Source organism: Planctomyces sp. SH-PL62 (assembly GCF_001610895.1).
Classification (GTDB): domain Bacteria; phylum Planctomycetota; class Planctomycetia; order Isosphaerales; family Isosphaeraceae; genus Paludisphaera.
Genome location: NZ_CP011273.1, coordinates 1,268,085 through 1,498,770, shown reverse-complemented (window position 1 = coordinate 1,498,770; position 230,686 = coordinate 1,268,085). Strand labels below are relative to the sequence as shown.

The following is a 230,686-nucleotide window of genomic DNA, read 5'->3' as shown; positions in this document are numbered from 1 at the left end:
GCGGTCGGCGGGGGGGCTTGCGCCGGGGGGGCGGCGGGGGCGGGGTCGGCGGCAGCGACGGCTGGGTCTTCGAGAGCGACATGACGGGGCGCTGCGAGTCGAGCAGGTGGCCGCCGTCGAACCGCTCGCCGATGTAGTAGCGGCGGACGTCGGCGTTGTTGAGGATCTGCTCGCGGTCGCCGTAGGCGAAGACCCGGCCTTCGCGGATGACGTAGCAGCGGTCGGTGACTTCCAGGGTCTCGCGGAACTGGTGGTCGGTCAGCAGGATGCCGATGTTGAAGGTGTCGACCAGGTCACGGATCTGCTCCTGGATCTCGCCGACCGTCTTGGGGTCGATGCCCGCGAACGGCTCGTCGAGCATGATCAGCTTGGGGTCGGTGATCAGCGCCCGGGCGATCTCGGTGCGTCGGCGTTCGCCGCCGGAGACCATGTGGGCCTTGGTCTTGCGGATCTTGCCGAGCCCGAAGCGGTCGACCAGGTCGTCGAGTCGATCCTTGCGCTGCTTGCGCGTCATGTCGTGGCGGGTTTCGAGGATCGCCATCAGGTTCTGTTCGACGGTGAGCTGGCGGAAGACGCTGGAGTCCTGGGCCAGATAGCCCATGCCGGCGCGGGCGCGGAGGTACATCGGCAGCTTGGTGACGTCGCGGCCGTCGAAGACGACGGAGCCGCCGTCGGCGTCGATCAGGCCGATGGTCATGCGGAAGCTGGTGGTCTTGCCGGCGCCGTTGGGGCCCAGGAGGCCGACGACCTCGCCCTGTTCGACGTCGAACTCGACCCCGTTCACGACCTGGCGACGGCCGTACCACTTCTCCAGGGCGCGGACTTCCAGCAGGGCCATCGCTCGATCCTCCGTGATCGTGAAACGCGCAACGGGTCAGTTCGGGGGTGCGGGGCGTCGGATCGGATCAGCGGATCCACCGCATCCGCTCGAAGTAGGGGCGGAACGGGACGCGGAAGTCCCGGCTGAGCCGGAAGTCGGGACCGAACGGGACGCCGTGGGGCCAGTAGACGAAGAAGGCCTTGCCGGTCACCAGGCTCCGGGGGACTTCCCAGGACTGGCGGTCGACGGTGTCCCAGGCTCGATCGAACGAATCCCAGCCTCGGCTGTCCTTGCTCCGAGGGCTGTTGTCGCCCATCATCATGAACCGATCGTCGCCCAGCTCGTACTCCTCGCTGCGGACCCGCGCGAGGTTGGGGAACCGGGCGGGGTTGGAGAGGAAATCGAACAGCTCGGACGGCCGTCTCGGTTCCCGATCCTCCCAGACCGGGCCGTAATCGGTGTAGCCCGGCGTCTGGGTATAGTAGATATCCCGTTTCAGGACAAGGTCGCTCGCGGAAACGATCGCCCCTCGGGCGGAGACGGCGGCGGGCGAGAGGTCGGCCGCGGTGGGCTCCGGGACCGCGTCGCCGAGGTCGAACTCCACCCCTTCGCCGCCGATCGGTTCGCCGTCGACCAGCAGGGTGAGGCGGTCGTCGACGTTCCCGAACTCCAGCCGACGCTTGCCCGGGCCGACGACCGGGCCGTCGAACTCGGCCAGGATCTCCTCGCCCCGGAGGAACCTCGTCTTGCCGGTGGCGACGTCGATCTCGGCGAAGTGGCGGACGCCACCCTTCACCAGCTCCATGCGGATCTCGCCCCGATCGGACTGGACGTCCAGGTCGGCCGCGAGGGTCAGGTCGCCGACCCAGTGGGGCTGGAGCCAGGCGTTGCGGGTGTCCCCCCTCGACCCGTTGAGGTCGGAGTTCTCGGCCGGGAGGTTCGTGTTGTACGAGTAGAAGTCGGTGATCAGGGTGGGCCGGGGGCCTCGCGAGGGCGTCCGGTCGTTCAGGAGGGCCTCCCACTGCTCGGGCTCGGGGACGAGGTGCCGATAGCGGAGGTCGGCCCACTCCTCGGTCGCGGCGTCGCAGCGGTAGAAGCTCAGGCCCGGTTCGCCGACCTTCCAGCCGGCCGTCGGGGGCTCAGGGCCCCATCGTCGCCATTCGGACCGTTCTCGGAAGATCCGGGGCTGGCAGGTGTCGTCGTAGACCGGGATCTGCATCCCCTTCAGGTGCTCCAGGGGCTTGCGCTGGAGCCGGAAGTCGGAGGCCCCCGGGGGCCTGATGTAGAGATCCCCGTGGTGGATCCGGATGGTCTCGCCGGGGAGGCCGACGAGTCGCTTGATGTAGCTGACTTCGGGCTCCTCGGGATACCGGAACACGACCACGTCGTAGCGCTCCGGGGGGGAGGCCCCGGGGAGCGAGGGGAGGTCGTAGGGGAACATGGAGACCAGGATGCGGTCTCCCTTGTAGCTGGGGGCGTCGTCGAGCCGGGTGGCCTGATGGCGGCAGTTCACGCAGACGCCGGAATAGACCGGGCGGAGGGGCCCGCTCCCCTCGACCTCCTCGGAGGCGTTGACGGAGTAGAGGAACCCGCACTGGGGGCAGACGACCTCCTTGTGCCGCCCCATCAGGGTCGGCGCCATCGACCCGGTCGGGATGACGAACGCCTGGGCCTCGAACCCGCGGACGACCAGGGCGGCGACCGCCGCGACGACGAGGGCCTCCAGCGTCTCGCGGAGACCGTCGCCCGAACGGGCCGTGGCGGCCCCCCGGCTCCGGGGATCGGTCGCGGTCCCCGACGACTTCGAGGAAGGGGCCGGGGGGGGCGAGGCGGCGGTCCGTCCCATGATGATTGGGTCTCTAAACCGAGGAGGGCGGGTATCCGGGGCCGGAGCGGGTTCCGGGCGGGCCATTTAGTGAATGTAACGAATTCGCCTGGGATCGGGAATCCAGTAAAACGACCGCCCCATGACCTCCAGGGCCACGAGCTTGCCGGGGAGGTGGACCAGGAACGGCTTCCCCAGGAACAGGGAGCGAGGGACGACGGGCCCCTCGGCCCAGAACCGCGAGTCGTTGGAAATCGGGCTGTTGTCTCCCAGCACGAAGTATTCCCCCTCGCCGAGCCGGTAGGCGTCGAGCACCGCGTGCGGCCGGCGGTGCGCCGCCCCCAGGGAGCTGGTGTAGTGGACGTCGCGGAAGATCCGAACCTCGGGGACGTGGAGCGTCCCCCCTCGGACTCCCAGCGCGATGGGGGATTCGTCGTTTCCGGGGCCGTCGTCGGGGTCGTCGTAGTCGAGCGGCTCGAACAGGAGCGATCCGTCGACGGCGACCATCAGCCGGTCGTCGAAAAGCGAAGCTTCGAGGGTGTGGGTCGTCTCGGCGCCGCCGTCGGAGGCCAGCGGATTGCCCAGGATGAAGACCTTCCGTCGCGCGCCGTTGCGGACGACCTCGACGGGCTCCTCGGGGCGGGTCGGGATCCTGACCACGAAGCGGTCGCCGCCGGACCGAAGGCTGACCGCCAGCGATTCGACGCCCGGTCCGAGGGCCACGCGGGCCTCCAGGCCCACGTCCCTCACGGCGTTGTCCGATCGGGAGTCGCCGCCGTTGTAGCCGTAGAAGTCGCGGATCGGGGCGTAGCGGTCGAGCGCGGGATCCCAGTTGCGGTAGGTCAGCCAGTCCTCGGCATCCCCTTCCGGTTCGGTCGCCGCGCGGCGGAAGCCGTCGGGTCCCTGGGTCCAGCCGGTGGGCTCGGGCCGGGCCGTCGTCCCCCGGCGGAACGACCAGCGGGGATAGCGATCGGAATCGGCCGGGACGTAGCGGCTGTCGTGGACGAGGATCCGCATCGCGCGGACGTCCTGGAGGCTCTTGCGCGCGACCACCCCGTCGACCCAGACGTCCCCGCCGGCGATCCGGATCGACTCGCCGGGGAGGCCCACCACTCGCTTGACGTACGCCTGCGAGGGATCGCCGGGGAAGTGGAAGACCGCCACCTCCCAGCGTCCCGGGGCGCGGAAGTCGTAGAGGAACTTCTGGACGAGGACGCGGTCGCCGTTGCAGGCGACGACCGGCTGGGCGTCGGACCCGGCGCGGCCGCAGTTGGGGCAGACGGGGCGGGCCGGCGGGGCCTCCTCGTCCAGCCCGACGTCGAACGGGAACTGGCAGTTGGCGCAGGTCAGCTCGCGATGGTGGCCCAGGAGCGTCGGCGCCATCGACCCGGTCGGGACGACGTAGGCCTCGGCGGAGAAGGTGCGGAAGAGGAGCACGCCCAGGCAGAGCGCGACCAGGAGGTCCACGGTCTGCCGCGCCACCCCGGCCGTCGCGGCCTCTCCGACGTCGGCCGGCTCCTGGATCGAGGGCGTCGCGTCCATGGGTGATCGTCCCCTTTCGAGGTCGGGCGGCGGGCTCGCCCGATGCGAACCGCCGGGCGGGATGGGGCACGGCGCGGGGGCCGCGCCCCGTCGTCCTCAGTCGTCGCTGTCGTCGAGGACCGACAGGAACGCGTCCTGAGAGATTTCCACGTTCCCCACCTGCTTCATACGCTTCTTGCCTTCTTTTTGCTTTTCCAGGAGCTTCCGCTTCCGGGAAATGTCGCCGCCGTAGCACTTGGCGGTGACGTTCTTCCGCAGCGCCGAGATCGTCTCACGGGCGATGACCCGGCTGCCGATCGCGGCCTGGATCGCCACCTCGAACTGGTGGCGGTCGATCTCCGCCCGGAGCTTCTTCACGAGCTTCCGGCCGCGACGGTCGGCGTGGTCCCGGTGGACGACGATCGACAGGGCGTCGACCTTCACCCCGGCCACCAGGATGTCGAGCCGGCAGAGGTCGTCGGCGCGATACCCGAGAAGCTCGTAGTCCATCGTCCCGTAGCCGCGGGTGGCGCTCTTGAGCTTGTCGTAGAGGTCGTAGATCATCTCGGCCAGCGGCAGCTCATAGGTCAGGATGGCGCGCGTGGAGGAGAGGTACTCGGTCTTGATGTACGTCCCCCGGCGATCCTCGCAGAGCTGCATGATCGCGCCGATGTTCTCGGTCGGCAGGATGAAGTTGATCTTGGCGATGGGCTCGCGGAACTCCTCGATGTCGCCGGGGTCCGGGATCCGGGTCGGGTTGGAGATGTGGAGCGTCTCCCCCTTCTTCGTCAGGATCTCATAGGTCACGTTGGGGGCGGTCTGCACCAGCGCGAGGTTGCTCTCCCGCTCCAGCCGCTGCTGGACGATCTCCATGTGGAGCATGCCCAGGAACCCGCAGCGGAAGCCGAACCCCAGCGCGTCGGAGGTCTCGGGCTCGAACGTGAAGCTGCAATCGTTCAGGGCGAGCTTCTGGAGGGCCGTGCGGAGGTCGTCGAACTGGTTGTGCGAGGCCGGGAAGAGGCCGCAGAAGACGACCTGGACCGGCTCCTCGTAGCCCGGCAGGATCTCGGTCGCCGGGTTCGGGACCTGGGTGATCGTGTCGCCGATCCGGACGTCCGAGAGCTTCTTGATGTTGGCGACCACGTAGCCGACCTGGCCGACGCCCAGCTCGTCGCAGGCGACCTCGCGAGGGCGGAACCGGCCCAGGTTGGTCACCTCGAAGTCGGTCCCGCCGGCCATCAGGCGGATCTTCTGCCCCACCTTGAGCACGCCGTCGACCACCCGGACGTAGACCACGACGCCCTGGTAATCGTCGAACTTCGAGTCGAAGATCAGCGCTCGGAGCGGCTTGGCGGGGTCGCCGGCCGGGGGCGGGACGCGCTCGATGATGGCGCGGAACAGGTCGGGGACGCCCATCCCGGTCTTGCCGCTGACCGCGAGGACCTCGCTGGGGTCGATCCCCAGCGTGGTCATGATCTCCTCCTTGATCTCGTCCGGCCGGGCCGCCTGCATGTCGATCTTGTTGAGCGCCGGAACGATCGTCAAATCGCCCCCCACCGCGAGGTAGGCGTTGGCGACGGTCTGCGCCTGGACCCCCTGGGTGGCGTCGACGAGGAGGATCGCCCCCTCGCACGCGGCCAGGCTCCGAGAGACCTCGTAGTGGAAGTCGACGTGCCCCGGCGTGTCGATCAGGTTCAGCTCGTACGGCTGCCCGTCCAGGACGTAGTTGATCGCCACGGCCCGGGCCTTGATGGTGATCCCCCGCTCCCGCTCAAGGTCCATGTCGTCGAGCAATTGTTCGCGGAACTCGCGAATGGTGATCGCACCCGACTGGAGCAGGATCTGGTCGGCCAGGGTGCTCTTGCCGTGGTCGATGTGGGCGACGATCGAGAAATTGCGGATGTACTTGGGGTCGAAGGCCATGAATCAGGTCCGATGACGTGGATCGGTCGTCCCGAGCGCGACGTGCGTCGGTCCTCATCGTCCAGGCGGAGCGGGCGGGAAGGGCTTCACGGTGGCGGCATGCCTGCGCGAGATCGAGATCGTCGTCGACGGGGGGCGGCGACGGGCGACCGCTCGTCCGGCCGCGATTCGGGATCTCCGGGATCGGTCGCCTCGTCCGTCCCGTCCCGGCCCGGCCGATCCCGACGTCCCGGGTCCACGCCGGGATTGTTCCGGTAGAGGGTCCGCCCTCGAATGATTATATTGGGTTCACGGCGTCGCGAGAAGTCGGCTTATGCGGACTCCCAGGATCGTCGACCCGGCCTTCCCCCTCGCCGCCTCCTCCCCTCGCGGGTACGGACGGCGTCGGCGGGGCCATCCCCAATGCAGGTGCGGCCATGAAATGCGTCTCGGCCCTCTCCACGGCCCGGAGCGCCAGCACGGCGTTCCACCAGATCCTCGAGCGCCTGGAAGACGCCCCGGACGGGTCGCCGGCCGACCTGACCGTGATCTTCAGTTCGCGCCACCACGCGAGCGTGCTGGGCAAGCTCTCCCAGGCGTTCCTGGAGCAGGGCCGGACGCGTCACGTCCTGGGATGCACCGGGGAGGGGGTCGTCGGCGACGACCTGGAGGTGGAGAACAAGCCGGCGCTGGCCGTCTGGTCGCTGACCAGCCCCGGCGTCGAGATCCAGCCCGTGAGGTTCGACCCCGGCGGCGGCTCGCTCCGGCAATCGCTGGACTCGCTGGAGAAGCCCTCGGAATCGACCCTGATCCTGCTGGCGGACCCGTTCAGCTTCGGCGTCAACGACCTGCTCAAGCTGGCCAATGAGCATCACCCCGGCCTCCGGATCGTGGGGGGGATGGCCAGCGGCGGCAGCGAGCCGGGTGCGAATCGGCTGCTCCTCGACGGCGACGCCTTCACCGACGGCGCGGTCGCCATGCGGCTCTCCGGGCCGATCGCGATCCGGACCGTGGTCAGCCAGGGCTGCCGGCCGATCGGCCGGACGATGCTCGTGACCAAGGCCGAGCAGAACGTCATCCGCGAGCTGGGCCGACGCCCGGCGCTCGAATCGCTCCGCGAGGTCTTCCTCACGCTCCCCCCGGAGGACGTGGAGAAGGTCCAGGAAGGGCTGCACATCGGCCGGGTCATCAACGAGTACCAGGAGTCGTTCCACCGGGGCGACTTCCTGGTCCACAACGTCGTCGGTGCCGACGAATCGGGGTCGATCCAGATCAGCGACCTGATCCGGGTCGGCCAGACCGTCCAGTTCCACATCCGCGACGCCGAGACGGCCGACGAGGACCTTCGCGAAAGCCTGGCGCGCGTCCCTCACGGGGCGGACGGCTCGGCCGTCCCGGCGGGGGCCCTGCTCTTCACCTGCAACGGCCGGGGCTCCCGCCTGTTCGGGACCCCGAACCACGACGTCTCGGTAATCCGGGACGTCCTCGGGCCGATCCCGGTCGCCGGGTTCTTCGCGATGGGGGAACTGGGGCCGATCGGCGGCCAGAACTTCATCCACGGCTACACCGCCAGCGTCGCCGTCTTCGAGCGCACCGACGCCTGAGCCCCGCCGCCTCCCTTGCCGACCCCCGGCGATTCTGCCATGATCGACCGTCCGGGCGGGACGGGACGGGCCGCGTCGGCCCCGTCCCCGATCGCCTCGCACGAGCCCCGGGCCCCGGCCCGAGCGGGCGGGCGGCGAGGCTCCCCGGGGACGACGCTCCGCCCTCCGAGGCCCGCGGCGCCCCGGCCCGTACCAGGGAGACGCGCGCAATCGTCGCCGCGTCCGTCGGTCTACAACGAGAACGAGTCAGGAGAGAGTTTATGGCGAGCCCGAAAGCCGAGGCTCCGGCGGGTGGCGAGAAGATCACGATCAAGGACGGCAAGCTGACCGTCCCGGACTTCCCGATCATCCCCTTCATCGAAGGCGACGGCACCGGCCCCGACATCTGGCGCGCCAGCGTCCGCGTCTTCGACGCGGCGGTCCAGAAGGCGTACGGCGGCAAGAAGCAGATCAAGTGGATGGAGGTCTACGCCGGCGGCAAGGCCCACTCCCTCTTCAACAACTGGCTCCCCGACGAGACCGTCGACGCCTTCCGGGACTACCTCGTCGGCATCAAGGGGCCCCTCACCACCCCCATCGGCGGCGGCATCCGCTCGCTGAACGTGGCCCTCCGCCAGATGCTCGACCTCTACGTCTGCCTCCGCCCGGTGCGCTGGTTCAAGGGCGTCCCCTCGCCCGTGAAGCACCCCGAGAAGGTGGACATGGTCATCTTCCGGGAGAACACCGAGGACGTCTACGCCGGCATCGAGTTCGAAGCCGGGACCGAGGACGCGAAGAAGCTCATCAGCTTCATCAAGGACAACTTCCCCGCCGCCTACAAGAAGATCCGCTTCCCCGAGACCTCCGGCGTCGGCGTCAAGCCGATCTCCAGCGAGGGGAGCGAGCGGCTGATCCGCTCGGCCATCGAGTACGCCCTGGCCAACGGCCGCAAGAGCGTGACGCTCGTCCACAAGGGGAACATCATGAAGTTCACCGAGGGCGCGTTCCGCAACTACGGATACGCCCTCGCCGAGCGCGAGTTCGCCGACCAGACCTACACCTGGGACCGCTGGGAGCACACCAAGGCCGCCAAGGGCGAGGCCGCGGCCAACGCCGAGCAGAAGGCCGCCTTCGACTCCGGCAAGGTCCTGATCAAGGACGCCATCGCCGACATCACCCTCCAGCAGATCCTGACCCGCCCGACCGACTTCGAGGTCATCGCCACGATGAACCTCAACGGCGACTACCTGTCGGACGCCCTGGCCGCGCAGGTCGGCGGCATCGGCATCGCGCCGGGCGGCAACATCAACTACCTCACCGGCCACGCCGTCTTCGAGGCCACCCACGGCACGGCCCCCAAGTACGCCGACCTCGACCAGGTCAACCCCGGCTCGGTCATCCTCTCCGGCGAGATGATGTTCCGCTACATGGGCTGGACCGAGGCCGCCGACCTGATCATCAAGGGGATGGACGGCGCGATCGATCAGAAGACCGTCACCTATGACTTCGCCCGCCTGATGGACGGCGCCAAGCAGGTGAAGTGCAGCGAGTTCGCCACGGCGGTCATCTCCAAGATGTGAGCCGAACGGGCCGCGCCGGGGGGCGTCGAATCCGCCCCCCGGCCGTCCCTTCCCGGCGGCGAGACGAGAGCGACCATGCGCGTGACCCTCGTCACCGAGACCTTCCCTCCCCAGGTCAACGGCGTCTCGCGCACCCTCGGCGAACTGGTCCGCCGCCTCGGCGAGCGCGGCGACGCCGTGCAACTCGTCTATCCCGACTACGGCGACCGCCCCGACCGGCCCGACGCCTGCCGGGTCCGATCCATCAGCCTCCCCTTCTACAGGGAACTGCGACTCCCCCTCCCCCCGTTCGGACGGGTCCATCGCGCAATCGACGCCTTCGGACCGGACGTGATCCACGTCGCGACCGAGGCGTTCCTGGGCCACAGCGTCCTCCGCCACGCCGAACGTCGGACGATCCCGATCGTGTCCAGCTTCCACACCAACTTCGACCAGTACAGCGCCCACTACGGCGTCGGCTGGTCCCGCTCGCTGATCTGGCGCTACCTCCGCTGGTTCCACAACCGGACCCGCGCGACCTACGTCCCCTCGCGGACGACCATCGCCCAGCTCGAGCGCCGGGGCTTCGAGCGGCTCGCCCTGTGGCCCCGAGGCGTCGACGCCTCGTTCTTCCGCCCCGACCGCCCCGGCCGACTCGCCGTGCGCGAGGGCCTCGGATGGAAGCCCGACGACGTCGTCCTGACCTACGTCAGTCGGATCGCCCCGGAGAAGAACGTCGACTATCTGGCCGACGCCCTGGCGATCGTCGCGGCCCGACGCCCCGGAGTCCGCATCCTGTTCGTCGGCGACGGCCCCTCGCGCGAGGACCTGGAGGCGCGGATGGGCGACGCGGCGAGGTTCGTGGGCTATCGCGTGGGGGACGACCTGGCCGACCACTACGCCGCCGGCGACGTGTTCGCGTTCACGAGCACGACCGAGACCTTCGGCAACGTGGTCCTCGAAGCGATGGCGTCCGGCCTCCCCGTCGTCGCGCTCCGCGCGGGGGGCGTGGGCGAGATCGTCCGCGACGGCGAGACCGGACGGCTCGTCGCCCCCGACGCTCCCCCCGACGACTTCGCCGTCGCCCTGCTCCAGCTCGTTGATCAGGCCGAGACGCGCCGCCGCCTCGCGAAAGCGGCGCGGGCGTACGCGGAGTCGCAGACCTGGAACGCGATCATGGACGACCTCCGCGAGCGTTACGTCGGCGTCATCGCGCAGGCCCGGGGCCCTGGAAGTTCTCGAACGCCGCGTAGCGGTCCTTAGCCACCCAGAGGCCCAGGCCGTTGCCGCTGGGGACCAGTCGCGACGGCAGGTAGTTTTCGAGCAGGAACGCCCGGAGCCTGGGGAACGGCGGATACCCGGCGAAGATCAGGGCCGGGGGCTTCGCCTTGAGGTCGGCCAGGATCTCTTCCACGCGAGGCGTGATCAGCGGGTGCGGCCGATCCGCGTAGTCGCGCAGGAGGTTGTCCGTGAACATGTGCCGACTGGCGTGGTCGAGCCGGCCGTAGAAGAACAAGGGGCTCTGCCATCCCCAGACGAAGAGCGTCGGGTCCTGGAAGACCGACTTGCGAAGCCGCAACTCCTCGCCCAGCTCGCGGAGCACCACCCACTGCCCGCCCCCCTTGTAGCGGGTCGTCAGCTCTTGCGGCGGGCAGAGCAGGTAGTCGCGGACCTGGAGGGTCAGGGTCCCGAACGTGGCGAGGACGACGACGGTCGCGCCCGCGAGGTCCGAGGGCCGGATTTTCCGCCGCACCCCCGCCAGGCAATCCGCGCCGGTGATCGCCAGGGCGAGGGCCAGGCCGGGGGTCGCGAGCAGGTAGTAATGCGGCCAGTACATGCCGGGGAGGACGACCTCGGCCATCGTCGCGGCCGTCCAGGCCGCCAGCAGCCGACGGGTCGCGCTCGTGGTCGGGGCGAACGCGACGTGCGCCAGGCAAGGCGCCAGCGCAAGCCAGGCGGGCCAGCTCCCGCGAGCCCACCACACGAGGTAGTCGGTTTTCCCGAACGGCCAGGGAAGCTCCCCCTTGGGGTCGGCGTTCCCGGTCAGCCAGCGGACCCATCCCGACGGCGCGCCCGGCTCCGGCGGCAGGTCGGTCGCCATCGCCCGGCCGAACCGGACGATGTCGTCATAGGCCGAGACCCCCGCCCCTTGCGCGAACAATATCGCCGCCGCCGCCGCGAGCGCCAGGCCCAGCCCAAGCCCCATCGCGGCGATCGACCTGAACCGCGACGCCCCCGGCGAGGGCCGAAACGCCAGCGCCGCGAGGTAGACGCCGAACGGCAGCACCGCCACCTGCTTGACCAGCGTCGCCCCTCCCAGCGCCGCGCCCGCCGCCGCGATCGGCCAGAGCTTCCCGCGCTCCCAGCCCAGGATCATCAGCCCGAGCGAGGCGACCGCGAAGAAATTCATCAGATGTTCGAGGTTCGACCCGTTCCCGAACAGGTAGGGGTCGGTGCTCAGGATCGCGAACAGGAACGCGGCAAGGCCCCCGGCGAGCGGCCCGGAGAGCCGGACGCCGATCCACCAGACGATCGCGATCGTCGCCAGGATGTAGGGGATCGGGAACAGGCGGATCGCCGTCTCGTTGTAGCCGAACAGCGCGATGGGCGTGGCGTAGAGCCAGTAGCCCAGCGGCGGCTTGTTCTCGGTCAGGTCGCGATAGAGCACGTCCCCCGCCAGGATGCGCCGGCCCATGTGCGCGTAGATCGCCTCGTCGCAGTCCAGCGGCTCCGAGGGCCCGACCGCCGCGGGCCAGAGCCGCAGCCCGGTCGCCTCGGCGATCGTCGGGCCGAACGTGTGCGCGCGATACCAGGCGTCGAAGGCGAGGATCGCGAGCAGGATGAGGATCGACTTGCGCATCGCGCGGAGGTTCCTAACGGACGCGGAACAGGCGGACGGGGTACAGCGAGCCTCGCGACGACCGGAACAGCTCCTTCGCCTGGGTCAGCCCCAGCGTCGTCCGCACCTGGTCGAGGTACGGTCCCCAGGTCTCCGGGTCGACGTGTTCGGGAGGCTCGAACGATCCCCAGAGGATGTGCGTGACGCCGTACTGGCGCGCGACCTCCTCGATCCTCGCCGCGCTGTAATTCCGGGGCATGAGGACCGTGGGACGGTCGGACGCGATCCGCATCTCCCAGGGGAACCACGTCATGACGCGGGCGTCGCGCGGGACGGACTCGGGATGCTCCCGGATCCAGTCGCCGGCTTCCCGGAGCGCGGGCCAGTGGAGCTGGTAGGGCCTGGTAAACCACGAGGCGTCGTAGGCCCAGGTCGGATCGGCCCAGAGGAGGGCGACGTACGTCGCGCCCATCCAGGTGACCGCGCGGCGGTTGATGCTCCATCGGTCGACTGAGCGGACGAGGCCGGCGGCGGCCGTCGGGATCATCACGAGGTAGACCGGCAGGTAGTAGCGGCCGAGCTGCGCGACCTGGGTCACGTCGGCGATGCTCTTGACGGTCGCCGCGACGAACACCGCGAAGATCGTCAGCGAGAGTACGTCCACGTCCCGTCCCGGCTCGCCCGCCCTCGAACGTCGGATTCGGTAGACGTACGCGGCGGCGAACGGCAGGCCCACGATCATCGTCGAGTAGACGCCGATGATGAGGAGCGCCTTGATCTTCACCCGCACGATCTCGGGGGCGTTGGCCCAGGTGTAGAACTGCGAGGGCCGCGTGTTCCCCTGCTCGTAGTGGTGCACCGTCCACGAGAAGTTGTACTCGAACAGGTTCGTGTACGAGTAGAACGGCCGGCCGTACTCGTTCAGCGTGGCGAGGGCCCAGGGGGCGATCACCAGCGCGACGAGCCCCACCCAGAGGAGGATCAGCAGCGGCCGGCGACGGAGCCTCAACAGGGCGTTGAGCCCTGAGGCCGCCGCGAGCGCCAGTCCGGTGTTCCGGGCGAGGATCGCCAGCCCGCCGCAGAGGCCCGCGGCGAAGGTCCACGCCAGGGCCGTACGCCCTTGCGCCGCGTTCCAGGCCTCGACGATCGTCCAGACCGCCAGGATCGCCGTGAGCGCGACGAGGCTCTCCCGGAGCACGAACCCCGCGTAGATCGCGTGCACCGGCAGGACGGCGAGGACCGCGATCGAGGTGAGGGCGACTCTCGCCCCGTATCGGCGCCGGGACAGCCCGTAGAGCGCCGGGAACGCCAGCAGGTTGATGACGAAGCTCGTCGCCTTGCCGACCGCGATGGTCGCGTCGAGCGACTCCCCCGGCGTCACCCCCACCAGGCGATAGACGGCCGCGCGGACGTAGGCGTCGAGCGGCGTCGACCAGTCGTCGAGCACCCCTTGATTGGCCCGGATGCGGGGGTAATCGTTGAAGAAGCTTTCGACGTAGTGCTTGACCGGCCCTTCGCCGCGGTGGACCGAGGTCGCCACTTCCAGGTAGTGGCTGCTGTCGCCCGGTACCAGCGGCACGTTCCCGCCGCAGATCCAGGCCCCGGCGCGGATCGTATAGCCGACGAGGAAGATCGCCAGCGCCAGTCTCGCCTCGCGGCTCAACCGGGGCGAGGCGATCAGCCAGAAGGCCGCCAGCGTCGCCCCGATCCCCAGGTGATAGCGCACCAGCACGAGCTGCGAGGGGCGCCGCACGCGCGCCAGCATGGGGACTTCATAGAACTGGTGCGCGACGAAGTCGAACGCCGGAGTGATCCAGCCGAACGACCAGTCGGCCCAGGCCGCGATCAGGATCGAGGCCAGGAGGCCGCATCCCGCGGCGACTCGTCGCGTGTTGGAACCGTCCATCAGGGCTTGATCGCCTTGAGCATGGCCTCGCGACGGGCCTTGAACTCGCTGTCGGCCTTCCATTCAGGCCAGCGGTCGCCGTCGCCGACGCGGACGCCGACTTCCAGAATCAGCCGCGCGTCCTCGACCGCCCCGGAGAGGTCCCAGTCCGGTTTGATCTGGTCGCTGGGCTTGTGGTAGTCGTTCTGGGTGTATTCGTCCTGCTTCTGCTTGCCGTACCCGGGAGGCTTGCCGATGAAGTCGCGGCCCCCGCCGGGGGAGAGCGCGGGAACCCCCTGCTTGGCGAACTCGAAGTGGTCGGAGCGGTAGTACGACCCCTTCTCCGGCTCGGCGTCGGGCATCACCGTACGATCCTTCGCCTTGGCGGTCTCGGTCATCAGGTCATCCAGGTCGGACTGACCCATGCCGATGCTGACGAGATCCTTCGTGGGGCCCCAGGCGTTGACCACGTCGATGTTGATGTTCGCCAGCGTCTTCTCGAGCGGGTAGAGCGGGTGGCTCGCGTAATACTTGGAGCCGAGCAGGCCCTTCTCCTCGGCCGTGACGAACAGGAAGAGGGCCGACCGCCGGGTCGGCGGGGCGAGCTTCGTGTACCCTCGGGCGATCTCCAGCACGGTCGCCACGCCCGAGGCGTTGTCGATCGCGCCGTTGTAGATCTGGTCCCCCTCGGCCTTGGCGTCACGCCCCAGGTGATCCCAGTGGGCGGTGTAGACGACGTACTCGTCGTTGACGGTCGGGTCGGCCCCTTCCACCTTGGCGACGAGGTTCCGCGACTGCACCTTGCGAAGCTCGGTCTTGATGGAGAACTCGGCCTTGGCGTCGAGCGGGACCGGCTGGAACGACCGGTCGAGGGCGGCCTTCTTGAGCGCGGCGAGGTCCTGCCCGCAGGCCTTCATCAGCTTGCCGGCGGTGTCGACGTCGATCCAGCCTTCCACGGCCGGGCGGGGCGACGCGCCCTCCCTGGCGGGCTCGTCGATCCCGAAGTTCTCGCGACTCCAGCTCCCCTGGACGACGGCGAAAGGATAGCCCGCGGGGCCTTCCTCGTGGATCAGGATGGCGGCGGCGGCGCCCTTCTCGGCGGCGATCTCGTACTTGTACGTCCAGCGCCCGTAGTACGTCATCGCCTTCCCCTTGAACATCGCCGGGTCGAGTTCGGCGGGGTTCGCGGGGTCGGGGACGGCCGGGTCGTTCACCAGCATGATCAGGGTCTTGCCCCGGACGTCGACCCCCTTGAAGTCGTCCCAGCCGTACTCCGGCGCGACGACGCCGTAGCCGACGAAGACGGCGTCCGAGTTCTCCACCTTGACCTCGGGGGCGAGCCGTCGCGAGACCGCGACGAACGTCCTGGGGAACTCCAGCGTCAGGTCTCCGCTCGGCGCGTGGAACGCGCCCAGGACCTCGGTCGCCTGGAAGCCGACGAGCGGCACCGCCTGTTCATACGAGCCGTCGGGATTCCCCGGCTCCAGGCCCATCGCCTTGAACTGGTCGATCAGATAGGCGGCGGTCTTCTCTTCCCCAGCGGTCCCCGGCCCCCGGCCCTCGAATTCGTCCGAGGCCAGCACTCGGATCCGCTCCAGGATCGCGTCCGGCTGGATCGCCTCCAGCGCGGGCTTGAGCCGATCGTCGGCCGCGCCGGCGACCGAGATCGAAAACGCGAACGCCGCAGCCGCGAGCGATCCCCCGAAGTGATATCTCATCGACTCCCCTCCCCCACCCGAAGCCTTTCCCATCCCGGCCGCCGCCGTCGCCGCGCCGCAAGAGGCCCATGATACGCGGCGGGTCCGTCTCGTGCGACCGTCTCTCGACAGGTCGTGCGGCGGCCTCGGCGCCGGGACGAGGCGGGACCCGCTCAACCGGCGACGAGGTGGGGCGGGGCTTCGGGATCATTGATCTCCAGCTCGGGCAGCGCGACCTTCACGCCTTCGCGGCTGAAGACGACCGGGATGATCTCCTTCGACACGCCCGCGTCGTAGCCCAGGCCCAGGAACTTGTGCGCCGGGGTGGAGAGGCGGAGGATGAACCGGAAGAGGAGGATCCGCACCCAGGTCAGGCGCGGCAGGTCGTCGCTGGTGATGATCTCTTCCTCGCCGGATTCGATGATCCAGCGATCCGAGGGGATGTTGATCTCGCCCCGGAGCTGGAGCTCGCGGAGCGCGCCGCGGATGTCGGGCTGCTCCATGTAGCCGTAGGTCGCGGTGATGGAGACGATGTTGCGGCCCAGGTCGAACACCTCGAACCGCGCGCTCCCCTTCTCCGCCTCGGCCACCGTGAGCTGCCTCACGTGGAAGAGCGTGATGTGGGCCGGGAGCACCCCGTACTTCTTGAGGAAGACCCGCAACGAGACCGGGACGTATTCGTCGAGGTCGCGGATCGGGCGGGAGCAGAGGAAGACGAACGCGCGGTCGGTCTCCACCAGCCGCCGCCTCCCCTGCACGAGGGTCCTGGCGAGCGGGAGGTTCTCCTGGATCGAGAGCTGGATCTCGTCGACCTTCTCGCGGAGGGCCACCAGCCAGCCCATCTTCTTGCCCCCCTGCACGCCGAAGGCGTAGAACGCCCCGGCGAGCTGTCCCCGCCCCCATTGCCAGGTCATCATGATCGTCACCAGGACGGCGGCGATGGCTACGGGGTAGTAGCCGCCGTGCGTGAACTTCAGCAGGTTGCTGGCGAAGAACAGGAGGTCCACCGCCAGGATCGGCGCGCACACGAGGACCGCCTTGCCCACCCCCCATCCCCATCGGTAGTGCGCGACGTAGCCGAACGTGAGCGTCGTGATCCCCATCGTCCCGGTGACCGCGATCCCATAAGCCGCCGCCAGGTTGCCCGCCGTGCGGAAGACGAGCGTGATCGTCACGCAGCCGATGAACATCGCCCAGTTGATCGCGGGGATGTAGACCTGCCCTTCCGCCTCCCGGCTCGTGAACTTCACCGCGAACCGGGGGCAGAACCCCAGCGCGATCGCCTGCTTGACGATCGAGAACATGCCGGTGATCAACGCCTGCGAGGCGATGAACGCCGCGATGCCCGAGATCACCATGTCCACGATCAGGATCGCGAAGTCCACGTCCCCGTCGCCGGTCTTCGGCGTGAGGGCGTAGAACGTGTTCGCCCGCGGCGGGACCCCCCGCGCCAGCAGATAGGACGCCTGCCCGGCGTAGTTCAGCAGCAGGCAGGGAAGCACCAGCGCCAGCCACGATCCCATCACCGGGCGTCGGCCCGAGTCCTTGGGGTCGAGGCTCTGCCCCTCCCCGACGTAGGTCTCGCCCCGCCGCGCGAAGTGGCCGATGTCGGCGTACTTGGCCTCGCCCCCCGTGATCGCCAGGACCACGACGCCCAGGATCACGAAGAGGCCGACGCCGGGGAAGTCGGCCAGGAACCGGACGGCGTACGACGGGTCCAACGCCAGGAAGACGTCCGGGTGCTTGAGGATCCAGGGGACGCCCTTGATCGCGATCCAGGGGAACCAGACGAGCATCATGAACCAGCCGAAAAGCCCCCCCACCTGGCTGGTCCCGCGCCACTGGGGCTTGAACAGGATGAACAGGCTGAGGATGGTCGCCGCGACCGCCAGCGATTCGCCGAGCGGCTCATAGGCGCCGAGCATGCTGATCGGCGGCGTGATCACGCCGTCGGCCGCGAGGAGTCCGGCCGCGGCGACGACCAGATAGCCGATCAGCGTGAGCCCGAAGATCTTCGACGTGCTCCCCTTCAGCAGCGCCCAGAGGGCGAACGTCCCCCCCTCGCCGTGGTTGTCGGCCTTCATGATGATCAGGTCGTACTTGACCGTCACGAAGATGAGCGCCCAGAAGACGAGGCTGAGCCCGCCCAGGATGTCCTGCCGCGAGAGCAGGTCGCCCCCGGACGCGAGCAGTTTCGTCAGCTCCTCGCCGTGGACGTGGTGCTTCAGGGCCACCGTCTCTCGGGTGATCTCCATGAGCGTGTAGAGGACCGACGTGCCGATGTCCCCGTACACCGTCCCCGTCGCCTCGCGCATCCGCGTGAACAGACCGCTCGCGCCCCCATGAGAATGATCGGCACCTTGTTTCGCAACCGACGCCACGCCCCGTCCTCCGCCCAGATGAACGATCGCTCACTCGCCGACGCCCCCATGAAGATAGACAAGGGACCGAGTCTGGCGATAGATCGTCGGGGGCCGGACTGGATGACTTCTCGCAACGCAAATCCGCCGGCTGTGCTCCCGTGGGCCGCCGAACCCGATACGAGGTTCTGCAGAAAATCCGGACGCCACGGATTCCAAGGAGCTTCGACGAGAACGACGTTCCCCCGCGAGGGCGGATGGACGTCGGGACGGCCTTCCCCAGTCCGTGACGGCCGGAAAAAAGGACACTCCTCACTTAACACCACCACCTCAAGGGGGTCGGGCGACGGCGATCGGGGTGCCACGGGTTCTCCCAACCCGTGGATCGGCGTCGGGCCGGTCCCGAGCCGTCGCCCGCATCCCCGGCCGGTCCACGGGTTCGCGGAACCCGTGGCACCCCAATGTCTTCCGCCAGAACTCTGTGGAGTGAAGTGAGGAGTCTCGAAAAAACGCGGCACCGGTCGCATCGGCGCGGTCACCTGGCTTCCGCGGCGGGCCGGATGGGGATCTGGACTTCGAAACGCTGGCGGGCGTCGGGGGTCATCGGGCGTGATAGCCGAGCATCCTCGGCGGGCCGGCCTCGGTCCACTCCGCCTTGTGCTCATCGAGCCAGGCGCGAAGCCTGGGGATCGACTCGCGGAAGCGGGCCTCGCCCGTCCTCCCCTGAAGGCCGAGGCTGACGACGGTCGTCGCCGGCCGGTCCTCGACCTCGACCGGGCCGAATCCCTGGCCGCTCTCGCCCTGGTCCGGCCGTCGATAGAGGAACTCCATCGAGACGTCGCCCACGGCCTCGGCGTCGGCGGCCATCCTGGGCTCATAGTTCATGACCACCGGCGCGGTCATGGCGATCTTCTTCTGGGTGATGTGGAGGAAGAGCGGCCAGAACAGCCCGCCCATGCCGCCCATGCGGGCCTCCTTGGCCCGGTTCACGGCGCAGCGGTAGGCCGGGTAGTGCTTGACCTCGATCTCGCCGGGCCGGGTGACGCCGGGCCAGCCCTCGGGGAGCGGGGCGTCGAGGGCCGCCTCGTCCGTCTCGGCCTTTCGCTTCAGGACCGTCAGGAACTGCTCGAAGCCCACCTGTTCGAACTTGGTGGGGCGTTCACCCCGAGGACGGAAGCAGAGGACCAGGGAGCCGTCCGGATCGAGCTTGTAAATCCCCCGCGACGTCTTCCCCCTGGCGTCGTCGGGCCCCTTGATGATCCGGAAATCCACCGTCTTCTCGGGCTTGGCGGTGGGATCGAGGGTGATCTCCATCGTATATGAGCGCGAGGAAGCCTGGATCTTCAGGGTGTTCCCCTCGAAGACGTAGGTTCGGTCCTCGCCGCCGTCCGATGCCGGGTTCCAGGTCCCCTGGAAGGCCTTCAGGTCCCCTTCGACCGGCTCGTCGTCCGCGTAGACCGCGGCCGAGGGGGCCAGCGCGGCGGCCATCGCCAGGACCAGACATCGCATGCGGAGTCGCATCGCCGGCACCTCCCGAAGGACGGTCGAACTCCGGGGGGGGAAGCGAGGCGATCCGGCCGACCGTCGGCGCGGTCCCGTTCCGACCCCTCGGCCCCCACGGCTTCGAGCCGGGACGCGGCCCGTCGCGGGCCATCCAGGCCGTCCGACCTTGCAGACATGGTAGGGAGGCCGAGACGGTCGTCAAGGGGCCGAGACGGCACCGGGATGTCAGGCCTTATCCTTGTGCAGCAAGAGCAACATGACGGTCGGCGTCTTCGCGTGGATGGCGTGCTTGAGGCCGGCGCCCATCTGCACGAACGTCCCGGGCCCAGCCGGCTTCTCGTCCTCGCCCAGGAGCAAGGTCGCCTCGCCCGAGAGGAACTGGAGCGTCGCGGGCGTCGAAGCCGTGTGCTCGGAAAGCTCCTGGCCGGCGGCGAAGCCGAACAGGACCGCCTTGATCCGATCATCCTGATAGATGGTCCGGCTCAGGATGCCGTTCTCGGGCGGCTGGGCCTCGCGGCACAGGTCGGCGATATGAAGATACGCGGCGCTCATCGTGATGCCCCTCCGATCCCCCCGCGCCGGCCCTGGAACACGCCGCGACCTTTCGCGACGAGAGCTTGTTCGTCGACGCTCTCCTGGCGGACCATCCATATTCTGCCGGTCCCCACCCCCCCTGTCAAAGCCGGCGAGCCCGGGTGGCGCGGCCCCCTCAGCCGGGGACGCCGCCCCACGGCCGGTCGAGCCGGGCCGGATCGGATGTCGTCCGCGACGTGCTTTCCTGATCCATGATCAAAGTGTGGAGAAAGTCTCGATCGAACGATTTTCCGATGCGAGTCGCCGGCGCATCCCTCTCTCGATTCCTCATCAGAACCGCCGAACAAAGCCAATCTTCGAGCGATGAATCATGTTCGCAAGCTTATTTAGATTAATATTTTGCGTCAAATCTACGTGGCGTCTCGCTGGCCGGAACGAACCCAATCGAAGCCATCGGCGGGAGGCAGGCGGGGCGACGGGATCGGCGACAGACCGCAGGATTTCCCGATCCTGCCGGGGTAGAATCGGCGGGCCATTCGGGCCGGGACTTCCTGTCGAGTAGTCGTTTCAGGCGAGGTGAGCGACCGTGATGAGACGGACGGAGATCGTGGCGGTCTGGACGTCGATCCTGATTCTTTCGGGGACGGCCTCGGCCTGGCAGACTCCGAAACAAGGGGGTCCGTATCGGCCGACCGCGGCGGAGCGCGCGGCGATCGCGGACAAGACCGCGGAGCTGGGTCGGGCCGTGGAAGGTCTCGCGGGTCGAAATGGCGAGCGAGGGGACGACGCCCTGGCCGACGTCGTGATCGCCCACAAGGCGGCGGACTGGGCGCTGCGGTTCGACGACTTTTTCGACGCTCGCGACGTGGCCCGCGCCCTGAAGGTCCTCGGCCGGGGCCTCGAGCGGGCCGAGGCGCTCGGCGCGGGGCGGGTCCCCTGGTCCGACGGAGAGGGGGGCGTGGTCCGGGGCTATCGGTCGCGGGTCGACGGCTCGGTGCAGCCCTATGCGGTCATCGTCCCGCCGAAGACGGCCGGCGAGGGGCCGTTCCGGCTGGACGTGGTGCTCCACGGGCGCGACGCCCGGCTCAGCGAGGTTCGGTTCTTCGACGCCCACGACGGCAAGCCCGCCCCGGCCGACCAGGCCGGGCTCGTCCTCCACGTCTACGGTCGCGGCAACAACGCGTATCGCTGGGCCGGCGAGGCCGACGTCTTCGAGGCCGTCGACGCGGTCCGCCGGAACTACCGGGTCGACGACCGCCGGGTCGTCCTCCGGGGGTTCTCCATGGGAGGCGCGGGCGCCTGGCACCTGGGGCTCCACCATCCCGGCCGCTGGTCCTCCGTGGAAGCGGGCGCGGGCTTCACCGAGACGATCCGCTACGCCAGGCTCGGCGATCCCTCCGAGGCGACGCGCAAGCTCCTGACGATCTACGACGCGGTCGATTACGCCCGCAACGCCTTCAACGTCCCGATCGCCGGCTATGGCGGTGAGATCGATCCCCAGGCGCAGGCGTCGCTGAACATCCTCGAAGCCCTCCAGGCCCAGGGGATCGACATGAAGACGGAAGGTTTGGTGACGACCGCCGAGGGGGTCGACTTCCGGCGGATCGTCGGAAAGGGGATGGGCCACGCCGTCGACAAGGAGAGCGCGAAGCTCCTCAAGGCGTTCCATGACGATCGGGCCGCGAAGGGCGTCGACCCGCTCCCCTCCCGGATTCGGTTCGTCACCTACACCCTCAAGTATCCCCAGGTCGGATGGCTCAAGATCCGTCGGCTGGGCGAGCATTACGCCCGCGCGACGCTCGACGCGGACCTGATCGACGATCGGGCGACCGTGCGGACGGCGAACGTCGTCGTCCTCGCCGCGGCTCGTCGCGCCGCCGCGACGATAAGCCTGGACGGTCGGGATTTCCCGCTCCGGGATGCGGCCGGCGAGTCCCCCGACGTCCTGTTCCGCAAGGGGGCCGACGGCTGGGAGCCGCTCGACGCCGCGCAGGCGGGCGCAATCGAGGCGAACGCAGGCCGCGAGAAGCACCCCGGCGTCCAGGGGCCGATCGACGACGCCTTCACCGGGCCGTTTCTCTGCGTTCGGGGGACCGGCGAGCCCGCAAACGCCCTGGTCCACGCCTGGGCCGAGGCCCGGCTCTCGCGGTTCGCCGAGGAGTGGGGGCGCTGGATGCGCGGGGCCTTGCCCATCAAGGATGACGTGGACGTCACCGAGGGGGACTTCAAGACCCACAACGTGATCCTGTTCGGCGATGTCGGGTCCAACGCCTGGATCAAGGCCCTCGCGCCCGAGATCGGCCTCTCCTGGAACGCGACGGAGTTGAAGCTCCGGGGCGAGTCCCACCCCGCCGCCGACCACGCCCCCGTCCTGATCCAGGCCAATCCCCGCAACCCGCTCCGTTACGTGGTCGTCAACGGCGGCCACACCTTCGGAGACCGCGAGTTCCGGGGGACGAACGCCCTGCTCTTCCCGCATCTCGCCGATTTCGCCGTCTTCCGCATCGGCCCCCAGGAGGAGGTGGTAGCGGAAGGGTTCTTCGACGAGCGCTGGGAGTGAGCCGAGCCGGTCCCTCGTGGGTCGCGGCTCGACCGGAAGCCCCGAGGCTCAGCCCCGGAACTTCGTCTTGGGAGTCGCTTCGAGCAGCTTGTGGAAGGTGTGCATGATGTTATAGGCGGAAAGCTCGCAGAGCAGGCGCGTGACCTGCTCGTGCAGCGCGGGGTCGAGCTCGGGCTCGATCGCCTTCATGAGGGCGACGACGCGGGCCTCCTGGGCTTCGAGCTCGTGCTTGTCGACCTTGCCGTCGGCCATGGCGTCCATGAAGCCGCCGAGCTGGGCGGCGTACTCGTGGACCATCGGCGAATCGCCCTCGTCGTCGAGCCAGGGGGTGCGATGCTTCTTCGCGTGCGACATGACGTCTCTCTCCGTTCGGTTATTCTTCGATGACGCGCCGGATGGCCGCCATCCGTTCCTGGAGTTTGGCTCGGGCGTCGGGCTGCTTGAGTCGCTCCCGCCACTCGTCCGGGAGGAACGACCTGGAGGTGCATTCGAGGACCGCGGCCAGCTCCTGCTTCTCCTTCTCCAGCCCCTGGGCCGAGGGGACGAAGTCGTCGAGCGCGTGCGTCAGGTCCTCGGCGGTCGCCTGCTCGCGATTCTGGGTCAGCGCGAGCCGCTTGGCCGACAGGACGATGCTCTCGATGTCGGCCCCGCTGTACCCGCGTTTCGCCAGCCCCTCGGGGAGCAGCGAGGGCTCGAGGCGGAACTTGTTCTTGCGGGCCATCGCGAGGAACATCGCGCGGACCTCGTCGTCGTCGGGGGGGTTGAACAGCGGCAGGTGGACCTCCGCCCTCCCCTGGCGTTTCAGGTCGATCGGCAGGAGGTCGGGCCGGCTGGTCAGCAGCATCCAGATGAGCTTGCCGCGATAGCGGGTGTCGCCCATCTGGGCGGCGATCATCGAGAAGACCCGGCTCGACGTGCCGGAGTCCCCCCCTCCCTCCCGGGTTCCGAGCGCCGCGTCGGCCTCGTCGATCACCACGACGACCGGCCCCATGGCGCGGAGCACCGAAAGGAGCTGTTCGAGGTTCCCCTCGGTCTCGCCGACGTACTTCGACCGGAAGTTGCGGAGCTTGACGCAGGGGACGCCGACCGAGCCCGCGAAGCACTCCGCGAGATACGTCTTCCCCGTCCCCACCGGGCCGCAGATCAGGTACCCCATCGGTGCGGCGTCGAGCCGGCCCTTGGCCAGCAGCTTCGCATCCTCGATGAGCCGCTCCTTGACCCCCTCGTTGCCGACGAAGTCGTCCATCGTCTGGGCGGGCTCGACGAACTCGACGAGCCCGCGGGCCTGGCGTTCGATGAGCCCCTTCTTGAGCTTCTTGAGGCTCTGGGCGTCGAGCTTGGCGTGGGCCTGCTCGGCCAGGACGAGCAGCCGCTCCAGGCTGACGAGGTTCAGCCCGCTGGTCAGGTCGGCGAGCTGCGCGGGGGTGAAGTCGGTGAGGTTGCCGAGCTTGCCGTCCCGGCCGTCGAACCACTCGGCGAAGGCCCGCCGCTGGGCGACGTCGGGCATCGGCACGTTCAGCGCCGAGACGTGCGGGCTCCCCACCAACCGCTCGTTCACCTCGGCGAGCTGGTCGGACATCAGGCAGAACGCCATGTTGTTCCGCTTGATGTACGGGTTCTGCGCCCACGAGAGGAGCCGCACCAGCCGTGAGCCCAACGGCCCCGCGAGCTGGGCCAGCTCGCTCGAAGGCGCGAGATACTGCGCGTGGTCGAAGACGATCGCCAGGCTGAGCCGCTTGGCGGGGTCGGTCTCCATGAGGTTGGACTGGATCAGCCGATCGACGAGGTCCAGGATCGCGTCCGGGTCGCGGGGCCAGGATTTGGGCTCGCCGATCCGCTCGGAAAGCCGCCCGACCATCTTCCGCAGCCGGTCGCCGTCGCTGCCGGCGAAGACCTGGAGGCCGTGGCTGAGGTCGTGCCGCAGGACGACGTCCCAGTTCCCGAAGAGCTGGGACGTCAGGAAGTCGGCCACGGTCCCGTAGGAGATCGGCGCCTCGCCCGACTGCGGGACGAGGTCGTGGACGTTGCCGTGGAGGACGAACAGGCAGCTCGCCCCGGCGTAGAACTGCTCGGCGAACTCGCGGGCCCAGCCGGGGAACCAGGCCGGGACGATCGTCGCGGCCTTCCCGTCGAGCAGGGCCGGGGCGACGGTCTCCACGGTGGAGGGGTCGATGCTCACGAAATCACGCCTCAATGAAGGAGCCTGGATCTCTCCTCGCGACGGCCGCCGGGATCGGGATCAGGGGAGGTCGGGGAGCGGCTCGAGCTGCTTGGTCCGGGTCGCGGGGCCGAGCTGCTTGTCGGCCGGGCCGGCGCCCACGGTCTCGGGGGTCGCCAGGCCCTTCTCCTTCTCGAACTCCCGGAGCGCGTCCTCGGCCAGGGTCTTCTCGATCGTCATCTCGCGCTTGATGTCCTCCACCCCCTCGCCCGAGAGGTCGGCGGCCACGCGGACCCGGCCTCGGTTCTTGTCGATCTGGTCCTGGATGATCTGCTCGGCCTGGCCGAAATCGGTGGTGACGTTGAAGTTGAACTGGGTGGCGATCTGCGACAGCTCGGCCTCGGCACGGCTCATCTTGAGGTCGGCGTCATACTTGGTGATCTTGTGCTTCACCGACTCCAGCTTCTCGACCGCGTGTTTGATCTTCAGGAGATTGTTCTGGTACGCCTGCTCGTGGAGGTTGAGCTGCTTCTCGTTCTCGGCCATATCCTCCTTGGCGCGTCGGAGGTCGAGCGCGAACTTCGCCGCCCCGTCGCGGTCGCCGGCGTTGAGGAACGCCTTGACCTTGGCCTCCAGCGTGGCGACCACCTTCGACTGATTGTCGACCTGCCGCTGCACCCGCTCCACCAGCGCCCGGTACTGGGCCAGGCCCTCGCGACCTTCCTTGAGCTGCTCCACCGAGCGGTCGTATTCGAGCTGCATCTCGGCGATGGGGTCGTAGCCCCGGACGGCGTTGGCGAGCTTGTTGAACTGGGCGGCGATGGCGTTCCAGAGCTTTCCGAGGATCATGGCGTCACCCGTGCTTCGTCAGGGAGTGGTGGGGAACCTGTCCGTCTCGCATCCTCTTCGGTCGAGCGTCTCGATTCTTCGGCGGATCGCCGCCGGATTCGACCGCGGGCGCGGTCACCAGGAGGATTCGCTGGCTTCGGTCGACCAGGAGCTTGAGGAAGCCTCCGACTGCGGGGCGTCGCCTCCCGCCTCGCGCCCCGCCGCCAGCGGGCGCGGCGGCTCGCCGGCGGAGGCGGCGTTCGCGACGAACGCCCCCGCCGCTCCTCCTGCAGCTCCCATGCCGAAACTTTGCAACGCCACCGCCCGGCGTCGCTGCTCGGCCTCGACCTGCATCTGCCTCGCGTAGGCCTGCTGCACGGCCGTCTGGTGGGCCTGGCGGACCTGCTGGAGCGACGCCCCGGCCGCCTCGATCGCCTGCTCGTAATTCTGGGAGTGGTAGAGCCCCTGGGCCCGGGTCAGCAGCGCCTCGGCCGGCGAGGTGTCCAGCGCCACCCCCATCGAGAGGTAGGTGCGGCCTTCGCGGAGCGTCCGTGCGGCCTCGGCGATCTCGGACTCGGCCCGGCGCGCCAGGCGGAGGTCCTCCTGCGCAAGCCGCTCGGAGTAGTCCAGGTCGCGGCGTGCGCCCCGGACCTGGTCCAGCAGCCTGGGCCATTCGTTGCCCACGCGGGTGCTGTCGCTGCCGACGAGGTTCAAAATCTCCTCGGCGCGACGGAAGTGCTGGTTGGCGGCGGGCCGGTCCTCGCCATGCCCGGCGAGGAACGCCTCCACCCGCGAGGCGTGGTTTCGCGCCTCGTCGTACTCGTTGGTCAGGACCTGGTAGACGTCCAGGTCGGACTGCGCCTGGGAACGGGCGATCCCATATTCCTCGCGGGCCTCGGCCAGGGCCTGTCGGGCCGAGGGCCAATCCGGCTGGTGCGTCGAGGTCGCCCGGATCGCCTCCTCCCTGGCGCGGGAGGCATGCGCCAGGCTCTCCCTCGCCTGCGAGCCGACGACGTGGTCGTACTGCGCGAAGAACCGGCCGACCTCCCGGTCCCGCGCCTCGATCTCCTGGGCGAGGTTCTTCGCCTCCTCGCGGACCGCCTTGAGTCCCGCGAGCTGTTCGCCGACGCCGTTCATCAGTTGGAACACGGCCTTCTGCTCCTGGTTCAACCGGGCCAGGAGGCGGGCGCCGAGGAGATAGTTCTGGACCTTGGGATCGGCGGCCTGCTCCACCTCGTCGGCCTTGCGATCGAACGTCTCCAGGAGCGTGCGGGCCTGGGGGAGATGACCCGCCACGCCCTGCCAGGAACCCGGGGCGAAGTCGCGGCGAAGCTCCTGCTCGAAAGCCGCGTACTGGCTCACCGCCTCGCGCAGCCGCTGGGTCTCGCGGCGAGTTTCGGGGAGCCCGCGCTCGCAGGCCGCCCTGGCCTTGAGCACGGCGTCGAGCACGCCCCGCGCCTGGTCGAACAGCCCCCGCGCCGCCGTCAGTTCGGTGGCCGCCAGGGTCGGGTCGCCGGCCTCGAGCGCCGCCTGCATCCGGGCCAGCGCCTGCTCGGCCTGGGCCGTGGACGGGTCGGGATCGCCCCCTTCCTCGGCCAGCCCCAGGCCCTTGCGGCGATGTTCGGCCACCTCGTCGCGGAGCCCGGCGATCCCCGCCTGGACCTGCTTCCCGTCCTCCAGACGAGCCTTCACGTCGGCGGCTCGCCCGACGAGCGCCTCGGCCGCTTCCCGGGCCTGGTCGAGGATGGATCGGGCCCCCAGGGGGTCGGGGACGAGGATGACGCCGGCCCGCGCGGACTGCTCGGCGATCCGCTGGATCTCGGGCTGATATGGGGCTGTCGGCAGGCCGGCGGCGCGGACGGTCGCCACTCCCTCCTCGGTGCGGACCTGGGCCTCGGCGACCGCCTGGACCGCCGCGCGAGCTTCCTCGTGGGCGGCGTTGAGACGGTCCATCACCCCGGCGCATTCCTGGGCGCCCCGCTCGACTTCCTCGAAAACCTTCCCATCGGAGACCAGCCCGTCGGCCTTGGCCAGCGCCGACGACCCCCGCGCGGCGTGTTTTTCCGCCTGATCGACGACGTCCATCACCTCCAGCCAGCGGTCCCAGAGGCGGCGGAGGTCTTCCTGCACCTTCTCATAGAGGGCCAGCGTGTCGCCGGTCATCGGCTCGGTGAAGTCCGGGTCCTCGACGGGGAGCGACTTGATCCGGGCCTTGAGGCCGTCGAGCCGATCCATCATCGCGACGGCCTTCTCCTTGTAATTCTTGAACTTGGCGCGGAACGCCCCCCTGGCCCGACGCCTCCCCAGCCAGACCAAACCCGCGACGATGAGGCCGATCGCGACGATCGAGCCGACGACCGCCCAGGCCGCGTCGCGCCCCGCCGGCGCGCTCGCCGGGACGGGCGCGGCGGGGGCCGTCGTCGTCGCGACCTCCTTTCGGAGCGGGACGACGGCGGGGGGGATCGCCGTCGGCGAAGCCGCGGTCGCTCGCGCGGCGACGAACTCGTCCACGCCGGTCAGGAGGGCGGCGAGCGCCCCCGGATAGTCTCCCTGGCGAGCGAGCGGGACGAACTTCGGTTGGACGATCCGCGCGTCGATCGTCTCACCCCTCAGCCCGAATCGATCGACGAGCGTCGGCCCCGGCAGGGTCACGACCTGGCGGTTGTCCAGCGCCGCCACCACGATCAGCGAGCGTTCGAAGTCCAGAGGAAGCCCCTGGGCCGCCGCCTGCTCGCGCCATTCGTCGCGAAGCCGCTCGGCGTAAGTCCGAGTGGCGCGGTCGCCCTCCCCGGCCGACTTGACCACGGCGACGTAGTACTTCTGCGGCGCCCGGGCCTCCAGATCCCGGATCGTCCGCTGCACCGGGTCGTAGCGGTCGGGGACCCCCGAGACGTAGAGGTGATCGCCGTTGAAGTGCGGGAACGGCGTCGCGTCCTCGGCGAGGCCGACCCCCGTCATCGACGGCCCGAGCAGGGCCCAGGAGAGGTAGAGCAGCCGGCGAGTCGTCGGAGCGATCGAGCCCATGGGAATCGGCCCACATGACCTGTCGTTGGGGCCCGGAACGGGCGAGCGGTTTGCTCCTAGGGCCCGGTTCCGAGATGGGGACCCAGTCAGAGTATCCCTCCGGCACGTGATCTTCAACCGGGCAGGCGCCTCCGATTGGGAAGCTCTCGAATCAGGCTCTCGGGCCGACGAAACGCCGGGGGCCTCGAATCCAGGACCGTCCGCGCGTCGGGCTCCCGCACCGGGTCATTTTTCCGTGGACATGGGGCGGCGATCCGCTTCCAATGCGTTTTTCGGGGCGTTGAGAGCCTGACGGCATCTCGTGCCGCCCCGATTTCGGAACGACCACGAATCCCGATCGAGCCTGCCGCCGCGCGGGTCGCTCGGGGCCCCGCCCCTTCCCGCATCGATGCGGCCGTGGGGATAGCCGGAAGGAAGCCTCCGCCATGCCCGTTCGCCTGACGACCGTCGCCGACCTGCACGCCGCGGAAACGGTCATCCGACGGCATCTGTCGCCGGTCCCGCTGATCCGCTCTTACGCCCTGGAACGGAAGCTCGGGCTGCCGGAATCGCGCCGGGTGTGGTTGAAGGATTACGGCTGGACCCCCTGCGGCTCGTTCAAGCTCCTGGGCGCGTTGAACTGGATGGACGCCCACGCGGAGGAACTCGGAGATCGCCCCGTCGCCGCCCACTCCTCCGGCAACTTCGCGTCGGGGATCGCCTTCGCGGGGATGCGCTACGGCCGAAAGGTCATCGTGGTGATGCCGGAGACCGCCCCCCGGGTGAAATTCGAGCTCACGCGCTCGTTCGGGGCCGAGATCCGGACCTACGACATCGCGCGCGACCACCTGACGGGCGATCGGGATCGCCTGACCCGCGAGATCTCCGAGGTCGAGGGGGCCGTCCAGGCGTCTCCGTACGACGACCCCCACGTGATCGCAGGGAACGGCGTGGGAGCCCTGGAGATCGTCCATTCCTTGAAGCGTGAGGGGCGTGAACTCTCCCACTTCTTCTGCCCCGTCAGCGGGGGCGGGCTGATGGCCGGGCACGCCCTGGGGATCGCCGACGCCTACCCCGACGCCCAAATCGTCGGCGTCGAGCCCGATCAGGCCGACGACTTCCGCCGTTCGCTCGCGGAGGGGAAGCGGGTCCGGCTCGAGCGCCCGGCCAGCATCTGCGACGGACTGCTTTCGTACGACGTCGGCGAGCATAACTGGCCGATCCTTCAGCGCCTCGTCCCGCAATCGCTGGCGTTCCCGGACGAGGCGGTCCGCCAGGCGATGCGCTGGCTGTACGATCACCACGGCCTGCGCACCGAGCCTTCCGGGGCCATCGCCCTGCTCCCCTTGTTGACCGGGGGGATCGACCTGGGGGGGCGAGGCGATCTGGTCGTCGTGGTGAGCGGTCGAAACGTCGACCAGTCCTCCTTCGCGGCCTGGATCGACGTGGATCCGCTGTAAGTCGCGGCGGAACGCGGCCGTTGGAGGGCCTGGGCCCGCCCTCCAACGGCTTCGAGGGCGGAGAAATCAGGCCTTGAGCAGTTCCTCGGCCTGGGCGACGCCCGGCGCGGGGCGGCCGCACTCGCTGGCGGTCACGCGTGCCAGGGCGACGAGCTGCCGCCAGCGGAAGGCCGGGCGCGTCGAGGCGAATTCCTCGCGGACGGTGTTGTAGTACTTCTCGGCGTGCAGCGCACCGTCCTCGCTCACGGCGTACTTGAGCATCAGCGCGAAGACCGGCGCGGGGTCGTGGCCGAGCGTGCCGTAGCGGTGCACCATCGCCGAGGCGATCTCCTGCTGATTCGCCCGGATCGCCGATTCCGTCTCGGCCAGCAGGCGCTTCGAATCCTCCGTCGTGACGCCGTCGACGTATTCGGCGAGCGGCCGGGGGGACCACTTGTGGAAGTCGGCGTCGCGTCCCTGGCGATCGCGGGCGACCTCGTATGCGGCGAGGATCAGGCAGGCGGCCGAGTTGCGAGGGTTCGCGACCCGAGCCATGTTCCGCCAGGCGTTCACCGCGTCGCTCGCATGGACGCCGATCGAATCGCCGTGGACGCTCCCCGGAGGCTTGCCCGGCGAGGCGTAACGCTCGGGACGACCGGCGTCGCGGAGGACGAGCTGATTCGCGGCCAGGGCGATCGCCTCGCCGACGTCGCCCGGATCGATCCCCTCGGCCAGCGCCGCGGCCACCGCATCGGCGGCCGACGCCGGGCTCGCATCGAAAAGCGTCCGGCACATCGACGCGACCCACTCGTCGCCGGGCCGCTTCGTCCCCGGCGACGTCCGGGGCAGGTGGTGCTGGTCGAACAGCCGCGGCAGGAGGGTGCGGACCTCGTCATTGACCGCCCCGTGATTCTGCGTCCGCTCGCTCTTGACGCAGTAGCGGACCGACTGCCGCAGCATTGTGTGGGCCTGGTCCTTGCCCACGACGTCCAGCAGCTCCCAGGCGCGATACGGCAGGACGACGCGGTGGACCTCGGTGTTGTCCTCGACGGCGACGAGCAGGCTGTTGAACGCCTCGTCCGGCGAGCCCGCGGCGATCGCGGCGAAGGTGCGCTCGGCCCCGTCGAGGTCCCTGCGGCGCACGGCGTCTCGGAGGGTCTCGCCCGGCTCCTGGCCGGCCGAGAGGACGCTCGGCTGGACGGTCTGAAGCACTTCGGACGAGGGGCCGCCGTGCTCCTGAATGCGGTTCGTATTGCGATGCAGGACCTTGAGGACGGGCAGCGCGCGGCGGCCTTCCGGCAGCTCGCCCGCCATGTGCAAGGCGGGCGCGAGCGCCATCAGGGTGTGGAAGCCGATGTAGTCCTCGCCGCCGAAGGTCCGCGCGTTGGCCAGCGCGGCGGCGGCTACAAGCTGCTTCAGATCGGTCCCGCCGCGAAGCTTCTCGACGAGCGTCGGCACGATGCGGTCGGCGGACGTCTCCTGCATCAAGGCCACGAGCGGTTCCAGCCCTCCGAAGGAGATCCGCCTCTCCCCGCCGTCGTCGGCCCATGCGGGCGTCAACCCCATGTCGAACGCCGTGCCGAGCCCGACGCTCGCCACCAACATGCCGCGACCGACGTTACCGAAGAACTCCCGACGCGTTCGCACCGTGCTCATCGTTTTCGTCCTTTCCCGTGGAGAGGGCGGGATATCGGCGACCTTGAGACTCCGCCATCCTACGCCACTTTCGGCGGACAAGCCAATCAGAAATTCTTGATGCGATCGACGGGTGAGGGGGGACGAGCCTCGCGCCGAAAACTTCCCGGGGAATCGACACTCCTCACTTATCACCACCACCTCAAGGGGCCGGGAGTCGGCGATCGGGGGGCCACGGGTTCTCTGAGAGCCTGTTCCATAGGGGGGAAAGGCGAGCTGGAACGGTCTTCCCCCCCGGCGGGGGAGGACAGACGCCGAAGGCGTCAGATGAGGGGGGGGACGAGCAAGTCGAGCGTCGGGATTCGCAGGACGGGCTTTCGAGAACGCCCACGGCTTCCGTGCTCGCCCCCCCCTCATCCGGCCCTGCGGGCCACCTTCTCCCGCCGGGGGGGAAGGACGTCGATCGGACCGCGGCACACTTCCGGGACAGACTCTGAACCCGTGGATCGGCGTCGGGCCGGTCCCGAGCCGTCGTCCGCATCCCCGGCCTGTCCACGGGTTCGTGGCTCCCGAAGGTCCTCCGCCGGAACTCCGTGGAGTTGAGCGAGGAGTCTCGGGGAATCCCCCTGATTCTTGAACTCGATGCTGGCGGTCGGGGGATCGCGTCCGCTCGAATAGGAGGGCACCGCCGCGACGCTCGGGCTTCGAGCCGGCCGGCTGCCCTCGATCCACCTCGCGGAGACCGCCATGCGTCCTGCTTCGAGTCGATCGCGACGCGTCCGCCCCTGGACGTTCGCTCCTCAGCTCCTGGAATCCCGACTCCTGATGGCTCCTCTCCCGGCCGGGCCGATCCGCGAGGTGTCGGGCGTGATGCGGAGCGCCCCGGCCGGTTCGCTCGCGAGGGTCGACTGGGCGGAGTCGGCCTCGCAGGGTGCCGTTTCCGCGCGGATCGGCCTGGGAAACGACGAGTCGGCGCACTCGTTCGCGCGGTCGGATCCGCGCGACCTGACGTTCTTCGACTACGACGCCGACGGCACCTGGACCTACGACGACGTCTCAGGCTGGCGGCGGATCAACGCCGCGAACCCCGAGGTGATCGTCGCGACTCCCGACCGCGGCGCGTACGTCGGTTACGGTCCCCACGGCGTTTGGGGCTGGGACGAGGTCCGGGGCTGGTGGAAGCTCAACGACGTCGGTCCCGAATCGATGGCCTTCGCCGGCGGCGTCCTCTTCCTGGACTACGGGGCTCGCGGCCTCTGGAGTTGGGAGCAGACCGCCGGGTGGGCGAAGCTCGACGCCGAGGATCCGGCGCGGCTCTTCGCCTCCGACGCCGCGCTCCTCGTCGACTTCCCCGATTCCGGCCTGAAAAGCTGGGACCCGTCCGCGGGCTATCGGGCCGTATCGCCGCTGAGGCCGCAGTCGGTTTCGGGCGTCGGCGGCTCGTTCTACCTGGATTTCGGCGCCGCCGGCCTCTGGCTGCGCCGGCTGTTCGAGCCCGCGCGTCCCTGGGAGAAGCTGAGCGCGTACGACGCCGAGGCGATCGCCGCCCGGTCGGGCGACGTGACCATCGACTTCGGCTGGGGCGGGGTCTGGCGCTGGTCCGAAGGGGCGGGCTTCGCGAAGCTCGACGACCGCAACGCCGTGATGCTCGCGATCGGCCAGCAAGGCGCCTTCCTCGGATTCCTCGAGGACGGGCTCTACCTCCTGACCGACTCCGGCGTCAGGAAGAAGCTCAACGACGCGATCCCCGCCGAGGTCGTCGCGTCCCTCGCCGCCACCGACGCCTGGCTGGATTACGTCCAGTACGGCCTCTGGAGGTGGACCCTCGACGGCCTCCGAGAACTGAAGGAGATCCCGCCCAGGGCCATCGCCCGGACGCCCAAGGCCCCGGCCCCGCACGCGCCGGGACTCGTGTAAGGACGGCTCGCAGAGGGCGCCGGCCACGTCGGGAAACGAGAACGGGGCCGGGGGTCGTCCTGACCCCCAGGCCCCGCCGTTCCGACGCCGACTCCGTTCACGCGTGGGATCGTTCGAGGCAGACGAGCAGGTTCGCGGCGGCTACGGTGATCACGCAGAGGGACCCGTAGAAGGCCCGGAAGAGCCAGGCCCCGGAGGCGTCGGCGGGGTGGATGTAGCCGAGCGCGAAGAAGACCGCGCCCAGGGCCAGGGCCACCGCCGCCGGGGCGCGATAGGTCGAGGTCGAGCGGCCCTCTTCGGACGTCGCGAGGAGCACGCTCAAGGGGAGGATCAGGGCGATGACCAGGGCGTAAGCAAGGACGGTTCCCATTATCCAGTCTCCTGAGCTTTCCGACGTTTCCCCATCCTCCCCGTAGATGGGCATCGGACGACGCGACGTGCCACACACTTCGTAAGAACGCGCGGTTGGATCGCGGGGGCTCCGTCGGTAAGCTCACAAGCCTTGGGATCGACGGGGGTTCCGGTTCGTCGAAGGAGGATGGGGTGGCGATCGCGAAGACCAACGCCGTGCGGCTGCTCGATCGGCTGGGGGCGCCTTATGAACTCCGGGATTACGAGGTGGACCCCGAGGACCTGGTGGCGGAATCGGTCGCGAGGAAGATCGGCCTCCCCCCCGAGCAGGTCTTCAAGACGCTGGTCGCGCGGGGCGACAAGCACGGCGTCTGCCTCGCCGTCGTCCCGGCCGATTGCGAGCTGGACCTCAAGGCGCTTGCGAAGGCGACGGGCGACAAGAAGATCGACACCGTCCCCTTGAAGGAGGTCGAGCCGCTGACCGGCTACATCCGGGGCGGCGTCACCGCGATGGGATGCAAGAAGGCGTACCCCGTCTATCTGGAGGAGACGGCCGAGTTGTTCGACCTGATTTCGGTCTCGGCCGGGGTGCGGGGCGTGCAGGTCCTGCTGGCCCCCGGCGACTATATCCGGGCCGTCGCCGCCCGGGTCGCGGCGATCGCCAAGCCCAGGACGGGCTGAGCGGGGCGGGATGTTCGTCCGAACCTCGACGGTCGCCCCTCCCTCCGAAGGACGAAGGTCAGCCGCCCCAGGGCCTCCCGTTCGCGGGGGCGGCCCGTCCCGATCGAGCCAGGAGATAACGTTGAGCGATTCCGAACGGCAGAAGCAATTGATCGTGGAGCAGTTCACCGCCCAGGCCGAGCCCTTCGCTCGGTACGCGCCTCATTCCGACGCGGAGGCGATGCGGCTGGTCCGCGAGGCCGCCGAGCTGGCGCCGACGGACGAAGTCCTGGACGTCGCCTGCGGGCCCGGCCTGGTGGCGTGCGACTTCGCGGAGCACGCGAGCCGCGTGACCGGCCTCGACCTGACTCCCGGCATGATCGAGCAGGCGCGCGGGCTCCAGGCGGCCAGGGGGCTGACGAACCTGGACTGGCGCGTCGGCGACATCGCGAGCCTTCCGTTCGAGCCCGCGAGCTTCTCGCTGGTCTTCTCGCGCTACGCCTTCCATCACCTGCTGGAACCCGCGAGGGCGCTCGTCGAGATGGCGAGGGTCTGTCGCCCCGGCGGTCGGGTCGTCGTGGTCGACGTCTACTCCCGCGACGCCGAGCAAGGGGAGGCCTACGATCGAGTCGAGAAGATCCGCGACCCCTCGCACGTCCGGGCGGTCGGCCTCGGGGAGTTTGAAACGCTGTTCGCGAAGGCCGGGCTGGAGCCGTCCGAACCCCGCTTCTACGGCCTCGACGTGAAGCTGGATGAGCTGCTCGCGGCCACGGAATCGCCGGCCGAGGCTCGCGAATCGATCCGCGAGGTCTTTCGCGACGACGTGGGCGTCGACCAGCTTGGCGTCAACGCTCGCCTCGTCGACGGCGCGATCCGATTCACCTTCCCCATCGCCGTGTTCGTCGGCCGGAAGCCATCGGTCTGAGCGGGGAGGCGGGCGGCCCCGGGTTCAGAACCGGGTCGCCCGATAGGGTTGCGGGTCAAGGTGAGGAGGGCGGCCGTCGAGCAGCTCGGCGACGAGCTTCCCGGTGCCGGTGGCCATGGAGAGGCCGAGCATGTTGTGGCCCGCGGCGATCATCACGTTCCCGATCGCCGGGGCGCGGTCGATGATGGGGAGGCCGTCGTAGGTCATCGGCCGCCAGCCGAACCAGGTCTGGAGGATCGGCTCGGCCTCCGGCTCGCAGAGGAACGGCGCGGTGCCGTCGCGAAGGATCTGGAGCCGTTCGGGGGCGATGGATTCGTCATAACCGGCGAACTCCATCGTCGAGCCCAGGCGGTAGGCGTCCTCGAACGGGGTGACGGCCACGTGGGTTTCCGGGAAGATCATCGGCACCTCCGGGCAGATCGAGGGCCGGGGCATGGTCAGGCTGTAGCCCTTTCCGGGCTGGATCGGGATGTTGCAGCCCAGGCCGTCGCCGAGCGCCGGACTCCACGCCCCGGCGGCCAGGACGAAGGCGTCGGCCGCGATCTCGCCCTGATTCGTCCGCACCGCCGAGGCTTCGCCGCTGCGGCGGACGAAGCCCTCGAACGCGCAGTACTCGCGAAAGACCCCGCCCGAGGCCTCGACGTTCGCCCGCCACGCCTTCATCAGCGCGTCCGGTCGTAGGTGGGCGTCGTCGGGGTAATGCCAGCCGCCGGCGAGGCCCGGCCGGAGCGCGGGCTCCAGGTCGAGAACGGCCTCGCCGTCGTAGCGCACGGCCGGGCGGTGGAACTCCCCGGCGAGCCGCGCGTCCGTCGCGGCGTAGGCTTCGAACTTCCGGCGATCCTTGTAGACGAAGAGCAGGCCGCGTTCGCGCCAACCGCAATCGAGCCGCTCGTCGCGTATCAGGGCGTCGTACAGGGTCCTCGACGAATCCAGGAGGGGCTGGATGCCGTGAGCCGCCGCCAGCATGTCGCGCTCGTTGCAGCGGCGGGCGAAGTGGTAGAGCCACGACCAGAGGGCTGGGTCGAGTCGGGGTTTGATCCTGAACGCCGCGTTCTTGTGGAAGAGGGAGGCCAGGCCCTCGGCGACCGCGCCCGGCTCGGTGAGCGGGAGGACGTGGCTCGGGCAGACGTAGCCGCAGTTCGCCGCCGAACTGCCGCCGCCGATCGTCCCGCGGTCGATGACCGTGACGTCCCAGCCGGACTGTTTCAAGTAATACGCGCACGAGGTCCCCACGACCCCGCCGCCGATGATCGCCACGTGCCGGCTCATCGTCGGATCCCCGAAGCGAAAGGATCGCGGGAATCGACCAGCAAGGTCGACTCGGCCGTGACGTAGGCCGTGCCGCGAATCCGGGGTCGCACGCCCCCCTCGACGATCCGCGCGGAGCCTTCGAAGACGCTCCCTACGACGCTCTCCTGCCGCCACACGCGACCCTCGGCGAGCTTGCCGTCGGCCACGAGACAGGCCAGCTTGGCGCTCGTGCCGGTCCCGCAGGGCGATCGGTCGTACGCCTTACCGGGGCACAGCACGAAGTTGCGGGCGTCGGCGGCCGATGGACTCGAAGGGGGCCCGAACAACTCGACGTGGTCGATCTCGCCGCCGTCGTCCCCCCGCACTCCCTGCGCCTCCAGCGCCTGCCGGATGCGCCAGGAGATGTCCGTCAGGCGCTCGACGTTCCCCACGTCGATCCGCTCGCCGTGATCCTCGACGAGGAAGAACCAGTTGCCCCCCCACGCGACGTCGCCCGTGACGCGGCCCAGGCCCGGCACGTCGACCTCGACCCCCTTCCGCGCGCGTCGGCTGACGACGTTCTCGACGGCGACCGAGCCGTCAGCTTCCAGCTCCATCGTCACGTCGCCGACCGGGGTCTCGACGCGATGCACGCCCGGCCCGATCCGGCCCAGGTGGGCGAGGGTCGTCCCCAGGCCGATGGTGCCGTGGCCGCACATGCCGATGAAGCCGACGTTGTTGAAGTAGATCACCCCGGCGGCCGATTCGGGCTTCGTCGGCTCGCAAAGCAGGGCGCCGACGACGACGTCCGACCCGCGCGGCTCGTTCACCACGCAGGAACGGAAGTCGTCGTATCGCTCGCGAAAGAGGGCCAGCCGATCGGCCATCCTACCCCGGCCGAGGTCGGGCCCGCCGGCGACGACCACGCGGGTCGGCTCGCCGCCGGTGTGGGAATCGATCACCTGGATTCGACGCATCGCGACCTCGGGCATGGACCACCGTCCCCTGTTTTCCTGACCGTCACGGAGTCTGGAGTCTTTCGTCACGACGGCCTTCCCCCCTCGCGGGGGGAGACCAGCATGGGTGCCGTCGGAGTTCGCAGTCCGGTCCGAGTTTACGCCGACGGTTCTCGTGCTCCATCACGGTCTTCCCCCCTCGCGGGGGAAGACAGACCCCGCAGGGGTCAGATGAGGGGGTGACGAGCCGGGGAGCCGTCGGGGTTCGCAGTCCGGCCGCTTGAAGCGCCTTCGGTTTTCGTGCTCGTCAGCCCCTCATCCGGCCCTACGGGCCACCTTCCCCCGCGAGGGGGGAAGGACGTGATGACGGCCGGCTTTATCTTCTCGCGTCAGGCCGTGGCGGACTTCCTGGGGCGATCGGCGATCCCTTTGCGGATGATCGCCAGGACCCGTTCCCGCTCCTCACCCGTGAGCGGCAGCCGAGGCTCGCGGACGGTTTCCAGCCCGTAGCCGCATTCCTGCACGGCGAGCTTGATGTACTGGATGAGCTTGGGGTCGGTGTCCAGGTGCAGCAGGGGCATGTACCAGCGGTAGACCGCGACCGCCTCGTCCCATCGGCCCGCTTCGGCCAGGTCCCAGAGCAGCCGATTCTCGGCCGGGAACGCGTTGACCAGGCCCGAGACCCAGCCGGTCGCCCCCAGCATCAGGCTCTCCAGCACCAGGTCGTCGATGCCGGCGAATAGCGTGTAGCGGTCGCCGCAGGCGTTCTTCAGATCCGTGATCCGGCGCACGTCTCCGGAGGATTCCTTGATGGCGACGATCGTCGGCGTCTCGGCCAGCTCCTGGAACATCGACGGCGTGATATCGACCCCGTAGGTCGGCGGATTGTTATACGCCATGATCGGCAGGTCGGTGGCGGCCGCGACCCTTTGAAAATGGGCGATCGTCTCCTCCGGAGCGGTCTTGTAAACCATCGGCGGCAGGAGCATCAGGCCGTCGACGCCGATCTCCTTGGCGTCGGTCGCGTACCGGCTCGCGAGCTTCGTCGTATACTCGGAGACCCCCGTGAGGACGGGCAGGCGCCCATCGACGTGATCGACGGTCGCCCGGAGCACTTCCAGCTTCTCCGGGTACTCCAGCGAGCAATTCTCGCCGACCGTCCCCAGCATGATCAGGCCGTGGAGCCCGTCGTCGATCATCCGGTCGACGTGGGCCAGGGTCCCCTTCAAATTCAGCGACTGATCGGAATGAAACTGCGTCGTCGCCGCGGCGAAGACGCCCCGCCATGCGATCGTCATCCTCTCTCCCCTCCGCTCAGCCGGACTGCGGACCTGTTCCTCGGACGCTCGATCCACGTCATAATATCCACGAATCGGGGTTCGTTCGATCGCCTACCGGTCGAGGATCGTGAATCGCAAGGCGCTGGAGTCGGGATCGAAACATGCATCCAGATCGAACCCCTCGTGGTTGGCTGCTCGCCGCCGTTTTCCTCACCGGCTCGTCCGCGTCGCTCGGCTACGCCAGGGCGGGCGACGAGGGCTCCCAGGCCGCGTACGACCGCGCCGACGCCCTCCAGGAGACGACCCGAAACACGGTCTTCAAGGCGAAGGTCCACCCCGTCTGGCTGCCGGAAGGACGGCGGTTCTGGTATCGGAACGACCTGCCGGACGACGCCCGCGAGTACATGTTCGTCGACGCCGAGAAGGGCGAGCGCAAGCCCGCCTTCGACCACGCCAGGCTCGCGACGGCCCTGACGGACAAGGCGGGCAAGACGATCGAGGCGTCCCGTTTGGCCCTCGACGATTTCACGGTGGACGACGACGGAGCGGCCCGCTTCGGCTTCGAAGGCAAGTCGTACCGCTTCGACGCGGCCGGCGAGCTGACCGAGGCCCCGAAGCCGGGCGCGCCCGCCGAATCGAAGCCCCCCGACCACGAGCGCCGCCGCCGTCCGGACGAGGGGACGCCGGAATCGCCGAGGGGCGAGGATTCGCCGGACGGCCGGTTCTCGATCGACGTCCGCGACCACGACCTGATCCTTCGCACGAAGTCCGGCGGCGAGGAGACTCCACTCAGCTTCGAGGGCTCCGACGTCGACGCCTACGAGCGCGGCGTCTTCTGGTCGCCCGATTCGAAGCGGTTCGTCGCGATCCGGACCGCCAGGGGGTCGGACCACAAGGTCCACATGGTCGAGTCGGCCCCCAAAGACCAGCTCCAGCCCCGGCTGGTCACGCACGATTATCTCAAGCCCGGCGACCAGATCCCCGTCCCCCGGCTCCACCTGTTCGACGTCGAGGCCCGCAAGGAAATCCCGATCGACCCCGACCTGACGCCGATCCCCTGGAGCGTGGACGCCTTCCGTTGGGAGCCGGATTCCTCCCGGTTCACGTTCCTGTACAACCAGCGCGGTCATCAGGTCATGCGGCTGATCGCGGTCGAGGCCGCGACGGGCAAGGCCCGCGCGATCGTCGACGAACGGCCCGACACGTTCTTCTGCTACTCCTCCAAGCTGTTCGAACGTCGCCTGGAAGGCCCGGCCGAGCTGATCTGGATGTCCGAGCGCGACGGCTGGAACCACCTGTACCTGATCGACCTGAAGGACGGCCGCGTCAAGAATCCGATCACCAGCGGGCCGTGGGTCGTGAGGGGGGTCGACCGCGTCGACGAGGAGAAACGCCAGGTCTGGCTCCGCGCCGGGGGGATCCATCCCGATCAGGACCCGTACCACGTCCACTTCGCCCGCGTGAATTTCGACGGCTCCGGCCTCGTCCACCTGACTTCGGGGGACGGCACGCACGAGATCGAATTCTCGCCCGATCGCGAGTTCTACCTCGACACCTACTCGCGGGTCGACCTGCCGCCGGTGGTCGAGCTTCGGAGAACGAGGGATGGGAGCCTCGCCTGCGAGTTGGAGCGCGCCGATACCTCGCGCCTGGAAGCGACCGGCTGGAAGCCGCCGCAGCGGTTCGTCGCCAAGGGCCGCGACGGGAAGACCGACATCCACGGCGTCGTGTTCCGGCCCCGCGATTACAAGCCGGACGGCAAGTATCCGGTGATCGAGAACATCTACGCCGGCCCCCACGGCTCGTTCGTCCCCAGGCGGTTCGCCCCGTTCCATCCCCACCAGGCGCTCGCCGAGCTGGGGTTCATCGTGGTGCAGATCGACGGCATGGGGACCAATGATCGGTCCAAGGCGTTCCACGACGTCTGCTGGAAGAACCTGCTGGACTCGGGCTTCCCCGACCGCATCCTCTGGATGAAGGCAGCCGCCGAGAAGGACCCGGCGATGGACCTGACCCGGGTGGGGATCTACGGCGGATCGGCCGGCGGCCAGAGCGCGCTGGCGGGCCTCCTGACCCACGGCGACTTCTACAAGGTGGGCGTGGCCGACTGCGGCTGCCACGACAACCGCATGGACAAGATCTGGTGGAACGAACAGTGGATGGGATGGCCCATCGGCCCTCACTACGCCGAGCAATCCAATGTCACTCTGGCGTCCAAGCTGACCGGCAAGCTGCTTTTAACCGTCGGCGAGCTCGACCGCAACGTCGACCCCGCCTCCACCCTGCAGGTCGTCGACGCCCTCATCAAGGCCGACAAGGACTTCGACCTCGTCGTCTTCCCCGGGGCGGACCACGGCGTGGGGGAGAGCCCTTACGGCCAGCGCCGGCGTCGCGACTTCTTCGTCCGACACCTGCTCGGCGTCGAGCCTCGCGGACGATGACCGGCCCGGGGCGTCTCCTCTTATTAGAGAGAGCTCGCCAAGATGACGATGGCTCTCACCGAACCTGACAGTCCGAAGACTTGATTTCATGCCGCTTTGACGTCGTCCGTCGGATCTCCGAAGCCGGGATCACGAACCGGACCAGCATCCGGCGACGCCTCCACTTGTAGCGATCCTTCTCCAGAAACCCCAGCCGCCGGTTGGTCCAACCCACGTGGTGGCTCGTCCAGCGAGGCGCGGGCGGCCTCGACGCTCATCTGGTCGTCGAGGTCGCGGGCGAGCACGTCCCGGCGCATCTTGTGGTCGTATCGATCGCGGAGGTCGACGCCCGGAGGGTCGATCCGGAAGGATCTCAAGGCGGTTCTGTCGTACGGAGAGGGGGACGGGGCCGGTGATCGTTCTGAATGAACCCGAGCACGCGCTGGTGCGATTCTACGACGATTCGTTTCGCTGGATCGACGTCAAACGCTTCGCCTGGGACGGCGTGGGGGAAGGAGAGTCGGTCCTCGACTCGCTCCTCAATAGCCCCCATTACCGGGACACGTACATCTCAGACGACCCGCACCTGAGCCGCTCCGAGACGATCCATGGGCCGTATCGGGTCGCCGAGATCACGCCCGGCGACTTCGAGAGCATAAGCCCCACGGCGGCTCGAGCCGTTGTAGACGAGTTCAGCAACCTGTATCAGTCGCCGCCCGCCCCCGAGCTGCTCCAAGAGATCGAATCGTTGGTCCTGCCCCGACTTCATGGTGCGGCATGCTACCAGCTACGCCCCGTCGAGAACGCCGAGCACGAACTAGCGGGCATTCTGGAGGAATTCCGCGAGCTGGTGGCGATTTCACGCGTCGCGGGCGAGGTGGCTTTGATCGTCATGGCGATCGATTGAAGGAAGTCTCAGCATCGGCTCATGACCGGATCCAAGTCACAGTTCCCAGGAGGATGCCTGCGAAGAACTGTCGGAGTCGGCGGTAAACCTCCAGAGAAGAGGTACTTTCGTCGAGACTCCTCAGCTCGCTCTGAGGAGGACGCCCCAGATCATTTCGATCACGACCATGTAGGCGTTGCTCAGGCCTTCCTCGCGAAAGAACTGGGTCGGCTGCCTGGGATCGCCGATGAACGGACGGAGGATCCAGCCCATCTGGACGCCGACGAAGACGTAGAGGACCAGCCAGGCCCGGAGCATCAGCCCGTGCAGGGGGTTCCGAGCGATCAGCTCGCGGTAGGCCCGCCGCAGGATCACCTGCGCCCCGAAGCTCGCGGTGGCGAACATCAGGCCGTTCAGCAGGATCGCGGGATGGTAGCCGATCCCCGAGGCGTACACGAACGCCGTGACGGGCGCGAGCGAGGCCAGGATCACCGTCAGGCCCGCCTGCGTCGACGACAGCGCGGCGACCACGCGCGGGAAGTCGTCCCGCAGCCCGAACAGGGTGTTCAGGACGAAGAACGTCGGCAGGCCGATCGCGAACGTGGCCGTGAGCAAGAGCGGGACCTTGAGCGCCGAGTACAGCATCTGCAAGGGCCGACCCGCCAGCGGCTCGCCGTACGACCCCATGACCGCGCCGTAGACCACGCCGAAGGCGACCAGGATCGCCAGCCGCGACCGCCACGAGACGGCCGAGACGGGGGGATTCCCCGGCACGCGAGGCGTCCCTTCGCGCAGCACGACGTCCGCCCGAGACAGCAGGGTGGAACTCATCGGTCGGGCCCTCGATTCCATCGGGTCGTCATCGACTCAGGAGAAGAGGGAACCCAGCGTGTGGAGGACGGCCTCGAAGAAGTTCGACTGACGCGGACGGAACCAGGTGAACGGGATGTTCGGGTTGCCGATGAACGGCCGCAGCACCCAGCCCATCTGGGCCCCGACCAGCCCGAACAGCACCAGCCAGAGCCGGAAGATCGTCTTCACGTGCCGACCCAGGAACTCGTCCGACAGCGGCCGGATCGCCGCCGGGGCCTCGTCCACCGGCTCGACGCGGGTCGCATCCTCCAGGACCTGCGCGATGCTCAGCCGCTGGAGGGTCTGGAGCAGGTACATCTGGGCGAGGAACCCCGCGACGGCGAAGACCACCACGTTGAACAGGACCATGAACGGATAGCTCGTCGTGCAGGCCGAGAAGAACGCCACGATCGGCCCCAGCGAGGCCAGCACCGCCACGTTCACCCCCAGGGTCGCCGTCAACACCCGGACCACCGACGAGAACGTGAGTCGCGAGCCCACCAGCGCATTGAACACGTAAAGCGACGGCAGCGTCACGAACAGCGTCAGGTAGAAGAGCAACGGCACCTTCACCATGGTCGCGAGGACCTGATCCAGCGCGGGGCCGTTCTTCGAGAACATCGCGAACGTCCCCATGCAGAGCCCGTGCGCCAGGCAGAGGAGGACGATCACCCGCGACAGCCGCACCGGGGAGATCGGCACCGCCCCCTCCCGGAGCGCCGACGGACGGGTCCGATCCCCGCGCAAAATCAGATCCAGCTCGCGGAATCCCTGGAGCCATCCCGAACGATTCTCACCCCCGACCTCGACGATCGCCATCATGCACGCCCCCCTTGATTCGGTCGACCCACCCCGACTTTGCAGGACAAAGCGTTGGCACTTTAAGATGCAGAGCTACTGTCGTCAACCGAAACTTCCCGAAGTCTTGCGAATAAAATCGGACGGATTCGTCGAGGAGTCAAGGGGCGGGAGGCGCGACGGAGAGGTCCTCGATCTCGGCGGGGGTGAACGGCGGCACGTCCTGGGTCTGCGCCTCGGCCGCGCGGATCCACTTGAGGATCGCGCGATAGGCGGGGTGGTCGTCGCTCTCCCATCGGGTCCCGCCGACGTGGGTCGGGCCTTCGGGGACGGCCGCGTCATCGTCCTTCCGGCCTTGCGGGCTCCTCGGCTTGCGGAGGAGCGGGCTGGACTCGGGGCGGGCGAGGTTCACCACCTTCAGCGCGGAGGCGAAGTTCGTGGCGACGTCCTCGTCGGTCGGCGGCCCTCCGTCGCGAGGCTCGGCGAGCCTCAGGATCGCGTGGCTCGCGTGGCAGTCGACGCAGGAGTGGCCGTCGCCGCCGGGCTTGCCGAACCACGGGTTCACGTCCCGGCGGAAGGCTTCCAGGCTCAGGATCGTCGGCCGGTCGGCGGCGACGTCGGGCGCGACGGCCGCCGGGTCGAAGCCCGAGGCCCGGAGCAAGGCGTCGACCCGACCGGCCAGCGCCTCCTCTCCTGCGAGGGCCCTGACGCGAGGGGCCAGGGCGGGGTGACGGATCAGGAGGCGATGATATTTCACGGCGTCGAGCGCGTCCGACCGCACGCCGGCGTCGGGGTCGACGAGGAGCGAGGCCAGGCGTTCCATCGCGTCCCCGCGGTCCCAGAACGACGCCCTGCTCGCCGTCGCCGCCAGGCCGAGTCGGCGGATCTTCGGAGAGGCGTCGGCCAGGGCCAGCAGGAGGGGCGGGAAGGCGCCGGCCCCGTTCTCGGACGCCTGCTCGATCAGCGCGGAGAACGCTTGCTCACGGATCGCCTCGGAAGAGTCGGCCGACGCCTTGCGGAGCAGGTCGAGGAGCGGCCGGGGCGGCGCGGCGTCGCCGCGCGCCTCACGGCGACGGAGCAGCACGCGGATCGCCTCGGACTTCCGGGAGACGTCGTATCCGTCCCATCCCCGGCCGATCGCGGCGAAAACGTTATCGTCGGCCAGACCGAGCCGATCCAGGATCGGCAGCAGGTCGGCCGCGGAGTCGGGGAGGCTCGCAAGGGCGGCGGTCGCCGCGACGATCTCGGCGCGTCGCGAGAGGGCCGGGTTGCGGCCGATCGCGGCGATCAGGGCGGGGCGTGTTTCGGGGCGGTCGGCGATCAGCCGAGCGATTTCGAGGACGCGGGCCGGGTCGTCCTCCGCGCCGTTGAAGCTGATCTCGTCGCCGACGATCCGCAGGGCCTCGGCGCGCGTCTCGGCGTCCGGGGCTTGGAGGGCCCGGAGGACGGCGGCCTGGATCGTCGCATCGCGGGTGCGGCCGGGGACCTTGAAGAAGCTCGCGAGCTGGAGCGCCTGGCGGCGGCCGGCACCGCTCCGCGTGGCGTCGATCAGGGCCGCGAACGTGGGGTCCAGAGTCTCCAGCGGGACTTCGTAGAGGAACCCGAACTCGCGGTCGTTGCCGACGTCCACGGCGTTCTCGGGCTGCCGCGCATACGTCCTCCCCTTGAAGAACGAGCCGTCGAACCCCTGAAGCACGCCGGAACGCTGAAGGTCGCTTCCCTCCCGCAGGGCGGCCAGGATCGGATTGAGGAGGACGTCTCGCTCAATCGCCATGCGGCCTTCCATCGCCCGCGCGCGCAGGTCCTCCGGAAGCGCCGCGAGGTTGCGGCGAAGACTGATGTTTCCGCCCAGATTCTCGTCAAGGATGATGTAGAGATTCTCACTCAAATTCTTCCGCATGATCGGAACGCCCTCGGCGGCCAGTCGTGCGAGGAACGTCTCGATGATCCGCGCGCGGAGCGAGGCGTCGGACGTGTCGTAGAACAGGCGGCGGAGGGCCCGGACCGCCTCGAAACGGGTCAGGAGGTCGGCGTCACCGGCCCGAGCGAGGAGGCGGCCCGCCAGTTCGTCACGCGCGGCCAGCCCTCGGGATTGATAGGCGAAGACGCGCACCACGCCGCGTCGGACTCGGGGATCGGGGGAATCCAGCGCCCCGGCGATCGCGTCGATCGCAGGCCCCCGATCGTCGAGTCCGAGGCGGCGCAGGGCCGTCGCCGAGGCGAGACGGACCATTTTCGACGGATCGCCGAGCGCCTTCGCCAGCGGCGTGACGCCCTCGTCGCGGCCGAGTCGACCGAGACAGGCTGCGGCCGACGCCCGCGCCAGGGGAGAAGGATGGTCGAGCAGCAAAACGATGGCCGCGACGAACTGCGGCGCGTCGGCCTCGGGGACCTCCCAGACGTTTTCAAGGTCGTCGAGCGTGTGGGCCAGCGAATCCGGGCGTGAGAGCCTCGCCGGGCCGTCGTCGCGGTTTCCCCACGAGGTCCTCGGAGCGTCGGGACGCGGGAAGGCGCGGGCGAGGGCCGTCACGGCGTACCGGGTCTCGCGCATCGGGGTTCGGAAGTTCTCATGCGTGTCGGCCTGGAACCAGCCGCCGAACCCCTGCTGGGTCGCGAGTAGGTATTTCAGGGCGCGGGCGATCGCCGGGTGCTCGGGGGTGATTCCCGTTTCGAGGAGCGCGTCGACGAGTTGCCCGGTCGCGTAGACGGAGCTCGGGCCGGGCTCGGCGTCGGACTCGTGCCAGCCGCCGTCCTCGTTCTGAAGAGCGAGGAGCGCGCCGGTCTCGCGACGGATCTTGTTCGCGTTCGCTTCTCTGTCCAAGCGGCTCCAGGCGACGAGCCGGTGGATGCGGTCCTGGAGCGTCTCGACCTGCCGATCGGCCTGCCGACTGTTCGTCAGCTCGGCGATGTGCGCGGCGGCCTGGGCGTAGTCTTCGCGGCCGGTTCGACGCGCGAGTTCGGTCAAAACCTTGTGGTCCCGCCAGGCGAGGCTGAACTTGCTCTCGGCGGGGATCACGTTTCGCTCGTCCTCGGGGAGAGTCGTGCCCGAGGCCCACGCGGCCAGGAGGAACGGGCCGAAGCGTTCGAGCGCAGCGGTCTGTTCGCCGGTCACCTCTCGTTCGTAATCCGCGAGGAGGCCCCCCTGCTCTCCCTGGGCCTGGAGCGGCGTCGCGATGTAGCGCTGCCAGAAGAGATCGCCGCCGTCGAGGGGCGTCGGCGAATCGGCGATGCGATCCATCAGGTATTGGAGGCCGTCACGGGCCTGGATCGAGTAGCCCGCGCGATGGGTCGCGAGGGCCGCGTCGGCGGGAAAGCTGGTGGCGTGGCAACCGGTGCAGCGGAGGCTCGTCTCGTGGAGGTTCGCCGCGCGGACGAATCGGTTCCCCTCGCGGGGCACCTGCGCCAACCAGGCGTCGCCGGCGTTCAGCAGATAATGCAGGCCCGCCTCGACGGCCTTCGCAGGCTCGTCAAAAGGCGGGACGGCGGAGACGCGGGTCCGCAGGATGTACGCCGGGTGGTTCGCGTTCACCCGGAGGTAGTAGACGCCCCTCTCCAACGTCCTGACGAGATTCTTCGAATAACGTTCGCGCTCGCGGTCGTGGATGATCTCCATCGGGTCCTCGCCGCTCGCATGGGCCGTCGGTTCGCCGGCCTCGACGGTGAAGACGCGAAGGTCCGCCGAGACGTCGCGGTCGATCAGGTCGAGCGTGAACGTCACGAGCGCGGGCCGGTCGGAATCGACCTCGAAGCGGAACCAGTCGAGTCCCGACGTCCCTTCCTGGAGGTTCTCCAGATAGTCCACGTCGTCGGCCGAGCCGTAGAGATCGCGGCCGAGGACGAGGCGGTTTGCGGATCGCCGATCGTCGTTGGGCTCGGCTTCCAGGGCCGCGCGGTCGTCGTCGGACGAGTCATCGCCGCGCCAGGAGACGTGGACCCGGAGCGGCTCGCGGGACGACGCCTGCGGCCGGGTCAGGCGGAGCGTGGCGGGGCCGTCGTGCGGCGGGCGGTAGGGCAGGTAGACGTCGGGATCGCCGGCGTGCAGGTCCTTGCGGAGCGAGGGGCCGTCGCCGACGGCCAGCTCGACGGCCAGGCGATCGTCGTCCGACGGGGCGGCGAGGGAGACGACCAGCTCGTAGCGTCGATCCGCTCGGATCTCGCCGAGCGCCTGCGTCCAGGTCGCGCCCGAGGCGATCGCGGGGTCGGCCCGGACCGCCTCCTCGGCGCGGAGCGGCGGCGCCGAGCCGAGGGCCAACGCCAGGGCGAGTACCACGCGCGGGATCGCGGCGGGGATGGATCGAGGCGAAGCAAGCGGAAGCATGGCGCCGGGCCCTCGCGCTCCGTGGTGGAAGGTCTCCCTCCCATTGTAGGAGCGATCAGGCGGGAGGAGGAGACGGGGATGACGCGACGGCCTCGGGCGTCCGGTTCAGCAGCGAGTGGCGCCGGCTGTATGTCAGGTAGACGACCAGTCCGATGGCCAGCCAGGCCAGGAGCCGGATCCAGTTGTCCTTGCCCAGCCAAAACATCAGGCCGCCGTTGACGAGCACGCCCATCGTCGAGACGAAGGGGACGAACGGGGTGCGGAACGCGCGCGGAAGGTCCGGGTCGGTGATCCTGAGGATCCAAACGGAGGCCGAGACGACCACGAAGGCGAAGAGGGTGCCAATGCTGACCAGTTCGGCCAGGAGGTTCAGCGGGGCGAAGGCCCCGCCCAGGGCCACCGCAAAGCCGACGAGCAGGGTCGATTTCCAGGGAGTCCCGAAGCGTCGATGCACGGCCCCGAAGAACTTGATCGGCAGCAGGCCGTCGCGAGCCATCGCCAGCAGCACGCGAGACTGGCTCAGGTTGCCGACGAGGAGCGAGCTGGTCATGCCCGCCAGGATCCCCAGGGTGATCAACGTCCCCGCGAACGTCAGGCCCTTCGCCTGAAGTGCGGCGGCCAGCGGCGCGGTCACGTCGAGCTGGAGATAGGGGATCATCCCCGTCAGCACGGCGGCCGTGGCCACGTAGAGGGTCGTGCAGACGACCAGGGCGCCGAGGATGCCGATGGGCATGTCCCGACGCGGGTTGCGCGCCTCCTCGGCGTGCGTCGATATCGAGTCGAAGCCGATGTAGGCGATGAAGATCTTCGCCGCCCCCATCGCGACCCCCCGCCAGCCGTGGTCTTCGTGCAGGAACGGGGTCCAGTTCTTGGGGTCGACGTAAGCCGCCCCCGCGCCGATGAGGGTCATGATCACGCCGATGTTCAGGAGGACCATCGCCGCATTCAGCCCGGCGCTCTCGCGGATGCCGACGACCAGGACGATCGTGAGGATCGCGGTGATCAGGACGGCGGGCAGGTTGAACCAGGCGATCGCCTCGACGCCCCCCGGCAGGGTCACCCGATTCAGGAAGAAGCCGTCGTCGGCGAAGTCCCACGGGGAGCGCAGGAGCCTCGGATCAAGCTGGACGCCGAAGAGGTTCCGGAGCATGGAGTCGAAGTAGCCCGACCAGCCGTTGGCCACGAAACAGGAGCCGACCGCGTATTCCAGGATCAGGTCCCAGCCGATGATCCAGGCCAGCAGCTCGCCCATCGTCGCATAAGCGTAGGTGTAGGCGCTGCCGGCCACCGGGACCATGCTCGCCAGCTCCGAATAGCAGAGCGCCGCGAACCCGCACCCGATCGCGGCGATCAGGAACGAGAGCATGATCGACGGCCCCGCCACGTCTCGGGCGACGATGCCCGTCGAGACGTAGAGCCCGGACCCGATCGTGGCGCCGACGCCCAGCGCGATCAGCGAGAGCGGGCCCAGCTTGCGGTGCAAGCGGCCGCCGTCGTCGCCGTCGAGTTCGAGGATCAGGAGGGAGGCCGGCTTCCGGCGGAACCAGGGGCTGGAGAACCATTGCATGCGTCGAGCCTGCCTTCCGAATCGATCGCGTCGTCGCTCCCGGCGGGCAGCCGGTCGAAGGAGACGAGACTACGCCAACGAGCCGTGTCGGTAAAGCCTGGGACCTGGGCGCGGTCGGAGTTCGGTCCCCACGCCGGTTCGATTCGCAGGGGGCTCAGGCCGCCGCCTCGTCCTCCAGGTCCCCTTCGATCAGCTCGTGCTCGATCTCCTGCGCCGCGGTCGTCAGCCCGCGGACTTCCTTCAGGTTGGCCAGATAGACGATCGCGCCGGTCAGGCCGCAGGCGTACATCAAGACGCGGAAGGCCATCATCGCCAGCGCGCCGCTGGGATGTCCCACCAGCTTCAAAAGCTGATCGGCGACCCCCTCGCTCAGCCCAAGCGCGCCGAAGGGGAGCGGGACGGCCATCGTGAAGAGCGTAAGCGGCCCCATCAAGAAGTGCTGACCCAGGGTCGTGACCATATCCGGGAAGAGCATCCGGCCCATCAGGTAGAACGCGAAGACGTTGAGCGAGTGCCCGACCGTCGACAGCCCCAGGGCCAGCGCCACGACGCCGAGCCGGGAGCGGTAGGTCGTCGACATGGCGTCGAGCTCGGAGACCACGGTCCCCAGCTTGCCGTGGCGGGGGCCAATCGAGCCGGGGAAGAGCCGCGAGAAGACCTTCCCGAAGATGGCCCCCAGCAGGAGGAATCCGACGCCCGTCGCGATCCAGGCCGCCAGGATCAGCCGCCGGACCTCGGGCGTCGCCAGGCCCCAGGCCGCCGCGCCGGCGATCGACGCCAGCACGAACAGCCCCATGAGCCCCAGGATCCGGTCGATGACCATCGAGGCGACCGCCTGCGTCTTGCGGATGTGCATCCGAACCAGATACGCCGCCTTGATCAGGTCGCCCCCCACCGCCCCCGGGATGACCAGATTGAAGACGTAGCCGATGAAGCCGAGCAGGAACGTCGAGCGGAGGGTGAATCGAGGCTCGATCACCCGCACCAGGGCGTACCACCGGATGAACGTCAGCATCACGCTGAACTGGAAGACGACGATCCCGACCAGGAGGAGCCGGAGGTCGAGCTTGCGCGAGAAGACCTCCAGGATCTTGGCCCGGTTCTGGTGGACCACCAGGGCCAGGAGCGCGAACGCCAGGGCGATCAGGCCCAGGTTCACGAACGTCCCGACGTACGATTTCTTCGGTTGTTCCGCCGCCGATTCCAGCGTGTCGACCGTGCTCAAGGGGGGGCCTCCGGTGCGTCGTTCCGATTCCGTTCGTCCGTCGTCAGATCGTGCCCTTGGTCGAGGGGACCTCGTTGGTGCGCGGGTCGCGCTCGGCGGCGTCGCGGATCGCTCGGGCGGCGGCCTTGAAGATCGCCTCCGAGATGTGGTGCGAATTGCGGCCGTAATGGAGCAGGACGTGCAGGTTCATCCGGCCGTGGGTCGCCACCGCGTGCCAGAAATCGGCCACCAGTTCGGTGTCGAACGTCCCGATTTTGGGGGTGGGCATCGGCGCGTTCCAGACCCAGTAGGGACGGCCCCCCAGGTCGACCGCGCAGGTGACGAGCGTCTCGTCCATCGGCAGGATGCAGTGGCCGTAACGGCTGACGCCGGCCTTGTCGCCCAGCGCCTGATCGAGGGCCTGGCCCAGGCAGATGCCGATGTCCTCGGTCGAGTGGTGGTCGTCGATGTGAGTGTCGCCCTGACACGTCACGGAGAGGTCCACCAGCGCGTGACGTGCGAACGACTCCAGCATGTGATCGAGGAAGCCGACGCCCGTGGAAAGCTCGGCGCGGCCCTGACCGTCGAGGTTCAGGGACAGGCGGATGTCGGTCTCGCGGGTCTTGCGTGCGATCTCGGCGACGCGCGGGGATTCGCTCACGGGTGTCGGTCTCGGCCTGGAGGGATCGGGATCAAGCAGACCTGGGCGATTGTAGCCGATCGCCGGGCCGCCGGTCAGGTGAGATCGCGGAGGACTTCCAGCAGGCGGTCGATCTCGGCGTCGGTCCCCACGCTGATCCGAAGCCCGGCGGGGTAGCCGGGATAGCGCATCAGGCGGACGAAGATGTTCCGCCCCTTCAACTCCTGGAACGTCGACTCGGCCGACGGCCCGCCAGTCGTCCAGACGAAGTTCGTCTGGCTGTCGGTCACGTCCCGTCCCATCCCCCGCAGCGCCGAGGTCAGGCGGTCGCGGGTGGCGAGGATCTTCGAGCGGGTCTCGCGCAGATACGCCTGGTCCTCGAGCGCGGCCTTGCCGGCGGCGAGGCTCAGCGCGTCGCAGTTGTACGAGTCCTTGACCTTGTTCAGCTCGGCGATGATCGAAGGGTCGGCGATGAGGTAGCCCAGGCGGAGCCCCGCCAGGCTGTACCCCTTGCTGAACGATCGGGTCACGATGACGTTGGGGTGGTCTTTCAACAGGCCGATGCAGTTCTCGCGGGCGAAGTCGCCGTAGGCCTCGTCGACGACCAGCGGGCAGTCCAGCCGGCTCGCCAGCGCGGCGACCTCGGAGGGAGGGATCGCGGTCCCGGACGGGCTGTTGGGGTTCGCCAGGTAGACGAGCTTCACCCCCGGTTTCAGGAAGCCGTCGAAGTCCAGCCGCCAATCCTCGGTGAACGGGACGACGTGCGCCCGGCCGTCTTGCAGGCTGATGAGGGTGGAGTAGAGCAGGTAGCTAGGCGTCGGATAGGCCGCCAGGTCCCCCGGCCCGACGAACGCCCGGGTGAGGATCGTCAGGGCGTCGTCCGATCCGTTGCCGGCGAGGATCATGTCGGGCTCGACCCCGTGGAGCGTGGCGGCCGTCTTGCGGAAGGCCAGGCCGGTCGGGTCGGGATAAAGGCGGAGGCGGTCGGTGACGGCGTCGATCAGGGCCTGCTTGGCGAGGGGCGACGGCGGATAGGGGTTCTCATTGGTGTTGAGCTTGATGAACGCGCCCCCCTGGGGCTGCTCGCCGGGGACGTAGCCCTCCATCCGGGCGATGTGGGGCAGGACGTAACGACGAGGCTCCGCGGGACTTTCCACCTTCAGGGGCTCCTTGGTCGCGTTCAGGCTTCGGGGGCGGCTTCGGCCAGTCGGTCGAGCGCTTCGTCGGCGATCCGGTAGGTGGTCCACTCGTCCAGCGGCACCGCGCCGAGGGAGCGATAGAAGCCGATCGCCGGGTCGTTCCAGTTGAGGACGGCCCATTCCAGCCGGCCGCAGCCACGCTCGCGCGCGATCTTCGCCAGCGACCTCAGCAGGGACTTGCCGATCCCCCGGCCTCGGTGCTCGGGCTGCACGAAGATGTCTTCCAGGTAGAGGCCGGGCTGGCCTCGGAAGGTCGAGAACGTGTGGAAGAACAGGGCCAGCCCGACCGCCCCGCCTTCCACCTCGGCCATCAGGACCTCGGCGAAGGGGCGAGGGCCGAACAGGTTCCTGTGGAAATCCTCGGCCGTCGCCCTGGCGGACTGGCCGAGTTTCTCGTAGATCGCCAGTTCGCGGATCAGGTCCGCGATCGTCTGGGAGTCGCCCGGGACGGCGGGACGGATCGTGAACGAGGGCGTCGGCCGGGGTGTGGGTGCAAGCTGGCTCACGGTCGTCGGCTCCTTCGGGCCGGGGGCGGCGGTGCGGCGGCGGCGGGATTCCGGGTGGGGCGTCCTGGCCGGAGGACGTCAGGCCGGGTCGGCGCGGTCCAGGCGGACGTCGACGCTGAAGCGGTGCGCGGTCAGTCCTTCGACGTCGGCCAGCCTTCGGACGTCGGGCGCCAGGGCGGCGAGGCCCGCCCGATCGACCCCGATCAGGCTGGTACGCCGCAGGAAATCATTGGCCGAGAGCCCCGACGCCCATCGCGCGGTGCCGCTCGTGGGGAGGACGTGGGAAGGCCCGGCCGCGTAGTCGCCCAACGCGACCGGCGTCTCGTGGCCCAGGAAGATCGCGCCCGCGATCGTCAAGGCTGGCAGCAGGCGCTCGGGGTCGGCCGTCGAGACGTGCAGGTGTTCCGGCGCGAACTGGTTCGAGAGCGCGACGGCGTCTCCTTCGTCGCGGCATTCGATCAGGGCCCCGAATCGCTCCAGGCTCACGCGGGCCAGGTCGCCGCGACTGAGGACGGCGAGTTGGCGGTCGAGCGAGGCCTGGACGCGATCCGCGAGGCCCGGCGTCCAGGTCAAGAGGATGCTCGCGCCCGGGGAGTGCTCGGCCTGGCTGATCAGGTCGGCGGCGATGTAATCCGGGTGAGCCGACTCGTCGGCGATGAGGACGAGTTCGCTGGGGCCGGCGATGCTGTCGATGTCGACCTCGCCGTAGACCTGCTTCTTCGCCAACGCGACGAACAGGTTGCCGGGGCCGACGATCTTGTCGACGGCCGCGATCCCCTCGACGCCGTAGGCCAGCGCGGCGACGGCCTGCGCGCCGCCGATCCGGTGGACCTCGGTCACGCCCAGTTCGCGGCAGGCGGCCAGCAACTCGGGGTTGTAGCCGCCGAACCGGGTGGGGGGGACGACGACGGCAATCTCGGCCACCCCTGCGGCCTGCGCCGGGACGACGGTCATGAGGAGCGTCGAGGGATACGCCGCCGCCCCGCCGGGGATGCAGACGCCCACGCGACGCAGCGGCGTGTACCGCAGGCCGAGCTTCACGCCGGGCTTCGGTTCGAGATGCACGTCGTGGCTGAGAATCGCCCGCTGGTAGGTCAGGACGTTCTCGCGGATCCGGGCGATCGTCGCGAGATAATCCGGATCGGCGTCGCGGTGCGCCTCGTCCAGCTCGGCCTGGGAGACGCGCACGCCGCCGGGCTGGAGTTCGACCCCGTCCAGCTTGCGCGTGTAGTCGAGGACGGCCTCCAGGCCCCGGGTCGCGACGTGGTCGCAGATCCGCTCGACGACCTGGGGTGGGGAGAGGGGCTCGCCGAAGACGGCGAGGGTCCGCGCCCGCCCTTCCGGGCTGACGACGTTCCCCTTCGGGCTCAGCTCGCGGCGAAGGGAGGCGATCGCCTCCCGGGCGTCGTCGCGGGCGCAGTCGATTCGGCGGATTCTGACGCTCAAGGTGCTCGCTCACGATCTCGAGGCCGGCGGGATTCTCGGGACCTCCATTATCGCGCTTCGCCGCGATCCTGCAACGGCGGCGGGCGCGAAACGGAGGGCGGAGGCGCTCAATCCGCCGGTGCCTCGGGATTCGCCGCCAGGCCCCAGAGGCCCAAAAGACCGAGGATCGCCAGGTCCGCGAACAACAGCGGGGCGAACGCCGGGGCGCCGTACAGGAACGACTCCCAGAGAGACGCCGACGGCCGCGCGAGGTTCGCCTCGACGTGGAGATAGAAGCCGATCAGCCCCACGAGCATCTGCAACCCCATCACCCCGGCCGTCATCCAGCGCAGGGGGCCGTTGCGGGGGACCACCAGCACGGCGACCAGGAATCCGAACGCGATCGCCGCCGAGACGACGCCGGCCCACTCACTCGGCCGGAAGAAGCCGTTCTGCGCGTGGTCGGCCAGGCTGAGGACGAAATTCCCCATCCAGCCGCCGGCCGCCAGGACGACGACCCAACCGGCCCATTCCGGCGATCGAGCGTCGACCATCCGATTGAGCAGGACCAGAAATCCCAGGCCCGCATAGGCCAACGGCGCGGCGAACGGGGCGGTGTAGACGAGGTTCTTGAGCGTCATCTCGCTGAAGAAGTCGCCCCTGAGGTGGAGGATCAGGCCCGCGATCCCCACCACCAGCGATCCCCAGCCGACGAGCAGGCCGATCCCCCGGGCGAGGGCCGACCGTCCTCGGGAGACGCCCGGCGCGGGCCGCGCCCGCGTCGCCGGCTCCGGCCCGCCGATCAACATGGCGAGCAGGAGCAGCGGCGCGGAGGCCAGCGAGAAGGCCACCGGGATGTACTCGGCCGGATGCTCGAACGCGTTCATCGCATGGGCGACGGCCACGTCGACGGCCAGGAACCCGATGTTGCCGATCGCGAACAGCTCCGTCCAGAACAACGGGCGGCTGGGCCACCCTTTACTTCGAAGCTGCCGGAGCATCGGCCTCGCCTCCCGGCTTGTCAGGGGTGGAGGCCGGCTTGTCTTCCGGCTTGAACACGTCCTCCGGCAGGTCGTCCCCCTTGGGGGACTCGACCGGCTTCGCCTCGGGGCCCGGGGCCGGGCTCCGCGATTCGGGCTTCGTCTCGGGGGCGGCCTTCGCCGGTTCCACCGGGGTCGACTCGGGCTTGGGGGTAGCCTCGCCCTTGCCCGCCGCGACGCGGATGTCCTCGGCGGACTTCTTCAGCTCGGTCAGCTTGCTGACGATCTCGTAATAGCCGTGCCACTGGACGAAGTCGGCCCCTCCCATGTACGCCCCGTGCTTGGCGGTCCGTCCGCCGTAATGCCACAGGTCGAAGTGGAGGTACTCGATCGGCTCGTCGAACGGCTCGGCGGTGAGCAGGCCTTCCTTGCGGAGGCCGGCCATGATGTCGTCGGACTCCTTGACCAGCTTGTTGGTTGAGCGCACGACCCCCTCGGCCTCGCCGTAGAACTGGAGGATCTTGGGATTCGTGTGGCACTTGAGGCAGATGGCCTTCATGTTCCGACGCCCTTCCTCGTATTTGGGACGGCGATCGGAGACGGGGGCGAACAGGAAGTAGGACAGCCGCTCGGTCACGTCGTGCGTGAACTTCTCCCCCTCAAGTCCGCTCATGTGGCAGGTGGCGCAGGTGGGGACGGGCATGTCGGCGGTGTCGAGCTTCTCCGGCCGGGCGGCCAGGTTCATCTTCCCCCGCTGAGCGTTGAAGAGGACGCCGTGCTTGGACTCGTGGTAGATCTCCAGTTGGGAGTGGTCCGGCCCCATGTGGCACTGGCCGCAGGTCTCGGGGAGGCGGGCCAGCTCCACCGACGCGACGTGGCGGGCGTGGCAGGCGGTGCACGAGCCGATCGAGCCGTCGGGGTTGGGCCGGCCGATGTCGTGGCACTGCTGGCAGCCTTTGTTGACGGCGGCCTTCCCCTCGATGGCGGTCAGCGGGTGCGCCGGACGCTCGACGGCTCCCTTGTGGATGGCCTCGCTGAAGGCGATCTGCTCGGGCGTGAAGTCGGCCGTCCCGGAGACGGCGGCCCAGGCGGGGGCGGCGTGCCGACTTCGCAGATATTCGTCGAACTGCTTGGGATGGCACCCCTGGCAGTTGGCCGAGGTCAACTTCTTGGTGATCGTGAAGCCTTTATGATCGTAGGGCTCCTGGCCCTTGGTCGGCTGGTGGCAGTCCAGGCAGTTGATCCCCGCCTTGCTGTGGAGGCTCATCTCGTACTCGTGCACGACGGCCGACGTCTCCTTGCGGTGGCAGTCGGCGCACTTTCCGGTGGCCTTGACGAGGTCGGCCGTCGGTCGGGCGACCTCGTGTCGCGGACGACGGGACTGAAGCATAAACGCCGATACGATCATGGCCGTGCTGAGGAGGACGGCGATGAACAATCCGCGGAACGACATGGTCGTCTCCCGGTGAAACCGTAGCTCGGGACGTCGGTGAAGGACGATCCGCCGACGCGCCCCCAGGCCGCTCCCGGCCGCCTGCGGCGGGGCCGACGCTCTGGAGGACAGTGATCAGCCCTTGTGCGAGAAAGGCGCCAGCGGCGGGGATGCGGACGACTCCGCCCCCGCTCGATCCAGAAAGGGGTTTCGGGCCCTGACGCGGCTCCCGTCCAGTCTTTTCAGAATACATCGACGAACGCGTTCAGCCAAGGGGCTGCCACGATTCCTCCTCGGAAGCTCGGGAGCGCGGAAAAACCCTCGCGGCGCGGGGCGGCGAGGGCGGGGCGGGTCGCCCGCGTCCGTTCAGCTCGACATCCGGCGACGAGACCGCCAGACGGCCCCGCAGAGGATGGCGAGCCCTGCCATCGCCAGGCTCGACGGCTCGGGCGTCGTCGCGATCGGGACGGTCGAGGGATCGTATCCCGCGTACATCGGGACCCGGACGCCGGCGAGCATTCCGTCGCCGTGGCGGGTGCCGAACGAATTGACGAAGACCGACCCGTCGATGGAATTGGCGTTGGTCAGCAGGGCGTTCGGGGCGAGCAGGCTGCCGGCGAAGTTGTTCCTGTTGAGGTCGACCTCCCTGGCTTCGTAGAAATTCCAGATGATGTTCGCGACCGCGCCGCGGAACGCGCCGTCGAAGTTCAGGCCGTTGCGGAAGTCCAGATCCACGCCGCCGACGTTGAAGACGATGGACTGGCCTTCGCCGAACTTGTGGCCGTTGAGGTCGAGCGAGAAGCCGCGGACCTTGTTGTTCTCGAACAGTCGCTCGCCGTCGACGTCGAAGACCGCGTTCCCGAGGGAATCCACCGACAGAACCTGGAATCGGGCGGTGTCGACCTGCTTCGTCGAGATGAAGATGGACTGCTCGCCCCCCTTCATGGCCTGAAAAGCCTGGGAATCGGCGAGCAGTTCCTTGGCGTCGGCGGCCTTGATCTGGGATGCGGAGGAGTCGAACTTGACGCTCGCGCCGTCGCGGGCCGACACGATCCGGGCCTTGCCGTCGGTCGCCCCGTTGATCGCGCCCCCGATGAGGCCGTCCCCCTTGAGGATCTTGATGGTTTCAGGGTTCTTGCCGCTGGTCTTGACGTCGCCGCCGACCATCAGCGAGGGATTCGACGATTCGGGCGAGCCTTGCTTCGCGGCGACCTCGAAGGAGTTCTGGACGTAGAGGTTCCCCCCCACGCGCACGGCCCCCTGGACGTTGGAGCTTGCATAGAGATCGCCGGTCGTCACCAGATTCCAGTTGGTCAGCAGGTCCGCCCGCGCCGGCATGGCCGTCGAGGCCAGGCACGTCAGGAAGAAAACCAGCCCGCACTTCGTCTGCTTCGTCATGGCGTTGCTCGTGGTGCGCGACGGCCGTCGATCAGGATGGTCCCTTCCGAACTGGAGGGGAGCGGTCGATCCACTCCCTGCGACGGCGTCGTCTCTATCAACCAGTAGGTCGCGATTGCGGACGAGGAGAAACGAATCATCCGGGCGTTCCAGGAAGTCGGCGGCGGTCGCCGGGATGATGAGCGTGAGGCGCATAAAAACCCCCGCGAGATCGCGGGGGCTGTGGGGCGTCGGAGTCCTGGATCGCGGCGGTCAAACCGACCGTCGACGGAGTCGCCAGGCGGCGGCGCCGAGAGCGGCCAGGCCCGCCATCGCCAGGCTCGACGGCTCGGGGACCGCGGACGGCGGGGGGACGTAGCCCAGGTAGAGCGGGGTGTGGATTTCCGCCCGCATGCCGTTTCCGTACCGGGTGCCGAGCTCCTTGACGAAGACCGATCCGTCGATCGTGTTGATGTTCGTCAGGATGGCGTCGGGCGCGAGCATGGCGCCGCGAAAGTTGCTGTTGTTCAGGTTGATGCTCGTCGCTTCGTAGAAGTTCCAGATGATGTTCGCGACCGAGCCGACGAACCCGTCCGTGAAATTGTAGGACCTGGCGAAATCGAAGTTCACGCCGCTGACGTTGAAGACGACCGATTCGCCCTTGGCCAGGCTGTGCCCGTTCAGATAGAGGGAGATTTGCTGCACCTTCGTGTTCTCGAAGAGCGACTCGCCGTCGATGTCGAACACGGCGTTCCCGTTCGCGTCGAAGTTCGCCCCGGTCAGGGTGAACGCGGCCAGGCCGTCCTGGCCGACGGGCGACGGGATCACGACCGCCCCGCCGGTCGACGCCATCGCCCGGAAGGCCGCCGAGTCGGCCTTGAGCTCGGCGTAGTCCGCCGCGCCGACGCCGCTCACGCCGGAGTCGAACGTGACCGTGCCGCCGGGCGCCTGGGACACGACGATCGACTGGTTGTTCTGGTTGGGGTTCGTGGCGCCGCCGTTGACCGTCCCGCCGATCACGGCGCTCCCCTTGTTCACCTTCACGGTCGAGGCGTTCTGCTGCGCGGTGATGACGCCGCCGCCGACCACCAGGGCGGGGCCGGTCGCGACGCCCACATTGGCCGCAGCTTCGAACGTGTTCTGCACATACAGATTTCCACCGACGCGGACGCCCCCTGGGCGTCGTTCGCCGCGTAGAGATCGCCGGTGGCGATCAGGTTCCAGGTCGTCAGAAGGTCGGCCCTCGCCGTCGTCGGCGTCGCAATGGTTCCCAGGAGGAGAAGGATCGATACGGACTTCACAAGCTTCGACATGGAGACTCCGAATCCGACGGGTTCACTCGTGAGGCGGCTCTCTGCACGCCGTCCGCTTCGGTCGCCGGACGGCGAGCCGCCTCACCTGGCACTGCATGATTGCAGTCCCATCGAACACCCGCCGCCCCCGGGCTTCAAGCGATGAGGCTCAGAAGCCACCCAAGCCGGGATTCCGGCGGCCGCATGAGGCCTTCATGCATCGTCTCGCCCGCTCGGCGCAACATTTACGGCCCATCGGCGATAAGTCGAGGAGACGGGCGAAGCGGCGGGAAGGCCCAGGGCGGATTTGTCTTGAATCGTGCTTTCGATTCGTTTCCAATGCGGCGGATTTCGAGTCGACCGGCTCATGAACTCCCCAGCGACAGGGGCGGCGGAACTGAGTCGCCAGGATGACGAAACGGAGAGACGGCACGTGACGCCCCCGAATCCTTCGCCCAAATATATCCTTCTGTTTATTAACAGCCTCTTGCTTCGGCTCGCTTGCTTCACGGGGCTGATCGGCTCGGACGACCTGGGATATTCTCGCTTCGCCCAGCACATCGCCGATTCCAGTTACGCGATCGAGGCGCACCATTACGCGATCCGTTTTGGTCTGCTCCTTCCGGTCGGCCTGGTCTATCGCCTGTTCGGCCTCGCCGAGTGGACCACGATCTTGCTGCCGTTGCTCGCTTCGGCCGGGTCGGTGGTCGTGCTCGCGTTGATCGCGTCGGACCTGTTCGGAAACCGAGCGGGAGTCGTCGCGGGGCTTCTCTACGCCACACTTCCCATCCAGCTTCGTTACGCGACGATCCTCGTGCCGGAGACGTTGGCGGAGTTCTACGTCCTGCTCGGCGTGCTGGCCTATGTACGCGCGAGGCATGGGAGCCGGTTGCTGCCCGGGTTCGTCGCCGGCCTCTGCTGCGGCGTCGGCTATTTGACGAAGGAACCCGCGCTGTTCATCGGCCTCGTCCTCGTGGTCGACGCGGCGAGCGGACGTCGATGGCGGACCGCGCTGGGCGTGTGCCTCGGCTGCGCGTCGGTCCTGGCTCTGGAGCACGCGTACTACCTGGCGGCCTCCGGGGATCTCCTGTTTCGGCCCCATGCCATGGCCTTGCATGAGCAATCGGAGATGGTCCTGAGCGTCAACCGCGATCTCCGCTACCGGCTGCTCAAGTCCTATCCGCGCATGCTCGTCCTGCCGAATCAGGACTTCGGAATCCATTCGATCGGCTGCCTCGCCCTCGCCGCCTGCGCGCCGTGGTTCCTCGGGGCGAGACGTTCGATGCTGCTCATCCTTTGGGCCTTGATTCCCGGGGCGTACATCAATTTCGGCAGTTCCAATCTGAGCCGGTTCGTCGCCCTGCCCGTTGCGCCGCGTTACCTCGAGTTCATCTTCCCGCCGGTCATGATCCTGGCCGGGGCCGTGATCGACCGCGCCCTTTCCGCGGGGAGGGCGAGAACGACATTCGCCTATGCGGCGACAGGCTTGATCTGCACAGTCGGCTTCCTGTGCGGACTCTCGACCGCCGGGCGGGGGTATAACACGGATGACGTCGCCGTCCTCCGAGAGATCGCCAGGAAAGCGGCGGAGAATCGGTGGGAAACGGCCAGCATCGCGGAAAGTGAGGAGGCGGACAGGTGGGCTAGGACGCTCGCGATCCTGGCCCCTGCCCTCCAGCCCGCCCCAGAGGGTCGGGCCGACGTCGTCATCGGGCCGGACGCCACGAACTCTCCATTCGTGTCGACCCTCAGACGCGACCTTCGGAACGCCGAAGAGGCGACGACGCCCGCGGCGCCACCGACTCTTCCCGACGATCGGTCCCGCGAGGCCGGGCGCTGAGGGGAACCGGAGCCCGACGTCCCGATGTCACGGGGTCCTGCCGATCCAGTCCTCGAACCGCGTCGACCCGACGATCGGGCTCGACTCGGGGTTCAGGCCGCGGCCGTCCAGGGCGGCTCCGAAATAGCGGGCTTGCGGGTCCGCGACCACCTTCCGTCCATCCCCCTTCGCGGCGAGGAAGCGTCCCACGAAGTCGGCGATGGAGAGCGATTCCGGCCCCGCCACCTCCACCGTGCCGTTGTGCGGCGGCTCGGCGGCGACGCCGGCGAGCGCGGCCGCCACGTCGTCGGCCGCCAGCGGCTGCATGGGCGCGGTCGGGAGCCGAATCTCGCCGTCGTCCGACCCGGCGATCGCGCCGAGGAATTCGAAAAACTGGGTCGCCCGGACGATCGTGTACGGGATTGCGGAGGCCTTGATGAGGGCCTCCTGAGCGACCTTCGCCCGCATGTAACCGCTGTCCGGCAGCCGATCGGCCCCGACGACCGACAACGCGACGTGGTGCCCCACGCCGGCGGCCCGTGCCGCGGCCATGATGTTGCGCCCCGAGGTCTCGAAGAACGCCAGGACCGCCCCGTCCTCGAACGAGGGAGAATTGGAAACGTCGACGACGACCTGGGCGCCCGCGAACGCCTCGCCCAGGCCCTCACCCGTCAGGGCGTTGACGCCCGAGGAAGGAGACGCCGACACGGCGTCGTGTCCGCGCTCCCGCAGAAGAGGAATCAGCTTCTTTCCGATGAGCCCGCTGCCGCCGATCACGACGATCTTCATGCCGATCTCCTGTTGAAAAACCTAGTCGACCTGGGCCGAAGACCAGCGGGCCAGCTTGTCCGGGTTGCTGGTCATGTACACCGCTCTGACCCCGCCCTCGATGCGCAGGGACGCCACCTGGACGACGGCGCCGTCGAACACGAACACCACGCCGGGCTGGCCGTTGACCGTGGTCGGAAGCATCTCGCAGTTAAGCCGCTTCTTTCCGAACACGCCCGAGAGGAACCGGGCGGCGCGTTCCCGACCGAGGATCACGACCCGGGCGGCCGAGACTCGGCCACCACCGTCGGAATGGACCTCGGCGTCTTCCGCGAGCATCCCCTCGACGGCCCTCACGTCCCCCGCGCGGCAGGCTTGCAGGAACCGCTCAGCCAGCCCCTCCGCGCGCACCGGCGACGCGGGGAACCTGCGTGTCGAGTCCAGGCCGAGCCGACGCCGGGCGCGACTGACGATCTGGCGGGCGGTCGCCTCGGGCTTGCCCAGCACCTCGCTGATCTGGGCGTACTCGTAGTCGAACACCGTCCGCAGCAGGAACGCCGCCCTCTCCTGGGGCGACAGCCGCTCCAGCAGCAGCAGGAATGCCTGGGTGAGTGATTCGGACAGGGCGGAAGCCTCGTCGGCCTCTCCCGTCGCCACCGGCTCGGGGACCCAGGGTCCGATGTACTCCCGCCTTCGCCGCGCCCGCAGCCGGTCGATGCAAAGGCGGGTGGTGGTGCGGATGAGAAATCCTTCCGGCGAGGAGACGCCGCCGGCGGTCTGATACCGCACGAAGGCGTCCTGGACGGCGTCCTCGGCGTCCGCCACGCTGCCGAGCATCCGGTAGGCGACGGACATCATTCGAGGCCGCATGGCGATCACGTCGTCGGTCATTCCGCCCTCGCGCGGTTGGCGCCTGGGTTTACTCCGCGTGCTCCGGGATGACGAGACTCGCCGCGTCGCGCGGGTGCAAGACCCACGCCAGCATGCGCATCTTGACCTTGCCCGGATTCCTGGACACGCGATGCAGGCATCCGCCCGGCTCGTAGAACGTCTCGCCCGCCTTGAGGATCCTGGCGGGATGGTCGTCGACGGCCCACTCGTACTCCCCTTCCAGGACGTACCCGAACGCCGGTCCCGGATGTCGGTGCGAGACGCCCGCATGACCGGGCTCCAGCGTCACCTCGACCGCCGTCGCGTTCATCTCCTTGTCGTCGAGCTTCTCGGCGATCTCTACGACCGTCAGCGGCTTGACCGCTTCCTGGCTCTCGTCATGCCGGGCCGCAGCCAGACCGACCGTCCCCAGCATCATGGCCGATGCCAGTATCAGCTTTTTACGAGTCATCGCATTCCCTCCGCCGAAGTGAAGTGAAGGTGTCGTGTCGTCTGGAATCAAGGACGAATGGACCGCGTCGTTTTGTGACAGACGGCGAAAATCCAGGCCGGACCAGGCTCGGCGAGGCGATCTCGACCGCCTTGATTGATGAGGATGATCGGGCCAGGGTCGCCCCGGTCGATCCTCGACCGCATGCGCCGGGGGAGGCGAGCCCAACAGACCCGGAGCTTCGCCGCCGGTCGCACCCGTTGGGAACTAGGCCTTGAAGCGGCTCAGGACGAGCGCCTTCGGTCGAGATTGGGCGTGTGAACGGCCGCCGAGGAGACGGAGGCGTGGAAGGCGATCCCCCCGGGTCCTGCGGGAGCGTTCGGAGGGAGCTAGGGACACGACCGGCCGACCCCGACGCAAAGGTATTTGAGTGTTGAACCTTGCGGGTTGAGTCTTGACCCGATGAGCGATGAGTGTTAAAGCGGCATCGGCATCGTGATCAAAGGTGTATGGCCCGCGGGCCACACGACGGCGGGTTCCCCCGCCGCTCCCCTTGGCCGCGGCCGACCGATCGTGTGTCTCGCTAGCCGGCCAGGTCGAGGACCGCCTGCGGCAGTTCGACCCGGGTCGAGGCGTTGTACTGGTTCAGCCGATCCTGGAGCTTGTCGATCTCCGCTTCCAGGCTCCGCACCATCTCCAGGACTTCGGGCTTGGTGATCGTGGCGGAGTATCGGTATTCGGCCCCGTTGTAGCCCGGCTCGGCGCCGTGCTTGGTGTTCAGGCCGTTGAGCATCTGGATGAGGGATTTCTTCTCGCCGAGGCGGAGGACGTCTTCATAGATCGCGACGTTCGCCCGCTGGATGGCCGCCTTGACCGCGACCAGGGCCTCCTGGAGGTTCAGGAGCCGCTCATATTCGGCCCGGACGTCCACGGAGGTCCGGCCCTCCTCGTCGCGCTGGCCCGCCAGGATGCTGTTGTAGGTCTCCACGTTCGCACGGGCCTGGACGAGCCGCCCGGCCAGGCGGTTCTTGATCGAGAGGGCCTTGGCCAGGCTGACGGGCTCGCTTCGTGGTGGTTCCATCGCGTCGCTCCCCTCGGATCGTCGTAGGCCTTCTCCCGGATCACCTCAGGATAAGGCGATCCCTGCTCCGATACCAGCCTCCGAGACGACGCGCGACGTCGACCGGCGATCGCCGAGCCGGCGGTTGCCGCGAGGCGTCGGCGCCAGGTACCATCGGGGCGTACGGATTCGGCGGTGGACGCCGCGCGGCGGGCCCGTCGACATCTCACCTCGGACGACGGAGGATCGCCATGAAGCCCGCTCGCACTCGCCGGGAATTCCTGAACCTCGCCGGGGCCTCGCTGCTGATCCCGATGCTCGACTCTCCGCTCCGGGCGGCGGCTCCCGCGCCCTGCTCCCCGGTCGGAATCGGCCGCTGCAAGAGCTACGAGCCGGCGGCCGTGCTCCGGGAGCTGGAAGCGCTGATGGATCGGATCGGCGGGCTCCGACAGGTGGTGGCCGGCAAGACGGTCGCCGTGAAGGTGAACCTCGTCGGAAACGTCCGCGAGGATACGCTCGGGAAGGCCGCCAATCGGACGTATCAGGTCCACCCCTCGGTCGTCCTGGCGACGGCCGCGCTGCTGGATCGGGCCGGGGCGAGGCGCATCCGGTTCCTGGAGAGCACCCACCAGAAGCAGGACTTCGAGCCGTATCTCCACGCCGCCGGCTGGGACCTGAACGCCATCACCGCGACAAAGACCCCCGTCGAGTTCGAGGACACCCGGAACCTCGGCAAGGGTAAGAAGTACCACGAGGTGAAGGTGCCGTGGGGGGGTTCGCTATTCCCGGCCTACCACGTCAACCACTCGTACGTGGACTGCGACGTCTATATCTCGCTGGCCAAGCTGAAAAACCACGCGACGGCCGGGGTCACGCTGGGGATGAAGAACAACTTCGGCGTCACGCCGATCGCCCTCTACGGCCAGAACGAGGCGGACGAGAACAGCACCAGCAGCCGCGCCATGTTCCACGACGGCAAGGGACGGCCGGCCGACGGGCTTCCCCAGGAAATCGCCCCCGACTCGCCCCGACGGCCGACCTTCCGCGTCCCTCGCCACACCGTCGACGCCGTCGGCATCCGGCCGATCGACCTGGTGATCCTCGACGGGATCGAGAGCTGCTCGGGCGGCGAAGGCCCGTGGGTCCCCGGCGGCCTCAAGGTTCAGGAACCCGGCCTGCTGATCGCCGGCCGCAACCCCGTCTGCACCGACTCCGTCGCTACGGCCGTGATGGGCTACGACCCGATGGCCGCGTCGGGCACGGGCCCCTTCCCCGGCGACAACCACCTGGCCCTCGCCGCCGCGCTGGGCCTGGGCTCGAACGATCCGAGACAGATCGAGGTCGTCGGCCTCTCTCTCCAGGAAGCCCGCCATCCCTATGGCTGGGAGCCGCGCGAGCGGAACGCCTGAAGCCGATCGGATCGAATCGGGTCGAGGGGGCGCTCGACGGCCCCCTCGACCGAGGCGGCTCAGGGCGCCGCCTTCTTCGTGATCGGCTTCGCCTTGGCGGGGGCCTGCGTCTTGACCCCGGCCATGGGGTCCGGAATGTTGTTCATATCGGTCTGGCTGGGCATGCCAGGCTCGATCCCGCTCGATCCGCAGCCGGAAAGCAGCACGGACACAGCCAACACCACGATCCAGGACGCCGTTCGTCGCATCGATTCAAACTCCGGTCGCATGACTTTCCATCCACTCGAATTCAACTCGCGGCCGTAGCCCGACTCCCTCGGGAGCCGGGACGGCCGCATCCGTCGGCCGATCGTCCCGACGCGATCAGTAGGCGTCGGCGCTGAGGACCTCGCCCATGTTCCGGGTGCCGAGCGCCCACCACGCAGGGAGGCTCACGGAGTCCTTGATGAACCGGACGGAGCCGTCGGCCATGGCCATGTTCACGCCGCCGGAGTGGTTGCTGGCGGGGGGCAGGGAGTCCTGCGCGGAGCCGTCGGGCCCGGCGAACGAATTGCTGGCGTAGCAGGTCAGGCTGTTCGGCGGCCCCACATGGTTGTAGCGGTTGACCACGTAGTTCCAGGGATAGCCCACGGTCCAGAGCCGGCCGTTGTAGTTCGAGACGCCGACGGCCGTCGCGGGGAGGCTGTTGCAGGCCGCGAGGAGGGCCAGGGTGGTCGGCGTCCCGGGGGTCGGGTTGTTGATCGTGACCGGCACCCCCGCGGCGAACGCCCCTCGCTTGGAATTGGCCGACTTCCCGGGGTAGACCGGCGGGGCGCCGTTGAGGCCCAGCAGCCGCTCGCTGAACAGCGCGGTGTTCGAGGTGCCGTCGGTCACGGCCTGGATGCCGATCGCGTTCGTCGTCGGCGCGTTCGCTGCGTCGCCCCAGTAGGGGGAGAGGATCGTGCCGCTGAAGGTCTGGATCTCGCCCGGCCCTCCCCAGTTGCCCATGTAATTCAGCGCCCCCCACGGCGGGGACGGCCTCGATGCGGCCCCGTCGGAGGGGCAGAGATAGGCCGCGACCTGGGTGAAGCAGACCGTCGTGTTGATCGTGGTGCCGCCGGGATCGGCGTACGAGAAGCTGAAGTTGTACGCGTCGAACAGCGGCTGCTGCTCGATCTGCGGGAGGATCGACACCGTCCAGCAGTAGCTCCACTCGTTGACCCCGTTCCCCCGGACGCCGTTCGCGCTGTAGGCGGTGGCCGCCGGGAACAGGTCGCCGAGCGGGAACACGTTGTTCTGCGAGACGTAATTGTGGGCCGCGAGACCCAACTGCTTGAGGTTGTTGGTGCACTGGGCCCGACGGGCCGCTTCCCGCGCCGCCTGCACGGCCGGCAAAAGCAGGGCGATCAACACGGCGATGATCGCAATGACGACGAGCAACTCGATCAGCGTGAATCCGCGACGTGAATGCATCTACGCTTTTCCCCTGACTGGAATCCAGGAATAATCGAAATCAACGGCGCAGCCGTAAGGCTACCCCTCACAAAGGCTTGAGAAAGCCCTCTCGCGGGAGGCCCCTGTGAAAACGTCTCGCCGCGAGGCCCCAAGCCGACCTCCGCTGGGACTGCGGCGTGCTCCAAGATGCATAACCTTAAATCTTAAGACAATGCTTTCCAGTCGACAAGACGGGGTCGTCGACAAAATTCATCATTGATTTCAAGATATTTGAATTCATAATATTATAGGCCGGATTTACATCATATTGCGCCGCTTGCGCTTCCGTGGTGCACGCCCGACGGGTTCGACCCACACGCCATGTCGGATCGGCGAGGGTCGGGAACCATCGCGACCTTCTCCGGAAGCGGCGAGTTCGGGCCGAATCGCAGCCCGACCCCCGAGTCGCTTCCGCCAGATTCCGGTGGGCGTCCCCACGAAGAATCAGACGAATCGATCGGGAGCGGAGCGATGTTCCCGAAAAACCTCATCCTCGCTCGACGATTCGCGGCCCCTATCGCTCGCCCGCCACGACGGATCGCGGCCGTTGGATCCGTCAGCCTTCCCGGGACAGGCTCTCTAGAGGGATTTCAGGTACTCGACGAGGTCGGCGACCTCCCCGGGGGCGAGGCCCAGCCGGAAGTGGCCGTCGTAATGGCGGACGACTGCTTCCAGGGTCGAAAAACGACCGTCGTGGTAATAGCCCCCCCTGGCGTGGGTCCAGAGGCCCCGCAGCGGCGCCGTCCGGTAGCGGAAGGTGGGCGACCGATTGGACTGGAAATCGTCGATGCCGATTTCGGCGGGCGTGTGCAGCCGTCGGTCGGCGTCGGTGAACGAGGGGGGGGCGTGGCAGGTGGCGCACCTGGCCCTGCCGCCGAACAGCACCGATCCCCGCGCCGCCGCGGGCCCGTCGAAGCTTCCACGTGGAGGCGAGGGCGCGGGCAGGGAGAACTGGTAGGCGCGAAGCTCGGCGAGCTTCGGGGTGACGCGGTCGACCCGGCTGCGGACGTCGAAGAATCCGTTGGCGGCGGCGACCGGGAACTGGACCGGATCGCGCATCCGGTCGTCCTGGAACCTCCCCTGACCGTGCATCTCCAGCACGGCGACGAAGGCGTTCCAGTAGGTGACCGTCCCCCACGCCGTCGAAGTGGCGACGTCGACCCCGGCCATGCCGAACGCCGGCGGGATGAGGGACGCGCCCGGTTTACCGTCGGGGCGGAACGCCTTGCCGTCCAGGATCAGTTGGGCGTCGAACTTGCCCGGCCCCCAGCTGTTCAGGACGGTTCGCACCGTCTCCTCGTCGGTCCCCAGGACGGCGGCGAATGGCTCGACCGAGGGCGCGGCCGCCACGATGGCGCCGACGTTGAGGTCGCGGTTGGCCCAACCATCCAGCCGACGACCGATCCCGGGCGCCAGCGAGTCGTCCACCACGGAATGACAGAGTGCGCACTGGACGCCGAACGACCTGAGCCGCTTCCCGTCGTTCGAGAAGAAGCCGGTCACGCCGACGACGGCGTTCATCCGCAGCAGGTCCAGCGTCACCGCCGGATCGGCGAGGTCGACCCGGCCGTGGCGGAGTTTCTGCTTGAAATGCGGAGTGAGGGCCTCGGAATCGACCTTGAGGCCCAACCCAAGGACCTGCTCCGGGCCGAGGGTCGCGACCGTCTCGTGCAAGCGCAACGCGCCGCCCCAGAAGGCCTCGTCGCCGAACGTGTCATAGCGGAACGTCCGTCGCCCCTCGGCGATCTGGCCGTCCCCCGGGCCGTGTCGGTCCCCGGGATGGTGGCCCGGCGGCCGTCGCGGATCATCCGCCCTTCTTGATCTCCCGAACGAGGCCCGCGACTCGGCCTCCGGGCCCTGGTCCTGGGGCTCCGATGCGGCCGTCATCGCGGCGGTCGCCGCGACCGCCAGACCGACCCACCAGAGGATCCAACGTCGCCGATTCCGGTTCGATGCCATCTCAGCCTCCTGGCGCCGACGATTCTCGATGCGCGCACCCCGTGCGGCCCCGACCGCGATGCGCGCGGGTCACGTTCCAGCGATCTGATTCATGGTCAGCCGCGCCTGCAAAACGCGGATGACGATCCGATACGCCCCCCCCTGCGCGAAGATCGAAACAAACGCCTGCGCCGAGTGGTCGCGCAGGACGCTTCAACGTCTCCGGCCGGAGATGGGCGATGCCTGAAGAGAGTCGACGGCCGCTCGCAGCGGGTTCGGGATTACGCTCGCCCGAGACCTGCGAGGACGTTGCGGACGATTCGATCGCAACGCTCCCCGTCGAAAGCGTAGAGCCGTCGCGACTCCTCGCCGATGCGATGGTCGATCCATCGCTGCAAGGCCGACCGGGCGCGATAGAGCCGTACTTTGACGTTGCCCGGCCTCAGGTTCAGGCACTCGGCGGTCTGCTCGGTGCTCAGCCGTTCCACCATCCGCAGCGTGAAGACGACGCGCAATTCCTGCGGAAGGGCATCCACCGCGGCGACGAGCAAATGGTGCAGCTCCTTGAGGCTCGCCTCCTCAAATCCGTCCCGGTCGTCGGCGTAGGAAATCACGGCTTCCTCCCCCACATCGGCCGGGGCGACGAGTCGCAGACGACGCTGTTTCCGCAGCCGGCCCATCGCTTCATGGACGGCGATCTTCGTGAGCCACGTCGAGAACCGCGAACGCCCTTCAAATTGAGGGAGGTGCTCGAAGGCGTGAAGATACGCCTCCTGCACAACGTCCTCCGCCTCGGAATCATTTCCCAGGATGCTCCGGGCCACTCGAAAGAGGAGTTGATTGTATCGCCTCATGAGCAGCTCGAAGGCTGCGGTGTCGCCCGCGACGACCCTGCGGACGATCTCCTCGTCCGCGAGCGGCTCGGCCGTCAGGCCCGATCGGTCATCCGGCGGGTCGGCCTGTTCAGCGAGCATGGGCGTAGGATTCCGTCGGCCTCGCGGCCCACCCGAAGGGCAGCCACGCCTCATGCCGATAAGCCGCCGCCCGCCCGAGCGCGAAGGCCCCAACCGCCATGACCAGATCGCGGACGGCGACGTCCAGGTGCCCGCCGACGACGAGCGTGGCGGCGATCAGGATCAGCCAGGCCATCACGACGTAGGCTCCCAGCCGGGTGAACTTCGTCAGAACCGCCAGGCCCGCCACGATCTCGATGCAGCCGACCACGTGCATGAAGGTCGACGTGGAGACCGGCAGGACGCTCGAAGCATCGCCGGGCAGATACCCGGACCAATCGGTCAGGAGGTTGAAGAACTTGTCCACTCCCGCGATCAGCGGCGTCAGCCCGTAGGCCAGGCGGAGCGGGAAGTAAATCGACGACAGACTCTCGGGTTTGTCCGCAGCCACGTTGGCCTCTCCTCGGGTCAGGTAAGCGTATTCCGAGCCACCTCCTTAACAGAGTCGACGAAACGCAATCGGTTACATTTCCTCGGCCGAGAATCTCGAATCGCTCCCGGCGGCTTTCCAGCCAGCCGATCGAGGCCTATCGCCAGGGAAGGTCGAGGGCCTGATGCACGACGGCCGTCTTCCGGTCCTGGACGAAGACGGCGATGCGAGTTCGATCGGGGTCGGCGTCGGCGGCGAGTTCCAGGGGGAGGTCGACGACGGCCTTCGCGCCCGGCTTGAGCGTGACGAAGTCGTGGCGGGTCTGGCGGGCGGGGTGGCTCGCGATCAGCGTCTTGCCGGCGTTCTCCCCCTTCTCGACCTTCGTCACGACGCCGTTCTCGCGGACGACGGCGCAGACGAGAAGATCGCGGCCCAGGACGCGCGGGGATTCCGTACCGACGGCGATCTCGACATGCCCCGAGCGACGGTCCGGCTTCAGACTCAGCGTGGCCTCGATCGTTGCGAGCGGCTTCTTGTTACGGGCTCGGCGGATGGCGGCCTCGGCGGCGGGGCGGTCGCGACCGTTGACCGATTGCTCGCCGTCGATCATAAGCATCGGCGTGTAATACAGGCCGTAGCTCGCGGGCTTGGCCTTGTCGTACACCTCGTTGTAGACCGCCTGCCGACGGCTGTGGAGCGGGTCGGAGAACCGATCCTTCCAGGGCTCGTCGAAGTAATCGACGTGGAACGCGATCGGGACGATCGCCGCGTCGGCCTCGGCGAGTCGGCCCAGGATCGCCTCGGCCTCGGGGCACATATCGCACCCCTGCGACGTGTAAAGCTCCACCAGCACCCCGCGGCGCACTCGCCCCTCGCTCGACGATTGGGCCGAAGCCGCGCCGACGCACAGGACTAGCAGCGCGATCGCCACGGTCCCGATTCCGATCCTGATCCCTCGCATGGCGCCTCCTCTTCTCACATCCCTCGATCGCGGCCCGCCGAGAGAGGGAGACGAGCGGGCTCCCTGAATATTCGATCCAGTCCCGACGAGCGTCGCCCCGTGATGAGCGAGGGAATGCTCTGGCTGACGCTGGATTCCGCTTCGCAATCCCGCCTTGCGCGACATGGTCCTTGATGGGGGATTCCCGCGCCAGGAATCATCCGTCGACGCGAAACCGGCCGCCACGCCCCAGGAAAACGCAAGAGAAAATGGACGAACGAACCCAATCGCCGACGCGATCATCGATGTCTAAATTTCATGACGAAAAGAACATGCGTCAAATGGCTTCGTCCGGCCGATCGTGGAACGAACCCAATTTCCCGGGTGACGTCTTCGCGTCTCGGTCACGACTCCGGGCGATGGGACCAGACGTCGGGCGAGGCGAGCCAGGGGGATCGGGGGATGGCCGCCAGATCGAAGCGGTCGACCCAGTCCCGGGGGTGCGAAGGGACCGGCGAGTCGGTCCAGCCGAAGGAATGGGCGAGTTCGCCGATCAGGCGACGGGGGTCGACTCCCTGCTCGCGGAGGGTGGCGAGCTTGATGGAGCCGTCGCGTTTGGCGAGACGTCGGCCGTCGGGGCCGAGGACCAGGGGGACGTGTCCGAACTGGGGAAGCGTCCAGTCCAGGGCGTGGTACAGGAGGATCTGCCGGGGCGTGCTGGGGACCAGGTCGTCGCCGCGGATCACCTGGTCGACCCCCATCAGGGCGTCGTCGACGACGACCGCGAGCTGGTACGACGGCCCCAGCCCGTTGCGGCCCACCAGGAAGTCGCCGCCGAGCCGGGCGGGGTCGACCTCGCGACGGCCCAGGAGAAGGTCGTCCCAGGCGATCGTCCCGGCCGGCGTGCGGAACCGCCAGGCGAACGGGCGGTCGCCCAGCTCGGCGGCATCGGCCGCGCCACGGCCCGAGCAGAGGCCCGGGTAGGTCGGGCCTTCATCCTCGGCGTGAGGCGCGGCGGCGGCCCGCTCGACGTCCGCCCGCGTGCAGGTGCAAGGATAAACCCGCTCGGCGGCCTTGAGCCGTTCGAGCGCCTCCTCGTAGACCGCCCGGCGCTGCGACTGGACGTAAGGCCCGCGCGGGCCGCCCAGGTCCGGGCCTTCGTCCCAGTCGAGACCCAGCCAGCGGAGGTCGACCAGGGCGGCGGCGGCGGCCTCGGGACGGGCGCGGGAGGCGTCGAGGTCCTCGACCCGGAGGACCACCGGGCCCCCGGCGCGTCGGGCGGCGACCCACGCGAGGAGGAACGTCCGGGCGTGGCCGACGTGCAGCCCTCCCGTCGGCGACGGCGCCAGTCGGCCCGCGCCCGCCCTTCGGTCCTGTCGGAACGTCATGATCGCGGTCCCGCGGCCGAGGCGCCCGGGAACGTCGACTGGACTGGTCGCGGGCGGGCCGTTCGGTTCTAATCGTGGCTTGAGTCTAGCGGGTCGGCCCGCGAGCCGACCAGTCCGTCGGTCGCCCGTCACGCGCCTTAGCCAGGAGTGCCTCGCCGTGGACGCCGAGTTGAAGCGATCCGCCAAAGCTGTGATCGATCGGATCATCCATTTACGAGACTCTCTTTGACTTGGGCGAAAAGCAGACTCGCCGCGACTCCCTCCAGGCTGAGATGGAAGGGCCGTCGTTCTGGAACGACCAAGACAAGGCCAAGGCCGTCATCGCCGAGCTGAAGACGCTCAACGGCGTCCTCAAGCCGTTCGAAGAGCTGATCAAGCAGGCCGACGACCTCGCCGCAGCGATCGAGATGGCCGAGGAGCTGGAGACCAGCGAGTTCGACGCCGACGTCCAGTCCGCCGCCGAGAAGGCGGAGAAGGACTTCGCCGCGTTCGAGCTCCAGTCGATGCTCAGCGGGCCGAACGACCACTGCAACGCCATCGTCACCATCCACGCCGGCGCCGGCGGCACCGAGGCCTGCGACTGGGCCGAGATGCTCATGCGCATGTACCTGATGTGGGCCGAGAACCGGGGCTTCTCCTCGCAGATCACCGACCGTGAAGACGGCGGGGCCGCGGGGGTCGCCGAGGTCACGCTCTACCTCAAGGGGCCGTACGCCTACGGCAATCTCCGAGGCGAGACCGGCGTGCATCGCCTGGTCCGCATCAGCCCGTACGACTCGGCCGCGCGACGGCAGACCTCCTTCGCCTCGGTCGACGTCATCCCCGAGGTCGACGACACCATCGACATCGTCCTCAAGGACGACGAGCTGAAGCGCGACGTGTTCAGGGCCGGCGGCCCCGGCGGCCAGCACCAGAACAAGACCGAGTCGGCCGTGAGGTACACCCACCTCCCGACCGGCGTCGCCGCCGAGTCCCGGGGCGAGCGGTCTCAGCACAAGAACGACGCCATCGCCCTCGCCAACCTCAAGGCCAAGCTCATCCGCATGGAGGAAGAGAAGCGCGAGGCCGAGTATGCCAAGAAGTACGACGAGAAGGGCGAAGTCAGCTTCGGCAGCCAGATCCGCTCCTACGTCCTCCAGCCTTACCAGCTGGTCAAGGACGCGCGGACGGGCCACGAAGTCGGCAACCCCCGATCCGTACTCGACGGCGGCCTCGACGGCTTCATCGAATCGTACCTCCGCATGAAGCTGGCCAAGGGCGCCGACGCCGGCAGGAAGTAAACCCGCCGTCCGTCCGACCCAACGTGTCGGGGAAAGGGGCGCGACCGGTCATGTCCGGCGCATCTTGGAAGCTCGAACAGGACGACGAACTCGTGACGATCCGGACGCCCGCCGTCCGGATCGTCTTTCGTCGCGCCGAGGACCGATGGACGCATGAGTTCGGCCGCGATCAGGGCCCTCCCCTGGTCGCGGCGATCGAATCCGGCGCCGGGACGGCCGACCCCTCGCGGGTCCTCAGCCCGGTCTACCAGGAAGTCCAGCACCACGCCTTCGACGACGACGAGCGCCGGGTCCGCCTGCTGCTGACCGGGCTGCTCCACCGCCACCATTTCTCCGCCGTCCTGACGGTCTCGACCGGGGACGCCGGAGAGACCACGACCATCGATTTCGACGTCGCCGATCGCTGCCGTGACGCCGTCGTCAGCCTGGCCGCGACCTATGACGTCCGCCTCGGCGCGGGCGAGTTGCAAGAAGCGGACGGCTTCAAGATCCGATGGAGCGGCGGGGCGCTCGGCGAGGACGCCCTGAGCTTCTCCGCGGCCGACGGGTCCCTCCTGGCGATCGCCGAGAGGGGGCCGCGAGCCGTCCAGGCGCAGGCCCTCGCGAGCCTGTCCCCCGGCGCGTTCACCCATCGACTCCGTTACCGCTGGATCTGGGCCAGCCGCTCGGATCGCACGCGGTAGACCGCGTACGCACCCTGCGCGTGCAGCCGTTCGAGCACCCCGCGCGGAGGCGACTCGGCGCGGTCGGACGCCGCGACGACATAGTCGGCCCCTTGCCGGACGGCCAGCGCGGCGAGTCGGTCGTCCGACATCGCGTCGTACCGGGCTTCCAGCCGGTGACGGCCGTCCAGATAAGCCCGGACGAACGCCTCGGGCGTCCCGTCGAAATCGACGTGATCGCGGAACCGCTCGTACCAGTCGCGAAGGCCCTCGGCGTGGTACGGGCTCCCCGCCCGATTGAAGGCCCAATCGCGCTGGGACCAGAGCCGGAACCCCTTCGGCCCGGGCGGCCCGACGAACCGCGCCGAGGACGGCGTGTTCTCGCGGCACCAGACCGCCAGCCGCTCGATGTCGTTGATCGGCCTGGGGGCGAACCGACAGCGCGCCACCAGCCCGCGAACCACCTTCAGGTCCGACCAGCGATGATCGGTCGGGACCAGGCCCGCGACCAGAGCCGCCGCCGGCAAGGCCCACGCGGCGGCCGTCGCCAGGCGGAACCGACGGGGCGTCCACCCTCCCGAGAATCCCATCGACCGATCCCCGATGAGGCCGACGACGATCCCCACGGCGGCCGCCCCCGCCAGTGTCCGCTCCCCGCGCTCGGTGTCGTGGTTCGCCAGGAACGTCCCCGCCCAGGCCAGGAGTCCGAGCAAGACGACCGTGCGGACACGGCCCCCGAGCCGCTCCCCGGCGGATTCCAGCAGGGTCATGACGACCTCGATGCCGGCCACCGTCACGAACAGCCAGTCGCCCGTGCAGCCCACCGGAATCAGGATCGCGCGGAGCCTTCCCGACCAGTCGCCCCGACGCCACAGCGCGACGACCCTGCCGCTAACGAAGATCAGGCAGAGGCCGCGGCCGAACGTCGCGACCCGGAAGGGCTGGAAGACCGTCGCCCCGACGTGCCGGATCATTTCCACCGCCACCCAGGAGGCCGCCAGCCAGACGAGCACCACGCCCAGCATCAGCACGAGACGGAGCCGCGCCGGATCGGGCCGGGTCGGTTCGGCGTCCTGGTCGCGGCGTCCCGAGGACGCCAGCAGGGCCAGGACCGCGAGCGCGAGGTACGCCCCCGCCGCCAGCCACTGAGGCTCTCGCCAGAGATGTGGGAGCATGTGCTGAGGGCTCTGAAGCTCGACGGTCAGGAGCCGGAAGGTCTCGGGCGGCAGGCCTTCGTGCAGGTTGCCGAACGGGGCGAGGTTGGCGACCAGCCCCGGGACGATCGCCAGTCCGGTCGCCAGCGACGCCCCGATCGCCAGCCGCCAGGAGGTTCCCGTCCGGCCGCGGAACAGGGCCCAGGCGCCCCAGGAACCCGCGAAGATCAAGGCGAGCTGCAACCCCATCGACGGGTGGACCCAGGCCGCGGCGCCGATCGCCAGGGCCGAGGCGGCCCACCCCTTGCGCGGATCCTCGACCGCGGCGGCCGTCGCCAGCCAGCCCAGGGCCAGGGCCGTCAGGCGGTCCAGCAACATGGCCTCGAACAGGTGGTTCGTGCCGATGTTCCCCGCCTTCGCGGCCAGGAACAGGGCGACGGCGACCCAACCGACGGCCGAACCGCCGCCGGGGCAGGCGGCGACCGCCAGCCGGTGGAACCCTCGCACGCTGACGACGAACGTCGCCGCGAAGAGCAGGGCGAGCGCCGCCGAGAGGCCGACGACCTGCGACAACCCGCCGATCAGCCCGAGGGCGCCCCGGTGGGGGTTGAAGGCGTCGAACGACCGGACGAACGGGTCGTCGGCGAAGACTCGGGGGTCGAGGCTGTGGAGCAGCAGCGGGAGCCGGTGCGCCTGGTCGCCGTCCAGGCTGTGATAGCCCTTGAGGGTGAGATAGAGCCCGAGGACCAGGAGGACGAACCCCCACGGCGCGGCCTCGCTTCCCCTTCGCTCCTCGATGCCGAGTCCCAGCGCCATCCTGACGACCCTCGCTCCGCCCCGCGATCGCCCCGCGCGGGGCGTCCTCCGGAGGGCGAGTGTAGTCCGACGGCGGGGTCGGTCAACGCCAGTCCGGCTCGACCGGCCGCAACCGTCGGGCGTCGCGCTCGGCCTTGAAACGCTGGAGGTCGGCGAGGACTTCGGGGTCGAACTCCGAGGGGGTCGGCTCAACGGCCCGGGTCGGCTCCGGCAATTCCAGACGCGGAGTCGGACGGACGGCTTCCGGGAGGCGGGCGGCGGCGACCTGGCCGTCGGACTCCTCGACCGCCGGGACCGCCTCGGCCGGCGCACTCAGGCCGTTGCGCTGAATGTGCTCGACGAACCGGCGGACCGGCGGCGACTCCCAGATTTTGGGGACCGGCTCATACTGGCGATTCCATTCGATGGCCTTCGAGCGGTCCATCATCCGGCCCGCCCACTCGAACTGGCCGGAAAGCGACTCGGCGTACTTCTGGACGCCGGCCACGAGGAAGGCGGCAGCCAGCGTCCCCTTGGCGGCGCCGAGCAGGAGGCCCGCCATCTGGTTGTCGCGACGGGTCTCGACCTTCCCGGAGGCGTCCGGGCGTCGGGCCAGCTTGATGAGCAGCGTGACGACGCCCACCACCACGATGTAGGAGGCCGCGGCCGACGTCCACCAGAGCATGCGATCCATCAAGGCCGGATCGACCTTGGGGAGCCGGGCCAGGACGTGGGGCCTGGCCTGGTCCCGCACCGGATCGGCCAGGTAGAAGCAGGCCACGAACCCCGCGATCCGCACGGCCTGGCTGACGAAGCCTCGCAGCCAGCCGCGGATCGCAGCGATCAGGACAACCGCGCCCAAGGCCAGGTCCAACCCCATTTTCCGCAGCCTCCCGACCATAGGTCGACGAATCCGTTGTCCGGTTATTCGTCGACCGCGGCGAATTCTTGAATCCCCGATGCCCATCGCAAGCCGTGTCGGACCTCATCGGTCCCTCGCGGCCTGGACTTGAGGAAATCCAGGTCGACTACAGAAACTGCGGAATCCGGCCGGGACCGACCGTGGGCTCGGTTCAGTAGCCCTGGGCTCTCAGGTGGGCCACGCTGCGGGCGATCCGCCGCTGGCGTTCCTCGAGCCCCGGCTCAGGCTCACCGCCGATCCCCTCGATCTCGATCGTGTAGGCGCCCTGATAGCCGACGCCGTCGAGGATCTCGCGGACCCGGGCGAAGTTCACGGCCCCGCCGTCGCCGACGGCCGGGAAGTACCAGTCCTCCAGGCCGCCTCGGTTGTCCTTGACGTGGACGTTGCGGACGAGGTCCTTGACCTTCTCCAGCTCGTCGCAGGGGTCGACCCCTTCGTTGTAGTAGGCGATGTTGCCCGTGTCGAAGTTGAGCAGGACGTGAGGGTGCCGGACGTCGTCCATCAGGGCGAGCATGGCGTCGGCGTTCTGGGTCGGCCCCTTGTGGGTCTCAAGCGCCAGGACGACGCCCACCTCGGAGGCGGCGTCGCCCAGCCGTCGGAGGTTGGCGACGGTCGTCCGGCGCTGGTCGTCGTCTGCCGGCTGGCCGGCGCCGGTCACGCAGATGGAGACCTGGAACCACTTCGCGGCGAACCGGATCCGCCGCTCGGTGAGGGCCACGCCCTCCTCGGTACGGATGTCGGCCCCGCCCACGTTGCAGCCGCTGACCTTCACCTCGTGCTTCGCCAGGTGGTCGACGAACGCCTGGGCCGTCGCGTCGTCGGCCTTCTCGGTGACGACGGCGGATTCCGGGATCACCAGGCCGCCGAAGTCGTGGCCGCGGAGGGCGAGTTCCAGGTGGTCGATCCCCGCCTTGCGGATCATCTCGACGGCCGTCCAGACGCCGTCGGCGCCGTAGCAATTGCTGAAGCAGCTCAGAATCCGCGTCATGCTCAGGGTTTCTCCTCGGTTCGGATCACTTCCAGGGACACCGGGAACTCGCTGGAAGGGTCGATCACCCGCAGCGCCCGGCGTCCGTCCAGGACGTCGAGCAGCAGCGAGCCGCAGAGCTCGCCGCGCCAGCCTTCGGCCAGACTCGGGCGGCGGCCGTCCGGGCAGCCGTCGAGCCGCCACCGGATCAGCCGCTTCAGGTCGGACGTGTTGGCGACGAGCGAGCCGGCCACGCGGTTCTCCAGGCAGCACTGCGCCAGCGCGGCGGCCAGCAAGTTCGCCACGGTCGACGCGCCGGGCGCGTCGTCGTGACGGGGGGCGAGTTCGGGAAGCTGATCGTCGGGGACGGCCCGAGCCGCCTCGATCGCCGCCAGGATCTCGTTGCTCCGCTGGATCAGGTTGGGCCGGTTGAAGTCGCGGAGGGCCTCCAGGTCGCGACGGGAGGCCGGCATCCGCTTGGCGACGGCCACGAGCAGGTCGTCGCGCATCACCTGCCGCATCGGGCGGTTCTGCCGTCGCGCCTCGTCCTCCCGCCAGTCGGAGAGCCGACGCGCCGCCTCCAGCGCGCGGCGGTTGAGCTGGTGGAGCCCGGGCAGCCGCCGCCAGCGGTCCTGATCGGCGCGCTCCTCGACCGAGACCATGAAGTCCTGGAATTCGGAGTCCGCCCACTCCCGACGGCCCAGCCGGTCGAGTTCCCCGCCCAGCCGAGCCTGGAGGTCCAGGAGGAAGCGGACGTCGTCCAGCGCGTACCGGACCTGCGCGGCCGTCAGCGGCCGCCGCCGCCAGTCGGTGCGGGTCTCGCTGCCGGAGATCGTCGCGCGGAGGACCTGCCCCACCAGATTGGTGTGCGACAGCGGGTAGCTGTAGCCCACCAGTCCCGCCGCGATCTGGACGTCGAACACCCGCGCGGGGAGCGCCCCGGTGCGCATCAGGCAGATCCGCATGTCCTCGCCCGCGGCGTGCATCACCACGTCGATCTCGGGGTCGAGGACCACCTTCCAGAAGGGCTCCAGGTCGCCGACCGCCAAAGGGTCGACGACGGCCAGCCGCCGCGAGGTCGCGACCTGGATCAGGCAGAGCACCGGCTCGAACGTGTCCTCGGACACGAACTCGGTGTCGAAGCCGAACCGGCGTTCCTCGCGGATGTGTTCGACCAGCTCTTGCAGCCCGGCCGCCGTGGCGATCAGGCTCTCTTCGCGCGAATCAGGCATAAACCGTTCACCCCGCCGTCGCCCAGGACCCGTGTGGCGGGCCGCTCGCGAAACCCGCCGGCGACGTGCGGTTCCGGACCCGTTCTCGTTGGATGGAAGCTCGCCTCAGGTCGGATTCCGCAGGAAATCGAGGATGGCGGCGTTGAACGCCTCGGGATTCTCGACGGGCGAGAGGTGGCCCGCCTCGGGGATCTCGGCGAGCCGCGCGTCGGGGAGCGCCTCGACGATGGCTCGGGCCTCGTCCGGCGGCGAGATCGCGTCCTTCTCGCCGACCACCACGAGGGTCGGAACCGTGATCGTTCTCAGGTCTTCACGACGGTCGGGCCGGGCGGCCATGCCCCGGAGGGCCCCCGCGACGCCCGACGCCGAGGTGGCCTCCATCATCGCCCGGATCGGCGAGACGAGGGCCGGGCGATCCCGGATCGTCGATTCCGCGAACAGGCGCGGCAGCATCGCCTCGACGATCGCCCCGGGGTGGCCCGCCTGGAGCACTCCCCTCGCCGACTCCTCGCGCAGCCGGGCCGCATCGAGCGTATCGGCCGCAGCTCGGGTGTCGGCCAGGATCAGGGCTCGCACCCGCTCGGGATGCTTCAGGACCAGCGCCAGCGCGACGTAGCCCCCCATCGAGAGGCCTCCCATCGCCACCGGCTCCGTGACGCCCAGGCCGTCGAGCATTTCCACGACGTCCTCGGCCATCTGGTCCATCGTGTAGACGGCGTCGGGGGCGGGCGATTCGCCGTGGCCGCGGAGGTCCGGCGTGATCGCGCGGAACGAGGGGCTCAGGGCGCGGACCTGCTCGGCCCACATCGCGCGGCTCAAGGGGAAGCCGTGGAGCAGCACGACGACCGGACCGGTCCCTTCATCGTTGTATGCCAGCAGCATGGCCGTCCCTCGCGAAGTCGCGCTCCCGGCCCCGCCGCGGGGACGCATAGACTATTTTAGTCGCTGATCGACCGAAACGCGAGGAACCTCGGCGCGACGACAGGTCGGGTCGTACCCGTCGCGCTGGCGGACGTGGGACGATCCGCCTAGAATGGGGCCTTGGCGGCCCGTTTCGTCGCGGCCCCGCCGATCCCCCTTCCCCCAGGACCTCCCATGTCGACCCCCGACCAGTTGTACGACCAGGCCGTCGATCTCCGCGACCAGGGCGACAAGCCCGGCGCCGTCGCCAAGCTCGAAGAGGCCGTGGCCGCCGACCCGGCCTTCGCCATCGGCCACGGCATGCTCGCCAAGCTCTACGCCGACCTCGCCGAGGCCGACAAGGCCATCGCCCACGCCCAGAAGGTCGTCGAGCTGGAGCCCGAGGACGCCTTCAGCTACACCGCGCTCTCCGTGATCTTCCAGCGTTGCGGCAAGATCCCCGAGGCCGAGCACGCCAAGGCCGTCGCCTGGCAAAAGCAGCACGGGCTCGAATGACCACCCCCGGGGGAGCACGTTCCATGCGATCCAGCCTGCTCGTCGTCCTCTCGACCCTCGCGATCGTCGGCCCGGTCCTCGGCGACGAGCCCCCCGCCCCGGAGCGGATCGCCCCGTGGCTCGAAGCTCGCCGCCAGGTCGTCACGAAGCTCTACACCGACCTGCACCAGAATCCCGAGCTGTCGTCGCAGGAGGTCCACACCTCCGCGAGGATGGCGGAGGAGCTGACGAAGCTCGGCGCGAAGGTGACGACCGACGTCGGCGGGCACGGCGTCGTCGGCGTCCTGGAGAACGGCCCCGGCCCCGTGGTCCTGCTTCGCACCGACATGGACGGCCTCCCCGTCACCGAGGAGACGGGTCTCCCCTTCGCCAGCAAGGCCCGCGGGCTCGACCCGCAGGGCCGCGACGTCGGCGTGATGCACGCCTGCGGGCACGACCTCCACATGACCTGCTTCATCACCACGGCGGCCTGGCTGGCCGAGCACAAAGACCGCTGGTCGGGGACCGTGCTCCTTGTCGCCCAGCCCGCCGAGGAGACCCTCAACGGGGCCCGCGGCATGTTCGACGCCGGGCTCTACACGCGGTTCCCCAAACCCGATTTCGCACTCGCCCTGCACTGCAAGGCCGACGGGGCCGTCGGCGACGTCTACTTCCGGCCGGGCCCGATGCTCGCCAACTCGACCTCGCTGGACGTCGTCGTCCGGGGCCGGGGGGGGCACGGCGCGATGCCGGACAAGGCCGTCGATCCGATCGTGCTGGCCGCGCTGGCGATCCTCGACTTCCAGACGATCGTCAGCCGGGACATCCCGCCGACCGACCCGGCCGTGATCACGGTGGGTTCGATCCACGGCGGATCCAAGCACAACATCATCCCGGACGAGGTCAGGCTCCAGCTCACCCTCCGCTCCTACAAGGAGTCGATCCGGCTCCGTCTCATCGAGGGGATCGAGCGGCGGGTCAAGGCCCTGGCCGCCGCCCACCAGGCCCCGGAGCCGACCGTCGAGATCGTCGGGAGCACGCCCGAGACGTCGAACGACCCGGGGCTGTACGAGCGGCTCGCGCCGGTCTTGAAGCGGGCGCTCGGCGAGGATCACGTCTCCGTGGTCGACCCGGTCATGGGGTCGGAGGACTTCGCGCTCTACGCCCAGGACGGCGTGCCGATCATGATGTTCTGGCTCGGGACCGTCCCTCGCGAGCGCATCCAGGAGGCCGAGGCCAGGGGCCTCCCCCTGCCCGGCCTCCATTCGAAGTTGTACCACCCCGAGGCTGAGGCCAGCGTCGCCGTCGGCGTCCGCGCGATGACCGCCGCCGTGACCGACCTCCTCCCGCCGAAAGCCCAGCCATGATCGACGCCCCGCCTTATCAACTGCTCGATCCCGACCCCCTGGAGAGCCCCTCGCTCCTGATTTTTCGCGACCTCGTGGAGCGAAACCTGGACGCGATGATCCAGATCGCGGGGGGCGTCGACCGCCTCCGCCCGCATGCGAAGACCCACAAGTCGGCCGACGTGATCCGGATGTTCCTGAAGCGCGGCGTCCGCAAGCATAAGTGCGCCACCATCGCCGAGGCCGAAATGCTCGCCGAGGCGGGTGCGGACGACGTGCTGCTCGCCTATCCGCTGGTCGGCCCCAATCCCGATCGGTACGTCCGCCTGATCGCCGCCTTCCCCGAAACGACGTTCCGCGCCCTGGTCGATTCGCCCGACGCGGCCCAGCAGCTCTCCCAGGCCGCGAGCGGACGCGTCGGGCCGATCCCGACGCTCATCGACCTGGACGTCGGTATGGGGAGGACGGGGATCGCCCCCGACGACGCCGCCTTCACCCTCTACGAGAGCCTCGCTCGGCTGCCGGGCCTCACTCCCGACGGCCTCCACGCGTACGACGGACACCTGAACGACCCCGACCTGGAGACGCGGACCCGCGCAGCCAGGGCCGCCGAGGAAGTCGTGCTGTCGTTCCGCGACCGCCTGATCTCGCAGGGGCTGCCGGTTTCCCGCCTGGTGATGGGGGGGACGCCGACCTTCGCCATCCACGCCTCGTTCCACGCCCCCGGCGCCGAGTGCTCGCCCGGCACGGTGACCTACCACGATCACAGCTACGCGACGAAGTTCCCCGATCTCCCCTTCACCCCCGCCGCGCTTCTGCTCACCCGCCTGGTGAGCCGGCCCCGTCCCGGCCGCGCCTGCCTGGACCTCGGCCACAAGGCCGTCGCCGCCGACCCGTCCGGCCCACGCGCCTTCCTCCCCGCCCTGCCCGATGCGAAGTTCATCGTCCACAGCGAGGAGCATCTGGTCATCGAATCCCCTTCGGTCGACCACCTGCGCATCGGCGAACCGCTGCTCGCCATCCCCACCCATGTCTGCCCGACCTCCGCCCTGCACCGTCGGCTCCTGGTCGTCGTCGACGGCCGCGTCGTCGACGAGTGGGAAGTCACCGCGCGCGATCGTCATCTGCGGTTCTAGCCGCCCCTCCCGTCCGGGATTGCCCGAACGGGCAGAGGTCGAGGACGACGCACCGCGCGCATTGGGGATGCGCGTGGTGGCACACCCTCTGGCCGTGGAGCATCAACGCCTCGTGGTTGTCGTACACCTGCTGCGCCGACCAATCGGCCGGCAACTGGGCTTCGAGTAGGGCGTGCGACGGGCCGACGGCCACGGATGCGGGGATCAATCCCAGTCGCACGGCGACCCGGTGGTGATGACTGTCCACCGGAAGGGCCGGCATCCGCAAGCGGCTGAAAAGCAAGGTCGCGGCGCTGGTCTTCGGCCCCACGCCGGGGAGTTCCTCAAGCCAGGCGCGAGCCTCGACCACCGGCAGGCCCGCGAGGAAGTCGAGCGACAACTCCCCGCCGCGACGCTCGGTGATCGCGCGGAGGACCTGCTGGACTCGCGGGGCCTTCTGTTCGGGCCAGGTGCAGGGTGCTACAGCTTCCTGCACCTCGGCCGTCGGCGCGTCTCGCACCGACTCCCACGTCCCGAACCGCGACCGCAACTGCTTGAACGCCCGGCCCGATTCGGCGTTGCGCGTCCGGTGCGACAGCAGCGACGAGACCAGTTCGCTCAGCGGGTCGAACTCGTGGAAATAAGGGATCGGACAACCATACGCGGTGCAAAGTCGGTCGTGGACCGCCATCGCCAGGACGCGGACGTCGTCCGCCACGGCTGCGGGGCGCTTGTTCAAGACGGGTGCCTCCTCGACAGCCCTTCCCCGATCGAAGGCGGGGCGGACGGATGAGGGAAGGTGGAAGCAAAACCAGTGCCGTCGACGATTCGAGCCGACGCCCCCCGGTTGGTCGGCGCCGCGACGGTGAGTCGAGGTGGCGAAACCGCCGGCAGCCCTGTAGAATCTTTGTTCATCAACTGGTCTGGCGACGGGCGCGACCACTTCGGGGCTGACCTATGACGCGTGCACGATCCCGCCGGACCGCCTTCGGGCTCGCCGCCCTGCTCGCCCTCGCGACCTTCGCCGCGGCCGAGGAACCCGTTGCGTCGGGCGACCCCGCGGCGGTCGAGTTCTTCGAAAAGCAAGTCCGGCCGATCTTCGTGGAGCGTTGCGTCGGCTGCCATGGGCCCGAAAAGCAGAAGGGGGACCTTCGGCTCGACTCCCGCGCGGCGGTCCTGGACGGCGGGACCTTGGGCCCCGCCGTCGAACCTGGAGACCCCGACTCGAGCCTGCTCGTCGACGCGATCCGTTACGGCGACCTCAAGATGCCGCCGAAATCCAAGCTGCCCCCCGAGGAGATCGAGATCCTCGCGCAGTGGGTCGCTCGCGGCGCGCCCTGGGGCGTGGAGGCCGAACCGACGGCCTCGGCCGGCCCGCGAACGGGCCTCGACGGTTCGCCGGAGTTCTCTCGTCGCGCCGAGTTCTGGAGCTTCCAGCCGATCCGAGCGGTCGAGCCGCCGGCGATCGAAGGCCCTCGCGCCGACTGGGTGCGAAGCCCGATCGACCGATTCCTGCTCGCGGCGATGGCCGGTCGCGGCCTGGAACCGGCCGGAGAAGCCGATCGGCAAACCCTGATTCGTCGCCTGACCTTCGACCTGATCGGCCTCCCTCCTACTCCCCAGGAGGTCTCGGCGTTCGTTGCGGATGAGCATCCTGGGGCCTATGAGCGGCTCGTCGACCGGCTGCTCGCGAGCCCCCAGTACGGCGAGCGTTGGGGACGGCACTGGCTCGACCTAGTACGGTTCGCCGAGACGGCCGGGCACGAGTTCGACTATGACCTGCTGAACGCCTGGCAGTACCGCGATTACGTCGTGCGGGCCTTCAACCGGGATCTCCCATACGACGAATTCGTCGTCGAGCAGATCGCCGGCGACCTGCTGGCGACCCCCCGGCGCGATCCGGTCGACGGCTCGAACGAGTCGGTCCGGGGCACCGGGTTCTACTGGCTGGGCGAAGGCGTCCACTCCCCGCTTGACGTCCGCGATGAGGGCGTGCGGAGAGTCGACAATCAGATCGACGTGCTGTCCAAGACGTTCATGGGCCTCACGGTGAGCTGCGCCCGCTGCCACGACCACAAGTTCGATCCGATCAGCGCCCGCGACTATTACGCCCTGGCCGGCTTCCTGCGAGGCACGCGGCATCAGCAGGCGTTCCTGGATTCCCACATCCGCATCGACCCGATCGTCGCCGACCTGAAGGCCCGGAAGGAGAGCCTAGCCGACCTGCTCGACGAGGCCGCCGCGCGGCTCCCCGTAGATCGGAAGGACGCAATCGAGGCGCTCCTCGGCCCCGGCCCTGCGATCCCGACGCCCGACGGCGACTTCCCGCCGGGAAGGCTCGCAGCCTGGCGAGCGAGCGGAGACGCTTTCGAGATCGCGAACGAGGCGCGAGGCTTCCGGGTCGATCTGCGCGAGGAGGCTCCACGGCTGGTCGCCGCGCACGCGGGATCGCTCCACAGCGGGCTGGTCTCGGACCGTCTCCAGGGGGTCGTCCGCTCACCCACGTTCACGATCCGCAAGCCATTCCTGCAAGTCCTGGCATCGGGGAGCGGCGGGCGGTTCAACATCGTGATCGACGGTTTCGAGAAGGTCCGCGACCCGATCTACGGGGGCCTGACCAGGGGAGTCGACGCGAAAGGCGGGCCGTCATGGATGGGCTTCGACGTGCGGACCTGGCTCGGCCATCGAGCGTACATCGAAGCCTGCGACGGAGCCACCGCCGAGTTCACCGGCGCGACCGCCCGCCCGGTCGACGGGCGCGGTTGGCTGGCGATCCTCGCCGTCCGCGAGGCCGACGAGCCGGGCGCGCCCGCTCCCCCTCCACCCGCTCCCGCGACGATCGCCGTCGACGACCTGATCCGTGAACTTCAGACCGGCGACTCCCCCCTGGCCTCCCGCCTCGCAGCGGCGTTGTCGGAGTACCGCGAGATCGAGTCGCGCGTCCCCGACCCGATCCTGGCCCCGGCGGCCGTCGACGGCGACGGCGAGGATGAGTTCGTCATGCTGCGCGGCAATTCCAGGACCCTCGGCGAGGCCGTCCCACGGCGGGTCCTCGCAGTTCTGGGAGGCGCCGCCCCTTCTCCCTCGACCTCCGGCAGCGGACGGCTCGACCTGGCCTACGCCCTGGTGGACGTCCGCACGAATCCGCTCACGCCGCGGGTCCTGGTCAACCGGATCTGGAAGCAGCATTTCGGCGAGGGTCTCGTCCGGTCGCCCGACGACTTCGGCGTGATGGGCCAGGCTCCGACCCATCCCGAACTGCTCGACTGGCTGGCCTCGGAATTCGTCCGCCGCGGCTGGTCGATCAAGGCCATGCACCGGCTGATCCTGGGATCGGCCGCCTACCGGATGGCCAGCCGGGCGACCCCGGACGCCGATCGCATCGACCCGACCAACGCCCTGCTCCACCGGATGAACGTCCGACGCCTGGAAGCCGAGGCCGTCCGCGACGCCCTGCTGGCCGTCTCGGGGCGGCTGGATCGACGGGTGGGAGGGCCGAGCGTGGCCCCGCACCTCTCGCCGTTCATGGAAGGCCGGGGACGCCCCGCCACGAGCGGCCCGCTCGACGGCCAGGGCCGACGGAGCCTCTACTTGCAGGTCCGGCGCAACTTCCTGAACCCGATGTTCCAGGTCTTCGACGCCCCCGTGCCGTTCTCGACGATCGGCCGGCGGCATGCGTCGAACGTCCCGGCTCAGGCCCTCACCCTGCTCAACGACCCGCTGGTCCTGGAACTGGCCGACGCCTGGGCGGGCCGCCTGCTCGCCGAAGTCGGGGCGGATCAGGACGACGTAGGGCGCATCGAGAGGCTGTACCGAGAGGCCTTCGGCCGGGCGCCGACGGTCGAGGAGATCACGCGATGCTCGGCCTACCTGGAGGCGAGGAAGGGGGTCGAGCCGTCGTCTCCCCGAGCCGTCTGGGCGGACCTCGGCCACGCGCTGTTCAACGTCAAGGAATTCGTCTACGTCGATTGAACGTCGACGCCGGGCCTCGTGGAGCCATCGCCATGCATTGCGGCCGATTCGCAGCCCCGGCCACCCGCCGCCAGATGCTCGTTCGATGCGCCAACGGCTTCGGGGCGATGGCGCTCTCCGCCTTGCTCCCCCGGCCGAGCCTCGGTGCGGACGCCGTGCCGGGGGGGCTCCACCATCAGGCGAAGGCGCGAAGCGTCATTTTCCTGTACATGGACGGCGGGCCGTCGCAGATGGATACGTTCGATCCCAAGCCGCGGCTCGACCGCGAGCATGGGAAGCCGATCGCGGTGAAGACCGCCCCGACCCAGTTCAACAACGTCGGCGCGGTCCTCAAATCCCCCTGGAAGTTCCGCCGGTACGGCGAAAGCGGCGCCCCGGTCAGCGACCTCTTCCCCCACGTCGCGCGCCACGTCGACGACCTGGCGATCGTCCGGTCGATGACCTCGGAATTCTCGGAGCATACGGCGGCCAACTACTTCCTCCACACCGGGAGCGGCCTTCAGGGGCGTCCGAGCCACGGGGCCTGGACCACCTACGGGCTGGGGGCCGAGAGCGAGAACCTTCCGGGCTTCGTCGTGCTCGACGGCGGCCTGATCCCGCCAGGCGGCCTGGACTGCTTCAGCAACGGATTCCTGCCGGCGACATTCCAGGGATCGGTCTTCCGCCCCGCCGCCGAGGCCGTTGCCAACATCCGACCGGTCGAATCCGCGCCCGGCGGCCAGCTCCGCAAACTCGACCTGATCCGCGACCTCGATCGGGGCGTCGCCGAACGGATGGGCCGGCCCGACGCGCTCGAGGCCGCGATCGCCAATTACGAGCTGGCCTACAAGATGCAGTCGGCCGTCCCGGACCTCATGCAGCTCGACGGGGAATCCGCCGCGACCCGCAGCCTGTACGGCCTGGACGACGCCTTCGAGCCGACCCGGATTTTCGCCCGCGAATGCCTGATCGCCCGCCGTCTCGTCGAGCGCGGGGTCCGGTTCGTCGAGGTCCTGTGCCCGTCCGTGGGCCACGACCGCTGGGACCAGCATTCGAGCCTCAAGGACGGGCACGAGCGCAACGCCCTCGCCGTGGATCGGCCCATCGCCGGCCTCCTCGCCGACCTGAAAGGCCGAGGGCTCCTCGACTCCACCCTGGTCTTCTGGGGGGGCGAGTTCGGCCGCACGCCGATGGCCCAGGGGAGCGACGGCCGCGACCACAACCCGTTCGGCTTCACCGTCTGGCTAGCTGGCGGCGGGATCAAGGGGGGGGTGATCCACGGCGAGACCGACGACTATGGCTATCACGCCGTGGTCGATCAGGTCACGATCCACGACCTCCACGCCACCATGCTGCACCTGCTCGGCCTGGACCACAAGCGCCTGACCTTCCGGTTCGGCGGCCGAGACATGCGGCTCACCGACGTCCACGGCGAACTCGTCACGCCGATCCTGGCGTGAGCGGACGGCCGCTCACTCGACGACCCGAGCATGCCGCACCTTGTTGAAATCCAGCCAGGTCAGCAAGGCGTCCTGCTCCTCGGTCAGCTCGACCTCGGTCGCGTTCTCGGTGTCGAGCGGCGAGACGAGATAGAAGACCCCTTCCATCACCCACTTGGCGACCTCGTCGCGATCGAACCAGTATTCCTTCTCGCCCAGTTCGGCGGGATGTTCGGGCGCACTGGGCGCGGCCTGGAAGTAGACCAGTTGCGATCGGAGCCGGGGCGAGAGCGAGAACGGGGGCAGGTCGGGATGATCCAGGGCGACCAGTCGGGAATGGGCCATCGTCGATTCGTCCGATCCGAGCATGGGGATGTTCGATCGCGCCGATCCGGGGCGCGAAGCGGCCTCGCCGGGCGTCGTCCCGGCGGCTTCGCGATTGTCCGCCAGGCCGCTCGCAGGGTCAAGCGTTCACGCGCCGAGTCGGCGGACGTCCCACTCGGGTTGGCGGAATGCAACGATCTCCACGCACTCCAGCGCCGCCGAGGCTATCGGGAACACGGGGTCGACCAATCCGGCCTCCGCCGCCTCATGTCGCGATGAGACAGCGGCGGCGCGGCTCTTGAGCAGGATCAGCCGAGCCGCCCCCAGCCTCTCGGCGATCCGGGCCGCGATCGAATCGGAGGTGGTCCCCCAGCTACGCGGCAAGGCATCGGGGGCGGTCTCGTCGACCTCCTCCAGATAGCGGCGGGTGGCGAGGATCGGTCGGAGTCCGGCGCGCCAGGCGGCGGGAAGCTCGGAAAGCTCGCGGACCAGGCGGCATCCGGCCAACTCCCCCGCGAGCATCTCGGCCGTCAGATCCATCGCTCCCAGCGCCAGGCGATGGGCCGGAACGGCGCCGAGTCCCCGCGCCTCGTCCAGCTTCCGCACGGCGTCGGCGATCGGCCCCCCCCCACGATCAGGACGACGCGAGCGTCCCGTACGCTTTGCGTCAGGTACTTCTCCAACCGCGCGATCAACGGGGTCCAGTCCAGCAGACTCCCCCCGACCTTCACGACGACGATCGGACGGTCGTCAGGCTTCGGCGGCATGGATCGCCCCCCCCTCTCTCGCCAGTTCGATCAGGGCGTGCGCGCATGCGGCTCCCGAGGCGCCCGATCCCCAGAGCGAGCCGAGCGGTCGAATGACGCCCGACGGTCCGACGACCGCCTCGGCGACGCGACGCGCGAGGAACTCTCCCGAGCCCGACACGACGGCGACCTCGGGCGTCCCGATCGTCGCCGCGCAAGCCTGCCTCGCCGCCCGGACCAGCCGATCCAGCAAGACCGCGTCCGCGGCCCTCGCCAGCTCTTCGACGTCCCGCGCGGAACACGACTCGCGATCGGCACAGACCATCCGCGCCAGGCGTTCTCCGGCTCGCTCGCGGGTCGCGGGGCGGCCGTCGGCGGTCCCTTGATCGTCGGGGACGGGGGACAGGTCGCCGAGGGTCAGGTACACGTCGCGCGTGGTCGCGAAGAACTCCGCCGCCAGTCCCGTCGACGCCCCCTGGAACGGCAGTTCGACGGCCAGGGCGCAAACGGGAGTACGCGCCACGCCGGCGTAGACCAACTCGGCGTTCCTGAGCCGCTCGAGGTCCGTCCGGCCCCGAGCCGCCACCCGCCCGGCGTCGAGCGGGATCAGGTCGGTCGTGGTGGTTCCGACGTCGATGAGGATCGCCCGCTTATCTCCCACCGTCCTCGCCGCGACGGTCGCAAGGGCCAGCCAGTTCGACGCCGCGGCGACGAGGGGCAGATTTCGAATCGAGGCCTCGTCACGGAATCGCCCGTCGATCCCCCAGAAGGCGAGCGGTCGGCCCGGCAACGCCTCGCGAAGCGCGTCGACGATCCGCAAGACTCCCTCTCGTTTGGTTTCGAAGCAGTCGCAAAGCTCGGCGGTCATCGTCGTCGCGACCCGGTCGAACGGGGGGAACGTCGCGGCCAGTTCGGCGATCGCCGAGGCCAGGCGATCGGGCTCCTTCCAGACCGGGAACGGCGAGGAACGGGTCGCGCCGCCCGAATGGGCCGCCTTGAGGTTCGCGCCCCCCACGTCGAGGGCGAGCCAGTTCACGTCGATCACGATCGCGATCCTCTCAGCTTGTGGTCGAGCGCCCAGACCCGGCCCGACGCCTCGAACTCGACGGGTCTCGATCCCGCGACGGCCCCGTCGATCCGATCCATCACTTCGTCCCAGGCCGCCGGATTCTCGATCCCGGTCAGCCAGGCGTCGGCGAGCAGCCCCGGCGGCAGCAGCCGACAGAGACCCACGCAGGAAGTCGTCGGCCTCGGGTTGATCTCCAGAACGACGACTCCGTCCCGTTCCTCATCATGGATGAAATCGACGCCGATGAGCCCGCGAAGCCCCGAGACCGACTCGACGGCGCGCGTGAGGATCTGGACGGCCCCGGGAAGCTCGATCGGAAGCCTCCCGCCGCGATAGCCGAATCGCCCGCCGCATCGCTCGATCTTCTGCTCTCCGATCGCGATCAGTCGGGCCCGCCCCGCGAACACCAGGAACGTGGCGCTCATCACGACGCCGGCGACGAACTCCTGCAACAGCCGGGGCGTCGTCGATCTGGCCAGCCTCTCGAACGAGTCCGGCCCATCGATCCGGAACGTGTCCATCGAGCCGGCCCCGTCGACGGGCTTGACGACGGCGGGATAGGCCCAGCTCGGCGGCGGCGTCTCTCCAGGTTCGAGCACGCGGGAACGGGGCGTCTGCACGCCGTGACGATCGAGCCATTCGCCGAGCGCCGGCTTGTCCGCCGTGAGCGCGACCGCATCCGGCTCGGAGCCCAGCAACCGGCAGCCCGCCGAGATCAGGCGACGGGTCATGTCCTCCAGGACGCCGCTCGTTTCCGGCGCGATCAGGAGCGTATAATCGTCCCGCCGGGCCAGCGATTCCAACCGGTCGAGCGAGTCGACCACGGCCGTTTCCCAGGGACCGACGTCGGGCGGGGTGCGGGGGTCGAGCGTGACGAGCACGCGGATCGAACCGCGCGTGGCGGCGGCGAACTCGGCCGCGAGGGCCCTTCGCATGGCGGCGCCTTCGAGCGCCCAGGACTCGGGCAAGGGCTCGCCGGCCAGGCCGCCGCCGGTCACGTACTCGTGGAGCAGGATCGTCGCGGATTCGGGCGAGTTCATCGTGAAATCGAAGTTCCAGGTTATTCCGGTGCTCGACGTTCTGGGCGGGCAGGCCGTCCACGCGGTCGGCGGCGATCGGGCGCGGTATCGGCCGTTGCGAAGCATCCTACACCCCTCGCCCGGCCTTCGGGAACTTGCGAGGGCCTTCCGCGATTCACTCGGCCTGGCGACGGTCTACTTGGCCGACCTCGACGCGATCACGAGCGGCGAGGGGGATCCGACACGCAATGCGGAAATCGTCGATCTCGGCCTGGGCCTCTGGCTCGACGCGGGAGTCCGCGATGAGCGCGACGTCGCCCCCCTCCTCGCCCTCGACCGGGTTCGCGTCGTCGCCGGCCTGGAAACCCTGCGAGGGCCGGACGCCCTCGCAAATCTCCTCGACGCGTGCGGCCCCGACCGCCTGATCGTCAGCCTGGACCTCCGGGACGGCCGACCGATCACGCCGAGGCGCGAGGCCTGGCCTGAAGACGACGCCACGGCCCTGGGGCTTCGGATCCTCGACATGGGCGTCGGCCGGCTCATCCTGCTCGACCTGAGCCGGGTGGGAAGGGGCTCGGGAATGGGCACGGAACGGCTCCTGGATTCCTTGCTCCGCTCCCATCCCCACGCCGAGATCACGGTCGGCGGGGGCGTCTCTCGGATCGAGGACCTGGACGAATGCCGAGATCGAGGTGCGTCGGCCGTGCTGGTCGGCTCGGCCTTGCATGACGGCCGGATCGATCGCCGGGCTCTGGAGCGTTTTCTCGAAAGCTCAGGGGGTTAGCTCGATCTCGGCCGACTGACCGAAGCACTCCTCGACCTCGACGCGGAGGGTGCGCGGGGAGGGCCAACCTCGGGCTTTCATGGCTTCGAGGAGCCGACCCGCGATGTACTCGGCGATCAATTCGGCCGTCGTGTTCGCGATCGGCAGGACGACGCACTCGTCGCTGGGGAAGCTCCAGTATCGGTCGCGGTAGCGGGCGACGGTGTTCGGGCCGACGACTTCCAGGGCGATGAGCGGGCTCTTGGCGGGGAGGAGCATCCTGTGGTCGAGTTCGTCGGTGATCACCCGCGTCATGTCGCGGAGGGCGATGAAGTCGACGACGTACGCGTTGGCGTCGAGGTCGCCGTCCACTTCCACGGCCGCCCGGTAGTTGTGGCCGTGGATGCGCTCGCAGTGGTCGCCGTCGAAGGTGATGAAATGCCCCGACGAAAAGACCAGGTAATCCTTCGTGACGCGGACCTTGAAGCGCGAGACGGGCACGGCTGGCATCCTTGAAAACATGCGACGATCAGTAGGCCGGTCCGCCGGACCAGGAGGCCGGGCCGGGCGGTCGAGGCAGGCTGATTGTCCCATCGCGGAGTGCGGCGAACAAGACCGCCGCGACGAGGTCGGCCGTCGCGCCCGGGTTGCGGAGGTTCTGATCCTCGCGCATCCAGCGGTCCAGGTCGCGAGCGTGCGCGAGGCCGTCGCCGCTCTCGGGCCAGCCGGCGTCGAGCACCAGCCGGGCGCGGCGCGACGCCTCGCGGGCGGTCGCCTCGTCCGTCTTCCGCGCGATCAGGGAATCGGGATGGTCGGCGAGCAGTTCCAGGAACGCGCCGAGGATCGCCGCTTCGAGCGGTCGACCAGGGGCCTGGCGACGCTTAAGCGCGGGGAGGCCTTCGTCAAGGACCTGCTGGAAGCCGTTCGCATACTGGCGGGCGATGAGGTCGCGGTCGGCGGCCAGGATCATGGCGTCGCGGAGCGTGATGGTCGGCTCGTCGGCCACGTCCTGCTCCTCGGCGCGTCCCAGGCCCCCGGGGTTCGCCAGGCGGATCGCCTGGTAGACGAGTCGGGCGTCGTCGACCGTCGTCGCCGCGAGCACGCGAGGAAGGCCCTCGGCGAGGGGTTCCGATCTGGGAACGGCGGCCAGGGGCGCGAGGAGGAGGATGATCCCCAGGTTCGCGTTCGTGGCGACGACCTTTCGCGTCGCCTCGACGGCGGCGAGTACGGCGACTCCCACCCCCTCTTCGAGCGCACGGTCGAGCGGGCCCGCCACGGCCGCCGCGGCGAGCAGGAAGTCCAGATAGTCCAGGTCGCGGAAGTCGGCGAACCGATGCACGTTTCCGGGCTTCCGCGCGGTGGCTTCCAGGAGGCAGGCGACCTGCGCCAGCATGCCGGTCGAGAGTTCGTTCACCGCACGGCCTCGCGCAAGGATCCGAGGAGGGCGGCGGCCACGTCGAGGCCCGTCGCATGCGACAGCGCCCGCCAGCCCGGCACGGCGTTGACCTCGATCAGCACGCGACGGCCGTCGTCCAGGTCCTCGATCAGATCCACCCCGGCGAACACGGCGCCGACGGCCTCGGTCGCGGCGACGGCCAGCCGTTCGGCCTCGGCGTCGGGCGTCCACGCTTCGGCCTTGCCGCCGATCGCGACGTTGGTCCGCCACTCGTCCCCCTGGGCCGTGCGACGCATCGCCCCGAGGACTTGGCCGCCGAGCACGAACAGCCGCAGGTCGTGGCCGGGATGCCGGATCCACTTCTGGAGATAGATCACCGAGCCCAGGCGTTCGAGCGCGTGGAAGCTGCGCCAGGCCAGTTCGCGGTGGCTCACGCGCATCAGCCCCCGCCCCTCCGAGCCGAACAGGGGCTTGACCACGACGTCCCCCCCAAATTCGTCAAAGGCCACCAGCGCCGCAGCCGCCGTCTGACCGGCCCACGTCGCCGGAACGGGGAGGCCGCGACGTTCGAGCAGGCTCAGCGTCAGGTACTTGTCCACGGCCGCTTCCACGGCTCGAGGAGGGTTCCAGACCGGCACGCCGACCACTTCAAGTCGGTGCAGCGCGTCCATGCGGAAGACGACCTGCTCCAGCCCCCCGGGCGGCATCATCCGCACCAGCACGCCGTCGACCGCCTCCAGCGCGACGCCTCCCGCCGAGACCCGCCCCGCCCCGCTTCCGACGGCGGCCTCGACCTCGTCGAACGGCAGGACGTGCAGCGAGACGTCCAGCGCCGAGGCCGCGCGCAGCAGGTCCTCGACGTGCCATCCCGTTCCCGATACCAAGGCGGCGAAAGTCGGCATGGCGCGTCGATCATCCCCAGAACGACCGCGCGACGATCTCGGGGCGGGGTGCGCCGAAGACGTGGGTTCGGCCGGTGTCGAGGTTCTGGAAGGCGACCTCGGCCGGGCTGAACAGGTGGGGGTCGACGGCGTAGAAGTCGTTATTGTAGCGGGCGAAGATGGCGGCGAAGGGCTCGCCGAAGTCGCGCGAGGCCGACGACGGGACGCGCGGGCCGATCTCCTGGAGGGATTCGTCGTCGCCGGTGACGTGGAGGACCACGCGGGCGCCGTAAAGGATGGCGTCGTTCGTGCGGCCGATGGCGGCGAGGTCGTCGCGGGCGATGGGAGGGAGCGGGGCCGTCCCGTGGGCGGACACGATCCGACCGAGGTCGAACTTCAACTCCGCCAGCTTGTGCAGCGCGGTCTCGACCGATCGGGCCGTGATCTGGAACCCGCCGGCCAGGCTCGCGGTGGGGGCGGCGACCAGCGTGACGTTCCAGGGCTCGACGCCGCACTCGTGGGCGATCTTCGCGACGACCTCGGGCGGGGGGGCCTTGCGGGTTTCCAGCACGCCGACGACGGTCTCAGACTCCTCGCGGAAGCCGATCGCGTCGAAAACGGGCTCCTTGCCGCGCACGGCACGCATCGGCCCGGAGCCCATCGCGAAGTACTTACCCTCGGAGATCGCCCACCCGGCGTACTGGCTGGCCAGGCAGGCCCGGACCGGGTGGTCCGTCCAGACCTGGACGAGAGGGACGGCGCGGCCGTCGATCTCGCCCATCGGGATCGTCACCTCCGCCAGCCCTCCCAGGCAGACCCGCGCCAGGTCGAGCCCCGCGCGGAGGCCGCCGCGAGCCTTGATCCCGCAATCGAGGAACAGGCCGCCGCCGTCGACCTCGTGAGAGGCGATCCGGCGATCTTCCGCCCCGGCGATCATCGTCTCGACGATCTGCGCGGCGCGGGCGTTGAGGGTCGACGTCATGGCGGGTCGGGCCTCAGGTGGGAGAGACGACTGTCAGGACCGGACGCGGCGGCGGAACCAGGATCTCGCCCCGGCCGCCGCTCGCCAGATCGCCATTGTAGCGGTCGAGAAGCGCCGAGGATACCGCGGTGGGGAGTTCGATCCCGCACCCGGCCAGGTGCGATTGATAGAGGTTCAGATAGGGGAAGACGAACCCGCCGGCGAATGCGAAAGTCGGCGGGACGACCGGCGACGGATCGTCCAGGCCCAAAAGGACGAGCGTCCCGCGCTTCATTCCCACCCCCGGCGACCCGCCGACCGGGCCGCAGGCGAAGATGGTCCCGGCGATCAGGCCGCGCCCGAGCCCCGCGCCGACGCCGCCTCGGACCGCGATCAGCCCCCGGCGCAGGAGCATCCCGACGTCGTTCCCGGCGTTGCCGCCGACGACGATCACCCCCTCGCGCATCCCCCGGCGGCTTCCGGGGTAGGCGGCCCCCAGGCCGTCACCGGCGTCGCCACGGATGCGGAGGAGCCCCCCGCCCATCTCGGCGCCCGCCCAGTCGAGGCAAGAGCCGTCGAGTTCCGCCAGCCCTCCCGTCATCTCGGCGGCGAACCGGAAGCCGACGTCGCCACGCACCGTGAGCGTCCCGAGCGTCATGCCCAGGCCGATCCGCGAGACGCGGCCCAGGTCCCCTTCCAGGACCAGACGCTCGTCTTGGGCGTCTCCATCGACGTCGAACAATTCGCCGAGTTCGGCTCTCGCGGTGCCGACGCGCAGGGGGACGCGGGCGGCGTCGGCCGACGCCAGCCCGCGGAAGGTTTCCGGCTTGAGGGGCGAGCCGTCGACCGGGAGATCGGTCGACGACCGCCATCGGAGCATCATCGCCATGGGTCAGTGCTTCCCACCGTCGCGGCCGGCCGATTCCTTGTGGGCGACGTCGTTGCCGCCCGTGGGCCGAGGCCGGACGCGGGCCTCGTGAGTGACCAGGTCGGCGCTGATCATGGCGTCGCGCATCTGGGTCGTGAGGTCGTTGAGGTTGCCGGGGGTGTGCGGGATCAGGATCGTGTTGCTCCGCGAGGTCGCCCCGATCTCCTTGAGCGTGTCGAAGTACTGCGTCATGAGCACCAGGTTCATGACGTCCTGGGCGCTCGTGCCGGGGACGCTCTTCTGGAACTCGTCGACCGACTCGCGGAGGCCCTCGACGATCGCCCGCCGCTGGTCGGCGATGCCCTTGCCCTGCAGCGCCTTGCTCTGAGCCTCGGCCTCGGCCGCCTTGACCTTGAGGATCCGATCGGCCTCGCCCTTCTCGGTGGCCGCGATCCGCAGCCGCTGAGCGGCGTTGATCTCGTTCATGGCCTCCTTCACCTTGCGGTCGGGCTCGATGTCGGTCACCAGCGCCTTGACGATGCCGTAGCCGAAGTCGTACATGACGTGCGCCAGCTCGTTCTTCACGGCGTCGGCGATCTCGTCCTTCTTCTCGAACACGTCGTCGAGCTTCTGCAAGGGGACCCGGGCGCGGACGACGTCGAAGATGAACGCCGACATCTGCATGTGCGGGTCCATCAGCCGATAGTAGGCGTCGTACACCTTGTCCGGCAGGACGGCGTACTGGACCGACACGACGACCAGCACGAATACGTTGTCCTCGGTCTTGGTCTCCACCCGGACGTCGAGCTGCTGCACCCGGAGGTTGATCCGGCCGGCGATCGTCTCGATGATCGGGACCTTGAAGTTCAGGCCCGGATGCCCCACCCTCGCGAACTTCCCGAACCGCTGCACGATCGCCGCGGACTGCTGCTGGACCGTGAAGAAGGGGCCGAAGATCAGGAACAGGACGCCCCCGAAGAACAGGAGGACGAAAAAGCCGATCAGGTATTCCATGATGGGGACCCCTTTTCTCCACGACACGCGGACGCGATCGAGCCCTACTTCCGGGGACGACGCGCCGGTCGTGACCGCTTCGTCCCCGACGCCATGAACACGATAAACCATGGCACGCGTCTATTCGCCGGGATTCCCCCCTTCTTGCGGGAAACCGCCCCCGGCCGCGGCCGGATTTCGTCCGGGTCGCTCAGCGCTTCAAAACGTCGTGCAGCCGGATGTGGAACGGCCCGAGCTTCCCGCCGTAGTTCCCCGCCGTCGCCGCGACCACGCCCCGGGACGCGCGGGCCCCGGCCCGGAGTCCCTCGGCCGTGGCCCGCTCGACGGCCTCCAGGGTCAGGCCGTCGATGACGATCTCATAGGCGCACCGCACGTCGGCCGGCAGGTCGGTCGGGACCAACCCCCGAAGGCCGGGCGCGTAGGCGGTGTTGGTGCTGGCGCGGAGGGCCTTGTACTTGCTCCCGACCTTCGATCCGGACCGCGCGATCCCCCCCGGAAAGGGCAGGATCACCCCCTCGACCGTCCGCATGACCGTCACGGCTTCCTCGGCGGCGGCCAGCACGCCAGCAGGGTCGGTCCCCAGGAGGATGAGGTTGCCGCCGGCGACCCCCTTCACGGTGCCGAAGGCCTCCTCGCAGACGAACTCGCCGTCCATCACCGGAAGCCGCCAGTAACGCCGCCCGGCCAGACGTTTGGAGATCTGCCAGCCGTCGCCGAAGTAGCGGAGCCGGCCGCCGACGACGATCGACTTCTCGCCCACGGGCAGCCCGTTGTAGCAGGCGGTCGTCGGACAGGTCATCACGCACTGGCCGACTCGGTTTACCAGGGCCTTTTCCAGAGCCTCGCGGCTGAAGGCGAAGGCCAGGACGCTGACGCCGGGACGGCCGTCGGGGGTCTCCCTGGGGGAGAGCCGCCGCTCAACGGCCACCTCGGCGTCGCAGCCGATGACGCTCGTCGCGTATCCCGAGATCGTCCGGCCCGCGATCTCGGCCCAGCGGGTCGAGTCGGCCGTCACGATGGCCCGCGCGGCGGTCATCGGGAACGCCTCCGCGAACGTATCCACGATCAAGACGCCGTCCAGCAACATCGTCGCGTTCTCGCAAGACCCAGGTCGGGGCGTGGATCAGCCCGGCTTCGGCCGGGAGACGGCGTGAGGTCCGGCCAGGTCGTCGACGCTCAGGCGAAAGTTCGCCGGATGGAACGACGCCTCCTCCGCCAGCCTTCGCTCCAGGTCGGCCCGGGTCTCGGGGTCGACGTCCAGCGCGGAGAAGAGCGTCCGCCCGCCGGGGGCGGACCGAAGCTCGCCGTCGTCGACGACGACCTCGCCCCCCTTGACCACCCATCGAGGCAGGGCGAACATCCGGCGGCGGTCGTCGTCGGGAGCGTAGATCGTCACGTCGGCATCGGCCCCGATCCCGAGGTGGCCCTTGTGCGACAGGCCGAGGATGCGGGCCGGCCCGGCGCGGGTGACGACGGCGATCTCGGCCAGCGTGTATTCGCGCGAGAGGTCGCCCAGCCCGCTCCTCGCCCTGACCCGCTCCGGGAGCCGGGCCAGGGTCTCGTCCCGCAAGTTCTTGTCCATCAGGAGGGCGATGACTTCCGGGTAAGAGCGGAACGAAGCCCCGTTGGGATGGTCGGTCGACATCGCCACCCGCCAGGGGTCCTCGACCCGGAGGAACCACTCCAGGCCGATCGCCCACTGGAGCGCGTGGATGAAATTCTTGTCCTGGTACTCGATGGGCGAAACGCCGCAGCCGTCCTCCTGTTCGACGTCGTGGTTGTACCACTTCCGGCCCAGGAGGTTCGCCAGATAGTGTCCGGTGGGGCCGTCGGCCGTCATGCTGGTCGTCTCGCCGAACATCACCTGGCCGACGTCGACCGTGACACCCTCGTGGGTGTTCACATAATCCGCCAGCGGCTCGACCTTGGCGTCGATGTCCTCGGGGTGGTCGGGCGAGCCGCCGTAGCTGTGGAACTGGACGTGCGCCAGGTGGAATCGCAGTCCGTCGAGGGCCTGCATCCCTTCCAGAGCGTGCGCCCAGTTGCCGGGGAGGCCCAGGTTCAGCCCGTGGAAATGCAAGGGGTGCGGCAGCCCCAGGGAGTCGACGGCCTTCGCCAGCGCGACGACGATCTGGCGGGGGCTCACGTCGAAGTGGTCGACCCGGTCGTCCCAGCCGGCGATCCGGCCCCCCCCCTGCTTCCACTGCTCCACCCCGCCTGGGTTCACCGCCTTGACGCCGAAACCTTTCGAGGAGTCCAGCAGCCAGGCCACGGTCCGTTCGACCCGCGCGAAGTCGCCCTCGCGGACGGCGTCGAGGATCGCGTGGTTGTTCCCCATCAGGATGAGCATAGCCTTGTCGACCAGCGGTACGTCGCCGAACTCGGCGTGGGCGTGACGCGCGCCCAGCGGCGGGATCGCCGCGTCGACGGCCGTCGTGTAGCCCAGCCCTGCATACTGGTAGCCCGTCGTGAACGAACTGGGGACGCTGCCGATCGTTCCCGATCGGAAGTCCCGCCATCGCCGCATGACGCGGTCCTCGTCGCGGCGCTCTTCCGGCCGCATGATCCGCGCGGCGTTGACCTTCGAGCCGGCGATGTGGGAGTGGACGTCCACCCCCCCCGGCATGACGACGTATCCCCTCGCGTCGATCGTCCGATCCGCCCGAGCGTCCGGATCGGCCGGCGCCGCGACGATACGGCCGTCACGAACCCAGAGGTCCCCGACGCGGTCTTCGACGCCGTTCGCCGGGTCGACGACGCGTCCGCCTGCGATGCACAGGCTGCTCATGATCCCGCCTCCCCCTCCGGAGCGGCCGATTCCGACGTGAGTCGTTCGACGGCCTCTTTCAACGCGACCAGCCAATCCCCCTCGCTCGGCGAGGAAGCGGGCCGCAAGCTCCGGATCGGCAGCGTCACGCCGTCGACTCGCGTGAAAGTCCCGGACTCGTCGATCCCCGGCGTCGTCGCGGGGAGCGCGATCGTGGCTAGGTCGAACGCCTCGTGCTCGCGGTCGCCGAGGAAGATCCAGGGCCTGTCCGCGAGGCGGGCTCGCGCGTCTCCCGGCATGGAATCGATCGCCGAACCGCCGACGACGATCGCGCAGTCGAAATCGCCGCGTCTCAGTCGCACGGCCGCCGACGACTCCCCCGGCAGCGACTCCGGGAAGCCCGCGCCGAAGTCCACGCCGGGAGCGAACCCAGATTGCCAGGCGAGCGCCGATTCTGCGCCGTGCGCGTTTCCCGCCTCGCCCAACCCCAGGGCCGCGAACCGCGTCGTCCGGTTCAGGTCGCGCACCAGCCCGGTCACGGCCTGGTGCCGCGCCTCGACCTCCGCGATCGGCCCTCGGCCGGCGAAGGCCCCGGTGAACCACGCCCCGTAGCGGGCTCCCTGGAGCATTTCCGCGAAGGCTTGCAGCGCGGCGAGCGAGCATCCGGTCGCGTGCTCGACCCGCTTCGCGTCGAGCGCCGTCTCCCGCACCAGCGCCCGCAGGACGAGCAAGACGTTCAACTCGACCTCCGGTCTGACCTGGAGGAAGACGTCGGCGAGCCGGGCCGTCGGCGTCGTCGTGGCGTCGACCACCGCGACCCGGCGCCCTCCCCTCCCCTCCGGGACGAATCGGCCCGTCGGCTCGACGGAATAGCGTTCGAGGTGTCGCGGGTGGGTCGTCACGGGATCCGAGGCCCAGAAGACGACCACGTCCGCGCGATTCTTGACCTCGCCGAGCGTCGCCCCGATGCTCCCGACGCGCTGCATGGCCGCGATCCGTGGCCAGGCCGACGTCGCGTCGCCGACCTCGATCGTCGCGCCGATCCGGTCCGCCAGGGCGACCGCCTTGCGGGCGGTCTCGTTCGTCGACCGCCCGAGGCCGATGATCGCTGGCGCCTTCGCGCCGACGAGGATCCGGGCCGCCTCGACCACCGCCTCCGCATCCGCGTCGCGCCCCTGGATTCGCGCCGAAGGGGTCGCGAGCGGGGTCGTCCGCAGCCCGATGAGACGGGGGCGGGCCAGGTCGCAGGCTGAAACGGCCTCGATCACCCGGTCCTCGGCGACGACGAGGCTCAGGTCGTCGCACAGGCACCCGCAAAGCGTACAGGTATAAGCCGAGGGCGTCTCGGGCTTCGCCCGCGCATCGCCGTCTTCGAAACTCCTCGGCTTTTCGTCGTTGGGCATCGCCCACCTCCCACGTCCCGTCGATCGGCCCCATGATCGGGGACGGGGCCCGCGGACGCAACTGGACGGTGCCCCATTCCCTCCCCCGAGCCCAGCACGATCCGACTCACCGGCGCGAGCCTCTGGACGGATTCCTAACGTCCCGTCTCCAGGTCCGACTCTCGCACAGGAGCAGCGGCGGCGTGCGCCCGACGAGATCGATCCCGCGATGCGAACGTCCTCCCACCGGTCGAGACGCCTAGGGGCACTCTGCGTAATCGCCAGGCGGCCCGGTTCCCCCGACGGGGCGGAGCGTCAGCAGGGAGGTCTGGGCTCCGCAAGCCTCGAAAGAGGCTTAAGACCTCCGGGCAATCGTCGTCGGCCTCCGCCGCAAGCTAGGCGACGCTCCGAAGTCTTTCCGTTAATCCGGACCGAGGGGGGGGGCGGCTACCGCTTCGCGGCAGAATGGGCCGCCCCGGGGAATCGGGAACGGAGCCCATGAGGATCGTCTGTTCCTTGAGCCATCGCCCGTGATACGAGGCCACTTACCAGGCCAACCGACAGCGGGGTGGCGTTGAGGAGTTTGCCGTCCGACGAAGGGACCGGATGAGCCCGAATCCCGAGATCGCCGCCGACTTTTGAAAGTACACCCGATAGGATTCGAACCTATAACCTTCGGTTCCGTAGACCGATGCTCTATCCAATTGAGCTACGGGTGCGTGGGGTGTGTTTCGTACGGGCCTATACTATCTGAGGACCGGGGCCTTGGCAAGAGGCCGCCGGCCCGAGTTTTCGGCTAGGGCCCAGGCCCCGGCCCTACAATCGGCTCAGGCGCTCTCGCGGTGATAGTGGATGTCGTGGAGCCGTCGATAGAGGGGGCTCGATCGCTTGAGTTCCTGGTCGGTGCCGACGGCGGCGATCCGGCCGTCGTCGATCAGGACGATGCGGTCGGCGAACTGGATCGTCCCCATGCTGTGGGAGATCAGGAACGTCGTCCGGCCCCTGGAAAACTCCTCGATGGCCTTGCGGATCAGGGCCTCGTCCTGGATGTCCACGGCGCTCGTGGCCTCGTCGAGGATCAGGATGGAGGGGTCGCGGAGCATGGCCCGAGCCAGGGCGATCCGCTGACGCTGGCCTCCGGAGAGTCCGTGCCCGCGTTCGCCAATGACGGTGTCGTAGCCGTCCGGCAGCGTCATGATGAACTGGTGGGCGTAGGAACGCTCGGCCGCCTTGACGATGGCGTCTCGGTTCGCCCCCGGATCGCCGTATGCGATGTTCCGGGCGATCGAGTCCTGGAACAGGATCGTCTCTTGCGGGACGATGCCGATCATCCGCCGCAGGCTCCGACCGCGGATCTCGCGGACGTCCACGCCGTCGATCCGGATCGCGCCCGAGTCGACGTCCCAGAACCTCGGGAGCAGGTTCATCAGGGTCGACTTCCCGCAGCCGTTGGGACCGACGAGCGCGACGGTCTCGCCGTGATGGACGGTCAGGGTGATGCCTTGCAGCAGGGAGTCGCGTCCCGGGTAGGAGAAATGGACTCCGTCGAACTCGATGGTCCGCCGGTGCGCCGGCGACAGGACCGCCTGGGGCGACTCGGCGACCTGGGGCTCGCGATCCATCAGGGCGCAGATGCGGTCGGACGCCGCGGCGGCCCGCTGGAGCTTGGAGTGGACGTTGGACAGCTTCCGGATCGGATCAGAGACCCCCGCCATGATCGCGTAGAGCGTCAGCAGGTCCTCGATCGCCATCACTTCCGACGCTAACTGGAGCTTGAACGGGCCGATCTCCAGGAACATCGATTGCTTCAGCACCAGGTAAGACCCGGAGAGCAGCGCGATCGCCACCGTGATCAGCGTCAGCAGCTCCAGCACAGGGTCGGACATCGAGTCGATCATCGCGACCCGGATGCTCTTCTTGTAGAAGTTCTTCGTCTCCAGGAAGAACCGCCGGCGCTCCACCCGCTCCATGCCGAACGCCTTGACGACCTTGATCCCCTGGAACGTCTCCTGGAGGATCTTGTAGATCGACGACATGCTCTCCAGCGACCGCCGCACGGCCCGCTTCATCACTCGGCCGACCCGGTAGGTCGTATAGGCCGAAATCGGCACGACGACGAGCGTCAGGCAGGTGAGCCTCCAGTTGAACCAGAACGCCCCCGACATGCAGATCACCGCCCGCAGCGGCTCGCGGATCAGCTTGCTCAGGATGGTGTTGAGCCCCTGGCCGAACCAGTCCATGTCGTTGGTGAACCGGGCCATCAGGTCCGACGAACCCTGCTCCGAGAAGCTCGCGAGGTCCAGATTCGTCGTCCTTCGGAAGAACAGGTTGCGGACGTCGAACAGCGTGCGCTGCATCACGTCGGCCACCAAAACTTCCTGACAGAAGGTGAAACACCCCTTGATCATCACCCCGATCAGCACCAGGCCCATCAACATGCCCAGGGTGCGGAACTGGTCCGAAGGCAGGTATTCATAGACCGTGGGCTTCACGCCCTGGTACAACTTCTGCCACCATTCCTCGTTCTTTCGCTCTCGGTCGATCGCCGCCACACGGCGGTCGAGCGCCCTACGGTCGGACTCGTGCAGCCAACGACTCCCCTGGCTGAGCTCGCTCCAGCGAGCCTCGATGATCCGCTGCTCTCGCTTGAGCAGTTGGATCTTGCCCGTCTCCTCGACCAGGACCTGCGAGGAAGCCCCAGGCTGGTCTGGAAGGGCGACGCGGCGCTCGCGAGACTCCAACTCCGTCTGGATGTCCTTCTTGACCTTCTCCAGCTCCTGGAATCGGACGCTCAAGGGCGCGGAGAGGTTGCCCCCCGCCGCGAAAGCCCGCTCGACTCGCTCCAACTCTTCCCGCTGGGCCGCGAGCCGCTCGATGTCCTCGGCGATCGAATCGATCTTGGTCGAGATCCATCGCTGCGGATTGTCGTTGTTGATGAGGATCTTGAGGAGCGGGAGGACGGCCCCCAACTCCATGAACGCCAACAACGCGACCATCAACGCGCAGGCGACGGAGATCCCGAATCGATAGCGATAAGGCCAGGCGAACCTCACCAGGCGAACGAAGTTCTTCATGTCGACCCGCGCCCATGAGACAGGAATCCCGACGAGCATCCATGCTTTAGCGACGTCGTGTCGTGGCCGCCAGAGCGTCGAGGGGCTGTACTCATACCATGATCGGCAAGAGGCGGCAATTGGAGTTGGAAGCCCCCAGACATTCGCCAGGTCCGCCCCCGACGTCGCCCCCGCCCCACCGCGTAGTAAGTAGTAAGCCTCCGATTCGGTCGAGACGCCGGAAATCTCTCACTTCCCACCAAGCAACCCATTGCCCTACACCAGGGAGGCTGATATGATCCCAGCGTCTCGTACGAGAGGCGATACGGAGACGATGTCTACTCGTAGATCGCGGGCGTAATTCAGTGGTAGAATGCCAGCTTCCCAAGCTGGACGTCAGGGGTTCGAATCCCCTCGCCCGCTCTGCAACGCAAGTCCTGCCGAACGTGTGATTTACGTACCGTCGGGCGTCCCGGCGAGCGGTCTCAAGACCGAAGCGGTAACCCCGTCAATTGACGGGGATAAGCTCGGAGGCCGCCATGCCGCGCGTCGTGAACCGCATTCTATCCCTCCGCCGCCACAAGGCCTCGGGCCGCGCCTACGTCCAGGTCGACGGCCGCGCCCACTACCTCGGCAAGCACGGAACGCGAGAGGCCGCCCAGGCCTACGAACGCTTCGTCGCCGAATGGCTCGCCCGCGACAAGCGGCCCGCCCCTGTCGCGTCGGGTGCCAGCGTCGCCGAGGTCATCGCTGCCTACATGGTGCATGCGATCCAGTACTACCGGGCGCTGACGGGGGAACCTACGGGGGAGGCCCGCAACATGGCCGACGCCCTGGGGCCGGTACGACGGCTCTATGAGGCGACTCCGGCGGTCGAGTTCGGAGTTCGAAAACTCGAGGCCGTCCGTGCGGTGATGGTCGACTCCGGGCTCTCCCGGGAGGTCGTCAACTCCCGGGTAAACCGGATCCGCCGAGCCTGGCGGTGGGCGGCCTCGCAGGAGTTGGTCCCGGCCGCGACGGTCGGCGAGCTGGGGATGCTCGCGCCGTTGGCGAAGAATCGGACCACGGCCCCCGAGTCGCGTGGCGTCGGCCCCGTCTCAGAGGATCGCATGCGGGCCGCCCTGCCCTTCATGCCGGCCGCCGTCGCGGCGATGGTCGAGTTCCAGTTCTTGACCGGCTGCCGAGTCGGCGAGGTCCTCTCCATGCGGGCCGCTGAGATCGACCGGAGCGTCGAGCCCTGGGTGTACCGGCCGGGGCGATGCAAGACCGACCACCACGAGGACCTGCGGGCCCGGATGATCCCGATCGGTCCCAAGGCGGCCCAGGTCCTGGAGCCCTTCCTCGCGGCGGCCGGGGAGGGCTTCGTGTTCGATCCCCGCGAGTCAGCCGGACGACGCAACGTGAGCCAGACCTACGACCGCCGGAGCTACCGCCAGGCGATCGTCCGGGCCTGCGACCGGGCGCCCCCCCACCCGGAGCTCGACGCGGTCCCGACCTCGAAGCGAACGGAAGCCCAGCGTCGCGACCTGAAGGCATGGCGGTCGAGACATCGCTGGTCGCCTCTCCAACTCCGCCACGCGGCCGCGACGAGGATCCGGCGGCTCTACGGCCTCGAAGCCTCCCAGGCGGTCCTGGGCCACGCCAAAATGGATGTGACCCAGGTCTACGCCGAGCGGTTGGACGACTTGGCGAAGGAGATCGCCAGGGCGACCGGCTGAGGTCCCATCGCAGGCCGATCGAGTCCAAGAACGCCGTCGCCTTGGCCTGGGAAGCAGTCCGGGCCATGGGCGGCGGCGAGCCCCCACGGGAGGCCGTACAGGCCGCCCTGAACCGCTCGATGGCCTCGAGGGTGGTCGTCCACCTCCCCCCCATCCTGGAGGCCTCGAGCTTGACGACGCCCTGCGGCGTCCGGACGCCCCGGGTGATGTGCCGGATGATCGTGCCGGTGTGGGTGCCGCCGGGATAGAACTTGGCGGCTTGGGCGACGGTGAGGGGCTGTTGCGAGTCGGTCACGTCGGCGTCTCCTCGGTGCGGCCCCCTGCGAACCGCGGTGGCCATGCACGAGTTGTAAGCGGACGCCTCGATTTGCACGTAGCCCAACCTGGCGCGACCACGCCCGGCGGCGGGCCGGGCGGTGGAATTAGATTGTCATGATTCACAATTATGTACACTAGTTGCACAGATGGCGGACTCAGGCCCACGCGCGGCCGGTCTGGAGCCGCCTGATCGAGATGGGGGTCGACTCCGTAACCGAGGGCGATCTCCCGATAGGTCTCGCGATGCGGCGACAGTCTGCGGCGGATCGCGCGGACGTCGTCCTCGGAGAGCTTGGCGTCGCGGTGGCGGGCCCCCCGCGTGAGCAGCCCGACGACCGAGGCCCGGCGGATGTTCTCGCGGTGCGAGACCCACTCCGAATTCGACGGGGCGTTGGCGGTCTTGACCCCGTCGAGGTGTTCGACCTCGGGGCGACCCGTCGGGGCGGGACCGTGGACGGCTTCCGCGACCAGACGATGCGCCAGGATGCTGCGGTCGCCGCAGGTGACCTGGCGATAGCCGGAAGTATCGTGCCGCCCCCTGAGGATCCGGTCGTCTCGGGCCGGCGGATCCGGCCCAGGTCGGAAGCCTGCAGCGCGGGCGCGGCGGGGACGCCCCGCCAGGTCTCGGAGTCGCCGGGCATGCCGGCGGGGGCGCCCAGGGGGGAGATGCCGACGACGGCGTGGCGGGCGGGGGCGATGGCGGCGGTGGTGTTCATGGCGAGCTTCCTTGCTCGTTCGGGGGGTCTATCGTGGGGGTGCGAAGCGGGAAGTCAGGCGGAGGGGTCCGACCGGTCGAACCGGGCGGCCAGCGACGAGTTGTCCTCGCACCCTTCGGCGTACTCCTCGATGTCATAGTCGTGGTCGAGCAGCCGCAGGTGGACGTCGCACTCGGCGCCAGCCAGCTCCTCGGGCGTCCTCGCGCCGACCCCCTCGGCGTACTGCGCGACGTGGAGCAACTCGTGGGCGACGATCTGCTCGAAGATCCGGTCGGGCATCTCGGCCGCGTCCCTCGCGAACCGCAGAACGTGGCCCTCGCAGCTGCACACGCCCCAGCAATGGACCCCCGTGATGTTGTGCCTGAGGTCGACGGGGTCAACCAGGGAGATGTACGGAAGCGGCCCCTCGAGGTCGTACGGCGACCCGTCGGGATTGCGCCAGTCGACGTGGAAATCGTCGTCCCAGTACTCCAGGATGCCGCGACGCGAGTCGGGGGCGAATCGGCTCCAGGCGGCCTGGACGGCTTCGCGAAGACGGCGAGCGGGCGGTCGGACGGACGGCCTTGCACGCCCAGGATGCCGTGTCGCGGCAGGGCGTAAAGGAGGTGGCGGGGGGCGAGTTCCGGGGTGGCGTCGTTCATAACGGGCGTCCCTACGGTTCGGGGAGAAGGACCCCGCCCGGAGGTCGGGCGGGGCGCGGGAGTGACGACGTCAGGACTTGCGATGGAGGGTGGCGAACAGATCGGCCAGCGCGGCCGGGTCCCGCTCGTGGATGTAGCGGACGGCGAGCCTGGCCGCGCGGGCCGAGCGGACGGCGAGGTCCAGGTCGTCGGGGGTGTGGTCGGGCCCATAGGAGGCGAGGTCCTCGACCGCGGCCGTGAAGTCGGTGAGCCGCACGTAGGTCTCGTTCCAGGCGGCGACGGGGTCGACGTGCGGCTTTGTACGAGACGGCCAGCGGGCGCCAGCACTGCCCTCGCATCTCGGTCGGAGGATGGGTGCAGGATCTCGCGTTCAGCCCGGACGGGAAGTTACTTGCGACGGCTGCGATGGACTGGACGGCGCGGCTCTGGGACACGGCTTCGGGTCAGCCCCGAGGGGAACCGATGCGCCATAGGGCGCGAGTGACCCAGGTGGCATTCACCCCTGACGGGCGGATGCTGGCCAGCAACTCTGTGGACGGCCTGATCCGGATCTGGGACGTCGAAACCCAGCAGCTCCACGCGTTCCCGCTACGGAACCCGGAGGTCGATCCGGGCAGCGGCTCGGGCAATAATCTCGACCGGCTGAGCTTCAGCCCGGACGGTTCGATGCTGGCCGGGGCGTTCGGGATCTCGGGCTCCAGGGACGCGACGCGTGTCTGGAGAGCCGGCCCGGCGACACAGATCCAGACCTTCGAGCACAGCTCCGGCGTCCTGGCCGTCGATCTGAGCCCCGACGGGAACCGACTGGCGACCGCGACGAGGTTCGAGGTCAAGATCCGGGCGACCGGGACGGGCAGGGTCCTCATTTATCCGGTGCGGAATCCACGGCGGCCCTGGGTCGCGTTCAGCCCCGATGGGACGTTGTTGGCGATCATCGAGTCGGACCACGGAGTTCGCCTGCTGCACTCCGCTACAGGGCAACCGATCGGGCCGCCCTTGCCCCGTGGGAAGGGACTTTGGCTCTCGGGCCTGGCCTTCAGCCCGGATGGGAAGCGGCTGGCCATCACCGGTCCCAGTGGGACGAGTCCGGGGGCGATGATTCGAGTCTGGGACACGGCGACCCAGGAGCTTCTGGCCGAGATCCCTGGCAACTCGTCATGCCTCGCATTCAGCCCCGACGGCCGGCAACTCGCTGCCGGCTACGAAGACTGGCGGGTGTCTTTATGGGACCTGACCGGCGAACCGAAGATCGCGCGGAGCATGGCGACAGGCGAGCGGTGCAGTGCCGTCGCCTACAGTCCCGATAGCAAGCGGCTGGCCACCGGGTCATTGGGGGGGCTGGTGCAGTTGTGGGACCCGGCGACGGGGATGCCCCCGGGACCCGCCTACCATGTCGGGGGGAAGGTCCGTTCGATTGACTTCAGCCCGGACGGGACGCTGCTCGCCATCGGTGCCGAGGGCCAACCGGCTCGAGTTTGGGACCTGACGCTCGGCCCGCCCTACGCGGCGGTCGCCTTGCCGGCGACCCATGCCGCGGTCGCCGTGGCCTTCGGTGGCAACGGCCGGATGTTGGCGATCGGCTCGCCTCATGGGGCGGCCCACCTGCTGCACCTGGCGGAGCCGCCGAACACCACGCGGGAGTTGCAACTTCGCACCCTGATCGGCACCGGGGTGCGCGTCTCGCAGGGAGGGCTCGCGTCCATCCCGGCAGAGGAATGGCAGTCCCTACGAGCCGAGCTCCGGGCTCTGAGGGCCGGGGAGGAGGAGCCCCTCTCTGTCATCGCGCATCGAGGCGGCCCCCGCTATGGCCAGGCGCTTCTCCATCTGAGGCTCGCCCACCGGCAGAGAGAGGGTGGCAAGTGGGAGGAGGCCGCAGCCGCCTTCCGCGACGCCATCGCCCTGCTCGAAGTGCTGGTGGCCGGCGAGCCCACCAGCTCGGAGTACCGACATGACCTCGCCGTCGCCTCCGGCGAGCTGGGCTCGATCCACGCCGAGCGGTCCGAATGGGATCGGGCCGTTAGCCACCTCGCGAGGGCCATGGCCCTGAGGACGGAGGCCGATCCACGGCCCTCCTTCGACATCCTCCGGTCGTATGCCGTGGCCTGTCTGGGGGCAGGCCAGCTCGACGAATACCAAGCCACCTGCGGCCAGATGCTGGAGCAGCTCGGTCGGCCGGATGATGACGTGACGACCAACAACCTGGCCTGGACCTGCGTCCTGGCCCCGGACGCCGTCGCCGACCCGGCGCGGGTCGTGTCGCTGGCCGAGGCCGCGGTCGCGGCCAGGCCCGGGGAGCGGGCCTGTCTCGGCACGCTCGGGGCCGTCCTCTACCGCGCCGGCCGGTACTCCGATGCGGTCCGTCGCCTGGAGGAGTCCATGGCCGCCGAGGGGCGGGGCGGCACCCCCTTCGACTGGCTCTTCCTGGCGATGGCCCACCACCGTCTGGGCCACGCCGAGGAGGCCAGGTCCTGGCTCGATCGATCCGTGCGCGGGATCGAGCAGTCGGCCGACAGCAGGGACGTGATGGACACATTGGCCTGGGGAGACCGGCTGGCGCTCGGGCTCCTGCGCGGCGAGGCGGAGGCGCTGTTGATGGACGCGGACTTCCCGGCCGACCCCTTCGAACCCTCTCGCTGACGGATCCGCCCACGGCTCCGCCGAAGGGGCATCACCACCGGTACCTCCCGCGGAAGTTCGACGGGCCGAGCGTCGGCCGCCTCCGGCGGCCACCTCACGGCCCCATCTCCAGTCCTCTGCCGCCCGCCTCCGTTCTCCTCCCACGATCGACCCGGCCTCGCGACTTTTTTCGCGAGCCGTAAGACGAACCCGCTCGGTTTTCCGCACTGCATGCCGGAGGGGGCTGACGGAGGTCTCGGAGAGCACCGAGGCGGGAGCCTCCGACAGGACGCCCGAACTTGTCGCATCTCGGACGACCCGCGCCCGTTCGGCGATCCGCGGGACCTTCGCCGACTCCAACGCAGGCTGTGCCCCCCTGTACCGTCGAGAGGAGACCGCACGGTGATGACCCGCTTTAAGCCGACCAAGCGCGTCCGACCCGCCGTCGAGCCGCTCGAAGGGCGCGCCCTGCTGTCGTTCACCCCTCTGAGCATCGGGGCCACCAGTGAAGTGGGCGTCTCGACCGTGGCGACCGACACGGCCGGGGCCGTCTATCCGTCGGGCACGTTCACCGGCACCGTGGATTTCGAGCCGCAGGACGGTCCCGACGCCGCCGACACGCTCAGATCCCATGTGCATCCCTCGGGCGTCGACCTGCGAGACGGCTTCGTGGCCAAGTACACCCCGAACGGGGACCTCCTCTGGCCCCACCGTTTCGGGGGCGCGAACGCCGTCATCAACAGCGGCGACCAGAACATGGGCGACCTGGTCATCGACATCAAGGGCAATGCCTACGTGACTGGCTCGTTGCGGGGGTCGGATGCCGAGTTCGGGGATCGGCCCGACGGGACCCCCGCGGTGCTCTCGGCCCACGGGCCCGCCGACGAGCATGGCCTGACCGCCGAGGACGCCTTCCTCGCCAAGCTCGACCCCGACGGCGCGACCCTGTGGGCCATCGCAATGGGCGGCAGCGGCACCGACGTCGGCGGCAGGCTGGACCTCGACCCGGCGGGCAACGTCTACACCGCCGGCTCCTTCGAGGGCGCGGCCACGTTCGGGACCGCCACCCTCACCTCCCCGTCGGTCTCTAACCTTTTCCTGATGAAGCACACGCCCGACGGTGAGCCGATGTTCGTCAAGCAGGCCAACAATGTGCAGACGATCGGCGGACTGGACGTGACATCGGGGGGCATCCACCTGACAGGGGCCATCGGGGGCACCATCGACGCCGATCCCGGCCCGAGCCAGCGGATCCTGACGGCCGAAAACAAGTACCAGAGCATGTACCTGATCAAGCTCGGCCTCGGCGGCGATCACGTCTGGTCCTTCAACCCGACCGGGTCACGCCTCAGCAGCACGTTCGGGACCGGCGTCACGGTGGACGACGCCGGCAACGTCTACGTCACGGGCCTGTTCCACGACCAGGTCGACTTCGACCCCTCCGGCGGCAAGGCGAATCTGAGCGGCGGGGACACCTACGTGGCCAAGTACTCCTCGGCGGGCGCGTACCAGTGGGCCAAGGCGCTCACCCTCAACGGCGGACGGCCGGAGTCGATCAAGCTGGACGGGAGCGGCAACATCTATCTCTCGAGCTGGTTCAATGACACGGCCGACTTCGACCCCGGCAAGGCTAAAGTCAACCGGGTCAGCGCGGGCATGGCCGAGGGCTTCCTTCTGAAACTCAACGCGAGCGGCGCCTTCTCCACCGTGCGGACCTTCCGCGGCGCCGGCTGGGACTCCGGGAAGAGCCTCGCGATCGACGCCTCCGGCCGCGTCTACGTCGTCGTCTACACGTTGCACGATGAAATCCTCCTGCGGAGCCTGAGCTGATCCGCGGAGATGCCGTTCCGTCGCCGTCGGCGATCCGACGCCGATGCGTAGTTCTGCGAAGAAGGTACGTCCCTGGACCGGCCGAGACGGCGGAGCGACGGGCGAACTCCGCAGACGTCCCAGGGTCACGCCGAGCGTCACCTGGAGTCAGCCCGCCCCCCCAACCAAGGAGCCGTCCGATGCAAAACCTCTTCCCTGCCCAGGCCCGCACCCTCTCCCGGCGGTGTCAGCCCATACCAGCCTGGGCCCCCAACCTCGAGGAGCGACCGATGCGACACTCATTTCCCCCCCTGAACCGGACGATCGCCCGTCGGGCGAGGGCCGCCCGGGGCCGACGATTGAGCGTGGAGCGCCTGGAAGGCCGCGAGCTGCTGACGGCCGTCTCGGTCAGCGACGCTTCGGCCATGGAGGGGAACAGAGCGATGAAGCTCATCGACACCTTCGTGGCGCCGTTCAGCGGGGGCTTGCAGAACGCCCGCGGCATGGATTACGGGCCCGATGGCAACCTCTACGTCAGCGTGGAAGGCGATGGGACGGACCCGACTGTTCTGGGGCGGGTTAACCGGTATGACGGGGTCACCGGAGCGTTCCTCGGCGTGTTCGCCTCGGACCCGACCATGAGCGGCGCCAAGGACGTCGAGTTCGGGCCGGACGGGAACCTCTATGTGCCGAACAACCTCGGCAACAACGTGTACCGCTTCGATGGCACGACCGGGGCGTCCATGGGAGTGTTCATCCCGTCCGGGTCCGGCGGGCTGAACGTGCCCCGCAGTTTGATCTTCGGGCCCGACGGCAACGGCGACGGTTACAAGGACGTCTACATCACGAGCGGAGCGACCGATTCGGTCCTGCGCTACGATGGTTTGACGGGTGCGTTCCTCGGCGCCTTCGTCCCCCCGGGCGGCGGCGGGCTCAACGACCCGACCGCCTTGGTCTTCGGGCCGGACGGCGACTTGTACGTCGGCAGCGGGGCCCACTCCGACTATTACAACAGTATCCTCCGCTACGACGGCAAGACTGGCGCGTTCAAGCAGGTGTTCGTCCCAGCGGGCAGCGGCGGGCTCACCCTCGCCCCGACGGCGGGCGTGATCTTCGGGCCGGACGTCAGCGGCGACGGTGCCCTCGACCTCTACGTGAGCAATGGCGCCGTGAACGAGGTGCTGATCTACAACGGGGTCAACGGATCGTACGTGGAGAAGTTCATCCCGCCCGGGATGGGCGGCTTGCACGACCCCAAGGCCCTGCTGTTCGACCGCGACAGTAATTTCTTGGTCGTCAGTAACCACGAGGAGACCAATCCGCGTTATTCCAGCATCCTCCGCTTCGGGCCGAGCTCACAAGGCGCCTTCACCGTCAGACTCGACGCGGCCTCATCCTCACCGGTCACCGTCGAGTACGCCACCGCCAGCGGCACGGCCCTTGCCGACAGCGACTTCACCGCGGCTTCAAGCACGCTGACGTTCGCACCCGGGGTGACGACGCGCACGGTCTTCGTCCGGACGGTGAACGATTCCCAGGCCGAGGCGAACGAGACGTTCACGCTCAACCTATCGAACCCGTTCGGCGCCTCGATCGCCGACGGACAAGGAGTCGGCACGGTCCGCGACGACGACGCGACCACGTTCTACGTCGTCAACGACGCCAGCGGCGGCGACCGGACCTACGAGTACGGCACGCTCGGCAGCGACGTCGAGCATTACACCCTGAACACTGGCAACACCGCCCCCCGCGGCGCCGCCAGCACGGCCGCCGGTACCACCGTCTGGGTCGTCGACGCGAACAAGAAGGTCTACGTCTACAACACCAGCGGCGGGCTCCTCGGCTCCTGGACCGCCGGCACCCTGGCCTCGAATGCCACGATCGAGGGCATCGCCACCAACGGCACCGACGTCTGGATCGTCGATGGCAAGCAGGACAAGGTGTTCAGGTACGCCGGCGCTGCCACCCGGACATCGGGCAGCCAGAACGCCGCCGGCAGCTTCCGCCTCAACAGCGGCAACGCCGACCCCAAGGACCTCGTGACCGACGGCGCGTCGATCTGGGTCGTCAACGACTCGACCACCGACAAGGTGTTCAAGTACTCGCTGACGGGTTCGCTGCTCGGGAGCTGGACCATGACCGGGGCCGGCTCCAGCCCGACCGGGATCACGCTCGACCCGACCGGGGGCGGGGCGTTGTGGACCGTCGATGCGGGCACCGATCACGTCTACCAGTTCGACAACGCGCGGGGCCTGACTTCCGGTTCGCTCTCGCCCTCCATGAGCTTCGCGCTGGCCGCTGGCAACACCAACCCTCAAGGCATCGCCGACCCGCCGGCCCCCGGCCCCCCGCGAATGGCGGCCTCCGCCGGGATCTCCCACCCCCCGGGCCATCCGGCCGCGCATCACCGGTGGGCCATCCCGGGCCCCCCGGCCTCGACGTCGCCCCCCTCATCCCGCCCGTGGATCGCCGCGTCGATCTCGACGCCCGGCCCACAAATTCCGCCCCTGATCGCCTTGATGCCCTCGACGGGTCCGGACTTCACCCCGCCGGCCCCCGAACGATTCCACGCCGGCACCAAGCGAGCCCGGATCGCGATTCGAATTTGACCCGATCGGCTCTCCCCTCGCAGCGGCTCCGACCGCGTTCCAGGCGGCTCACGCCTCGTTCCAGGCGGCTCGCGCCTCGATGATGAGGCCGGGTCGCCGGTTCGTCTCCCCGACGTCGATGCGACCGCTCAGCCCGCCTACTGAACAAAAGCCCCGGTGAAGATTGTTGTGTTTTGCTCCGTTGCCATCGGCATGCCTACATCCCGAAGCCGCGGGGGCGGCCTTCCGCGGTCTCTTGGCTCACGCCTGGCTTTCGACGCGTCTCCTCGATGCCCGGGCCGGCCTCCGCCCACCTCAACGCGAAGAGGATCTGCCCCTCGGTGAACTTCGATTTCCTCATGGCTCAAGGCTCCTTTCAGGGGAGCCTCATCGCATCCGATTCCTCGGATGCGATGGGCCATTTCCCGGGGGCAGGTCATACAAGTGAAGGACCGGTTTTCGAGACCGGGCCATATTACCTCCGAGACGTAGTGAATCGAGGCCTTTCCACTTTTTCTCGCGAATCCGGGAGTTCACGCATAGGCCATCCCCTATGCCTTCAGTGAGACGCGCCAGCCAGCAGTGGCGATGTCACACAGCCCGATCGGTGATCATCGTGGCTTGTCCCCGTTTCCTGATCCGGGGAATGCCATCCGGTTGAGCCGATCAGCCTACCCGAGCAGACCTTTTCGAAGGACCGATTACGGTAAGATCAGGTGGGGATAATTCCTGCCGCGCCGTTTCTGGCAGCGGGGCACGACGCAATCCGGACGGACCGGGCGAATGATCCGTGCGGGCGGCGGAGTTCCGGGAGGCGATGACGCAAGCCACCGCAGCGCGTCCACGAAGCTCATCCGGTCCGGGGGCATGCCCTGGCGTCGTCCCGCCTCTGAGATCACCAACCGCACCAGATTGTAAGACAGCGGCCCGGACCCGACCCCGTCCAGGTGCCTCTGCAGGTCGGCCGGGTCCTGGTACACCCGGTGTCGGGACGCTGGCGTACAGCTGACCGGCGAGGCTATGATCGAATGCGGGATTGCCCGTGAAACAGGCCGGAACCCGAGGGCTGCGAGACAATGCTCACTGCGAATCGATCGGCTCTCGGCTCCTCGGCTCGCCCCGCGGTCCTGGCGATCGCAATCTGCCTCGATCTGATCGTTTCGGCCCGCACGCTGCCGGCCGAGGTGGCGGACCGGCAGGCCGCCGAATGGGTAATCTTGATGGGCGGGGCGGTCCGCGTCGAGGGAGAGGGGTGCATCCGCGAGTTGACGGGGCTGCCGGAGGGCGACTTCCGCCTCGAGGCGGTGGACCTGGTGGGGACGAATGTCAACCCACCCGACCTCGAGAGACTGGCCGGCCTCGCGCGACTGAGGGCCCTGCATCTGCCCGGACCGATGTGGAATCCGGGCGCGGGGTCGAGCATCGATTACAGCCGCGAGCTGCGCCACGTCGCGGGCATTCCCACCCTGGAGGAGCTGACCTTCAGCCCCACCTATCTTGAATCGATCAAGTTCGAAGATTCGGGGCTCGAAGCCATCGCCGCGCTCGGCACAAGCCTCCGGGTGCTGAGCCTGGGGGATACCCAGGTGCGGGGTCGTCATCTGGCCCGATTCACAAAGCTCGAGGCGCTGGACCTGGTCTATTGCCCGGTGGACGACGAGGGCCTGGGCCAGTTGCAGGGCCTGACCGGGCTGCGGCGGCTCCTCTTGCGGGACGCCACCATCAGCGACGAGGGCCTGCGGAACCTCCGCGGCCAGGTGAACCTCGAGTGGCTCGATCTCGGCGGGACGAAGATCACGGATGCTGGGGTCGCGCACCTGCGCGGGATGACGAAGCTGAAGAAGCTGAACCTTCAGGGCGCCGCGCTCACGGACCAAGGCGTCCGCCACCTGGCGGATATGGCGGCGCTCGAAGAATTGAACCTGTACGGGACGAAGGTCACGAACGCGGGCGTGGAGGTGCTCAGGGGCCTCGGACACCTCACGGCCGTCGACCTGCGCTACTCGCGCGTGACCCGCGCCGGCGTGGATCGCCTCCGGGATGCGCTGCCCCGGTGTCGTCTGGCCTTCCTCGACTCCTCGGTCCGGCCCGCCCTCCCCGCGACGGCGGATCAGGTCGTGGCCGGCGAGGGAGACCGGGCGGTAGGGCGATGGGTGGGCTCGATCGGCGGCCGGGCGGACTTCGAGGACGGGCAGTTGCGGGAGATCTCCCTGGCATCGACGAGCGTGACCGACGAGCTGCTCCGAAACCCGGCCGCCTCGGGGTCGCTGCGCAAACTGGACCTCTCCTGTACCGAGATCGGCGATCGCGGCATCGAGCACCTGGCGCGGCTGACCAACCTCGAGGTGCTCAACCTGGAAGGTACGGCGATTTCCGATGACGGCCTGGCACCCCTGGCCGGCCTGTCCCGCCTACGCGAGCTGGGTCTGTCGCACACCCGGATCACCGGCACCGGGCTGAAGCACCTGCGAGGGCTGGGGCTTGAGCGGCTCCGCCTCTCTGGCTCGCCCGTCAATGACCGAGGATTGGCCCACCTGGCCGAGATCCCGACGCTCCGAGAGTTGACTCTGGCCTATAGCGACGTGACCGACGCCGGGCTGGCTCCCCTGGAGTCGCTCGGGGCCCTCCGACGCCTCGACCTGGCGGGGACGGACATCGGGGACGGGGGCCTCCCGAGGCTGGGGCGCATGACGGGCCTCACGTCCCTCCTGCTCAACTACACGCGCATCACCGACGCCGCGATGCCCCAACTGGCGAGCCTGGATCAGCTCCAGGAGCTGGGGCTGATCCGGACCCGGGTCACCGACAAGAGCATGCCGGTCGTGGGTCGCTTCTCCCGGCTCGCGGCCCTGAACCTCGACTACACCGACGTGGGCGACAAGGGATTGGAGGCGCTCGGTGGCCTGACGAATCTCCGGGACCTCAGCCTCGACAGCACCGGGGTCACGGACGCGTCCGCGGGCCGGCTGGGGCGATTTGAGCAACTCCGCAGGCTCAACCTCTACCACACGTTCGTCACGGAGCAAGGGTATCGGCAGCTCCGCGCGGCGCTGCCGAACAGCGAGATCATCTTCGACGCCAGGTCGAGCGATCCGAAGCGACGACGGAGCTGATCGGCCTCGCGCGAGGCCCGAACCGAGACCCCCGATGCGAGCGGCAGCGATCATGAACCAGATTCTTTTAGGCCCGTGGCTCATCGCGGTCGGCCTGACCATGGCGGCGACGGCCGCCGTGGCCGGAGACGACCCCGGCGCCCAGCTCGCCGAACTGGGCGCCCGCCTGGTCCGCAACGCCGACGGGGAGACGATCGGCGTCGACCTGGGCGACGCCTGGGTGACGGACGAGGATCTCGCGAAGCTGGCGCGCCTGCCGCGGCTGGAAGTGATCAGCCTGGCTTCGACGAAGATCACGGACCTGGGCCTAGAGCACCTGGCCCCACTCGAGGGGGTCCTGAGCCTCGACCTGGAGCACGCGGAGGCCGTCACGGACCAGGGGATCGCCTATCTGAAGCACTGGAAGCGACTGGAACAGCTCAACTTGCGCGGCACGAAGGTGACCAGCTCGGTCTTCGAGCACATCGCGCGCATGACGAGGCTCCGCGCACTCGACGTCGGCCACAGCCGCGTCAACGACGACTCCTTCGAGCTGCTCGAGGGCCTCGATCGACTCGAACGACTCTCGTTCGGCGGGAACAAGATGAGCGGCGACGGCCTGACGTCCCTGAAGGCCTTGCCCGCGCTCAGGGAGCTGAGCGTCTCCGGCCAGCAGAGGACCGACTCCGGCCTCTGGAGCGTCGCGGTGACGGACTTCAACATCGGCCACCTGGCGCAACTGCAACGGCTCGAGGTCCTCGACCTGGGCGAGACGGGTGTCTCGGATCGGGGGGTCGCGCAGCTCGCGCCGCTGAAGGAGCTGCGCACGCTCGACCTCCGGGCGACCCGGGTGACCGGGAAGGGGATTGCATCTCTGGCCGGCCTGCCGGCGTTGCGGCATCTGAAGCTCGGGAGGGCCGCGGGCATCGACGACGCCGCGGTCCCCGCGTTCCTGAAGCTGGAGTCCCTGGAAGTCCTCGAGGTGCCGGAGACGGGCCTCACCGCGCGGGGGCTGGCGCAGCTCTCCGCGAAGAAGGGTTTGAAGCGGCTCTTCATCGGCGGCCTCGACGTCGCGCCCGAGGACGTGGAGTCGCTCCGCGAGGCCCTGCCGGATTGCCGGGTGAGTTGGTGGAAGAAGCCCGCGACCCGGGAACCCGAGCCGGGGCGGCGTGGCGGCCAGTGAGCGGTTGTCGAACCGAAGGGGATCGGCCTCCCGGCCGCCCCCCTTCAGGATGACCCTCAAACGATCTCCACCAGCTTCTTCTCGCCCGTCGGGAAGTTGGCGATCGGCGCGCCGACGACTTCCTCGGCCAGGGTGAGATACAGGTCGCCCACCGTCCCGGTCATGCGGGTGTGGAGGCCTGTCTTCATCTGGCCGGCGTGGCCCGCGGCGATCATGGCCAGGCCGGCGTTCTTGTGGGAATTGGCCTCGGCGTGCTCGTGGACGAACAGGGCGCAGGTGTGGTCGAGCAGGGTGCCGTCGCCCTCTGGGATGGATTTCAGCCTGCCGAGGAAGTAGGCGAATTCCTCGACGTGCCACCGGCAGATGTCGCGCATGATGCGCTGGCCTTCGGGCGATTCCACCCGGCCGTGGGTGTATTCGTGGTGCCGCTCGTAGGTGTAGCCCAGCCAGGGGAACCGCGAGAGCCCCTGACACTTGGTCAGCATGAACGAGGCGACCCGGGTCTGGCGCGAGGCCAGCGCGTGCACCAGGAGGTCGGCCTGGAGCTTCGCGATCCGCGGCCAGTCCTTCAGGTCGCCCCCCTCCGACGGCCGCTCGACGACCTGCGAATATTCGGGCGGCAGGCTCGCGATCGACCGCTCCAGGCTGCGCACCGAGGTCAGATACTCTTCGAGTCGCTGACGATCGCCATGCCCCAGCGCCGACTGGAGCGACTTCGCCTCGTCGCCCACGGCGTCGAGGATGCTCTTCTTGCGCTCGATCCAGTACGGCTCCTTGGAGCCGAACAGGCGATCGAACAGCCGATGCGGGATCATCTCGGGCGGCAGCGGGCGATCGCGGCCGGCCCAGCTCAGATTCCGCTGAATGCTCTCGCCGAAGGATTCCTGGCAGACGCCGACTTGCAGGGAGCGGAATCGGCTGTCGTCGCCGATCTTCTGGGCGATCACCTGGTCGATGGACGGGCCGCCCGCGCCGCGGCCCGAGAACATCGCGCCCGAGACGAGGCCGCTCATCGAATTGTGGTGGCCGTTGCCCGGCCCGGGGAGGCGAGCGGCCGGATTATCGACGCCGCTGAGGACGTGGATGTCCCGGCGAAATCGGGCCAGCGGCTGGAGGCAGGGGGTCATCTCGTAGTCCGGGCCGTCCTCGCGCGGGATCCAGTATTTCTCGATGATCCCATTGCCATTGAACCAGAGCACGAAGCGGGTCTCGATCGGCCGGGCCGCGGCTCCCGCCTCGGCGGCGTAGGCCGTGCCGCTGGAGTTGAAGAACGCCTCGAACGCAGGTAAGCCGACCTGGATGGTGGCCCCCGAAAGGCCCACGCCCCGCAGGAACCGCCGCCGGGACAAGTCGTTTCGTGGTGTCATGAGTCAACCCGAGCCCTTCTGGAGGAAGAGGTCCGACATGACCAGCGCGAGGAGCAATTCCCGGAACCGGAAGCCCGAGCCGCGGAACTTCGCCACCAGCGCCTCGATGACCGGCTGGTCGTTCGGGGTCTCCTGCCGGCCGAACGCGTACCGGAACAACTGCTTGACGATGGCCCGCTGGCATGTCTTGCTCTCGGCGAGCAGGCGGCCCAGTTCCCGGGGCGTCGAGAAGGCCGAATCGGCCATCCCCTCGATCGAACCGGACGTGTCGACCTCGATTTCCCGAGTGATCGGCCTGCGCTCGCGCGCCTGATCACCCCGGGGGCCCGCGAACTGGAGCACCATCTTCTCCCGGAACACGCCGACCGCGTCGTATTGCTCGAATCCCAGCCCGATGGGGTCGATCAGTCGATGGCAGCCCGCGCACGACTCGCTGTTCAGGTGAACGGCGAGCCGCTGGCGGTTCGTCAACGGCGCGTCCTCCGTGACCGTCGGCAAGTCGGTGTTGACGCCCGCCGGGGGCGGCGGGACCTCCTGGCCGAGGAACTGGTTGCGGATGAACAGCCCCCGCGCGGTCGGCGAGGTTTCCGCGGGCTTGCTCGTCAGCACCAGGAAGCTGCCATGCCCCAGCACCCCGGAGCGACCGGAATCGGCCGGATAGTCGACCTTCGCGAAATCCTCGGCGGGGGCCGGCAGGCCGTAAAGCCGTGCGAGGTCGGCGTTCACGAAGGTGTAACCGGCGGTGAAGAACCCCCGGAAATCCCGGTCGCCCCAGACGAGATCTTCGAAGAGGCGCCGCGTCTCCTCGACCATCGCCGCGGCGACCTCGGCGTTGAATTCGCGGAACCGTCGGCGATCGCGCGTGGCCTCCAGCGCCCGGTCGAAGCGCATCCACTGCGCCAGGAATTCGGCCATCGCCCCCCGGGCGCGGGTGTCATCGAGCATCCGGCGCGCGATGGCCTCGACCTGCACGGTCGTCGCCAGCTCGCCCCTTCCAGCGGCAGCCAGTAAGTCGTCGTCTGGCATCGTGTCCCAGAGGAAGTACGAGAGCCGGCTGGCGACTTCATACGGTGCGTCGGGGCTGCCGGCCCCGCGCTCGACCCGGAAGAGGAAATGCGGAGACTGGAGCATGACCTCGACGACCAGGGAGGCCCCGGCGTGGAAGTCCTTCCTGCGACCGGCCTCCCCCAGGAACAGCCCGGTGTAGCGGCTGACTTCATCATCCTTCAGGGGGCGTCGGAACGCCTTGAGGCCGAACTGCCGGACGAACTCGCCCGCACCCTCGGCGTCGGTCGGCGACGCGGGCTGGCGGGGGATCAGGTGGTGGTGGTCTCCTCCCCGAAACGCAGCTAGGGCGAGCCGCTCGGCCGCCCGGCTGTAGGCTTCCGCCTGGAGCGGCGAGACCCCCTGACCCTCCGCCTGATTCTTGAAGCCGTTGACGAAATCTTCCTTCGGGAAGCCACTGGCGAGCTGGCTCTGGTCGCCGAGCAGGTCGCGCACGGTGTGGTTGTATTGGCTATGCGTCAGTCGACGCACACTCAGCGACTCCAGCCCACGCCGCTCGAATCGGGCGACCCGCTCCCGCGCCTGTCGCACCTGGTCATCCGAGAGGCCGGCCAGGTAGTCGATCCAGGCCCGCAACGCTTCCTCCTCGTCGCCGCCCGGCTTGATCCGCTGGCCGCCGGCGTGCTTGACGCGCTTCGTCGGCTTCCGCAGCAGCAACGACCGCTCGGGGTCCGTGCGGTCGACCAGGTCGATCAGGCCGAGACCGAACGCCGTGATCCGATCTCGGCCGGCATCCGGCTCGGGGAAGGCGAGCCGCGTCTCGGAGGCCACGCCGTTGTCGCCGTGGCAACGCTCGCACTGGACGGCGTGCAACGCCGGGTACACCGCGTTGGCGAAGTACGATTCATCGACAACGCGGCGCGACCGCGAGGAATCGTCCGGCGTGGCTATGGCGGGCGTCGCGGCGATGAGCGCGACCGAGATCAGCAACCGCACCGGCCATCGCCCGCCCATGGCGTTCCTCCCGCCCTCGCCCAGCATCTACGCATCATGAATCGCGCAGATCGGACGCCCAATCGTTCAGGGCCCGTGACCCGCGACATCCATCGCGAATTAAGGATCGTATCACGAGAGCTCTTGTTTGACAACTTTTAAACCGGCGAAATCCCCCGGATCGGGGCTGCCGTTGGCGTGCTGGCTTGCCGGACGCCGGGGCGGCCTGGACCTGCTCCGATGGCCGCCGCTCGCCCTCGGATCTCGGCGCTCGGATCGTCTGCCAACCGCTTCGGCGCCGGGATCACCGAGCTGGCGCCCGGCCCGGCGAGCCCAAGGAACTTGACCGCTAGCAGGCGGACGGCCTCCGTTGGTAGGCGGTGCGGCGGCACTGGGTCAGGATGGCGGCGGCCTGCAGGGTGGCGAAGCGGAGGTAGGTCGGTTGGGTTAAGGCCGTGACGAGTTGGCTGAGGAGCGGTAGCGCCTCCGGGGGCAGGATGGGTATGGTGCCGTCCCCGGTCGGTGGTCGTGGGAAGCCCATGCAACTCCCCCGGCTGTCGAACGTCGCGGCATCAGGAATCGGCATCGGTCGAGGTGAGGGGGCCTGACGGATGCGCCGCACCATATCCGGTCGGCGCCGGGCGGATCGAAATGGCCCACTCCAGAGCCCTGGGCCGGTCTTCGGGACCGGCCCCCGTCGTCCCTTGAGATTCGTCTGGAGAATGAGCCAGTTTCGCGGACTGGCCCACGCTGCCCATACGATTCGACCGGAGGATGGTCCAGTCTTCGTGACCGGTTCTCGCCGTTCATGGGAACTCAGCGGCGGGATGGTTCGGTTTCGACGACCAGCCCATCATCCCATAATGATCCCGTCCCGCTAACGTACGGACGGCGCAGACGGGAAGACATCAGGCGACACTCGCGATCGAAAGGTGCGTTGAGTGCTTCGGTCCGCCAAACCGGCGCATTCCCTGGCTCAGCCTGGCCCGATGCGAAATCCTGCCTGGGCTGCTGCGTGGCAGGCCCTCGGTCACGCGGGGTTTTCGGCCTAGTGTCGTCTCACAACTGATCCCGTGAGAGGCGGCCGTCGTAGTAGGGGTATGAAGCCGCCCCTGTTCGTCCGTCCGTTCTCCCCCGAGGAGTCCCAGGCCCTCCGGGCCGGCCTCCGATCGCCCTCGGCCTTCACCCTGCGGCGCTGCCAGATCCTCCTGGCCAGCGCCGAGGGCCTCAAGCCCTCCGCGATCCGCGCCCGGCTCGGCTGCGCCACCCAGACCGTCCGCGACGCCATCCGCGCCTTCGCCGCCGAGGGGCTCGCCTGCCTCCGTGCCAAGTCGCACCGCCCCCGATCGGCCCGGCCGGCCCTCGAGGCCGAGGCCGCCAAGCGGCTCCGCGCCCTGCTGCACCGCAGCCCGCGCGACTTCGGCAGGCCGACCTCGCTCTGGACCCTCGCGCTGGCCGCCGAGGCGGCGTTCGCCGAGGGCGTCACCGCGCGGGTGATGAGCGGCGAGTCGGTCCGTCGGACGCTGAAGCGCCTGGGCGTGGGGTGGAGGCGGGCCAAGACCTGGATCACCAGCCCCGACCCGGCCTACTCGCGCAAAAAGGGGCGCGCGACCGGCTGATCCGCCTGGCCGAGGCCAACCCCGACTGGGTGCTCGGCTACCAGGACGAGGTGTGGTGGAGCCGGCTGGCGCGGCCCGAGCTGCGCGCCTGGGCCGGCGGTGAGCCGTTGCGGCTGCACGAACCGCCGGCCGACCCCGCCGACCGCGAGCCCAAGGCGCTGGCCTGCTACGGCCTGCTGCGGGCCGACACCGGCGGGATGCTGCGGCGGTTCGTGCGAGGGCGGCCGGTCAGCCAGGTGACCGAGGACTTCCTGGCCTGGGCGTGCCGGCGGCTGGCGGCCGAGGGGAAGCGCGCCCTGCTACTCATCTGGGACAACGCCGCCTGGCACGTCAGCGCCCGGGCGAGGGGCTGGATCAAGGCGCACAACCGTCGGGTGAAGCGCGAGGGCGGGGTGCGGATCGTGGCCTGCTTCCTGCCGATCAAGGCGCCGTGGCTCAACGCGATCGAGCCGAAGTGGGTCCACGGCAAGCGCGCCATCGTCGAGCCGAAGCGGAAGCTGACCGCCGCGGAGGTCGAGGAGCGGGTCTGCGGCTACTACGGCTGCGAACGACTCGATCGCCTCACACAGCAAGTCCCGTGATCCTGTACTAGTGGGTCACTTGGATTGCCTGTGGCCATAAGTCGGCACGCCGCGGGACCGGGACACGCGAGCAGGCCCCCGAGCCGCCGAGGTGGTGACGGCGCTCACGCTGCCGCCGCCGCCGGGCCGCCCGCTTGCCGCCCCACTGGAACGGCGTCGGCGCCGCGTCCCAGTGCCGCGCCGCGGCTTCATACCACGCGATGATCTGGGCCGCGTCGGTCGGGTACTGCCCGTCCAGCGCCCGGCGCTTGAGGATCCGCTGCAGGCTCTCGGCCATGTTCAGCCAGGAGCCGCCCACCGGCGTGTACAGCGGCATGATCCCGTGGTCGAACAGCCAGCACACCAGCTCGGGCGTCTTGTGGCCGGCCAGGTTGTCGAGCACCAAGAGCATCCGCAACGGCGGCGGTGCCTCCGGGAGCGTCGGCACGACCGTGAGGCCCTCCTGCCAGCGTTCCCAGGCCCCACGCCAGCCGTCGTCCGGCGTCGCCGGAGGGTCGGGCATCGCGGCAAGGATGGCCGCCAGTTCGCGCTTCAGCCAGGGGTGCAGGACGGCGTTGGGGCAGGCCGTCACGCCGCTGACGCGGGCGTGGCCGTCGGCCGGGCGGAACAGCGTCAGGGCCTTCGCCGTGCCGTCGCGGAGGTACTCGTGCGGCTGGCGCGCCGGGTCCCCTTCGGGGCGCCACGACCGTCCCGGGTAGGGGACCGTCTGGTAGGGGCCGGCCTGGTCGGTGCACCAGACCTCCAGCCCCGACGACGTACCCGTGAGGTAGGCCGCCTCGATCAAATTTTTTTCGCATCAGAATCCGGGTCGGCGACCTGGACCGGCCCGACCTTGCGGCGGCGCAGCGCCTTGCCGGTGGGGCACCAGGTCCGAGTGCGCTGGTAGCTGGCCCCGGACTCGCGCAGGACGCGGCGGATGGTATAGGTCGAGACCTTCGGCAGGCCGTCGGCGGCCGCGCGGAGCGTCCGCTGCAACGTCGAGAGCGACCAGGTGGCGGTGCCGTCGCCCTCCGGGGTCGGCGCCCGGGCCGCCTCGGCGGCGATCCGCGCCCGCTCCTGCGGGCCGTAGGTCGGGCTCCGCCCGCCGCCGTGGCGGGGCTTCAACGCCTCAAGGCCCTCGGCGTTGAAGCGGGCGACCAGGTGCGAGACGGCGTCGCCGGAGCGGCGGCCGACGGCGCGGGCCGCGTCCTGGTAGTCGTCGCCGGCGGCGACGGCCAGCAGGATCTTGGCGCGGACGACCTCGGCGGCCGGGGCGGCCGAGGACCGACTGAACTGGACCAACTCCCGTCGCTCCGCGTCGGTCAGCTCGCGGAGCGGGTCCTTCTTCTGGCGCGACATGGCGGCCTCCCTGGTGCGAGAAGCCACCGATTGTACTCGCACTCAGGTCTTATGGCTACGGGCATGGCACTTGACCCACTAGTGGTCGAACGCAGTGAATCTTGGCAGCCTTTTCGCTATCCTGGCTTGCTAGTGGTCGAACGCAGTGAATCTTGGCAGCCTTTTCGCTATCCTGGCTTGCTAGGAGGAGTGACATGGCGAAGCGACACGTCGTAGAGCTGACGGATGACGAACGAGCCGCCCTGGAGCAGTGGGAGGCGGGCTCGCTGACCCGTCGCCAGCGATACCGAGCTCGGATCCTGCTCCGAGCCGACGCCGGCGACACCGACGAGGAGATCGCCGACGAGGTCGGCGTCTCGATCGGCACGGTGGCCAACGTCCGCCGCCGGTACGCCGCCGGCGGCTTCGAGGCCGCCCTCCGCGACAAGCCCCGCCCCGGCGCCAGGCCGGTCCTCGACGGCAAGGCCGAGGCGATCGTCGTCGCCACGGCGTGCAGCCCGGTCCCCGAGGGCCGGGCCGTCTGGACCGCCCGGATGATCGCCGACCGCCTGGTCGAACTCCAGGTGGTCGAGAGCGTCTCGGAGGACACCGTCCTCCGGGTCCTCAAAAAAGCGACCTCAAGCCGTGGCAGAAGAAGTCGTGGTGCCTCCCCAAGGGCGTAGACGGCGAGTTCATCCACCGCATGGAGGACGTGCTGGAATTGTACGCCGAGCCGTACGACGAGGCCCGCCCGGTGGTCTGCTTCGACGAGGCGAGCAAGGAGCTGCGGGGCGACGTCGCCGAGCCGATCCCGCCGGCGCCCGGGTCGCCGGCGAAGCAGGACTACGAGTACACGCGGCACGGCACGGCCAACCTGTTCGTGATCGTCGAGCCCCTGGCCGGCCGTCGGCGCGTCACGGTGACGGATCGGCGGACGATCCCGGACTTCGCCGCCCAGATGAAACATCTCTGCGACGAGATGTATCCGGAGGCGGAGGTGATCAGGGTGGTGCTGGACAACCTGAACACGCACGCGTTCGGGTCGCTGTTCGCCACCTACCCGCCGGACGAGGCGTGGCGGCTGGCCCGTCGTCTGGATTTCCACTTCACGCCGAAGCACGCCAGCTGGCTGAACATGGCGGAGTGCGAGTTGAGCGTCTTGAGCCGGCAATGCCTCGCCCGCCGGCTGTCGGACAAGGAGTCCGCGGCAAGAGAGGTCGGTGCATGGGAGGCGGAACGGAATCGGCTCGGAGTCAAGCTGGTGTGGGGCCTTCGCGTCGCCGACGCGCGACGAAAACTCTCCCGACTCTACCCACAGAATCTACTGCGGTAGACCACTAGGTGACGGGGTTTACGCTCTTGCTCTCTACGTGACGCGGAAATCCAGGGAATTACAGCCCGGAAATGCACCGTCATGCTTGGACTTGCACGCCCCCCGTTTCGTCGTATCTCTAGTGGATCGCCGGTCTTGAGGTCGGAGGTCCGACAGGAACCGTTGCGCTTCCCAAGCTGGACGTCAGGGGTTCAAATCCCCTCGCCCGCTCTAAACCTAACTCGCGACTCGAAACCTCGATTTAGGTGACCCCTCCCAGGCGGAGGAGACGGCCGCCAGGCTTCGCAAGAGCATGACTCGGCAATGCTCGCAGCCGAAGGCGGGCCACCATCTCATGGGCCGATGCCCCGATTCCAATCCTGGACCGGTGTTTCCTCACTCCCGACTTTCAGACGCGATAGACGGCATCAAGCCCTGATCGCGTGACGCGACGCCTCGACGGCGACTCCCGAGTTCGTCTCGGTGGACCTACGGGAGCGGGTGCTCAGAACGCAACAGCGTTCGTTGGTTTGACGTTTTGACGTAAAGCTGTCGTTCGTCGAGCGGCCGCCGCAGCGACGAACTGGGAGCGGAAGCCCGAGGACGCCGAGGCGGAACGGCACGACTGCGCCGCCGGCATCCTGGATTCCTTCCTGTTCCGCACGGCTCCCAGAGACGCGATGATGCGCGTTCTTCGCAAGATCCGTTCGCAATAAGCCCTCTCCCGGAGCGTCGGGGCGAAAATCACCACCATGACGAGCGCCTTGAACCTTCAATCCAATTCCTGTACCTTCCGTTCAGGATTAGCAGGAATAAAGCTCGGGGTTGCATGAGACTTTCACTCCAGACCGATTACGCGCTGCGGACGTTGCTGTACCTCGCGACGCGGACGGTGCGGACTCCTGTGGCCGACGTGGCGGGATTCTTCGGGATCTCGACGCACCACGTCGGCAAGGTCGTGCACCAGCTCGGTCGGCTAGGGTACGTCAGGAATCATCGCGGCCCCGGCGGCGGCATCGAGCTGGCCAGGGAGCCGCGCGACATCACGGTGGGCCAGGTGGTCCTCGATTTCGAAGGAAACATGCATCTGCTCGAATGCGTCGCCGCGCCGGATCGGTGCGCGATCCAGCCCGGCTGCACGCTCCGCGGGGTCCTGGCCGAGGCCGAACGCCTGCAGCTGGACTACCTTCACGGGATCACGCTGGAATCCCTCCTCCCAGTCCCCCTCGATCTGACGATCTTCAAAGCTTGACGGAGCGTCTCGTCTCATTCACCAGTGTCGTTGTATCGATCGGTTCGACCTTCATGCAAAATGGAAACGGAGTGTGGCGATGATTCTGCATAAGCGAACGTGGCTAGGATTGGCTTGCTTCGGCGCGGCGGCGGCGGCGCTCCTGGCCACGGTCTCGACCGGGGTCGCCCGGGGGGTCGACGCGGGGACGGAATCCAACGCGAAAGCCGAGGTCGAAGCCGAAACGGACCCTGCGCTGGAGCGGACGCGCGAACAGGTCCAGATGCTCGACGGCCTGTACAAGAACGCGGTGGTCTCGATCACCACGAGGTACGTGGCGGGGCAGGACGAGCAACCCGCCATCATGGTCGCCCAGGACATCTTCGGGGCGATGCGGAAGGAGGGGTGGCACTCGGCCAAGCTGGTGGACGCCACGGGCGAGCCGCTGGACGACGCCAACGCGCCGCGCACGGATTTCGAGAAGGATGCGGCCCGGGAGATCAACTCGGGCAAGCCCTACTTCGACCGCGTCGTCGGCGAAGGGAACGACCGCCGGCTCCTGGCCGCGACCGTCGTCCCGGTCGTCATGCAGAAGTGCGCCGACTGCCACACGCACAAGAAAGTCGGTGAGATCCTGGGCTTCATCCGTTACGATATCCCGATCAAGTGATCGGAGCCGCGGATCAGGATTTTGGGAAGGGTCGGGATCTCGGTTCCGACCCGCCTCCTCCTCGAAGGAAGAAATCTCATGGCGATCCCGCATGCCCATCCGGGGGAGGTCGTCGACGTACGGCCGCTCGGCCCCGCTCTGGTGAACGCGATCACGACCGCCCTGATCAAAACCGAGGCCCTGGAGGTGATCCGCCTCGTCGTTCCGAAGGGGAAGGAGATATCCGCCCACTCGACTCCGGGGGCGATTACGCTCCAGTGTATCGAGGGCCGAATCGCCTTCACGTCGGGCGGGACGCAGCGTGAGCTGGACGCCGGTCAACTCCTCTATCTCGAGGGCGGACGACCCCACTCGGTCCTGGGGATCGAAGACGCCTCCCTCCTCCTGACGATCACCTTCCCCCGACACCCCGCGCGGGGATAAGGGATAAGGACCTTGTCATGAGTCCAACGGATGAGACGGGCAAGCACCATGACGCCGCCCCGGCTTCCGTCCCGGAAGATGCGGACGCTGTGGCTCCCGGCCACGCCCTGGAAGAGCCCGGAGGTCGCGGAGGTCGGATCGATTTCGGTTCGGCGATGGATCTCGTCGACCAGGCGTCGCAGGAGTCGTTCCCGGCTAGCGATTCGCCCGGCTGGACGATCACGATCGACCCTCCGAACCCCGATCGGGAGCAGGCCGAGGAATAGTCCAACTCGGTCGTCAAGCTCGTAAGCCGGATCGGACTCCCGAACACCCGGTCGGTGCTCCGAAGCTCTTGCCCGTCACCCTTCCCGGAGCGGCTGCGATGCGAGGACTCCTTCTCCCGGTTCATCTCGGACTGGCGATCATGATCGGCGTCGGCCTGGCCGAAGCAGCAGCAGGTGAGGCCCCCCAAGAAGCGTCCCGTGCCGAAGCGCCGCCGATCGCGAAGGGCGATCGACCGTCCCGTAAGGTCGTCGTCGGCACGGCCATTTTCGGCCCGCATGGCGATTATCCCGGGCTGCAGGAGCGGCTGGAGATCCTGAGCGGCCTGATCGACGAGATGGCCCGAAAGGCTTCGGCGCAGAGCCCCGGCCGGGGGCTCGACCTGGCGATCCTCCCCGAGACGGTCGTGACAGCGAGCGGCGGGGAGGCTCGCGATCGGGCCATCCCTCTCGACGGCCCGGTCAAGGAAACCTTCGGCGGCCTGGCCCGCAAGCACAGGTCTTACATCCTCGCCACGATGGACCTGGCCGAACCGGGACCGGAAGCGACCGTTTATTCCAACGCCGCGATCCTCTTCGACCGCCGCGGCGAGGTCGTCGGGATCTATCGCAAGCGACACCCCGTCGCGTACGTCGGCAGCGACGTGCTGGAGGGGGGCGTCACGCCGGGTCGAGAGTGCCCGGTGTTCGATTGCGATTTCGGCAAACTCGGGATCCAGATCTGCTGGGACGTCCAGTACGACGAAGGCTGGGACGCGCTGGCGAAGGCCGGGGCCGAGATCGTCGCCTGGCCCACGGCTTCCCCGGCCACGCTCACCCCCTCGGCGCAGGCCGCCCGGCACCGCTACTACGTCGCGTCGAGCGTCTGGCGGAACAACGCCACGATCTACGAACCGACGGGGATGGTGGCGGCCCGGATCGAGGAGCCCTCGCGCGTCCTCGTCCACGAACTCGACCTGAGCTACGCCATCCTCGGCTGGTCGGGCTTTCTCCGCAACGGCGAGGCCCTTCGGGAACGGTACGGCGAGCGGATCGGGTTCCACTACGACCCGAGAGAGGACATGGGGCTGTTCTGGTCCAACGATCCAACGACGACCATCGGCGCGATGGTCCGCTCGATCGGCGGCGAGGAGCTTGACGTCCAGGTCGAGCGTAATCGCCGCTTGCAGGAACCGGCCCGCCTCCCCTCCCCTTGAGGTTCGTGGCCCGATCGCGGCCTCACGCTCCCGTCGCGGTCGAATTCGCGGAGTCCAGCCGGCGCCTCGTCCCGGCCCGGGGGCCCTCGCGTCGCGAGACGGCCCTGGCGACTCGTTTCGAAGTCGGTCATGGACGAGGCCCGCGAACCGGCCTGGCGTCATCGGTGTCTCAGCTCGTGCAGACGTCTCGATCCTTCAGGGGAATCCGATCATGAAGTCCACTTCGCTTCTCGGCCAGACCTCCACGCACCTCGCCCTGGTCGGCACCTGAAGGCTCGCTCCCGGCCTCGGGAAGCCTGACCGACCGTGACGGAGGCGCGTCGTCGTCCCTCGTCCATTGGTTTGAATTCCCGTAAAATCCGTGAGCCTCGCCATGCCCGCGACGACTGCATCGAGGGACCGCTCCCGGTCTCTCGTGGATCGCTCCGTGCGCAAAATCCTCGACCGAACCTCCGGCAAGCCGAGGACGAAGTTCCTCCGGTTTCTTAATGACGTCCGCGCTCGCTCCGACTTGCTGAAGATCGGCCGCCATCGGAATCACGCTGAGGCCGACTGGCTCGACGTCCTTCTGCGGGGGATGCTCGCCCTCTCCCGGTGTCGCCGAGATTGGATCAGGCCGGTCGAATCGTGGAGGCCGGAGGGGACGAATCCGATCCCCTTGTTCTCCTCGCTCGCGCATCACCTGACGGCCGAGTACCCGGCGCCGCCGGTCCTGCTCTCGGCCTGGTTCATGAGGGACGATTGGGAGGGCCTGCGATCGCGCCGCTGGTTCCTTCAGGCCGCTCGGGGCGTCAGTTTGCGGGAGATCGGATTTCCGATCTCGCTGACCCGTCGCATGGCCCACCGGCTCGCCCACGCCCCGGCCCACTATCCGATCGATTTCGCGCTGCGATGGGCGCAGGTCCGAGGTCTGGGCGGTTCGGACAGCCTGGCCCGGGCCGTGGCCTCCACGCGCCTGGGCGGGGCGTTCGAGCACGAGGAGTTCTGGTCGTCCGCGATCCAGTTCCTCGTCGACCACCCGGGAGTCGATCCGACGGCCGTCGGATCGGTGGTGGAGTACCTGCAAGATCAGAAATATGAATGGCGATCGGTCCTGATCGGCGAGGGGCCCGAGGAGGTGGAGGTCGACGTGGAGGCCCCGCAGCCGAACCTTTCGCTGAAGGGTTGGACGGCCGACTCGCTGCTGAGGCGGGTCGCGGCCTGGAAGGCGGAGCGAAAAGCAAGGCTTGAGCGCGTGCTGATCCGATGGGACCGATCGTCCATCGGCGAATTCGAGTGCGAGGACGAATCGGGGCGCAACTGGTCCGTCCGGGAATTGCTCGACAGCCACACGCTGGCCTCCGAGGGGAAGGCGATGGAACATTGCGTCGCCACCTATACCGACCCGTGCGCCAGGCGGCTGACGACGATCTGGTCGATCCGGGTCGAGGCGTCCGGCAGCTGGATGCGGTCTGCGACGGTGGAGGTCGAGCCGACGAGCCGCGAGATCGTCCAGGCGAAGGCCAGGGAGAATGAGGACCCCGCCCCAGACTGCCGGGCGATCCTCATGCGATGGGCCGAGCGGGAGGGGCTCAAGCTCGAAACCTGATGCGGTGGGCTCTGGACGGGAGCGGCGGGGTATGATCCGCTCTTTCGTCATGGGGGCCTGGGTCGGCCCCCGTTACCCGAGCCTGGGGGATGATGATGCTGAGAGTTCTCTCCACGGTCGCCTTGATCGCTGGGCTCGCCGCGGCCGTCCACGCCGAGGAGCCCCGGGCGTTCCCCGGGACCGCCAGTCAGTGGAACGGCTTCGTCCGTCATGACTTTCGGGTGGACGGGGTCGATGTGATCGTGGTCGAGCCGCGGACGCCGCTGGCGGGGAGGCCCTGGGCCTGGCGGGGCGAGTTCTTCGGAGCCTATCCCAACGCCGACGTCGAACTGCTGGGGAAGGGCTGGCACCTCGCCTACATCTCCGTCCCGAACCTGTTCGGGTCGCCCAAGGCGATGGCCCGCTGGAAGACGTTCCACGACGTGATGGTGAAGCGACACGGGCTGGCCCCCCGGCCGGCCCTGATCGGCCTGAGCCGGGGTGCGCTTTACTGCATGGCCTGGGCGGCGGCCCATCCCGACGAGACGCTGGCGGTCTATCTCGACAACGGCGTCTGCGACTTCAAGAGCTGGCCCGGCGGTCGCCCTAAGGGATTGGGGACCGGCTCCGGCTCTCCGGAGGAGTGGGCGAAGCTGCTGCGGGCCTTCGGCTTTCGAAACGATCAGGAGGCCGTCGCCTACGGCGGCAATCCGGTGGACCACCTCAAGCCGCTGGCCGAGGCCCGAATCCCGATCCTCCTCGTTTATGGAGACGCCGACGTCACCGTCCCCCATCGCGAGAATTCGGAGATCGTCTACGAACGCTACCGGGCGCTGGGGGGGCCGGTCGAGCGGATCATCAAGCCCGGAGCGGACCACCACCCCCACGGATTGACCGATCCCGGGGCGATCGTCGAGTTCCTCGACAGGGCGTGGCGGGAGCGAGGTCGACGCCCGGAAACTCCGTGAATTCCGGCCGTCTTTCCACCTTTCACGCGCCCGATGTACGCTTGCGAAAGGATTTTGAGCATGAGCCAGACCATGGGGAATTCGGCGGCGTCCTTCGATCGGCGGACGTTCCTCGGCGCCGCGATGGGATTCTGCGGGGCCTCGATCCTCCCGTCCCACGCCGTCGCGGCTCGGAGGGACGCCCCCCGCCCCTGCCCGCCCGAGGCGTGGAAGAAAGGGCCGGTGGTCCTTGGTCGGGAAGGCGGGCCCGGCGACGGTTGGGTGCAGAACTTCACCTGCCCGGCCGAGCCCCTGGATGGGGGACGCTGGCGGCTCTGGTACTCGCTGACCGATCCCAAATCCCGATACAACGTGGCCGTCGCCACGGGAGTCCCGGGCGAGCCGATGGAGCGCCGGGTCGCGACGCTATCGGCCGGCGAGCCCCAGGACGCCGCATTCGCCATCGGGAATCTGCCGGAAGGCTGGAACCCCGTCCAGCCGGTCCACCTCGAACTGCCTGGGGGCCGTCATCGACTCTACTTCTGGGCGCACGGGCCGGGGGTCGGCCGCTACCTGGCCGCCGAGAGCGACGACGGCCGGCGCTATCGCGTGCTCGACCCGCACCGGCCCTGCCTCTACCATGCGTTCGACCGCGCGGTCTCCGGCGAGGCGGCCATCGAGGCCGGCCTGGCCCGCCACGCCCGCAGGTCGTCCTCGAAGCCGCCAGGTGAACCTTCCGCCCCGGGCCGCCTGATCTCCAACGACGTCGCCGACGTGTACCGCCTCCCCGACGGCGGGTATGAGATGTACTCGGTGGGCCTGCTGGACGTGCCCAGGGACGACCCCCGCTACATCGCCCACGACAACGCCCCCGGGCTGATCCGGGTCATCGACCGCCGGACGAGCGACGACGGCCTGAACTGGTCCGCCCCCCGGCGAGTGCTGACGCCCGACGAACACGACCCGATCGATCAGCAGTTCTACTACCTGTCGGTCACGCACACCGACAAGGGGAGGATCGGGATGCTGGGGCATTACCGCGTCGAGGCCCAGACGATGGACCTGGAGTGGTGCTTCTCCGAGGACGGCATCGTCTGGGAACGGCCGCTCCGATCGCCGTGGATCCCTCGTGGAGCGCCCGGCGAGCCGGACAGCTACGGGATTTACGCCCCGAAATCGCTGGTCCGGCACGAAGGCCGGTGGTGGCTCTTCTACACCGGGGTGAACTCCTCGCACAACGGCAAGCAGGCGCACGGCGAACCGGGGAGCGTCGTCCTGTCGACCTCGTGCGACTCGATCTGGGCGTAGGGGCGTCCGATCGCGTCAGTCTTTCGAGCCGGTCTCGATGGGAGTGTCTTCGGCGTTGCCCCAGTCGGCCCAGCTTTCATAATAATTCCTGGATGGGTGGCCCAGGCGCTCGAAGACGTAGGCGTCGACCGCCGCGCGGCCGCCTCCCTGGCAGTGGGTGATGACGGGCTCTCCCGGCTTCACCCCGGCCTTCACGACCTTCTCGCGAATCTCCTCAAGGGGGAGGAAGCGGCCGTCGGGCTTGACGAAGTTCTTCCACTCCAGATGGCAGGCGGCGGGGACGTGGCCGCCTCGCTTAGATTTCTTGTCCTCGCCCGTATACTCGGCCTCGCTCCGGGCGTCGATGATCCGCGCGGAGCGGGCTTCCACGGCGGCGAGCACCTCGGCGCGGGAGGCCCGACGACCGGCGTGGAACGACACGGGGAAGGGCCGGGGCGCCACTTCGGGCGCTTCCTGAGAGACGGGCCGCCCCTCGGACGACCAGAGTGCGAAACCGCCGTCGAGGAGGCCGACCCGCTCGACTCCCAGGTAGCCGAGCAGCCACCAGACGCGAGCGGCGTCGAGCTGGCGGTTGTCGTCGTAGACCAGGACCGTCGTCTCCGGCCCGATCCCCAGGGGCCGGATCCAGGTCTCCCACGACTCGCGGTCGGTCAACGCTCCGGGCTGGGCGGCCCTCGCCGCGACGGCCTTCGGGTCCACCCAGACGGCCCCCGGCAGGTGGCCCTTCTCATACTCCCCCTTCGCCCGGGCGTCGAGGATGCGAAGGTCCGGCGCGCCCAGGCGGCCCTGGAGTTCTTCGAAGCTCGCCAGCGAGGCTCTCGCCCCCGGTTTCGCGGGCTGGTCGGTCGGCGGTACGAACGCGGCGGAGGAGATGGCCAGGACGAGAGGGGTGAGGATCGTCGGCATCATGATTGAGTCGCTCTCCGGGTCCGGGGATGCGGCGGCGGGCCGTCACACGGTCGGCCCGGCGAAGGGGAGATGTCCGCGCCATCGTCCTCTCGACGCCTCTCGGCCGTCAAGGTCGCCCCGGAATGTCATTCGTCCTGGGGACGCCGACGACCCGAATCGGATTGGGGGCCACCTGGAGGTCGGCCTCTGATCCTACGGCCGCTCTTTCTGTGAAGTCGCGTTAGGTTTATGATGGGGCCGGCAGGGTTTCGGGGACCGTCCGCGCCCGGCCGATGAGTACGGAAACGCGTCGAAGGGACGAGGGATCGCGCGATGCAGCCTACCTGGGAACAGATTCAGCGTGCCGCCTATGAGCGTTGGGAGCGGCGAGGCTGGGCTCACGGGGCGGACCAGGACGACTGGGCCGCCGCCGAGATGGACGTCGCCTTCCAGATGAACTACCGGCCCGCGGCCGAGTATCCCCTGGCGTCGGCCGAACCCATCGTGGTCGGCTCGCGGTCCCAGACGCATTGCCGCTATTGTGAGCGAGCTGCGCCGAGGGCCAAATTCTCGAAGGCCCGGCTGATCGTGCCGGCCGCCGTGGGCGAGACCTCGCTCTACACCGGCGAGATCTGCGACGAGTGCCACGCGCAGTTCGCCGGGGCCATCGACGAGGACTTCGCGAAGTTCTGGCGGTCCCTCGACGACGGAGCCTCGCCGCCCGCGACGGTCTCGATCGGCGCGTACAAGTCGCTCGTCCGCATGGCGATCGCGATCATGCCGGCGCGCGAACTCGGGCATTTCGCCGACACCCTGGAATGGGTCGGCAATCCCGACCACGACTTCGACAGCTCGCTGTTTTCCGGCACCGGCTGCCTGGTCTACCGGACCCACTCGGCGCACGCGATCCCCTGGGTCTCGCTCTCGCGGCGGACGGACCCGGACGCCCCCCTGCCCTACGCGGTCTTCGTGCTGGTCTCCGGCTTTCACGTCGTCGAGATCGCCCCCCCGCTCTGCGCTCGGGACCAGGACCAGGAGGAAGCCGACCTCAGCCTCCCCCCCCGCTCGTTCACCACGGGCTTCGGGGCCGACTCCCGCACCGCCATGCGCAGGCTGCTCCCGCTGGAGCGGAACGACCGCCCTCGACGTCGCGGGATGCGGCTGTTCGCCTGACCGCCCATCGCATGAATGCGCAAACACTTAGACCCAGATCGATTCCAAAATATTCGATAATTGAGGCAACGAGCCGATCGCGCCGGCGAGGGGGCCGGGTCCGTCGGCTCAATCCCCGTCGCGACGGCTGAAGTGGTAGAGCAGGATCGCGGCGGCGGTCGAGACGTTGAGCGAGCTGGCGCGGCCGTTCATCGGGATCGTAACGGCGTGGCGGCATCGCGCCAGCCAGTCCGGGTCGACCCCGCGATCCTCGTCTCCGAGGACCAGGCCCACCCGGCTGGGTATCTCGACCCGGCCGAAGGGGGTCGCGTGGTCGTCGGCGACGGCGGCGAGGAAGCCGACGCCCAGCGCCGACTCCAGTTCCGAGGCCAGGCCGAGCAGGTCGTCCGCGACGACGATCGGGACCCGGAGGGTCGAGCCCATCGAGACCCGGAGCACGCGGCGGGAGAGCGGGTCGGGGCAGGACGAGCCGGCGAAGATCCCGTCGACTCCGAATGCGTCGCAGAGCCTCGCGATCGAGCCGACATTCTCCGGGTTGCTGATCTGGGGGCAGATTGCGAAGGTCAGAGGACCTTTCGAAGTCCCCCAGAGGGCCCGCCAGTCGGGTCGGGGAAGACGACGACCGCAGGCGAGAGCCCCGCGGTGGAACGGGAAGCCCACCAGGTCATGCACCTTCTCGAACGGCACGACGTAGACCGGAACCCCGTCCGGGATGGTCGCGGCGAGCCGGTCCAGGTGGCGATCGGTGACGAGCACCGAGGCGACCGGGAAGCGGCTGGCGATCAACCGTTCGACGAGCTTCTCCCCTTCAACGACGAAACAGTCCAGGTCGCGCGTGGCGTTCGTCGCCTTCAGCGAGCGATAGACCGCGAGTCGGGGATCGTCCAGATCGTGAATGAGTTCGGAAATCATGTGGGCCTGTTCTCTTGAGGTCCGGCTCGCCGTCGCTGGGTTACGGGGAGGCGTCATGTCGGGCGGATCCGCCCCGAACGGTCGCCCAGGCGTTCGATCCGTCGGGTCCGGTCGTCTCGCCGGGATGCGGCGGTCCGAGCGCCGGGAGGACTCCGCGATTGGCTTGGTTCGCAAGCCTCGGCGAACGGAGCCATCGGCCGCAACATCTTTACCATAAAGTCCTTCCGCTGAAAACTCCGGGCCGCGTATTGGCTTCGTTCGGCGGTTTTGATCTCGTTTCGCTTGCGTCCTTCGTACTCCATCCGTCGATTCGGGGGGAACGTTCGCTGCCGGGGTTCGACCAAGGCGGACCATCCCCATATGGAGAGTCTGTACGATACCGATGAGAAGTGAGGAACGGCGGGAAGATTCCCATGGGCCGGAAGTGCGGTGGAGAGAAAGGAAAAGCCCCGAGCGAAGCGATCATCGCACGGGGCTGGGGGCGTCTGAGGGATTTACTCGGAGTCGGTGCTGTACGAGACGATCGTCTTGACGTAGTTGGCACGTTCGAAGGCTTCGGGGTCGGGAATGTTGCGCTGGCTCATCGAGCCCTTCATCTGTTCGACCGACTCGTACTCGTTGTCGTCCAGCCAGCTCCGCATGCCGAACAGGATGGTGCCGAGGAGGGAGGGGCCGGACTGGAGCAAGGCCGAGGTCATCATGGCGACGTCGGCCCCGGCCAGCACCAGTTTGATGACGTCCTCGGCGGTGTGGACGCCGGTGGTGGCCGCGAGCGACTTGTCGAAGTACGAGCGGAGGATGGCGATCCAGCGCAGGGGGAGCCGCAGTTCGTCGCTGCTGCTGAGGACGAGCCGGGGCTGGACCGACAGGCTGGGAAGGTCGATGTCCGGCTGGATGAATCGGTTGAACAGCACGAGGCCGTCCGCCCCCTCGTCGTACAGCCGCTTCGCCATGTTGGGGAGCGAGCTGAAGAAGGGGCCGATCTTGACCGCCAGGGGGATCTTGACCGACTTGCGGACGGCGGCGACCAGGCTCAGATAGCGCCTTTCGACGTCGTCCGAGGTCAGCTCGGGGTGGGTCGGGAGGTAGTAGATGTTCAATTCGAGGGCGTCGGCCCCGGCGTCTTGCATCAACTCGGCGTAGTGGGTCCAGCCGCCGGTGCTGGTGCCGTTGAGGCTGGCGATCACAGGGACCGTCAGTGCGGCCTTGGCCTGGCGGAGGTGGTGCAGGTAGTTGTCCGGGCCGGTGTGATACTCCTCCATCTCGGGGAGGTAGGTCTGGGCCTCGGCGAACGACTCGGTGCCGTATTCGTAGAGCTTGTTGATCTCGTCTTCCTCGCGGACGATCTGCTCTTCGAAGAGCGATGGCAGGACGACGGCCGCCACGCCGTTTTCCTCAAGCTTGATGAGGGTCTCGAGCTTGCCGGTGAGCGGGCCCGCCGAGGCGACGAGGGGGTTCTTCAGCTCCAGGCCGAGGTACTTGGTCTTCAGGCGGGCGCTCATCTCGGGTTTTCCTCCATCGGGTTGAAGGTCCGCTCGACGCCGGCCATCTGCTCGTAGAAGCGCCAGCGCTCGTTGATGTCTTCCTGGGCCATCGCCAGGAGCTTCTCGGACTGGGTGGGGTTGGCGCGGGCCAGCATGGCGTAGCGGCCTTCCTTGAGGGCGAACTCGCGGAACGGGGTGGTCGGCTTGCGGCTGTCCAGGTGGAACGGCTTGGCGCCGGCGACGGCGGTCCGGGGGTCGTAGCGGTAGAGGGGCCAGTAGCCGGTGGAGACGGCGTCCTTCTGGTGGGCCATCGACGTCGTCATGTCGATGCCGTGGGCGATGCAGGTGCTGTAGGCGATGATGAGCGAGGTGCCGGGATAGGACTCGGCCTCGCGGAACGCCTTGAGCGTCTGCAAGGGGTTGGCGCCCATGGAGACGGTGGCGACGTAGACGTTGCCGTAGTCGACGGCCATCATCCCCAGGTCCTTCTTGCCGACCGTCTTGCCGCCGGACGCGAATTTGGCGACCGCGGCGCGGGGGGTGGACTTGGAGGCCTGGCCGCCGGTGTTGGAATAGACCTCGGTGTCGAGGACGAGGATGTTGACGTCTCGGCCCGTGGCCAGGACGTGGTCGAGGCCGCCGAAGCCGATGTCGTAGGCCCAGCCGTCGCCGCCGACGATCCAGACGCTCCGCCGGATGAGCGCGTCGGCCACGCCGCGCAGGGCGATCGCGCGGGACGAGTCCTCGCCGGCGAGGGCCTGCTTGAGCGCCCCCACCCGCTCGCGCTGGGCGGCGATCCCGGCGTCGTCGAGCTGCGGAGAGCCGAGGATCTCGCGGACGAAGTCGTCGCCCAGATCCGGGGCCATCCGCCGGACCAGCTCGCGGGCGTAGGTCTCCTGCTGGTCGACGGCCAGCCGCAGGCCGAGGCCGAACTCGGCGTTGTCCTCGAAGAGCGAGTTGCACCAGGCCGGGCCGCGGCCGTCGGCGTTGGTGGCGTAGGGGGTGGTCGGGAGGTTGCCGCCGTAGATCGACGAACAGCCGGTGGCGTTGGCGATGATCGCTCGGTCGCCGAAGAGCTGGCTCATCAGCTTGATGTACGGGGTCTCGCCGCATCCCGGGCAGGCGCCCGAGAACTCGAACAACGGCTGGAGGAGCTGGGAGCCCTTGACGACCTCGATCTTGACCTGGGTCCGATCGGCCTCGGGGAGCGCGAGGAAGAAGTCGAAGTTCGCCCGCTCACGCTCCAGGTGGTCGAGCTTGGGCTCCATGTTGATGGCCTTGTGCTTGATCACCTGCTTGCTCCGCGCCGGGCAGACGTCGACGCAGACGCCGCAGCCGGTGCAGTCGTCGGGGGCGACCTGGACGGTCAGCCGCGAGCCGGGCATCTCCTTGGCGGAGAACGGCAGGGAGAGGTAGCTATCGGGAGCCCCGGCCAGGGCGGCTTCCGGGAACGCCTTGGTGCGGATCGCCGCGTGGGGGCAGACCAGGGCGCAGAGGCCGCACTGGATGCAGATCTCGGGGTCCCAGATCGGGATCGTGATGGCGATGCTGCGCTTCTCGTACTGGGCCGTGGCGGTCGGGAAGGTGCCGTCGACCGGCAGGGCGCTGACGGGGAGCAGGTCGCCCCGGCCCTCGATCATCATGGCGGTGACCCGCTTGACGAAGTCGGGCGCGTGGGCCGGGACGGCGGGGACGCGGCGGACGTCGCCGGCGATCGCGTCCGGGACCGTGACCTCGTGCAGGTGGGCCAGGGCGTGGTCGACGCCCGCGTAGTTCTGCTGGAGGACGGCGTCCCCGCGCTTGCCGTAGGTCTTCTCGATCGCGTGCTTGATCTCGGCGATCGCCTCGTCGCGGGGGAGGACCCCGGAGAGGGCGAAGAAACAGGTCTGCATGATCGTGTTGATGCGACGCCCGAGCCCGGCCTTCTGGGCCACCGCCTCGGCGTCGATCACGTAGAACCGGAGCTTCTTCTCGATGATCTGGCGCTGGGTCTCGATGGGGATCTTGTCCCAGACCTCGTCGGCGCCGTAGGGGCTGTTGAGCAGGAAGGTGGCGCCCGGATCGGCGGACTCCAGCACGTCCATCCGCTCCAGGAAATTGAACTGGTGGCAGGCGACGAAGTTGGCGTTGTAGACCAGGTACGACGACTTGATGGGCCGGGGGCTGAACCGGAGGTGGGAGACCGTGACCGAGCCCGATTTCTTGGAGTCGTAGACGAAGTAGCCCTGGGCGTGGAACGGGGTGTTCTCGCCGATGATCTTGACGGTGTTCTTGTTGGCGCCGACGGTCCCGTCGCTGCCGAGGCCGAAGAAGATGGAGCGGTGGACGTCGTCGGCCTCGGTGCTGAAGCTCGGGTCCCACTTGAGGCTCAGGTGGGTGACGTCGTCGATGATGCCGACGGTGAAGTGCTTCTTGGGCGCCTCGGTCGCCAGCTCGTCGAAGATCCCCTTGATCATCGCGGGGGTGAAGTCCTTGGACGAGAGCCCGTACCGGCCGCCGAAGACGCGGGGGGTCGGGGCGTCGCCGGCGCGGTCGGCCCAGCCTTCGGCGAGCGCGGTGACCACGTCCTGATAGATCGGCTCGCCGATCGCGCCCGGCTCCTTGGTCCGGTCGAGCGCGGCGATCCGCCGGGTCGTGGTCGGGAGGGCCGCGAGGAAGGCCTCGACGTCGAACGGCCGGAAGAGGCGGATCTTGACGACGCCGAGCTTGCGACCCTCGGCGTTGAGCCTGGCGACGGTCTCCTCGAGGGCGCCGCAGCCGGAGCCCATGGCGACGGCGACGTGCTCGGCGTCGGGCACCCCGAAATACTCGAACAGCTTGTAGGAGCGGCCGGTGAGGGCGGCGAAGTCGTCCATGGCCTGTTGGACGATCCCGGGGACGGCCTGATAGTAGAGGTTGCAGGCCTCGCGGGCCTGGAAAAAGACGTCCGGGTTCTGGGCCGAGCCGCGGAGGATCGGCCGCTCGGGGGAGAGGCCGCGATCGCGATGGGCCTGGACGAGGTCGTCGGGGACCATGGCGCGGAGGTCGTCCTCGGAGAGCTGCTCGAGCTTGTTGACCTCGTGGGAGGTGCGAAAGCCGTCGAAGAAGTGGAGGATCGGGATCCGGGCCTTCAGGGTCGCGGCCTGGGCGATCAGGGCGAAGTCCTGGACCTCCTGGACGGTGTTCGAGCAGAGCATGGCCCAGCCGGTGGAGCGGGCGGACATGACGTCGCTGTGGTCGCCGAAGATCGAGAGGGCGTGGGTGGCCAGCGATCGGGCGGCGACGTGGAAGACGGCCGACGTCAATTCGCCGGCGATCTTGTACATATTGGGGATCATCAGCAGGAGGCCCTGCGAGGCGGTGAACGTCGTGGTCAACGCTCCCCCTTGCAGGCCGCCGTGGCAGGCGCCGGCGGCGCCCCCTTCGGATTGCATCTCGATCACGGTGGGGACGACGCCGTAGATGTTCTTCCGTCCCACCGCCGACCAGGCGTCGGCCAGCTCGCCCATCGTCGAGGAGGGCGTGATCGGATAGATCGCGATGACCTCGTTGGTCGCGTGGGCGACGTGGGCCGCCGCCTCGTTGCCGTCGACCGTCACATACTGCCGTTGCAAGACGGGCCTCCTTCGACACGTTTTCGGGCGTCGAGATCGTCCCGCCGCCGTCGCCCGTTGCGGGCCGACGCGACGCCAGGTCTCGACGAATCGCTGAAGCGCCGGGCTCTTGGAGCGGGGGCTTCCTCGTGGCTGATCTGGATTCCGCGCATAAAAAAAGCCCCCGGCGCGCGTCGGACGACGTGCGTTGGGGGCGCTCATAGCCTTCAGACACTCCGACCCGCCATGAGTCGGAGGTGACATATCCAGGTGTACCGCGCGCCGGGGCCGGCGTCAATCGAGCCCGCGCCGGCCGGCCTTCGGATCGGTCGCGCGGCGACGGTCGCGAGGTTCGACGGGCGTCGGGTACTCGGTTGTGGAAGCCGGCCGCCGGGGATATCGTGGAGGCTCGTCGCGTGACGAAGACACACCAGTTCCAGGGACGGAACTCCTCACGCCGAAACAGGATCGGCGACCTCCCGGAGAGCCTCCCGCATGGCCGGCCTGGCAGCTCGCACCTCCCCCTACGCCCTGGCGTTCTTCAGCAGCCTCTGCATCATGATCCTGGAGCTGGTCTCCAGCCGATTGGTGGCCCGCCACGTCGGGTCGTCGCTGACCGTGTGGAACAGCGTCATCGGGATCATCCTCGGCGGCATCTGCCTGGGGAACGTCCTGGGCGGCCGCCTGGCCGACCGGGTGGAGCCCCGCCGTGCGGTGGGGCCCCTGTTCGCGCTCGGGTCGTTCCTGACATTCGGCGCGCTGGCGGTGAACGCGACGATCCCGTCGATCGTGCCGTCTCCTCAGGCGATCAACTGGGAACTTCGGACGATCCTGGTCGTCACGCTCGACTTCCTGCTGCCGGCGACGGTGCTGGGCATGGTGGGGCCGGTGGTCGCCAAGATGGCCGTCGAACTCTCGCGGAAGGCCGGCAGCGCCATCGGCGACGTCTACTTCTGGGGCGCGGTCGGCTCGATCGTCGGGACCTTCCTGGCGGGCTTCGTGCTGATCTATCTGGCCCCCACCTCGGTCATCGTCCTGGTGGTCGCCGCGGCCCTGGCCCTGCTGGCCGCGATCCTCGATCCGACCCCCGCGGTGCGTTCCCTGGCGACCGCGACGGCCGCGCTGTTCGGGGCGGCGTCGGTCGGCCCGCTGGTGCGGACGCTCGGGATCGGCGGGATCGACCTGGGGGGCTATCAGCTCAATTATCTGGCGGTGCTGGGAGGCGCGGCCTCGCTCGCGATGGCGGTCTTCGCCGCGAGGGCGCTCTGGGGCGCGCCTCGGGCGGTCTCGGAGGGGGTCCTCCAAGGAGACGAGGCCCACGAGGACGGCCCGCACGCGAGCCTGAGAGACCTGGCGATCCTGGCCTTCATCGCCAGCCTGGCGTTCATGGCGATGGAGATGGTCGCCGGCCGACTGGTGACGCGTCACCTGGGGTCGAGCGTCTACGGCTGGACCAGCGTCATCGGCGTGCTGCTCGCGGGCCTGAGCGTCGGCAACTATCTGGGGGGGCGGGTCGCCAACGGGATCCAGAATGAGAAGCAGGCGAGCTGGCTGTTCCTGATCTCTTCGGTCGCCATGCTGCTCATCCTCTTCCTGGACAACCAGCCGCAGTGGTTCCGCGAGTCGCTGGAGAACGGCCCGAACCCGAGCGTCCTCAGCCACGCGATCGTGTGGAATGAATTGGACCTGCCGGGGATGGGACCGATCCCCCTCTCCTGGCCCTTCCGCGTCTTGCTCGTGGTGTTCCTGGTCTTCTTCCTGCCGGCGGTCACGATGGGGACGGTCAGCCCGGTGGTCGCCAAGCTCGCGGTGGACCGGCTGCGACGTCACAAGCGGACGGGGACGGCCATCGGCCAGGTCTACGCCTGGGGCATGGTCGGCAGCATCCTCGGCACCTTCCTCACGGGCTTCGTCCTGATCGACGTCCTGGGGACCAAGGGGGTGCTCCTGCTGCTCGCGGCCGTCCTGGCCCTCACGGCCACGATCCTGGGATCGGTCCTGCACGCGGTCTGGGCGGGCATCCCCCTGGGCCTCTGCGTCATCGGCTTCCTCCCGATGCAGTGGACCGAGAAGATCGGCGAGGAGTGGAGCATCCGCGAGCCGGTCGGCGACCCGAACACCACACAGGATGCGCTCGCCTACGCCGATGAGAGCAACTACTACTACATCAAGGTCAACAACGAGCCCGAATCGGGGGGCGTGCAACTCCGCACGCTGGTCCTCGACAACCTGATCCACGGCTATTTCATCCTCGGCCATCCCGAACGGCTCGACTACGACTACGAGCACATCTACGCGATGGTCGCCTACCGCTCCGCCAAGGCGTCGGGCAAGATCACCCGGGCGACGCCCGCGTCGTCCGCGACCGCCGCCGAGGGCGGGCCCCTGCCCGATCAGGTCTTCGCGGACGCCCAGCCCGGCGGCACCAAGCCCCCCGAGTTGAAAGCGGCCGTCGGCGAGTCCGACGTCGCGCCGGCCGACGAGGTGATCCTCGAATCGCCGTCGAAGTCGTGGATGCCCAGGATCGAGAAATCGACGCTCAAGACGCTCTTCCTGGGGGGAGGCGCCTACACCTTCCAGCGGCACGTCCAGCACGTCTATCCGGGGACCGAGGTGGACGTCGCCGAGATCGATCCGGCCGTCACCCGCGCCAACCACGCGGCGACCGGCCTCCCCGTCGACACTCCGATCCACACCAGTTGGGGCGACGCCCGCCAATTCGTCGAGCGAAACCAGGACGATAAGCAGTATGACATCGTCTTCGGCGACGCCTTCAACGACTTCTCCGTCCCCTGGCACCTGACGACCCGCGAGTTCAACGAGAAGATCGCCAAGATGCTTGCCCCGACCGGCGTCTACATGATCAACATCATCGACGCCTACGAGTCCGACGCCATCGCCCTCAAGAAGGCCGAGAAGCGGATCGAGACCCAGAAGATCGTCGACCCCGACCAGCAGGAACGGGTCCGCCGGGAGCACCTGGCTGCGGCGCACCGCTTCGGCGGCTTCCTCGGGTCGTGGACCGCCACCGCCAAGCTGACCTTCCCGCACGTCTACATCTTCGGCACGAGCAACGAGACCGGCGAAGGCCAGCGCGAGACGTTCGTCGTCGTGGCCGCGAAGCAGCCCCTCGACCTCGCCGACCTGGGCCGTCGCGACGACGACCCCCGCTTCTTCCAGAAGCGCCAGAAGACCGTTGCAGCACCCTACGGACCCGACGACGAGAAGGCCGTGCTCGAAAGCCGATCGCGGGGTATCATCCTCACCGACGACTACGCGCCCGTCGAGAACCTGCTGGCCCCCGTCGCCGAGACCCGCGGCCAGGATTGAACCGAGAGAAGGCCATGACCGACGAATCCGCCCCCCAGCCCCCGCCCCGCCGCCGTCCCCGGCGGGCCGGGACCGCCCCTGGCTCACCATGGCCTTCGTCCTCGCGGCGTTCTGGGTCGTGTACCTGATCGTGGCGAGGCCGGGGCGGATCGACGACCTCGACGCGCCGGGCCCCGGAACGGCCGTCCCCTACGATTGGAAGCTCGAGGGCCTCGACGGAGCGCCGGTGGAGTTCGCCTCGTTTCGGGGCAAGACCCTCTTCGTGAACGTCTGGGCGACCTGGTGCGGCCCCTGCGTGCGCGAGATGCCCTCGATCGCCCGCCTGGCGGCCGAACCGGACCTCCAGAAAGGCGACGTCGCGTTCCTCTGCATCGCCACGGACGATTCGATCGAGGACGTGCGGCGGTTCGTCGCCGGCAAGGACTGGCCGATGACGATCCTCCACGCGCGGGCGCTCCCGCCGGTCTTCCTGACCGATGGAATCCCCGCGACGTTCTTCGTCTCGCCGGACGGACGCCTCGCCTACTCGCGCGTCGGGGGCGCGGAGTGGGACGCTCCCGAGGTCGTCAAGAAGCTGCGCGACCTGGCGGCGTCGCCGCCGAAGGCCCCCACGGCCCCGCCGGCGGGTTGAGGCGAACAAGCCCCGCGCGGCGGATCGACCTCAAGAGGTCCGCAGCGGCGGCGGCTCGTGCAGGAACAGCCGGCATTCCTCGTCGGCCGCCTCAGGGGTCGTCGCGCCCGGCAGCCAGACGCCGCGCAGGCGGCCCCGGAGGACCACCCCTTTCTCCAGGTCGTAGCCGAAGAGCGCGTACTCCACGTCGGTCGCCGTCCCCTCGACGGTCTCGACGACCACCCTTGAGAAGTCCTCGGGGTGGACGAATTCGAGATAGGCGGACGGGGAGTCCGTCGGCTGGAACAGGAGAGGACGGCCCGGCCCCGCGACGGGGAGCGTCTCCAGGACGGCGAGCGTCTCGGCCGTCTCGCGACCGTCGTAGCTCATGCCTGCCGAGGCCCGGTCCCGGGCCGTGACGAACCGGCGGCGTTCGCGCGCGCCGTCCGGCCCCGAACGGGTCCCGACCAGGACCTCCATCCGGCGCAGCTCGCCGACGGTCGACGTCGACGCCTGCACCTCCAGATCCAGCCCGCGACCGTCCCGACACGGCCCCCAGGCGGCGCGCACGGTCAGGCCGTTCCAGCCGGCCGGCTCGAAGGTCGCCAGGACCCGGGAATGGAAGCTCTCGACGCCCACGAGGGATTCGGGCGTGAAGACATGGCCGTCCCGCCGACCGGTCGCGGCCAGTCCGCGGAGCACCAGGCGTTCGCCGCCCCCCCGCCCCCCTCGCAGCCCGTATCGGCCGTCGACGAAGCCGAGGGTCCAGTCGTCCCCTCCCCAGCCGATCACCCAGGCGTCGCCGGATCGCCGCCAGGTCGTCTCATCCCGTTGCTCGGCCACGTGCCACCCGCTATCAAGACAAAAACCCCGGCGACCCGGGTGATCTCGGGTCGACGGGGCCGGAACAGAGAAGAGGCCGGATGATCGAGGCAGACGCCTCGGCCGATCGAAGACGCGCCTGGCAGACGGCGGCACGACCGACAAACTCTAAAATACTCTCCCCACCCGCATTGTCAAGGGTCGATCTCGCATTCTCGCAGCGATCCATCCCGGCGCCCTCGGCCGCCCCCCGCCCCCACGTCATGCGCCTTCGGTCTAAAAGGGCCACCGCGATGGCGAAAATTCTTCGCGGCGCCCGCCGTCCCGTCTCCTAAGCTTCTCGGATGACGATCGCCAGAAATAGCATGGACTTGCGACGGACCTCCCGATCGACTTCGAAATCATTCGGAGCGTCAGACATGAATAGCCCTTCATAACCTTGGGCGTGGGATGCTTGACAACACCGAAAACCGGCGATAAACAGGAGGAGACTCGGGCCGCATCGCGGGCCGATCGCGTGGCGACGGGGCGGCGACGCGGCCCACATCTCCATGCACGCACATCATCTAATCGCCTTTCATGATTATTCTCTAATACGACATCGGGCCGGACGCTTCCTCTCCCGCTCGGCGGCCACAACGCACCGTGGTTGCATGAAGGACTCCAGGCTTCCGCTTACTCAAGCAATTGAACGGCTCCCCGCCGGGCGCGGCGACTTCGTGCGCCCGGATCGATCCTTGGTCCTCCCCCGAGGGGCGCTCGCGGCGTCCCATCGGCTTCGGCCGTTCTCACGTCCCCGGCCTGCAACGGCCCGGTGCGGCGGGCGGCCTCTCTCGTCACCGTTTCCAGGAGCGATTCTCATGAAGCGACGCGGTTTCACCCTGATCGAGCTGCTCGTCGTCATCGCCATCATCGCGGTGTTGATCGCCCTCCTCCTCCCGGCCGTCCAGTCGGCGCGAGAGGCGGCGCGGCGGGCCCAGTGCACGAACAACCTGAAGCAGATCGGCCTGGCGTTGCACAACTACGAGAGCGCCCAGGGGGCTTTCCCGCCGGGCGCCATCGCCGACGAGAGCAAGGGGAGCGTCTGGGGGGGCTCGGCCGGCGGGAACAACCTGGCCTCGTGGCGAGCGCTGGTGATCCCCCAGATGGAAGGGGGCAACATCTACAACGCGATCAACTTCAACCTGCCCCTGAACAACATCGTCGACAGCTCGGCCCAGTGGACCGCGCTGATGACGGTGTCGACCGCGTGGCTCTGCCCTTCGGACGACAACTACCAGGGACAGTCGCCGGGCATCCGGTCGGCGAGCGGCCCCTGGGGCAACTATCCGAACGGGAGCAGCCCGGTCAATCCGATCACCGGCCAGCCTGAGACCCGGACGATGGTCTCCAGCTACGCCGGCAGCTTCGGCGACAACTACGCGATCGGCGCGCTCAGCGCGGGCCAGAATCCCTGGGAGACCTTCCCCTATCCGCCCACGCTGTCCGCCGGCCAGGTCCGCATCGGCTATCCCGGCTTCTGGGGCACCCGGTACAACGACCAGATCAACGCGGAATCCGGGGGCCAGCTTCGCGGCATGTTCGCCTACCGCATCCAGAGCATCGGCGCCGTGACGATCGCCTCGATCACCGACGGCACCTCCAACACCATCATGGTGGGCGAGGTCCTGCCCGCCCAGACGGCCGACAGCAACTTCTGGAACAACAACGGCTCCACCTTCGGCACCACGATCCCGATCAACTGGCAGACCCTGCGAGCGCCGCTGGACGGCACCACGCCGTTCGGCAGCACCGACTGGCAGAACCGCTTCAGCTATGCCAGCAAGGGGGCCAAGAGCAAGCACCCCGGCGGCGCCAACTTCGCGTTCGGCGACGGCTCCGTCCGGTTCCTCAAGAACTCGATCGCGCTTCCCATCTACTGCGCCCTCGGCAGCCGAAGCGGCGGCGAGGTGGTCAGCTCGGACGCCTATTGATCGCCGGCCGCCCCCGGCCCGCTGCGGGCTGAATCCGCCGCGCGGGCCGGGGGAGCCGCCGATCATCTTCCCCGTCTTCGGTCCCACGTCTCGATTGCAGGACAACTCCGATGTCAATTCCTTCCGCGACTCGTCTCCGCCCCGCGCGACGGGCGACGAGGTTTCTGTTCGCCCCCCTGGCCCTCGCCCTGATCGTCCCCGGCTGCAGCGACGACGGCCTGGGCGATCGGTACAAGGTCTCCGGCACCGTCACCTACAAGGACAAGCCCGTCTCCAGCGGCTCGATCCAGTTCTACCCCGCCGGGGGCGGCGGGCCCGACCAGCGCGGGGCCACCGGCGTCATCACCGACGGCTCCTACACGCTCTCCACGCAGGGGAACGACGACGGGGCGTTCCCCGGCGATTACGTCGTCGCCATCACCGCCCGCAAGCCGGACATGGGGGAGGCGAAGGCCAACGCCGAGAAGATCGGCGGCCTGTATCGGCAAGAGGACGTCGCGAAGGCCTACAAGAAGGCTTCCAGCGACATCCCGACGAAGTACGAATCGCCGGAATCCGGCGGCCTGAAGGCGAAGGTTGAAGCCAAGAGCAACACGATCGACTTCACCCTCACCGACTGAGGGAGGCCGGGCCGAAGCGGCCCTCCTCCTCCCGCATCCCCCATCGGGCCGCCCGCGCCGCGTGATCGACGGCGGGCGGCCCGATTCCGTCCGGCTGGCGGCCTCAGCATCCCCCGGGTTAGAATGCTCGTCGGCGTCAGGGACTCTCGCCGAGGATTCGGCGACTCGCACCCGTTCGGGGCTCGTCCGGTGACCAGGCACGCGGTCCAGTGTTCGTTCCCGAGATGTTCCGAGCCGGCGTCGTACAAGATCGCCGCGCGCTGGAGCGACGGCCGCTTCGCGGAATTGAAGACCTACGGCTTCGCCTGCTCCGACCACCTCGGTCCCGTCTTCCAGGAAGCCGAACAGCGCCAGCAGGATTACCAGGCGGCCCCCAACGAGGTCGTCGAGGAGCTGGCCATCTACCGCTACGAGTCCGGCAAACGCGACCGGCAACTCCAGCGGCTCTGGGGCCTTGAGGACAACTACCGGACCTGACGAGGGCATCCGGTGGCAAAGCTCCCCAGACTCGTTCGCCGAGCGGACTTCTCCCCCACGAAGAGCCGAAAGCGTCGAACCGAAGCCGTCGCGCTCTTTCCTGCCCCGCACGTGGGGGTCGGCGGGGACGAGGCCTCCGCGTTCACGGGCGGACCGAACAGGCGCCGACGTTCGCGTTCGTCCCCCCTTCGTCCGACTCTGAGCGCCAGGCTCCCGCATGACGGGAAGTGAGGCTTGTGCCGGAGGAAGGGGTTGAATGAGGGCCCAAAGCTGCACCCAAGCAAGCGCCCGGTCCAGGGGAGGCGATTCGGGAGCGGAAATGTCCCCGCGCGGTCACTTTGGAGGTGGCCGAGATCGGGTCGGGGCGGATCGTCCGATCGCGCGGCGGGCATGGCTCCGCCGTCATGAGCGGAGCGACCGGCGCAGTCCTTGCGCGGTGCGCGCGGCCTCTGATTTCGGTCGACGCCCGGTAACAAATGCGCCCGGGGTGGGACGATATTACGGTCGGTCAAGCCCGTCTCCCTCGGCGAAGAGATTCGACGGAGGGGCCGATGGGCGGAGTCTGCGGGATGCGTCGTGGCCGCGTGGGGCGGGACGGACGGGTCGCCGGGCGGCCGGAACTTCGGGGTGGAGCGAGTGGGCGCCCGTCGCGGGCGGCCCGACTCGACGCCGCGACGGCCGCCGCACGAACCGACCGGCACGTCGCCTCGGAGCGAGGAAAGCCCGGCCATGCCGAACGACGCTCGAAGGATCGATCAGGCATGCGCCCCGCTCGGCGTTCAAGGAGGTAACCAGGAAGTGAACATCATCACGACCCGTTTCGGTCTGATCCAGGCCCCGGAATCGGAGATCTACAGGATTCCCGAAGGCCTGCTGGGGTTCCGTTCGTACACGCAGTTCCTCCACCTCCCCGATCCGGTCGTCTCGGGTCTGTCGTGGCTGCAAAGCGCGACGGCCCCCGACCTGGCCTTCGGCCTGGTCGCGCCCCCGCTGGCGGTCGGCGACTATCGGATCGAGCTTCGTCCCGGCGACCGGGCGGCGTTGGAGCTCAGCGACGAACGGGCCGCCATGATCTACGTCGTCCTGAACCGCGGCGGCGCGGGGGGGTTGACCGTCAACCTCCAGGGCCCCCTCGTGTTCAATCCGGCCCGTCGATTGGGTAGGCAGCTCGTCCTCACCTCCAGCCGCTACCCGGTGCGGTATCCGCTGGAGACGGGCGCGTCGCAGCCCGCGACCCCGACCCTGCTGCCCGGTCTCACGCCGTTGCGAGCGACTGCGTGACTCCCGCTGCATGTGATTCAGGTATTTACGGGCTTCTCACCATCCCCAGGTTCGTCGTGGTCGCCAAAAGCCCAGGCTACGTGATCGGGGATGGTCACGGGCCTCGTTGGCAGGAGGAAGGAGCCGAGAACGATGCTGGTCCTGTCCCGACACCGCGACGAGAGTATCATCATCGGGGATGACATCGTCATCACCGTGGTCGATATTCGGGGCGATAAGGTCCGCTTGGGGATCGCGGCCCCCATCGAGATCTCCGTACACCGCCAAGAGGTGTACGAAGCCATCCAACGCGAGAACCGCCAGGCGAGCCGACTGGAACCCCAGGAAGCCCGTCAGATCGAACGCCTCACCCCGCCAGTCCGGCGCGACCCCTTGCGTCGCGCCCGTACCGACGAGGTCTGAGCAAGCGGACGATCGAACGACTCGCCGACCAGGATGGGCGGCCCCGACGCGACGGGAACCGCCACGCCCCCCACAACCGTCCCGCATCCGACCGGACGGCGACCCCCCACTCGGGAGTCGTCGGTCCGGTTTTTTCGTTCGCCCTGCTCCGTCAACGCGCGGCCGGCTCGTAAAACCGCCCGATCGGGATCGAGCGGAACCGCGAAGAAAGCCGCTCCCACGAGTCCGGGCCGATGTAATAGGTCAGCAGCGCCCGACCCCGGTGGAACTCAAGGCTCGTGTAAGCGTAGGTCTCCTTGTCGGAAGGCTCGATCGCGATCGGCCGCGACCACGTCTTCCCCTCGTCGGCCGAGACGGCGGCGCTCAAGGGGGTGCGACGCCCCCCGTGATCCTGCCCCTCGCGGACGGAGTCGTTCCAGACCAGCAGGAGATCCCCGGTCGAGGGGATCCGCCGCAGCGTGGACGGGGCCTCGGGAGCCGCGACGCCCCACGATTTCGCCTCGCTCCAGGTCTCGCCGCCGTCGGCCGACTCGCTGAACGCGATGTGGCCGAGCTGCGTGCGGATGTGCATCAGGAGCCGCCCGTCCCGGAGTTCCAGGACCTCGGGCTCCATGGCGCCCCGCTTCGCGTAGTCGACGGTCGAACCGCTCCGACGCCAGGTCTTCCCGCCGTCGTCGGAGAGGAAGCAGGTGGAGACGAAGTGGCCCCCCTTGTCGACGTCGGCCGTCGAGGCGGCGGGGACGACCAGCCGTCCCGTCGACAGGACCGTCACCCGGTCGTTGTTGACGACGTGATAGCCGGGGACCGTCGTCGTCTGGATCGGCTCGCCGAACGTCGCCCCCTCGTCGTCCGACACGCGCAAGAACGCGTGGAGGTCGGTGAACGAATTCTTCTGGAGGTAGAGGAAACCGATCGGCCCGTCGTGGACGGCCCCCGGAAGGAGCCGTCGGAGGGTCGCCGACATCACGTTGGTCCGCCCCACGTTCTCCTGGACGATCCGCTTCGCTCCCCACGTCCGCCCCTCGTCGGCCGACTCGACCGCGACGATCCGGGCCTTGGCGAAATCGGAGGTGCTGCCGTCGAACTCGGTCGTCGCATAGAGCAGCCGGCCGTCCCGCAGCACCACGACGGAGCCTTCGCTGTAACGCGGATGGGTCGCGTCGGCCGGGAAGACGTCCACGGCGAACTCCCCGTCGGCGTCGGCCGGGATCGGCCTGGCGAGCGACGAAAGCGCCTGGGCCGCGCGGATGCGGACGTCGAGAGTCGGGTCGGCCAGCAGCTTGACGAGAGCTTCCTTCGCCTCGAAGACCCGCGCGTCGGGCGCGAACTCGGCGGCGTAGACCTGGACTTTCGGGTCCGCATGCGTCAGATTCCCGACCAGGGCCATGCGGCCTTCGGGGTCTCCCAGCGCGGCCAGGGCGTGATCGAAATAGGCGCGGGTCAGGGGCTCCTGGAAACGTCCGCGAACGGCCTGAATCGCTGGGACGTCACGCGAGTCGCCGACCCGGGCCAGGATCCAGGCGGCGGTCCGGGCCAGGTTCTCGTCGTCATGCTTCAGGGCGGCGCGGAGGTGGGCGAAGGCTTTGGGATTCCCCCAACGGGCGAGCGCCCCGGCGGCCATGAGCGAGACGGACGAGGGATCGGCGGTCTCCAGCGCCCGCCGCAGCGCGACGCCGTCGCCGATCTCGCCGACCTTGAAGAGGCTCTCGCAGGCGTGTGCGTGGCCGTAAGGATCCGGAGAGGTCAGGATTTCCAGCAGGACCCGGGCCTGGGACAGATCGCCCGCGCGAACCAATTCGCGGGCGAGCCCGCAGCGGCGGCGGGCGTCTGTCTCGGCGGGGAGCCTGGGGGCGAGCGCGGCCCGGACCTCGGAGCCTCGGCCGTCGAGCGAGAGCGCCTCGGCGGCGTGCATGGCCGGCCAGAAATCGTCGGAGGCCAGGCCCTCGCGGAGGATCGCCAGGCACCGGTCGCGAGTCGCGTCGTCCAGTTTGAGGACTTCCGCCGGATCGGCGGTGAGGGGCCGTTGCAGGGTCAGCAGGAGGGCCGTTGCGAGCCAGAAGGTTTTTCGAGCCATGATGTTTCGCTTCCCCGGGCGTGCGTGCGGATCGGGCAGGTCCCGCGATGATAGCAGGATTTCCGACCCGTCGCGCCGGGGGGCGGTCAGTCGAGCTCGATGAGGGAATCGTCGTCGTCGAGTTCGGGTGCGTCGGGCCTGGCGACCTCGTCGTACGAGCTGCTGGGCAGCTGTTCGATCGAGGGGGCCGCGAACGAGCCGAAACGCCGGGCCTGGATCGGGTCGACCTTGTGGAGGGCCTCTCCGGCCCCTCGCAGGTCGGCGGCCTTGCCGGCCCGCTTGCGATAGAGTTCGGAGGGGGACATGGCGTCGTCGGGTCCCAGATAGACCCTCATCTTATAGCCGCCCAGGGCGATTCGGTCGCCGGGGAGGAGGGCGGCCCAGCGGATCCTCTGCCCCTTGACCCTGGTGCCGTTGGTGGTGATCAGGTCGCGGATCACCAGCAGGCCGTCGGTCTTGACCAGAACGGCGTGCCGTTTGGAGAGACTGGGATGGTCGACGACCACATCGGCGAAGTCGCGCCGGCCCACGATGGTCACGTCGCGGGTGATCGGGATCGGTGGGTCGCCGTTGTCGGGGATGAGTTCGGCTTTCATGCGCCCCGGCCCTCGGCTTCATCCTGAGTCGATCACGTATCGTTCCCGAGGAATGGTAGGACCATTCTCCCCTCTTCACAAGGAAAATGCCCACCCCGAAACGTATAATCCTTCAGGAGCGACGAAGATTCGCGGCGTCGACCGGCGAGATCGACCGCGTCGCCGCGTGGGTCGAACGTCGCGGAGGTTTCGTCATGATCCGCATCCAGGAACTCATCCGACATTGTGCGATCCTCGCCGCGCTTCCCGCGGCCCTGAGCCTCGCGTCGGGCCGGGCCCAGGAGCCGACGGCGGCCGCGACCGCGACGCCTCGTGCGGCGGCCGCGGCCGATCTGACGCCCCTGGCCGATGGGCCGTTGCATGAGGCCTTCCTCTCGCCCCGGCGGGATCAGGCGCCTCCCCTGGTGACGAGGTCGCCCCTCCCACCGGTCGTGGAGCGGCCGGCCGTCGAGGCCCCGAACGGCGAGGCTCGTTGGATCGGGGGCTACTGGGATTGGGATTCCAGCCGCGACGATTTCGTCTGGGTGACGGGGACCTGGCGGGTTCCTCCTCCGGGCCGGTTCTGGGTCAACGGCTTCTGGAAGCGGGAGGAGGACGGGTGGCGACGGACTCCCGGCTTCTGGAGCGATCGCGCGACCGACCGATTCGCCTACCGCAAGGAGGGTCCGCCCGCCGACCGTCCGCTCGACGACCCCGGCCCGCCCCCCAAGCCGAACTGCTTCTACATCCCCGGCGATTACGTCCCCGATGGGGATCGACTCGCCTGGCGCAAGGGCTTCTGGGCCGACGCGAAGCTCGGATGGTCGTGGGTCCCGTCGAGCTGGACGAGGCAACCTGAGGGCTGGATTTTCCAGGAGGGCTACTGGGACCGCCCGCTCGAGGACCGCGGCATCCTGTTCGCACCGGCGAGCCTCGCCGGGGAAGCTCGCGAGGGGGACGTCCTGGCCTACCGCCCCTACACGATCGTCTCACCGGCGTTGTACGGGCAGCTTTATGGGGCGTTCGGCCGCTCGACCTCCTGCTACGACGGCTACCCCGGCGTCAGCTACGACGGCTCCGGTCGTTATTTCGCGTACGCCGACTACGGCGCACTGCCCCCGTATTACGGCTATCTCGACTACCCCGCATACGGCTGGCGCGGCAATCCCTACTACGCCTCGCCCTTGTATTACCCCTCTCCCTACTCGGCCGGGCTCCCCGTCGCGCTGGCGAACGGGCTCGGAGTCCCGTATTACGGCTTCGGCGGCTCGTTGCTGCCGATCATGATGGGCTATCCGATCTTCGGGAACCTGGGACTGATCGGGGGGGGATGGGGCTGGGGATACCCCGGCTGGGGGATGGGCGGGTACGGCTGGGGCAATTCCGGATGGAGCGGGATGGCGCTGGGGACCTGGCCCGGCTTCAACTGGGGGACGTTCGGCTGGAGCGGACCGGCGATCGGCGCCTTTCCCGCGTTCGGGATCAATCTCGGGTTCCCGAACTGGACCTCGGGCTGGGGCGGGTTCGGCTGGGGCGGATTCGGCTGGGGCGGGTTCGGCCTGGGCCCGAACTGGGGGGCCTCGGCTGGGGTTTCCCTGGCGGCGCCTGGGGGGGATTCCTCCGCTCTGGGCGGCCCGATGCCCGTTCCCGACCAGCGGTCGACGAGCCCCCCCGCCGCAAAACCTCAACGGCCAGCGCCCCGGGGGGGGGATCGACCGGACTCCCGTCGCCGGGGGGGATCGGCTCGGTTCACGGGGGGGGATGCGTCAGGGACCCGTGGACCTGTCGGCGCGAGGGCTGGGCGGTATGCGTGGCATCGGCGGGGTTCAGCCGCCTCCGTCCACGCGACCGTTCGCTTCGCTCATCGCCCGCGGTGAAGATCGATCGGCGGCCCTCGCGGGCGCGATGAGGACCGGCCCCGGGATCGAGCGGGCCGCGACGTGGAACCACGCCTTTAACGGAGTTGCGCCGAGCGCCACGCCCCGCCGTGAAGCGGCGCGCCCCGCCTTCACCGGCGAGGCCTCGAGAATGGGACGAATGCGCCAGGGAGGCCCGAACGTCCCCGGCGGTGGTCTCGGGGCGAACGCAGGCGCGAATCCGGGCGGTTTCACGCCCCGGATGCGCGGCGGGGGGGCGTCCCCGAGCTTCGCGCCGCAGCTTCACGCGTCGCCCGCCCCCAATCCTGGTGTGGCCGGGCTCGGGTCGAATCCCGAGGGACTCGGCGGGATGCGCGGGATGAGGTCGTCGGGCGTCGCGAACGCTCCCGGCCTCGCGCCGGGCTTCGGCGCGGGCGCCGTCAACGCCGGGGGACCCGCCGGTTTCAATGGAGGAGCGATGCGAGGAGCCGGGACTCCCAACTTCGGCGCCCCCCCAGCGGCCGGCGCGATCAATCCGGGTTTCGGCGGGATGCGCGGCGTGAACGTCGGCGGCGGCGGCAACTCCGCCGGCGGGCTCGGCTCCGGATTCTCCGGCGGGATGCGCGGCCCGGGCGGGGGATTCGGCGGTGGGATGCGTGGCGCGGGCGGATTCGGAGGCGGGGTGGGGACCGGAGGATTCGGAGGGACGCCCTCAGGCGGCGGGTTCGGAGGCATGCGCGGCGGCGGCGGCATGGGAGGCGTGGGCGGATCCGGATTCGGCGGGGGAATGGGCGGTGGGGGGTTCGGCGGCGGCGGGGGCGGCGGCATGGGGGCCGCCGGGGGAGTCAACGTCGGCGGTGGCGGCGGGATGGGCGGCGCCGGGGGGGGCGGTTTCGGCGGACACATGCGCTGAGCCCCCTCGGATTCCGCCGAGGGGCTCAGGGACGAGGCCTCACCAGACGGGCTGGCCCGTCGATCGCATGACGGCGGTCCACAGGTCGCTTGCGACGTCCACATGCTTCCTCTGCGCCACGGCCGTCGCGATCGGGACGTGCACGATCTCGTTATGGATGTAGCCCATCAAGAGGTCGGTCTTGCCGGCCATCGCCGCGTGGACGGCCATGCGGGCCATCTGGTCGCTGAGGATCCTGTCCGACGGGTTTGCGGGGACGGATCGGATGAAATAGCTGGGGTCCAGATACTTCAGGTTCACGTCGATCGAGCGCGACCGGAAGTGGGCGAGGATCTTGTCGCGGAGGAAGAGCCCGACGTCCTGGAGCCGGACGTTCCCCGACGCGTCGCGAGCCTCCAGATCGGCCTGGAGCAGATCCTGGCCGGCGCCTTCCGCCACGACGATGAGGGCGTGGTTCTTGCTGAGGATCCGTCGCTCCAGGGCCGCCAGGAAGCCGTTCTCGCCGTCCAGCTTGAACGGGACCTCGGGGATGAGGACGAAGTTCGCGTCCTGGCTGGCGAGCGCCGCGCCGGCGGCGATGTAGCCGGCGTGCCGGCCCATCAGCTTGACCAGCCCGATCCCGTTCGGGGCGCATCGGGCCTCGACGTGGGCGCCCCGGAGGACTTCCTGGGCCTTCTCGAGCGCGGTGTAATAGCCGAACGAGGTGTAGACGAACTGGATGTCGTTGTCGATCGTCTTGGGGATGCCGACGACGGCCTTCCCGAGGCCCCGCCGGCGAACCTCGTCGGCGATGGCCAGGGCGCCCCGCTGGGTGCCGTCGCCGCCGACGCAAAAGAGGATGTCGATCGATTCCCGGGCCAGCGTGTCGACGATCACGGACGGATCCTGCGGGCCGCGCGACGACCCGAGGACGGTCCCGCCCAGTTCGTGGATGTGATCCACGAAGGCGGGGGTCATCTCCACCAGCGGGCGGCCCATCCTGGGATTCAGGCCCATGAGGCCGTCGCGAACCCCGACGATCCGGGGGACTTCGTAGTTGTAAGCCAACTCCGAGTACACCGAACGGATGACGTTGTTCAACCCCGGCGAGAGGCCGCCGCAGGTCACGACGGCGGCGCAGGTGCGGGCGGGATCGAAGTAGATCTCGCGGCGCGGCCCGGCCTCCTCCAGCGAGAGCGAGGAGGACGGGTCGCCCTGGGGAACGACGTGATGCTCCAGCAGGATGCGGCTGTCGTCGTTGAGGAAGCCGACGTCGCGAAGCCGGATCAAGGGCGAAGGGATGGTGCGGGGCCCGAGCGACGCGATCTCCAGGTCCTGGGGCGTCAGCGTCAGCATGATGATCCTTCCTCGCCAGGTGCGAGAGGGAAGCGAGGCCGAAGGGAACGTCCCGCGGCCTCCTCCCCTCGATGGTCGGGAACGGCCCGCCTCCGGGCGGGCCCGTCCGATCAATGTCGGAAGTGACGACGCCCGGTGAAGATCATGGCCATGCCGTGCTCGTCGCAGGCGTCGACGGTTTCGGCGTCGCGCTTCGAGCCGCCGGGCTGGATGATCGCGGCGATCCCCGCCGCCGCGGCGACGTCCGGGCCGTCGCGGAACGGGAAGAAGGCGTCGGAGGCCAGGACGCCGCCGCGGACGGCCTCGCCCCCCTTCTCCACCGCGATCCGCACCGAGTCCAGGCGGCTCATCTGGCCGGCGCCCACGCCCAGCAGCCGGCCCCCCTTCGCCACCACGATCGCGTTCGACTTGACCATCGCGCAGATCTTCCACGCGAAGTCGAGGTCGCGCAGCTCCTCGGGCGTCGGCGGTCGTTTGGTCTTCACCTCGCCGGCCGTCGGGTCCGCCTGCTGCTCGTCCCAGCCTTGCGCCAGCAGGCCCCCCTCGATCCGTCGCAGGTCCCACCCCGAAGGCGGGGCCGTCGTCGGGCCGATCGGCGCCCCCAGGTCGACGAGCCGGACGCTGTTCTTCCAGGTCGGCTTCGTGGTCAAAAGCGCGATCGCTTCGGGCTCGAAGCCGGGGGCGAGGATCGCCTCCAGGAACCGGCCGGGCTTGCACATCAACTCGGCCGTGGCGAGGTCGACCGGCCGGTTCAGGCCGACGATCCCGCCGAACGCGCTGACGGGGTCTCCTTCATAGGCCGCTTCGAAGGCGGTCGCCGGGTCGTCGGCGATGGCCGCGCCGCAAGGGTTGTTGTGCTTGAGGATGCACGCCGCCGGGCCGTCGAACAACCTGACCAGCCGCAACGCGCTGTCGAGGTCGAGCAGGTTGTTGTACGACGGCTCCTTGCCGTGGAGGATCCGAGCCGTCGCCAGGTTCGGCCCGACAGCGTCGGGGTCGATGTAGAGGGCGGCCTTCTGGTGCGGGTTCTCGCCGTAGCGGAGGGCCTGCCTGAGCGGGAAGTGGAGGTCGAGCGACGGCGGCGGCTCGTCGGCGCCGGCCGTGGCCGTGGCCGTGGCGGCGGTCTCTTGTTTCTCCAGATACGCGGCGATCGCGCGATCGTAGGCCCCGGTCTGGGCGAACGCCTCGCGGGCCAGGCGTTTCCGGGTTTCGATGCGGGTGCCGCCGGACTCGCGGAACTCGGCGAGGAACCTCTCGTACTGGCCGGGGTCGGTCAGGACGGCGACGCCGTCGTGGTTCTTGGCGGCGCCTCGGATCAGGGACGGCCCGCCGATGTCGATGTTCTCGACGGCATGCTCGAACGAGCAGTCCGGGCGGGCGATCGTCGCTTCGAACGGGTAGAGATTGACGACGACGAGGTCGATCGGCTCCATCCCCGCCTCGGCGAGCGTCTCCAGGTGCTCGGGCACGTCGCGGCGGGCGAGGATGCCGCCGTGGATCCGGGGGTGCAGGGTCTTGACCCGGCCGTCGAGGATCTCGGGCTGGCCGGTGTAATCGGCGACCTCGATCACCGGCAAGCCGGCCTGGGCCAGCGCGAACCGGGTCCCTCCGCTCGCGATCAATTCCACGCCCGCGTCGGCGAGGGCCGTCGCCAGCTCGACGAGGCCCTGCTTGTCGGAAACGCTGAGGACCGCGCGACGGATCGTCGCCCACCCCTCCTGAGTCTCAGGTTTGGCCATCTTGTTCTCGGCGCCGGACGGATGATTGAGTATCGACGAAACGACGGGGGGGAGTCCGGCCGACCTCCCGTCCCGTCGTCATTCGTTTCGTTCGCGGACCGGGCCCGCGTCAGGGCAGAGGTTCTTCCGCGGGGGCCTCGGCGTTCGGATCGTCCGGGGCCTCCTGGAACGGGTTGGGGAGTTCCTTGATCCCTTCGGGCGGGACGTGGCCGAACGGCTCCGCCTTCGGGTCCCGCAGGAGCGCCGGGCTGGTCTGACCGATCTCTCGAAGGCAGACGATCACGCCCGACGGCGTCGCCATGTAGAGGCGGTCGTCGAAGCGGGAGGGGAAGCTCAGCTCGAAATCGCGGAGATTCAGCCCGGCCCGCTGGTAGGTCGCGGCGGGATCCTGAAGGAGCTTGCCCGAGGCGCGATCGACGATCATCAGGTCGTTGTCCTGGGAGAACAGGTAGACCTTGGTCGGGCTGGCGCCCAGCAATCGTCCCGAGTCGGTCGAGGTGGTCCAGCGGGGCACGCCGGTCTTGGGGTCGAGGACGCTCAGGCCGCCTGCCTCGTTGATGACGAAGATCTCTTCCCGGGCGACGACGGGCCCCTGCTCGATCGGGGCGCCCGACGGGAAGACCCAGGAGATCTTCGAGGTCAGGACGTCGACGGCGTAGAGGCTCTGGTCGGCCGAGGGGATCAGCAGGGTGCGGGTGCCGTAGCTCGCCATGTCGCGGCCGATCGGACCGCCGGTGACGACCCGGAACAGGGGCGTGGCGTCGCTGGCCATGTCGACGCTGACCTTGCCGTCCGAGCTCCCGATGCACACGAACTGTTCCGCCAACAAGGGGCGGGTCTTGACCTCGCCGCCGGTGGCGAGCTTCCAGGCCAGTTCCGGCTTCTCGCGGAGCTTGTCCGGCCCTTTCTCCTGCTTCTCCCTGAGGTTGTAGCAGTGGATCATACCGGTGGACATGCCGACCAAGACCTGGTCGTCGTTGGCGACCGAGGCGCTGCTGGGGAGCGTATCCAGGTTCTCCCGCCAGATGACCCGACCGGTCTTCCGGTCGAGGGCGGTCATTATGTTTGCGCTGGTCACGAAGACCGCATAGGAATTCTCCGAGGCACCGAGCGCGGCACGCGACGACTCCCCGATCTGGGCGGACCAGAGCGGCCGGCCGGTCTCGGCGTCGTAGACGTGGAGCATCGCCAGGTTCGTCAGGACGACGAGCAGGTCCTTGCCGCGGCCGATCCTGAGGATTCGTTCCGTGCCGGCGATCGGCGCCACATTGATCCACTGACGTTCCAGCCCGAGGCGCGAGAGCGCCGTCCGCGTGGGGACCACGCTGCTGGACAGGGGGGATTGGGCGTGCGCCATCGGCCCTGCCCAGCACAACAGCAAGAGCGCCCAGACCAGAGCGAGTCGGCGGGACATGGTCGGTTCCTTTCAGGGCCCGGTTCAAAGCGCGCGATGGAATTCGATACTCATGCCTAGCCGACGTTTCCGGCGCCGTCAACCGCCGCGAGGCGGGCTTCCCCGCGGCGGATCTCGAATAATCGGTTGATTCTAACTGTTCCGCCGCGCCGGGGTCCAATCGGGTCCTGGTCCCGCCTTCGATTCCTCGATTCCGGCCGCGCCGGGGCGATCAGGGGCGGAGTCGGCCGTTGGCCTCACCATCCGGATTTCCGTCATTCTGTTCCTCGTCGTCGTCGAGGAACCAACTCGGCTCCTCATCCTCGGCGGAAATCGGCTCCAGGTCGTCGACGGGGTCCAGCTCGGGGATGACCGGCGGGGGGGGAGCCGCTCCTCCGAGACACTCGGGACAGGCGTCGGCCAGCCCCGTGTAAGGCTTGCCGCAGCGGGCGCAGAGGCCCGCCCCGCGTCGGAGGGTCGGCAAGGCCGCCCGCAGGCTCGCCCCTTCCTTCGTGTGGCCGAACGTCGCCGACACTCGTTCCACCAGGGTCACGACCTCGATCTGCAGGAGTCCGGAACGGAGGCGACGGTGGACGACGGCCAGGAACCAGCTCGCGAGTTCGGAGTCGAGGTCGCGGCGGGCCGGATCGTCGAGGACCGGCGGCACCCCTTCGTAAAGCTCCAGCACCCGCGCCGGGTCGTTGACCTCGCGAGCGGCCTGAAGCTGCTCGCGCCACCGATCCGCCGCATCCCGGCGGGCTCGCTCCAGCTCCTCGAACAGGGCCGGGCCGCGAGGATCCCCCTCGTGGTCGGCGACGAACGCCCGAGCCCGCTCGTCGGCCGCCTCCCACTCCCCCTCGCGGATCAAATCGCGAACCTCGGCCGCCCGCTCACCCGCGTCCCGGCCCGGCGCGACGGGGACCGGCGCGGCCGAAGGGGCGTCGGGCGGCGTGGGCGGGGGGGCGAACGACGCGACGGCGGGCCCGTGCCGCGATCCTTCACGGCCGTACCCATCGAGCCAGGCGCCCAGCGCGCGAACGGGTGCGGCCAGCAGGAGCCCGGCGAGGGCGTGCGCGACCCCCACATAAGCGGCGCCGACGACGGCCTCGGCGACGGCGGCGGCTTCCGTCCGGCCGATCCCCAGCGAGAGGGCCAGCGCCTGGACCGCGCGGAGGGCGCCCAGCAACACCCCGCCCCGGACGATCCAGGCCGAGGCGTCCTCGAACCACGCGTTCGGGCTCGCGAGCCTCGCGGACTCGGGGTCGGATTGGGTCGGGTCGTTCGTCATGATCCGGCGTCCGAGGGGTCGACGTGGTCGTTGGGGGTCAAGATATTATTGCCCCCCAGGCGGCGTGCGAGCCAGGCGTCTCGGGAAATCGGCCTTTGGGAGCCCCACGAATGAAAGCCGGCGGCGTCGGCCCATGTCGGGCCGACGCCGCCGGCTTCGCTCGTTCGAATTCGCGAGGGTCGAGACGACCTCGATCAGCTCCCGTACTGGCGGGCGATCCGGTTCACCGTCGCGGGGGGGTGGAGGATCGACTCGTCGAGGTGGTAGAGCATGCCGTAGGCGTCCTCGCCCGTGTCGGCGAAGTGCTCGCGGATGACCTCGACGGCCCGGAAGCCCATCGCCTTGTAGAAGTGCTGGGCCGCGACGCACGTCTCGCGGACGAGCAGGGCGATCCGATTCCGGCGCTGGGCCGAGAGCTTGCTCGCCAGCTTGGCGATCATCTGCCGGCCGACGCCCTGGCGGCGGAAGTCGGGATGGGTCGCGAAGTCGAGGACGTGGATGCGATTGCGGTGCAGCTCATAGATCATGAAGCCGACGATCCGCTCGCCCTGCTCGGCCACCATACCAATGCAGTTGCGCTGGCGGAGCACTCGGAGGAATTCCTCCTCGGCCCAGGGATACTCGAAGCTCGCATGCTCGATGGCGAGGACCTCGGGCATGTCGCGACGGATCATCCAACGCACGTGCACCCGGGTCTGCGACGGGGTGGTTGGTATCGTGCTCATCGAGCCTCCTTCCATGGATCGATCGAAGACCTTCGACCGTCCCGGCCCTGGAACGGCCTGCGGTTTGCGCAACATTAGACCAACGGCGGCGATTCGGAGAAGTGCAAGAAGGGGGACGCCTGAACGATGTCGTGAAGAGATGAATCCAGCGATCGACCCGCTCGCCATCCTTGAAGCGGGCGGATTCTAGCGGACGGTCCCACTCCTGCCAAGGTCGCTTGACCGGGCCTGGAGGGCCCCGTCGAAAGGCCGAGGGGCCGCGATTCCGCCGGCCGCCGTGATGGTGTATCGGCTCCGGCGACAGGGATCATGAGGATCGAGCTGGAGGCTCCCGGGGATTCCCCCCGGGAGCCCGCCAAGATTAACAAAGCTTGACGCGGCCGACGGTCCGGGCTCAGAAGCGCCCGAAGGAGTAGAGTTGATTCGTCGCGTCGAAGTCGTCGTCGTGGAGGCCGACGTTGAGCTTCACGCCGTCGTAGACGTACTCTTCGAGCATCTCCGGGGCGTCGCCGGGCCCGGCGGGCCAATCGTAGGCCTCGTAGCGGACCGGGAGGCCGAGCTCCGCGTGGATGAAGAGCCGGACCTTGTGATACATGAACTCCGGCTTCTTCTCGGGATGGATGGCCTCGATCAGGAGGCAGGGCGCGGAGCCGAGACGGATCTTGGAGTCGAACATCACCACCGACTCCTCATCGTCCAGCTCGGCCTGCCAGCGGTCGAGGACGGTCTCGATGAGCTTGCCGATCCCGGCCTTGGTGATGGGGTGTCGACAATTCTCCATGGCGCGGGCGCCGAGCGGATCGAGCTTCATCGTGCCGGCGAGGAGCTTGGTGAAGCCGACGTCGTGGGCCAGGACTCGGTTGTTGTTGCGGCCCTGGACGTAGATCGCCTCGCGGCCCTTGTTCGGCTGGTGGAAGCGGAAGTAGATGCTGTAGGGGTCGTTCCGCATCTTCATGGTCATGACGTGCATGGGGGTGAGCACGTCGTCCACCCGTTCACGCTTGTAGAACGTGCAGGTGTAATCCTTCACGCTCGCGAACCGCTCGCGGCACTCCAGCATGACGCGGACCGCGCGGGCGCTCGGGCTGGCCGTCACCAGGGTGAGCGCGTCGGCCTTGGCGGGGCCCTTCGAGGAGAGGTCGGGGCTGGCCGCCGCCGGCCCGATCGGGGCGGCCGAGGCGTCCTTGAGGGCGATGCGGCGTTCCGAGCCGGCCGTCGGCGCGTCGGCCGTCCTGGAGTTCGCGTCGCCCTCTTTCGGGGCGTCCGCCGCCATCGCCATCGCCAGGATCAGGGATGAGGCGGCCGTGCGTTTGACGAGCGACCCGGCCAAGACGCGCCGCGCACCTGCTCCCGTCAGCGCTCCGGATCGAGCTTGACGCATGTTTCCGCATCCCCCGTCTTCATGGATTCCGAATCGACCGCTCGAAGTCGGGGAAGAGTTGCGGGGCCTGCGAAAGGTGCTGCGCGAGGCGCACGACCGATCGGCGACCCGGGCCTCCGCCCCGCCATCTCCTCCGACCCGCCTCCGTCGGCCGCCGCGCAACGCAACGACAACGGATTATAGCACGCAAATATCAGGCCTCGGCCGCGACTCGCCTTTTCTTCGGATTCGCGATATGGTGGTCTCTCGGTCGCCGAGCCGGCCCGCGAGACCATCATCGGCGAACCGGACGCGCCGCATCAAGGGCAACGCGCGAACAAAGTTGGAAATGATTGTCCGAGACACAGGGGAGAGCGGCCGCCATGGCGGAATTCACCATCGACGTCGTGGAATCGGCGCCCTACGCCCAGATGGCCTACGTGCTCTGGCGGCCCGACCGCTCTGACGCCATCGTCGTCGATCCGGGGTTCGACGCCGAGACGATCCTCGAACTCCTGGAGCATGACGGCAAGACCCTGGCCGCGATCCTCAACACGCACGGCCACGTGGATCATATCGCCGGCAACGCGGCCCTGAAGGCGGCCCATCCCCAGGCCCCCCTGATCATCGGCCGGGGCGATTCCCCCCTGCTCGCCGACGGGGCGAGGAACCTCAGCCTCTCCTACGGCCAGCCGGTCCTCAGCCCCCCCGCCGACCGCCTGGTCGACGACGGCGATCGGCTCGAATTCGCCGGCTTCTCGCTCCTGGTCCGGGAGATCCCCGGCCACAGCCCCGGCTCCGTGGTCTACATCCTTGACGCCGAGGAGCCCCCCGCCGTCCTGGGCGGGGACGTCCTCTTCGCCGGCTCGATCGGGCGCACCGATTTCGGCGGCGATCCCAGCCGCGATTTCGAGGTGCTCATGTCCGGCATCGTCGCCAAGCTGATGACGCTGGCCGAGGAGACCCTGATCTACCCCGGCCACGGCGGCGTCACCACGATCGGGGCGGAGCGGCAGTCGAATCCGTTCGTTCGCGACTACCTCGCCCGGACGAGCCGGCGCGACGCATGAACGCCTGGGCCATCTCGGACCTCCACCTGTCGCTCGCCCGGCCCGACCGCCGCGATCGCTTCGCCGATCGATGGCGCGACCACGTCGCCAAGCTCGAGGCCGGCTGGCGCGACGCCGTCCGGCCCGGCGACCTCGTGCTCCTCCCCGGCGACCTCTCGATGGCGAGGAACCACCGCGAACTCCAGCCCGACCTGCACTGGCTGGAATCGATGCCGGGCCGCAAGGTCCTCGCCCCCGGCAATCACGACGCCTGGTGGAACAAGCTCGCCAAGGTCCGCCCCATGATGCGGGCCTCGCTCCGGGCCGTGGAAGCGACCGCCGAGGACCTCGGGGACGCGATCGTCGCCGGGGCGCGATCGATGGCCGTCCCTCGCGTCGACGACCCCGACGCCCCCGTCGACGACAAGGCCGTCGCCCGCGCCCTCCAGGGGCTCGAGACCGCCCTCCAGGCCGCCTCGGCGCTCCGCAAAAGCCCCGAACAGCCCCTGATCCTGCTCTGGCATTTTCCGCCCTTCGACGCCTACGGCCGCCCCGGCCCGTGGGTCGAACGCTTCGAGCATTTCCAGGTCACCACCTGCCTTTACGGACATCTCCACCAGGAGAGCCAGTGGGCCGGCGCCGTCCAGGGCCGGCACGGGAACGTCCGGTATCAATGCGTCGCCGCCGACGCCGTCGGATTCCGCCCCATCCGCGTCGTCGGCGTCTAAGTGACTACCCGGGTTCCCGTTTTTACAAAGGTCCCACGGAAGGAGTGCCGAGGTTGACAGTCCCAACCCTCTCGACACCCTGACGAAATGCGTCTTGAATTTTTTTCTAACTCCTTTCCCGACGATGACTTAACCAACCATCAGACACCCAGCCCCGAGGCTTCGGCACGCCACGTGCTCTAAGTGATGGGCGAAACCGACCCAATCGGGTCCGCCACTCACACGAGCACGATGACATCAGGGAGAGTGCCATGCTGGTTCTGAGCAGGAAGCTGGGCGAGAAGATCGTGATCGGCGACAACATCGTGGTGACGGTCGTCAAGATCGACCGCAATCAGATCCGCATCGGGATCGAAGCGCCCCACGACATCCCCGTCTACCGCGAAGAGATCGCCCCGCAGCGGACGAATCACCAGATGGAAGAAGCCGGCGTCTAAAGCCCGACCCGCAGTCGACGGTCATTCTTCAAGCAATCGATCCGACGTCCTCGAGATTGCAAACCCCACGTTGCCGGGGTTCCCCCGGCTTCACCTTGCGGCCGAGGTTCGCGATCAGCTTGAGGCTCCCGATGCCGGCCAGACACGACGCAGCGCCTCGCGCGTCAATCGCGCTCGCTCCTGCGCGTCATCTGATCGGAAAGAGCGACTCTGCGCCAACGGTTCCGCCGTGACCGGGCCGTCGTAGCCCCCCTCCGCCAGCCGCGTCAGCAGTTTACGACACAATTCCCCGCCCGATTCGCCGGGTAGTAGACGTTCCACGTCGCGCATCGTCGTGCGATCCGGATTCGCCGGATCGGCCAGATGCACCCAGCCGACAGCCTCGACGCCCCAGGCCAGCGCGGCCTCCGCCTCCTCGCCGGCCGCGTAGAGATGGTAGGCGTCCGCGAGCACGCCCACGTTCGAGTAGGCACGCCCGAGGTCTGCATATCGGCGCAAGAGATCGCGGTACGTCGAGACGAGCGGGACCCCCTCCCCCGTCCGCTCCGAGCGCGAGCCGATCACTTCAAGGCCGAGCCGGCCGCCGTGCTCGCCGAGGATCCGCGCGATCCGGCCGAGGCGCTCCACCTGCCACGCCGTCGTCTCTGCGACGACTCGATCGCGAGCCTCGCGGGAGCCCAGGGTCTCGGGGGCGACCGGCTCGGATTCGAAGCGCACCCAGGTTCCCGTTCGGAACAGCCCTAACTGCGCCGCAACCTCTGCGCATCGGGGCAGTCGCGCCAGATCGGACTCGAACGACGCCTCGTCGTTCTTCCAGTTCATCGGCAGCGTCCACCCGCCCCCTCGCAGCCCGAGGTCGTCCATCCGTCGCTTCAGCTCGCCCGGATCCCTCCCGGCGTCGATCACGTCGCGGACCAGAAGGTCGACCCCCTGGAAACCGGTTGCAGCGGCCGTCGCGATGGACGCCTCGGCCGTCATCACCAGGCCCACCGCCCTCGCATTCCAGCAAGCATACAAGGCGACCCCTCCCATCACTTGCGGCCGATCCTTCGGAAAAAGCGATCGCGTCGGGCCTGTCGGGCCGGATGCGATCCCGCCGCTCCGGCATCCCCTTGGCGCGAGCTTCGGAAAGTCGGAGAATCTTAGGGCCTGCGGGACGCCGCACGGCTGAGCCGGTGGACCAATTCCCTTCCGCTGCGCTCTTATCCTAATCACGCCTGCAAGATGCGCCCACTGGCGAGATGAGGCAACCCGGTCATGGTCGCGACGTGGATCGAATCGGCGGCGAAGGGACGCAACGCGGGTCCGATCCGTGCGGGCATGTGGTCGGCGGCAGTGATCGGAACGCATCCGATCGAGGATGATCAGCGCGTCTGGCTGGAGATCTACGCCGACGACCTCTACCTGGGCCTGGCCCCGACGTTCTGGATCGAGAACAAGGGCGGGAACAGCTACTGGCATGCGCCGATCCCGCCGCAGGCCGTCGGGGTCCGCCTCCACTATCGTTCCGTCGCCGAGCGTCCCGGGGCGGAGACGGCCTACAGCGTTTATCAAGATTCCATCGTCCGGCCCAATCTTCCCGATCGGACGGAAGTCGCCGACCTGCTCTCGCCCGCGCCGGAGGGCCTGGTAGGGAACCGGCGCATGGCGGTACGGGTGGATGCCCGTGGTTCGACCTACGACATCTATTTCCCGACCGTCGGGCTGCACTCGAACGTCAGGCCGAAGGAGGGGGACCTTCCCCAGAGCCGGTCGCACTTCCGGGCGATCGTGGGCGGGCTGGCGGTCGGCCGTCGCCTCGACTGGTTCACGGAACGGTCGGCCTGGGACGCCTTCCAGAATTACTCGGGCGCCACCAACCTGCTGACGACCGACCTCTCCTGGCGAAACGGGCCGATCCGGGTCCTGATCACCGATTTCGTGGCGATGGGAGAGAGCCTGCCGCGAAACGCGGGGATGGAGCCGTCGGCCGGGCAGTACATCAAGCGATTCCGGCTCAAGAACGAGGGGGACGTGCCGAGGCAGGCGATCTTCGGCGTCTACGTCCAGGCGGAGATCAACGGCGGCGTGGGAGACACCGGGCTCAGCTGGCACGACCAGGACCGCACCCTGCTCGCCATCAACCGGGGCCACGGCCACTCGAATCGCAAGCTGGCCCGCGACTCGACGATCGAGTTCGCGCTGGCGCTCGACCCGAGGGGGGACGTGGACTGCGAGCCCACCGGCCCCAACGAGGCCATTCTCTATCGCTGGATCGACCTCGCGCCAGGTGAATCGGTGACGATCGACCTGCTGGTCAGCGGCGCGTTCACCGGCTGGCGGGGCGACCAGGGGACCTTCCTGCACTGGCTGCGCCCGGCCCTGAACTGGTTCCGTTCGACCGACCTCGATGCGGTCGAGCAGAGCACGGCCCAGGAGTGGGACGAGTTCGTCGAGCCGATCCCGACCCTGCACCTTCCCCGCGCCGCGTACGCCGTAAGCCTGCGGCGATCGGCGCTCGCGGCGGCGCTGCACGCGGACCTGGACACCGGCGCGGTGGCCGCCGGGCTGGACCGGGGCCTTTCCGCCTATTGCTGGCCGCGCGACGCCCTCTGGGTCGGCGGCGCGCTGGCCCGACTGGGCCAACCGGAGATCCTCCGTGGCGCCCTGGCCTGGCTTGATCGCACGCGGGCCAAGAACAGCCCGTTCCTGTACTGGTTCCAGAAGTACTCGATCGACGGCGTCCCCGAATGGGAGACCCCGGCGGTCGACCAGACGGCGATGATCCCCTGGAGCCTGGAGCGGTACTACCTGGCCACCGGCGACCTGGATTTCGTCGCCGGCGTCTGGCCGATGGTCGAACAGGCGGCCAGGGTCTGCGGCGGCGACTCCGGGGGCCATCCCGGACTTTCCTTCGACGAGGATCTGCATCTCGTCAGTTCCGCGGGCATGGGAGACCAGCTTTACGGGCGGTTCCTGTACTCGAACGCGACGGTCGTCGCCGGCCTCCACGCGGCGGCCCGGCTGGCCCGTCGCGTGAACCAGGACGATTCGGCCGTGCGCTGGAACGCGCTGGCCCACCGGATCTGGCACGAAGGGATCATGAAGGAGGTCGCCACCGAGCGCGAGGGGCTCCCCGGCCTGATCGACACCGAGACCGGACGGTTCCTGAGCGGGCGCCGGATCTCGATGCTCCGGGGTCTCTGGACCCGGGACCCCGCCTTCGTGGCCGACCGCTCGGCCACGATCGACGTCAACGCCCTGGCCCTGGCCTGCCCCTTCGGATTGCTCCCCGCCACCAACCCGCACCTACTCAAGACGGCCGAGACGATCCTCAGAGCCAACACGCCCCTGAGCGGCGACCCCAACGTCCTCGCCCGGATGGCCTATCCGCCGGTCCCCCGGTCCCGGACGGGGCACGTCGGCGAGCATCCGGAGGTCTCCAGCCTGGCGACCTTCTGGATGATCCGCTACCTGCTGGAACTGGGAAGGGCCTCGGGGCAGGGTCGCCACTGGACGCGGGCGGTCTCCATGATCGACGCCCTCGTAGGTCGCCTCGGCCCCCTGGGCCTGCTCCTCCGCCCCGGCGCCCGAGGGCAGGAATCGGCCCGGATCGCCACGACTCCGGGGGGGATCGCCTGGGGGCTCCACGCCATGATGATCGAGACGATGCTCGACCTGGCGGGGCTCGAATACGACGCCGTCGAGCGGCGGCTCCAGGTCCGACCGATCCTGGCCGGATCGTGGCCCCAGACGGGAGTCTCGCGCCAGTTCGCCTGCGGCGACGTCACCTATCGCCTGGAACGCCCGCTCGGGGGCGCCGTGCATCGGCTCACCTTCGAGGGCCAGCTCGACGTGCCGATCACGCTCGATCTGGCCGTGACGTGCCCCGGACTGACGGATCTCGGTCCGTGGCAAGCCACGCCGCCGTCGGCCCCCCCGGAGTTCGACATCAAATCCGGCCGTCTCAGGTGGACGCTCCCCCTGGAGGCCGGCGAGCATCGCTGCTCATGGACCTGGGGCTGAGCCTTCAGCCCCGAGCCGCCTCGACCGTCCCCCTTGTCGCGAACCTCGACCCGCCTCCGACTGTCCATGCGGAGCCGTGCAGACCATCCCGCGCCTCGGCGGCGAGGCGGTTCCCTTCTGAGACGAACGCTTGATCGCAAAAGGCTCGTTGAATCGCCCGCTTCTGGTCATCCTCGTCACGGTGATGCTCGACGCGGTGGGGATGGGCCTGGTCCTCCCGGTCCTCCCCAAACTGCTGCGCGAGGTTTCGCACCAGCCGAACGTCGCCGGACACTTCGGCTATTTCCTATCCGTCTACGCGCTGATGCAGTTCGTCTTCTCGCCGATCCTGGGGGCGCTCAGCGATCGGTTCGGGAGGCGGCCGGTGCTCCTGGTCTCGCTCGCCGGGGCGGCGGTCGACTACACGCTCATGGCCGTCGCCCCGACGCTCGGGCTGCTCTACGTCGGCCGCGTGATCGCCGGGATCACCGGGGCGAACATGGCCGTCGCCACCGCGTATCTGGCCGACATCTCGACCGAGGAGGATCGGGCCGGACGCTACGGCTTGCTGAACGCCAGCTTCGGCGTGGGTTTCGTCGTCGGCCCAATGCTCGGCGGCCTGGTCGGGGCGTACTCCTCCCGGTATCCCTTCCTGGCGGCGGCCCTGTTCAACGGCCTGAATTTCCTGCTGGGCTACTTCGTCCTGCCCGAATCGCACCTGGCCGAGCGGAAGTCGTTCACGCTGCCGCACCTGAACCCGTTCCGCTCGCTGCGCTGGGTCTTCGGCCTGCGCGGCGTCCTCCCGTTCGTGCTGGTGTACACGATCATCTGCTGCGTCGCCCAGGTGCCGTCGACGATCTGGGTGATCTACGGCGAGGATCGATTCGGCTGGGACACGCGCACGGTCGGGCTCAGTTTCGCCTTCTTCGGGATCCTGTTCGCGGCCGCGCAGGCGTTCCTCACCGGGAGACTCTCCGCGCTCTGGGGCGAGCGCGGGGCGCTGCTGGTGGCGCTCCTCGCCGACAACGCCGGATTCCTGATGATGGGCTTCGCGACTCGGGGCTGGATGCCGTTCGCGATCTGCATCCTCCTGGCCGTCGGCGGCATCGCCATGCCCGCCCTCCAGGCGTTGCTCTCCAAGGAAGTCGGGGAGGATCAGCAAGGCGAACTCCAGGGGACCCTGGTCGCGCTCATGAGCCTGGCCACGATCGCCGGGCCGGTCCTCGTCACGACCCTCTACGATTCTTCTCGCGACACGTTCCCGGGCCTCGTCTGGATCTGCGGCTCGGTCGTCTACCTGGCCTGCTTCCCGATCTTCTGGTACGGGCGGTCACGCCGGACCGGCGACCACCTTGGGGCCCCGACGAGGGCCCTCGAAGATCCGGCCGGGTCCGGGGAGCGTCCGTCGCTCCTGGCCGCGAATCGGCCAGGAGACTCGCCGGAGGTTGATGCCTGAATTCGTCGCCCCATGGGGTCGAGGCGCGCAAGGCGCACGAAATTCAACGCTTTCGATTTTTCTGGTGGCGTCGCCCCCGCCTATCGGTTCTAAAGGCGTCCGTGGTTTCGTTATGAAATCCTTTTATCGAACATATCGAGACCTACATCACCCGAAAGGACGCCCATGAGGATCGTGTTGAAACTGTGCGTGCTCGCAATGGCGACCGCCTCTCTGGCCGCACCGACGGCGGAAGCCGGCACCATCTACCTCACGAGCCTGGACGGGGCGAGGGAGGAACCGCCCAACGCCTCTCCCGGCACCGGTTTCGCCTGGCTCGATCTCGACACGACGGCTCATACGCTCCACATTCGGTTTCAATTCAGCGGCCTCCTGGGGACGACCACGGCCGCGCACATCCACGCTCCGACGGCCGCCCCCTTCTCCGGCACGGCCGGCGTCGCGACCCAGACGCCGACTTTCGTCGGCTTCCCCCTCGGCGTCACGAGCGGGTCGTACGACCGAACGTTCAACACCGCGCTCGACTCCACCTGGAATGCGCCCTACCTCGCGGCCAACGGCGGCACGGCGCTCGGGGCCGAAGCCGCGCTGGCCCAGGCCCTGGCCGAGGGCAAGGCTTATCTCAACATCCACTCGACCTTCAGGCCCGGCGGCGAGATCCGCGGGTTCTTCCAGCCCGTGCCCGAGCCGTCGTCCGTGATCATGGCCGCCAGCGCCGGGAGCGTCGGTCTCGGGGCCGTCCTCCGCGGCCGAAGGCGAGAGCGGGCGGCCTGCTGAAAGTGGGATGACCGACGTCGACCGCACTGGGAGCCGCAGGGGCCGGTTGTCGCGAGAACCTCGACGGCGTGTCCGAAGATTCGGCCGCCCGGACCGAATAACCGATAGCCCTCGCATCGGACGGGGGCACGTCGATCGAACCGGGAGCGACCCATGACCACGTCCACGACGACCCCCCGCCCCTGCGCCTACGCCGCGTCGGCGTCTTCGGCCTGCGCGATCGCGTCCGGAGCCCTCGCCACATTCAGCCTCGCGGCCCTCGTTTTCGGCTCGCCGGCCTGGGCTCCCCTGCTCTTCAGCGCGGGCGTTTGCGCGGCGCTCGCCTGGGGCTTCTCGACCGGGGCGATCCGCCTCGAGGACCTCCGCAAGCTCCCGGACCGATTGGTGCACGCCGCCGCGGCCGCGACCGCGGCGTTTCGGTCGCCATCGACCGATGCTTCGCAGGACGTCCCGCCCGCCGCGAACCGCGCCCGCGAGGAGCAGGAGATCCTCCTCGGCCGTCTCCGGCAGGCGCGGGATACGGGCCGGGTCCGACTGGCCCACGCCCTGAGACGAGCCGCGACCGCCGTCGAACCGTCGCGAGATTGAGCCGCGTTTCGGGATCCCGAGCCGGCGGCTCAGAGCTGGGTTTCGGCAATCTCGATGGCCTTCAGCAGGCCCCGGGCCTTGTTGACGGTCTCGTCGTACTCGTCCGAGGGGACGCTGTCGTAGACGACGCCGCCGCCGGCCTGGACGTAGGCCTTGTCCCCCTGGAGGACCAGGGTCCGCAGGGCGATGCAGGTATCCATGTTGCCGGTGAAGTCGATGTAGCCCACGGCGCCGGCGTAGGGCCCGCGTTTGGTGGGCTCCATCTCGTCGATGATCTCCATCGCCCGGACCTTGGGGGCGCCGGAGACGGTCCCGGCGGGGAGCCCGGCGCGGAGGGCGTCGAACGCGGTCTTGCCCTCCTTGAGCTTGCCCGTCACGTTCGAGGTGATGTGCATGACGTGGGAGTAGCGCTCGACCTTCATGACGTCGGAGAGGGTGACGCTGTCGTACTCGGCCACGCGGCCGACGTCGTTGCGGCCCAGGTCGACGAGCATGATGTGCTCGGCGCGTTCCTTGGGGTCGGCCAGCAGCTCCTCGGCCAGCGCCTGGTCCTCGGCGTCGTCCTTGCCGCGGCGGCGGGTGCCGGCGAGGGGCCGGATGGTCACGATCCCCTCCTCGACGCGGACCAGGATTTCGGGCGAGCTGCCGATGAGCTGGAAATCGTCGAAGGTCAGGTAGAACAGGAAGGGGCTCGGGTTCACGACCCGGAGCACCCGGTAGATGTTGAACGGCTCGGCGGTGGTCGTCAGCTCGAACCGCTGGCTCGGGACGACCTGGAAGATGTCGCCGGCCTTGATGTACTCCTGGCAGCGTCGGACGACGTCCTCGTAGGCCTCGCGGGCGAAGTTGGATCGGGGCTGGAGACGACAGGGGCCGCCGGCGTCGATGTCGCGGAGCGGAAGGTCGGCCCCGGGGGTCTCCAGGCGTTCGACCAGCTCGTCGACCCGCGAGGCGGCCTTGTCGTAGGCCGCCTTCAGGTCGCAACCGGGCTCGACGTGGGCGTGGGCGACCACGAGCACCGTCTTGCGGATGTGGTCGAAGAGGACCATGCGGTCGAAGAAGGCGAACGAGAGGTCGGGGAGGCCGCGATCGTCTTCGGGGACGTTCGGCAGCCGCTCGGTGTAGCGGACGGCGTCGTACGCGGCGTAGCCAACGGCGCCGCCGGTGAACCGGGGGAGCCCCGGCAGATGCGCCGCGCGGTAGGTGTCGGTCAGCCGCTCCAGCTCGGCGAACGGATCGTCGCACTCGACTCGGCGCGCGGCCTCGGGCCGGCCGGGCTCGGTGACGACGACGCTCTTGCCTCGGGCCTCGAAGCGGAGAAAGGGTTCGGTGCCCAGGAAGCTGTAGCGTCCGACCTTCTCGCCGCCGACGACGCTCTCGAACAGGAAGGAGGGGGCGGAGCGCTCGATCCGGCTGAAGGCGGAGACGGGCGTCAGGTTGTCGCCGACGAGTTGGCGATAAACCGGGATGCAGGCCGCCGAACCGGCATGGGCCGCGAAATCCTCAAACGAAGGGCGATGGATGCTCATGTCGGGTCGTCGCGAATCCGGTGTCCGGGGCCGTAAGGCGTGTCCGTGAATACGTTAGCAGCCCGGGCCGGGCGCGACAAGTCGAGGGCCTCGGGAAGCGGGCCGCGCCGGGGGCCTTCCCACGCCGGACGGCCGTCGCGACCGGGAGGTTCGCGGGCCGCGCCGGCGGTCGGACGGCCTTCGGGTTTCTTGACACCCTCTGGGGGTCAATTAGAATGAAATTTACGGCACCGCAGCAGACGAGATCGCCAGGGCGTTGCACGCTCGAAGCTGGAGCCCCGCCCGTCGGGGGTCCCTCGGACCACGGCCCGTCGCCGGCGTTTGCAGGCGCCGGCGGAGAAACCACCCATGAAATGCCAGAAATGTGCGAAGCCGGCGACCTTCCACATCACGGACGTCATCGAGAAGGGTAAGCATCAGGAATTCCACTTCTGCGACGAGCACGCCCGTCAACACCTGGCCCCCCCGGAGGAGGCTCCGACCATGGGCAAGCTCGCCGAGACGCTGGCGACCCAGGCCGGGCTGGGGGCCGCCTCGCCGACGATGCGCGAACCCTCGGCCGCCGACAAGCAGGTCTGCCCCGTCTGCCAGATCACCTTCCTGGAATTTCGCAACTCGGGACGCCTAGGCTGCCCGTACGACTATGAAGTGTTCCGCGACGAGCTGATGCCGCTCCTGGAGAGCATCCACGGAGAGACTCGACATTCCGGGAAGGTCCCCAAGCGGGCCCCCCGCAACACCCAGCAGCAGACCACCCTGATCCAGCTCCGCAACGAGCTGAAGCGGGCGGTCGCCGCCGAGGACTATGAGGCCGCCGCCAAGCTCCGCGACAAGATCCAGGAGATCGAGCGGGACCAGGTTTGACCGGCCCGGCGGGCGCGGGTCGGATCGACATCGAATTCCTGGGGGCGGACCCGGTCATGATTTGTCAAACGTGCCAGAACGAAGCCGTCGTCCACCTCACCGACGTGGTGGACGGCCGGCGTCGGGAGCGTCATCTGTGCGTCGACTGCGCCCGAGAGGCCGGCCTGACGCTCCCCGACGCCCCGCCGGACCTCGGCCTCGACGCGGTCCTCCACGGCCTCATCAAGAAGAACGTCGGCGAACTCGTCGGCGGGCTGGCCGAGTCCCGGTGCCCGGACTGCCGGCTCCGCTACATGGACTTCCGCATCGGCGGGCGGCTGGGATGCCCCCACGACTACCGGGTCTTCCGGGAAGGCCTGCTGCCGATGCTCCAGCGCTTCCACGGCGCCACCCGGCACGTCGGCAAGCGGGCCCGGCTCCGCCCCGGGGCCTCGCTCCGCCTTCGACTCCGTTCCCAACTCCGCCAGGCCGTCGCCCGCGAAGACTACGAAGAAGCCGCGAGGCTGAGAGACCAGCTTCGCCTCAAGGATCAACACGCATGACACTGGACGACCTGACGAGGACCTCCGGCGAATGGCTCCGGGGCGCCGGCCCCGAGAGCGACATCGTGATGTGCTCGCGCATCCGCCTCGCCCGCAACCTGGCCGACTTCCCCTTCACCAACCGCGCCAGCCGCAACGAGAAGGCGGGGATCGAGGCGCAGGTGAGGGCGGCCGTCGACGCCGCCGGGCACGACGCCGCCTACTTCGACGTCAACGCCATGCCCAACCTCGACCGCCAGTTCCTGGTCGAGCGCCAGATCATCTCCCGGGAGCTCGCCGGCGGCGAGGGCCCGCGCGGGGTCGCCGTCACCCCCAAGGAGAACATCTCGATCATGGTGAACGAGGAGGACCACCTCCGCATCCAGTACATGCTCTCGGGATTCCGGCTCCCCGAGGTCTGGGACGAGATCAATTCGCTGGACGACCAGCTCGAAGACGACATCGCCTACGCCTACAGCTCCTCGCTGGGATACCTCACCGCCTGCCCGACCAACGTGGGGACGGGGATCCGCGTGGGCGTGATGCTCCACCTGCCGGGGCTGGTCGCCAACAAGCAGATCGACAAGGTCTTCCGGGCCCTCCAGAAGATCAACCTGGCCGTCCGCGGCCTCTACGGCGAAGGCTCGCAGGCGTTCGGCGACTTCTACCAGATCTCCAACCAGCAGACCCTGGGCAAGAGCGAGGAGGAGATCATCAAGATCCTCACCGACGTCGTCCCCCAGGTCCTCCAGTACGAGCGCTCGGCCCGCCAGGAACTCGTGACCGGCCGCCGGCAGCACCTCCACGACCAGGTCAGCCGGGCCTACGGCGTCCTCAAGACGGCCCAGACGATCTCCAGCGAGGAGACGATGCTGCTCCTCTCCAGCGTCCGCATGGGCGTGAACCTGGGCCTGATCGACGACCTCTCGATCGCCACGGTCAACGAGCTGTTCATCCAGACCCAGCCGGCCTTCCTGCAGAAGCTCCGCGGCAGCGAGCTGGACAGCGACCAGCGCAACGTGGCGCGTGCGTCGCTCCTGCGCAGCCGCCTCGCCAACGGCCGGAGCGTCGAGGACGTGTAAGGCCCGACGACGTCGTCCGGCCCGGCCCTCGACCAAACGTCTTCCTCTCGGACAGGATCGACGACTTGGCCTCCTTCAGCTTCGACATCGACCCCTACGCCGTGCTCGGCGTGACTCGCGACGCCTCGCTTCAGGAGATCCGCGACGCTTATCGGTCGAAGACCAAGAAATACCACCCCGACGTCGGCGGGGAGGATTGGGCCTTCCGCATCCTCGCCCAGGCCTACGAGCTCCTCAGCACCGACCGCGTCATGCGGGCCACCCGGACGGAGACCGCCCCACGTCCGACCCCCGCCGCAGCCGCCGGCGCGGGCCAGGCGCGACAGGGCCGCGAGGCTCCCCACCGGGCCGAGCCCAAGACCGAGTCGGTCTACGTCGGGATCGTCGACAAGGACGTCCCGCCGCACCGACTGGTGGCCGTCGAGCTGCTCTGCGTCCGCTACCTCTGGGACCAGGCGTCCTACCTCTGGCTCAACCAGAAGTCCTCGGACGACGACCGTTTCCTGAGTTGCAGCCTGAACATCTCCTGGCCGGACCAGGGCCAGGGCCCGCTCCAGCTCGCGGAGCGTGAGGACGAGGAGATCCTCGCCTCGCTGAGCGAGGTCTTCGACCACCAGGTCCTCTCCACCCGCGCGGTCAGCTCCCGCAGCCACGTCCACGACGGCGGATTCACGGGATGGCTCACCTACTCCAGCTTCGACCGCACCTGGAAGTCGATCCGGCTCCTCCAGGAGGCGCTCCACGCCCGGGACCTCGGCATGCGGCAGTGGTCGCGCGACCTGTTCATCCCTCGCAACTGGAGCTGACCCGGGGGGTCGAACTCCCGTCCAGGTCCGGGCTCACGGGGGGGACGGGGCGTCGTCCGACCTCCGCTTGTCGTAGTCGACGTAGGGGTCGCCGGGCTCGTTTCGCTTGATCTTGGCGAGGATCGGGCCGATCAGGATCTCGGGCACGAACGGCCGAAGCGCCTCGGCCCCGCCGAACTTCGCCACCTGCCGGATCAGCGAGCTGGAGACGTGGGAGTACTGGCCGTCGGCCATCAGGAAGACCGTCTCGATCTCGGGATCGAGCCGCTGGTTGGTCAACGTCATCCCGAACTCGTATTCCATGTCGGTCAGGGTGCGGAGCCCTCGGAGGATCACCCGCGCCCCGATCCGGCGGACGTACTGGACCGTCAGCTCCTCGAACGACTCGACCGAGACGTTGTCGAAGGGGGCGACCACTCGCTCGGCCAGCTTGATCCGCTCCTCGACGCTGAACAGCGACGTCTTGTTCGGGTGGACGCCGATGCCCACAACCAAGTGCTCGAAGAGCAGCCGTCCCCGGCTGATCACGTCGAGATGGCCCAGCGAGATCGGGTCGAAGGTGCCGGTGAAGACGGCCATCCGGAGGGGGGCGATCGGGGTCCCGGTCGGTCGCATCACAATCCTTTCGCGGTCGGGGGGAGCGGGCCGCGGGCCGCGATCAGGCCGTCCTGGAGTCTTCGCAAGTCGTCGTCGTCGGTGTAGAGGTGGGGGCTGAGCCGCAGCCGGCCGCGGCGGCACGAGGCCACGACCCCGCGCCCGCGGAGCAGCGCGACGGCCGCATCGGGGTCCACGCCGTCGGCCGCCGCCGTCACGATCGCGGAACGCTCCTCGGGGCGGGTCGAGCCCAGGACCCGCCAGCCGGCCCCGGCGACCGCCTCGCGAACGGCCTCGGCCCGATCCAGGAGGCGTTCCGAGAGCGCCCGAGGGCCGATCTCCCGCAACAGGCCGACGCTCGCCGCGAAGCCCTGGAGGCCCGGCATGTTGCAGGAGCCCCCCTCCCAGCGCTGGGCGTTGGGCTTGAGGGTGAAGTCCAGCCCCGGGGCGCTGAACGACGCCGTCACGCTGTGCCAGCCCACGCCCAGGGGGCGGAGCCGGTCGATCCACTCGCGGCGCACGTACAGGAACCCGGCCCCCTCCGGGCCGAGGAGCCATTTGTGGCCGTCGGCCGCCGCGAAATCGACGGGCGTCCGCCGCACGTCCAGCTCCAGCGGGCCGAGCCCCTGGATCGCGTCGACGAACAGGGCGACGCCCCGCGATCGGCAGAGCCCGCCGATCGCGTCGAGGTCGTTGCGGAAACCCGAGGCGAACTCCACGTGGCTCACGGCCAGGACCCGCGTCCGGTCGTCCATCGCCTCGCGGAGATCGTCCAGGAGGATGCGGTCGTCGCGTGAGGGGACCAGGCGGGTCTCGACCCCTCGATCCGCGAGGTTCATCCAGGGGTAGACGTTGGAGGGGTATTCCTCGGCCGGGACGACCACGTTGTCGCCGGGACGCCAGGGGAAGCCCTCGGCGACCAGGCCGATGCCGTGGGTGGTGTTGGCGACGAAGGCGATCTCGTCGGGATCGGCGGCGATCCAGTCGGCGAGATCGCCGCGCAGGGCCTCGATCTTGTCGCCCCAGGTCTTCCAGTGGACCACGCCGTTCCGCGCCTGGTCCTCGGCCCAGAGGCGGACGGCCTCGGCGGCGCGGCGAGGCACGGGGGCCACCGCCGCGTGGTCGAAATAGGCCCAGTCCCGACCCACCGGGAACTCGGCCTCTCGGATCGCGGCCCAGTCCGTCCCCATCCCTTCCCCTTCGCCTTTCCGGGCGAGACCGACCTCAGCGGCGGGCGCTCTTGCCGATGATGAAGAAGGCCCCGGCGGCCAGGATCAGGGTGCCGAAGTAGCCGTCGAGCGGCCTCCCGGAGGATTCGCCCTCGGCGGCGGGATCTTCCTGGGCCCGGACGGTCGTCGGGGCCGCCGCCAGCAACAGGCCGAGGGCGACCAGGCCGCTGGCGGCCGTACGGATCCATCGACGTCGATTCGAGTTCATCGTTCACGTTCCTTGACGGGTTTGGGGCGTCGGGGGGATTCGGCGAGCATCGGCAGCCATTCGGAGAGCGGCCGGACGCGGCGGCGGAAGGCCCGTCGGGCCATCGCCACGGCTTTCCAGGCCGGCCCCCGCGACCTCAGGTGGGCCAGGTAATCGTCGAGCCCCACCGCCCAGAAGCGGTATTCCAGCCCCCGGAAAGCGAAGGCCCCGTCGTCCGACGGCAGCCCGAACTCCCGGGGGGGCTCGGCGTAGACGAACGCCAGGATCGGACGGAAGCCGGGGCCGAACAGGTCCCCCCAGCGCGTCAGCCCGTCCAGGTCGTCGGTCGTCACCCAGTTCTCCCAGTCGCGACGGCCTCGGCGATCCTTGGCCCGCTTCCCTTTGACCTCGACGACCAGATTGTCCGCGAATCGAGGATACAGCAGGAAGTCGGGGTTTTTCACCCCCCCGTCCCCGAAAATCGCCCGCTTGGCCTCGTCGACCGCCACGCAAGGCACCCGCAGCGACCGGACGTACGCTTCGAAGGCGGCCTCGTAGTGGTTGGAGCGGATGGCCATGGATCAGGCTTTCCGGGTTCGGGGCGGCCTGCGGCGGCCCCCCGGTCAGGACGGCGAGGTCACGATCGGCAGCAGCTCGGCGGCCGGGGACGGCTTCGCGGCCGGTTTCCGACGCGGCGGGAGCAGGACCTCGGCGTACTCCCAGAGCTGCTCGGGAGCCTCGAAGACCTTGTCGAACGCCCAGTCGTCCTCGTACTCGCAGTCCTTCGTCGTATATTCGCGACAGATCTTGGGACGGTCGTGGTAGATGGCGCAGCGATAGTCGTCCAGCAGGTACTGGCACTTCGTCGAGACCAGGAGATACCAGGCGTCCTCGTGGACGTAGATCAGGGTCAGGTCGTGGGCCAGGTACCAGCGGATCGCGTCGTAGTCGTCCCAGGTGGCGGGGGTCTCGATCGGGGTCGAGAAGTAGCGGCAGCACTTGCCGGTGCAGTGGTCGCACAGGCTTTCGCCGGGCTTCAACTGGTCGCGGGTCGGCCTGACGACGGGCAAGGGGAGCGATGGCTTCACCGGGTCTTCCCCTGGATCAATCCTGGGTGTTCTGACGGTTGCGGAAGCGCGTGCTGACGCGGACGAGGAAGCGGTTCTCCTCGTCGGTCAGGGACGAGCGGCCCTCGCGATGGATCTTGTCGAGGATCTCGTCCATCCGCCGCTCCTCCGCGACCTCCTGCATGATCCGACGCTCGCGACGCTGGTCGGACCGCCGTCGCCTCCAGCGCTTCAACGCGCTTTCACGATGGGGACGGACCTTCGCCGCGCCGCTTTCGAGGCTAGTATACCCTTCGGAGAAGTCGTAGCCGAACAGGCCGTCGTCGAAATACCCCCCGTCCTCCATCACCCTCGCCTCGGAGCGCACGAAGAGTTCGATCAGGACGGCCAGCATGACGATGGTCAGCCCGTCCCAGCGCTGGCCGAACAGGAGTCGGACCATGCCGACGAGAAAGAGGATGGCGGCCGTCGCCCGCGCGGTCCAGGGGGCGGCCATACTCTCGCGAGAGGAGCCCAGGGCGGTGTTCGCCAGGAACCATCGGAACAGCCGCCCGCCGTCGAACGGCAGCGCGGGGAGCAGGTTGACCAGGAACAGCAGGTAATTGACGTGGCCGAACCAGCCGATCAGCCAGGGGGCCGACATCGGCTCCGCCTTGACCCGGCCCTGGATCCAGGGAGCCCCCGCGTCCAGCTCCTTGCCCAGCGGGTGCCAGGCGAACTGGGCGTCGAACGAGAAGCCCAGCCAGGCCGCGACCATCAGGGCGATCGCCCCGCTGGCGAACGGGCCGGCGAGCACCGTGAACAGGTAATTGATGCTGAGCGGCGGCGTCGAGGGGCCGACCAGGCTTCCTAGCGGCCAGAGGTGGACGTCCTCCTGCTCGCAGTCCAGCTTGCTCGCGACGTAGGCGTGGGCCGCCTCATGAATCGCCAGCGCCAGCAGGAAGAGCGCGGTCCAGGCGACGGCCTGTTCCAGGTGGCCGGACAGCGACCCCTTGGTGGGCTCGAACGGGGCCGTGACGATCAGCGACGCGACGAAGACGATCAGCGAGACGTGGACCTTGACCGTGGTCCCAAACCACCGCCCCAGGTGAATCGGCGACCACGTCAACAGATCGCTCATGTGCGAGGTGCTCGAAAGGTTATGCCGTTGGGCGACGCGCGGGCCGTCGAGCCATTTCAACTTTAGCAGCCGCGTCAAGAATCGTCGAGGCCCGATGCGCCGTTCGGCGAGCCGCCCCCCGCCCCGCAAGTCCTTCCGCCCGCATACCCCGTGCCGACGACTACGGCATCGCAGGGGCGTCGCCGGGGAAGGCCGAAAATCCCGGGCCGAGCGCGACCCATCCAACGGCCGGAGGACTATGCTACACTGAGGACGCGGCCGGAGGCGCCGGCCGATCCCCTGGACCGCATTTCGGGCCGAGACCATGCAACGCTCCGACGACCAAGGCTCCCTGACCGTGCCGGTCAGGCTCGGCGAACGCTCCTACGAGGTCGACGTGACCGAGGGCGGCTGGGACCGCCTCCCCGGCCGCCTTCGCGCCGCGATCGACCGATCGTGGGCGGGGCGGGGCTGCCGCAAGGCCTTGATCCTGACCGACGACCACGTCGCCGCCCTCCCCTATCCGGGGCTGGTGCGGGACGCGCTCGAATCCCTCGAGATCGAGACGATCCAGTCGGTCGTGCGGCATGGCGAGGCCAGCAAGGGGCTGGGAACGGCGGAAAAGCTGTTCGAGCAGCTCGTCGCGTTCGCGGCCGACCGGCACACGCTCGTCGCCGCGGTCGGGGGCGGGGTGATCGGCGATCTGGCGGGGTTCGTCGCGGCGACCTTCGCGCGGGGGCTCCCCCTCTTCATGGTCCCCACGACGCTGCTCGCCCAGGTCGACAGCTCGGTGGGCGGCAAGGTCGGGGTGAACCTGCCCAGGGTCAAGAACATCGTCGGGGCCTTCCACCAGCCGATCGCCGTCTGGATCGACGTGGCGACGCTGAACGACCTCCCCGACCGCGAACTGCGTTGCGGCCTGGCCGAGGTGGTCAAGTACGGCGTGATCCTCGACGCCCCGTTCTTCGAGGAGCTGGAGGCCGACGCCGGGGCCATCCTGGAGCGTCGGCCCGCAAGTCTGCGGCGGATCGTCGCCCGGAGTTGCGAGCTGAAGGCCGACGTCGTCTCGCGGGACGAGCGCGAGGAGACCGGCCTCCGGGCGGTCCTCAACTTCGGACACACGATCGGCCATGCGGTCGAGGCGACGGCCGGCTACGGCGGCGCCTTCCAGCATGGCGAGGCCGTGGCCGTGGGGATGGTCGCCGAGAGCCGCCTGGCCGAGCGCCTGGGCTGGGTCGACGCCGCGTTCACCGGGCGATTGATCCGCCTCCTGGAACGATTCGGGCTCCCCACTTCCTTGCGAGGGCTGGCCCCCGGGCCGCTCCTGGACGCCATGGCGAGAGATAAGAAGAACCAGGGCGGGCGCATCCGGCTGGTCCTCCCCCGGCGGCTGGGGACGGTCGAGCTCACCGACGCGGCCGGCGTCGAGGACCTTCGGTCGCTGCTCGAAGACCTCTGCCGTCCCGACGCCCCCTGACCGCCCCCCGCCCCGGCCGCCCGACGCCCATCGAACCGAATCGAGTCGAATCGAGGACCCCCCGTGGACCCGAGCCCGAGCCCGGCCGACGACCCGCTCCGCGACATGCTCACGCTCATGCTGACGCCCGGGGTCGGGCCGCTCACCAGCCGGGCGCTCCTGGATCACTTCGGAACGCCCGGGCAGGTGCTCGACGCCCCCGTGGCCCAACTTCGCGAGGTTTCCGGCGTCGGCCCCAAGCTGGCCGACCGGATCAAGCACGCCCGCGCCGACAACGACCCCGACCGCGAGCTGGCCGAGTGCCGCCGCCACGGGGTCGCGGTGATCCCCCGAGGCGAGCCGGGCTACCCCCCGCCGCTCGACGAGATCCCCGATCCCCCCGCCCTGCTCTACATCAAGGGCGCCCTGGAGGCCCGCGACCAGATCGCCATCGCGATCGTCGGCTCGCGGCGCTGCACCCCCTATGGGATCCGCACCGCCGAACGGCTGGCGACCTCCCTGGGCCGGACGGGATTCACGATCGTCTCGGGCCTGGCGCGAGGGATCGACGCCGCCGCGCATCGGGGCGCGCTGAAGGCCGGCGGACGGACGATCGCCGTGCTGGGCAACGGACTCTCGGGAATCTACCCGCCCGAGCACGAGGAGTTGGCCGCCGAGATCGTCGCCGGCCGTGGGGCGATCGTGAGCGAGCTCCCCATGACCCAAGGGCCTCTCTCGGGCCTTTTCCCGCAACGCAATCGAGTCATTTCGGGGCTGTCCCTCGGCGTCATCGTGGTCGAGGCCGCGCCCCGGAGCGGCTCGCTGTCGACGGCCCACCACGCGATGGAGCAGAATCGCGAGGTCTTCGCCGTCCCCGGCCCGGTCGACAGCCTGGCCAGCCGGGGCTGCCACCGCCTGATCCGCGACGGCGCCCGCCTGGTGGAGACGGTCGACGACGTGATGGAGGAGCTGGGCCCCCTCGTCCGCGAAGTCCGGCCCGCCCCCGACGAGCCGGCCGTCCGCCACCCGGCCGAACTCGGCCTGACCGACCAGGAGCGTTCCCTTCTAGGCTGCCTCGACGACGCCCCCAGCGGCGTCGACGTCCTCATCGCCCGCACCGGCCTGACCGCCTCGCAGGTGATGGCCACCCTGAGCGTCCTGGAACTCAAGCGGATGGTCAAGCGGCTCCCCGGCCACCAGTTCGTCAGGGCCTGAGCCGCGCCCCCGTCGTCGAGAGTTCAGGCCCGCCGTCGTCCCATCGCCTGGGATCGAAACGTCCGTCCCACGAAATGATGCGACCTACCTCTCGACGGCGAGGTTGGGATAGCGGGCCCTCAGCTCGGCCAGGCCTTTCTCGCTCACCAGGGTTCCGGTGATGCTGAGGGTCTCCAGCTTGGTGAACGGCCCTAGTTCCTCGACGATCCTGTCGGTGACGGGCGTCTCGTCGAGCCGCAGGGTTCGGAGTTCCTTCGCGAAATCCAGATCGGCGAGGGCCCGGTCATCCATCTGCGCGCCCCTGAGGGTGAGTCGCTCGAGGCGTCTCAAGGGCTTCAGGTGAGTCAGCCCCGCGTTGGTCACGCCGGTATCCGCCAGGTTGAGTCCCACCAGGCGGGGGACGTGGCGAAGGTGGAGCAGACCCTCGTCGGTGACTCTGGTCTTCTCCAGGTTGAGCACGGTGACGGTGGGGGTCATCGCGAGAATCCCGAGCCCCGCGTCATCGATGTCCGTGTCATACAGGACGAGCATCTGGAGCGCGTCGAATTTCCGCACGCCTTCGTAGTCTGCCGAGGAGATCGCGGTCCCGCTCAGGTTCAGCACGTCCAGCACCTTGCACCGGCTCATCACGGCCCAGGCGGCCTCGTTGACCCGCGTGTTCTCCAGGTCGAGCCACAACAGGTGCGGGAGCTTGTCGATGAGCTCGATGTCGTCGTTCGTGGCCTTGGTGTCCGCCAGGGAGACCTTGGTGATCGGTCGCCGCTCGAGCGCCGGGGAATCGGCGCGATGGACACGCCCGCCGAGGGCTTCCACCCGTGCCTCGAATGCGGCGTCGCTCGCAGCCGGGCCGTCGGCCGGGGCGGCTTGCGACAGGAGCATCAGCATGATCGCGACGTGATGCATCGTGAACCCCCGGTTTGACCCCCTGGATGATCGATCTTCGGCGCCTCCGGAGGGGAGGTTTGGAAGACAGCGAGCCCGGTCCGTCGGTTCGTCGCCGCCTGGGGCCGTCGCGGCCGATTCAGCCGAGCCGGGGGGCGATCCAGCGGACGATGTCGTGCATGACCCGCTCGCGGCCCAGCTCGTTGAGCGGCTCGTGGAACATTTTCGGGTAGAGCATGAGGGTCTTGTCCTCGATGGCGACGGCGTCGAAGAACTCGCGGACCGACGCCGGGTCGACGATCGGGTCGTCGCCGCCGACGATCAGGAGCAGCGGCGTGCGCAGGTCGCCCGCCCGGCGCAGGAGCATCTCGCCGCCGGCGACCAGGCCGAAGTAGAACGGCGGGCTGATGCGGTTGTGCCGGAGGTCGTCCCGGCGCATCGCCTCGTGGACGACCGGGTCGCGGTTCTCGGCGTACGAGTCGTCGAAGGCGGGGAGGGTCGCCCAGGGGGCCAGCCGCAGGAGCAGCCGGCCGATCGTCAGCTTGAGCCGCGGCACCCGCATCGCGAGCCGGATCGACGGGTTGGAGACGACTACCCCCGCCAGCCCCTCGCCGTGCTCGATCGCGTACCGCAGCGCGACCTGGCCGCCGTTGGAGTGGCCGAGGAGGAACAGGGGGACGTGGGCGAAGTGGAGACGGGCCCACGAGGCGACCGCGCGAAGGTCGTCGACCAGGTCCTCGTAGCGACGGACCACGCCCCGACGCCCCGGGCTCCGACCGTGGCCGTGGAAGTCGTGCGCCACCACGTCGACGTTCAACTCGGCCCCGAGGTGCTCGGCGACGTGGGAATAGAGCCCGCCGTGCTCGCCGAAGCCGTGCGCGACGAGCACCACGCCGTCGGGCCGGGGGCGACGCCACCATCGCCCCTTCAGGCGACGGCCCCCCGCCGCGGTGATCGTCAGTTCGGAGACTCGCGAGCCGATGGGGCCCATCCTCTCGCCTCGACTTGCCTGGGGGAAACGACGACCGGCCGGGGCGGGCACGGCCCCGGCGCGTGGAGTCTATCGAGGCCGATGGATCCGATCGAGGCCAATTCCCGGGGCGGTTCAGCTCCCGTCGCGCGCCAGCGTCAGCAGGGTCACGTCGTCGTCGCGGGCCGAGGCCCCGGCGAACCGTCGCACGTCGTCCAGCACCGCGTCGAGACGCTCCGCCCCCGTCCCCTCCCCCCGGAGGAAGGCCGTCAGCATGCGGTCCCGGCCGAACATCTCGACCAGGCCCCGGGCCTCGGTCACGCCGTCCGTGTAGAGGAGCAGCGATTCCCCGGCCCCGAAGGCCGCCGAAAGCTGCGCGCAGGGGAAGTCGCAGAGGGCCGACGAGAGGATCGGGCCGGTCGAGTCCAGCAGGCGGACGCCGCCGTCGCGATCCAGGATGATCGATTCCGGGTGGCCGGCGTTGACGTACTCCATCACGTCGCGATCGGGATGGAGTCGGATGCAGCAGAGGGTCACGAACCGTCCGGGATCGAAGTCGCGGATTCCCTCGCGGATCCGGTCCACCACCTTGCAGGGTTCGAAGTCGTCGACGTGGGAGGCGCGGAAGCCCGCCTTGACGACGCCGGTGACCATCGCGGCCGAGGTCCCGTGGCCGGCGACGTCGGCGATCAGCAGCGAGACGCCCCCGTCGCGAGTCTCGGCGTAGTCGTAGATGTCTCCGGCCAGTTCGTTGGACGCCTGGTATCGGGCGGCGATCGTCAGCCCCCGAGCCGCGTAATCCGGCGGCGGCAGCAGGCTGAGCTGGAACTGGCGGGCCTCCTCCAGCTCGCGGCCCACGCGGTCCAGGAACCGCTCGCGCTCGTCGCGGAGCCGGCGGCGCTCCAGGCAGCGATGGACCAGGGCCAGCATCACCCGGCGGTCGAAGGGCTTCTGGATGAAGTAGTACGCCCCCTCGTCGATGGCCCGCAGCAGGTTCTCGTCGGGATCCTCGGCGTTCCCCGTCATGATGATGACGTCGAGGCCCGGCTGGTCCTTCTTGAGCGTCCGCATCAGGTCGAACCCGTTGACGTCCGGCATCCGGATGTCGAGGATCGCCAGGTCGAACGCCTCCTCGCGGGCGGCCTCCAGGGCCGCGGCGCCGCCCCCCGCCACGACGATGCGGTGGTGCTTGTGGGACAGGATCCGCGAGACCGCGCGGAGCATGCCGGGGTCGTCGTCCACGACGAGGATCGCCGCCTCTTGAGTCTCCATCATGATCCTTCTCGTCCTTCGTCGATGGGGAAGTCCACCCTCACCCGCGTCCCCTCGCCGGGGATGCTGTCGATGCTGAACCGGCCCCGAAGCTGCGCCGCGATCGAGCGGCAGATGGCCACGCCCAGGCCGTGGCCGTTGGGCTTGGTGGTGAAGAACGGCTCCTGCAACTTGGCGAGGTCCTCCGGCGGGATGCCCGATCCGGTGTCCTCCACCTCCAGCACCAGCCACCCTTCCACCGTCCGCGCCCGGATCGTGAGCGAGTCGCCCGGCCCGGTCGCGTCCCGCGCGTTGCTGATCAGGTTGAGCAGGAGTTGCTCGACGTCGGCCTGGACGGCGAACAGGGGCGGCAGGTCGGCCGGCACGTCCACCGTCAGCGTCACGCCCCGACGCTCCAGCGTCTCGCGGAAGATCACCAGCGCCGAGTCGACCGCCTGGGCCGGCGAGACGTCGCTGGGGTTCCGCGCCGAGCCCCGGGCGAAGTTCAGCATGCCGCCGAAGATCCGCCGACACACCCGGATCGAACGCTCCACCTGGAGCAGGTCGGCCGTCGCCGACTCGGGATCGAAGGCGTCGGTCTCCAGGTCGTCCAGGAGCTGCTGGACCAGCGGCAGGACCGCCCCCAGCGCGTTGTTGACGTCGTGCGAGACGCCCCGCGCCAGGTCGGCCATCGCGTGCTTCCGCTCGGCGTCGATCATCCGGCGCTCGAGCGTCTCGGTCCGGCGCGCGTTCTGGAGCGAGACGGCCGCCTGGGGCAGGAACTGCGAGATCAGGTCGACCTCGTACGGGCAGAACGAGCCGGGGTGGATCGACGCGACCTTGAGCACCCCCAGCAGTCCCGACCGCGTGATCAGCGACGCGCACAGGATCGCCCCCTCGGGGGGGGCGAAGGTCCCGTACCGCGAGACCCGGTCGTAATCGAGCAACTCGGCGAGCAGCGGCGACCCGCCGCCGGCCCAGTCCGTCCAGCCGTCGCCGCCTTCCGCGCGGTCGAACCCCAGGACGACGGGCTGCGCGAGAAGCTCGTGGAGCGAGGCCTTGAGCGGGAATTTCCGGCCGACGTTCTCCCCCTTGGCCTTGCGCCAGGCGACCTGCTCGGCGACGACTTCGAGCACCCCGAGGTCGGCGTCGTGGATCAGGAGGGCCGCCGAGTGGTCGTAGGCGATCAGCGACCGGATGCCGTGGAGGACCTCGTAAGAGAGGTGCTTGGGGTGGCTCTGCTCCAGCACCTTGCGGTCCACCCGCGCGCGGACCTCGCGGATCCGAAAGAGGTCCGCCTGGTCGATCAGCTCGTTGGCCAGGCCGCCGATCGCGGAGAACGCCTGGCGGGCGTCCCAGTGGAAGGTGGCGTCGGCCGATCGGATCGCGAGCGCGCCCCACATGCGGCCGTGGCGGCGGAGCCTCGCGAGCATGACGTCGGGGGGGACGGCCACCTTTTCGCCGCGCAGGAATCCGGACAGGAGCCGGCGGTCCCACGAGGCGTCCTCGCTGGTCCGGTGCAGGAGCCGCGCCTCGCCCAGGCCGGGCTGGATCGCCCCCACGCAGCCCTCGCACGCGCCGGAGAGGTCCATCCCGAGGCGGAGGGCCCCGCGCAGGATCTTGTCCGGGTCGCGGACGTCGCGATACTGGGAACGGAACCGCCAAAGATGGTCGGTCAGGTCCGCCCACCCCCCGCCGGGGCTCGGCTCGACCGACCGATCGCCGTCGTACTTCAAGGCTCCTCCGGTCGTCCGGGGACTCTTCCGCGCCTCGCCGTCCCAGGACCCGGTGGTCGGGAGAATTCCGGCTCGCCTCCAACCAGAATGATGGCTCCCGGATCGCGGATTGTCCACGCGCCTGGCCGCCCCCTCGCCCGAGTTCCGCCCGTCAAGCCGCGAAAACTGATCGGTCGCACGCATTTCGCTTGAAGGTCGCGGCCGGGCCTCGCACAATCGTGGGAGGCCAGGACGAACGTCGAACCAGCGAGGACGGGGATGCTCTCGATACGCGACCTGCGCGTCGACTACGACGACTTCTGCGCCGTGCACGATCTCTCGCTGGAGGTCGGACCGGGCGAGGTCTGCGGGCTGATCGGCCCCAACGGCGCCGGCAAGACCACGACGATGCGGACGATCCTCGGGCTGATCGAGCCGACCTACGGCGAGATCCGCATCCTGGGGGTCGGCCTCCAGGAAGACCACGAGCTGGTCGGCCGCGCCGTCGGGTTCATGCCCGACTTCCCGCCGGTCTACGACGACCTGAAGGTCTGGGAATTCCTCGACCTCTTCGCGGCGAGCTACCGCATCCCCCGGCGGGCGCGGCCCGTCGTGGTCGGCCGCCACCTGGAGATGGTGGGGCTCGCCGACAAGCGAGACGCGACGGTGACGGGACTGTCGCGCGGGATGAAACAGCGGATGATGCTGGCCAAGACCCTCATCCCCGACCCGGCCGTGCTGCTGCTCGACGAGCCGGCGAGCGGCGTCGACCCCCAGGGGCGGATCGACCTCAAGAACATCCTCAAGCGGGTCGCGGCCGAGGGCAAGACGGTCCTGATCTCGTCGCACATCCTGGCCGAGATGAACGAGTTCTGCACCTCGGTCGCGATCATGGAGCGCGGGCGGCTGGTCGTGGGGGGCCGGATCGACGAGGTCAACCGGCGGATCATGGGGGACATGTCGCTCTCGGTCGAGATCCTCGCCGGGCTCGACGACTTCCTGCGGATCGTCGCCGAGGACGACCACGCCGGCCTGGTCGAGGCCCGCGCGGGGGGCGTGCACGAGTTCCGATACCGGGGCGACGCCGAGGCGGCCGGCGACCTGCTCGCCCGCCTGATCGAAGCCGGCGTGCGCCTCTCCTCGTTCTCCCGCCGCAAGGACAACCTGGAAGAGCTGTTCCTCATGGTCGGCGCCAAGGAGCTGTCGTGATACTTTCCGAGTGGCTGGACAACCCGATCTTCGTGAAGCACGTCCGTTCCCGACTCCGGCCCCAGGCGTTCACGACGTCGGCGGCCGTGACCGTCCTGATCAGCCTCTGCATCCTCTACGGGACGTTCCAGGGGAGGGCGTTCGCCTCGGGCGACGGCTTCACGGCGCTCCTGGTCTTGCAGTTCGTCGTCCTCGTCCTCATGGGGTCGACGCAGGTGGGGGCCTCGGTGGGGGGCGCGCGGACCTCGGGCATCCTGGACTTCCACCGGGTCTCCCCGCTGAGCCGCTGGGAGCTGTCGCTGGGCTTCCTGTTCGGCGCCCCGGTGCGCGAGTATCTCCTCACGGCGCTGACGATCCCGTTCATGCTCTTCTGCGTCATGATGGGCTTCCCCGACTTCCGGGGGCTGGTCCAGGCCGAGCTGCTTCTCCTCGCGACGGCCTGGACGATGCACGCGATCTCGCTGCTGGGAGGGCTGGCGCTCAAGAGCGGGGTGTCGGGCCAGAACGCGCTCGGCTTCACCATCATCATCGGGATCTTCGTGGTCGGGCCGCTGTTCGGCGCGTTCAGCGTGCTGAAGGGCCTGATCGACGGCGACCTGCACCTGGGCTTCTTCGGGATTCCGCTCCCCTGGCTGGCGTTCGTGCTGCTCCACCTGGCGGCCTTGCTCGCCTTCTTCCTGCTGGCGGCCACGCGGAAGATCGGGTCGGAGCGGCTCCACGGGCTCACGAAGCCGCAAGCCCTGGCGGCCTCGGCGACGCTGGGCCTGCTGGCGATCGGCGGCGCCGGCAACTGGGACGGGAACGGCGTCGCCCACCTGATCGTCCTCTACATCCTCGTGATCGCGTCCCTGTTCCTGGCCGCGCTGGCGACGCCGACCCTGGCGGAGTTCGACAAAGGCCTGCTGCGAGCCCGCAAGCTCGAGCAGCCGCGTCCCTCGGTCTGGAGCGATTTCGCCCCCAACCGCCCGATCCTGGTCGCGATCTGCGGCGTGTTGCTGGTCGCGGGGTCGATCCTGGGCACCACGGTTTCCGAGACGGCCGCGCGCAACGTCCCGACCCGAGGCGGATTCCCGCTGGCGGTGGCGAACGGCGTCCTGGTCGTCGCCTACTTCGGGCTGGCTTGCCAGTATTTCCTGATCCGGTTCGGCCGCCGCGCCTCGAACTACTTCGGCCTCTTCCTGTTCGTGGCCTGGGTCCTGCCGCTGATCCTGGGCGTGATCACGATCGTGTCGATCGGCAACGTGATGAACGGGGACGCCCGGCCCGCGATGATCTTCTCGGCGACGCCCCTGGTCGGGATCATCGCCGCCTCGGGGGCCTTCGAAAACGACGCCGGTTCCGGCCCGGCCACCGTCGCGATCACCCTGTCGCTACTCTTCACCTTCGTGTTCAACATGCTGTACACGAAGGCCGTGCGGCGGGCCCGGTCTGCAAACGAGCGAGCGGGGGACGATCAGGCCGGGCTCGATCCCGACCTGATCCAACCGGAAGCGAAACCGGCGGCCGTCCCCGGGTGAGGACGGCCGCCGGCGTTTTGGATCCTCCCGCGATGGCCGGCCTCAGCCACCCGTCTTGATCAGCTTCGCCAGCGCCTCGTCGAGCGCGCCGCCGCGGAGGTCGAGCCGGACGACGTTCCCCTGGGGGTCGACGAGGTAGCTCGCCGGGATCGAGCTCACGCCGAAGGCGTCGATCAGGTCGACGCCGGCCGTGGCGTTGTGGAGCTGGACCCAGGGGATCTTGCGGGCCTTGACGAAGTCGACGACGGCCGTCCGGGTGTCGTCCAGGCTGACGCTGACGATCTCGAAGCCGGCGTCGTGGTACTTGCGGTGGGCTTCCTGGAGTCGCGGCAATTCGACGAGGTTGGGGGTGCACCAGGTCGCCCAGAAGTCGACCAGGACGAACTTGCCCCGGAAGTCGGCGAGCCGCACGGTCTTCCCTTCGAGATCCTGGGCCTCCACGTTCGGCGCGGGGCGTCCCACGCGGGCGAGTCGGGCCAGTTCGGTCTCGGCCTTCTGCCGGACGGCGGCGCTCTCGGGGAACTTGGCGGCGAGGCTCTGATAGACCTGGGCGGCGACGTCGACCTCGCCGGCCACGACGGCCGAGATGGCGAAGGTCTCCGAGAAGCTGACGGCGAACTCCTCCTGCTCGGCCGCGTTCAGGCCCTGGATCAGCTCCTGATAGCGGGCCAAAGCGTCCGGGAACTGCTTCGCCTGGGCCTTCGCCATGACGGCGATGATCTGGGCGAGCGCGCGGACGGGGCCTTCGGGGTCGTCCTTCAGGTAGCGTTCGGCGGCCTCCTGGTTCTCGGCGAACCAGTCGTGCTCGATCGCCTTGTTGAAGAGCGCCGCGTAGGCCTGGTCGCGGTCCTCGGCCTTGGGGTTGCGGATCAGGTACTCGCCCAGCTCGCGGACGAGGGCGCGGTCGTGGCGGTTCTGGATGTCGGCGACGCTCTCGGTCGGAGCGGTCTGCGCCGACAGGCCGGCGGCGGTCGCGGCGAACAGGGTCAAGGCGAGTAGGCTGGTTCCGCGGCTGCGAAGCTCCACGACGCGTTCCTCCCGAGAGACTGAGGCTGGAGACGATCTTCGATACGTTTCGACGAGGCCCGGAGGCCGTCTCGTCCGGTCCGGGCTCAGCCGACTTCGATCGCCCCCGCCCTCGACGGGACGGCGACGGCGTGCGAGGCCGGCCTGGTGGGCGTGACCAGGCCTCGGGCCAGCTCGAACCACTGGTAGCAGCAGGGCCCCATCTCGTGCGAGGCGATGAACGCGTGGCGGGCTTTCTCGCCCATCTGCCGGGCGAGGTTGCGGTCGGCGCGGAGCCGTTCCAGGGCCGCGACGACGCCGTCGGCGTCGCCGAAGGGGACCGCGAAGCCGCCGCCGGAGCGCCGGATCAGGTCGGCCGACTCGCAGTGGGGAGGGCCGACGAACAGGGCCGGTCGCGCGGCCGCCATGATGCCGTAGAGCTTGCCCGGCACGACGATCCCGGTCATCTCCGGCCGCATCGAGATCAGGTGGACGTCGGCCGTCGACAGCGACAGGTGCAGCTCCTCGCGGGCCACGTAGTCCAGGATGCGGACGTTGTCGAGCCCGTCTCGCTCCTTGGCCGCCTTCACCTCGGCGAGCCTGGGTCCGCCGCCGATGTAGAGGAAGACCACGTCCTTCTTGTCGCGGAGCCGCCGGGCCGCCTCCAGGAACTCGTCGAACGTGTGGGCCAGGCCCAGGTTCCCGGAGTACATGCAGACCAGCTCGTCGCCGAACCCGAGCCTCTTCCGAAAGCCGTTCGAAGCGTGGGCGACCGGGTAGACCTCGTCCTTGCGGCTCCAGACCGGGATCGTGACGATGCGGTCGGGCCGGACCCTCTTCATCAGGATCCGGTCGGCCATGTAGGGGCCCAGGACCACCACGCGGTCGGCCTGCCGCAGCACGGCGTCGCTCAGCCAGGCCAGCGACCGGACGATCGGGTTGCGGGGCGACATCCGGCGCAGGGCGAGGCTGGCGTCGGGGTGGAGGTCCATGCTCCAGCAGACGTGCGTCGAGCCCTTCATGCGACGGAGGAGCGTCCCCACCAGGCCGATGATCGGCGGCGTGGTCAGGGTGACGACGAGGTCGAAGCGGGGGAGTCGGAACGCCTTGACGACGGCCCGGGCGTAGAAGCTCAGGTAGTCGGTCATCCGGCTCAGCGTGCTCTTGCGCCCCAGCGAGGTGGCCGGCACGCGGTGGATGTGGACGCCGTTGTGGACTTCCTCGGCGGGGGGCGCCGGGTCGCCGGGCTTGTAGCGGCTCTGGGCGCAGAGGACGTGGCACTCGAAGCCGCGGTCGGCCAGCGACTCGGCCAGGTCGGTCAGGTGCTGCGCCGTGGAGGCGTGGTCGGGCCAGTAGTACTGGTTGATGAGGAGGATCCGCTTGCCCGGCCGCACTCGAGCCGGTCCGGGCTCGGGTTCGTCGGCCGTCGCGTCCTGTGCGATTCCGAAGGCGTGCGGGCGCTGCGCCGCCGGCCGCGCCGCCTCGGGGCCGCCGCGAAACCAGAGTTTGCGGTTCACCATGGGAGTCGTTCACCCGGACCGTCGCGGCCCGCAAGGAGGATGGAAATCAGGGTGTGGGGAGAGAGTCCGCGAAGACGCGTCGGCGGGGCCTGACGCGTCGGGCGGCGAAGGAGGCCCGGGAGGGTCGCGACGCGCCCCCCCGGACGACTCGCGATCGCTCAGACGTTCGCGAACGGGTTCTGGAACGAGATGAGCTGGGCGGCGCGGACCAGCTCGGAGATGCCGCGGTCGAGGTCGATGGTCGTCTCGAACCCCTTGGCGCGGATCTTCTCGTAGGAGACCTCGTAGTTGCGCTTGTCGGCGTCGGTGCCGACCTCGGCGAAGTGGAGGTAGAAGTCCGTATGCTCCAGGACCTTGCGAGCGACTTCCTCCTTGGTGAAGTTCATGCTCTCGTGGCCCACGTTGTAGACGTCGTCCTTCACGTCGTCCCAGCGCTCCAGGGCGAAGATGAACGAGCGGGCCATGTCGCGGACGTGGACGAAGGTCCGCTTGAAGCCGCCCTCGTAGACGATGAGGTTGCGATTCTTCACGGCCTGGTACGTGAAGTCGTTCGGCATCAGGTCGAGCCGCATGCGGTTGCTGACGCCGAAGGCCGTCGCGAAGCGATAGGAGAGGCCGTTGCCGGCCTTCTGCACCAGCTCCTCGGACGTGGCCTTGGTCTCGCCGTAGAGCGTGATCGGGGACCGCGGCGTGTCTTCGTTGCAGATGTAGTCCGGGATCGAGCCGTAGATGCTCCCCGTGGAGGCGAACAGGAACCGCGTGTCCTGGGAGCGGGCTTCCAGCAGGTTGCGCGTCCCCTCGACGTTGATCGCCTGGGCGAGCTGGGGCTCCTTCTTGCAGGCGGGATAGCCGACGATCGCCGCGAGGTGGATGATCGCGTCGACGCCGTCGACGGCCTTCTTGACCGCGGCCGGGTCGCAGACGTCCCCCTGCTGGAGCTCGAAGTGGCGGTTCTGGCAGCAGGGGAGGAGCCCCTGGCCGCTGAACCGAAGGTTGTCCATGACCCGGACCCGATGGCCCTGTTCGAGGAGCATCGGGACCAACGTGGAGCCGACGTAGCCGGCGCCGCCGGTGACGAGGATTCGCATGGCAGGTTCCATCCGTGGTGAAGATTCGAGACGCGCCTGGAGCGCCGATCGATCGGGTCGTCAGATGTCAGACAGAAGGGCCGACAAGTTGTGACGGGCTTTCAACGTCGCGATGCGTTGCGCGCCAGGCCCCCGTCCTTGTGGGCTCGTCCCTAGGTTGCGAAACAGCGTCCGAATGCGGATCGGGCGAGAGAGATCGATCGTCGGGCGAGAATCAGCCAGCGTTCCCACCCGGCTCCCAAGGACCCGGCGCCATCCGGTGGAGGGTCCTTTTTGGTGTAGGGGCCGGTCGCCCCGGTCCGTCGGCGAAAGTATCGGTCGCTCGGACTTTCCTGTCAATCGCACTTTCCCCGGCGAACTTGAGGAATTTCCGCGGACCGCCCGAAGGCCGCGGCCCATCCATTGACACATGACGATCTCGCCGAGTATAGAAGCCTTGGGGGTCGACGGCCCGCACGGCCGTCGCCTTAACCGTCCGACCGACCGACCGACCGACGCGCGGAGGCCTCGACCATGTGCGGGATCGTCGGATACACGGGGACCAGGGAAGCCGGCCCGATCCTCGTCGCGGGGCTGCGCCGGCTCGAATACCGAGGTTACGACAGCGCGGGGCTCGCGGCCGTGGAGGGCGGCCGGCTGGAGGTCCGCAAGCAGGCCGGGCGGGTCTCCGTCCTGGAGGACCTGCTCCGTCGCCAGCCGCTGAAGGCGGCGAACGGCGTCAGCCACACGCGATGGGCGACCCACGGCCCGGCGACCGACGCGAACGCCCATCCCCACGTCGGCGGCCGGGCGGGCCGGCGCTCGGTCGCCGTCGTCCACAACGGCGTGATCGAGAACCATGCGGAGCTCCGTCGCGAGCTGGAGGCCGAGGGCTTCGTCTTCACCGGCCAGACCGACACCGAGGTCGTCGCCCACCTGATGGCGCGCGAGCTGGAGCGCGGCGACGACCCGATGGCCGCCCTGCTCCGCGTCCTGCCTCGCCTGGAAGGGACCTACGGCCTGGCGATCGTGACGGCCGACCGACCCGGCGAGCTCCTGGGCGCGCGGCTGGGGAGCCCGCTGGTCGTCGGCGTGGGCGACGGCGAGCACCTGCTCGCCAGCGATCCCGTCGCGGTCGTCCCCCACACGTCGAACGTCGCCTATCTCCAGGACGGCGAGGTCGTCCGACTGACCCCGGACGTCTTCGAGATCCGCCACCGAGACCGGGGCCCGATCACGCCGAGGATCGACCGCATCGACTGGAAGCCCGACGCCGTCGAGCTGGGGGGCCACGCCCACTACATGCTCAAGGAGATCCGCGAGCAGCCCGACACCGTCCTCAACGCCTGCCGCGGCCGGATCGTCCCCGCCGAGGGCTCGGCGAGGCTGGGGGGCCTGAACCTGACGGCCCGCCAGCTCCGTCGCGTGCGCCGGGTGGTCTTCGCGGCCTGCGGCACGAGCTGGCACGCGGCGCTCGTGGGCGAATACCTGATCGAGCGGCTGGCGCACCTCCCGGTCGAGGTGGAGTACGCCAGCGAGTTCCGCTACCGCAACGCGCCGCTCGACGACCGCACGCTGGTGTTCGTCCTGAGCCAGTCCGGCGAGACGGCCGACACCCTGGGCGCGCTCCGCGAGGCCCGACGCCGCGGCCACCCGACGCTGGGGATCGTCAACACGGTCGGCAGCACCATCGCCCGCGAGACCGACGGCGGCGTCTATCTCCACGCCGGCCCCGAGGTCGGCGTGGCCAGCACCAAGGCCTTCTCGGCCCAGGTCGCCGTCCTGACCCTCCTGGCGCTGCACCTCGGCCGATTGCGACAGCTCTCGTTCGCCGAGGGGGCGGCGATCGTCGCGGCCCTCGAATCGGTCCCGGACCTGATCGACGAGGCGCTCGGGGCCGAACCCTTGATCGAGGCCGCCGCCGAGGACTTCGTCCACGCGCGGAGCGCCCTGTTCCTCGGCCGCGACATCCACTACCCGGTCGCGCTCGAAGGGGCCTTGAAGTTGAAGGAGATCAGCTACATCCACGCCGAGGGCTATCCCACGGCCGAGATGAAGCACGGCCCGATCGCCCTGATCGACCCCCACACCCCCTCCGTCTTCGTCGCCCCGCGCGGCCCGCTCCACGCCAAGACGCTGAGCAACATCGAGGAGGTGCGCGCCCGCCGCGGCCCGGTCGTCAGCGTGGGAGTGAAGGGGGACGCCGAGCTGGCGAGGCTCTCGGAGCACGTGCTCCCCATCCCCGACGCGCCCGAGGTCGTCCAGCCCCTCCTGGCGGTCGTCCCGCTCCAGCTCCTGGCCTACCACGTCGCCCGGCTCAAGGGGTGCGACATCGACAAGCCTCGGAACCTCGCCAAGAGCGTGACCGTCGAGTGACCCGACGACGAAACGACGACGCGGACGGGGAAGGTCCGGGATGGACCCTCCCCGCCCGCGAAGGCTTGCGTCGGACTGGCTCGGTCTCGGTCTCGACCTCGCTCGTCGATCAGCGGCCGGGGCCGCGACCTTCGAACTTGAGCTCGAACGGGGCGCCGAGGAGCTTGGCGTATTCGGCCTTCTGCTCGGCGGTGAGCTTGGCCTCGACCTTGGCGAGGGTCGCCTTGCGGTGCTCGGCCATCTTGCTCATCATCGCCTCGCGGTCGCCGCCGCCGCCCTGGAACAGGCCGCGAAGCTCGGAGTTGGACGCCGTGATGATCTCGTCGACGGCCGACTTCTGCTCGCTCGTCAGGTCGAGCTTCTTCTGGAGCGCCTCGTCCTGGAACGCCGACGCGCCGGCGACCTGGTAGTGGATGCCGTGCAGGCGGGCGAGTTGCTCGGGCTTGAGGACCTCGGAGACCGCCTTGAGGGATTCGGCGTCGACGCCCTTGGTGAGTTCGCGGACCTTGGCCATCCGCTCCTGGCCTTGCAGGCCCTCGGTCTCGCTGCGGGCCGCCTCGAACTTCGAGCGGGCCGCCGCCGCGACCTCCTGGACCTTCGACTTCTGGGCGTCGTCGAGCTTCAGCTCATCCTGGACGCCGGAGTTGGACAGGAGCATGGAAACGCCCAGGCCGCGGCCACCGAAGCCGGGGCCGCCGGGGCCGCGCCGCTGCTGGGCCGAGGCGGGAGCCGTCATCAGGGCCGCCAGGCCCAACGCCAGAAGGGACTTGCTCAGCGTGTTCATCGCGTTCGTCTCCCGTTCAAGATGGGAGGCGTCTCGTCCGACCCCGGAGCGTCAGGCGCCGGCACGGCCGACGCGGAAAAAGTTCGACGCCCGGGATGTTGGAGCCGCCTCATCTCATGTCGAAGTTAAGCGACGTTCCCGGGTCGACCGACCAAACTTTCTCGTCGGCCCGCTCGGAATGTGGATCATTCCGGCTTCTTGACGACCTCGTCCTCGATCAGCTTGAGGAAGTCGTCCTCATCCTCGGCCTTCTTCTTGGCCTTGGCGGCGGGCTTGGGCTTGAAGTGCTTGGGGACGGTGTCGTCGAACTCGGCCTCGTCGACCGAGAGCCGCTCGATCGCCACGGGGGCCGTCTTGGGCCGGCTGACGCGCGGGGCCTTGGCGTCCGTGTCGAGCCCGGCCAGCTCCATCAGCGAGTGCCGCCGGCGCTCGTCCTGCACGTCCTCCTCCAGCGTCTGGTGGCTGGAGATCAGCGATTCCGGGCCGCTGGGGACGTAGTCCAGGGTGAAGAGGTGTCCGGCGAAACCCACCTCGTCCTCGGGCATGACCGAATGCGGGCTGCTCAGCCGCGAGCCGTTGACGCTCGTGCCGTTGGTGCTCGCCATGTCCCGGACGTGCCAGAGCCCGTTGATCAGCGTCAGGACCGCGTGCTTGCCCGAGACGTTCTCGAAATCCAGCCGGATGTCGCAGGCCGGCCGCCGACCGACCGTCAGCTCCGCCTTGACCAGTGGGATGGGGTCCCCTCCCCCGACGGGGATCAGGGTCCCGAAACTCTCGCGCGTGGGATCCATGACGCCTCCTCGACTCGACTCAGGTCGCGACGCAGCCATCCACCGCCAACCGGGATCATACCCGAGCCGTTCCGACGTCCACAAGCGGCCTGAATCCGTGCCGTGGGGCAAGCCAAGACCCCCACCCCCACGCCCACTTCGAGCCCCCGGCCGGTTCGAACACCGACGCTCTCAGCCCGACCCGCCACGCTTTTCGCTCGGACGCGGCCCCCGTTTCCCCGCGCGCCGAGGGAGCCCACCCGCCCCTCGTCGACCTGGCCATGCCCAGGCCGGACTCCGGGGGTCGATGCCTCCGACAGAGAGCCTTCGATCTTTCCTTTCCGAGTCACCGTCCAACCCCCATCTGCCTCGTCCAAACCGACCCGACCAAAGTGCAGGGCCACCAAAGCCTATTCCTAGGTTCTATTCCTGGGTCGAGACTCGGGCGCCCCCGATCGGCATGGCGCTCCACGTCGCAGGCACCGAGGATTCGTCTCATAACTCAACCGGACTGGCAAGGTTTCGAGACGCTGATTGTGGGACGATTATCGGGACGGATTTCGGCCCTGCGTGCCTGGTCTCGCGGTCTCTTTCCCAGGCGTCCCAGAAACGGGCGTTTTTGAGACGGTCAAGCCGGTCGCCACGAGGGGGGTATCGACCTCGTGCCGCTTGGGGTATATCCATGATGGCAGTGTCAAAAGCCACGTCCGAACGACCCAACGGGGGCGTGTTCCATCCGTGGTTGGTGGCTTGTAGGATATTCGAGCGAAACGGAGAATCCCCGCTCGGTAGGAGAGATGACTATGGCGATCAACGGTACTGCCTATGCCGTAGACCTCGACCTTATGCGGGCCGCGTTCGGCTCCCGAGACGGCGACTTGCTAGGGAGGATCGTCGAGGCAGCCGCCAGCACGATCGAGTCGTTCGACCTCCAGGAAGACGAGCCGCCGAGCTATTCCTTACGGCAAGCCTTGGCCGACCTCATCGACGGAGACTGCCGAGCCCCCGAGCGGTCACGCTTCCTCTACGGCTACGCCATCGATATCCTGTCCGAGTACTTCGGAGAGGTCATCCCCGTCCCGGAAGACGACTTCGACGAGGTTGGCGACCCGGAAGACCTGGAGATCGATTCGCCCCTGCTCAACGGCCAGTTGCCGCTGCCCGTGCCCGCCTGGGGCGACACCCCCTATGTGCGATTCCTCACCCCCCCCGCAGGTAGCCGACGAGTACAAGCGGCTCTCCGATGTGGATCTATCTCACGACGATCCGAGCATCGAAGAAGGGCGACAGACTCTCGTCTACCAGTTGAAGTGGGCGTTGGATCATGGGAAGGCATTCGTCACTGTCGCCAATGGTTGATTCGCCCGACCTTATCCAGCCAACTAGCGACTAGCCTACCCGACATGCCCTGTGCCCTCCGCGGAAGTCCATTCTCTTATGTGCATATGGCTGCTCCGGGCGACACCCTATGTGGCACGATTGGCGACCCTTGCGAGGCCGTTGGCCCCGTCTCAAAAACGAGCGTTTTTGAGACAGAGTCCGAGGGCGCATCCTTGGACCTAGGGGCTGGGGTAGGGACAGGGCCGACCCGGACCGTTGCGACCAACCGCGGCGGTGGCATTTGAGGTAGAGCTTCGCTGGCACGGCGGTCGGGAGCCAATCATTGGGCCGACTCCTCGGGTATCATCGAGATACCACTCGGCGGGCCGGCCTGCTGAGCTTGGATGCAATACGGCATGAGAGCTGAACTGAAAGGAATCCAGCCGAACGACTTTCTCGACTGGGACGCGTTCGTCTCGGCGGACCGAACTCAGCCGCAGGATGGACACGGCTGCTTCACGCTGGACATCGGCCCCGAGGCAGAGCCAGGCTCCGAGATGTTCCAGGCGAACGTGTCCACGCCGTCTATGGCTTCGCACGCGAGGGCTCGGGGGGAGCGAACCTTTCGGGGATTCATCGTCGAATCGTTCGAGCCGGAGAGTATTGACCGTGTTTTGCGTAACTATGTGTCGTCCGTAACAGGGCCGAATTGGGAAGCGATAGTGCAACAATTGCGGCACCGATTGGACTGGGAATACGAGGGTATGAGCGCCGTTTAGAACCCCGACGTCGCGGGCTCGGCTAGCTGCCAGCTTGTGTCCGGCCTACTCGACACGGCCGTTGGCTTTGCGAAAGCCGTACTCTCATCCGTCGATACGGACGACGCATGCGATACCTATTCGGCATGGTCGGCGTGCCCAACAATCCCGAGGTCCGGCGACTGGGCCACGCGAAGACGAACGCCCATCCCTCGACGGATGATCTCAAAAACGAGCGTTTTCGAGACGGTCGAAGATCTCGAAGAGATGCTTCAGGACTTCAGGGCGGATCGACGACCGGTTTGGAGCCGACCGCGATGCGATCCATGATCACCGACGAGATCAGGAGGTCGGAGCGGGCCAGGCGCCTGAGAAGGATGGTCTGGAGAAGTCGGGGAGCCGGCGCGAGGGGGGCGCGGAGCCGGTTCAATTTGCCGGGCATCCAAGCCAGGCAACCCGCAACTCCGGGAGCGCGGGCGGGATCGGGGGCGGTCGAGGGTTGGGGGTTGTTGGGAAGGGTGAGGAGGAGTCGGGGCCGACTCGAGGAGCGACTGGCTTCTTGGCGGCCGGGGGATCCGTCGAACCTTCGGGGGCGACGCATCCCGCCTGGGGTAGGGCCTGGCGACGTGGCTGGCGGTGGGGTAGCCTCGCAGGCAGGAGCGGGGGTGAGCGGCGGGGCGTCTCGCCGTCCCTCGTCGGGCGGCTCGTTCGCCCCTTCGGCCTGCTGGAACCCACGGAATCCCACGATGTCCACGCAACGCGACGCGAATCTCTCCCGACGCGGCCTCCTGGGCGGCGGCCTCGCAGCGCTCGGCGCGTTGGCCGCCGGACGCCCCCTGCGGGCGGGCTCGCTCGGGGCCGCCTTCGCCAAGGCGCCCTTCCGCCTCGGCCTCCAGAGCTACTCGCTCCGGGGCTACAAGGAGGGGGGTAAGTCGAGCGTCGAGAAGGCCCTGGCCGTCTCCCGCGAGTTGGGCATCCACTACTGGGAAGCCTACCCCGGCCACATCCCCATGACCGAGGACGCCGACGCCATCGAGAAGACGAAGGCCCTGCTCAAGCGGGCCGACGTCGAGGTGGTGGGCTACGGCGTGATCCCGTTCAAGAAGGGGGACCCGAACAATCGCAAGCCGTTCGAGTTCGCCAAGAAGATGGGGATCGAGTACCTCTCCGCCGACCCCGACCCGGACAGCTTCGACGACCTGGACAAGCTGGTCGAGGAGTTCCGCATCGGCGTCGGCATCCACAACCACGGGCCGGGTCACCGCTACGACAAGATCGACGTCATCGCCAAGGCGATCGAGGGGCACAGCCCCAGGATCGGCTGCTGCATCGACGCCGGCCACTTCCTCCGCTCCAAGGAAGACCCCGTCCGCGCCGCCGAGGTCTTCGGCGACCGCGTCTTCGGCGTCCACCTGAAGGACGTGAAGGACGCCGAGCACTTCACCATCCTGGGCAAGGGGGACCTCAACTACCCCGGCCTGTTCAAGGTCCTGGCCGCCAACGGCTACAAGGGCCTCGTCGCCCTGGAGTACGAGGAGAACGAGGAGAACCCGGCCGACGACGTCCGGGCCTGCCTGGAAGAAGCCTACAAGGCGCTCCGCGCCCTCTGAGCTTGCGTCCCCATCCTTGATCCTTGAGCCAAGGAGCCGCCCGATGATCCCGCGCATCCTCGAACCCGAGTCGATGGAAGGGCCCGACGAGGTCGCCCAGTACGACGCGATGGATCATCGGGCGGTCAACGACCGCTTCACGGCCGACTTCCTCGCCGCCCACGGACCCTGCCGGGGTGGCGAGATCGTCGACGTGGGGACCGGCACCGCCCGCATCCCCATCGCGCTGGCCCTCGCCGACCCGATGGCGCGGATCGTCGGCGTCGACCTGGCCCCGGCGATGCTCGAACGGGCCGCGCGGAACGTCGAGGAGGCCGGCCTCGCCGACCGCATCCGGTTCATCCCCGGCGACGCCAAGCTCCCGCACTCGCTGGGGGACGCCCGCTTCGAGGCCGTGATCTCCAACACCATCATCCACCACATCCCCGACCCCGCCCCCGCCCTCGCGACGATGTTCGAGCATCTCGAGCCGGGCGGCACGCTGATGATCCGCGACCTCGCCCGGCCGGACGACGAGGAGACGCTCGCGGCGCTCGTCGAGCAGTACGCCGCCGGGGAGTCGGCCGAGGCCCGCGAACTCTTCCGCGCCTCGCTCCACGCCGCGCTGACCGTCGAGGAGGCGGCCATGCTCGCCGCCACGGTCGGCCTGCCGGCCGGCTGCGTGTCGAGGACCTCCGACCGCCACTGGACCCTGCTCTGGAAGCAGCCGGACTGAGCCGCTGCTCGCCGATTGGAAATTCGGTTCGCCGTCGGCATCCGATTTTCATATTGCCGAAGGGTGTCGCGCGGCATCGCCGACCCGCGCGGACGGCCTCGTCCGCGGGCCGCCGCGCGCCGTCGCGTCCGCCGCCGCCGATGGCGAGCCGGAGCCGACCGCCCCTGGTCTTCCGAGAGCAGAAAGCCGAACCATGACATCCGACAGCGATCGCCCCACGGGGGCGGCCACCGAGCTTGCACCGGCCGGCCGGCCCAAGGCCGGCGAAGGGCTCCGCATCTTCGCGATGGTCGCCCTCACCGTCGTCCTGCTGGGCCTTTGCGTGATGCTGGCCGTCCCGTTCCTGCCGTCGATCACCTGGGCGGTGGCGCTGGCGATCCTCGCCTGGCCGATGCACGTGCGGCTGCGTCGCTACATCCCCTGGCCGTCGGTGGCCGCCGCGGCGAGCACGAGCCTGGTGGTGGCCCTGATCGTGGGGATCGGCGGCTTCACCGTCTACAACCTCGCCGCCGAGGCCGGCGCCGCTGTCAAGAAGCTGCAGAAGCAGACGGACGAGGACGGCGGGGTCGAGGCGTCCATGGCCAGGGTCCCGTATGTGGGCCGAGGGCTGGGCTGGCTGAAGGACAAGGGGTTCGACGTCGAGGAGCAGGCGAGGCAGTCGGCCGGCTTCCTCGCCCAGTACGTCTCCGGGCTGACCCAGGTGTCGGCGGTGGCGGCCATCCAGTTCCTGGTCGCGGCGTTCATCCTCTACTACCTGTTCCGCGACCCTCGCGCGTTCCTCGGCGAGGTCCAGGATCTGCTGCCGATCACCCGGCCCGAGAGCGACTTCATCATCCACCGCGCCGGCGACTCGGTCCACGCCAACCTCTACGCCACGTTGGTGACCGGAGTGCTCAGCGCGGGGAGCTTCGGGCTGCTGTTCTGGTTCATCGGCCTGCCCGCCCCGGTGCTCTGGACGATGGTCATGTTCGTCCTGAGCGTCCTGCCGATCGTGGGCGCCGGCCTGATCTGGGGGCCCGCCGCCGTCTACCTCGCGGCGACCGGGCGATGGCTCGCGGCGGGCGTGCTGGTCGGCTGGGGGCTGCTCACCTTCGTCATCCTCGGCTACTTCGTCTACGGACGGCTGGTCGGGCAGCGGATGCGCATGCACGACGTCCCCGCGCTGCTGTCGTTCCTGGGCGGCCTGGCGATTTTCGGGCTCTCGGGGATGATCCTGGGCCCGGCGATCGTCGCCGTCAGCATGGCCCTGATCGAGGTCTGGAAGAAGCGGATGGCCGACTCCGAGGCGAGGGCGCGGCAGTCGCCGACCTGAGACGAGGCGGCGCCCCTCCGTCGACTCCGGCGCGGGCGGACGTTATCATCGGGGCCTCTCCCGGAAGTCGCGCCGAGGGCGCGGCGACGTCGGGACGTGACCACCAGGGGCGCCGGATCGCGATGAGCACGTCGACCGAGATGCGGGCTTTGCTCGCGGATTTCCGCGTGGCGGTCGCGCTCCCCGTGCAGTGGGGTGAACAGGACCCCTTCGGCCACGTCAATCACGTCACCTATTTCCGCTGGTACGAGACGTCCCGGATCGCCTACGCGGAGAAGGTCGGGCTGATGACCCTGCACCGGGAGGCCGGGATCGGGCCGATCCTGGCGTCGATCGCCAACGACTACCGACGGCAGTTGACGTACCCGGACACGGTCCACGTCGGCGTCCGCGTGGCGCGGATCGGCGTCGCCAGCATCACGCTGGAGCACAAGATCTTCAGCGAGCATCAGCGGGCTCTCGCCGCCGAGGGGACGTCCACGCTGGTCGTCTTCGACTACAAGGCCCAACGGCCGACCCGCGTCCCCGAGCCGCTCCGCCTGGCGATCGAGGCCCTCGAAGGCCGCGAATTCCCCCGAACGTGACCCAGGCGTCGCGCGACGACCGCGTCGCCCGAGGCCGACTCCAGGGATCCGACGTGACCACCGACGCTGCGCCCCCCGTCCGCAACCCCCGCCTGGCCCGCCGCCAGGTCGCGACCGTCGCCCTCCTGATGGCCGGCTACACGGGGTACTACTTCTGCCGGTCGAACTTCCCGGTCTGCGCCCCGATGATCCGCGAGGAGCTGGCGCGGGGGGGCATGAGCCCGGACGACGCCAAGATCGGCCTGGGCTCAATCATCACCATCGGCGCGCTCGCCTACGCGGCCGGCAAGTTCCTCGGCGGCGGCGTCACCGACCGCCTGGGGGGCAGCCGGATCTACCTGGCGGGCATGCTGGGCTCGATCTTTTTCACCCTGGCGTTCGCGCTGGGGGGGACGCTCCCCGCCTTCCTGGCGACCTCGGTGGGGAATCGATTCGCGCAATCGCTGGGCTGGGTGGGGATCGTCCGGGTGGTCTCGCGATGGTTCCCGTACAACCGGTTCGGGACGGTGATGGGCTTCGTCAGCCTCAGCTACCTGTTCGGCGACGCGCTCTCGCGCAAGTTTATGAAGATCCTCCTCGATTACGACTTCACCTGGCGGGGGATCTACTGCACGACGGCCGCCGTGCTGGGGGCGATGTTCGTCCTCAACCTGATCTTCCTGCGCGAGAGCCCGGCGGACGTGGGCGAGCCCGAGCCCGAGCCGAACCCGGACAACCTGTTCGGCCGGGAGGGGGCGGAGGCGAAGTCGAGCGGGCTGGCGAGCATCCTGGGCCCGCTGTTCCGCAGCCGGGCTTTCTGGTGCGCCTGCCTGCTCTCCATCGGCCTGACGCTGCTTCGCGAGACGTTCCAGAACTGGACGCCGCTCTACTTCAAGGACGACCTCGGCTTCACCGACGCCGAGGCCGCCGACAAGAGCGCCTGGTTCCCGTTCTTCGGGGGGATCTCGGTCCTCCTCGTGGGATTCCTGAGCGACAGGCTGGGCCGGGGGGGCCGGGCGCTGGTGATCGCGGCCGGACTGCTTGCGGCGACGGTCGCCCTGTTCTTCCTGGCGATCAGGGTCCCCCACGGGACGGCGTTTGGGCCGGCGGCGGTCGTCGCCCTGATCGGATTCCTGCTGGTCGGCCCGTACTCATTCCTGGCCGGCGCCGTGGCCCTCGACTTCGGGGGCAAGAAGGGCTCGGCGGCGGCGGCCGGGATCATCGACGGCGTCAGCTACATCGGCGCGATGCTCTCCGGGCTGTTCATGGCGAAGGTCTCCGTGGCCTTCGGCTGGTCGGGCGCCTTCGCCGTGCTGGCGTTGGTCGCCCTCCTGACCGGCGCCGTCGGGATCTTCTTCTACTGGGACCAACGCCGGGGCCTCCGCGCCTGACCCGGCCCGACTGGGCCGCTTGACCAGAGTCGGTCTCCGAAGGTCAAGTCGGCACGGTCTCCGACGCCACCCCCCCTCGCGGGGAGGCAGGCCCCGAAGGGGTCGGATAAAGGGGAGGGCGAGCACGAGCGCCGTCGGAATTCGATGTCCAGACGCCCGAATCACCAGCGGGCTCCGTGTTCAATAACGATCTTCCCCCCTGGCGGGGGAAGACAGACGCCGAAGGCGTCAGATGAGGGGGGGGACGAGCGCAAAGGCCATCGGGATTCGCAGATCGGCCGCCCGAAACGCCGACGGCTCTCATGCTCGTCTTCCCCCTCATCCGGTCCTTCGGACCACCTTCCCCCGCGAGGGGCTTTCAGGGGGAGGTATTTCGTCCGGTTTATGGGAGAGGGGTGTGGAACGGGGCACGGTCCCGGTTTATAGCGGACGGCTTACCAGGGCTGACCGCTGTTCGACCGGGAGGAGCCATGCCCCGCCCCGAACTACTGTACCGCTGGTCCGACCGCGTCGCGACTCGGTTCCCCACGCTGTCGCGATGCCAGGCCCGGGTCCTGGCCTGGTACAGCCTCGGGATGATCCTGGCACGCGGCGGCGGGCTGGACCGGGTGGCCGTCCACCTGGCGGCCCTGCTGGACGTGGGGCCCGGCACGGTCCGCCAGCGGCTCCGCGAGTTCTACCGCCCGGCCGCCTCGAAGCGGGGCCGGTCCCGCCGCGAGCTCGATCCCGAGGCCTGCTTCGGCCCGCTGCTGGGCTGGGTCCTCTCGAGCTGGGGCGACGGCCCCCTGGCCCTGGCCGTCGACGCCACCGCGCTGGGCGATCGGATGACGGTCCTGTGCGTCGCGGCGCTCTACCGGTCGTGCGCCGTGCCGGTCGCCTGGGCGGTCCTGCCGGGGAACGAGCCGGGGGCCTGGAACCCGCACTGGAAGCGGCTCCTGGGCCTGCTCCGCGAGCACGTCGGGCCGGACCGACGCGTGTTCGTCCTGTCGGACCGGGGGATCGAGTCGTCGGGCCTGTTCCGGGCGATCGTCGAGCTGGGCTGGCACCCGCTGATGCGGGCCAGGGCCCGGGGCTGCTTCCGGCCCCAGGGGGGCCGATGGGCGCGGATGCCCGAGCTGGCCCCGCGGCACGGGGCCCGGTTCCGGGCCCGCGGCCAGGCCTTCAAGACGAAGGAGGCGCGGCTGGACTGCACGCTGCTGGCGCGGTGGGACGAGGGCCGCGCCGACCCCTGGCTGATCCTCACCGACCTGCCGCCGGAACAGGCCGACGCGTCCTGGTACGCCGTGCGGGCCTGGATCGAGTGCTCGTTCAAGAAGATCAAGAGCGACGGCTGGCGGTGGGAGCGGAGCCGGATGGCCGACCCGGCGCGGGCGGCCCGGCTGTGGGCCGCGATGGCCCTGGCGACCCTGTGGACGCTGGAGGTCGGCGGCGCGGCCGACGCCGCCGATCGACCCGAGCCCGAGCCGGGGCCGGGGCCGGCCGCCGCCCCCAAGCCCCGGCGCTGGTCGACCTTCCTGCTGGGGGGCGCCGCCGTCCTGCGGGCCTGGATCGGGGGGGCCGACCCCGCCGGCCGCTTCCTCCCGGAGCCCTGGCCCGGCCCGCCGCGCGACGCCGCCCCGCCCCCCGAAGTATTGATGAAAATCGATACCTCCCCCTGAAAGCCCGCGAGGGGGGAAGGACGTTATGGTCCGGAGAAGCCAAAGACTCTCAGTCGACGCTCTCAGGCGTCCGCACCGGATGCTCGCGCGCGCCGGGGGCCTCGACGATGGGCCAGGACGCCCGCAGTTCGTCCTGGTAGGGCCCGATCGACTCGACGGGGATCGGCTTGAAGCCGAGCTGGAACGCGGGCGAATCGGGCTTGAGCCGGAAGTCGTCGCGTGCGGGATCGACGAATCCCGGATCGGCGACGATCGAACGCGCGTCCATCCCCATCGCCCGCCACGACGCCCACTCGTCGAGCGTCTCGACCTGGTGGATCGAGACGTCTCGGACGAACAGGGCGCCCTCCTTCGCGGGGAAGTCGATCCGCGCCCGGAAGTCCTTCATCGTCGGGTGATAACCCGACCGGCCGGGCGCCGGGATCGCGAAGACGAACTCGACCTCCTTCCATTCGGTCCCCACCTTCGCCTCGTTCGGAGAGTTCGCCCAGAAGAAGGCACCCGCCTCGTAGCCTTGCAGCATGACCTGCGCGCGCACGTCGGGGTTCGACGCGCGCAACGAGGCTCGCAGGCGATAGCTGCTTCCAGGTTTCGCCGGGAACAGGCTGCTGACGACGATCGGGTAGTTGTCCCGCTCCTTCGACTCGTCGAACGCGGCCTCGATGCGAAGCGCCCGTTCGCCGCCGTCGTCCACGAGCCCGGCTTTGGAAGTCGGCGTGCGGATCTGCCACTGCCAGTCGGTCGGGAGTTCGCCAAGCTCCCCGCGCGCGAAATCGGCGTTGGGGACCAGTTCGCCCGAGACGACTGCCCCGGCCTTGCGCTGGCCGGTCTTGATGGGCAGGCCGTGATGCCAGACCAGGTTGTAATCGAACGTGTTGTGATCGAACGGGACGTCGTTGGTGCGGACGAGGGCGGCGTCCGGGTCGGCGTAGGCGACGATGTTCCGCACGAACTCATTGCCGGTCATGATCCGGCCGTCCGGCAAGGGGGCGTCCTGGGGACGGGTGGACATCCCCCGCATCCCCTTCCAGGCCGGGCTGTCGATCACTTTCGCGTACCCTTCGAGCATCGTCTTCAGGTGGTCTTTCCAGTACGAGTGGTTCACCGTCCACCCCGAATACTCGTACTGCTGCGGGCCGTTATCCACGAAGATGTTGTTCTCGATGCGATTGTCGCGGCCGTTGTGAAGATGCAGCCCGGCCCGCGAGCACCGATAGACGATGTTGCCGATGACGTCGACGCCTCCGGTGTTATCGTCCAGGTAGACGCCCCAGGCGAAGTGGGGCGAGACCCAGCGTCCCCTGGAATCCTTGCCGAAGCCGAGCATGTCGTGCATCAGGTTGTGGCGGATGACCGTCCCTCGCGACGAGATCCAGTCCCGCCCGCCGGTGTAGACGGCGCCGGTGTCCTCGGTCTCCAGGTTCATGTGGCGGATGTGGTTGCCTTCCAGCAGCAGATTGTTGCCGCTGAACAGGATCCCCATGCGCGGGCCGTCGTGGATCAGATTTCGGGCCGCGACGTTGCCGACGCCTTCCATCGAGATCCCCACGCCGTGCTTGTACAGGACGCCGACGTGGTGGATGTAATTGTTGACGGCCTGATTGTCGGCCGAGGTCAGCGAGACCCGATCGCCTCCGCTCAGGGAGACGCCGTGCGAGCCGACGTCCGACACGTCGTTGCCGACGATCCGATTGCCCGAGCCGCCGGAAACGCTCAGGGCGCCGTGGTTGTAATCGCCGACACCCCGGACCGTGCAGGCCGCCACGGCGCAGGATTCCGTCCCTTGCATCGAGACGGCCGCGCCGGTGCAGGCTTCCAGGGTGAGGCCCCGAAAAGTCAGGTGCGCCGCGCCGGGCTCCACCCGGATCAGGTCCTCGACCACCGGCGCCGCGACGACGTGGCCCTCGTCGAGCGGCGCGGGGGGCCAGAGGTAGAGCACGCCGGACTCACGGTCGACGTACCATTCGCCGGGCGCGTCCAGATCCTCCCGTCCTCCCCGGAAGTAATAGCGGTCGCCGGGACGGATCGGGTATGAGGCGTCGGCGGTGAGCGTGATCAGCCGCTTCTCAGCGTCGATCGAACGGATCGGGACGATGTTGTTCCACCAGTTGTAGCGGGGGAAGACGAAGACCTCCACCTCCTCGGGCTTCTTCCAGCCCCTCGCGTCCTTCGCCTTGTAATGGAGCGTGTTGCGGACCTCGCCGGGCACGTCCTGGTACATCGGCACGCGCTCGCCGTCGGCGAACGCCCAGCCGCCGCCGTAGGGGTTGTCGGCCTCGAAGTTCGGGTATCGGGCCAGCGGCAGGCGGACGCCGTCGAAGAACAGCTCGCGGAATCCAAGGTCGGTGAACCCCTGGGCCTTCAGGTCGGCCTTGAGGACCTTCCCCTCATGTGGGGCGAACCCCTCGATCGCGCGGCCGCCTCGGATGATCGGCCGCTCACCGGGGAAAGCGCGATAGACGATCGGGGCCGCCGCCGAGCCGCCGTCCTCCCTGTCGAATCGGAGCGTCCGCGCTTGGGGATACGCCCCGTCGCGGATCAGGATTTCGATCCCCTCGCGGGCCTCGGGCAGCGTCTTCAGGCCCCGGACGACGTCGCGGGCCTTCTCCAGCGTGGCCAGGGGACCGTCGCCGCCCCCCGGTTTCGGGTCGGCGATCCGTCCCGACCAGGCGTCATCGCCCCGGTTGGAGACGTAGACCTTCAGCGGTTCGGCCTGCGATCGCCCCGACAGGACGACCCCGACCGCCAACGACGCGACCCACGCTCGAAAGCCCAATCCCCGACGTACCGGCGTGCCGTTCATCGCGATAACCCTCGATCCGGGAAGGAATCCCAACCGGAGCGTATCGCGCGCCGGGGGGTCTCGATAGGCGCCGGCGACCCGCGCGGTTCCCGAGTTTCGGGGCTCGACGGTTGCCCTTCGGGCGTCGGCCGCGACAATGGGGGGCTGGTCGACAGGGTGGAATCGGTCCGCCCGATCCGCAAGATTCATCCCATCCCTTGATGGTTCGATTCTTATGATCTTGTGCGTGACGTTGAATCCGTGTCTGGACAGGACGTTGGTGGTCCCGGCCTGGAAGCCCGGCGACTCGGTGCGCGGCAAGGCGATCCGCGACGTGGTCGGCGGCAAGGGGAACAACGTCGCCCGGGCCTTGAAGCGGCTGGGGCGGTCGGCGACGCCGGTGACGTTCCTGGGGGGGGCCGCCGGCGAGACCTGCCACTCCCTCCTGAAGAGCGAGGACGGGCTAGACCCGATCCTCGTGGAGACGAACTCGCCGACGCGGGTGATCCTGACGGTCGCGACCGAGGGGACGACCGATCAGACCGCGTTCTTCGACCCCGACCCGGAGATCGCCCAGGCCGAGGCCGACGAACTCGTCGCCCGGGTCGAGCGGGCGCTGTCCGAGCCCGGCGTGGAGGCGCTGACGCTCTCGGGGTCAAGCCCGTCCCACACGACCCACGGCGTGTACAGCGAGCTGATCTCCCTGGCCCGCGCCCGCAGGATTCCGGTCTTTCTGGACACCTACGGCCCGGCGCTGGAGGCCATCTGGGGCTTCTGGCCCACGGCCATCCAGATGAATCGCCGCGAGGCCGCGATGCGGCTCGGCCGGAGCACCGTCGACGACGAGGACGTCGTCGGCCTTTTGCGCGACTGGAAGCGCCGGGGGGTCGCCTGCGGGATCGTCACCGACGGCCCCGACCCGGCCCTGATCCAGTTCGGCGAGACGCTCTACGAGGCCGTCCCGCCCGAGATCGAGGTCAGGAACCCGATCGGCTCGGGCGACTCGATGCTCGCCGGCCTGGTCGACGCCTGGCTCAAGCGGGCCGAACCGGAGGCGATCCTCCGCCACGCCGTCGCCTGCGCCGCCGCCAACGCCGCCGTCTGGGACGCCGGCGCGATCGACCCCGAGACCGTCGAACGCCTGGAATCCGAGGTGGAGATCGAGCCGCTCTGAGACGCGGGCGACTCGTCGAAAACGATTCGGAAATAGCGACACTCCTCACCTAGCCCCACCGAATTCTGACGGAAGATCCTGGGGTGCCGTCTCCCGGCCCCTCAAGGTGGTGGAGTTGAGTGAGGAGTCTCGAAAAAGCTCGGCGAGTCGCCCTCGCCTCGTGGTCCGGGTCAAGCCCGATCGGCCCTCACTGCGAGGGCGTCGAAGGCGAATGCGGGCCGATCCCGCCGCCGGTAAAAGGCGGGCTCGAATTCAACTTCTCGTTGAGCGTCCGAACCTCCTGGATGGCCTTGAGCTTTTCGGAGAAGGCCTTCAGCTCGTCCAGGGTCATCTCGCCTCGGGAGGCCCTGTCGAGCTCCTGCTCCAGGGGGGACGGGCTGGCCATCTCGGGGCCGAGGCCGTTCCGGCCCGACTCGGTCGACGTGATCACGACCATCCCGTCCTCGACGAAATACACCAGGGTGAGCTGCTTCAGCAGGAGTTGCAGCGTCCGCCTGAGCGGGACGCCGTCGAGGTCGATCGAGATCGGCGAGGTCGTGGTCTTGTCGGCTTCGTTGAGGCCGAGCGGATCGACGTAGATCGGGATCCCGGCGTCGTGCTCTCCCTGGGTCGCCTGCCTGACGTACTTGAGAACGTCTTCCAGGGGCGTCTCGTTGGGGAAGTTCATGGCGAGAGGCTGATCCAGCTTCTTGAGGATCGCCGCCGACTTCGGGTTCCGCTCCCCTTCCGCATCGGAGGGATCGCCCTTCGCGTCGCTCGTGCCGCCGTCCCGAGGCTGGGGCGGGCGCCGTTCGTCCTGGCCCCGAGCGATCCAAAGCTCGGCCTCGGCGAGCATCGCGCGGGTCTCGGCGAAGTGCGAGGAGCCCGCGTCGCCGGAGGCGCGGGAAAGGTCGGCCTGCGCCACCACGCGCATCCGATCCAGGTGTTCGGCGAACGCGGCCTTGCGGCCCTCCTCGGTCTCCGCCCGGTCCTTCTGCGCGTCGAGCAGGAGCCGGGACGCCCGGTAGACCCGATCGAGGGAGGCCCGGCCGCCGGCGTGGTCCTCGGCCGCCTCCAGGAACGCGCGCCGGGCGGCGTCCAGGAATCGGTCCTCCGGCGAGGGGGTCGAAACCGGCACCCGCCCCACGAAGCCCTGGAGCATGGGCGCGACCTCGGGCTCGGGCCTGGTCGCCGGCGGTCGGGTTTGTTCGACATCGGGCCGGGGCTCGTCTCCCGGCTGGCGGGCGGCGACCTGGGCCCCCGCGGCGAGCAGGCCGAAGGCCAGGACGAGAGCCCCGGCGGACTTCAATTTCGTGAAGATCATGGACGTGAGGACTCCCTGGGCGAGATGGACGACGGGAAGGGAGACGACCGATCGCCAGGGACTCCCCCCGACGATCCGAAGGGCCGCGCGGACGACGGCCAGGCGAAGTGGGTTCGGGACAGCGGCCCGTCCCAGGCGATCCAGGGCGAGCGAGCCCGCGATCGCGACCGAGCTGGTGGAGACTCCGCGACGAGTCAGACGCGAGCCCAGCAGCGACCGGGCGCGAGCCAGGCGGCCCTTCACGGTCCCCAGCGGCCAGCCCAGCCGGCTCGCGGCCGACTCGTGAGTCAGCCCCTCCAGGTAGCACAGGGCGACCGGGGCGCGGTACTTCCACGGCAGGCGCTCGATCTCCTCGTCGATCACCGCCTTCAGCGCGAAGTCGGGCGACGAGGGCGCGACCGAATGGGAATGGGAATGGGAATCGGAGTCGAGGCCGGTCCGCATGCGAGCCTCCCGCCGACTTCGGTCGGCCCGCGCCCGCCGCGCCACCCGCGAGGCGACGCCGTGCAGCCAGGCGGCGACCACGTCGTCCGTCCCCAGCGACCTGGCCCGACGGACCAGGACCAGGAACGTCGCCTGGAAGGCGTCGTCGACGTCCGAGGGATCGCGCAGCAGGCGTCGGCAGACCCCCAGGACCATCGGCCCGTAGCGGGCGACGATCGCCTCGAACGCGGCCTGGTCGCCGTGCGTCGCGAATCGGTCGAGCAGCTCGCGCCCCGAGAGCCCGCTCAACGTCCCCGACTCGAACAGCGTCTGGATTCGGGTCGCAACCCCTGGATCGGTGCTCATGGCGTCTCCTCGCACTGGTCGGTCCTCTCATCATGCCCGGAGGAAGGCCCTCGGATACGAAAATTCTCGGAATCGACTCCCCGGGCCCGACGCGGCGGCGACGCGGCGATTCCCGGTTGCCTGGAAGGACGGAACGTGGTAGGGATATCCCCACTCGACTCTCGGTCTCGCTCTGCGCGACGCCGACGGGTGGGGGCGGACATGGAGGGACGCCGATGGATACGACCGCTCCGACGATCGGCTTCGCGGGCGACCTGAGCGACCCCTGGGTCGCCGACATCGCCGAGGCGCTGTCCGGCTTCGACCTGATCCCCTGCGAGCAGCAGGGGGCGGAACTCCCCCGCCGGGCCTTCGAGGCCGGGGCGAGGCCGAAGATCCTGGTCCTCCACCGATCGCGGCTCACCGCCGCCGACGTCTCCCGCCTGGAAGACCTCCGACGCGGGCTGCAGGCTGAGGACTGGCCCCGCATCGTGCTTTGCGTGAGCCCCTTCGTCCGCTACGCCGAGATCGAGCGCTGCGCGAGCCTGGTCGAGCTGGTCACCCCCGAGGCCACCGCGGCCGAGACGCTCCCCCGTCAGCTCGAACGCATGCTCGGCTGCGTCCCGGCGCGGGCGAAGCGGACGCCGGCCGACACGCTCCCGGTCGAGGTCGTCAGCACCGACTACGAGCTGCGCCAGGTCTTGCGCGAGGCCTGCGACCGGGGCGGCTATCGGACGGCCGACGCCCCCACCCTCGCCGCGAGCCCGGACGGCGACCTCCCCGCGGACGGCCCCCGACTGACGGTCTGGGACGTGCCCGTCCTGGAGCCGCGATGGGAGGAGCGCCTGGAACGTCGCTCCCGGCTGGGGCCGGTCCTGGCCTTGCTGGGCTTCGCCGATCGCTCCGCCGTCACCCAGGCGCGAGAAGCCGGGGCGGCGGCCTGCCTGGACCTCCCCTGCGCCATGGACGACCTGATCGACGCCCTCGACCGGATGGCGAGGCGGGCGGCCCGTCCCCGGGCCCAGGTCGCCCACCCCACGCCCCCCGCCCCGACGGCGGCCGCGCGGGGCGCTCGTGTTCGAAGCCGATCGGCGCGGCGATTGCAGACGCGGGTCGAGTAGGCGGCGGCGGACCGTTCGCCTAGAATGAAAGCCGACCAGGCGACCGTCCTGATCCGCGGGATCGGCGGCGACGTTTTCCCCGCGAAGAGCCTCCGATGCCCAGGGTTTCGTCGAGACGCCCCGCTCCCGCACCCGTCGCCGCGCCCGACAAGGCCGGCGACCTGAAGGACCTGACGCGGCTGATCCAGCAGGCGGAGGGCTTCCCCGAGGTCGTCGCCGCGCTTCGGGACGGCCGGGCCGCCACCATCGACGGGGCCTGGGGCTCGGCCTCGGGGCTCATCGCCGCGGCCCTCGCGCCGCACGCTCCCGCGACCCTGGTCGTCGTCCTGCCCCACGTCGGCGACGTCGACGACTTCCGCGACGACGTCGCCGTCTTCTCCGGCCTGGCCCCCGAGGTCCTCCCCGCCTGGGACAAGCTGCCTCGCGAGCAGGACGCCCGCGACGAGGTCTTCGGAGCCCGCGTCCGGGCGGTCGGCCGGCTGGCCGGCGGGCTGCCGCCGAAGGTCGTGGTCACGTCGATCCAGGCCCTGCTCCAGCCGGTCCCCAAGCCCGACGTCCTCCGCCGGATGTCGCGCCGGCTCGAGGTCGGCGACGTCGCCCCGATCGACGAGCTGGGGTCGTGGCTGATGGATCGGGGCATGCAGCGCGTCGAGGTCGTCGAGGTCCCCGGCGAGTTCAGCATGCGGGGGGGCATCTTCGACGTCTTCCCCACCGACGCCTCCGACCCCGTCCGCATCGAGTTCTTCGGCGACGAGATCGAGTCCATCCGGCCCTTCGACGCCGAGACCCAGCGCTCGCTCGACCGCTGGCAGAACGTGACCATCGCCGTCCCGCCGACGTTCGACGACGCCCACCTCGACGACTTCGGCCCGGCGACCGACGCCTTCCCCGAAGGGACCTGGGTCGTCCTGTTCGAGCCCGCCGACCTTCGCGAGGAAGGCCGGCACTACCTCGCCCGCGCCGAGGACCTCCGGGGGCTCTACTCGGTCGAGAGCACGTTCGAACGCCTGATCCGACGGCCGACGATCGCCCTCTCCGCCCTCGCGGCCGACTCGCTGGAGACGACCTGCCACCTGCGGATCGAGAGCGTCGAGCGGTTCTCCGGCGAGCTGACGAAGGTCAAGGCCGAGCTGGAGTCGGTCGCGGGGAACGATCGCGTCCTCATCGCCTGCCACAACGCCGCCGAGGCCGAACGGCTCGGCGAGATCTTCGCCGACTCCGAGCCGTCTCGGGGCGGCCGTTTGACCACCGCCGTGGGGCGCATCCGCGCCGGCTTCCACCTCGCCGACGCCGCCACCCTCGTCATCGCCGACCACGAGCTGTTCGCCCGCGCCGACGTCCGCCGGACGACCTCGCGACGACGCTACGAGACCCGCGCGATCGACAGCTTCCTCGACCTGAACGAGGGGGACCTGGTCGTCCACGTCAACCACGGGATCGCGCGCTACCTCGGCCTGCAGTTCGTCGACAAGACGGACGAGCACGCCGAGGAGACGCTCCTCCTGGAGTTCGCCGAGAAGACCCGGCTCTACGTCCCCATCGCCAAGATCGACCTCGTCCAGAAGTACGTCGGCGGCGGCAAGATCGCGCCCCCGCTCTCCAAGATCGGCTCCTCCGCCTGGGAGAAGCGCAAGAAGCGCGTGGCCGACGCCGTGGTCGACCTGGCCCAGGAGCTGCTCGACATCCAGGCCGACCGCGCCAGCCAGCCGGGGTTCGCCTACCCGGCCGAGGACAGCCACTGGATGGCCGAGTTCGAGGCCGCCTTCCCGTTCGACGAGACCCCCGACCAACTCGCCGCGATCGAATCGATCAAGGAGGACATGGCCCAGACCCGGCCGATGGACCGCCTCATTTGCGGGGACGTCGGCTACGGCAAGACCGAGGTCGCCATCCGCGCGGCGTTCAAGGCGGTCGACGCCGGCAAGCAGGTCGGCGTGCTCGTCCCCACCACGATCCTCTCGGAACAGCACCACCGCAGCTTCGCCGCGCGGATGGGGGAGTTCCCGTTCGTCATCGAGGCCGTCAACCGCTTCCGCCCCAAGTCCGAGGTCAAGGACATCCTCAAGCGGGCCGCCGAGGGGAAGGTCGACATCCTCATCGGCACCCACCGGATCCTCCAGAAGGACGTCGCCTTCAAGGACCTGGGCCTGATCGTCGTCGACGAGGAGCAGCGGTTCGGCGTCGAGGACAAGGAGTGGCTCAAGACCCTGCGGTCGACCGTCGACGTCCTGACCCTCTCCGCCACGCCGATCCCCCGCACCCTGCACATGAGCCTGCTGGGCATCCGCGACATCTCCAACCTGGAGACGCCCCCCTCCGACCGCAAGGCCATCGAGACCCGCATCCTCCGGTTCGACCCGGACACCATCAAGCGCGGGATCAACCGCGAGCTGAACCGCAACGGCCAGGTCTACTTCGTCCACAACCGGATCCACGACATCCAGCAGATCGTCGACAAGATCAGGTCGATCGTCCCCGAGGCCCGGGTCGAGTTCGCCCACGGCCAGATGGCCGGCGAGACGCTGGAGCGGACGATGATGCGGTTCATCCGCCGCGAGTTCGACGTGCTGGTCGCCACCACGATCATCGAGAGCGGCCTGGACATCCCCAACGCCAACACCATCTTCATCAACGAGGCCGACAAGTACGGCCTGGCCGACCTCCACCAGCTCCGGGGCCGCGTGGGACGCTTCAAGCATCGCGCTTATGCGTACCTGATGCTCGAATCGGATCGCTCCGTGACCCCCAACGCCGTCAAGCGCCTCAAGGCGATCGAGGAGTTCACCTCGCTCGGCGCCGGGTTCAAGATCGCCCTCCGCGACCTGGAGATCCGGGGCGCCGGCAACATCCTGGGGGCCGAGCAGTCGGGCCACATCGAGAGCGTCGGCTACGAGCTGTACTGCACGCTGCTCGAATCGGCCGTGCGCTCCGCGACCAAGCAGCCCGACAAGCCGATGTTCGACTGCTCCGTCGAGCTGAAGTGGCGCGCCTACCTCCCGCGCGACTACGTCCCCGCCCCGCGCCTCAAGCTGGAGCTCTACCGCCGCCTTGCCCGCCTCCGCAGCCTCGACCATCTGGCCGACTTCCGCCAGGAGTTGAACGACCGTTTCGGCCCCCCCCCGAAGCCCTCCGAGAACCTGCTGGCCGAGGCCGAGATCCGCATCCTCGCCGGCGGCTGGAAGATCGACCGCATCCACGTCGAGGGCGAGTACGCCGTCTTCACCTACCGCAACGCCCGGAAGATCGAGACCCTCGCCAAACGCCACAAGGGCCGCATCCGCATCGTCGACGCCAAGAAAGCCTACGTCCCCCTCGGCGAAGATCCGGTCACCACCCCAGACCTCGTGGCGCTCCTCAAGGAACTCCTGGGCGCCAAGCGTTGAGAGAGGAAGCCCGTCCATGAACCCCCAGCGGCGAAACCTGTTCGGACTGCGCCCGGCCGACCTCCTGCCTCCTCGAAGCTCCCGCGACATCCTCCGGCGCACGGCCGTCCGTCTCGGCTTCTGCTCGATCCCTTATCTCGCGATCGCCGCGATCTTCGCAGCCTTCGGCGACGATCGGTCGCTCCGCGGCTTCGGATTCTGGTTGTGCGTCGTCGCGGTCCCCTCAGCCGGACTGCTGATCGACCTGGTGCGGCTCTGGCGGGTCAGGAATTCTGGCCAGAAGGTGCCGACCACCTGATCCTCACGCCCTGACATGAACTCCTCCTCATCATGACCGCCTTCGGGGGAGGATGAGGAGGAGGGCTCGAGCCGGATCAGCCCGCCTTCTTGACCGTCTCGGCCCGGCGCTTCGCCTGCTCGGCCTTGATGGCCTCGGCGGCCGATTCGAGACCCTTGCGGAGGGTGTCGAGCTGCGCGGGCTCCAGCTTGCGCTGGGAGTCGAGGAGCTTCAGGAAGGCGTCGATCTCCTTGGGCTCGAACGGGTAGCCGATGTTGCCGAAGTCGGCGTCGGCCGTGCCGTGGGCCTCGCCCTTGGCGTCGAGGACGACGTACCAGGGGATGCCGCCGGAGGCTTCCGGGCGATAACGCTTCATCACCTCCTGGCCGTGGGTCATGCGGTCGATGTCGACCTTGGCGACGACGAGGTCGTCGGCGAGGGCCCCGGCGATCTCGGGCCGGGCCAGGTAGTCTTCGAGCCGGTGGCACCAGCCGCACCACGGCGCGCCGAAGGTCAGGAGGACGCGCTTGTCACCGGCCGAGGCCTGCGCCAGGGCGTCCTTCACCACGGCCTCGGCGTCCTTCGGCTCGACCTTCCACTTGTCAAGGAACGCCTTGACCTTCTCCGGGTCGTGATGGTCGCCCTCTTCCAGCGGGTCGGTCTTCTGGCCCACGAGGAGCTTGCCGTCGGCGTCGAGCACGGCGAGGAACGGATAGCCGACCCCGTCCTGCCCCTTCGAAGCCTCTTTCAGGTACTCCTGGGCGTTCGGGGCCTCGGTGTCGATCATCACGAGCGCGTACTCGTAGGCGAGCAGGCGCGCGATCTCGCCGTTCTCGCGAAACAGCGTGTGCAGCTTGTGGCACCAGCCGCACCAGTCGCCGCCGAACATCAGCAAGACGCGCTTGCCGTCCTTCTTCGCCTGCGCGACCGCCTTCTCGACCCCCGCGCGAGCGTCGGCCTTGGCGTCATAGATCGACTCCTTCCCGCCCGGTCCGTCCGCCCCGACGGCGAACCCCGCGAGCAGCACGCCCCCGAACGCGACGACCGCCAGCGTTCGTCCCGACGATCCGGCCCCCGTCATCCTCATGGCGACCTCCTGGAAAGTTGATCGGACTCGACGCGAACCAACCTCGTACGACTGTAACAGCCGTCATGGGCGTATCGAAAGAGTTTTGCCGAAATCTCGAGGAATCCGCGCGAGGATCGCCCCCCGGCGGGCACTATAGGTGGATTCGACCGGATGGAGAGGAGGAGGCCCGGATCGTGACGACCCCGACCCGAACGACGCCCGCCGACCCCCTGGGCGTGCTGCTGACCCTGGGCGTCCTCGGCGAGCGATCCGACGCCCGCCTGCTGGAACTCTACCGTTCCCGCTCGGTCGGCTCCGGCGAGGCGTTCCGCGTTTTGGTCGAGCGGCACGGGCCGATGGTCCTCGCGGTCTGCCGCGGCCTGGTCCCGGACCGGGGCGAGGCGGAAGACGCGTTCCAGGCCGTCTTCCTGGTCCTGATCCGCCGGGCCGACGAGATCCGCAAGGCCGATTCCCTGGGCCCCTGGCTGCACGGCGTCGCGCTCCGGGTCGCGCGGCGGGCGCGGCGACGTTCGGCCCGCCGATCGGCCCGCGTCCGGCCCGTCGATCCTGAGTCCCTATCGAGCCACGCCGCCCGCGACCCGGCCCCGGACGCGACCGCCCCGATCCACGCCGAGATCGACCGGCTCCCCGAACGCTATCGATGCCCGATCATCCTCTGCGGCCTGGAAGGGCTCTCTTACGAGCAGGCCGCGCGGGCGCTCGACATCTCCGAGCCCGCCCTGCGCGGTCGACTGCACCGCGGCCGAAAGCGGCTCGAAGCTCGGCTGGCGCGGCGAGGCGTCGCCGCGCCGGGATCGCTCGCCCTCGCGGGGCCGCCCGCCGGCCTCGTCGAAACCGTGCTGGCCCAGGCCGCCGCCGGCTCGCTCTCGTCCCTCCCCGGCTCGGTCTCCTCGCTCGCGAAAGGAGCGATCCTCGCCATGAGCCTCTCATCCTGGAAGCCCCTCGCCCTCGCCTCGCTGGCGGCCCTCGGCCTCGTCGGCTCCGTCGTGCTCGCCCAGCAGGCAGGGACGGAGAAGGCGGAACGACCTGCGAACCCGCCCGCGCCTGCCCCGATCGTGAAAGCCGGGGACGACCTGCCGGCCGAGCAACGTGAACACATCAGGGAACTGTTGAAGAACAGGCCCGCCCCCGAACAGGTCGCGGCCAGGGGGAAGGCGGCCCGGGACGCCCTGCGCCGGCCGAGGGATTTCGAGATCCCGGACGGGACACCCCTCGAAGACCTCCTGAAAATCATCAAGGCCAAAACGGCGACCGGCGACGACTCGGGAATCGGCATCCACGTCGATCCGGTGGGCCTCTCCAAAGCGGACGTCACGCTGACCTCGCCGGTCCAGGCGGTCGGCGGCCTGACCATCGGCGCGGCCCTCGAAAGCGGCCTGAACGGGCTGGGGCTCGACTACCACGTCGAATACGGCATGGTGCACATCGATTCGGAGGACAGGACCGCGCGACACCGCATCAAGGCCGTCGAAGAGAAGCTCGACGAGCTCATCGAACTGATGAAAAAGTAGACGTGGCCCCCGCCCTGCTCCGTCAAGAACATTGAGAGGCGAGCACACATTCATCGTTCTCCCTTCGCGGGAGGGCGACGAGAACGAAAACCGTCGGCAGGGGCGTCCGGAATCATCAAGTCCTTCCCCCCTCGCGGGGGAAGGTGGCCCGCAGGGCCGGATGACGGGGGACGAGCACGGAAACCGCCGGCGTTTCAAGCGGCCGGACTGCGGATTCCGACGGCGTTCGTGTTCGTCCTCCCCGTCGTCACGTCCTTCCCCCCTCGCGGGGGAAGGTGGCCCGCAGGGACGGATGGGGGGGGACGAGCAGGAGAACCGTCGGAGTTAACTCGGGCGGCCGGATCGCGAATCCCGGCGGTTCCCGTGCTGGTCCTCCCCCTCATCTGACCCCTGCGGGGTCTGTCTTCCCCCGCGAGGGGGGAAGACGAATATTGAGCACGGAAACCATCGGCGCTTCAGGCGGCCGGACTGCGAATCCCGAGGGTGCTCGCGGCTGTCTTCCCACGCGAGGGGGAGGACCGTTCCGCTCCGCCCGCTCATGGGGTATCCCCGACCGAGAGGCCGGGCTGCGTCCTACATGGTCGGATCGTTCCGGCGCGATTGGGAATTTCCGGGCGTTTGCTCCGCACGTCGACGTTCGATGCTCTAGATTGTCATCGAGGCGGATCGGAATCCCTCCGCGCCTCGTCGGGCATCGCGAAGTCGCATCTCGGGGCCGAGTCCGCCGCCCGGCCCCTTCCACGCGAGAACAACGACCATGCTGGATTCCCCTCCCCGTCGGCGTCGGCCTCGGCTCGCCCTGGAGTCGCTTGAAGGTCGCCTGCTCCTTTCCACGACGCCCAGGGCCCCGATCGCGAATCGAGCGGCGGAGATCGCCTCGGCCCGGCATGTCGCGGCCCCGAGGGTCACCGCCGGACGGTGGTCCTGGCTGGCCGACACCACCTGGTACGTGCCGACGCCCAACCTCTCGGCGACGATCTTCGATCCGGCTTCGGGCGCCCTCGTCCCGGTGCTCGACCAGACGGTCTATCACATCAGCGGCTATCGAAACGGCTACTTCTGGGGCGAGACCGTCTCGCAGTTGGGGTCGGGCGAGCCCACCAGCTCGGCCCTGGTGGGCACGGTGACCCCGCAAGGTCGGCTGCTCCTGTCGTTCTCGTCGTCGGAGAACGTCGTCCAGGGTTACGGCCAGATGACCCGCAAGCATGGCCAGTGGACGATGGAGAACCAGATGTTCACGCTCACGTCGTCCGGCGCCCAGGTCGGCCACTGGGCCTACATGGTCCAGACCCGACCGGGGATGAGAAGCTGGAACTCCCTCCCCTCGGTCGGCGTCTCGGTCCCCACGTTCCTGAGCAATTACGACAGGCCGGGGCCGTCGCCGATCGTCCGGTAAAGCCGCGAACTCCGCGCCGATCCTTACCAGTCGGCTCCCGGCCCCGGATTCGCAGTCGCCGAGGAATGTGCATCCTTACCCTTGAGGGATTGCGTCGATCGCCGCCCCTCCCCGACCCGCCGGTCGACGCGATCCCAGCCCACGGCGCGAATCCAGGTGCGCGGGACTCATCAAAAGTGCGCGAACGAAGCCAATTTCCAGCGACCGGCGCGAGCGACAAAACCCGAATGCAAATAGACTTACAACGAACCCCAGGCACGCGGGCGCCGGCGATCGAACCCAATTTACGAAGCCGATTCCGGCCCGCGCCGAGCCCCCGAGGCCGGGAAGCCGATTCGGATGCCGACCGGAGGAGGCCCGAGGCGGCGGCCCTCCCGGCAGTCGAATCGGGGACACGGAACTAGCGAAAATCGCCGAGCGAAGCCGAATCCTACACCTTAAACCTTTTCCTATAAGACTCTTAAGTCGAACGGCTTCGATTTCGGGCCGCCGCGATCGAAGCCAATTCGGGGGGCCCGGTCGGTCAGTCGGCGAACTCCTGGGCCAGGAAGGCGGCGGCGCGGTCCCAGGCGTCGGCGGCGGCCTGGAAGTCGACCTGCATGGCGGGGATGGTGGCCGGGGTCTCGACGCGGGCGGGCCGGGTGGCGGACTTGAGGAGGGGGATCTGGGCGCTCGGGCCGTCGGCCAGGCGGTTCTCGACCTCGGAGGAGAGGATCGCGTCGGCCAGCTTGCGGGCGGCCTCGGGGTGGGGGGCGTCCTTGACGAACGCGAGCGTGTTGGGGATGAACAGGGTCCCGAGGCCGCCGGGCTCGCGGTCCGGGTAGATGATCTCGACGGGCGCGCCGGCCTCGACCTCCAGCATGGCGTCGTCGGTGTCGGTCAGCCCGAAGGCGAGCTGGCCCGAGGCGACCGCCGCGGCGACCTGGCGATTCCCGGCGAGGACTCGGACGTCGTTCGCTTTCAGGCTCTTGAAGTAGTCCCTGGCCTTGGCGTCGCCCCAGGCGGCGAAGAGGCAGGCGGCGTGGGTCGCGGTGGTGCCGAAGAGGGGCTTGGCGATCCCCACCCTGCCGTTCCAGCGGAACGAGGCCAGGTCGGCGATCCCCCGCGGACGCTCGGGTTTGGGGACGAACCGGGTGTTGACGATCAGCACCCGCGCCCGGGCCGCGAACCCATACCAGGTGCCGTCCGGGTCCTTGAACGTCGCGGGAACGTCGCCGGCGGCGGAGGGCTGGAAGGGCTTCAAGAGCCCCTTCCGCTTGAGCCGGATCGTGTTCAGGATCTCATTGTTCCAGAACAGGTCGCAGCGAGTGTTGACCGACTCCGCCACGATCGCATTCACCAGGCCGACCGTCTTCGTGCTCTCGACGTCGTACTTGGGCCGCAGCTTCAGGCCCTCACGCCCGGCCAGGTCCTTGAGGATCGGGTCCGAGAACTCGCGGTCGAGCGCCGAGTACACCACGACCGACCCATCCTCGGCCCTCGCCACCCCGGCGAGCCCGAAGCCCGCCAGGAGGGAGAAGCCCGCGAGCCGCAAACCGAGAGTCACCTGGCGCATCGCAAGCCTCCGCACGAGCCTCGGAGCCGATCTCTGACAGAAGTCATCGAACTTAAGGGCCGACCGGGGCCGCGTCAAGCGGGCGATGCGGGGCGTTGATCGGGCGGCCCGGGCGGGCTAAAGTCGGCGGAGTGCGAGGACGGTCCCCCTTCCCTAGCCGCCGAGGACCCGAGAATGACCAACGACGTGAACGCCAGGTCCGGTTCCAGCCGTCGAGGCTTCCTGACGACGGCCGCGACCTGGGGGGCCGCCGCGAGCTTCCCGACCATCGTCCCCGCGAGCGCGCTGGGCAAGGGGGGCGCGGTCGCGCCGAGCGAGCGGATCGGCCTCGGGGTGATCGGCTACGGCCCGCGATGCACGTACGACCTGGGGCCGATGCTCGCCCAGAAGGACGTCCGTTGCGTCGCCGTCTGCGACGTCCAGGCCAAGCGGCGCGACGCGGCCAAGGCCCGGGTCGACGAGCACTACGGCGACCAAGCCTGCGCGTCGCTCCACGACTTCCGCGAGGTCCTCGACCGGAAGGACGTGGACGCCGTGCTCATCGCCACCGGCGACCGCTGGCACGCCCACGCCTCGATCCTGGCCGCCCGCGCCGGCAAGGACGTCTACAGCGAGAAGCCCTGCGGACTGACCATCGAGCTCTGCCAGAAGCTCGCCGACGCGATCCGGGAGACCGGCCGGGTCTTCCAGGCCGGGACCCAGCGCCGGAGCGTGCCGAACTTCCGGTTCGCCGTGGACCTCGCGCGGTCCGGGAAGCTCGGCAAGCTGAAGACCCTCTACGCCTCGGTCTACACCCCCTCGATCGAGACCCAGTGGCTCCCCGGCGAGCCCACGCCCGACCGCAACGTGGTCGACTGGGACCTCTGGCTCGGCCCCGCCCCCTGGCGGCCCTACAACCACGCCTACGTCGAGGGCCGATGGCGCGGGCAGTACGACTTCGACTCCGGCGCCAGACTCCTGGACTGGGGCGCGCACACCGTCGACCTCTGCCAGTGGGCGAACGACGCCGACGCCACCACGCCGATCTCGTTCGAGCCGTCCGAGACCCGGATCACGGCCCGATACGCCAACGGCGTGGAACTGATCCTCGACTTCCTCAAGACCCCGTTCGGCGAGCGCACCGGCTGGATCACCTCGCTGGGCACCTGCCCGGTCCGGTTCGTCGGCGAGGAGGGTTGGGTCGAGACCGGCGACAACGGCGGCGTCGAGATCCAGCCCGGCGGGCTCAAATCCAAGATCAAGGACCTCCCCTCCGGCGGCCACGACAGCGGACTCGACGTGGGCGCCCACGCGCGGAACTGGCTGGACTGCATCAAGTCTCGCGAGAAGCCGGCGGCCAACGCCGAGGTCATGCGGCGATCGCACATCGCCTGCCACGCCGCCGCTTCCTCCTGGATCCTGGGTCGAAAGCTCGAATTCGACCCGGTGAAGGAAGCCTTCGTGAACGACGACGAGGCGAACGGCCTGCGCACCCGCCCCTTCCGCGAGGCCTGGCGGGTCTGATCCCGCCGCCTCCCCGAAACGAGCCGATCGGCGGGCCGTCGCGAATCGCGAGGCGGCCCGCCGATCGACCTTGCCCGGAATCGGGATTCCGCTATCTTGCGCTGCGCGGGATTCCGCGTACCCCTCGTCCTCGATTCGACGATCCCGACGGAATCCGACGCGACCCCGGACCTATCTCGCGGGGCCGGCTTCGGAGCGAGCCGATTTGTGGAGGCGACGCGTGGCGATCGGCCGTCGCGAGCCGGGCCGTCGAGGTCCGGCGGACGAGCCCGTCCGCACCGCGCGCCGGGGCTGCGGCTCTCCAAGGATGGAGACGGAAGCATGAAGAGACAGATCCTCGCAGTCGCCCTGGTCGGAATCGCGGTCGGCGGCTGCGCGCAATCGCGATCCGCGCGGCTGCCCGAGACGGCGGACGGGCCGGTCGGGATGGAGGCGGTGCCGTCGATCCACGACACGATCAACCGGGGGACGGCGCCGTCCGTGGCGAAGACCACGCTCCCCGACCCGGCCAACCCAAACTGGTCGGGCCACCCGTTGATCTCGAAGCGGCCCGAGACGGGCCTCGCGCCCAAGGTGGCCGCGTCGGACGGCCGTCCCGCCGCCGCCGTCCCCGC

The 230,686-nt window shown here is 69.0% G+C and carries 184 protein-coding genes, 2 tRNA genes and 4 pseudogenes; 80 read left to right on the top strand and 110 right to left on the bottom strand.

Features of this window, described 5'->3' with window-relative positions; genetic code table 11:
* Positions 1-118: 118 nt before the first annotated feature.
* The 4 genes and pseudogenes from lptB to lepA all read right to left on the bottom strand — a co-directional run.
* A pseudogene (gene lptB / locus VT85_RS05845) lies at positions 119-838 on the bottom strand (LPS export ABC transporter ATP-binding protein); the annotation flags it as partial.
* A 67-nt stretch (positions 839-905) separates the two neighbouring features.
* Positions 906-2,666 carry a signal peptidase I gene (gene lepB, locus VT85_RS05840; RefSeq protein ID WP_068411893.1) on the bottom strand — a complete coding sequence of 587 codons (1,761 nt, stop codon included), beginning with the start codon at positions 2,664-2,666 and terminating at the stop codon, positions 906-908.
* Between the two features lie 66 nt (positions 2,667-2,732).
* Complete coding sequence (gene lepB, locus VT85_RS05835) at positions 2,733-4,187, bottom strand: signal peptidase I (protein WP_068411890.1); 1,455 nt, start codon at positions 4,185-4,187, stop codon at positions 2,733-2,735.
* A gap of 96 nt (positions 4,188-4,283) precedes the next feature.
* Positions 4,284-6,089: a translation elongation factor 4 gene (gene lepA, locus VT85_RS05830; protein WP_068411887.1), complete on the bottom strand. Its 1,806-nt coding sequence runs from the start codon at positions 6,087-6,089 to the stop codon at positions 4,284-4,286.
* A 416-nt stretch (positions 6,090-6,505) separates the two neighbouring features.
* Here lepA and VT85_RS05825 point away from each other — a divergent pair, with 416 nt between their 5' ends.
* The 3 genes from VT85_RS05825 (at position 6,506) to VT85_RS05815 (ending at position 10,473) form a co-directional block, all read left to right on the top strand.
* Positions 6,506-7,672: an FIST N-terminal domain-containing protein gene (locus VT85_RS05825; protein WP_068411883.1), complete on the top strand. Its 1,167-nt coding sequence runs from the start codon at positions 6,506-6,508 to the stop codon at positions 7,670-7,672.
* Between the two features lie 260 nt (positions 7,673-7,932).
* Positions 7,933-9,231, top strand: coding sequence for an NADP-dependent isocitrate dehydrogenase (gene icd, locus VT85_RS05820; RefSeq protein ID WP_068411880.1), 1,299 nt, complete (start codon positions 7,933-7,935; stop codon positions 9,229-9,231).
* A 75-nt stretch (positions 9,232-9,306) separates the two neighbouring features.
* Entirely contained in the window at positions 9,307-10,473 is a 1,167-nt protein-coding gene (locus VT85_RS05815) for a glycosyltransferase family 4 protein (protein ID WP_068411877.1), read from the top strand.
* On the opposite strand, the gene VT85_RS05810 is transcribed toward VT85_RS05815, so the two are convergent.
* The 6 genes from VT85_RS05810 to VT85_RS05785 all read right to left on the bottom strand — a co-directional run bounded on the left by VT85_RS05810 (position 10,418) and on the right by VT85_RS05785 (position 20,046).
* Entirely contained in the window at positions 10,418-12,070 is a 1,653-nt protein-coding gene (locus tag VT85_RS05810) for an ArnT family glycosyltransferase (RefSeq protein ID WP_068411874.1), read from the bottom strand. The genes VT85_RS05815 and VT85_RS05810 overlap by 56 nt on opposite strands.
* Before the next feature lie 13 nt (positions 12,071-12,083).
* On the bottom strand, positions 12,084-13,955 hold the full coding sequence (locus VT85_RS05805; RefSeq protein WP_068411871.1) for a glycosyltransferase family 39 protein: 1,872 nt from the start codon (positions 13,953-13,955) through the stop codon (positions 12,084-12,086).
* Entirely contained in the window at positions 13,955-15,652 is a 1,698-nt protein-coding gene (locus tag VT85_RS05800; protein ID WP_068411867.1) for a M28 family metallopeptidase, read from the bottom strand. The genes VT85_RS05805 and VT85_RS05800 overlap by 1 nt, the downstream gene beginning before the upstream one ends.
* Before the next feature lie 152 nt (positions 15,653-15,804).
* A complete protein-coding gene (locus VT85_RS05795; protein WP_197491118.1) occupies positions 15,805-18,012 on the bottom strand; it encodes a KUP/HAK/KT family potassium transporter in 2,208 nt (735 codons plus the stop codon).
* 579 nt (positions 18,013-18,591) lie between these two features.
* Positions 18,592-19,512, bottom strand: coding sequence for a heme-binding protein (locus VT85_RS05790; protein WP_082858387.1), 921 nt, complete (start codon positions 19,510-19,512; stop codon positions 18,592-18,594).
* A gap of 207 nt (positions 19,513-19,719) precedes the next feature.
* Positions 19,720-20,046 carry a cupin domain-containing protein gene (locus VT85_RS05785; RefSeq protein WP_068411858.1) on the bottom strand — a complete coding sequence of 109 codons (327 nt, stop codon included), beginning with the start codon at positions 20,044-20,046 and terminating at the stop codon, positions 19,720-19,722.
* Between the two features lie 571 nt (positions 20,047-20,617).
* Between VT85_RS05785 and VT85_RS05780 the strand changes: the two genes are divergently transcribed.
* Positions 20,618-22,588 carry an alpha/beta hydrolase-fold protein gene (locus VT85_RS05780; protein WP_068411856.1) on the top strand — a complete coding sequence of 657 codons (1,971 nt, stop codon included), beginning with the start codon at positions 20,618-20,620 and terminating at the stop codon, positions 22,586-22,588.
* A gap of 48 nt (positions 22,589-22,636) precedes the next feature.
* Here the strand turns inward: VT85_RS05780 and VT85_RS05775 are convergent, their stop codons facing one another.
* The 4 genes from VT85_RS05775 to VT85_RS05760 form a co-directional block, all read right to left on the bottom strand.
* Positions 22,637-22,942 (bottom strand): hypothetical protein, encoded by a 306-nt coding sequence (locus tag VT85_RS05775; protein ID WP_068411853.1) that lies wholly within the window; start codon positions 22,940-22,942, stop codon positions 22,637-22,639.
* 19 nt (positions 22,943-22,961) lie between these two features.
* Positions 22,962-24,767, bottom strand: coding sequence for an ATP-binding protein (locus tag VT85_RS05770; RefSeq protein ID WP_068411850.1), 1,806 nt, complete (start codon positions 24,765-24,767; stop codon positions 22,962-22,964).
* A gap of 60 nt (positions 24,768-24,827) precedes the next feature.
* A complete protein-coding gene (locus VT85_RS05765; RefSeq protein WP_068411846.1) occupies positions 24,828-25,595 on the bottom strand; it encodes a PspA/IM30 family protein in 768 nt (255 codons plus the stop codon).
* Between the two features lie 114 nt (positions 25,596-25,709).
* The gene (locus VT85_RS05760) at positions 25,710-28,598 is read right to left on the bottom strand and encodes a hypothetical protein (protein WP_068411843.1); all 2,889 of its coding nucleotides are present in this window, start codon (positions 28,596-28,598) and stop codon (positions 25,710-25,712) included.
* Between the two features lie 425 nt (positions 28,599-29,023).
* Here VT85_RS05760 and VT85_RS05755 point away from each other — a divergent pair, with 425 nt between their 5' ends.
* Positions 29,024-30,037 (top strand): threonine/serine dehydratase, encoded by a 1,014-nt coding sequence (locus VT85_RS05755; protein WP_068411840.1) that lies wholly within the window; start codon positions 29,024-29,026, stop codon positions 30,035-30,037.
* A gap of 66 nt (positions 30,038-30,103) precedes the next feature.
* Here VT85_RS05755 and VT85_RS05750 read toward each other — a convergent pair whose 3' ends face one another.
* A complete protein-coding gene (locus VT85_RS05750; RefSeq protein WP_068411837.1) occupies positions 30,104-31,672 on the bottom strand; it encodes a hypothetical protein in 1,569 nt (522 codons plus the stop codon).
* Between the two features lie 726 nt (positions 31,673-32,398).
* On the opposite strand from VT85_RS05750, the gene VT85_RS05745 reads away from it, so the two are divergent.
* Positions 32,399-33,568 (top strand): hypothetical protein, encoded by a 1,170-nt coding sequence (locus tag VT85_RS05745; protein WP_156512701.1) that lies wholly within the window; start codon positions 32,399-32,401, stop codon positions 33,566-33,568.
* A gap of 97 nt (positions 33,569-33,665) precedes the next feature.
* On the opposite strand, the gene VT85_RS05740 is transcribed toward VT85_RS05745, so the two are convergent.
* The gene (locus tag VT85_RS05740; protein WP_068411830.1) at positions 33,666-33,938 is read right to left on the bottom strand and encodes a hypothetical protein; all 273 of its coding nucleotides are present in this window, start codon (positions 33,936-33,938) and stop codon (positions 33,666-33,668) included.
* A 173-nt stretch (positions 33,939-34,111) separates the two neighbouring features.
* On the opposite strand from VT85_RS05740, the gene ybaK reads away from it, so the two are divergent.
* Both ybaK and VT85_RS05730 read left to right on the top strand, forming a co-directional pair.
* Positions 34,112-34,600: a Cys-tRNA(Pro) deacylase gene (gene ybaK, locus VT85_RS05735; RefSeq protein WP_068411827.1), complete on the top strand. Its 489-nt coding sequence runs from the start codon at positions 34,112-34,114 to the stop codon at positions 34,598-34,600.
* Between the two features lie 121 nt (positions 34,601-34,721).
* On the top strand, positions 34,722-35,504 hold the full coding sequence (locus tag VT85_RS05730) for a class I SAM-dependent methyltransferase (RefSeq protein ID WP_068411824.1): 783 nt from the start codon (positions 34,722-34,724) through the stop codon (positions 35,502-35,504).
* Positions 35,505-35,528: 24 nt separating this feature from the next.
* On the opposite strand, the gene VT85_RS05725 is transcribed toward VT85_RS05730, so the two are convergent.
* The 3 genes from VT85_RS05725 to VT85_RS05715 all read right to left on the bottom strand — a co-directional run bounded on the left by VT85_RS05725 (position 35,529) and on the right by VT85_RS05715 (position 38,988).
* Positions 35,529-36,773, bottom strand: a complete 1,245-nt coding sequence (locus tag VT85_RS05725; protein WP_068411820.1) for an NAD(P)/FAD-dependent oxidoreductase — start codon at positions 36,771-36,773, stop codon at positions 35,529-35,531.
* The gene (locus tag VT85_RS05720) at positions 36,770-37,726 is read right to left on the bottom strand and encodes a 4-hydroxyproline epimerase (RefSeq protein WP_231871459.1); all 957 of its coding nucleotides are present in this window, start codon (positions 37,724-37,726) and stop codon (positions 36,770-36,772) included. Before VT85_RS05720 ends, VT85_RS05725 begins: the two co-directional genes overlap by 4 nt.
* 353 nt (positions 37,727-38,079) lie before the next feature.
* On the bottom strand, positions 38,080-38,988 hold the full coding sequence (locus tag VT85_RS05715) for a dihydrodipicolinate synthase family protein (RefSeq protein ID WP_068411817.1): 909 nt from the start codon (positions 38,986-38,988) through the stop codon (positions 38,080-38,082).
* A gap of 143 nt (positions 38,989-39,131) precedes the next feature.
* On the opposite strand from VT85_RS05715, the gene VT85_RS05710 reads away from it, so the two are divergent.
* Entirely contained in the window at positions 39,132-41,411 is a 2,280-nt protein-coding gene (locus tag VT85_RS05710; protein ID WP_068411814.1) for a S9 family peptidase, read from the top strand.
* A 55-nt stretch (positions 41,412-41,466) separates the two neighbouring features.
* Here the strand turns inward: VT85_RS05710 and VT85_RS27390 are convergent, their stop codons facing one another.
* Positions 41,467-41,625 (bottom strand): hypothetical protein, encoded by a 159-nt coding sequence (locus tag VT85_RS27390; protein ID WP_156512700.1) that lies wholly within the window; start codon positions 41,623-41,625, stop codon positions 41,467-41,469.
* Between the two features lie 177 nt (positions 41,626-41,802).
* Here VT85_RS27390 and VT85_RS05705 point away from each other — a divergent pair, with 177 nt between their 5' ends.
* Positions 41,803-42,297 carry a hypothetical protein gene (locus VT85_RS05705; RefSeq protein ID WP_068411810.1) on the top strand — a complete coding sequence of 165 codons (495 nt, stop codon included), beginning with the start codon at positions 41,803-41,805 and terminating at the stop codon, positions 42,295-42,297.
* A gap of 120 nt (positions 42,298-42,417) precedes the next feature.
* On the opposite strand, the gene VT85_RS05700 is transcribed toward VT85_RS05705, so the two are convergent.
* The 13 genes from VT85_RS05700 to VT85_RS05640 all read right to left on the bottom strand — a co-directional run bounded on the left by VT85_RS05700 (position 42,418) and on the right by VT85_RS05640 (position 59,798).
* Positions 42,418-43,107, bottom strand: a complete 690-nt coding sequence (locus VT85_RS05700; protein ID WP_156512699.1) for a hypothetical protein — start codon at positions 43,105-43,107, stop codon at positions 42,418-42,420.
* 36 nt (positions 43,108-43,143) lie between these two features.
* Positions 43,144-43,950, bottom strand: coding sequence for a hypothetical protein (locus tag VT85_RS05695; protein WP_197491117.1), 807 nt, complete (start codon positions 43,948-43,950; stop codon positions 43,144-43,146).
* A gap of 136 nt (positions 43,951-44,086) precedes the next feature.
* Entirely contained in the window at positions 44,087-48,196 is a 4,110-nt protein-coding gene (locus VT85_RS05690; protein WP_197491116.1) for a HEAT repeat domain-containing protein, read from the bottom strand.
* Positions 48,197-48,299: 103 nt separating this feature from the next.
* The gene (locus VT85_RS05685) at positions 48,300-49,811 is read right to left on the bottom strand and encodes an amino acid permease (RefSeq protein ID WP_068411800.1); all 1,512 of its coding nucleotides are present in this window, start codon (positions 49,809-49,811) and stop codon (positions 48,300-48,302) included.
* A gap of 154 nt (positions 49,812-49,965) precedes the next feature.
* Positions 49,966-51,036, bottom strand: coding sequence for a lysylphosphatidylglycerol synthase transmembrane domain-containing protein (locus tag VT85_RS05680; protein ID WP_197491115.1), 1,071 nt, complete (start codon positions 51,034-51,036; stop codon positions 49,966-49,968).
* A 43-nt stretch (positions 51,037-51,079) separates the two neighbouring features.
* Positions 51,080-51,676 carry an imidazoleglycerol-phosphate dehydratase HisB gene (gene hisB, locus VT85_RS05675; protein ID WP_068411797.1) on the bottom strand — a complete coding sequence of 199 codons (597 nt, stop codon included), beginning with the start codon at positions 51,674-51,676 and terminating at the stop codon, positions 51,080-51,082.
* Positions 51,677-51,750: 74 nt separating this feature from the next.
* Positions 51,751-52,812: a histidinol-phosphate transaminase gene (gene hisC, locus VT85_RS05670; protein ID WP_231871458.1), complete on the bottom strand. Its 1,062-nt coding sequence runs from the start codon at positions 52,810-52,812 to the stop codon at positions 51,751-51,753.
* 23 nt (positions 52,813-52,835) lie between these two features.
* Positions 52,836-53,360 carry a GNAT family N-acetyltransferase gene (locus VT85_RS05665; protein ID WP_068411792.1) on the bottom strand — a complete coding sequence of 175 codons (525 nt, stop codon included), beginning with the start codon at positions 53,358-53,360 and terminating at the stop codon, positions 52,836-52,838.
* A 78-nt stretch (positions 53,361-53,438) separates the two neighbouring features.
* Positions 53,439-54,806, bottom strand: a complete 1,368-nt coding sequence (gene hisD, locus VT85_RS05660; protein WP_068411789.1) for a histidinol dehydrogenase — start codon at positions 54,804-54,806, stop codon at positions 53,439-53,441.
* Positions 54,807-54,913: 107 nt separating this feature from the next.
* Positions 54,914-55,786 (bottom strand): hypothetical protein, encoded by an 873-nt coding sequence (locus tag VT85_RS05655; protein WP_156512698.1) that lies wholly within the window; start codon positions 55,784-55,786, stop codon positions 54,914-54,916.
* Positions 55,764-57,218 carry an ammonia-forming cytochrome c nitrite reductase subunit c552 gene (locus VT85_RS05650; RefSeq protein ID WP_068411783.1) on the bottom strand — a complete coding sequence of 485 codons (1,455 nt, stop codon included), beginning with the start codon at positions 57,216-57,218 and terminating at the stop codon, positions 55,764-55,766. The genes VT85_RS05655 and VT85_RS05650 overlap by 23 nt, the downstream gene beginning before the upstream one ends.
* Before the next feature lie 345 nt (positions 57,219-57,563).
* On the bottom strand, positions 57,564-58,595 hold the full coding sequence (locus VT85_RS05645) for a collagen-binding domain-containing protein (RefSeq protein WP_197491114.1): 1,032 nt from the start codon (positions 58,593-58,595) through the stop codon (positions 57,564-57,566).
* 252 nt (positions 58,596-58,847) lie between these two features.
* Positions 58,848-59,798: a collagen-binding domain-containing protein gene (locus tag VT85_RS05640; RefSeq protein ID WP_255377002.1), complete on the bottom strand. Its 951-nt coding sequence runs from the start codon at positions 59,796-59,798 to the stop codon at positions 58,848-58,850.
* Positions 59,799-60,299: 501 nt separating this feature from the next.
* On the opposite strand from VT85_RS05640, the gene VT85_RS05635 reads away from it, so the two are divergent.
* Entirely contained in the window at positions 60,300-61,706 is a 1,407-nt protein-coding gene (locus VT85_RS05635; RefSeq protein ID WP_197491113.1) for an ArnT family glycosyltransferase, read from the top strand.
* A 27-nt stretch (positions 61,707-61,733) separates the two neighbouring features.
* Here the strand turns inward: VT85_RS05635 and VT85_RS05630 are convergent, their stop codons facing one another.
* From VT85_RS05630 to VT85_RS05615, 4 genes are all read right to left on the bottom strand, one after another.
* A complete protein-coding gene (locus VT85_RS05630; RefSeq protein WP_068411771.1) occupies positions 61,734-62,474 on the bottom strand; it encodes an SDR family oxidoreductase in 741 nt (246 codons plus the stop codon).
* 21 nt (positions 62,475-62,495) lie between these two features.
* On the bottom strand, positions 62,496-63,344 hold the full coding sequence (sigJ, locus tag VT85_RS05625; protein ID WP_068411768.1) for an RNA polymerase sigma factor SigJ: 849 nt from the start codon (positions 63,342-63,344) through the stop codon (positions 62,496-62,498).
* A 28-nt stretch (positions 63,345-63,372) separates the two neighbouring features.
* Positions 63,373-63,795 carry a cupin domain-containing protein gene (locus tag VT85_RS05620; RefSeq protein WP_068411765.1) on the bottom strand — a complete coding sequence of 141 codons (423 nt, stop codon included), beginning with the start codon at positions 63,793-63,795 and terminating at the stop codon, positions 63,373-63,375.
* Positions 63,796-64,357: 562 nt separating this feature from the next.
* Positions 64,358-64,855, bottom strand: coding sequence for a hypothetical protein (locus VT85_RS05615; protein WP_068411762.1), 498 nt, complete (start codon positions 64,853-64,855; stop codon positions 64,358-64,360).
* A gap of 230 nt (positions 64,856-65,085) precedes the next feature.
* Between VT85_RS05615 and VT85_RS05610 the strand changes: the two genes are divergently transcribed.
* Positions 65,086-66,243 (top strand): DUF362 domain-containing protein, encoded by a 1,158-nt coding sequence (locus VT85_RS05610; protein WP_068411759.1) that lies wholly within the window; start codon positions 65,086-65,088, stop codon positions 66,241-66,243.
* 59 nt (positions 66,244-66,302) lie between these two features.
* On the opposite strand, the gene VT85_RS27385 is transcribed toward VT85_RS05610, so the two are convergent.
* From VT85_RS27385 to gluQRS, 7 genes are all read right to left on the bottom strand, one after another.
* Positions 66,303-66,491, bottom strand: coding sequence for a hypothetical protein (locus tag VT85_RS27385; RefSeq protein WP_156512697.1), 189 nt, complete (start codon positions 66,489-66,491; stop codon positions 66,303-66,305).
* A 115-nt stretch (positions 66,492-66,606) separates the two neighbouring features.
* Positions 66,607-67,695 (bottom strand): DUF1559 domain-containing protein, encoded by a 1,089-nt coding sequence (locus tag VT85_RS05605; protein WP_068411756.1) that lies wholly within the window; start codon positions 67,693-67,695, stop codon positions 66,607-66,609.
* Positions 67,696-68,295: 600 nt separating this feature from the next.
* Entirely contained in the window at positions 68,296-69,675 is a 1,380-nt protein-coding gene (locus VT85_RS05600) for a hypothetical protein (protein ID WP_156512696.1), read from the bottom strand.
* A gap of 260 nt (positions 69,676-69,935) precedes the next feature.
* Entirely contained in the window at positions 69,936-70,628 is a 693-nt protein-coding gene (locus VT85_RS05595; RefSeq protein ID WP_068411753.1) for an RNA polymerase sigma factor, read from the bottom strand.
* On the bottom strand, positions 70,618-71,058 hold the full coding sequence (locus VT85_RS05590) for a DoxX family membrane protein (protein WP_197491112.1): 441 nt from the start codon (positions 71,056-71,058) through the stop codon (positions 70,618-70,620). The genes VT85_RS05595 and VT85_RS05590 overlap by 11 nt, the downstream gene beginning before the upstream one ends.
* Positions 71,059-71,194: 136 nt before the next feature.
* Positions 71,195-71,998, bottom strand: a complete 804-nt coding sequence (locus tag VT85_RS05585) for a DUF1223 domain-containing protein (protein ID WP_068411749.1) — start codon at positions 71,996-71,998, stop codon at positions 71,195-71,197.
* Positions 71,999-72,381: 383 nt separating this feature from the next.
* Entirely contained in the window at positions 72,382-73,365 is a 984-nt protein-coding gene (gluQRS, locus tag VT85_RS05580; protein ID WP_068411746.1) for a tRNA glutamyl-Q(34) synthetase GluQRS, read from the bottom strand.
* A gap of 157 nt (positions 73,366-73,522) precedes the next feature.
* Here gluQRS and prfB point away from each other — a divergent pair.
* Positions 73,523-74,645 (top strand): peptide chain release factor 2 gene (gene prfB, locus VT85_RS05575; RefSeq protein ID WP_409999937.1). Its coding sequence is split into 2 segments (ribosomal slippage): positions 73,523-73,591 and positions 73,593-74,645, totalling 1,122 coding nucleotides; the frame shifts between segments, so codons are not numbered across the junction.
* 50 nt (positions 74,646-74,695) lie between these two features.
* Positions 74,696-75,328, top strand: coding sequence for a hypothetical protein (locus VT85_RS05570; RefSeq protein WP_068411743.1), 633 nt, complete (start codon positions 74,696-74,698; stop codon positions 75,326-75,328).
* Here the strand turns inward: VT85_RS05570 and VT85_RS05565 are convergent.
* The 5 genes from VT85_RS05565 to VT85_RS05545 form a co-directional block, all read right to left on the bottom strand.
* Positions 75,286-77,277 (bottom strand): DUF6798 domain-containing protein, encoded by a 1,992-nt coding sequence (locus tag VT85_RS05565; RefSeq protein ID WP_068411740.1) that lies wholly within the window; start codon positions 77,275-77,277, stop codon positions 75,286-75,288. The genes VT85_RS05570 and VT85_RS05565 overlap by 43 nt on opposite strands.
* 82 nt (positions 77,278-77,359) lie before the next feature.
* Positions 77,360-78,130: a CvpA family protein gene (locus tag VT85_RS05560; protein ID WP_197491111.1), complete on the bottom strand. Its 771-nt coding sequence runs from the start codon at positions 78,128-78,130 to the stop codon at positions 77,360-77,362.
* A 199-nt stretch (positions 78,131-78,329) separates the two neighbouring features.
* On the bottom strand, positions 78,330-79,166 hold the full coding sequence (locus VT85_RS05555; protein WP_068411734.1) for a sugar phosphate isomerase/epimerase family protein: 837 nt from the start codon (positions 79,164-79,166) through the stop codon (positions 78,330-78,332).
* A 2-nt stretch (positions 79,167-79,168) separates the two neighbouring features.
* Positions 79,169-80,377 carry a ribonuclease D gene (locus tag VT85_RS05550; RefSeq protein ID WP_068411731.1) on the bottom strand — a complete coding sequence of 403 codons (1,209 nt, stop codon included), beginning with the start codon at positions 80,375-80,377 and terminating at the stop codon, positions 79,169-79,171.
* 105 nt (positions 80,378-80,482) lie between these two features.
* On the bottom strand, positions 80,483-81,259 hold the full coding sequence (locus VT85_RS05545; protein ID WP_068411727.1) for an alpha/beta fold hydrolase: 777 nt from the start codon (positions 81,257-81,259) through the stop codon (positions 80,483-80,485).
* Between the two features lie 213 nt (positions 81,260-81,472).
* On the opposite strand from VT85_RS05545, the gene VT85_RS05540 reads away from it, so the two are divergent.
* The 3 genes from VT85_RS05540 to VT85_RS05530 are packed head-to-tail and all read left to right on the top strand — an operon-like array spanning position 81,473 to position 84,254.
* Positions 81,473-81,793: a hypothetical protein gene (locus VT85_RS05540; RefSeq protein WP_068411724.1), complete on the top strand. Its 321-nt coding sequence runs from the start codon at positions 81,473-81,475 to the stop codon at positions 81,791-81,793.
* 23 nt (positions 81,794-81,816) lie between these two features.
* The gene (locus VT85_RS05535) at positions 81,817-83,139 is read left to right on the top strand and encodes an amidohydrolase (protein WP_068411721.1); all 1,323 of its coding nucleotides are present in this window, start codon (positions 81,817-81,819) and stop codon (positions 83,137-83,139) included.
* Entirely contained in the window at positions 83,136-84,254 is a 1,119-nt protein-coding gene (locus tag VT85_RS05530) for a D-TA family PLP-dependent enzyme (RefSeq protein ID WP_068411718.1), read from the top strand. The genes VT85_RS05535 and VT85_RS05530 overlap by 4 nt, the downstream gene beginning before the upstream one ends.
* Here VT85_RS05530 and nth read toward each other — a convergent pair.
* Entirely contained in the window at positions 84,223-84,924 is a 702-nt protein-coding gene (gene nth / locus VT85_RS05525; protein ID WP_068421453.1) for a Fe-S cluster assembly protein HesB, read from the bottom strand. The genes VT85_RS05530 and nth overlap by 32 nt on opposite strands.
* 266 nt (positions 84,925-85,190) lie before the next feature.
* On the opposite strand from nth, the gene VT85_RS05520 reads away from it, so the two are divergent.
* Positions 85,191-88,205, top strand: coding sequence for a PSD1 and planctomycete cytochrome C domain-containing protein (locus VT85_RS05520; protein ID WP_068411715.1), 3,015 nt, complete (start codon positions 85,191-85,193; stop codon positions 88,203-88,205).
* Positions 88,206-88,237: 32 nt separating this feature from the next.
* Positions 88,238-89,644 (top strand): DUF1501 domain-containing protein, encoded by a 1,407-nt coding sequence (locus tag VT85_RS05515; protein ID WP_068411708.1) that lies wholly within the window; start codon positions 88,238-88,240, stop codon positions 89,642-89,644.
* 12 nt (positions 89,645-89,656) lie between these two features.
* On the opposite strand, the gene VT85_RS05510 is transcribed toward VT85_RS05515, so the two are convergent.
* The 5 genes from VT85_RS05510 to VT85_RS05490 form a co-directional block, all read right to left on the bottom strand.
* Positions 89,657-89,968: a hypothetical protein gene (locus tag VT85_RS05510; RefSeq protein WP_068421450.1), complete on the bottom strand. Its 312-nt coding sequence runs from the start codon at positions 89,966-89,968 to the stop codon at positions 89,657-89,659.
* A gap of 126 nt (positions 89,969-90,094) precedes the next feature.
* Positions 90,095-90,487 carry a hypothetical protein gene (locus tag VT85_RS05505; RefSeq protein ID WP_156512695.1) on the bottom strand — a complete coding sequence of 131 codons (393 nt, stop codon included), beginning with the start codon at positions 90,485-90,487 and terminating at the stop codon, positions 90,095-90,097.
* Complete coding sequence (locus tag VT85_RS05500) at positions 90,478-90,714, bottom strand: hypothetical protein (protein WP_068411702.1); 237 nt, start codon at positions 90,712-90,714, stop codon at positions 90,478-90,480. Before VT85_RS05500 ends, VT85_RS05505 begins: the two co-directional genes overlap by 10 nt.
* On the bottom strand, positions 90,698-91,738 hold the full coding sequence (locus VT85_RS05495) for a hydantoinase/oxoprolinase family protein (RefSeq protein WP_068411699.1): 1,041 nt from the start codon (positions 91,736-91,738) through the stop codon (positions 90,698-90,700). The genes VT85_RS05500 and VT85_RS05495 overlap by 17 nt, the downstream gene beginning before the upstream one ends.
* Positions 91,735-92,907: an ATP-grasp domain-containing protein gene (locus VT85_RS05490; protein ID WP_082858381.1), complete on the bottom strand. Its 1,173-nt coding sequence runs from the start codon at positions 92,905-92,907 to the stop codon at positions 91,735-91,737. The genes VT85_RS05495 and VT85_RS05490 overlap by 4 nt, the downstream gene beginning before the upstream one ends.
* On the opposite strand from VT85_RS05490, the gene VT85_RS05485 reads away from it, so the two are divergent.
* Positions 92,804-93,565 (top strand): HisA/HisF-related TIM barrel protein, encoded by a 762-nt coding sequence (locus VT85_RS05485; RefSeq protein WP_197491108.1) that lies wholly within the window; start codon positions 92,804-92,806, stop codon positions 93,563-93,565. The two genes, VT85_RS05490 and VT85_RS05485, sit on opposite strands and share 104 nt — an antisense overlap.
* On the opposite strand, the gene VT85_RS05480 is transcribed toward VT85_RS05485, so the two are convergent.
* The 11 genes from VT85_RS05480 to VT85_RS05430 all read right to left on the bottom strand — a co-directional run bounded on the left by VT85_RS05480 (position 93,554) and on the right by VT85_RS05430 (position 105,887).
* Complete coding sequence (locus VT85_RS05480; protein ID WP_068411690.1) at positions 93,554-94,054, bottom strand: 6-pyruvoyl trahydropterin synthase family protein; 501 nt, start codon at positions 94,052-94,054, stop codon at positions 93,554-93,556. The genes VT85_RS05485 and VT85_RS05480 overlap by 12 nt on opposite strands.
* A 19-nt stretch (positions 94,055-94,073) precedes the next feature.
* The gene (locus VT85_RS05475; protein ID WP_197491107.1) at positions 94,074-94,958 is read right to left on the bottom strand and encodes a triphosphoribosyl-dephospho-CoA synthase; all 885 of its coding nucleotides are present in this window, start codon (positions 94,956-94,958) and stop codon (positions 94,074-94,076) included.
* Entirely contained in the window at positions 94,955-95,842 is an 888-nt protein-coding gene (locus VT85_RS05470) for a RimK family alpha-L-glutamate ligase (protein ID WP_068411686.1), read from the bottom strand. The genes VT85_RS05475 and VT85_RS05470 overlap by 4 nt, the downstream gene beginning before the upstream one ends.
* A 10-nt stretch (positions 95,843-95,852) precedes the next feature.
* Positions 95,853-96,803 carry a methenyltetrahydromethanopterin cyclohydrolase gene (gene mch / locus VT85_RS05465; protein WP_068411683.1) on the bottom strand — a complete coding sequence of 317 codons (951 nt, stop codon included), beginning with the start codon at positions 96,801-96,803 and terminating at the stop codon, positions 95,853-95,855.
* 13 nt (positions 96,804-96,816) lie between these two features.
* Positions 96,817-97,671 (bottom strand): formylmethanofuran dehydrogenase subunit C, encoded by an 855-nt coding sequence (locus VT85_RS05460; protein ID WP_068411680.1) that lies wholly within the window; start codon positions 97,669-97,671, stop codon positions 96,817-96,819.
* 3 nt (positions 97,672-97,674) lie between these two features.
* Complete coding sequence (locus VT85_RS05455) at positions 97,675-98,664, bottom strand: SPFH domain-containing protein (RefSeq protein WP_068411678.1); 990 nt, start codon at positions 98,662-98,664, stop codon at positions 97,675-97,677.
* A 190-nt stretch (positions 98,665-98,854) separates the two neighbouring features.
* The gene (gene fhcD / locus VT85_RS05450; RefSeq protein ID WP_068411675.1) at positions 98,855-99,751 is read right to left on the bottom strand and encodes a formylmethanofuran--tetrahydromethanopterin N-formyltransferase; all 897 of its coding nucleotides are present in this window, start codon (positions 99,749-99,751) and stop codon (positions 98,855-98,857) included.
* Positions 99,752-99,787: 36 nt separating this feature from the next.
* Positions 99,788-101,452: a formylmethanofuran dehydrogenase subunit A gene (locus VT85_RS05445; RefSeq protein ID WP_068411673.1), complete on the bottom strand. Its 1,665-nt coding sequence runs from the start codon at positions 101,450-101,452 to the stop codon at positions 99,788-99,790.
* Complete coding sequence (locus tag VT85_RS05440; RefSeq protein WP_068411670.1) at positions 101,449-102,834, bottom strand: hypothetical protein; 1,386 nt, start codon at positions 102,832-102,834, stop codon at positions 101,449-101,451. The genes VT85_RS05445 and VT85_RS05440 overlap by 4 nt, the downstream gene beginning before the upstream one ends.
* Positions 102,835-103,458: 624 nt before the next feature.
* Positions 103,459-103,532: transfer RNA gene (locus tag VT85_RS05435), tRNA-Arg, on the bottom strand.
* A 108-nt stretch (positions 103,533-103,640) separates the two neighbouring features.
* Positions 103,641-105,887: an ABC transporter ATP-binding protein gene (locus VT85_RS05430; protein WP_068411667.1), complete on the bottom strand. Its 2,247-nt coding sequence runs from the start codon at positions 105,885-105,887 to the stop codon at positions 103,641-103,643.
* A 330-nt stretch (positions 105,888-106,217) separates the two neighbouring features.
* On the opposite strand from VT85_RS05430, the gene VT85_RS05425 reads away from it, so the two are divergent.
* From VT85_RS05425 to VT85_RS28965, 3 genes are all read left to right on the top strand, one after another.
* Positions 106,218-106,289 (top strand) — tRNA-Gly (locus tag VT85_RS05425).
* A gap of 116 nt (positions 106,290-106,405) precedes the next feature.
* Positions 106,406-107,584 carry a tyrosine-type recombinase/integrase gene (locus tag VT85_RS05420; protein WP_068411664.1) on the top strand — a complete coding sequence of 393 codons (1,179 nt, stop codon included), beginning with the start codon at positions 106,406-106,408 and terminating at the stop codon, positions 107,582-107,584.
* Positions 107,585-107,625: 41 nt separating this feature from the next.
* Positions 107,626-107,832 carry a hypothetical protein gene (locus tag VT85_RS28965; RefSeq protein ID WP_068411661.1) on the top strand — a complete coding sequence of 69 codons (207 nt, stop codon included), beginning with the start codon at positions 107,626-107,628 and terminating at the stop codon, positions 107,830-107,832.
* Here the strand turns inward: VT85_RS28965 and VT85_RS29945 are convergent.
* From VT85_RS29945 to VT85_RS05405, 4 genes and pseudogenes are all read right to left on the bottom strand, one after another.
* Positions 107,742-107,924, bottom strand: a pseudogene (locus VT85_RS29945) (hypothetical protein); the annotation flags it as partial. The gene VT85_RS28965 and the pseudogene VT85_RS29945 sit on opposite strands and share 91 nt — an antisense overlap.
* Positions 107,876-108,373, bottom strand: coding sequence for an HNH endonuclease (locus VT85_RS29940; protein WP_409999941.1), 498 nt, complete (start codon positions 108,371-108,373; stop codon positions 107,876-107,878). The gene VT85_RS29940 and the pseudogene VT85_RS29945, both read right to left, overlap by 49 nt.
* Positions 108,374-108,672: 299 nt before the next feature.
* On the bottom strand, positions 108,673-108,897 hold the full coding sequence (locus VT85_RS05410) for a hypothetical protein (RefSeq protein ID WP_068411657.1): 225 nt from the start codon (positions 108,895-108,897) through the stop codon (positions 108,673-108,675).
* 432 nt (positions 108,898-109,329) lie between these two features.
* Entirely contained in the window at positions 109,330-109,515 is a 186-nt protein-coding gene (locus VT85_RS05405; protein WP_068411654.1) for a hypothetical protein, read from the bottom strand.
* A gap of 98 nt (positions 109,516-109,613) precedes the next feature.
* Here VT85_RS05405 and VT85_RS05400 point away from each other — a divergent pair, with 98 nt between their 5' ends.
* The 5 genes from VT85_RS05400 (at position 109,614) to VT85_RS05380 (ending at position 120,547) form a co-directional block, all read left to right on the top strand.
* Entirely contained in the window at positions 109,614-111,896 is a 2,283-nt protein-coding gene (locus tag VT85_RS05400) for a tetratricopeptide repeat protein (protein WP_068411652.1), read from the top strand.
* Positions 111,897-112,280: 384 nt separating this feature from the next.
* A complete protein-coding gene (locus tag VT85_RS05395) occupies positions 112,281-113,705 on the top strand; it encodes an SBBP repeat-containing protein (RefSeq protein ID WP_068411649.1) in 1,425 nt (474 codons plus the stop codon).
* 269 nt (positions 113,706-113,974) lie between these two features.
* Positions 113,975-116,293, top strand: coding sequence for a Calx-beta domain-containing protein (locus VT85_RS05390; protein WP_197491106.1), 2,319 nt, complete (start codon positions 113,975-113,977; stop codon positions 116,291-116,293).
* A 1,055-nt stretch (positions 116,294-117,348) separates the two neighbouring features.
* A complete protein-coding gene (locus VT85_RS05385; RefSeq protein ID WP_068411643.1) occupies positions 117,349-119,385 on the top strand; it encodes a hypothetical protein in 2,037 nt (678 codons plus the stop codon).
* Between the two features lie 34 nt (positions 119,386-119,419).
* Positions 119,420-120,547 carry a leucine-rich repeat domain-containing protein gene (locus VT85_RS05380; RefSeq protein ID WP_156512691.1) on the top strand — a complete coding sequence of 376 codons (1,128 nt, stop codon included), beginning with the start codon at positions 119,420-119,422 and terminating at the stop codon, positions 120,545-120,547.
* Between the two features lie 56 nt (positions 120,548-120,603).
* Here the strand turns inward: VT85_RS05380 and VT85_RS05375 are convergent, their stop codons facing one another.
* The 3 genes from VT85_RS05375 to VT85_RS05365 form a co-directional block, all read right to left on the bottom strand.
* On the bottom strand, positions 120,604-121,914 hold the full coding sequence (locus VT85_RS05375; RefSeq protein ID WP_082858377.1) for a DUF1552 domain-containing protein: 1,311 nt from the start codon (positions 121,912-121,914) through the stop codon (positions 120,604-120,606).
* Positions 121,915-121,917: 3 nt separating this feature from the next.
* The gene (locus VT85_RS05370; protein ID WP_197491105.1) at positions 121,918-123,933 is read right to left on the bottom strand and encodes a DUF1592 domain-containing protein; all 2,016 of its coding nucleotides are present in this window, start codon (positions 123,931-123,933) and stop codon (positions 121,918-121,920) included.
* 328 nt (positions 123,934-124,261) lie between these two features.
* Complete coding sequence (locus tag VT85_RS05365; protein ID WP_156512690.1) at positions 124,262-124,453, bottom strand: hypothetical protein; 192 nt, start codon at positions 124,451-124,453, stop codon at positions 124,262-124,264.
* A 559-nt stretch (positions 124,454-125,012) separates the two neighbouring features.
* Between VT85_RS05365 and VT85_RS05360 the strand changes: the two genes are divergently transcribed.
* The gene (locus VT85_RS05360) at positions 125,013-125,531 is read left to right on the top strand and encodes a helix-turn-helix domain-containing protein (protein ID WP_068411627.1); all 519 of its coding nucleotides are present in this window, start codon (positions 125,013-125,015) and stop codon (positions 125,529-125,531) included.
* Positions 125,456-126,112: a transposase gene (locus tag VT85_RS05355; protein ID WP_197491104.1), complete on the top strand. Its 657-nt coding sequence runs from the start codon at positions 125,456-125,458 to the stop codon at positions 126,110-126,112. Before VT85_RS05360 ends, VT85_RS05355 begins: the two co-directional genes overlap by 76 nt.
* A 7-nt stretch (positions 126,113-126,119) precedes the next feature.
* Here the strand turns inward: VT85_RS05355 and VT85_RS05350 are convergent, their stop codons facing one another.
* Both VT85_RS05350 and VT85_RS05345 read right to left on the bottom strand, forming a co-directional pair.
* Positions 126,120-126,896: a transposase gene (locus VT85_RS05350; protein ID WP_082858376.1), complete on the bottom strand. Its 777-nt coding sequence runs from the start codon at positions 126,894-126,896 to the stop codon at positions 126,120-126,122.
* On the bottom strand, positions 126,893-127,450 hold the full coding sequence (locus tag VT85_RS05345) for a helix-turn-helix domain-containing protein (RefSeq protein ID WP_068411620.1): 558 nt from the start codon (positions 127,448-127,450) through the stop codon (positions 126,893-126,895). Before VT85_RS05345 ends, VT85_RS05350 begins: the two co-directional genes overlap by 4 nt.
* Before the next feature lie 194 nt (positions 127,451-127,644).
* Here VT85_RS05345 and VT85_RS26535 point away from each other — a divergent pair.
* The 9 genes and pseudogenes from VT85_RS26535 (at position 127,645) to VT85_RS05300 (ending at position 136,346) form a co-directional block, all read left to right on the top strand.
* Positions 127,645-128,762 (top strand): annotated as a pseudogene (locus VT85_RS26535) (IS630 family transposase).
* Positions 128,763-129,570: 808 nt separating this feature from the next.
* A complete protein-coding gene (locus VT85_RS05330; protein WP_068411609.1) occupies positions 129,571-129,993 on the top strand; it encodes an RrF2 family transcriptional regulator in 423 nt (140 codons plus the stop codon).
* Positions 129,994-130,072: 79 nt separating this feature from the next.
* Positions 130,073-130,642, top strand: coding sequence for a DUF3365 domain-containing protein (locus VT85_RS05325; protein ID WP_197491103.1), 570 nt, complete (start codon positions 130,073-130,075; stop codon positions 130,640-130,642).
* Between the two features lie 78 nt (positions 130,643-130,720).
* Positions 130,721-131,065, top strand: a complete 345-nt coding sequence (locus VT85_RS05320; RefSeq protein ID WP_068411607.1) for a cupin domain-containing protein — start codon at positions 130,721-130,723, stop codon at positions 131,063-131,065.
* 17 nt (positions 131,066-131,082) lie between these two features.
* A complete protein-coding gene (locus VT85_RS27375) occupies positions 131,083-131,331 on the top strand; it encodes a hypothetical protein (protein WP_156512689.1) in 249 nt (82 codons plus the stop codon).
* 98 nt (positions 131,332-131,429) lie between these two features.
* Positions 131,430-132,524 carry a carbon-nitrogen hydrolase family protein gene (locus VT85_RS05315; RefSeq protein ID WP_068411604.1) on the top strand — a complete coding sequence of 365 codons (1,095 nt, stop codon included), beginning with the start codon at positions 131,430-131,432 and terminating at the stop codon, positions 132,522-132,524.
* A 658-nt stretch (positions 132,525-133,182) separates the two neighbouring features.
* Positions 133,183-134,112, top strand: coding sequence for a PcfJ domain-containing protein (locus VT85_RS05310; RefSeq protein WP_197491102.1), 930 nt, complete (start codon positions 133,183-133,185; stop codon positions 134,110-134,112).
* Between the two features lie 89 nt (positions 134,113-134,201).
* A complete protein-coding gene (locus tag VT85_RS05305) occupies positions 134,202-135,059 on the top strand; it encodes an alpha/beta hydrolase family protein (RefSeq protein WP_197491101.1) in 858 nt (285 codons plus the stop codon).
* A gap of 60 nt (positions 135,060-135,119) precedes the next feature.
* Complete coding sequence (locus tag VT85_RS05300) at positions 135,120-136,346, top strand: hypothetical protein (RefSeq protein ID WP_068411598.1); 1,227 nt, start codon at positions 135,120-135,122, stop codon at positions 136,344-136,346.
* 15 nt (positions 136,347-136,361) lie between these two features.
* On the opposite strand, the gene VT85_RS05295 is transcribed toward VT85_RS05300, so the two are convergent.
* Positions 136,362-137,255, bottom strand: coding sequence for a sulfurtransferase (locus VT85_RS05295; protein WP_068411595.1), 894 nt, complete (start codon positions 137,253-137,255; stop codon positions 136,362-136,364).
* A 312-nt stretch (positions 137,256-137,567) separates the two neighbouring features.
* Between VT85_RS05295 and VT85_RS05290 the strand changes: the two genes are divergently transcribed.
* The gene (locus VT85_RS05290; RefSeq protein ID WP_068411593.1) at positions 137,568-138,407 is read left to right on the top strand and encodes a DUF2934 domain-containing protein; all 840 of its coding nucleotides are present in this window, start codon (positions 137,568-137,570) and stop codon (positions 138,405-138,407) included.
* Between the two features lie 108 nt (positions 138,408-138,515).
* On the opposite strand, the gene VT85_RS05285 is transcribed toward VT85_RS05290, so the two are convergent.
* From VT85_RS05285 to nifJ, 3 genes are all read right to left on the bottom strand, one after another.
* Positions 138,516-139,319: a TrmH family RNA methyltransferase gene (locus tag VT85_RS05285; protein ID WP_068411590.1), complete on the bottom strand. Its 804-nt coding sequence runs from the start codon at positions 139,317-139,319 to the stop codon at positions 138,516-138,518.
* Positions 139,320-139,813: 494 nt separating this feature from the next.
* Complete coding sequence (locus VT85_RS05280; protein WP_068411587.1) at positions 139,814-140,821, bottom strand: dihydroorotate dehydrogenase-like protein; 1,008 nt, start codon at positions 140,819-140,821, stop codon at positions 139,814-139,816.
* On the bottom strand, positions 140,818-144,396 hold the full coding sequence (nifJ, locus tag VT85_RS05275; RefSeq protein WP_068411584.1) for a pyruvate:ferredoxin (flavodoxin) oxidoreductase: 3,579 nt from the start codon (positions 144,394-144,396) through the stop codon (positions 140,818-140,820). Before nifJ ends, VT85_RS05280 begins: the two co-directional genes overlap by 4 nt.
* A 474-nt stretch (positions 144,397-144,870) precedes the next feature.
* On the opposite strand from nifJ, the gene VT85_RS05270 reads away from it, so the two are divergent.
* Together VT85_RS05270 and VT85_RS05265 are read left to right on the top strand one after the other, a co-directional pair.
* On the top strand, positions 144,871-147,705 hold the full coding sequence (locus VT85_RS05270; protein ID WP_068411581.1) for a fused MFS/spermidine synthase: 2,835 nt from the start codon (positions 144,871-144,873) through the stop codon (positions 147,703-147,705).
* Positions 147,706-147,793: 88 nt separating this feature from the next.
* Positions 147,794-148,336, top strand: a complete 543-nt coding sequence (locus VT85_RS05265; RefSeq protein ID WP_068411578.1) for a TlpA family protein disulfide reductase — start codon at positions 147,794-147,796, stop codon at positions 148,334-148,336.
* A gap of 30 nt (positions 148,337-148,366) precedes the next feature.
* Here VT85_RS05265 and VT85_RS05260 read toward each other — a convergent pair whose 3' ends face one another.
* Positions 148,367-149,158: a hypothetical protein gene (locus VT85_RS05260; RefSeq protein ID WP_068411575.1), complete on the bottom strand. Its 792-nt coding sequence runs from the start codon at positions 149,156-149,158 to the stop codon at positions 148,367-148,369.
* Between the two features lie 839 nt (positions 149,159-149,997).
* Between VT85_RS05260 and VT85_RS05255 the strand changes: the two genes are divergently transcribed.
* From VT85_RS05255 to csrA (VT85_RS05235), 5 genes are all read left to right on the top strand, one after another.
* A complete protein-coding gene (locus tag VT85_RS05255) occupies positions 149,998-151,110 on the top strand; it encodes a DUF1559 domain-containing protein (protein WP_068411571.1) in 1,113 nt (370 codons plus the stop codon).
* 110 nt (positions 151,111-151,220) lie between these two features.
* Positions 151,221-151,730 carry a hypothetical protein gene (locus tag VT85_RS05250; RefSeq protein WP_068411566.1) on the top strand — a complete coding sequence of 170 codons (510 nt, stop codon included), beginning with the start codon at positions 151,221-151,223 and terminating at the stop codon, positions 151,728-151,730.
* 189 nt (positions 151,731-151,919) lie between these two features.
* A complete protein-coding gene (locus tag VT85_RS05245; RefSeq protein ID WP_068411563.1) occupies positions 151,920-152,207 on the top strand; it encodes a hypothetical protein in 288 nt (95 codons plus the stop codon).
* 798 nt (positions 152,208-153,005) lie between these two features.
* On the top strand, positions 153,006-153,488 hold the full coding sequence (gene fliW / locus VT85_RS05240; protein ID WP_068411560.1) for a flagellar assembly protein FliW: 483 nt from the start codon (positions 153,006-153,008) through the stop codon (positions 153,486-153,488).
* 132 nt (positions 153,489-153,620) lie between these two features.
* Positions 153,621-153,890 (top strand): carbon storage regulator CsrA, encoded by a 270-nt coding sequence (gene csrA, locus VT85_RS05235; RefSeq protein ID WP_068411556.1) that lies wholly within the window; start codon positions 153,621-153,623, stop codon positions 153,888-153,890.
* 151 nt (positions 153,891-154,041) lie between these two features.
* On the opposite strand, the gene VT85_RS05230 is transcribed toward csrA (VT85_RS05235), so the two are convergent.
* Together VT85_RS05230 and VT85_RS05225 are read right to left on the bottom strand one after the other, a co-directional pair.
* Complete coding sequence (locus VT85_RS05230; RefSeq protein ID WP_068421431.1) at positions 154,042-155,964, bottom strand: exo-alpha-sialidase; 1,923 nt, start codon at positions 155,962-155,964, stop codon at positions 154,042-154,044.
* Positions 155,965-156,050: 86 nt separating this feature from the next.
* Positions 156,051-156,560 (bottom strand): FHA domain-containing protein, encoded by a 510-nt coding sequence (locus VT85_RS05225; protein WP_156512688.1) that lies wholly within the window; start codon positions 156,558-156,560, stop codon positions 156,051-156,053.
* Positions 156,561-156,754: 194 nt separating this feature from the next.
* Between VT85_RS05225 and VT85_RS27370 the strand changes: the two genes are divergently transcribed.
* The gene (locus VT85_RS27370; RefSeq protein WP_156512687.1) at positions 156,755-158,416 is read left to right on the top strand and encodes a hypothetical protein; all 1,662 of its coding nucleotides are present in this window, start codon (positions 156,755-156,757) and stop codon (positions 158,414-158,416) included.
* A 457-nt stretch (positions 158,417-158,873) separates the two neighbouring features.
* Positions 158,874-159,308, top strand: coding sequence for a hypothetical protein (locus VT85_RS05215; protein WP_156512686.1), 435 nt, complete (start codon positions 158,874-158,876; stop codon positions 159,306-159,308).
* 39 nt (positions 159,309-159,347) lie between these two features.
* On the opposite strand, the gene VT85_RS05210 is transcribed toward VT85_RS05215, so the two are convergent.
* The 6 genes from VT85_RS05210 to VT85_RS05185 form a co-directional block, all read right to left on the bottom strand.
* Complete coding sequence (locus VT85_RS05210) at positions 159,348-160,643, bottom strand: ATP-dependent 6-phosphofructokinase (RefSeq protein ID WP_068411547.1); 1,296 nt, start codon at positions 160,641-160,643, stop codon at positions 159,348-159,350.
* Between the two features lie 110 nt (positions 160,644-160,753).
* Positions 160,754-162,382: a bifunctional phosphoribosylaminoimidazolecarboxamide formyltransferase/IMP cyclohydrolase gene (gene purH / locus VT85_RS05205; protein WP_068411544.1), complete on the bottom strand. Its 1,629-nt coding sequence runs from the start codon at positions 162,380-162,382 to the stop codon at positions 160,754-160,756.
* 109 nt (positions 162,383-162,491) lie between these two features.
* Entirely contained in the window at positions 162,492-163,796 is a 1,305-nt protein-coding gene (locus VT85_RS05200) for a PQQ-binding-like beta-propeller repeat protein (RefSeq protein WP_068411541.1), read from the bottom strand.
* A 211-nt stretch (positions 163,797-164,007) separates the two neighbouring features.
* Positions 164,008-165,063, bottom strand: a complete 1,056-nt coding sequence (locus VT85_RS05195) for a hypothetical protein (protein ID WP_068411538.1) — start codon at positions 165,061-165,063, stop codon at positions 164,008-164,010.
* A gap of 194 nt (positions 165,064-165,257) precedes the next feature.
* Positions 165,258-165,788, bottom strand: coding sequence for a ribosomal protein S18-alanine N-acetyltransferase (rimI, locus tag VT85_RS05190; protein ID WP_068421427.1), 531 nt, complete (start codon positions 165,786-165,788; stop codon positions 165,258-165,260).
* A gap of 394 nt (positions 165,789-166,182) precedes the next feature.
* Positions 166,183-167,169 (bottom strand): DUF1571 domain-containing protein, encoded by a 987-nt coding sequence (locus tag VT85_RS05185; RefSeq protein WP_082858373.1) that lies wholly within the window; start codon positions 167,167-167,169, stop codon positions 166,183-166,185.
* A 362-nt stretch (positions 167,170-167,531) separates the two neighbouring features.
* Here VT85_RS05185 and VT85_RS05180 point away from each other — a divergent pair, with 362 nt between their 5' ends.
* The 3 genes from VT85_RS05180 (at position 167,532) to csrA (VT85_RS05170) (ending at position 169,362) form a co-directional block, all read left to right on the top strand.
* Positions 167,532-168,218: an MBL fold metallo-hydrolase gene (locus VT85_RS05180; protein ID WP_068411531.1), complete on the top strand. Its 687-nt coding sequence runs from the start codon at positions 167,532-167,534 to the stop codon at positions 168,216-168,218.
* Complete coding sequence (locus VT85_RS05175; protein WP_068411528.1) at positions 168,215-168,925, top strand: metallophosphoesterase; 711 nt, start codon at positions 168,215-168,217, stop codon at positions 168,923-168,925. The genes VT85_RS05180 and VT85_RS05175 overlap by 4 nt, the downstream gene beginning before the upstream one ends.
* Before the next feature lie 251 nt (positions 168,926-169,176).
* Complete coding sequence (csrA, locus tag VT85_RS05170; RefSeq protein ID WP_068411524.1) at positions 169,177-169,362, top strand: carbon storage regulator CsrA; 186 nt, start codon at positions 169,177-169,179, stop codon at positions 169,360-169,362.
* A 114-nt stretch (positions 169,363-169,476) separates the two neighbouring features.
* On the opposite strand, the gene VT85_RS05165 is transcribed toward csrA (VT85_RS05170), so the two are convergent.
* Positions 169,477-170,340, bottom strand: a complete 864-nt coding sequence (locus VT85_RS05165; protein WP_231871507.1) for a sugar phosphate isomerase/epimerase family protein — start codon at positions 170,338-170,340, stop codon at positions 169,477-169,479.
* 357 nt (positions 170,341-170,697) lie between these two features.
* On the opposite strand from VT85_RS05165, the gene VT85_RS05160 reads away from it, so the two are divergent.
* The 4 genes and pseudogenes from VT85_RS05160 to VT85_RS05145 all read left to right on the top strand — a co-directional run bounded on the left by VT85_RS05160 (position 170,698) and on the right by VT85_RS05145 (position 176,167).
* Positions 170,698-173,367, top strand: a complete 2,670-nt coding sequence (locus VT85_RS05160) for a glycosyl hydrolase (RefSeq protein ID WP_082858371.1) — start codon at positions 170,698-170,700, stop codon at positions 173,365-173,367.
* A gap of 148 nt (positions 173,368-173,515) precedes the next feature.
* A pseudogene (gene tet / locus VT85_RS05155) lies at positions 173,516-174,694 on the top strand (Tet(A)/Tet(B)/Tet(C) family tetracycline efflux MFS transporter); the annotation flags it as partial.
* 273 nt (positions 174,695-174,967) lie between these two features.
* Positions 174,968-175,579: a CHRD domain-containing protein gene (locus VT85_RS05150; RefSeq protein ID WP_197491099.1), complete on the top strand. Its 612-nt coding sequence runs from the start codon at positions 174,968-174,970 to the stop codon at positions 175,577-175,579.
* 153 nt (positions 175,580-175,732) lie between these two features.
* Positions 175,733-176,167, top strand: coding sequence for a hypothetical protein (locus VT85_RS05145; protein ID WP_068411512.1), 435 nt, complete (start codon positions 175,733-175,735; stop codon positions 176,165-176,167).
* Between the two features lie 29 nt (positions 176,168-176,196).
* Here the strand turns inward: VT85_RS05145 and trpE are convergent, their stop codons facing one another.
* The gene (trpE, locus tag VT85_RS05140; RefSeq protein WP_068411510.1) at positions 176,197-177,696 is read right to left on the bottom strand and encodes an anthranilate synthase component I; all 1,500 of its coding nucleotides are present in this window, start codon (positions 177,694-177,696) and stop codon (positions 176,197-176,199) included.
* A gap of 348 nt (positions 177,697-178,044) precedes the next feature.
* On the opposite strand from trpE, the gene VT85_RS05135 reads away from it, so the two are divergent.
* The 4 genes from VT85_RS05135 (at position 178,045) to VT85_RS28270 (ending at position 180,969) form a co-directional block, all read left to right on the top strand.
* The gene (locus VT85_RS05135; protein WP_068411506.1) at positions 178,045-178,560 is read left to right on the top strand and encodes a UvrB/UvrC motif-containing protein; all 516 of its coding nucleotides are present in this window, start codon (positions 178,045-178,047) and stop codon (positions 178,558-178,560) included.
* A gap of 56 nt (positions 178,561-178,616) precedes the next feature.
* Positions 178,617-179,102 carry a UvrB/UvrC motif-containing protein gene (locus tag VT85_RS05130; protein ID WP_068421424.1) on the top strand — a complete coding sequence of 162 codons (486 nt, stop codon included), beginning with the start codon at positions 178,617-178,619 and terminating at the stop codon, positions 179,100-179,102.
* Positions 179,099-180,163, top strand: coding sequence for a protein arginine kinase (locus VT85_RS05125; protein ID WP_068411503.1), 1,065 nt, complete (start codon positions 179,099-179,101; stop codon positions 180,161-180,163). The genes VT85_RS05130 and VT85_RS05125 overlap by 4 nt, the downstream gene beginning before the upstream one ends.
* A gap of 65 nt (positions 180,164-180,228) precedes the next feature.
* Complete coding sequence (locus VT85_RS28270; protein ID WP_068411500.1) at positions 180,229-180,969, top strand: J domain-containing protein; 741 nt, start codon at positions 180,229-180,231, stop codon at positions 180,967-180,969.
* Positions 180,970-181,002: 33 nt separating this feature from the next.
* On the opposite strand, the gene coaD is transcribed toward VT85_RS28270, so the two are convergent.
* From coaD to VT85_RS05090, 6 genes are read right to left on the bottom strand one after another with little or no spacing between them, the layout of a single operon-like run.
* Positions 181,003-181,584 (bottom strand): pantetheine-phosphate adenylyltransferase, encoded by a 582-nt coding sequence (gene coaD, locus VT85_RS05115; RefSeq protein ID WP_068411497.1) that lies wholly within the window; start codon positions 181,582-181,584, stop codon positions 181,003-181,005.
* Positions 181,584-182,753: an aminotransferase class V-fold PLP-dependent enzyme gene (locus VT85_RS05110; protein WP_068411494.1), complete on the bottom strand. Its 1,170-nt coding sequence runs from the start codon at positions 182,751-182,753 to the stop codon at positions 181,584-181,586. Before VT85_RS05110 ends, coaD begins: the two co-directional genes overlap by 1 nt.
* A gap of 34 nt (positions 182,754-182,787) precedes the next feature.
* Entirely contained in the window at positions 182,788-183,000 is a 213-nt protein-coding gene (locus VT85_RS05105; protein ID WP_068411491.1) for a hypothetical protein, read from the bottom strand.
* On the bottom strand, positions 182,997-183,557 hold the full coding sequence (locus tag VT85_RS05100) for an HYExAFE family protein (RefSeq protein WP_068411488.1): 561 nt from the start codon (positions 183,555-183,557) through the stop codon (positions 182,997-182,999). The genes VT85_RS05105 and VT85_RS05100 overlap by 4 nt, the downstream gene beginning before the upstream one ends.
* A 45-nt stretch (positions 183,558-183,602) precedes the next feature.
* A complete protein-coding gene (locus VT85_RS05095; protein ID WP_231871456.1) occupies positions 183,603-184,067 on the bottom strand; it encodes a YkgJ family cysteine cluster protein in 465 nt (154 codons plus the stop codon).
* 16 nt (positions 184,068-184,083) lie between these two features.
* Complete coding sequence (locus VT85_RS05090) at positions 184,084-185,166, bottom strand: site-2 protease family protein (protein WP_068411483.1); 1,083 nt, start codon at positions 185,164-185,166, stop codon at positions 184,084-184,086.
* Between the two features lie 304 nt (positions 185,167-185,470).
* Between VT85_RS05090 and aroB the strand changes: the two genes are divergently transcribed.
* Both aroB and dprA read left to right on the top strand, forming a co-directional pair.
* Positions 185,471-186,622, top strand: a complete 1,152-nt coding sequence (aroB, locus tag VT85_RS05085; protein ID WP_197491098.1) for a 3-dehydroquinate synthase — start codon at positions 185,471-185,473, stop codon at positions 186,620-186,622.
* A gap of 63 nt (positions 186,623-186,685) precedes the next feature.
* Positions 186,686-187,816: a DNA-processing protein DprA gene (gene dprA, locus VT85_RS05080; RefSeq protein ID WP_231871455.1), complete on the top strand. Its 1,131-nt coding sequence runs from the start codon at positions 186,686-186,688 to the stop codon at positions 187,814-187,816.
* Positions 187,817-187,900: 84 nt separating this feature from the next.
* Here dprA and VT85_RS05075 read toward each other — a convergent pair whose 3' ends face one another.
* The 4 genes from VT85_RS05075 to VT85_RS05060 all read right to left on the bottom strand — a co-directional run bounded on the left by VT85_RS05075 (position 187,901) and on the right by VT85_RS05060 (position 192,655).
* Positions 187,901-188,719, bottom strand: a complete 819-nt coding sequence (locus VT85_RS05075) for a hypothetical protein (protein WP_068411481.1) — start codon at positions 188,717-188,719, stop codon at positions 187,901-187,903.
* Positions 188,720-188,837: 118 nt separating this feature from the next.
* The gene (locus VT85_RS05070) at positions 188,838-189,689 is read right to left on the bottom strand and encodes an alpha/beta hydrolase (protein WP_068411478.1); all 852 of its coding nucleotides are present in this window, start codon (positions 189,687-189,689) and stop codon (positions 188,838-188,840) included.
* Between the two features lie 114 nt (positions 189,690-189,803).
* The gene (locus VT85_RS05065; protein WP_082858369.1) at positions 189,804-190,943 is read right to left on the bottom strand and encodes a PP2C family protein-serine/threonine phosphatase; all 1,140 of its coding nucleotides are present in this window, start codon (positions 190,941-190,943) and stop codon (positions 189,804-189,806) included.
* Entirely contained in the window at positions 190,940-192,655 is a 1,716-nt protein-coding gene (locus VT85_RS05060) for a sensor histidine kinase (RefSeq protein WP_068411471.1), read from the bottom strand. Before VT85_RS05060 ends, VT85_RS05065 begins: the two co-directional genes overlap by 4 nt.
* A 258-nt stretch (positions 192,656-192,913) precedes the next feature.
* Here VT85_RS05060 and VT85_RS05055 point away from each other — a divergent pair, with 258 nt between their 5' ends.
* Together VT85_RS05055 and VT85_RS05050 are read left to right on the top strand one after the other, a co-directional pair.
* The gene (locus VT85_RS05055) at positions 192,914-193,843 is read left to right on the top strand and encodes an ABC transporter ATP-binding protein (RefSeq protein ID WP_068411468.1); all 930 of its coding nucleotides are present in this window, start codon (positions 192,914-192,916) and stop codon (positions 193,841-193,843) included.
* Complete coding sequence (locus VT85_RS05050; protein WP_068411465.1) at positions 193,840-195,360, top strand: hypothetical protein; 1,521 nt, start codon at positions 193,840-193,842, stop codon at positions 195,358-195,360. The genes VT85_RS05055 and VT85_RS05050 overlap by 4 nt, the downstream gene beginning before the upstream one ends.
* Before the next feature lie 42 nt (positions 195,361-195,402).
* On the opposite strand, the gene VT85_RS05045 is transcribed toward VT85_RS05050, so the two are convergent.
* From VT85_RS05045 to VT85_RS05035, 3 genes are all read right to left on the bottom strand, one after another.
* Positions 195,403-196,386: a TlpA disulfide reductase family protein gene (locus VT85_RS05045; protein ID WP_068411462.1), complete on the bottom strand. Its 984-nt coding sequence runs from the start codon at positions 196,384-196,386 to the stop codon at positions 195,403-195,405.
* 86 nt (positions 196,387-196,472) lie between these two features.
* A complete protein-coding gene (locus VT85_RS05040; RefSeq protein ID WP_082858367.1) occupies positions 196,473-197,885 on the bottom strand; it encodes a glycosyltransferase family 4 protein in 1,413 nt (470 codons plus the stop codon).
* Between the two features lie 158 nt (positions 197,886-198,043).
* Complete coding sequence (locus VT85_RS05035) at positions 198,044-198,973, bottom strand: NAD-dependent epimerase/dehydratase family protein (protein WP_068411459.1); 930 nt, start codon at positions 198,971-198,973, stop codon at positions 198,044-198,046.
* Positions 198,974-199,486: 513 nt separating this feature from the next.
* Between VT85_RS05035 and glmS the strand changes: the two genes are divergently transcribed.
* A complete protein-coding gene (gene glmS, locus VT85_RS05030) occupies positions 199,487-201,328 on the top strand; it encodes a glutamine--fructose-6-phosphate transaminase (isomerizing) (RefSeq protein WP_068411456.1) in 1,842 nt (613 codons plus the stop codon).
* A 109-nt stretch (positions 201,329-201,437) separates the two neighbouring features.
* Here the strand turns inward: glmS and VT85_RS05025 are convergent, their stop codons facing one another.
* Together VT85_RS05025 and VT85_RS05020 are read right to left on the bottom strand one after the other, a co-directional pair.
* Positions 201,438-202,112: a hypothetical protein gene (locus VT85_RS05025; protein WP_068411454.1), complete on the bottom strand. Its 675-nt coding sequence runs from the start codon at positions 202,110-202,112 to the stop codon at positions 201,438-201,440.
* Between the two features lie 185 nt (positions 202,113-202,297).
* On the bottom strand, positions 202,298-202,903 hold the full coding sequence (locus VT85_RS05020) for an FHA domain-containing protein (RefSeq protein ID WP_068411451.1): 606 nt from the start codon (positions 202,901-202,903) through the stop codon (positions 202,298-202,300).
* A gap of 782 nt (positions 202,904-203,685) precedes the next feature.
* Here VT85_RS05020 and VT85_RS27365 point away from each other — a divergent pair.
* Together VT85_RS27365 and VT85_RS05010 are read left to right on the top strand one after the other, a co-directional pair.
* Positions 203,686-204,507 (top strand): hypothetical protein, encoded by an 822-nt coding sequence (locus VT85_RS27365; protein ID WP_156512684.1) that lies wholly within the window; start codon positions 203,686-203,688, stop codon positions 204,505-204,507.
* 111 nt (positions 204,508-204,618) lie between these two features.
* The gene (locus VT85_RS05010) at positions 204,619-204,981 is read left to right on the top strand and encodes an Imm8 family immunity protein (RefSeq protein WP_197491097.1); all 363 of its coding nucleotides are present in this window, start codon (positions 204,619-204,621) and stop codon (positions 204,979-204,981) included.
* A gap of 259 nt (positions 204,982-205,240) precedes the next feature.
* On the opposite strand, the gene VT85_RS27360 is transcribed toward VT85_RS05010, so the two are convergent.
* Positions 205,241-205,402 carry a hypothetical protein gene (locus VT85_RS27360; protein ID WP_156512683.1) on the bottom strand — a complete coding sequence of 54 codons (162 nt, stop codon included), beginning with the start codon at positions 205,400-205,402 and terminating at the stop codon, positions 205,241-205,243.
* A 304-nt stretch (positions 205,403-205,706) separates the two neighbouring features.
* Here VT85_RS27360 and VT85_RS05005 point away from each other — a divergent pair, with 304 nt between their 5' ends.
* The 6 genes from VT85_RS05005 to VT85_RS04980 all read left to right on the top strand — a co-directional run bounded on the left by VT85_RS05005 (position 205,707) and on the right by VT85_RS04980 (position 212,209).
* A complete protein-coding gene (locus tag VT85_RS05005; protein ID WP_068411442.1) occupies positions 205,707-206,570 on the top strand; it encodes a sugar phosphate isomerase/epimerase family protein in 864 nt (287 codons plus the stop codon).
* Positions 206,571-206,613: 43 nt separating this feature from the next.
* Entirely contained in the window at positions 206,614-207,285 is a 672-nt protein-coding gene (locus VT85_RS05000; RefSeq protein WP_068411439.1) for a class I SAM-dependent methyltransferase, read from the top strand.
* 193 nt (positions 207,286-207,478) lie between these two features.
* Positions 207,479-208,597, top strand: coding sequence for an AI-2E family transporter (locus VT85_RS04995; protein ID WP_068411436.1), 1,119 nt, complete (start codon positions 207,479-207,481; stop codon positions 208,595-208,597).
* Between the two features lie 122 nt (positions 208,598-208,719).
* Positions 208,720-209,181 carry an acyl-CoA thioesterase gene (locus VT85_RS04990; protein ID WP_197491096.1) on the top strand — a complete coding sequence of 154 codons (462 nt, stop codon included), beginning with the start codon at positions 208,720-208,722 and terminating at the stop codon, positions 209,179-209,181.
* Positions 209,182-209,234: 53 nt separating this feature from the next.
* Positions 209,235-210,551 (top strand): MFS transporter, encoded by a 1,317-nt coding sequence (locus VT85_RS04985; RefSeq protein WP_156512682.1) that lies wholly within the window; start codon positions 209,235-209,237, stop codon positions 210,549-210,551.
* 470 nt (positions 210,552-211,021) lie between these two features.
* Positions 211,022-212,209, top strand: coding sequence for a transposase (locus VT85_RS04980; protein WP_068411429.1), 1,188 nt, complete (start codon positions 211,022-211,024; stop codon positions 212,207-212,209).
* 49 nt (positions 212,210-212,258) lie between these two features.
* On the opposite strand, the gene VT85_RS04975 is transcribed toward VT85_RS04980, so the two are convergent.
* A complete protein-coding gene (locus VT85_RS04975; protein WP_068411421.1) occupies positions 212,259-215,012 on the bottom strand; it encodes a right-handed parallel beta-helix repeat-containing protein in 2,754 nt (917 codons plus the stop codon).
* Between the two features lie 226 nt (positions 215,013-215,238).
* On the opposite strand from VT85_RS04975, the gene VT85_RS04970 reads away from it, so the two are divergent.
* A complete protein-coding gene (locus VT85_RS04970; RefSeq protein ID WP_197491095.1) occupies positions 215,239-216,165 on the top strand; it encodes a 1-phosphofructokinase family hexose kinase in 927 nt (308 codons plus the stop codon).
* A 187-nt stretch (positions 216,166-216,352) separates the two neighbouring features.
* Here VT85_RS04970 and VT85_RS04965 read toward each other — a convergent pair whose 3' ends face one another.
* Entirely contained in the window at positions 216,353-218,257 is a 1,905-nt protein-coding gene (locus VT85_RS04965; RefSeq protein ID WP_068411412.1) for an RNA polymerase sigma factor, read from the bottom strand.
* Positions 218,258-218,472: 215 nt separating this feature from the next.
* Here VT85_RS04965 and VT85_RS04960 point away from each other — a divergent pair, with 215 nt between their 5' ends.
* From VT85_RS04960 to VT85_RS04950, 3 genes are all read left to right on the top strand, one after another.
* A complete protein-coding gene (locus VT85_RS04960; RefSeq protein ID WP_068411409.1) occupies positions 218,473-219,357 on the top strand; it encodes a hypothetical protein in 885 nt (294 codons plus the stop codon).
* A 95-nt stretch (positions 219,358-219,452) separates the two neighbouring features.
* Positions 219,453-222,740, top strand: a complete 3,288-nt coding sequence (gene mfd, locus VT85_RS04955) for a transcription-repair coupling factor (protein ID WP_068411407.1) — start codon at positions 219,453-219,455, stop codon at positions 222,738-222,740.
* A 16-nt stretch (positions 222,741-222,756) separates the two neighbouring features.
* Complete coding sequence (locus tag VT85_RS04950; protein WP_068411404.1) at positions 222,757-223,038, top strand: hypothetical protein; 282 nt, start codon at positions 222,757-222,759, stop codon at positions 223,036-223,038.
* 76 nt (positions 223,039-223,114) lie between these two features.
* Here VT85_RS04950 and VT85_RS04945 read toward each other — a convergent pair whose 3' ends face one another.
* On the bottom strand, positions 223,115-224,104 hold the full coding sequence (locus VT85_RS04945) for a thioredoxin family protein (RefSeq protein ID WP_068411401.1): 990 nt from the start codon (positions 224,102-224,104) through the stop codon (positions 223,115-223,117).
* Positions 224,105-224,280: 176 nt separating this feature from the next.
* Between VT85_RS04945 and VT85_RS04940 the strand changes: the two genes are divergently transcribed.
* Together VT85_RS04940 and VT85_RS04935 are read left to right on the top strand one after the other, a co-directional pair.
* Positions 224,281-225,618, top strand: coding sequence for an RNA polymerase sigma factor (locus VT85_RS04940; RefSeq protein WP_068411398.1), 1,338 nt, complete (start codon positions 224,281-224,283; stop codon positions 225,616-225,618).
* A 757-nt stretch (positions 225,619-226,375) separates the two neighbouring features.
* Complete coding sequence (locus VT85_RS04935) at positions 226,376-227,014, top strand: hypothetical protein (RefSeq protein WP_068411393.1); 639 nt, start codon at positions 226,376-226,378, stop codon at positions 227,012-227,014.
* A gap of 523 nt (positions 227,015-227,537) precedes the next feature.
* On the opposite strand, the gene VT85_RS04930 is transcribed toward VT85_RS04935, so the two are convergent.
* Positions 227,538-228,569: an extracellular solute-binding protein gene (locus tag VT85_RS04930; protein WP_068411390.1), complete on the bottom strand. Its 1,032-nt coding sequence runs from the start codon at positions 228,567-228,569 to the stop codon at positions 227,538-227,540.
* Between the two features lie 174 nt (positions 228,570-228,743).
* Here VT85_RS04930 and VT85_RS04925 point away from each other — a divergent pair, with 174 nt between their 5' ends.
* Positions 228,744-230,072 carry a Gfo/Idh/MocA family protein gene (locus VT85_RS04925; protein WP_068411385.1) on the top strand — a complete coding sequence of 443 codons (1,329 nt, stop codon included), beginning with the start codon at positions 228,744-228,746 and terminating at the stop codon, positions 230,070-230,072.
* The last annotated feature ends 614 nt before the right edge of the window (positions 230,073-230,686 follow it).

Bases quoted from the DNA above. Each gene is read 5' to 3' on its own strand.
- VT85_RS05600 (WP_156512696.1), bottom strand. From the start codon at position 69,675: ATGGCATCGAACCGGAATCGGCGACGTTGGATCCTCTGGTGGGTCGGT.
- VT85_RS05035 (WP_068411459.1), bottom strand. From the start codon at position 198,973: ATGCGAATCCTCGTCACCGGCGGCGCCGGCTACGTCGGCTCCACGTTG.
- VT85_RS05020 (WP_068411451.1), bottom strand. From the start codon at position 202,903: ATGGATCCCACGCGCGAGAGTTTCGGGACCCTGATCCCCGTCGGGGGA.
- VT85_RS05305 (WP_197491101.1), top strand. From the start codon at position 134,202: ATGATGATGCTGAGAGTTCTCTCCACGGTCGCCTTGATCGCTGGGCTC.
- VT85_RS05315 (WP_068411604.1), top strand. From the start codon at position 131,430: ATGCGAGGACTCCTTCTCCCGGTTCATCTCGGACTGGCGATCATGATC.
- VT85_RS05280 (WP_068411587.1), bottom strand. From the start codon at position 140,821: ATGAGCGCCCGCCTGAAGACCAAGTACCTCGGCCTGGAGCTGAAGAAC.
- VT85_RS05255 (WP_068411571.1), top strand. From the start codon at position 149,998: ATGAAGCGACGCGGTTTCACCCTGATCGAGCTGCTCGTCGTCATCGCC.
- VT85_RS27385 (WP_156512697.1), bottom strand. From the start codon at position 66,491: ATGCGACGAACGGCGTCCTGGATCGTGGTGTTGGCTGTGTCCGTGCTG.
- mch (WP_068411683.1), bottom strand. From the start codon at position 96,803: ATGACGTCGACCCTCAACGCCCGCGCCGCGCAGATCGTCGAGACGATG.
- VT85_RS05825 (WP_068411883.1), top strand. From the start codon at position 6,506: ATGAAATGCGTCTCGGCCCTCTCCACGGCCCGGAGCGCCAGCACGGCG.
- VT85_RS05175 (WP_068411528.1), top strand. From the start codon at position 168,215: ATGAACGCCTGGGCCATCTCGGACCTCCACCTGTCGCTCGCCCGGCCC.
- VT85_RS05545 (WP_068411727.1), bottom strand. From the start codon at position 81,259: ATGCTGCTGGCATACAACGATGAAGGGACCGGTCCGGTCGTCGTGCTG.
- VT85_RS05480 (WP_068411690.1), bottom strand. From the start codon at position 94,054: ATGCCAGCCGTGCCCGTCTCGCGCTTCAAGGTCCGCGTCACGAAGGAT.
- VT85_RS05010 (WP_197491097.1), top strand. From the start codon at position 204,619: ATGAGAGCTGAACTGAAAGGAATCCAGCCGAACGACTTTCTCGACTGG.
- VT85_RS04990 (WP_197491096.1), top strand. From the start codon at position 208,720: ATGAGCACGTCGACCGAGATGCGGGCTTTGCTCGCGGATTTCCGCGTG.
- VT85_RS05740 (WP_068411830.1), bottom strand. From the start codon at position 33,938: ATGGGAACCGTCCTTGCTTACGCCCTGGTCATCGCCCTGATCCTCCCC.
- coaD (WP_068411497.1), bottom strand. From the start codon at position 181,584: ATGCGACCGACCGGGACCCCGATCGCCCCCCTCCGGATGGCCGTCTTC.
- VT85_RS05755 (WP_068411840.1), top strand. From the start codon at position 29,024: ATGCCCGTTCGCCTGACGACCGTCGCCGACCTGCACGCCGCGGAAACG.
- VT85_RS05090 (WP_068411483.1), bottom strand. From the start codon at position 185,166: ATGAGCGATCTGTTGACGTGGTCGCCGATTCACCTGGGGCGGTGGTTT.
- VT85_RS05075 (WP_068411481.1), bottom strand. From the start codon at position 188,719: ATGCATCACGTCGCGATCATGCTGATGCTCCTGTCGCAAGCCGCCCCG.
- VT85_RS05540 (WP_068411724.1), top strand. From the start codon at position 81,473: ATGTCGACCCCCGACCAGTTGTACGACCAGGCCGTCGATCTCCGCGAC.
- VT85_RS05565 (WP_068411740.1), bottom strand. From the start codon at position 77,277: ATGGCGCTGGGACTCGGCATCGAGGAGCGAAGGGGAAGCGAGGCCGCG.
- VT85_RS04925 (WP_068411385.1), top strand. From the start codon at position 228,744: ATGACCAACGACGTGAACGCCAGGTCCGGTTCCAGCCGTCGAGGCTTC.
- VT85_RS05145 (WP_068411512.1), top strand. From the start codon at position 175,733: ATGACCACGTCCACGACGACCCCCCGCCCCTGCGCCTACGCCGCGTCG.
- VT85_RS05445 (WP_068411673.1), bottom strand. From the start codon at position 101,452: ATGAGCAGCCTGTGCATCGCAGGCGGACGCGTCGTCGACCCGGCGAAC.
- VT85_RS05420 (WP_068411664.1), top strand. From the start codon at position 106,406: ATGCCGCGCGTCGTGAACCGCATTCTATCCCTCCGCCGCCACAAGGCC.
- VT85_RS05025 (WP_068411454.1), bottom strand. From the start codon at position 202,112: ATGAACACGCTGAGCAAGTCCCTTCTGGCGTTGGGCCTGGCGGCCCTG.
- VT85_RS05515 (WP_068411708.1), top strand. From the start codon at position 88,238: ATGCATTGCGGCCGATTCGCAGCCCCGGCCACCCGCCGCCAGATGCTC.
- VT85_RS05650 (WP_068411783.1), bottom strand. From the start codon at position 57,218: ATGTCGTTCCGCGGATTGTTCATCGCCGTCCTCCTCAGCACGGCCATG.
- VT85_RS05430 (WP_068411667.1), bottom strand. From the start codon at position 105,887: ATGAAGAACTTCGTTCGCCTGGTGAGGTTCGCCTGGCCTTATCGCTAT.
- VT85_RS05715 (WP_068411817.1), bottom strand. From the start codon at position 38,988: ATGACGATCGCATGGCGGGGCGTCTTCGCCGCGGCGACGACGCAGTTT.
- VT85_RS05165 (WP_231871507.1), bottom strand. From the start codon at position 170,340: ATGACGGCCGAGGCGTCCATCGCGACGGCCGCTGCAACCGGTTTCCAG.
- VT85_RS27370 (WP_156512687.1), top strand. From the start codon at position 156,755: ATGATCCGCATCCAGGAACTCATCCGACATTGTGCGATCCTCGCCGCG.
- VT85_RS04975 (WP_068411421.1), bottom strand. From the start codon at position 215,012: ATGAACGGCACGCCGGTACGTCGGGGATTGGGCTTTCGAGCGTGGGTC.
- VT85_RS05290 (WP_068411593.1), top strand. From the start codon at position 137,568: ATGCAGCCTACCTGGGAACAGATTCAGCGTGCCGCCTATGAGCGTTGG.
- VT85_RS05500 (WP_068411702.1), bottom strand. From the start codon at position 90,714: ATGCCGCCGAAGCCTGACGACCGTCCGATCGTCGTCGTGAAGGTCGGG.
- VT85_RS05390 (WP_197491106.1), top strand. From the start codon at position 113,975: ATGCGACACTCATTTCCCCCCCTGAACCGGACGATCGCCCGTCGGGCG.
- VT85_RS04935 (WP_068411393.1), top strand. From the start codon at position 226,376: ATGCTGGATTCCCCTCCCCGTCGGCGTCGGCCTCGGCTCGCCCTGGAG.
- lepB (WP_068411890.1), bottom strand. From the start codon at position 4,187: ATGGACGCGACGCCCTCGATCCAGGAGCCGGCCGACGTCGGAGAGGCC.
- VT85_RS05055 (WP_068411468.1), top strand. From the start codon at position 192,914: ATGCTCTCGATACGCGACCTGCGCGTCGACTACGACGACTTCTGCGCC.
- VT85_RS05300 (WP_068411598.1), top strand. From the start codon at position 135,120: ATGAGCCAGACCATGGGGAATTCGGCGGCGTCCTTCGATCGGCGGACG.
- VT85_RS05810 (WP_068411874.1), bottom strand. From the start codon at position 12,070: ATGCGCAAGTCGATCCTCATCCTGCTCGCGATCCTCGCCTTCGACGCC.
- csrA (WP_068411524.1), top strand. From the start codon at position 169,177: ATGCTGGTTCTGAGCAGGAAGCTGGGCGAGAAGATCGTGATCGGCGAC.
- VT85_RS05700 (WP_156512699.1), bottom strand. From the start codon at position 43,107: ATGAGTTCCACCCTGCTGTCTCGGGCGGACGTCGTGCTGCGCGAAGGG.
- VT85_RS05750 (WP_068411837.1), bottom strand. From the start codon at position 31,672: ATGAGCACGGTGCGAACGCGTCGGGAGTTCTTCGGTAACGTCGGTCGC.
- VT85_RS05370 (WP_197491105.1), bottom strand. From the start codon at position 123,933: ATGGGCGGGCGATGGCCGGTGCGGTTGCTGATCTCGGTCGCGCTCATC.
- VT85_RS04950 (WP_068411404.1), top strand. From the start codon at position 222,757: ATGAACCCCCAGCGGCGAAACCTGTTCGGACTGCGCCCGGCCGACCTC.
- VT85_RS05070 (WP_068411478.1), bottom strand. From the start codon at position 189,689: ATGGGCCCCATCGGCTCGCGAGTCTCCGAACTGACGATCACCGCGGCG.
- trpE (WP_068411510.1), bottom strand. From the start codon at position 177,696: ATGAGCATCCATCGCCCTTCGTTTGAGGATTTCGCGGCCCATGCCGGT.
- VT85_RS05215 (WP_156512686.1), top strand. From the start codon at position 158,874: ATGCGAGGAGCCGGGACTCCCAACTTCGGCGCCCCCCCAGCGGCCGGC.
- VT85_RS05530 (WP_068411718.1), top strand. From the start codon at position 83,136: ATGATCGACGCCCCGCCTTATCAACTGCTCGATCCCGACCCCCTGGAG.
- VT85_RS05520 (WP_068411715.1), top strand. From the start codon at position 85,191: ATGACGCGTGCACGATCCCGCCGGACCGCCTTCGGGCTCGCCGCCCTG.
- VT85_RS05230 (WP_068421431.1), bottom strand. From the start codon at position 155,964: ATGGCTCGAAAAACCTTCTGGCTCGCAACGGCCCTCCTGCTGACCCTG.
- VT85_RS05745 (WP_156512701.1), top strand. From the start codon at position 32,399: ATGCGTCCTGCTTCGAGTCGATCGCGACGCGTCCGCCCCTGGACGTTC.
- VT85_RS04930 (WP_068411390.1), bottom strand. From the start codon at position 228,569: ATGCGCCAGGTGACTCTCGGTTTGCGGCTCGCGGGCTTCTCCCTCCTG.
- VT85_RS05295 (WP_068411595.1), bottom strand. From the start codon at position 137,255: ATGATGCCGACGATCCTCACCCCTCTCGTCCTGGCCATCTCCTCCGCC.
- VT85_RS27375 (WP_156512689.1), top strand. From the start codon at position 131,083: ATGAGTCCAACGGATGAGACGGGCAAGCACCATGACGCCGCCCCGGCT.
- sigJ (WP_068411768.1), bottom strand. From the start codon at position 63,344: ATGACCGACGACGTGATCGCCATGCGGCCTCGAATGATGTCCGTCGCC.
- aroB (WP_197491098.1), top strand. From the start codon at position 185,471: ATGCAACGCTCCGACGACCAAGGCTCCCTGACCGTGCCGGTCAGGCTC.
- VT85_RS05645 (WP_197491114.1), bottom strand. From the start codon at position 58,595: ATGACGAAGCAGACGAAGTGCGGGCTGGTTTTCTTCCTGACGTGCCTG.
- VT85_RS05605 (WP_068411756.1), bottom strand. From the start codon at position 67,695: ATGCATTCACGTCGCGGATTCACGCTGATCGAGTTGCTCGTCGTCATT.
- VT85_RS05100 (WP_068411488.1), bottom strand. From the start codon at position 183,557: ATGGCCATCCGCTCCAACCACTACGAGGCCGCCTTCGAAGCGTACGTC.
- VT85_RS05535 (WP_068411721.1), top strand. From the start codon at position 81,817: ATGCGATCCAGCCTGCTCGTCGTCCTCTCGACCCTCGCGATCGTCGGC.
- VT85_RS05785 (WP_068411858.1), bottom strand. From the start codon at position 20,046: ATGAGCGCCGCGTATCTTCATATCGCCGACCTGTGCCGCGAGGCCCAG.
- VT85_RS05005 (WP_068411442.1), top strand. From the start codon at position 205,707: ATGTCCACGCAACGCGACGCGAATCTCTCCCGACGCGGCCTCCTGGGC.
- VT85_RS05200 (WP_068411541.1), bottom strand. From the start codon at position 163,796: ATGTCCCGCCGACTCGCTCTGGTCTGGGCGCTCTTGCTGTTGTGCTGG.
- VT85_RS05125 (WP_068411503.1), top strand. From the start codon at position 179,099: ATGACACTGGACGACCTGACGAGGACCTCCGGCGAATGGCTCCGGGGC.
- VT85_RS05345 (WP_068411620.1), bottom strand. From the start codon at position 127,450: ATGTCGCGCCAGAAGAAGGACCCGCTCCGCGAGCTGACCGACGCGGAG.
- VT85_RS05320 (WP_068411607.1), top strand. From the start codon at position 130,721: ATGGCGATCCCGCATGCCCATCCGGGGGAGGTCGTCGACGTACGGCCG.
- VT85_RS05805 (WP_068411871.1), bottom strand. From the start codon at position 13,955: ATGGACGGTTCCAACACGCGACGAGTCGCCGCGGGATGCGGCCTCCTG.
- VT85_RS05395 (WP_068411649.1), top strand. From the start codon at position 112,281: ATGACCCGCTTTAAGCCGACCAAGCGCGTCCGACCCGCCGTCGAGCCG.
- VT85_RS05040 (WP_082858367.1), bottom strand. From the start codon at position 197,885: ATGGTGAACCGCAAACTCTGGTTTCGCGGCGGCCCCGAGGCGGCGCGG.
- VT85_RS05460 (WP_068411680.1), bottom strand. From the start codon at position 97,671: ATGGCGATGATGCTCCGATGGCGGTCGTCGACCGATCTCCCGGTCGAC.
- VT85_RS05105 (WP_068411491.1), bottom strand. From the start codon at position 183,000: ATGAACTCGAATCGACGTCGATGGATCCGTACGGCCGCCAGCGGCCTG.
- VT85_RS05655 (WP_156512698.1), bottom strand. From the start codon at position 55,786: ATGCTCCGGCAGCTTCGAAGTAAAGGGTGGCCCAGCCGCCCGTTGTTC.
- VT85_RS05710 (WP_068411814.1), top strand. From the start codon at position 39,132: ATGCATCCAGATCGAACCCCTCGTGGTTGGCTGCTCGCCGCCGTTTTC.
- VT85_RS05630 (WP_068411771.1), bottom strand. From the start codon at position 62,474: ATGAAGATCGTCGTGATCGGCGGCAGCGGGCTCATCGGAAAGAAGCTG.
- mfd (WP_068411407.1), top strand. From the start codon at position 219,453: ATGCCCAGGGTTTCGTCGAGACGCCCCGCTCCCGCACCCGTCGCCGCG.
- purH (WP_068411544.1), bottom strand. From the start codon at position 162,382: ATGGCCAAACCTGAGACTCAGGAGGGGTGGGCGACGATCCGTCGCGCG.
- VT85_RS05510 (WP_068421450.1), bottom strand. From the start codon at position 89,968: ATGGCCCATTCCCGACTGGTCGCCCTGGATCATCCCGACCTGCCCCCG.
- VT85_RS04995 (WP_068411436.1), top strand. From the start codon at position 207,479: ATGACATCCGACAGCGATCGCCCCACGGGGGCGGCCACCGAGCTTGCA.
- VT85_RS05380 (WP_156512691.1), top strand. From the start codon at position 119,420: ATGCGAGCGGCAGCGATCATGAACCAGATTCTTTTAGGCCCGTGGCTC.
- VT85_RS05180 (WP_068411531.1), top strand. From the start codon at position 167,532: ATGGCGGAATTCACCATCGACGTCGTGGAATCGGCGCCCTACGCCCAG.
- VT85_RS05800 (WP_068411867.1), bottom strand. From the start codon at position 15,652: ATGAGATATCACTTCGGGGGATCGCTCGCGGCTGCGGCGTTCGCGTTT.
- VT85_RS05330 (WP_068411609.1), top strand. From the start codon at position 129,571: ATGAGACTTTCACTCCAGACCGATTACGCGCTGCGGACGTTGCTGTAC.
- VT85_RS05150 (WP_197491099.1), top strand. From the start codon at position 174,968: ATGAGGATCGTGTTGAAACTGTGCGTGCTCGCAATGGCGACCGCCTCT.
- VT85_RS05225 (WP_156512688.1), bottom strand. From the start codon at position 156,560: ATGAAAGCCGAACTCATCCCCGACAACGGCGACCCACCGATCCCGATC.
- VT85_RS05505 (WP_156512695.1), bottom strand. From the start codon at position 90,487: ATGGATCTGACGGCCGAGATGCTCGCGGGGGAGTTGGCCGGATGCCGC.
- VT85_RS05570 (WP_068411743.1), top strand. From the start codon at position 74,696: ATGTCCGGCGCATCTTGGAAGCTCGAACAGGACGACGAACTCGTGACG.
- VT85_RS05790 (WP_082858387.1), bottom strand. From the start codon at position 19,512: ATGCGACTCCGCATGCGATGTCTGGTCCTGGCGATGGCCGCCGCGCTG.
- VT85_RS05195 (WP_068411538.1), bottom strand. From the start codon at position 165,063: ATGACGAACGACCCGACCCAATCCGACCCCGAGTCCGCGAGGCTCGCG.
- VT85_RS05210 (WP_068411547.1), bottom strand. From the start codon at position 160,643: ATGCTGACGCTGACGCCCCAGGACCTGGAGATCGCGTCGCTCGGGCCC.
- VT85_RS27365 (WP_156512684.1), top strand. From the start codon at position 203,686: ATGGCGATCAACGGTACTGCCTATGCCGTAGACCTCGACCTTATGCGG.
- VT85_RS05550 (WP_068411731.1), bottom strand. From the start codon at position 80,377: ATGCCTGATTCGCGCGAAGAGAGCCTGATCGCCACGGCGGCCGGGCTG.
- VT85_RS05325 (WP_197491103.1), top strand. From the start codon at position 130,073: ATGATTCTGCATAAGCGAACGTGGCTAGGATTGGCTTGCTTCGGCGCG.
- VT85_RS04980 (WP_068411429.1), top strand. From the start codon at position 211,022: ATGCCCCGCCCCGAACTACTGTACCGCTGGTCCGACCGCGTCGCGACT.
- VT85_RS05440 (WP_068411670.1), bottom strand. From the start codon at position 102,834: ATGCCCAACGACGAAAAGCCGAGGAGTTTCGAAGACGGCGATGCGCGG.
- VT85_RS05610 (WP_068411759.1), top strand. From the start codon at position 65,086: ATGAAGCCCGCTCGCACTCGCCGGGAATTCCTGAACCTCGCCGGGGCC.
- VT85_RS05595 (WP_068411753.1), bottom strand. From the start codon at position 70,628: ATGCTCGCTGAACAGGCCGACCCGCCGGATGACCGATCGGGCCTGACG.
- VT85_RS05375 (WP_082858377.1), bottom strand. From the start codon at position 121,914: ATGACACCACGAAACGACTTGTCCCGGCGGCGGTTCCTGCGGGGCGTG.
- VT85_RS05135 (WP_068411506.1), top strand. From the start codon at position 178,045: ATGAAATGCCAGAAATGTGCGAAGCCGGCGACCTTCCACATCACGGAC.
- icd (WP_068411880.1), top strand. From the start codon at position 7,933: ATGGCGAGCCCGAAAGCCGAGGCTCCGGCGGGTGGCGAGAAGATCACG.
- VT85_RS05765 (WP_068411846.1), bottom strand. From the start codon at position 25,595: ATGATCCTCGGAAAGCTCTGGAACGCCATCGCCGCCCAGTTCAACAAG.
- VT85_RS05720 (WP_231871459.1), bottom strand. From the start codon at position 37,726: ATGCCCGAGGTCGCGATGCGTCGAATCCAGGTGATCGATTCCCACACC.
- VT85_RS05585 (WP_068411749.1), bottom strand. From the start codon at position 71,998: ATGCGAGGGATCAGGATCGGAATCGGGACCGTGGCGATCGCGCTGCTA.
- VT85_RS05185 (WP_082858373.1), bottom strand. From the start codon at position 167,169: ATGCGTCAAGCTCGATCCGGAGCGCTGACGGGAGCAGGTGCGCGGCGC.
- VT85_RS05615 (WP_068411762.1), bottom strand. From the start codon at position 64,855: ATGGAACCACCACGAAGCGAGCCCGTCAGCCTGGCCAAGGCCCTCTCG.
- VT85_RS05410 (WP_068411657.1), bottom strand. From the start codon at position 108,897: ATGCCCGACCGGATCTTCGAGCAGATCGTCGCCCACGAGTTGCTCCAC.
- gluQRS (WP_068411746.1), bottom strand. From the start codon at position 73,365: ATGACGTTCCGACAGGACCGAAGGGCGGGCGCGGGCCGACTGGCGCCG.
- VT85_RS05695 (WP_197491117.1), bottom strand. From the start codon at position 43,950: ATGATGGCGATCGTCGAGGTCGGGGGTGAGAATCGTTCGGGATGGCTC.
- VT85_RS05725 (WP_068411820.1), bottom strand. From the start codon at position 36,773: ATGAGCCGGCACGTGGCGATCATCGGCGGCGGGGTCGTGGGGACCTCG.
- VT85_RS05780 (WP_068411856.1), top strand. From the start codon at position 20,618: ATGAGACGGACGGAGATCGTGGCGGTCTGGACGTCGATCCTGATTCTT.
- VT85_RS05285 (WP_068411590.1), bottom strand. From the start codon at position 139,319: ATGATTTCCGAACTCATTCACGATCTGGACGATCCCCGACTCGCGGTC.
- fhcD (WP_068411675.1), bottom strand. From the start codon at position 99,751: ATGTTGCTGGACGGCGTCTTGATCGTGGATACGTTCGCGGAGGCGTTC.
- VT85_RS05130 (WP_068421424.1), top strand. From the start codon at position 178,617: ATGATTTGTCAAACGTGCCAGAACGAAGCCGTCGTCCACCTCACCGAC.
- VT85_RS04965 (WP_068411412.1), bottom strand. From the start codon at position 218,257: ATGAGCACCGATCCAGGGGTTGCGACCCGAATCCAGACGCTGTTCGAG.
- VT85_RS05775 (WP_068411853.1), bottom strand. From the start codon at position 22,942: ATGTCGCACGCGAAGAAGCATCGCACCCCCTGGCTCGACGACGAGGGC.
- lepB (WP_068411893.1), bottom strand. From the start codon at position 2,666: ATGGGACGGACCGCCGCCTCGCCCCCCCCGGCCCCTTCCTCGAAGTCG.
- VT85_RS05555 (WP_068411734.1), bottom strand. From the start codon at position 79,166: ATGACGCGGATTCTGAGCTGCTTCAGCAATTGCTACGGCGCCGACGGC.
- VT85_RS05265 (WP_068411578.1), top strand. From the start codon at position 147,794: ATGGCCTTCGTCCTCGCGGCGTTCTGGGTCGTGTACCTGATCGTGGCG.
- VT85_RS05270 (WP_068411581.1), top strand. From the start codon at position 144,871: ATGGCCGGCCTGGCAGCTCGCACCTCCCCCTACGCCCTGGCGTTCTTC.
- VT85_RS27360 (WP_156512683.1), bottom strand. From the start codon at position 205,402: ATGCCCGGCAAATTGAACCGGCTCCGCGCCCCCCTCGCGCCGGCTCCC.
- VT85_RS05620 (WP_068411765.1), bottom strand. From the start codon at position 63,795: ATGACTCGTAAAAAGCTGATACTGGCATCGGCCATGATGCTGGGGACG.
- VT85_RS05685 (WP_068411800.1), bottom strand. From the start codon at position 49,811: ATGCAATGGTTCTCCAGCCCCTGGTTCCGCCGGAAGCCGGCCTCCCTC.
- VT85_RS05470 (WP_068411686.1), bottom strand. From the start codon at position 95,842: ATGCCGACTTTCGCCGCCTTGGTATCGGGAACGGGATGGCACGTCGAG.
- VT85_RS04945 (WP_068411401.1), bottom strand. From the start codon at position 224,104: ATGAGGATGACGGGGGCCGGATCGTCGGGACGAACGCTGGCGGTCGTC.
- csrA (WP_068411556.1), top strand. From the start codon at position 153,621: ATGCTGGTCCTGTCCCGACACCGCGACGAGAGTATCATCATCGGGGAT.
- rimI (WP_068421427.1), bottom strand. From the start codon at position 165,788: ATGAGCACGATACCAACCACCCCGTCGCAGACCCGGGTGCACGTGCGT.
- nth (WP_068421453.1), bottom strand. From the start codon at position 84,924: ATGGCGGTCCACGACCGACTTTGCACCGCGTATGGTTGTCCGATCCCT.
- VT85_RS05490 (WP_082858381.1), bottom strand. From the start codon at position 92,907: ATGCTTCGCAACGGCCGATACCGCGCCCGATCGCCGCCGACCGCGTGG.
- VT85_RS05385 (WP_068411643.1), top strand. From the start codon at position 117,349: ATGCTCACTGCGAATCGATCGGCTCTCGGCTCCTCGGCTCGCCCCGCG.
- lepA (WP_068411887.1), bottom strand. From the start codon at position 6,089: ATGGCCTTCGACCCCAAGTACATCCGCAATTTCTCGATCGTCGCCCAC.
- glmS (WP_068411456.1), top strand. From the start codon at position 199,487: ATGTGCGGGATCGTCGGATACACGGGGACCAGGGAAGCCGGCCCGATC.
- VT85_RS04960 (WP_068411409.1), top strand. From the start codon at position 218,473: ATGGATACGACCGCTCCGACGATCGGCTTCGCGGGCGACCTGAGCGAC.
- VT85_RS05000 (WP_068411439.1), top strand. From the start codon at position 206,614: ATGATCCCGCGCATCCTCGAACCCGAGTCGATGGAAGGGCCCGACGAG.
- VT85_RS05250 (WP_068411566.1), top strand. From the start codon at position 151,221: ATGTCAATTCCTTCCGCGACTCGTCTCCGCCCCGCGCGACGGGCGACG.
- VT85_RS05110 (WP_068411494.1), bottom strand. From the start codon at position 182,753: ATGGGGACGGACTGGGCCGCGATCCGAGAGGCCGAGTTCCCGGTGGGT.
- VT85_RS05455 (WP_068411678.1), bottom strand. From the start codon at position 98,664: ATGGAATACCTGATCGGCTTTTTCGTCCTCCTGTTCTTCGGGGGCGTC.
- VT85_RS05365 (WP_156512690.1), bottom strand. From the start codon at position 124,453: ATGGGCTTCCCACGACCACCGACCGGGGACGGCACCATACCCATCCTG.
- VT85_RS05815 (WP_068411877.1), top strand. From the start codon at position 9,307: ATGCGCGTGACCCTCGTCACCGAGACCTTCCCTCCCCAGGTCAACGGC.
- VT85_RS05760 (WP_068411843.1), bottom strand. From the start codon at position 28,598: ATGGGCTCGATCGCTCCGACGACTCGCCGGCTGCTCTACCTCTCCTGG.
- VT85_RS05065 (WP_082858369.1), bottom strand. From the start codon at position 190,943: ATGATGGAGACTCAAGAGGCGGCGATCCTCGTCGTGGACGACGACCCC.
- VT85_RS05360 (WP_068411627.1), top strand. From the start codon at position 125,013: ATGAAGCCGCCCCTGTTCGTCCGTCCGTTCTCCCCCGAGGAGTCCCAG.